The sequence below is a fragment of the Pantoea sp. BAV 3049 genome (genome assembly GCF_009765445.1).
Classification (GTDB): Bacteria; Pseudomonadota; Gammaproteobacteria; order Enterobacterales; family Enterobacteriaceae; genus Erwinia.
This window is the reverse complement of record NZ_WHOY01000031.1, coordinates 1,502,678-1,728,339: the sequence shown is the minus strand read 5'-3', so window position 1 is coordinate 1,728,339 and position 225,662 is coordinate 1,502,678. Positions and strand designations below refer to the sequence as shown.

Below are 225,662 nucleotides of genomic sequence, written 5' to 3'. Positions count from 1 at the left end.
GTTATGAAGTATCACAAAGACCTGCTTATCTCACATAAATCCGCACTACTGTCCCGTGAGGCAAATGTGCTGTTTGAAGAAGTCTGTTTACCTGCCGCAACGATCAAAAAATCCGCGCTGGAAAACAATATTCAGTGGATGCAGCGCTATGCAAACCAACGCGGCGTGTCTCTCGCTCCTCATGGAAAAACGACGATGACGCCGTGGATTTTCAAAGCGCAGCAGCAGGCTGGCGCATGGGCAATCGGTGTGGGGAGCGCCTGGCAGGCGGCAGCGGCTATGGCGAGCGGCATTAATCGGGTATTGATGGCGAACCAACTGGTTGGTAAAGCGAATATGCAGGTTATCTCGCGCCTGAAGTCACACTATCCGCAGGTGGATTACCTTTGTTGCGTGGACAGCCTCAGTAATGCGCAGACGCTGTCGGCTTTTTTCAGCTCGCAGGGCCAGAAAGTGGATATTTTACTGGAACTGGGTGTCCCTGGCGGACGCTGTGGCTCCCGTACTCCGGAAGCCGCTCTTGCACTGGCGCAACAAATAGCTTTGTTACCGGGCCTGCGCCTGCGTGGGCTGGAACTTTATGAAGGCGTGTTACATAGTGACGATCCACAGCCACAGGTAGAGAACCTGCTGCGTGACGCGGCCAGACTGGCCTGTCAACTTGAACGTTACGTGGAGGGGGAGTTCATTCTTACCGGGGCAGGTTCCGTCTGGTATGACGTGGTGTGTAATATCTGGCTGAATGCAGAAATCCCTGCAGCCTGCCGGATTGTCATCCGTCCGGGTTGCTATATCACGCATGACAAGGGGATTTACCATCTCGCTCAACAAGAATTGAGAGCACGTGACAGCGTTGCCTGCGATCTCGGAGGGGATCTCATTTCGGCACTCGAACTGGTGGCGATGGTGCAGTCAGTGCCGGACAGCGATCGAGCCGTGGTTAATTTTGGCAAACGCGACTGCGCATTTGATGCCGGATTGCCACAGCCCGTCGCCCATTACCGGGCAGGCCAGGCTTTGCCTTTCTCGCCGGAAGCCATGCAGAGTATCGGGATCATGGATCAACACTGTATGTTGCAGCTGGCTGCGGGTAGTGATGTTCAGGTCGGTGATATATTAGTTTTTGGCACTTCTCACCCCTGCCTGACATTTGATAAATGGAAAACGCTGCTGCTTATTGACGATCGGTACAATGTTGTTGATGAACTGGAAACGCTGTTCTGATCTTCCCGGCCCGATATATAGCCTGATTAATTCAAGTTGCAGGACAAAAACGTCATCGTTTTTGAACAGCGCCCGCACTGGCCCGCAGGGTGAGCCTCAGGGACGAGGCGCATAAATCCCGATGAGCAGACGACGGTAAGTGATTTGGGTGAATGAACACAGCCAACGCACCGGCACCCACGCCAGACGCCTCCAGGCGACTGAAGTATGATGGGTATAGCAGGGAGAGCGTCACCTTCACTCAGCATCATAATGAGTGAATAAGCAGTGTCGGGGCTGGCCGTGAATCACACTGAAACCGGGGAAACTTCCGGTTTCAGTTGGTTAACACGATGATTTAGCTGGCCTGACGGGTTTCGCGGCTGCGGCGATAAGCCACCAGGTCTTCAATAGTGACGACCGGCATATTATGCTGCTTCGCAAATACGATAGCTTCCGGCGCGTGCGCCATTGAGCCATCATCGTTGGTCAGTTCACACAGCACACCAGCAGGTTTGAAACCGGCCAGCGTCACCAGATCGATAGTGGCTTCTGTGTGGCCGCCACGGGTCAGCACGCCGCCATCACGCGCACGCAGTGGGAACACGTGACCAGGACGATTTAAATCAGCTGGTTTGGCATTATCAGCAATAGCTGCACGAATAGTGGTCACACGGTCTTTCGCTGACACACCAGTGGTCACGCCTTCTGCCGCTTCGATAGTTACGGTAAAGCCGGTGCCATAAGAGCTGGTATTGTTGTCGACCATCATTGGCAGCTCAAGCTGCTGACGACGTTCCTCAGTCAGGCACAGGCAGACGATGCCGCTACCATGGCGGATGGTCAGCGCCATCTGCTCAACGGTCATGGTCTCTGCGGCGAAGATCATGTCCCCTTCGTTTTCACGATCTTCATCGTCCAGCACCATTACACCACGACCCTCGCGCAAAGCAGCAAGAGCCCGTTCCACACGCTGTTCCGGCGTGCCAAATTCAGAAAGAAGCGACTGATTCATGGTAAATAAACCTTTAATTAATGTATGGGTTACCAGAATCAGGGCGTGCTTAGGAGTGTCATGCAGTGACAAAAAAATAACGGCGAGGCAGGCAAAAAGCCCGACAAGATACGTTACCCTCTCCCATCCGGACTCTAACCGTCGGCCCCGGAATTACACCGGATCTGCTGACCTTCAAACCGGGAGGTCTGAAGCGCTCGCGGGCTTTCAGCCGTAGCTGATTTACCGCCGGTGGGGAATTTCGCCCCGCCCTGAGAATAAGCCTGATTACTATAGCGCCGAAAAAATGGTGAGGCAACGAACAAAATGCGCAAATAGTTCCCCATTTTGCTGCTTTAGCGTTTTCGGGTTTATCCTTTGAGGTTATGGCATTACACTTACAGAAACTTTGCCGCTACCAGGAAGCCGCCATGATTGACCCCAAAAAAATTGAACAGCTTGCCCGCCAGGTCCATGAGTCTATGCCGAAAGGGATCCGCGAGTTTGGCGACGATGTTGAAAAGAAAATCCGTCAGACTCTGCAGTCACAGCTGACCCGGCTGGACCTGGTAAACCGCGAAGAGTTTGACGTGCAGACTCAGGTGCTGTTGCGCACCCGCGAAAAACTGGCCGCACTGGAACAGCGCATTGCCGAACTGGAAAGCCGTGGCGTGGCTACCGCTCCGGCAGAAGCGGTCAGGACCGAAGACTTGCAGTAACGCTCAGTGCGGCATAAATAACAAGGGGGCGATATCGGATCGCCCCCCTCTCTTTTATCGCCTGTGCCGTCAGGCTTTCGACTGAATCGCTTTAATGATGTTGCTGGTAGAGATGCCATCTTCAAAATTCAGCACCCGCACTTCCCCACCATTAGCCCAGACTTCTTTGCTACCGGCGATGTCTTCCGGTTTATAGTCGCCACCTTTGACCAACAGGTCAGGCAGGATATCAGCGATCACCCGCTGTGGCGTGTCCTCTTCAAACGACACCACCCAGTCCACCGCTTCCAGTGCACCCAGCACGATCATTCTGTTGACCAGTGGATTGACCGGACGGCTTTCGCCCTTCAGACGCTTAGTGGAAGCATCGCTGTTGACCGCCACGATCAGCCGGTCACCGAGTTTACGGGCGTTCGCCAGATAGGAGACGTGCCCTGCATGAAGGATATCGAAGCAGCCGTTGGTCATCACCACTTTCTCACCACGACGGCGGGCGATCGCTACTGCTTCCTTCAGCTGCTCTTCGCTCATCACGCCAAAACCAGATTCCGGACGTGCACGAATGGCATTTTCCAGCTCCACCGGAGAAACCGTAGAGGTCCCAAGCTTGCCCACCACCACACCAGCGGCAGCATTGGCGAGAAAACAGCACTCTTCCAGCGTATTACCCGCCGCCAGCGCAGCTGCCAGTACGCCAATGACCGTATCGCCTGCACCGGTAACATCGTAAACTTCCTGCGCCTGCGTTGGCAGGTGGAAAGGCGCTTTGCCCGGCTGCAGCAGCGTCATGCCGTTTTCTGAACGGGTGACCAACAGCGCCGACAGCTCAAACTGCTCAATCAGCGCCATACCGCGCGCCACAATTTCCGCTTCGTCTTTGCAAAAGCCTACCACAGCTTCGAATTCAGAGAAGTTCGGAGTCAGGATGGTCGCACCACGGTAACGTTCAAAATCGGTCCCTTTTGGATCGACCAGCACCGGCACCTTTGCCTCGCGGGCAATGTGGATAATAGTCTCCACACTGGCCAGCGCGCCTTTGGCATAGTCAGACAACACCAGCGCACCAGTCTGCGATAGCGACTGGCGGATGCGCTGGTGAAGTGGCTCAACGTCCACTCCTTCAAAACCTTCTTCGAAATCCAGACGGATCAGCTGCTGATTACGTGACAGTACGCGCAGCTTGGTAATGGTGGGATGAGTGGCAACCGGGACGAAATCGCACTGAACGTTGACGCCTCTGAGTGTCTCGTTCAGCGCCCGCGCCGCATCATCAATGCCGGTCAGCCCGATCAGCCGTGACTCCGCGCCCAGTGAGGCAATGTTCATCGCCACGTTAGCCGCGCCGCCCGGGCGCTCTTCGACGTTATCGACCTTGACTACCGGCACCGGGGCCTCAGGAGAGATACGGCTGGTCGGGCCGTACCAGTAGCGATCCAGCATCACGTCGCCAACGACGAGAACACCCGCACGGTTAAAATCGGGCAGCGTAATTTTCATTCCAGAGACTCCTGGCCAGTATCAAAAAATAGTGCGCGCGATGATAGCACAAGCTCGCTGGCACGCACATTTACCCTTCGGTTTATCCCCGCTGACGCGCTCACTACGTGAAAATCAGAGCATCACGACCGCTCTGTATTACCCAACCAGCGCTGCCAGCTGCCGTTCACCACCGCTTTTTCACGGCTAAACGCATCAGGCGGGACCTGCCCGGCCAGTTTCTGCAACGCGAGATGATGCAGCTCATCGCGCAGGGTAACGTAAGCCTGAGTCAGCGCCTGCGCTTCCGCTTCTTCAATCCGGTCATTCCGTGCCATCAGCTCAAGAATACGCACGTTATCAGACCAGCGTGTCAGTTTGGGTTCATCAGCCGCGTAGCGTAAGACCAGATATTGCGTGATGAATTCAATATCCGTGATACCGCCCTGATCCGCTTTAATATCCCAGCGGTCTTTCTGCTTGCTGCCAAGATGTGCGCGCATTTTCTCACGCATCTCACGAACCTCTGTTTTCAGCTTATCCGGCTCACGCGGCAGACACAGAATGCCACGGCGAATTTCATCAAACCGCTGGCTCAACGCCGCTTCGCCAAAGACAATCCGCGCCCGCACCAGTGCCTGATGCTCCCAGGTCCAGGCCTCATTGCGCTGATAGTCATCGAAGGCTTCAAAGGTGCTCACCAGCATCCCGGCCGCGCCGGATGGCCGCAGGCGAGCATCCACCTCGTACAGAATGCCGGATGAGGTGCGGGTGCTGAACAGGTGCATCACCCGCTGAGCCAGCCGCAGGTAGAACTGACGGCCATCAATACTGCGTTCGCCTTCGGTGATTGCTTCTTCCGGGCAGTCGTGCAGGAACACCAGATCCAGGTCTGAACTGTAGCCCAGCTCCCAGCCACCCAGCTTGCCGTAGCCAATCACCGCGAAGCCGCGCTCCCGATCGTTTTTCAGATGTGATGGTCGGCCATAACGCTGCACCATCATCTGCCATGCCTGCTGCACCACCTGCTCAATCATCGCCTCCGCCAGCCAGGTAAGGTGATCGCTCACTTTCATCACCGGCAGCGTTTCCGCAATATCAGCGGCGGCAATACGCAGATGCTGAGCCTGCTTAAACTGGCGCAAGGCTTCCAGCTGCTGCTCTTCATCTTCTTCCGGGATGCGCAGCAGGTACTGACGCAGTTCGTCGCGATAGGCATCAGTGGCGGTAGGCTGGTACAACGTGGCAGGATCGAGCAGCTCGTCCAGCAGCAGCGGGTAGCGGGCCAGCTGGCTGGCGACCATCGGCGAAGCGGAACAGAGGCGGATCAGGTGCTTCAGTGCGCCGTGGTATTCGGTCAGCAGCTCCAGATAGGTGGTACGGGTGACAATGCCCAGCAGCAGCGGCGTCAGGCGGTTAAGCGTGATGTCAGCATCCTCACGTGGACAGACTTCAGACAGCAGGCGCGGCATCAGCTGGTCCAACGCCTGACGGCCCCGGGGGCCAATGGTGCGTTTATCCACGTCCTGATGGAAAGCGGTGATCGCCTGAAGCAGGCGCTGACAGGATTCTGTGCTCAGGTGCGGCACCAGCGGAGCGAGTTCAGCTTCCTCCAACCGATCCTGCCACAGCACGCCGTACTCGTCGGACTCTTTGTTTTCACCTGTTTCTGGCGTGTCGTCGCCAATCAGCTCATCAAAGATGGCGCGGACAGCGGCCATATGCTGCTCAAGTTGCTGGTGCAGTTCAGACCATGACGAGGTGCCCATTGCCCAGGCCAGTCGCTCGCGGTTCAGATCGTCTGCAGGCAACGTCTGGGTCTGTTCATCGTTAATGCTTTGCAGCAGATTTTCCAGACGCCGCAGGAACAGATAGGCTCCTTCCAGCTGGCCCACCTGTTCAGCAGGCAGCAGACTGAGTTCACCAATTGCCTGCAGCGTCGGCAGCAGGGAGCGCAGCTGTAACGCCCGCTCACGCCCGCCACGGATCAGCTGGAAGACCTGCACAATAAATTCTGTTTCACGGATCCCGCCCGCGCCGAGCTTGATATTGTCAGTCAGGCCACGCCGTCGGACTTCACGCGCAATCATGCTTTTCATGTTACGCAGCGACTGGATCACGCTGAAATCGATATAGCGGCGGTAGATAAACGGCCGCAACATCTGCTGCAGCTCCTGACTCCAGCGGTCTTCTGTCCCGCCCATCAGCCGCGCTTTGACCATCGCATAGCGCTCCCAGTCACGTCCCTGCTCCTGGTAATAATCTTCCAGCGCGGCGAAGCTCAGCACCAGCGGCCCGCTGTCGCCAAAGGGACGCAGGCGCATATCCACGCGATAAACAAACCCCTCCACCGTCGGCTGATCGAGCACTTTGATCAGCCGCTGTCCCAGACGGGTGAAGAACTGGGCGTTATCCAGCTCACGGCGGCCACCTGTGGTGCTGCCGTTCTCCGGCCAGGTGAAAATCAGATCGATGTCAGAAGAGAAGTTCAGCTCACCGCCGCCCAGCTTACCCATCCCGAGGATCAGCAAGGGTTGTGCTTCACCCTGAGCATTCACCGGCGTACCAAACTCGCGACAGCACGCCTGCCACAACCAGTCTCTTGCGGCGACAATCAACGTTTCTGCCAGCATGCTGAGCTGCTGCAGGGACTCTTGCGTATTGCTGGTTGCCAGCGTCTGCATCCACGCGATGCGGGTCAGCATATGGCGGCGGAACAGGCGCAGCTCGCGCATCAGGCTGTTTTCATCGCTAACGGCGGTAAGCCGCTTCTGCAGCCAGTCCGCATACTGTTGCCACTCTCCCGGCTCCGGCGGCTTGTCCTGCAGCTGGCCGAGCCATTCAGGCTGGCGCGCCAGGTTCTCACCGATAAAGTCACTGAAGGCCAGCACGGCCTGTTCAGTGGCGTTAAGCTCTTGCCACTCCGGGGCCAGGCGCGTAACCTGCTCCGCCAGCAGCGAGGGCAGCGACGATGAGGGTGATGGCAACATAGAGACTCCCTGTAGGCATTATTTCAGTCAGCTGCGGGCTGCAGATCCCATTCAGACGCTACCGTTTTTCCAGAAGGCCGGATGCTTCAGTGCCTGACGGCAATAAGTCGCCAGCCAGGCTTCCTGTCTGGTCTCGATGGCATGGGCCAGCTGATACCACTCTCCCAGCCATGAGGCAACGGCAGCAGTATCATAAGTCCCTGCCAACAGGCGTGCCGCTAACAGCTGACGATGCAGCCGGGTCAGTTTGTCCTGATACTCGTTAATCTGCCGCACCAGCCCGAAAGTCTCTTTCAGGTCGGCAGAGATCCGGCCCAGCATCACGTCGCAGAAACGTTTAAAAGATCCCTGCAGCTTGGCATCCGCTTTGGCATCGACAAACCCGCGCCAGCGCTCGGTGGCAATCCAGTTAGTGAGTGCTAATTGGGTCTGCAAGCTGATGGTACTGAAGCACAGCGTTTCCGCTTTCAGTTTATCTTCCAGCAGAGCCTCTTCGAGTTGGGTCAGAGACTGGCGAAGCTCACTGCTGGCCTTGCGCGGAACCAGCGCACCAAACAGAGAGAACGCCTGACGCAGCGTTTCCAGCGCCTCATGGATTTCATGCAGCGCGCCCTTATTACCACGTAGCCACAGCTCTTCGTGATACTGCCACTGACTCAGTGCCAGCATAAAGGCAGCACGCATTCCCTCTTCCACTGTGGCTTTCGGCTTCACTTTCATCACCGGCACCGGCCGCAGGTCACACGGTGGATTGCCCTTAGCCAGCGCATAACCGCGTGCGGCCTTGCTCAGGCTGCCCAGACGCAGTCCGCCCATCGTCGTCAGCCCGGCGGCAAAAGCCAGCAGATCATCCCGGCTGCCACTTTTCAGCTCCAGCTCAATCTCACACAGCGCTTCGCTCAGCTCACCGGCAGTGACTTCGCCGCGATCAAAAGCAACTTCAATCTCGCTGCTCAGGTAAGTAACCACCCACTTCTCGCGCACGAAACGGGTGCTGAACAGCGGTTTGAGCTGCTGCTGCAGAGCGGCCAGATCGCACCCTTCCGGCCAGATTTCGGCAGGCAGCTTGCTGATATTCAGCACCGGCTCCGCGACAGGCACATTGTATTCAGGACGCTGATGCAGGCCGCCAACGGTCTGCCCTGCTGCTTTCAACGTCATTTCATAACTGTCGCCATAGCCGCGAATACGCAAGCCCATATCCCAGCTGCGCAACTGGCCCCCAGCCGTCTCAAAATAGATGTTGGTCAGCTCGACCGGCGCAGTATGCTGGTTTGGCCAGGCTGCAAGCGTGGCGGGCAGTTTTTCGGCACCTTCTGGCGTCACAATGAACTTTACTTCGATTTCGATGGTCATATTTTCTTAATCAGTTGGTTACCGGCACGGTAAATGACGTTATTGCGTGAAGAGTAATGCAGAATCGCCGTGGCTGTCTCGGCTTTCTTATCGCTTTGCGTGGTGTTTCGCACCAGCCTGAGACCAGGAAAGTTCTCATTTAGCTTTGTGCGAGCCAGCTCCAGACTGTGCCATTACTTTTTTCCAGGACTCACGTAAAAAAGATATCGAATGAAAAAAACTCAGCTTATTGGCCTTACTTTACTGACTTTCAGCGTAGCAGCATCCGTTCATGCCGAAGAAAAACGCTATATCTCCGACGAACTTTCCACCTGGGTACGCAGCGGCCCAAGCGACAGTTACCGCCTGGTCGGCACCCTGAATGCCGGCGAGGAAGTGGCGTTACTGCAAACTGACGACAGTACGCACTATGCTCAAATCCGCGACGCCAATGGCCGTACCACCTGGATCCCACAGGCACAGCTGAGCGAACAGCCAAGCATGCGCACCCGCGTCCCACAGCTGGAACAGCAGGTGAAAGATCTGACCGACAAGCTGGCCAATATCGACGGCAGCTGGAACCAGCGTACCGCTGAGATGCAGAAAAAAGTGGCAGGCAGCGATGGCGCAATCAATGGCCTGAAAGAAGAGAATCAGAAGCTGAAAAACGAGCTGATTGTGGCACAGAAGAAAGTCAGTGCCGCGAACGTTCAGCTGGATGACAAGCAGCGAACCATCATCATGCAGTGGTTTATGTACGGTGGCGGCGTGGCAGGTGTTGGCCTGCTGCTGGGCCTGCTGCTGCCGCATATGATCCCGAGCCGTAAAAAGAAAGACCGCTGGATGAACTGATCCTCTGCCACCTGCAACGGTGCTGACCGCGTTCTACACTTCACGTATGATGCATGTAATGAATCAGCCTGGAGTGTAGTTAGTGAAGACTTACCTTGTCGGTGGCGCGGTACGCGATGCACTGCTAAATCTGCCGGTCAAAGACAAAGATTGGGTAGTGGTCGGCGCCTCACCCGAAGAGATGCTGAACCAGGGCTACGAACAGGTTGGCCGGGACTTCCCTGTGTTTCTGCATCCCAAATCCCATGAAGAGTATGCGCTGGCCCGCACCGAGCGGAAAAGCGGCAGCGGCTACACCGGCTTTGTGTGCTATTCCGCACCTGACGTCACTCTGGAACAGGATTTACAGCGACGCGACCTGACCATCAATGCGATAGCCCAGGATCGGGACGGCAGCTACCATGACCCCTATGGCGGGCGTGCCGATATTGAACAGCGTCTGCTGCGCCATGTTTCTCCCGCTTTTAATGAAGATCCGCTTCGCGTTCTGCGTGTGGCGCGATTTGCTGCGCGCTTCGCTCACCTGGATTTCACCGTAGCGGAAGAGACTCTGGTATTAATGCGACGGATGGCAGAAAGCGGAGAGCTGAATACGCTGACGCCGGAAAGAGTGTGGAAAGAGACGGAAAAAGCGCTGGAAACCCAAAGTCCTCAGGCCTACTTCCAGATCCTGCGGGATTGTGGTGCGCTGGCCGTGCTGTTCCCGGAACTGGATAACCTCTACGGCGTTCCGGCCCCGGCGAAGTGGCATCCGGAAATCGACACCGGCGTCCACACCCTGATGACGCTGGCGATTGCCGCTCAAATCAGTGATGAGGTGGCTATCCGCTTTGCCACTCTTTTCCATGACGTGGGCAAAGCGCTGACGCCACCGGAAAAATGGCCCAGCCATCATGGTCATGGCCCGGCAGGCGTCTCTCTGGTCGAAAACCTGTGTCAGCGGCTGCGCGTCCCCAACGCCCTGCGCGATTTAGCGCTGCTGGTGACAGAATTCCACGATCTGGTGCATACCATCGGGCGTCAGAGCCCTGAAACGCTGATCGCCCTGTTCGACCGCGTTGATGCCTGGCGCAAGCCGCACCGGGTGGAGCAAATCGCCCTGACCAGCGAAGCAGACGCGCGTGGGCGTACCGGTTTTGAGAACAACCCTTATCCACAGGGTAAATATCTGCAGGATGCTTTTGCGGTGGCGCAGAATGTGCCGACGAAAGAGGTGGTTGCCGCCGGTCTCAAGGGCGCGGAAGTGCGTGAAGAGTTAACCAGAAGGCGAATCGCCGCGCTGAATCAGTGGAAGGAAGACAACGAGTTAGCGTAAAGAGCAAGCCGGGCGTCAGCGCGCCCGGCTTCGTTCAGGCTCTAAACAAAGACGATATAGACCGCAATTGCCACGATAAAGCGATAGATGGCAAACGGCACAAACGAAATGCTCTGAATCAGCTTCAGGAACACTTTAATGGCGATCAGCGCCACGATAAATGCGGTGACAAACCCCACGGCAAACATCGGGAAGTCCGTCAGGGTCAGGAAGCCCATGCTCTTGTACAAATCCAGCACGGTCGCGCCCAGCATCATGGGTACAGCCAGAACAAAAGAGAATTCGGCAGCCGCATAGCGACTCACCCCCATCAGCATACCGCCAGAAATGGTGGCACCTGAACGGGAGAAGCCCGGCCACAGCGCCAGACACTGGAAGCAGCCAATCACGAAAGCCTGACGATAAGTCATATCATCAATGCCCTCGGCCCTGGGCTTCTTCGGCTTCAGGAATTCCGCCGCCAGCAGCAGTACACCGCCCACAACCAGCGCGTACATCACGTTGACCGGGTTAAACAGCGATTTAATCTTATCGTGGAAGATCAGACCGATAACCACTGCAGGAACCATACCCAGCAGGATATGAATCAGCGTCAGATGTCCTTTCCCCGTTCCCTCGTGTGGGACTTTACCGAAGTGAATGCCAATCAGCCCAAACAAACGACGCCAGAACATCACTACGACGGCCAGGATGGAACCAAGCTGAATGACGACCTCAAAGGTGTCTGCCTTGTCCCCTTCAAACCCCAACAGATGACCGACAATAATCATGTGTCCGGTGGAGGAGACAGGCAGAAACTCTGTTAATCCTTCAACAATGCCCAGTATTGCTGCCACCCATAGATGATGAATGTCTGCCATCAAATTTCCCCTATCCGTTTAAAAAACATTAAAAAGGCGGTCGCTCTTAGCTACCGCCAAAATTGTGTCAGCCCTGGGTTAGGCCAACCTTAAGACAGACCATAATGTCGTTTGGTTTCACCGTGATGGCAATCACTCTGGCTTTATTTCGGATTAGTCCCGCGTTCTATCACTACGCCAACCTGAACCGCCTGGGCTACTGCACCGGGCTTGCTGAGCTTAATCCGCACCCAGGGGGAGTTAAATCGTGTCAGCAATAACGTGGCCACTTCTTCCGCCACGCGCTCTACCAGGGCAAATTTTCCGCCCGCAACGTGGTTAATAATGGCCTCAGACACATCGGCATAGCTCAGGCAGTCATTCACATCGTCGCTGGCCGCCGCTTTGCGGTTGTCCCAGGCCATTTCGACATCGAACACCAGCTTCTGCTGAATAGTTTGTTCCCAGTCATAGACACCAATCGTGGTGATGACGGAGAGTTGTTCAATAAATACGATATCCATGATGGCAGTCTCTGTTTTTGTGGTTGCCGGATACCACTTCCGGCGGTTTATGCGTATTATCCACGGATGATGAGAACAAAACCAACCCTACAAGACGGAACGATGTTATGAGTGTATTCGCGCTTGGTATGATTGTTTTCGCGTATCTGTGCGGCTCCATTTCCAGCGCGATTCTGGTGTGCCGACTGTTCAGACTACCCGATCCCCGCCAGAATGGTTCCGGGAATCCCGGCGCGACCAACGTGCTGCGAATCGGTGGCAAAGTCCCGGCAATCGCCGTTCTGGTTTTCGATATTCTCAAAGGTATGCTGCCGGTGTGGCTGGCTTACCATTATGGTGTCAGCCCGTTTTATCTTGGCCTGGTCGCTATCGCCGCCTGTGTCGGCCACATTTATCCGGTATTCTTCCACTTCAAAGGTGGCAAAGGCGTGGCAACGGCATTCGGCGCCATTGCCCCAATCGGCTGGGATTTGACCGGGCTGATGACCGGTACCTGGCTGCTGACCGTGCTGCTGAGCGGCTACTCATCTCTGGGCGCAATTATCAGCGCACTGATTGCACCTTTCTACGTGTGGTGGTTCAAACCTCAATTCACTTTCCCGGTCGCCATGCTGTCATGCCTGGTGCTGCTGCGCCATCACGACAATATTCAGCGCCTCTGGCGCGGGCAGGAATCGAAGATCTGGAAGAAAAAAAAGAAAGGTCCAGAAAGCGATCGCTGAACAATCACTATTTTTTCTGGCATACGGATACTCAATAAAAGGACTTAAATATGCAACAGAAAGAAGAAGGTAGCCTCGGCTACTGACGCCTGGCGAAACCAGATTAGCCAGAGAAGTGTTTAAGAACTCTGTTTCATTCAACAAAGTATGAATACACCACCGAAGTTATCTGCCATTTGGGCCGCAAAGCTGAAATGTTGCCATGACACCAAATGGCGAGCTGTATTTCAGAGACTGGTACAAACAGGATTTTTCCAAAGAGCCCGCAGATCTTCAGCATTTGTTCATCCATGAAATGTCACATGTGTGGCAAGGCGAACGCGGAATGTGGGTGAAAACGAGAGGCATGCTTAGCTGAGCAGCTAATTACTCCTGGCAACTCGACAACCGTTTTCAGAAAAAGGGCAATTTATAGCCGATTTTATTCTGGTATCACCGGAATCAGAAAAGCATGATGCCATCACCACGCGCCGCATTGTTGTTGGGTTGAGTGGTCAAATGGACATGCCTGCACTCTCCCCCATCAATAATGATGAATTTTAATAAAGAGAAGAAGGGTTTCGTTGCAATAAATCGTTCTGTCCAGCTTAACAGGGCGGTGGTTTCCGCCCTTAAAAAAGAAGCGATCAGGAAATTGCGGGTAATTCCGCCAGCGGCCAGCGAGGCCGGACGGTGACGCTCAGTTCTCCCCGCGTTCCCCCCTTCATCCGCACCATTCCGGCATAGGCAATCATCGCGCCATTGTCGGTGCAGAATTCAGGACGGGCATAGAAGACTTCACTGCCGCGCGCCTTCATTACCTCCGCCATTTTCGCCCGCAGAGTACGGTTGGCGCTGACGCCACCGGCAATCACCAGCCGCTTAAAGCCGGTTTGCTCCAGCGCACGCTTACATTTGATTGCCAGCGTATCCACCACCGCATCTTCAAATGCCCGTGCAATATCAGCACGGGTTTGTTCGTCATCGCTGTTTTCACGGATGGTGTTAGCCGCAAAGGTCTTCAGCCCGGAGAAGCTGAAATCCAGTCCCGGACGGTCGGTCATCGGACGCGGAAAAATAAAGCGCTTTTCGACGCCCTGCTGCGCCATTTTCGACAGCATTGGGCCGCCGGGATAATCCAGACCAAGCAGCTTGGCCGTTTTATCGAAGGCCTCACCAGCGGCATCATCAATCGATTCACCCAGCAGAATATATTCCCCGACGCCGGTGACGCTGATCAGTTGGGTGTGACCACCAGAGACCAGCAGGGCGACGAACGGAAACTCCGGCGGATTATCTTCCAGCATTGGCGCCAGCAGATGCCCTTCCATATGATGAACCGGGATCGCCGGAACATCCCAGGCAAAAGCCAGGGAACGGCCAATGGTAGCACCGACCAGCAGCGCCCCGACCAGTCCCGGGCCTGCCGTATAGGCTACCGCGTCAATATCCTGCGCCTTCAGACCGGCTTCTTTCAGTGCCGCCTGAATCAGCGGCACGGTTTTGCGCACGTGGTCGCGCGAAGCCAGTTCCGGCACCACACCGCCGTAATCGGCGTGCAGTTTGACCTGGCTGTAAAGTTGGTTGGCGAGTAAGCCGGTTTGATCGTCGTAAATCGCGATACCGGTCTCATCGCAGGAAGTTTCTATTCCGAGTACACGCATGACAGTTTCACCTCATTCTTGCGGCGCGCAGTGTAGCATGAAGGCCTGCACCGGGCGGCAATTTTCCGTCGTTCCACCGTGACTCTCTGAGGCATAAGGGAAAAATATTTTCACAGCGCACAGGTCAGTTGGTGTATAATCCTCCGCCTGAAAAAACCGGCAGCCGCACAGGCGCATCTGTTGGTGACATTTTGCTATGGTGCTTTACAACGCAGCCTGTGTTGGAGTAAAATTCCGCACCATTTTGAAACAAGCTGGCACTGACGTCAGCAACAAAACCGAATTTATCGAGGTGAGAGTTACATGCCGGTAATTAAAGTACGTGAAAACGAGCCATTTGACGTAGCACTGCGTCGCTTCAAGCGTTCTTGCGAGAAAGCAGGCGTTCTGGCTGAAGTTCGTCGTCGTGAGTTTTATGAAAAACCGACTACCGAACGTAAGCGCGCTAAAGCGTCTGCAGTTAAACGCCACGCGAAGAAACTGGCTCGCGAAAACGCACGCCGCACTCGTCTGTACTAATCGTTTTTAGTCGCTTCACAGACAAGTAGTAGTTAAGAAGGCCGTGCTTTCCGAAAGGAATGCGCGGCTTGTTCTCGTTTATGAGCTGATAAACCGGGGCTTATGGCTGGACGAATTCCACGTGTATTTATCAATGACTTGCTGGCGCGCACGGACATCGTGGATCTTATTGATGCCCGCGTAAAGCTGAAAAAGCAGGGAAAGAACTACCACGCGTGTTGTCCCTTCCATAATGAAAAAACCCCCTCTTTCACCGTCAACGGTGAAAAACAGTTTTACCACTGCTTCGGCTGTGGCGCACATGGCAATGCCATTGATTTCCTGATGAATTATGATCGTCTGGAATTCGTTGAAAGTATTGAAGAGCTGGCGACTGCGTATGGACTGGAAGTTCCGTATGAAAGCGGAACCGGCCCCAGCCAGCTGGAGCGTCATCAGCGTCAGAGTCTGTATCAACTGATGACCGGCCTGAGTGAGTTTTATCAGCAGGCGCTTTCCCAGAATCAGGCAACGGCTGCCCGTGACTATCTCAACAAGCGCGGCCTGAGCGATGAAGTCATTCAGCATTTTTCCATTGGCTTTGCGCCCACAGGCTGGGACAACGCCCTGAAGCGATTTGGTCGCAATCAGGACGATCGCCAGTCGTTGATTGATGCCGGGATGCTGGTCACAAACGATCAGGGCCGTAGCTACGACCGCTTTCGCGAACGGGTAATGTTCCCGATCCACGACAAGCGTGGACGAGTCATTGGATTTGGTGGGCGTGTACTGGGTGATGCGCTGCCGAAATACCTGAACTCGCCGGAAACCGATATTTTTCATAAAGGCCGCCAGCTGTATGGCCTTTATGAAGCACAAAAGAAGCATCCTGAACCAGCGAAGCTGTTAGTGGTCGAAGGCTATATGGATGTGGTGGCGCTGGCGCAATTTGGCATCGATTATGCCGTTGCCTCGCTGGGAACCTCCACCACGGCGGAGCATATTCAACTTCTTTTCCGCACGACCGATAACGTTATTTGTTGCTATGACGGCGACAGAGCGGGCCGCGAAGCAGCCTGGCGAGCGCTGGAAACCGCATTACCTTACATGAATGACGGTCGTCAGCTACGCTTTATGTTTCTGCCGGACGGTGAAGACCCGGATACGCTGGTACGCAAAGAGGGGAAAGAGGCTTTTGAAGCCCGGATGGAGCAGGCGATGCCGCTCTCCGCTTTCCTGTTTGACTCGCTGATGCCGCAGGTAGATTTGCGCTCACCGGATGGCCGCGCACAGCTCAGCAGGCTGGCGATACCGTTAATAAGCCAGGTGCCGGGCGAGACGCTGCGCATCTATTTACGTCAGGAGCTGGGCAACAAGCTGGGGATCCTTGACGACAGCCAGTTAGAAAAGCTGCTGCCAAAGCAGGGGGAGAATGCGAAACCACCCCAGCAGCCGCAGCTAAAACGTACAACCATGCGTATACTCATTGGGTTGCTGATTCAGAACCCTGCGCTGGCGACGATGGTGCCGTCACTGGATGGACTGGGGCATTCTGACCTCGCAGGCTTCCCCCTTTTTGTGGAGTTAGTGAGCACTTGCGTAGCTCACCCTGGCCTGACCACCGGACAGCTACTAGAGTTATATCGCGGAACAAAATTTAGCCAGAGCCTTGAAACGCTGGCCACATGGAACCACATGATCGTGGAAGATGAAGTGGAAACCATGTTTAAAGATTCTCTGGCCAGCATGTACGACGCTGCGCTGGAACGACGCCTGGAGTACTTAATTGCCAGGGAAAGAACGCATGGGCTGGATGCAAATGAACGTCGTGAGTACTGGTTTTTGAACCAAGAGTTTGCAAAAAAACCAAACTCAAAAGGCTGATTATCATAGTCTTTAACAAAATTATGAAGCATATATCGTCGCAGTCAGTTTGATTTCAGCCAGCGCGCAGCACCCGCAGCGTACTTTAGTACGTGAGGACAGTGAGCACTGCCAGCGTTCAAAATGGCAAGTAAGATAGCTTCAAACAAAATTAAAGCGGCTTAAGTGCCGATCTTCCGCCAGGTTGAGCCTGGCAGCCGCCACGATGGGCAGCGGCAATAAAGCAACGCCCTCACTGTTATTGTTGGCTGCTTAGGCTTAGCCGACCGACACCAATCTCATTTAACAGAAGTGTGGATACCGTCTTATGGAGCAAAACCCGCAGTCACAGCTGAAGCTGCTTGTCACCCGTGGTAAGGAGCAAGGCTATCTGACCTATGCCGAGGTCAATGACCATCTGCCGGAAGATATCGTCGACTCCGATCAGATCGAAGACATCATCCAGATGATCAACGACATGGGTATCCAGGTGGTGGAAGAAGCGCCTGATGCCGATGATCTGATGCTGAACGAGAACAGCAGCGACACGGATGAAGACGCTGCCGAAGCGGCTGCTCAGGTGTTATCCAGCGTTGAATCTGAAATCGGACGTACTACTGACCCGGTGCGCATGTACATGCGCGAAATGGGTACCGTCGAACTGCTGACACGTGAAGGTGAAATCGACATCGCCAAACGTATCGAAGACGGCATCAACCAGGTGCAGTGTTCCGTCGCTGAATACCCTGAAGCCATCACCTATTTACTCGAGCAATACGATCGCGTTGAAGCGGGCGAAGCGCGCCTGTCCGACATGATCACCGGATTTGTCGATCCTAACGCTGAAGAAGAGATCGCCCCTACTGCCACGCACGTAGGATCTGAACTTTCTGAAGAAGAGCGTGACGACGACGAAGACGAAGATGAAGAGTCCGACGACGACAGCTCTGATGACGACAACAGCATCGATCCGGAACTGGCCCGCGAGAAGTTTAACGATCTGCGCGTGCAGTACGAAAAAGCCCGTATGGTGATCAAGGCCAAAGGCCGTAGTCACGCTGATGCCGTTATTGAAATCCAGAATCTGTCCGACGTGTTTAAACAGTTCCGCCTGGTGCCGAAGCAGTTCGACTTCCTGGTGAACAACATGCGTACCATGATGGATCGCGTCCGTACCCAGGAACGCATCATCATGAAGCTGTGTGTTGAAATCTGTAAGATGCCGAAAAAGAACTTCATTACTCTGTTCACCGGTAACGAAACCAGCGAAACCTGGTTCAAAGCAGCACGGGCAATGAACAAGCCATGGTCAGAAAAGCTGAAAGACGTGACTGAAGACGTGCAGCGCGGCCTGATGAAGCTGTCGCAGATTGAAGAAGAGACCGGCCTGACCATCGAGCAGGTGAAAGACATCAACCGTCGTATGTCGATTGGTGAAGCGAAAGCACGCCGTGCGAAGAAAGAGATGGTTGAAGCTAACTTACGTCTGGTTATTTCTATCGCCAAGAAATACACCAACCGTGGCCTGCAGTTCCTCGACCTGATTCAGGAAGGCAACATCGGTCTGATGAAAGCCGTTGATAAGTTTGAATATCGCCGGGGTTATAAGTTCTCGACTTATGCCACCTGGTGGATCCGTCAGGCTATCACCCGCTCCATCGCTGACCAGGCGCGCACCATACGTATTCCGGTGCATATGATTGAGACCATCAACAAACTCAACCGTATTTCCCGCCAGATGCTGCAGGAAATGGGCCGTGAACCGACGCCGGAAGAGCTGGCCGAGCGCATGCTGATGCCGGAAGATAAGATCCGTAAGGTGCTGAAAATTGCCAAAGAGCCGATCTCCATGGAGACGCCGATTGGTGATGATGAAGATTCGCATCTGGGTGATTTTATTGAAGACACCACGCTGGAGCTGCCGCTGGATTCAGCAACGTCTGAAAGCCTGCGTTCCGCAACCCATGACGTGCTGGCTGGCCTGACTGCTCGTGAAGCTAAAGTGCTGCGTATGCGTTTCGGTATCGATATGAACACCGACCACACGCTGGAAGAAGTCGGCAAGCAGTTTGACGTTACCCGTGAACGTATTCGTCAGATTGAAGCGAAGGCACTGCGTAAGCTGCGTCATCCAAGCCGCTCTGAAGTGCTGCGCAGCTTCCTGGACGATTAACCCCACACGGTTTCGCCCTCTGAAAAGCCCCTGCATGCAGGGGCTTTTTTATTCACGTGGAGTCTTTCTCTTTATGGCCCTACGCATTCGCTCAGGACCGTCAAATCAAGAGCAGCCGTCGCGCAGTGTAGCGCACAACGTTTCAAATCAACCTGTTCACTTACCTGAAGTCTGGCCTGCCTCTGAATCCTCTGCAACAGCGATGAAAATCTTCGGCATATTTCTGCACTGCATCAGAGTCCACGCGCAGCTAACGCCGTATCCAGCTCCCGATAGGCAGCAACCAGTTCATCCTGCGAGGCGCGATTTAACCCGCTCGGATTGGGCAAAACCCAGATCTCCGTCTCACCTACCGTTTGCGGTTGCCTGCCCCACTCCACCTTGCTGACGCGGAACGCCTGCTTAAAAGCCTGCTTGCCCAGCACCGCCAGCGCATCAGGCTGATAGTGCAGGATTTTATCCAGCAGCGCCTTACCGCCATCACGCAGCTCAAGTCGCGACAGTTCGGTCGCTTCTTTGGTGGGACGCTCCACCAGCATGGTGATGCCGCAACGAGTATCCAACAGTTTCATCTCTTCTTCGGGTTTCAGCTGCTGAGCGGTGAATCCGGCCTGCCAGATGGTTTTCCAGAAACGATTGCCCGGATGGGCAAAATGGTAACCAGTATGGGCGGAGGATTTCCCCGGATTTATGCCGCAAAACACCACGCGCAGCCCCGGGGCAAGAATGTCGGTAATGTTATGCTCTGTCACTTCACTCCCGTGTTTTCTCAGTAAAACGGCTCAACCTGAGCCGCAACAAAATAGCTCAGCACTTCACAACCTCGTCCGACAGACGGCGTGCCGATGACTTTCAACGTAGCAAGGTCAATCACGCTGAGCGTGCCATCATCCTTATTGGCAATCAGCAGGGTACAGTTATCCGGGCTGAAGCAGCCATCCACAGGCTTATTCCCCACAGCCACCTGCCCCAGCGGGTTCAGCTTGCCATCAAACAGGCTGATCACCGGCTCCGGGTCACCGATCACCACCAGCAGCGAGCCACCTTCACTGAAGCGGGTGATCTGCGAGGCTTTCCGGTGGCCGGGCAACGGCAGCGTTTTTAGCAGACGATGCGTGTGGGTATCAAACACATACAGCAACGGTTTATTGCCATCAGTTGCCACAATATACGGATAAAGGGCCGAAGGCACGGCAGTCTGCTGACAATCCGGTCGGAATTGGGATCTATCACCAGAATAGTGGTGCTGTTCTCGCAGCACTGATAAACGAATCCATCGCTTCCCAGCCGGGCAGTGATGAGCTGAAGCAGCTCTTGATGGCGGAATTGTGCCGCGAGCTGAAAAGGAATATATGGCGCGGTAACTGAATATCAAAAATGCGCTTCCATTATATGGAATCAGTTGCTGAGGATTTTATTATCAATGGCAGGGATAAAAATACGTTCCCCACCTGAGCGGGGAACGCAGAGCATCAGAAATCGTAGCGCAGACGCACCAGGTTCATATCACCCAGGTTGTCGGTGCTGGAAGTGAAGACGTGCTCATAGTCAACACGGAAGCCATAATCCAGCTGGAAGGTCACACCCACGCCGTTATCGATGCGCTGATAATTGCGATCGTTAACGTACTCAAGGCGGTCACCCATAAAGTATGGCATTACTGACTTCAGCGCATACTGCCCAACCGGAATGGTGTAACCGGCAAGGTACTCAATGCCCCATGCATCACCGGCAAAGTAGTTATGCACGTTGTTTTTCTTGCTGGTCAGGAAGTTCTGGTAGTAACCGCCGCCGAAGGAGAAGGTCCACCGATCCGGCTTCCAGCTCAGAGCCGTGCCGTAGATATTCTGGTTCCAGGTTTTGGAATCATCAGTGCCGGGATTACGCATATCGGCACGGGTGTAGTTCCAGGCGGTACCCCAGGTCAGATCCTTCGCCAGATGATAATCAACACCCAGAGAGCCGCCACCTTTACGCTTGTAGCGCAGGCCGTTACCCGGCAGGTAATCGTTATCTTCGAACAGGTAAGAGGCATACACATCGGCATTACCGAAGGTATTTTTGTACTTCAGCATCTTACGTGATCGGTAAGACCCATCGTAGTCGCCGTTGATGCCGTTGCCCGGCGCCTGGGCCAGCATATCGTAATCCCAGATATCCGTTTTCGCGCCAACCACATCGTAGTAGATGCTGTTTTGCTGACCGTAAGTCAGCTGACCCCAGGTTTTACTTTTCAGCCCGGTATACAGCTGGCGGCGGGTGGTGTTATTCGCGCCATCGGCGTAGTGGTTATCCCAGTCGAACAGGGCAGGAATGTTCACGCCCAGTTCGTAGTAGTTAACCCAGCTGATGTCATCAAACAGATAGTAGTCAGCAGAGAAGCGGAAACGGGTACCGCCATCGAAACCGTTACGTTTGTAGGAGCCGTTATCGCTGCCACCGGTCATGTTGTTGAACTGTGGACGAATACTACCACCCACTTTAAAAGTCAGGCGGCTGAGCGGGTCGCCTGCCTGAGGATCGGCTTTCAGTAACGTCACTTCTGCGTGTGCAGCAAAAGAGGCGCTGCCCACCAACAACCCCAGACCAATGGCCCGGGATAAAACGCGCATATTTGTTAACATTTTGTATCCCTGTGAAGAATTGCAATATTTTTCGCGGGGGAGATAGTAGCGCGGGAAGTATGACAGAATGTGCATTTGCATGACCATTTCGTGCGGTTTTCTTGACGAAATCATTAAGTAAATATGTCATTTGAAGCAAAAACACACGATTATTAGCATTACGTGCCGAATTTGCATTAAGTCATGCGGATGACATCTGACGATTGATTTTCCGCAATGTTTTTCTCTTCCCCTTCTGCCGATCTCGTTTTAGTTAACAGTTTTGCAACAGAAAAGTGGCCTTCTCCGCTTGCCTGGCTATACCTGACAGGAGCAGGCGCAAAGGAGAACAGCATGGCATCTGAGAACATCAGACCGGAAAACCGCGAGGAAAGAGTGGCCCGACTTCGCCAGACAGATCGCACGCCAGTGCTGATTGTCGGCGGTGGGATCAATGGCATCAGCACCTTCCGCGAGCTGGCTCTGCAGGGCATACCGGTGGTGTTAGTGGAGAAAGGCGACTGGTGTCAGGCTGCCAGCGGCGCGCTTTCACGCATGATCCATGGTGGCCTGCGCTACCTGGAAACCGGCGAGTTCGCGCTGGTCAAAGAGTCGGTACAGGAGCGCGACCGCTTGCTGAAAAACGCCCCTCACTACGTAGCTCCTCTGCGCACCACGGTGCCGGTCGACAGCTGGGCAGGCGGTGTGATTAACGCCGGGAAACGCTTTTTACGCCTGTCGGAAAAACCGGGACGGCGCGGCGCGCTGGTGATCAAAACCGGCCTGACGTTGTATGACACCTGGTCCAGGCGCTATGGCAATATGCCCAGACATCAGCTCCACAACCAGCAGCAGACCCGACAACGCTGGCCCGGGCTGGCCGACTGGGTGAAATGCAGCGCCGCATACTACGACGCATGGATTGCAGCACCTGAACGGCTGGGCTTTGAGCTGATTGATGATACTGAGCGCGCCAACCCGACCGCTCTGGCGCTGAATTATGTCAGCGTGGAGAGCGGAGACGGCGAGATCCTCACCCTGCGCGATGCCATTAGTGGCGAAGAGTTCAGCCTGAAAGCCCACGTGGTGGTGAACGCTACCGGCGCGTGGATCGATCGCCTTAACGGCAGGCTCAGCCCGCGGCGGCCAGAACATCAGCTGATCGGCGGCACCAAAGGATCGCACCTGATCCTGAAAAGCCCGGAGCTGTTGAAAATGCTCGACGGCGAAATGATCTATTACGAGAACCAGGAAGGCCGCGTCTGCATTATGTTTCCGTGGTTCGGCAACGTACTGGTTGGCTCAACCGACATCCGGGTAGATGACCCGGATAACGTGGTTTGTGAAGCAGAAGAGCAGCGCTACATTCTGGAGTCGTTGAAATTTGTCTTTCCCCACCTGACGCTCAGTGACGAAGACGTGCTGTATACCTTCTGTGGTGTGCGCCCGCTGCCCGCCAGCGAAGCTGCAAGCAATGGTAAAATCTCGCGCAACCACTCACTGGCGCTGTTGCCGCCGACCGCAGAGCGGGATTTCACCACGCTGTGCCTGGTAGGCGGTAAATGGACCACCTTCCGCAAATTCGGCGAACAAGCCGCTGACCGGGTGCTAAAGCTGCTGGGGCGAAGCCGAAAAGTCAGCACCACGGATCTGCCGATTGGCGGTGGGCGTAACTTCCCCAGCGCCGCGCGTAAACCCGAATGGATCAAAACGCTCAGCCACGAATACAGCTTCTCCCCCACCCGCGTCGAACAGCTGGTTTCCCGCTATGGCACCCGCGCTCAGCCGATGATGCGCTTTATGCGCAGTCAGCCCGATCGTGCCCTGCACGCCAACCCGGACTGGTCGCAGAATGAACTGCGCTACCTGATCCGCCATGAGCAGGTACAGTTGCTGGAAGATCTGCTGGTCCGCCGCACGCCGCTGGCCATCGGCGGCCTGCTCACCCCGTTGCTGATTGATGAAATCGCCGGGCTGCTGGCTGACGAACTTGGCTGGCCTGCCGAACGACGACAGCAACATATGACCGAAACCCTCTCGCGCCTTGCCAGCCAGCACGGGCTGGGCAGGCTTTCCCCGGTGGCCGTCAACAAGGAATCCCGCCATGTCAGCCAGTCAGAAAGTAAGACTCAACCGCCTGTTTAATCACGGAAAATGTCTCGACGTTGCCATCGACCATGGTATCGCCAACGAGCCAGATTTTTTAACCGGGCTGGAAGATATCCGTCAGGTGATGCACAACCTGGTCGCCGCCCAGCCGGACGCCATTCAGGTCAACTACGGCCAGGCTGATCTGCTGCAACAGCAGGCTCAACGCCACAAACCCGCGCTGGTGTTACGCACTGATGTGGGTAACGCCTATAACGCCGCACGCCACAGTGAAATGTGGGCCGTACTGCACAACCCCGATGAACCGATCCTGGCTGCATTGCAGATGGATGCGGCAGCCGTGGTGGTAAACCTCTACATGATCCCTGATGAGCCGGGCATTTTCCGCATGTGCGTTGAGAACATTGGCCGCCTGCGCCATGCCTGTGAACGTTACGGGATGCCGCTGATGATCGAACCGCTGGTGATGGCCCCTGCCGGACAGGGTGCCGCTTATGGTTCACTGGGCGAGGTGGAAAAAATGGTGCCGCTGGTCAGGCTGGCCCGTGAGCTGGGGGCAGACATCATCAAAGTCGACCCGACCGAAAACGTGGAGGACTTTTACCGCGTGGTGGAAGCTGCCCGCTGCCCGACGCTGGTGCGCGGCGGTGGCAAAGGCGAACTGGGGGCGGTGCTGAATAAAAGCGCGGCGCTGATGGCGCAGGGCGCTTCGGGCATGGTATATGGCCGCAATGTGTATCAGCACGACAACCCGGCACGGGTAGTGAAAGCGCTGATGGCAATTATCCATCAGGGAGCCAGCGGGCAACAGGCGCTGGCGCTGTACGAGCAGGCGGAATAACGCACAAGGAAGCAGTTGATGAGCCAGCTACTGGGTATTGATGCCGGAAACACCATGATCAAGGCGGTGCTGTTCGATCTGGATGGCAGCGTGCGCGCCGTTGCCAGCTGCGCGGGAGAGACCCACCAGCCACAGCCAGGCTATGCCGAGCGGCCGGTGACTGAAGTCTGGCAGGGCGTGACCACCGCGATTAAAGCCTGTCTGGCTCAGTTCCCGGATGCGCAGGTGATTGCCGTGGGGGCAGCCGGTCACGGCAATGGCCTGTACGCGCTGGATCGCCAGCAGCGGCCGCTGATCGGTATTCAGTCAGTGGACAGCCGCGCGCTTGAGCTGGTGCACGAACTGGAACAGTCCGGACGGGCTACGGCAATCTATTCACGCTCGCTGCAGAAAGTGTGGGCCAGCTCCACGCCGGTGTTACTGAGCTGGCTGAAGCGCCACGATCCTCAGCGTTACCAGCGCATCGGCCATGTGCTGTGCGCCAAGGATGTGATCGCCCACTTTCTCAGCGGCGAAGTCAGCGCGGACTATTCCGATGCGGCCGGAGCCGGGTTAATCGGCCACTCGGTACGTGGCTACAGTGATGCGCTGCTGGCGCTTTACGATCTGCAGGACGCGCGCCCTCTTCTGCCTTCCCTGCATGAATCCAGTGAGGTGGCCGGTTACGTGACTCCACAGGCCGCCCGTTTAACCGGTTTGCCAGCCGGGATCCCTGTGGTGGCCGGTATTTTCGACGTGGTTGCCAGCGCGGTGGGGTCCGGCGTGGTTTCCGTCGGGGAAGCATCAATAGTGGCCGGAACCTGGAGCATCAATCAGGTGGTGGTCGCCAGCCCGGACTATCTCCGCCCGGTCTTTATGAATTCACTGATCGAGCGCGACCGATATATGGCTATCGAAGCCAGCGCCACTTCAGCGACCAATCTTGACTGGTTTGTGCGTGAATTTGCTGACGGGCGCAGCGGCACCGGAGCCGAGCAAAGCAGCGACCTGGTGGCGCACGTTGTGCCGCAGACCCATCTGCCGCTTTACCATCCCTACCTTTACTCCGGGCGTAAAGAAGAACCCGCCAAAGCAGGCTTCTACGGGTTGAGCGGCTGGCACACCCGCGCCGATATGCTGTTTGCGCTGTTCGAAGGGGTCACTTTCGCCCATCGTGCGCACATCGATCGCCTGCGGGCTGCCGGGTTACCTTTTGCCGCCGCCACGCTGTCTGGCGGTGCAGCCCGCAGTTGCATCTGGCCGCAGATGTTTGCCGATGTGTTGGGCATTCCCATTCAGATAACGGAATGCAAGGAAACTGGCGCGCTGGGAGCCGCAATTTGCGCAGGCGTTGGCGTGGGCATCTGGCCCAATCTTGCCGCAGGCGTAGCGCAGGCCGTCAAACTCAACCCGCATCGCCTGCTGCCCGACCCACAGCGCCAGGCTTTTCACCAACCGCGCTACCGGCTGTTTAAAAAGCTGGAACAGGCGATGGACACGCTCTGGCACGAAGAACTGAACGAGAATAACGTGATGTAAATCTGAATTCCGGCAACAAGATCCCGGCAGAACACCGTCAGGAAAGCGTTAATTTAATTTAACAATCCAAATCAGCGAAACCAACATCCCCGCCAGTTTCGCGCTAATTTCCGCGAATTTAACCCCGCTTTTCGTTTCTCCTCACAGGAACACGTAAGGACGGGCAATGTGGCCTTAACATTAAATTAAACAAACCGTAAACGGAATGTAATAATACCCCGCAATCTCCCGCCACACCTGTCCCGCCGCGGGATTGCCAGAGATAATTCGCTACGCTAAATTGATCCGCTGACGTCACGTCAGACCACTGACATCGCCACTATCGGCCAGGGATGTGCCATTTGAGGATAAAAGACAGCCAATGGTTTCAGAATTACTTTCACTGACACTTTTCATCGCATCGGTAGTGCTTTACACATGGAAGGCGGGAAGAAACAGACTATGGTTTTCAGCAATTTTGCTGTTCCTCGGCGTCTACATTATTTTAAACGCCTCAATGCTGGCGAGTAATTATTTTACCGGCGAAGGGATTAATGACGCGGTTATTTACACCATCACCAGCAGCCTGAGCGGTGCCGGGGTCGGGAAATATATCCTGCCAGGCATCGGCCTGATCCTTGCTCTGGTGGTGCTGTTTGGTCTCCTCGCCTGGATTTTACGCCTGCGCAAAAACCATCACTACAGTATCCTCTACAGTCTGCTGGCGGTTGTGCTGGCCGCAGCCTCGGTCAAAACCACCCCCGCTTATCAGCAGGTTGCCAGCCTGATCAAATCGCAGGTGGGAAAAGGCAATACCGATTTCTACAGCCATTATAAAGTCCCGACCAGACAGATTGGCGGAAACAAGCCTAACCTGGTTTATATCTATGCCGAGAGTCTGGAACGCACCTATTTCGATCAGAAAGCCTTCCCGGACCTTGCGCCTGAACTGAGTAAAATCAAAGATAACTCGCTCGATTTCAGCAATACCGGGCAGTTGCCCGGCACCGAATATACCATTGCCGGGATGGTGGCTTCGCAGTGTGGTATTCCCCTGTTTGCGCCCTTTGACGGCAATGCTTCCAGCTCGTTGTCGACGTTTTACCCGCAGAACGTTTGCCTTGGCGACATCCTGAAATCATCCGGCTATCAGAACTACTTCTACCAGGGAGCCAGCCTGAGCTTTGCCGGGAAGGATCTGTTTCTGTCCTCGCATGGCTTCGAGCCAGATCATCTGTATGGCTTTAACGAGCTGAAAAACGTGGTGAAAGACCCAAATTACCGCAACGACTGGGGCTGGTATGACGACACGCTGCTGGATGTGGTGTTTGACAAGTATCTGGAACTGGCAAAGCAAAACCGCCCGTTTTCGCTGTTTGCGCTGACTGTGGATACCCACCATCCGGACGGTTTTATCTCCCGCAGCTGCGAACGCAAGGCGTATCCCTTCGAAGGCAAACCGAACAAATCCTTTGCTGCAGTGGCCTGCAGTCAGGAGCATATCGCCCGGCTGATCCAGCGTATTCAGGCCACGCCTTACTTCCGTAACACCATTATCGTGGTCAGCTCCGATCATCTGGCAATGAACAATACCGCCTGGAAATACCTGAACCAGCATGACCGCAGCGACCTGTTCTTTATGGTGCGCGGCGATGACGTGACCAGCAAAGTGATCCCGGTGAAGCGCAGCACGCTGGATAACGGAGCCACCGTGCTGGATGCGATGGGCGGCGATAACTTTATCGGCCTTGGCCGCAGCAGCCTCTCCTCGACCTCAATGGCGGCCACCTATCTGAATATCAAAGAGAAAGTTAACGAGTGGAAGCCGGACGTGATCAAGCTGTGGAACTTCCCGAAAGCGATCTCGGACTACAGGATCGACACGGCAAAAAATACCTTCAGTTTCTCCGGCGTGCATTTCAAACTGCCGCTGCTGCTGTCGGTAACGCCGAATAAGATCGAGCCTAAGTTTGATGTTTACCTTGCCGCGCCATTAAAACAGCAGCTTTCACGCTTTGCGCCGGATGAGAAATTTGTATGGATTGACCGCTGCTTCAAAATGGGCGATGTCTGGGACCAGAAGCTGGAACTGAATACCGATCTCTGCGTCGCCAACGGCACGCTGAATTCGGCACCGGTCATTGAACAGGTTAAACCCGGCGCGACGTCCGGCCACGTGACTTTCAAGCAAATCGATAAGAGTGATGAACAGTATCAACGCACCGTCACCCAGCTGCGGGTAGCCGATGACGATCTGAAATACACTGCTGACAGCATTCTGTTTGCCCTGCCCGGCCTGCCAAAACAGGTGCTGAAAGTGACCGGATTGTCATTTATCGAGCCGTGGGGCGGGCGCTGGTCAGATGCCAATCTGCTGCCGGAAGTCAGTATCCAGTATCTGGAACCTCTGCCAGCAGAGTTTGATCTGACGCTGACGGCGCGGGCGTATGGCGCTAACAGCCAGCATCCGTTCACGGTGAAAGTGGGTGAAGTGAGCCGGCAGTTCAACCTCGGAACCACCGACAGCACGGTTAAACTGCATTTCAGCAACCCAGGCCAGGCACGGACCATCGAGATCCATGCACCCACCCCGGAAGAGACGGCGGACGGTTCCATTGACGGTTTCGCCGCCCGCAAGTTGGGTATCGGCCTGGTAAACCTGAAGGTGGATCCGGCACAGTAATCAACTAATCGCGTAAAAAAGTGAGATATACATCAAGTTTTTTTGACCATTGCCGATTTAAATAGCCTCTGAGGGCATAAAAATTACTCACCCTTGAATTCAGAGTGAATTTCTATCTACCGGCAAGGAAATAAACACGATGGCATCTGTGAAGAATATGAGAGTCGGCGTGCGCCTCGGCGCAGCTTTTGGTCTGGTCATCCTGCTGATGATCATTGTCAGTATCACGGCAATTATCAAAACAGGGAATATTAACAGGGCCGTTGAAAGCATTATCAACGACCGCTACATCAAAGTCAGATTGTCATTTGACGCACGCGACGGCGTTAATGACCAGATTAAATATTTACGCGGCATGGTGATTGACACCACCCGCCCGGAGAGAAACGTCAAGCGTTTTGACCAGCTGGCGGAAGCAACGCAAAGAACGGACAAGACCGTTGCTGAAATCGCTAAAATTCAGACCACCCCGGTAGGGATCAAGAAAATTCAGGCAGTGAAAGACGCGGCGCAGGTTTTTGAGAACGCCAAGTCGCAGCTGATCGAGCTGATCAAATCGGGAAATGCTGATACGGCCGCCGAATTTGCGCTGTTAAAGATGACGCCTTCGCAGAAGGCCTATCTGGATCTGGTCGCTCAGTTTGCTAACTCCCAGTCTCAGCAGATGCAGGCTGAAGGGGCGAAGGCGCTTTCTGATGGGTCAACCGCTATCCAGATCACGCTGATCTTCTCCTTCCTCGCAGTACTGGCTGCCATTGTACTTGGCTTCTTACTGACCCGCTCCATTGTCCGCCCACTTCGTGAAGCGGTGACTATCGCCGAGAACGTTGCGTCTGGCGATCTGCGTACGGCCATTCACGTCACTTCATCTGACGAAACCGGTCAGCTGATGCAGGCGCTGAAGAACATGAACGACAACCTGCTGAGTATCGTTACCGAAGTTCGCTCAGGCACGCATCTGATCACCAATGCTTCCAGCGAAATTTCTGCCGGTAACATGGACCTTTCGTCCCGTACCGAACAGCAGGCCAGCTCGCTGGAAGAGACCGCTGCGGCGATGGAACAGATGACCTCCACCGTGAAGCAGAATGCCGATAACGCCCGTCAGGCTAACGAACTGGCGGCTCAGGCTTCAAAAGTGGCCGTGCAGAGCGGCGCAGCCGTGAAGCAGGTTGTCAGCACGATGGACATGATCAACGGCTCGTCGAAAAAGATTGTTGATATCATCAGCGTGATCGATGGCATCGCCTTCCAGACGAATATCCTGGCGCTAAACGCCGCAGTTGAAGCCGCCCGTGCCGGTGAGCAGGGCCGTGGCTTTGCCGTGGTGGCCTCTGAAGTGCGCAGCCTGGCACAACGTTCTGCCTCTGCGGCGAAAGAGATTGCCCAGCTGATTGAAGATTCTGTCGCCAGAGTGGATGAAGGCGGCAAGCAGGTTGCCATTGCCGGAACCACCATGGATGAAGTGCTCGCCAGCGTTAACAGCGTGACCGCTATCATGGCCGAAATCTCTATTGCCAGTAACGAGCAGAGTACCGGCATTGATGAAATCAACATGGCCATCACCCAGATGGACCAGGTGACCCAGCAGAACGCCGCGCTGGTGAATGAGTCCGCAGCGGCAGCCCAGTCACTGCAGGAACAGGCGGTGCAGCTGTCGCAGGCCATCAGCGTGTTTAAGGTCGACGACCAGCAGCAGAACGAAGGCCGCGCTCTGGCCTGGTGATCTTCAGGCGGAAGGGATTCCGCCCCTCAAGCGAAGCGGGGCCTGTTGCAAGACATGCTTTAGCGCCAAAAAAAGTCAGATGACGTCTTTTTACGCCAGTTAAAAACAGATTACTATACGGGTACTTTTCTGTTCAATCTGATGGATACACGCACGTTGAAACCCTTTGTTCACCGTTTGCTGGCGCTGTTTGTTGCTGCCCTTCCGCTTGACGGAATGGCGGCCCAGGTCGCCCCCGATCCCCTGCTGGCGTCTCAGATTGTTGACCGCTACGCCCAGAATATCTTCTACAACACCAAAGCGACCGGTATGGCGATGGTGGCGATTGACGCCAATCAGCGCGTGTTTGCCAGCCAGGGTTCGGTGCGTCCCGGCAGCCGCGTCCGGCCGCAAAAGGACTCGGTGATCCGTATCGCCTCGCTGACCAAGCTGATGACCAGCGAGCTGCTGGTGAAGCTGTCTGAAGAAGGTGTGGTGCAGCTGAATGACCCCCTGAGTAAATACGCTCCGCGTGGCAGCAGCGTGCCGGACTATGCCGGACAGACCATTCGCCTGATCAACCTGGCAACCCACACCAGCGGCCTGCCCCGTGAGCAACCCGGCGGTAAACCTCACCGTCCGGTGTTTGTCTGGCCGACCGCGAACCAGCGCTGGAACTGGATTGAAACCGCCCGCCTGAAAGCCGCGCCCGGCACTCAGGCAGCCTATTCTAATCTGGGCTTCGATTTGCTTGGCGATGCCCTGTCGCGTGCAGCCGGTGTGCCTTATCCCACCCTGCTACAGCGTGAGATTACCCGCCCGCTGGGGATGAAGGACACCACGTTCACCCCTTCACCCGATCAGTGCTCACGGCTGATGGTGGCCGAGAAAGGTGCCAGCCCGTGCACGAACACGCTGGCAGCCATTGGCAGCGGCGGTATCTACTCCACACCGGACGACATGGGCCGCTGGATGCAGCAGTTCCTTTCGTCGGATGTTCATGCGCGCTCGCCGCAGGCTGACCGGATCCAGACCATGATTTATCAGCGTAACCAGCTGACTAAAGTGGATGGCATGGACGTTCCGGGCAAAGCCTCGGCGCTGGGCATGGGCTGGGTTTATATGGCTCCGCAGGGCGGACGCCCCGGCATTATCCAGAAAACCGGTGGCGGTGGGGGCTTTATCACCTATATGGCGATGGTGCCGCAGTACAGTGTTGGCGTGTTTATCGTGGTGACCCGTTCTTCCCAGACTCATTTCACCGCGATGAGTGACGGCGTGAATAACCTGTTGACCGAATTGATTGGTAATACCCCTGACAGTGCACAATTAGCTGCCAGCATCATGTCTGAATAAAAGCCATCACGCCCGGCAATAATTAATTCTTATTACCGGGCGACGCAATTATATCATTTTGTAAGTTTCCATTATATTTATTAAATAATGGATCATCGGAGTGCACACCGCACTGCAGGTGAACAATCAATAACTTCATTACTATTTCCCCTCCAGAATAAACGCTTAGTCAAGCCACAAACCTCCTTATATTTCACCCTCCTGCTGCGGATATTTAATTACGGCCGGACGGTTATTTTTTTCTGGCATGTAATATGCTTTTACCCCTTTTTACCGCAACACCACATCAGAATGGCTTAACCAATAAATACGCCACGACATCACAACATGAGGTTCTTATGGCTAAGGGTGCATTTAAACAAAAATTAGGGCTGGTCGATCTCAGCCTGCTGGGGATCGGTTCGATGATCGGTTCCGGCTGGCTGTACGCAGCGCTGACCAGCTCAGGCTACGCCGGGGCGCAAACGGGCTGGGCATGGATCCTCGGCGCAATTATCGTGCTGTTGATCGGTCTGGTCTTTGCTGAGCTGTCGGCCGCCATTCCGCGTGCTGGCGGCTTTGTGCGTTACCCTAACTTCTCACACGGCAACGTGGTCGGGTTTGTGATTGGCGTCAGCTCCCTGCTGGCCTACACCAGTACCGCTGGCGTGGAAGTTGAAGCCGTGCGCCAGTACGCCCAGTACTGGTGGCCTGCGGTCAGCAATGCCGACGGCAGCCCGACCACGCTCGGCTTTGCGGTGCAGATCCTGCTGCTGGTGGGCTTCTTCCTGCTGAACTACTGGAGCGTCAGCTTCTTTGGCCGGGTGAATACCATCGTCACCACCTTTAAATTTGTGGTGCCCTTGCTGACTATCGTCACGCTGTTTCTCTACTTCAACGGCGCAAACCTGGATGTCCCACCACCACCTCCGGGCGGCGCGCACGGCATCTTCACCTCGCTGACCGGTGCAGGCATCGTGTTTGCTTATCTCGGCTTTCGACAGGCGGTCGACTTCGCCAGCGAAGCCAAAAACCCGCAGCGCAACGTGCCGCTGGCAATCTTCATCGCCATCGCCGTCAGTTTTGTGATCTACATTGCCCTGCAGTATGCCTTTATGGGCGCGGTGCCTTCTGAGGCGTTGTCGGCTAACGGCTGGGACGGCCTGAAGAAAGTCTTCCAGTCGCCGTATGCCGACCTGGCACGCAGCCTGGGGATCACCTGGCTGATTAATCTGATCCTGGTGGATGCGGTGATTTCCCCCGCCGGTACGGGCAACATCTACCTGGCCGGCGCCAGCCGCGTGCTGTTTGCCTGGGCGCGTAACGGCCATCTGTTCAAAATCTTCGGTGAAGTTGATGCCAAATCCGGCGTGCCGCGTGGCGCACTGTGGCTGTCGCTGATCCTGTCGATTGCCTGGACGCTGCCTTCTGAGTTTCAGGTGTGGGGCGGGCTGATTGGCGCCGTGACTTCCGCTACCGTTTTCACCTACATGCCCGGCCCGATCAGCCTTGGTGCTTTCCGCCGCCACCTGCCGGGGATGGCCCGCCCGTTCCGCCTGCCGGTGGCGGCCATTCTCAGCCCGCTGGCGTTCGTGGCCAGTACCCTGCTGATTTACTGGAGCGGCTGGTCAGTGAATATCATCCTGATCCCGATTCTGGTGCTGGCATGGATTGGCTATGCGGTCTCCGGTAAGAAAAACGAAAACTCAGCGCGTGACCTGAAGTGCGCCTGGTGGCTGCTGGCCTATTACCTGCTGATCCTGGTTGTCTCTTATCTCGGCACCTTTGGCGGCATCAATGCCATTGGCTCACCAATGGATATGATCCTGGCAGTGATCGTTTCGCTGGTCTGCTACTACTGGGGCGTGGCGACCAGCCTGCCGGTTCCGGAAATCACCGATGAAGATGAGCTGACGGCGGAACCGGGCAGCAAGGTGCCCGGCAAGTACGCACATAACTGAGCAAACTGACAGAAACGTTCTTAGATATAACGGCCCCCTGGTCCATTCGATCATTGGGGGCCGTAGCGTCTGGCTGAATCGCTCCGAAAGAGCAGCCTGATACCATCACTTCACGCGGACATAATCCCCTTCTGCCCGGACGTTAAAGCCAAAACCACAATCCCCTTTGACGGAAGTCTGCAGGCTGGCAGGGGTGAAATTCATGCTGACGGCACACCCCGGCTCATTGCCAATATCCGGCTGCTGATAAGTGCCCTGGTTATCTTTAATCGCCACCCCCCCCTCAAGACCGCCGATATTCGGGCCATACATCATCGCGTTGCCACCGGCATAAACGCCATCAAAGGCGACTTTGTATTTCTCCTCTTTCACTGCCTTCACCTCATAGCTGTTCCACATCCCTTTCCCGGCATACAGCCAGTATTCTCCTGCCGGGCCAGTGGGCTGCGGCAGTGCCGTCAGCTTGTCCTTAATCAGACCGAGGTTGTACTGGGATTTGGCATCCTTCTCATTAATCATCAGCCACGCTTTTGCCTTCAGATACTGCCCCTGACGGACCCAGGTCAGTGCCACATTGTTGTATGCCGTGGCGATGGCGCTCTCCGACAGCTGGCAGCTTTCGCTCCAGCCCACCTGCTGCGTATAGCTTTCACGCGCTTTGTCATACTGTTTTGCCTTGTAAGCCTTATCGCCTGCGGCAGCATAGTTTTTGATGTTGGCGCATTCGGGATTGGGAGAGCTGGCATCGGCAAACGCGGTGACGGAGCAGAGCATCAGGGCGGCAGACAGGGGCATGCGGAACATGGCTGAATCCTTTTCAGTCAGTGAACAGAGTAGAAAAGCCTATGATAGGTGATCTTAATCAATATCGCCCGGCCAATTGATCCGCATATTTTCCTGCAGTGCGAAAAAAATCAGCAAGAACACTGCCACTCTACAGGAGAATAAAATGCTGCACCGTATGATACTGAATGAAACATCCTGGTTCGGCCCCGGATCTATTGCCAAAATCGTTGATGAAGTTTCCCAAAGGAATTTAAAAAAAGCATTACTGGTCACAGACAAAACATTAATAAAAGCAGGTGTCATTGAAAAAGTCACAGCGCTGCTGGATAAAAACCAACTGCCCTACGTCATTTATGACGAAGTGGTGCCTAATCCAACCATCGCCGTGGTGAAAAATGGCGTTGATGTCTTTAAAACCTCGCAGGCTGATTATCTGATCGCCATTGGCGGTGGCTCGCCGCAGGACACGGCAAAAGCCATCGGCATTATTATTAATAACCCCGAATTCTCCGATGTGCGCAGTCTGGAAGGCGTTGCCAATACCCGCCATCCGGCCGTGCCAATTATCGCAATCCCGACCACTGCGGGAACCGCCGCGGAAGTCACCATCAATTATGTGATTACCGACGAGGAAAACCGCCGTAAATTCGTTTGCGTCGATCCCCATGACATTCCGATTGTGGCGATTATCGATGCGGAAATGATGGCCAGCATGCCGCCATCGCTTAAGGCCGCCACCGGAATTGATGCGCTGACCCACGCCATAGAAGGCTTCACCACCAAAGGCGCGTGGGAACTAACCGATGCGCTGCACCTGAAAGCCATTCAGATTATCAACCGCTCGCTGCGTGCCTCCGTGGCCGGAGAGAAAAAAGGCGTTGAGGATATGGCGCTGGGCCAGTACGTGGCCGGAATGGGCTTCTCTAACGTCGGCCTGGGCCTGGTTCACGGTATGGCGCATCCGTTGGGGGCTTTTTATAACGTGCCGCACGGCGTGGCTAATGCCATTATCCTGCCACACGTGATGGCCTGGAATGCAGATTATACCGGTGAGAAATACCGCGATATCGCTCGTGCGATGGGCGTGCCGGGCGTGTGTGGTAAAACGTTAAGCGAAGTCAGAATCGCAGCCGTTGAGGCAGTGAAAAAACTCTCGGCCGATGTCGGTATCCCTGCCCGGCTGCGTGATGTGGGGATGAAGGAGGAAGATATCCCGGCACTGGCGCAGGCTGCGCTGGATGATGTCTGCACCGGTGGCAATCCCCGTGACGCCTCGCTGGCCGATATTACCGGGCTTTATCGCCAGCTCTACTAAAAGGCCAACCAACCTTCAAACTGACGCCTGCATCTGGCGTCAGTTTACTGTTTTTTCCGCCCGCCTTCCCCTGAGCAGCCCAATTTAGTACAACCGGTTGTACTCGCCGCAATAAATTCTCTGGCAGCGATCACACTTCTGCACGGAAAAATTCCGCTAATTCCTCCTCGCCTTTTTTATTTGATAGCAGTCACATAAAACAGCTCTCTGTCCGACAACACTCATTCCAGCGAAGAAGACTGGAGTCCAGCATAATGGAAACAACCAAGGTTCCGGCGCTCACCAGGGCGATGGATATTCTCAATTTTCTCGCCCGTAAAGGCCCGAGTCCCGCCGCCGACATTATTGCGGCCTTAGGATTGCCGAAAAGCACCGCCTATTTATTACTGGGCGAAATGAAAAATCAGGGGCTTATTTCCACCGACAGCCGCGACAATTATTGCCTGTGGACCAAACTAGTGGAGCTGGCTGGCCATGCCTTAAGCCAGTTCGACCTGCGCGATATCGCCAAAAATCGCCTGACGCAATTAATGGAAGAGACCAACCTGCTCTGCCATCTCGGCATCATTAATCATGACAATGCCTGGTACATTCTCAAGGTTGAGTCCTCCTCCACCATCAGCGTGCGCTCGCACGAGGGGAAAAGCCTGTCGCTGTATCGCTCCGGCATCGGTAAGTGCCTGCTGGCCTGGCAGAGCGAAGAGCAGCAGGAGCAGATTATCCAGCAGCTGCGTTTTGAAGCCACCACACCCACCACGCTGGCCACGCCGGAGAAATTGCGTGAAGAGTTGCACAAAATCCGTCGCCAGGGCTGGAGCTATGACAACGGCGAGGACTACAGCGATGTCCGCTGCGTGGCTGCGCCGGTCTTTAACGCCCGCAATGAGCTGACCGCGGCCATTTCTGCCGTCGGCACCCGCCTGCAAATCACCGAAGACAATCGCGAACTCTTTGCCGGCAAAACCATCAGTTGTGCCAAAGATGTCTCCCGCCTGCTCGGCTGGCACAGTCCGTTCGATCTCAAAGCCTCCTCACTCTGAAAGGAATACCTCTATGTCCCTACCTAAAATAAAACACGTGCGTGCTTACTTCACCGGCGGTGCAACGGCGGAGAAAGGCAGCGGCAGCGGTGACTATCACGATCAGGGCGCTCATCACTGGATTGATGACCATGTCGCCACGCCGATGAGCAAATACAAACAGTATGAGCAGTCCCGCCAGTCGTTCGGCATCAACGTGCTCGGCACGCTGGTGGTGGAAGTGGAAGCCGATAACGGCCAGACCGGCTTTGCCGTCTCCACGGCGGGAGAGATGGGCTGCTTTATTGTCGAGAAACACCTCAACCGCTTTATCGAGGGCAAATGCGTCAGCGATATCAAACTGATCCACGACCAGATGCTGGGTGCCACGATGTACTACGCCGGATCTGGCGGGCTGGTGATGAACACCATTTCCTGCATCGACCTGGCGCTGTGGGATCTGTTCGGCAAAGTTGTCGGGCTGCCGGTTTACAAACTGCTGGGCGGCGCGGTGCGTGATGAAATCCGTTTTTATGCCACCGGTGCGCGTCCGGACCTGGCGAAAGAGATGGGCTTTATCGGCGGAAAAATGGCGGTGCAATGGGGGCCACACGATGGCGATGCCGGTATCCGCAAAGAGGTGGAGCGCGTGGCGCACTACCGCGAAAAATGCGGCCCGGACTTCTGGCTGATGCTGGACTGCTGGATGAGCCAGGACGTTAACTTTGCCACTAAACTGGCTCATGGCTGTGCGCCTTACAACGTGAAATGGCTTGAAGAGTGTCTGCCGCCGCAGCAGTTTGAGGGCTATCGTGAATTAAAACGCAATGCCCCGGCCGGAATGATGATCACCAGCGGCGAGCATCACGGCACGCTGCAATCCTTCCAGACCCTGTCGGAAACCGGCATCGATATTATGCAGCCGGACGTTGGCTGGTGCGGCGGCCTGACCACGCTGGTCGAGATCGCCGCCATCGCTAAAGCTCGCGGACAGCTGGTTGTGCCGCATGGCTCGTCGGTCTATTCCCATCACGCGGTGATCACCTTCACCAACACGCCGTTCAGCGAGTTCCTGATGACCAGCCCGCAACCGGCCCGCAGCCAAAAATCGTTAAGCAAAAAGGAATCCCTATGAATGACGTCTTAGCCAACCCCTTTAAAACCGGTTTACGCAAAGGTGAAACGCAGATTGGCCTGTAGCTCAGCAGCAGCACCTCCTATATGGCGGAGATTGCAGCGACTTCCGGTTATGACTGGCTGTTAATTGACGGCGAACATGCGCCGAATACCGTGCAGGATCTCTACCACCAGCTGCAGGCCGTAGCGCCCTAAGCCAGCCGGTGATCCGTCCGCTGGAAGGGAGCCGCAGCCTGATCAAACAGATCCTCGATATTGGCGCCCGCACGCTGCTGATCTCGAGGGTGGATACCGCTGCTCAGGCCAGAGATGTGGTGGATGCCACCCGCTATCCGCCGCTCGGACAGCGCGGCGTGGGAGCCAGCGTCGCAAGAGCAGCCCGCTGGGGACGAGTGGAGAATTATATGGCGCGCGCTAATGAAGAGCTGTGCCTGCTGGTGCAGGCAGAGAGCAAAACCGCGCTGGAAAATCTGGATGAGATTCTGGACGTGGACGGCATTGATGGGGTGTTTATTGGCCCGGCCGATCTTTCTGCCTCGCTGGGCTATCCGGACAATGCCGGTCATCCGGAGGTGCAGCGTATTATTGAGCAGAGCATCCGCCGCATCCGGGCTGCGGGCAAAGCGGCTGGGTTTCTTGCCGTTGATCCTGAAATGGCAAAAAAATGCCTGCGATGGGGGGCTAATTTTGTTGCCGTTGGTGTGGATACGATGCTTTATACCCAGGCGCTGGATGCCAGGCTTGCCTTGTTCAGAGAGGGGCTGACAGCGGGGCCATCGCGTCAATCTTATTAATTCTGCGAGACACCACAGGGAAGTGGAGTCCGTGACAAATTCGGGGTTATTTTGTGGCCTGTCAGAGACAAAATATTTAGAATCGGCCAGAACGGACGCTTTTAAGGAAAGATGATTTAACAAGGATGATAAAAAAATGGAATTTGCAACTCTGCCCTTCAACCAGAACAGGAACGGCTGGCTGAACGACCAGCATGGCACCGCTTTTCGCCCCTCACTGGCTGGCAATACCGATGCAGACTGGGTCATTATTGGTTCCGGTTTTGCCGGGCTTTCCTTTGCCCGCAGGCTGGCCAGCCTCGATCCCAGCCTGAAGATTGTTATGCTGGATGCCGCCTGCGCGGCAGAAAGTGCCTCGGCGAGGAATTCAGGTTTTATTATCAGCCTGCCGCATAATACAGGCAGCTCCACCGCCGAGCTTAAAAAGGCCCACTGCTATCGTTCACTGCTGCAGGAAGGAAGCCGACAGTTAGCTGCCCTGACCGCCCTGCACGGCATTGACTGTGAATGGGAGGATACCGGGAAATTCCATTGTCAGGTTGATGTCACCAGCAATCGGATTCTGCGCGAATATATCAATAATCTTGAGGCAATGGACGAGCCATACCGCCTGTTTGACCGGGAGAGGCTGTACCAGAAACTGGGGAGCCGTTTCTACACCAAAGGGATTTATACCTCTGGTGCCACTCTGGTTAACCCCGCCAGTTTAGTGGCCGGTCTGGCAGCTTCCCTGCCAGAGAATGTGACGCTGTTTGATCACACGCCGGTGATGCACATTGAGTACGGCAAGACAGCCAGAGTGATAACCCCCTATGGCACGGTAAAGGCTGGTCAGGTGATGCTGGCGACGAATGCCCTGTCTAAAACACTTTCTCCGGTGGCAAACCGACAGGCGGCCATGGCAACCTTCGCCAGTTTTACCGCGCCGTTAACCGCCGAACAGAGTCAGAGGCTCCCTGAAATGAGCAGTTGGGGACTGACGCCGGTGAATGCGATAGCAGGAGCGACAATCCGCTACACACGGGATCGCCGTTTCCTGATCCGTCAGCATGTTATTCCGGCGCTGAACGGCAGGATCACCGCAGAACAGACGTGGCGTGCAACCCGGCTACACCAGCAGATCTTCAACAAAATTTACCCCCAACTGACCGACGTGCCGCTGACCCGCACCTGGTCCGGCACCATCAGCGTGACGAGGAATAGCGCGCCTGTCTGGGGCGCACTCGGCAAGAATATCTATACTGCCAGCGGCTGCAACGGCGCGGGGATCGCCAAGCAAACCATTGCCGGATCGCTGCTGGCGGACCACGCGCTGGGTCACGATAATCCGCTCATCGCCAGTATGCAGGCGCTGGGCGAGGCCAATTATCTGCCGCCGTCACCGGTTCTGGATGTTGCCATTTCGCTGTCGCTGGCGAAGGAGAGATACATGGGCAGAAGTGAAGTTTGAGGATGGCAACCGGCGGCCGTGAGCTGCCGGAACAGCTTAAACCGCAGCCAGCATGCCGCCATCAACAAACAGCAGGTGGCCCGAGCGGTGATCGACCACGGCCTTTTGGGCACTGAAGGGCAGGAATGCGGCATGGAATCCCATTTAGATTCCGCCTGGCGGCAGGCATAGTGGCGGGCTGGCCCCGCTGACTGTTGGTCTCTCACGAGCGTACGATCGGGTGGAAAGCGAACAGAAAGAACGCGGCAGGCTGCAGAAAGTGGCTTCGGAACATCACCGGTAAAAAAAGCCCAGGGATGGGCAGGTAATAACAATTTCCAATATATAACCCGGCACAATGCCATTCCTCTTTAATTAACTAGGCATAAGTTTAAGCAATGACCTTTCACCTCTCTCTTATCCATAATATTTAATTATTTTATCTGACCAAATCCGGACGGATAAGTAATTTATATAGTAAGTGAATATCAAATAGTTAGCCCAAAACCCTGTTCAACATAATCATTCACCTCTACTCATTCACAATTAACTGACTGATAAAATACAAGTTACCAGCTTTCTGTCAGAAGGATAAATACCGATTGACAAAAGGCATATTGTTGACAATCATCAATGCGGCATTAAAACACATTGCGGTTTCATTCTTTCAGGGGCGAGAAAGTATTATGTTCAAAAAATTGAAAACACTGCTGTTCAGTTTCCTGGTTTTAGTTTCTGTCGGTAATATGGCGCATGCCAGAACGTTGGATGAAATTATTAAAAGCGGAACATTAAGAGTGGGGATATTACCTAACTCGCCACCGCAATCTTCCATTGGTGCTTCAAACCAGCTGGAAGGTTTTGATGTCGACGTGGCTAACAAGCTGGCTGCCAGTCTTGGGGTGAAGGTGGATTTTGTGATGACGGAAATTGCCCAGCGCGTGCCGTTCCTGGTGGCTGACCGCATTGATATCTGCCTCGGCGGGTTAACCCGTACCGTTGAGCGGGCCAAATCCATCAGCTATACCGTGCCGCTGCACACCGAATCGATGGGCGTACTGACCACCAACAAGGTCAATATCAGCAACTGGAAAGAGCTGAACGACGAGAAATACACCCTGGTGCTGATCCGTGGCGTGTGGACTGCCGACTTCCTGAAGCAGAACCTGCCGAAGGCCAAAATTCTGTATGTCGACACCATGGCCGACACCATCCGTGCGCTGGCGCAGGGCCGTGCTGATGCGCTGGTAGAGAACATTGAGTTCTATGTTCCCTTTACCAAAAACTACCCGAACGTGCAGTGGAAAGTGCTGCCGGATGCGCTGAATACTTCTTACGACGCCGTGGGCCTGGCACAGAACAACTACGCCCTGCGTGATGTGCTCAACGTTGCCCTGTACGACATGCACACCAGCGGCTTCGTTAACCAGACCTGGGAGAAGTGGTTTAAAGCGCCGATGCTGGTAAAAGTGGTTCCGTCACCTTACTTCTGATCACCGCGCGTGCTGGTGAACGACCCGGGAGTGGATAATTATGCATTACAGCTTTCAATTTGGTGAGGTCCTGAAACACTGGCCCGATTTGCTGACAGGCGCGCTGATCACGCTGGTTGTCGCCTTCATCGCTTTCTGGATTGGTTGTACGATCGGCCTGCTGGGTGCCCTTGCCGAAATGCATGCCCGCAGCGGGATGCGCAAGCTGGTGCGTGGATATGTGGTGTTCTTCACCAACACGCCTTCCCTGATTCAGATCTTTGTTCTGTTTTATGGCCTGCCTGACGTTGGCATTGTGCTGTCGCCGATGACGGCGGTGCTGATCGGCCTGTCGCTGAATGCCGGTGCCTACCTCACCGACATTATGCGCAGCGGGCTGGTCTCGGTGAGCAAAACCGAACTGGAAGCAGCGGCATCATTAAACATGTCCGCCTGGCAGAGTTTCCGCTACGTCACGCTGCCGCACCTGGCCAAAACTATCTATCCGCTGCTCTCCAACTTCTTTATCTGGATCCTGCTGGGCAGCTCAATTGGCGGGCTGTTTGGGGTGAATGAGCTGACCGGCGTGGTGATTGAGATCGGTTCCAGCACCTTCCGCAGCATCGAATCCTTTGCCGTTGCTGCAGGAATGTACGTGGTGCTGACCTTTATCGCCAGCGCCTTCCTCTATGCCATTGGCTACTGGTGCTTTCGCGTCAGAGCGAGGTTTATCTGATGCTGACTCTGCAACAGCAGATGATGAATCTGCTGAATCATTTCACGCTGGAGTTTATCCTGCAGGCGGCGCTGAACACGCTTAGCCTCTCCGCCATTGGCTGCTCTGTCGGCCTGCTGATCGGCTTTCTGATTGCCTGCCTGCGTCAGACCCGGGCCAGAATTTTGCTGCCGCTGCGCGTGCTGGCGATTGTGGTGGTGGAGCTGCTGCGCCGCATTCCGTTCCTGGTGACGCTGTTCCTGATCTTCTTTGTCTTCCAGGGACTTGGCTTCGACCTCTCCTTCTACCTTATTGCGCTGATTGCCGTCTGTCTGATAGCCAGCGCCTACATGGCGGAGATCTTCCGCACCGGTTTTGAGTCGGTGCCGCAGACGCAGATTGAAGCCGCGCAGACGCTGAACTTCAGCTATCGCCAGCTGGTGCAGTACGTGATTATGCCGCAGGCGTGGAAGGTGGTGATCCCGCCCGCATTCAGCTTTATGGTCTCCTTTATCAAAGATACCGCGCTGGCCTCGCAGCTGGGCGTGGTAGAGCTGACCTTTTCAGCCAAAATCCTGATCAGCCGGGGATACTCCTCCTTCCTGATCTACGGCCTGATCCTGCTGATTTACTTCCTGATGTCTTACCCGCTGAGCCGCTTCGGCCAGTGGCTGGAAAAGCGTCTGGCGGCAAAGACGCAGATGGCATCAAACGCCCCGAATCCGGGCACAACGGTCACCCTGACCCCGCCGTAACAGCAGGTACAAACGTTGAGGAGTGCTGCCATGTCGCAGTTAGAGATTGTGGGTTTAAAGTGTTCGTACGGTGAGCATCGGGTGCTGGATGGCATTAATCTGACGGTGAATCCCGGTGAGATTGTCAGCCTGATTGGCGGCTCCGGCTCAGGGAAAAGTACCCTGCTGAGGGTGATTATGGGTCTGACCAAACCGGAAGGCGGCGCGGTGCGGGTGAAAAATGACGAAGTGGACTATGACTCGGCGCAGAGCGTGCGTGAAATCCGCGAAAAGGTGGCGATCGTCTTTCAGCAGTACAACCTTTTCCAGAACATGAGCGTGCTGCAAAACGTCATGGTTACGCCGGTGAAAGTGCAGAAGCGAGACCCGTCGAGCGTGCGGGAAGAAGCGCTGGCTCTGCTGGAAAAAGTCGGTATGCGCCATAAATCGGAGGCCTTTCCTGCCAATCTTTCCGGCGGCCAGCAGCAGCGCGTGGCGATCAGTCGTGCGCTGGCACTGAAGCCGCAAATCCTGCTGCTGGATGAAGTGACTTCCGCGCTGGACCCGGAACTGGTGGGCGAAGTGCTGAATACCGTACGCCAGCTGTCGCGGGAAGGGATGACCATGATCCTGGTTTCGCATGAGATGAACTTTGTGCGTGAGGTTTCGCACAAGGTGGCGATGATGGATCAGGGCAAAATCATCGAGTTCGGCACGCCGGATCAGATCTTTGGCGCACCGCAGCAAAAACGAACCCTGGACTTTATGAAGAAAATCGCCTGGCATTAACCCGTTTGTCACGCTATTTATGGCAGCGCAGCTCGCGCCTTTCCGGGTGCGGGCTGCTTTATTTCCGACGCCGAAAAAAGCCCCAAAATTGTAGATAATCACCGTTATCTGTCCTGTTTTTTCCAGCCATGCTATGATTTTTCTTTCACTTTCATTCAGGGATGTTTCACCTCATCATGCCGAAAAAAAACGATCTTATGAGCAGCGCAAAACTGGTGCCGATCAATAATATTGCCAGCTCGGAACACGCCGCCGATCAGATCCGCACTGCCATTATCCAGGGAGTGTTTAAGCCTGGCGATCGCCTGATTGAAAAGAACCTTACCGATCAGCTGAATATCTCCCGGCATCCGATCCGTGAAGCCCTGCGTCGCCTGAGCCAGGAAGGTCTGGTCGATATGCGCCCGAATCGCGGTGCGGTGGTGGCAAAGCTCGATCCGGCCAGTATCCTTGAGGTTTATGCCATCCGTTCCGCGCTGGGTGAACTGGCACTGAAAGCCCTGCAAAGCCATGCCGACCTGCCCTCTCCGGAAGTGATGAAGGTGCTGGAGAAGAAGGCCACGGCGGCGGTCAGACTCGCCGGTCAGGATAATCAGCAGGCCACCATCCTTAACGATCTGGAGTTCCAGGAGACGATTATCGTTGCCAGCGGGCTTGAACGCTGCGCCCGCTACTTTGCAGAAACGACCGTGGAAGTTCAGCGTTTTAACAACCTGAGCGGCATCGTCTATACCGAACGGGCCTCCGATGCGCAGACTTATGTCGTTGGGCTGCTGGATGCCATCAAAGCACGGGATATCGAGCGGGCGCTGAGTATCTGGAAGGATAAATTTGCCAAAGCGGTGACGCGATATCTGGCACAGCTGGAACAGGGAAAACCTGCGGCCAAAGCCAGTAAAAAAAGCAGTATCTGCTGAAGATCTGTGGCTAAACTCAGCAAAAGAGCAGTGCCCGGTAATCGCTACCGGGCAGAATGCATCAGAGGGAGATGGTCAGGCGGGTTTGCGGCATCTGGCCCGCACCGCGATAAGCGGTAATTTCCACTTCAAACAGATATTCCGGCCCGCCCAGCGGCGAACAGGTTACACAGCTGGCGGGATCGATACCCCGGTACTTCTCGCCAATAAACGCCATCACTTCTTTGACATCAGACTGGCGCGGAATAAACAGGCGCGAACGTACTACGTCTGCCAGCGTGGCGCCGACGGAAGCCAGAGCGCCCTCCACATTACGAAAAGCCTGCTCAGCCTGAGCCACCGCCGTGTCCGGCATCGCACGGGTTTTATAATCACGTCCGGCAGTCAGCGACATAAAAATCCAGTCACCCAATACCAGCACGCGCGAGTAGCTTTCCTGGTCTTCCAGAATGCTGCCTGATTTTACTTTGATGATTTCGTTGATCATGAAGATTTCCGTTCAGATTAAGGTTACTGCCTGAATTAAATAGAGATCCCGCCGTCGATGATCACCGTCTGGCCGGTGATCATGCTGCCTGCGAAGCCGAGATAAACGATCAGTTCGGCCACATCGTCCGGCGTACACCAGCGCTTAAGCGGGGTGGCGGCAATGGTGCTGTCGCGGCGTTCATCAGACCACTCGATGGCCCAAGAGCTTTCCACCGAACCCGGCGCAACGGCGTTGACCCGGACTTCCGGAGCCAGCGCATGGGCAAGGTTTTTGGTCAGGTTGATCACCCCGGCTTTGGAGGCGCTGTAGGCAATGGTGCTGGCGATTGAACCAAACCCGGCAATCGAAGCGGTATTCACTATCGCTCCGCCGCTGGCTTTCAGGCTTTCTGCCGCGGCTTTCGAGCAGCGGAACACGCTCATCAGGTTGACGTTCAGAATGGTCTGCCACAGCTCTTCGCTGATGGACTCCAGATCCTTAACCGGGATCGGCTTTTTCACGCCCGGCGTCCCGGCGTTATTCACCAGCAGATCCAGGCGACCCAGATCGGCAGCGGCCTGCTTCACCATGGCATCAGCCTGAACAGGATCGGAAAGATCGCCCGGTGCGCCAATCGCCTCCAGCCCTTCTGCCCGCAGCTCGGCCAGTGCCTGTGCGCCACGCGGATCGTCTGGCAGATAGTTAATCGCTACCTTTGCGCCACTGCGTGCCATGATGCGTGCGGCGGTAAAACCAATACCGCTGGCACCGCCGGTAATTAATGCGGTCTTACCCGCAAGATTGAATGTCATCATCAGAATTTCTCCTCAGGGGTTCAGAAAGCGCAGGCTGCTTAAGCCACCTGCACGTTGCGGCTTTCGCGGCGCATAAATTTCCGGGTTTGTTCATCGCCGGGTCGGTCAATCACCTGCTCTGCCGTACCGACTTCGCAGACGCTGCCCTGGCTGAGGAACGCCACGCGGTCGGCGGATTCCCGTACAAAGTTGATGTCATGGGTCACCACCACCATGGTCATCCCTTCCGACTTCAGCAGGCGCATGGTGCTCAGCACCTCGCCAACCAGCTCCGGATCCAGCGCCGAGGTCACCTCATCGAACAGCATGTAAGTCGGCTCCATTGCCAGCGCGCGGGCGATGGCGAGGCGCTGCAACTGGCCGCCGGAAAGCTGGGAAGGCATGGCGTTAGCTTTCGCGCCCAGCCCGACGTGCTCAAGGTGCTTGTGGGCCAGCAGCATGGCCTGCTTCTTACCCATTTTTGCCACCACCTGCGGTGCCAGCGCGACGTTCTCAAGCGCGTTCAGATGCGGAAAAGCGTTGTACTGCTGGAAGACAATGCCCAGCTTGCGACGCAGCTGGTTGATGTTAGTGGAAGGCGCATGAACGCTGATGCCATCCACGATAATTTCACCGCCCTGAATGCTTTCCAGCCCGTTAATGCACTGCAGCAACGTCGATTTCCCCGAGCCGCTGGAGCCAATCAGGCAGACCAGTTCGCCGCGCTCAATGGTGAGATCGATGCCTTTCAGCACGCTGACCGGCCCGAATGCCTTCTGTACGTTTCTGATTTCAATCATATGGCCACCTTTTTTTCCAGATAACGGCTGTAGCGTGATACGGGATAACAGATCAGAAAGTAGAACAGGCCGGTGCCCATCAGCAGCAGCCAGGTGTCGTGGGTGCGGGTGATCAGCGTCTGCGTGGCGCGCATAAACTCCACGTAGCCGACCACGCCTGCCAGCGCGCTGTCTTTAATCAGGCTCAGCAGCAGCCCGACCCAGGCACTTAATCCGTTACGCATCGCCAGCGGGACAGAGACATGGCGCAGCTCCTGAAACGCGGTCATGCCAAGCGAGCGGGCACCCCGCCTGAAGGTCTGAGGAACCGACAAAAAGCTGCCGCGGGCCACTTCTGAGGTTACCGCCGCCATCCATACGCCCAACGCCAGGCTGCCCAGCAGATAGGGAGAGAGCGGCATATTCAGCAGAGAAAACAGGCTGTTAAGAACAATCAGGATGATAATCATCGGCACGCTGCGGAAGATATCCACCAGCGGCGCGCTCACCAGCTGAAAGCTGAAGGAGGAAGCCCGTGCCAGCCCAAGCGGAATGCCCAGCAGCGTGCCCAGCACGCCAGCAGTCACCGCCATGGCTATCGTATTCAGCGCTCCCCACAGCAGGAAAATGCTGTCGGACCACTGCAGCGGCTGATAACCGAGAACAAATTGCATCTTTACCTCCGGTACATCAGTCTGAAGGTCACCTGCGCACCAAACTGGATCAGCTTGGCAATCAGGTAGTAAATCCCCGCCGTAACCACGAAGAATTCAAAGGTCCGGAAGGTCACTGACTGGGCGTATTGCGTGGCACCGGACAGCTCGCGCAGCCCTACTAACATGCCCATTGAGCTGTTCAACATGGCCCAGATCGCCTGGGTGACAAACGGCAGGAACACCACTTTGAACACCTGAGGGAAGATCACGTGCCGGAAAGCCTGCCGTTGATTCATCCCGAGCGAGCGCGAAGTGGCCATTTGCTGACGCGGAATGGCATTCAGGCCGCCCCGGAATATCTCCGCCATATAACCGGCATTATTAAAGGCAATGGCGATCAGTACCGCCAGATAGCTGGAGATATTGATCCCCAGCGCCCCTAAACCGAAATACATGATATAAACCTGAAACAGCACTGGCGTATTTCTTGATAATTCCACCCACCAGCTTGCAACGATATATTTCCATCCGGTTCCCGACTGGCGCATTACAGACATTGGTATGGCAAACGCCATACCGATAATGACCGACAGTATGGTTATCTGTAATGTCACCCAGGCGCCCGACAACAATTGTGGCAATGCGTCAAAGACGATTGACCAGTAAAACTGATAATCCTGCATGCGCGTACCCCGGTAAGTCAGACTTTTACAACGCGCAGATTAAAAATCCACACCGGGCATATTTAGAGCAGGCAACGAGCCATCTCCCATATATTTTTTATACAGTTCGGCATAGCGGCCAGAAACAACCTGGTTCCAGACAAAAACTCTTGCCCAGTTCAGGAATTCCGGGTCGCCACGGCGGACGGCGATACCGTCCATATCAGAGAGCGGTGCCAGGCCACCGGCAGCAAAGGTCGGGAACTGGCCGCTTTTGGCGAGGGTGTTATAGACCGAGGAAGCCTGCAGAATGGCATCCACTTTGCCCTGCTGCAGTGCCATAAAGGTTTCCGTGTCGCTGCCGAAACCGGTGTAAGTGGTGCCGGTGTTCTTCCAGCGTCCCTGCAACTCTTTATTAAACAACTGTTCGAAGGTGGAGCCTACGACAGCGCCCAGCTTCTTGCCTTTCAACTGGTCATAGCTGGTGATGCCGGTATCTTTGCGCGTCACCACGGTAATGGTGTAGTTCACATAGGGCTGGGTGAAAGCAACGGTCATCGCCCTTTCCGGGGTGATAGTCGTTGAACCTACCACGATATCCACGCGCTTTGACACCAGCGCAGGGATACGGTCGGACGCTGGAGTCTGCACGATCACCGGCTCCACACCGAGCGATTTCGCCATGTCGTCGCAATAAGCCACGTCATAACCATCCGGTTTATTGTCGGGAGTCATAAACCCCGACGGCGGGGAATCCAGAACTACAGCACAACGTAATTTCTTTGATTTAATCACGCTATCCAGCGTGGATTCAGCTTGTGCGGCATGTATGATAAATAAGCTGGATAAGGCAAGAAAAATAGCTGACTTCGTCGTCTTTTTAAACATAATAAATTCCCCGCGATGGTTAGATTAGAGTAAATCCGGCTCCATAAAAGCTTTTTTATACTTATGCACAGACAGGGTAATAAGCAGATCTTATTTAACGCCAATATTTGCAATCGGGCCCAGTTCTTTTTCGATTAACGGAATAACTTCATTTTTAAAGCGATATAAAGATTGCTGCGCACGGGCCAGCGGTAAACAACCGAACTGGAAGTTGCAGGTATAATTCACTGGATTAAGCCGTTTAATATCGGCAATCATTTTCTCCGCCACCAGATGTGGGTCGCCGACCACCATATTGTTGGCGTACTGCTCAAGGGTATATTCGCCGTCGAACGGTTCGTTGCTGATAAAGCCATTAGCGTCCAGCGGCAGCTGCGGCTTGCGCAGATGGTTCGCCATGCGGCCAACGTAGCGGGCGCGTTCTGCGGCTTCCAGCGCTTCGGCATGGCTGTCGGTCACGTGCACGTACTGCATGATCGCCAGCGGTTTGGTCGCCGGATTTTCGCCCAGGGATTCCCAACTCTGGTTCAGCCCGTCAACCATTTTGTACAGCACCGGTGAACCGAGGGTACTGGCCGCATGGAACGGCACCACCGACCATTTGTTCAGGCGCTCCAGCAAACGCGGGTGCGAAGTGGTGGCAAACAGCTGTGGCAGAGGTGTCTGCCAGGACTTGATAGCAAAGGTGGTCTGTGGGAAGGAGATATGCTCGCCTTTATACTCCACTTCGCCATTGACCAGCGCCTGCTCAATCACGTCCCAGTATTCGAGGAAAATCTCAACTTTCTTATCCAGCTCAACGTTATAGCGATCGAACTCATACTGCTGATAACCCGTTCCCATCCCCAGCACCAGACGGCCATCGGTCATCGCATCCACCGCAGCAATTTCCTGCGCCAACCGCAGCGGGTGGTACAGCGGCAGCACCAGCACGCCGGGGGCCAGCTTAATCTTTGAGGTCCAGCCCGCAGCATTGGCCACCATCATCAGCGGCGACGGGCTGCTGGAGTAGTTGGCAAAGTGGTGCTCGGCAAACCAGGCAATATCAAAACCCACTTCTTCCGCGGTTTTCACCATGGTCTGGGTATCACGCATCACGCCCTTCACCCCTTCCGGATGGTCACGTAAGGTCATCAGGCTGAATAATCCAAGCTGCATTTTGTACTCCTTCAGGCATTAGTTGGGAGCCGCTCTGGCCGGGCTGACGCCGCCAGTTAACCTGCGGCTACTTCTGGTAAGGGAATGGCGGCTACGTAAGTCCCGTTCTGGTAGATCAGCGGAGAGACCACATCACTGAACCGACAGTCGCAGACCTGGCCAATCACAATGTTGTGCGTGGCGTAGGGCACCGTCTGATCAAGCTCGCAGAACAGCGTGGCTTGCGCATCCGCCAGATACGGGATGCCCTGGTCGTTACTCAGCCAGTCGCCGGTAGCAAAGCGTTCGTGGGGTTGTTGCGGTGTGCTGAAGCGCTGGGAAACACCGGCATGCTGATGGCTCAGCAGATTGATGCAGTATTTCTTTTCCGCCAGCAGCGGCAGCAGCAGGCTGGAGGTGCTGTTAATGCACACCAGCACAGAGACCGGATCGAAACAGAGAGAGGTCACTGCCGTGACGGTAATGCCATAGCGTACCCCGTGATGCTGGCAGGTGATCACGCAGACTGTGGAGGCCATCCGCCGCATGCACTGGCGGAAATTATCTCTGATTTCGTTGGTCACTGGTCTATCCCCATCAAACGCTAAACGCCGATTATCAACAATCAAATCCACTCAAAATGGTAGATTGTCAACAATGTTAAGATTGTGTTTGCATTCTTCGCCAACGGGGAAAAGTTGTCAACAATCTGCTCAGTTTATCGACATAGGATTTTTTGATGGTAGGGAAAGGTGTTGGGGATCAGGGGGATAGATATATAAATTCTGACAGGTTATTCTCCACAGCCGAGGTAAACAGCACTGCTTTGTTTTGTTCACACCGCAGAAATGTTCATGATTCATAAACAAGCTAATTTCGTGAACAAAGTTTCATTTCTGCTGGGAAGGAATGCACCTGATCACCATCTCCCCTTAAGGGTTAATCAGGCCAACGTTGGCCTGAATTTAAGACCCATTGCCTCCACAAGGTTCAATAAGCACAATCCCCAGCTGATCGGCTTCCTCTTCAATCGCTTCCATTACAGCATCAGATTCCCCCAACCGCTGTGACTCAATCGCCACCGTAAAATCTTCCAGCCTGACTCTGTCGCCGAAAAGCATCACTGCCGTCTCTCCATGCTGTCTGGAAGACCATTGCAGTCCATGCGCCTCAGGACAGGCCAGATAAATGGCCAGAGAATATTCACGAGTATAAACATACTGGTCAGCAGAGGAATCCAGTAATTCAGAACGTTTGACGCCCATCTTGCGGAGCGTTTTGGGGTTCAGATCGATCAGATTAAGATCGGTACAGGGGATGATAACCGAGTGGACCACGCCTTCCAGCCTTGCCAGGTCAAAGGGCACTTCGGCTGAATCTTGTGGCAAATCGTGGAAGAGAGTTTCCATTACCGCCACGCCGATGTTCGCTCCGCCATAGAGAGTCGGTACACCGTTGGCGAGCGGGCTGAACCGCGAGCTTCCTTTTCCCGGGTTAAATCTGAGGGCCGTAAATCTTGCTGAATGCAGCCGGTAAATGGGATTGCCTGCTCTCCAGATTGCAAAATTCACCTCCAGCTTATCCTTTGGCTTCCGCAATCTGCGGACGACAACGTCCCTGTCGTCTGACTCAGCCATGAGAACCGCCGTCCAACTCCGCCTGAGCTGCCTGCAGAACCTGCTGCGGCTGAGTGGTCAGCATATCTTTTGGTTTACTGCCCCCCAGCCAGCTATTCGCAGAACCAAACCAGATGGCTAACCCCCACGGCGTTTTCCTTTCACCAAACAGTGAAATGACCTGTTTAACGACGGGAACAGGCCGGAATCCTTCATCTAATGCATATAACGGGTAGTTATCTTTCCCGTTTAACTGCAACGCAAAGATGCTACCGGCAGACTTCCAGCGGTTCGGACCCGCGCTGGGATTCGAATTCTGGAAGTTGGCTTTTTCTGACAGCTCTCTGGCCGTCAGCCACTCAGACTCTTCCAGGATACGCGCGGTGAGCTGCTCAAGACGCCGGGCATTTCGTTCCGCACGGGCCACTCTGTCCGTCTTCGCTTCATCAAGAGTCACAACGGGCGCTTTACGGCGGGTGACATTTGTTTTTTTGGTTTCGGTTTCCGGCATATTCATCGATGCCAGCACGGCATTCATTGCTGCCCTCATCGCCACCTTGACCGTTTCATTAAAAACAGGATTGCGCTCTACAGCCTGACCTAAATCAATCACCAGATAGTCAGTATCCGCATTCGTTTTCAGCTTGTTGAGCTGCTCGCCATTCAGTGTCTGCACATCGAATGAGAGCTCATTGCGCCTTGCTGCGCTAGCTTTGACAGTCATTGTTCACCTCATCATGCAGGGTGGGTATATAAGTTATATTCATTATATACATGATAGTTAATTTTCACTACCTGATTGGTGATAACGCCATACCTCATCATGCCAACCCCAGAAGAGAACCGTTAAAGCGCAGGCTTCACTTCTGTCACCCATCCCGGCATCTCCCAACCACCTTCTGTACTCACAGTCCGGTAGAGCGCCAGGCGGCTTTTACGGAACGCTTTTCCATCCCATACCCACTCTTCTGTCGTCGCTATGTTGCCCATACTGTTGCCCAAAAAATAATTCGAAATAACGCCTTCCTGATAATTTGTTCCACGGTTAGTCACTATCACGGGCTTCCCTGCCAGGCCTTTGTCGATTACCCAGTAAGCATGCCCCTGGTTATAAGCGGCATGCCAGCAAAGCGTGGAGATCAGCGAATGCTGATCATCGAGAGGAATTAACATGAACTCATCTTTGGCGATCTGACCATGAACACTGGGTTCGTCAGGAAACTGCATACGCTCGCAATCCATATCGTCGTTCTCCGTGGCGAGCAGGCGGGGTCTGAGTGCAGCAACTTCCGCTTTATCCAGAACACGGGGCTGGGTGTGACTGACTTTAGCAGCCTGAATAATGGGCGCGGGAATCACGTCCTTTACGCTGCTTTCGGGTTTATTTCCCGTTTTGACCCACGCTCCTGGCGTTCCGATTCGACCCTGACATCAACAGTCGTCGGGGTATCAGCACCTGCAAGGCGGGTGAGCACAACGGCCCCTTCAGGCCATTGCTGCTTATCATAGCCAGCGGCACGACAGGTCAGCGTGTTGTCACAGGCCATTTCCCAGTCTTTATAGGAGAAAGAAACGCCTTTGTCCTCAGCCATCGCCGGGCCAGCCAGTATGCCTGTGACGATCAGTGCTGCTTTGTATTTGTTCTTCACACCCTCTCTCCTTAATGGTCAGTCAGGATGATTTAAATAATCATAAGATTGTTTTACGAATCTTTTTTATGGTTCAGCGCCGTTTTTCGTCCACTAAATAACGCATAGTTGATCTGTATCATTGACATCCCTTATCGATAGATTGTTACGGGTAACGTCAATAACATTGATAAATCAAGTGGGTTCAAACTGGTTGATACCTCTGAATGAACCCGCGCAGACCGTTGCTTAAGATTGTTTATACAGTTGATATTGCTATTAATAACGGACAGGGAATATCTTTTTTTATTACGAAACAATTTGACGTAGTTAACCCCATGATCCGGCCGCTAATTCTGGCAGGATGCTGCCAACTCCGCACGTCTCTGGTAGCCATTCTGTTATGCAGTGGTTTTCGAAAAACGCCGTTCTTTTTTCTGTAAAGACCTGCCTTGCCGCCTTTCTGGCTCTGTATATTTCTCTTGAACTCAATCTGGATAAACCCGCCTGGGCACTGACCACGGTCTACGTCTCTTCCCAGCTCTACGCGGCTTCCACCCTCTCCAAATCGGTCTTTCGCCTGATGGGGACTCTGCTGGGTGGCCTCTTTGTTTTTCTGATTTATCCCGAGACCGTGCAGTCTCCGGTGCTGTTCAGCCTGTGTGTTTCGCTGTGGGTCAGCGTTTGCCTGTATCTTTCGCTGCACGATCGTACCCCGAAAAGCTATGTCTTTATGCTGGCGGGCTACAGCGCCGCAATTATGGGCTTTCCCGGCGTAACCCTGCCGCTGACCATTACCGGGACAGTGATTTCACGTATTGAGGAGATTACGCTTGGCGTGACCTGCAGCAGCTTTATTCACGGACTGTTATTCCCGGTGAAGATGCGCAGCCTGCTGGAACAGAGCGTCAACGTCTGGTATCAGAACGGCCGCAAGCTGTGCAGCGATCTGCTGAACGGCATCCCGAAGGATAACTCGCCGGAGCGGGAAGAGATCCTGATCCGCATGGCGCAATATCCGCAGCAGGTCGAGGTGCTGATCACCCACTGCGTCTATGAGGGCAACGCAGCGCGCAAGCTGATCCGCCTGGTCAGCGTGCAGTATCAACATCTGTCGTACCTGATCCCCACGCTGACCGCCATTGAGCAGCGTCTGCACCAGATGTCACAGCTGCAGATCCACTTTCCAGAGACGGTCGCTCAGGCCTTTCAGCAGTTTTTAATGTGGCTGAACGACGGTGAACACATCAAGGACACCGCCGACATCCAGGCCACGTTATCCGCCTGCCAGGCAGAGCTGAAACATGCCTGGCAACAGGGAGAACTGCCAACGGGTGAATGCCTGCTGCTGACCGGACTGCTTGAGCGCCTTGCTGACGTTGTACGCATCGCCGGGGCTTACCAGAGCGTCAGCGACCTGGTCAGCGATCTCTCCGGCGATACCAGCCTCGCCCACAAAGAACGGTCGAGCCCTCATATTGATACCGGCCTCGTCCTGCTCTCCGCGTTGACCTCTTTCCTGGCAACATTTGGCGCCTGCCTGTTCTGGATGGGGAGTGCCATGAATAATGGTGCCACCGCGCCGATGATGGCGGCGATCCTCAGCTCCTTTTTCGCTAACGCAGATACGCCAGGCAACTCAATGAAGCTGTTTATTAAAGGCGTGGTGATTTCCGTCGTTATCAGCGTGCTGTACGTGGCGGTGCTGATCCCTGGCGCCATCACCTTTGAAGCCCTGATGATCTGCCTGACGCCGGGGCTGATCCTGCTTGGGCTGGTGATTGCGAATCCGGCCACCAATATGATCGGCCTGAGCGTCGCCATCCAGATCCCGGGCTTAATCGGCATGAGCCATGACCTCAAGCCCGATCTGCCCGCAGTGATTAATAACGCTATCGCCTCAATGACTGGCGTACTGTTTGCCGTGGTGATTACCCTGTTGATCCGCAACAAGCGGCCATCGTGGACGGCCCGACGGGCGGTACGTTCAGGGCTACGCGAACTGCTGCGTTTTGTGAAGGAGATGGAGCGCAACGGCTCTTCCCTGCTGGCACGTCAGCAATTTATCACCGGTATGCTGGAGAGAGTAAACATCATTCTGCCGCGCATGCGTCTCGATCCGCATCCTGACCTGCTGCCGTCGGGCAACCTTGTGACAGAGGTATGGCTGGGAGTGAATTGCTATGACTACTACGCCCGCAACCGGGACGTTCTGGGGAACTACCACATCGATAACGGGCAGATGTTCCACGAGCTGGCGCTGTTTCTGAAACGCCGGATGAAGTCGCTGAAAGCAGCTCCGCATGCCGGCCTGCTGGATGAACTGGATATATTGCTGCTGGAGATGGAAGGTCTGGCAGCTGAGGCTGAAGAGATCTTCACGCCGCTGATCCATTTATACAGCATCAGGCTGTGGCTTTTCCCGGAAAACGCCTGGCCTGTCCGGGAGCTGGGGTATTTACGGGGACGGCGATGAATTGGGGTCGCCGCCTGGTTGCTATCCCCTACCTCTCAATGCTTAATTGCCCTCTGGTTGTTTCCAGGGAGAATTCGGTGATAAACAGACGGCTTGAGGGGAAAATTTTCTTATCGGCTTTTTTCTTTGAGTTTAAATTTACTGATACGGTATAAGGAACGCCGGTTAAGAATTTATAGCCATTAGTTCCGATACAGTCATCTTTGGTAAGAAAATAACTTTTATCAATATACGTATCTTTCACCTGTTGATTTGAGTCATTTCTGTGAATAAGTACGCTCTGAACTTTTTCATCACCTTCAGGCGAAACTGTAACACATACGGCATTATTTCTGATTGCTACTTCAGCATGTTCCGGTGGGTAGTAACGATCACCCGCTCCAGGGCAACCAACCAGCAACAGGGTTGAAAAGATTGTTATTAATTTTTTCATGGCGTTTACCTCTGCTGGAAGAAAGATTTTAGTACGGCTTTGTATTTTTCTTTTATACCTTTATCAGCGGGGCCATTATAGGAGAACGTATAATTCCTTTCGGAAAGCCAACGCTCATAGCCATAGCGTTCCAGAATGAAATAGTCAGCTATGATTTGCGCCTGCTGCTCCATAGAATAATTATTAATCCCCCGGTTAACATCCAGTTTATAACTATAATTGGCCGCCCAGCTAAACAACCCTCTCATTCTCACCCACATACCCTTCTGATGCTGCCAGACAGAGCCATTTCATGGATGAAGAAGTGTTGTTTGCGAAAATCCGACATCGAGGAAAAATCCGGGGAATACTGTTCTTTTCTGAAATAGATCTCACCATTTGGCGACATCCCTACATTTTTCCCTTGAAGCCCAAGTGGCAGATAGCTGTCACAGTGTATCCAGACTTTGGGGTAGATGATTGAACGACCAAACACCCCACGCGCTAAAGCTACCTCTCCCAGGGTGAGGAGGCGTAATGTCCCTTCTTTGATATCCTTTTCCATCATTACTGGTTCCTTTTATCCATGTTGATGAATATTAATGCCGAATCTGCAATGAGTCTACATGCCTCAATACATCGTCATATGATATAAAAATACACGCACCTTGACTTCCTTTTATTACTGAATTGCTCTCAATATTAGCGCGTTACCCTCTCCCTTTGCCAGTATAAATGAGGCGCTAAAAGTACGGCCTGCCCCCCGTTAATCTGTCCTCTTTTCAAGCTGTATGGACAGGCCATAGGGGCGGTCAGCCTCAAACTGATAACCATAGAGAGGGATACATTGTTCCGGCAAGATATAAACAGGGTGAGAGCCATCAGTGAAGTGTTTACGGAGTGACTTCTCTTTCTCCTGACTCTCGATATTTAACGAGACGATAAACTCCCCCTTTTCCGCAGGAACTGACATACAAACGTTGTTGTTTATCAGCGAGACCTGAGCCGGGTAAACCTTTGGCCGGGGATCGTTCAGCTCACAGCCTGAAAGAAGCAGCATGATGACAAGCGCGGTAGAAATTTTCATTTTCATCAAGTCCCTTTGAAGAATTCCGAAGCTATCTTAGCGATGCGGCTAAACGCTATCCAGCGTCTCTGCCAGAGATTGTGAGGCGAGAGAAGATTGCAATCCAGGATTGCCAGATTTCGAAATAATACGAGGTTCCGGTGACTAAATTTTAGTGAGGCTATAGCTTTACAGTGATAGTGATGGCCAATAAAAGTTGGCCAGACTTTGAGCCTTTTCGGTTTACAACCGACGAGTTTTGTTATGTGATCCTGTTACGTTGATTTTTACGAGCAGCCTCACAAAACAGGACCCTGCATGCGTTTTTATCAGGCCGATCCCAAACTCGAGCACTACTGGCGCGGGGTGATCCTTTTTGGCAAGAATGTCGCCTCCTATAAATTCGCCCTCGCCCATGCGCTGTACGACCTGAAGCAGCCGGGAAATGACCTGATAACCCTTGAGGCGCTGGCCGCCCCTTTTGCCCGCCATCTGTGTGCTCATCTGAAACAGGCCCCAAAGCAAATCACCAGCAAGCGAAGCCAGTTTCTGGACGCCTGCATGCAGTTCAATAACGGTGAGATTAGCGAAGAACAGCTGACTGGCATTACCGTGAAACGGGGCTTTGCCAACGTGATTGATGCTTTCCATAATGTTAATCAGGCTGAGATCGGCAAGCGCTTTTTTCTGGACGAGCGCAAAACGGAAAAAGGCATTCGCCTGACCGACAATTACTACTACCTTACCGAAAACGATCAGTTCCCCAACCTGATTCAGGAAACCGATGCGCGCTGGCGTCTGGTGGAAGAGGCCTGGGCGATGGGCGTATCGCGTAACCTGATCGCCGTTGAATACGATAGCGAGAGCAAGATGCTCTTCAGCCGCAGGAACAACAGGCGCATCACGATCACCAGTTGCCGCAACAGCCTGAACGGCTATCAGAAAGGCTACTGCTTTTACTGCTACCGCCCAATCAGCGTGGCTGCGGGAGAGGAAGGTCTGGCTGACGTCGATCACTTTCTGCCCTTTATCCTGAATGACAGCCTCAGCAACCTGGACGGCGTCTGGAACCTGGTGCTGGCCTGCCAGGAGTGTAATCGTGGCGCTAAGGGAAAATTTGCCCAAGTCCCTGAGATTAAATGGCTTGAACGCCTTTATGACCGGAACGAGTATTTTATTAACAGCCATTTGCCCCTGCGCGAAACGTTGATCCGGCAGACAGGCAATACGCCGACGCTGAGGCATAATTTCCTGCAACAAAGCTGGCAGACGGCCAAAAATACGCTGTTGCATGAATGGGAGCCCACCGTACAAGGAGACGGGATTTTCTGATGAATGACGACTACTACCAGCGAAACGCACAGCGGTTTTATGAGGATACAGTGCATGTCGATATGTCTGCGTTGTATCAGCCTTTTATCGCTCATATGCAGCCAGGTGCGCGGATTCTGGATGCAGGTTGTGGCTCTGGCCGCGATATCAAAGCATTCAGTGAAATAGGCTTTGAGGTTGAGGCGTTTGATGCTTCAGCGGAACTGGTTGAGCGGGCGAAATTGTTAACGGGGAAACCTGTGGAGTTGATGCGGCTTCAGGAGGTTAGCGCCGTTGAGAGGTATGACGGGATTTGGTGCTGCGCTTCCCTGCTGCATGTTCCTGAGCAGGAGTTGTCTGAAGTTATGGCGCTTTTGGCAAGGGCGTTGAAGCTGGGTGGGGTCTGGTATTTGTCGTTTAAATACGGGAATGGCGAGCGGGAGAAGGATGGGCGCTTGTTTACTGATATGGATGAGGCCGGGTTGCAAAGGTTCACTGCGGGATTGAATGATAAATTGAATATCATCGATATGTGGAGGACCGGAGATTTACGGCCAGGTCGGGGTTCGGAATCCTGGTTGAATGCAGTGTTGAAAAAGACTCGCTGAAATAGTACATATTTAAACCTGAAAAAATCGTTATTTTAACCTTTCATGTTTTTCATTAAATTTGCGATCGGCTTAATAGTTTTAGAACTAGAATTGATTCACGCCTGATATGACTTTAGTTACTGGTTATAATAACAGGGTCATTTAATCGCGATGTGAATGTGCGGGAACACATCCACACCGCTAACCACAGCAACTACAGGACTAGTTATTATGGCTGAGCGAGATTGTAGTGCAGATACCGATCTGAAAGAAGTGATAAGCCACGCAGCACACCGGATAAAAGTGAGCTATGCGAGCACCTTCCCAGATTATGAGAAGATCCCATCGCTAAACCTCAAGGGTAAATGGATGGCAGCAGCCGGTTTCGGCATTGGCACTCAGGTGGATGTACGTGTGATGGAAGGCTGTCTGGTGATCACCAGCCGTCAGCCTGAGCCGGAAAAACCTGAAGAGTCGGAGCTGATGAAGTCATTGCGACAAGCTTGTAAATTCTCAGCCCGCAAGCAGCGTCAGATACAAGAATTTATTGAAGTTATAGGTGGAAGACGGGTTTGAGTATGAGCGGCTTACTCAGGGTCGTAATCAGGGGTGAGCCGCCTCTTTCGTTCTCATAATTCTTATTAGAACAGTGAGATAATATATCAATATTACGATGGCTCACTCGAAATAATTTGGCGCATTTCGGGCGTTACCTACAGTCAAAAGAGGATCTTTCTCAATGCAATTAGCTTTTTCAGGCATATCTTTAAAACACAACAAGTCAGAGTCCTGATCCAACTGGCTATCCATACGATATCCATCCCCAAACCCCTGAATATAAATGGCATAGTACCCATCTTTGTCTGCCAATGGGATATCATATTTATCTTTAATCATTTTTTTATTTTCCTCCCACCAGGCAATCTGTCGGCTTTTTAAAAGTGGGAAGTTCTCGACTATTATAGTGTTACCATCATGTACCGCAACAATCCTGACAGGCCTTAACATATACCATGTAGCATCGACAAAAATAGCGATAACCATCAGGATAATAAAACGTTTAATCATTTTCCAGTTCGTTCCTGTAGATTTTACGTTACCAGAAATTAGAGGGGCATGACAGTGATTAGGCTATTCTTATCAGGATAACCTCGGTATCGTACTGCGACAGCAGTATGGCAGATGAGAGTATGTTTCTATCATTTAGCCTCTAATTTATTATCTAACTTAACTATGCTCCCATTTTTTTTCAACTGATACTTACCATCATATACGGTGAAAAAAGTTCCCAGGTTAATGCTGTTACTGACAGAAAAAGCAGCATCTTTTTCAATGCAATTTTCCTTAGATTTCATCTCGTCAAAGCAAAGTCTGTCATGTTTACCCTCCTCCATATAACCTTCCCCAAACAACCAGAATGTAATATTAAATGAACCATCGCTCTCCGGCGCAGGGATATTGTATTTATCTTTAAGGGTATCTTTATTTTTTAGCCACCAATTTATTTTACCCTTATCAGTAAAAGGAAAATTTCTGACCAAAACATCGCTAAAGCCACTACTTCTATTGTGTATTGCAACGATTTCAACAGGTCGCAATGATGACCAGAGGGTGTATCCAACCAAACACCCTCCCAGCAAATATAACGCTATGATGATTTTTATTCCTTTACCTGCCATTTCGGCTCCCGTTAAATTCAATGGTGGCATTCATATTAGTCATGAATGGTTTGAAGCCAAACTGATTGAATCTCTGAAGTACAAACCATATCCGAAAAAAACGAAATTGGTTAAATTTAAATTTCGAAATATCATCACCATCCAGACCAAAATGATCCTGTACTTTGTAATGCACAACTGCACGATAACGATCATTATTAATCTGTAAAGATTTAATAGCAATGTGTGTTGCCCATGTATCATGAACAGTTATTCCCGTTCCGTTAAAATTATCCTGAAACCTGTCAAATTTAGGCAACCTCCCTCCAGATATAATCTCTTTAAAATTTTCTTTTTTCTCATCTGGATAAAGGCTTTTCTCCCAGTTTATATTTTCTTCTAATGTGTTTTTTATTCTCAATAGGGTACTATTATCTGTTTTGTCACAGATGACATGTTCTTTCAAAGCGCTATCCAATGATACATCCAGGAAAGGTATGCCATTGCCAATCTGCATATGGGTAATCATCTTTTCGATCAAGTGCCGATAAGGGCCATAAGTGGCGAACGGTCGGGACAGGTGACGGAACTCGTCAAACAAGATGCTGACGCACTCCTGAGAGGTAATTTTCCTGCCCTCGCCATGCGAACCATAGAACATCGACTGTGGCTGGCCGAATGGGGTGATTTTTGTCAACGTGTAAGGGTTCACCCGGGTAGAAACATCCACCAGATGATAATGCGACTTGAGCTGTGCTTCGGACAGGTCACCACACTGCATGTCAGTGGCGCTGTAATCATCCATCCGTTTCTGGGTTTCAAAAATGGTACAGGGGAATTGTAATGCTGCCATGGTAACGTTCCTTGTGTGGTTGTCCTGAGGCAAATCATACCCTTGTAAAAGCATCTGTAAATGTCGGAGATCCTCAGAAGGTAAATTAAGATTTTTGCCCAACTTTGAAGTTTTCTTGACTCTCATTTCCGTATTAGATAACGGGAAAGACAAATATCTGTCACTAATCCTGAACAGAGGTGGTGCCAATGAAAAAAGTCACGATTCACCGAAGAGCAGATTGTCTTTGCCCTGAAGCAGGCCGAGCTGGGGACGTCCGTGCCGGATGTCTGCCGCAAGCTGGGTATCTCCGATGCCACGTTTTACACCTGGCGCAAGAAATACGGTGGAATTTCCCCGTCTGAACTCAAACACATGCGGCAGCTGGAAGAGGAAAACCTGCGTCTGAAGAAACTGTGATGCTCAGGCGGGAAGGCTGGCGTGATAACCACAAAAGGATTTACCGGCTTTACAGCGAACAGGGGCTGTCGCTACGCCTCAAACGGCCACGCCGCAATAAATCCGCACAGCGCCGACAACCGCAGCTTCAGGGGCTGTATCCGAATCACGTCTGGGGCATGGACTTTGTCTCTGATGCGCTGTTTGACGGAAGGCGATTGCGCCTGCTGACGATAATCGATTTGTTCACACGTGAATGCCCGGGAATTTGCGTGGGCCAGAATTTACGTTCAACAGAAGTGGCAGAAATGCTGAACAGCATCGCGCTCAGACGGCCCTTACCTCAGTTGCTGAAAACAGATAATGGTTCTGAATTTGCAGGGAAAATGCTGGACAGGTGGGTGTATGAACGGAGTATCCGCATTGACTTCTCACGCCCGGGCACACCGACGGACAATGCGACCGTGAAGTCTTTCAACGGCAGGTTAAGGCAGGAATGTCTGAACGAGAACTAGTTCATGTCCCTGGAGGATGCCCGGTGCAAAATCGAGGCCTGGCGCATACACTATAACCAGAGTCGTCCCCATTCTGCACTGGGCTGGATGACCCCATCTGAATTCGCCGGGAAATCTGCCGGTTGCCAGAATGTGCAACCAACATGAGGCCGGTTATTCCTGATTATGACTGGAGCATATTCGGGGTCAGGGTCATTTGCGGTATCGACCTGTCGAGCTGTGCCCATCTGGATCCGGAAGTCAACGCGGAAACTCGCCACAGAAAGTTACGCAGCATTATCGACGGATTGGATGTACCGGTGATAACAAGCTCCTGGTACTGTGTCTAGTGCAGTGCTCATTACAGTGGGGATAAATACTGTGCTTCATGTGGGACGGGCATTTACAGTATTAAAGAATCCAGTTGGCAACTCAATTACTGCTGCGACATTGGTCTTGAATAATGGCTGTCAGCTTGTAAGACCCGCGTGATCTGTATTGTATTCCTGCAGCTGTCTTTATACGTTTCAGATCCTTATCGGATTGATGCTCATTCCGTTGAATATCAGCGTTGTAGCTACCTCTTCTTAACGTCTTCTTTGATGTTGGTGCTCACTGTGATGCTGAGCTGATTACAAGAGCAGAAATCAATAACTCCCGACTTTTCCGCGAAAGAACTGAACACAAGTGTGCTTTACAAGACCCTTATTATCTATCAGAACAAAACTTTTCCTGAAAGTGCTGTCGGCATTCAGCTATTGCTGAACATATATCTCGTGCAGGGCGCATGTGATAGGTTATTGCTGTCTGGAATCCCTTACCGGTTTGAAATCCCAAGTGTTCAAGACTTATAACATCGTCAGTCTTGATCCAGCCACGCTCACCATGCTCACCGATATTTCCCTCACGATAAACGATGATTTTCTCCGGGTAGTCAGGATTTTCACCTTCCTTCGAGAAAATCTCATAGCGGACATCGCCGGTGCGTTCATTGCTCAACAGCAGTACTTTTACCAGATTGAGTTGTACCATTGTTGCCTCCCGGTCCTCAGGACATACGTTGTTTTACGGATTTGAAGAACATATCCCACAAATGTTCTGCCATACCTTCATTGGTCAGTAATGTGTTATGACTGTTTCCGGTGACCCCCATCATCGTGCGAAAACCCAGAGACTGACCGTTATCCGCTAAACTTAGACTTTCGTTGTAGCTGTTTCGAACCATGCCGTCATGACTGAAACAGACTGAGCCTACCCCATGGAGTCTGTCACCACGCCAGACCCCACACTGCCCCGTCCGGGTACCATGTAAATAAATCGCGCAGGTGAACGCGCTGGAGTCAACCGGTTGAAATTCCACTTCTATACCTGGGTTGCGTTGTTTTAGCTCGAAGAGAGAGTTATCGAAATAGCGTGCAACATACTCAAAACCTTCACGGCTAGCCCGATCTTTATCGAGATCGCTGAATGTTTTTGGAAGCGAGAGGTTGCTGGATCGGGGCTGTAAAACTGTATTTACCGACGGTGATAGTTGAGCCTTTGATGAAGTTGAAGCGTGGGGCACTTGGGTTGAATTGTTGGTATCAATACGGGCAGCAGCCTTTGATACTGCATCAACAACCTGCACAAACCCGTCATCATGACTAGGAAACTGAGTAATCGGTTTCCCATCTTTGGTTGCGGCCAGTAGCTTACCAAAAGGAAGGTTGTGCCAAGCACAATTGCGTAAAATCACAGGGATGACTATCGCTTCCCCTCGTTCATGCCGCGCCATTGCATTCTTAATTTCAATATTCCAGCAATAATCCGATGCAATGAAGTCGCTACTGACTAACAGCAGAATAATATTGGCTTCGGCGAAATAGCGATCTATTTCATGCTCAAATTCCTGCCCAGGAGCAATACGTCTGTCATGCCACGCGCTGATTGTTCCCATACGTTTTAACGGTGAGAGATGCGTTTCGAGCTCGTTACGCAAGGCTTCATCTGCATGAGAATAGGAAAAAACGAGGGTAGCCATAAATGTTAATCTCTCCTTAAATATCCTTGATATCCAGCTATTGTAGTTAGTGTAAAAAGGGGCAAACAGCCCCTAACACGATTAACATGCACTCATCCCATCAGGAGGCATCTTAGGGTTGGCTGCAGCTTGGTTGACTAATTTAAGTATCGCTTCCTTGCCAAACTCCTTGCATAGACGAGCAATGTCCCTTTGTGCATGTGAACGTTTATGTTGCGCGTGTAACCTTGCACATTTACTCATAATCTCCTCCGGTTCGGATTTCAGAGAATGAAGATCCTCTTTACTGATGAAAAAAACCGCCTGATTGGTGATTCCACCAACATCAGAGCCCGTTGAAACGGAATTTGTTGAGACAGGGAGATTCTTCAGCTTCAAGGAGTGAATGACCGCAGATGCTCGTTTAACGCTAAAATCGGCATTAATTTCATACCCTGCAGTTGTGATCGTTTTTCCATCACATAAGGCTGCAAATACGCACAGGCTTGATTTTTGCAAACGCTTTATCACGTCAAGCATGATGAAATTGCCTGAAAAATAAGCATTGAGCTTGTGCCGCGCAATTTCGGGTGAATACTGGTCGGTTACTTTTTCCATCAGTTACTCCAAATCGGTTTATTGGTACCGTTACTGGAGCCACGCTTGTCGATTACGTTGTGAATAACGTATACTCGAAATGCGATTAGCAGGGCTCAAGTGGCGGATTATTCCTCCGCAGAGGTTTTGTTTTTCTGGTGAAGGTTGTTTGCAGACAACCTTCACCATCCCTTCCAGAAGAAATACTCATACAGAACAATTGTTCTATCCAAATATTCCTCCAGGACGATACTGCTGATGATCAATTTATCAACAGGTGTCAATCCTAACTCATTGCAAGAAGTAGATCAACATGTGATAATGAACCGTATACTTAATGTATCATCTATTGGAGTGTTACGATGACGGAATTTCATGACGTTCATTTGGAACTGCTTGCTGAAGCTTATTCGCTTCCTCAGGCAGAGCGACTGGCATACATCGATTTGTGTATACGCTACCTCGGCAGCATATCCAGGTCCGAAATTATGGCTGAGTTCAAAGTTGCACAGGCTGCAGCCTCAAAAGATCTTGCTTTATATCGGGAACTCAAACCAGGTAACTGTAGTATTGATACGGCAACCAAAAGGACGGTTATTTCTCATGGTACCTATACTCCATTGGTGCAGATTAGTGTTCATACGGCGCTGAATCTGATCCAGTATGGTTTCTCTCGTTCGGAGCTGATGCAAAAACGTCCGATGCTGCCGATTGATGAGATAGACCCGCTTTATCTACCCGAGCGTTTGAAAGAAGAACAGGTCTATGTTGTCACCAGGGCAATAAAAGGCCGCTATGCGATCAAATGCACATATGGCTCAGAAAGTGGCGAGCATGGCAAACGGATACTATTTCCATCAGCATTATTTGTAGATCGGAAAAACTGGTACTTCAGAGCTTATGATCGAAACGATTCAGATCCAAAACTGAGTGGGTTTAAAAACTTTAAGTTATCGAGAATTTTTGATGTTGAGCAAGAGGAATCGATACTGCCGACGGTTGCAGAGTTGACGGACAGAGAATGGAATGAGGAGGTTACCTTTATCATTGCATTCAAAAAGGATCTTCGACCTGAGATTGTAGATAAAATCTCTCGTGAGTTTTCGATCAGCGGTAATGTACATTCTGTTACATGTCGCGCTGCTTTGGCCTGGTACGTAAAGACCAACTGGAAAATAGATCTAACTGGAAATAACAATAATGGTTGGTTGTACTTTGATGTCCTGAATAAAGAAGCTTTACAAGAAGTTAAATGCCTGGAGAAGTTGTTTGAAGAGTAATATTTTCAGTCACTGCTCTTCCAAACTGGAGTTTGGTTGCGGATGGGCAAGTTATTGCGTCAACATTCGCTATCTACTGTCTCACGCTAGGTGTGGTTCGGGAGACGTCACATGTTAATGATGCATAGTAGCTGGGACTGATAACGATTCAGCTTGCCCGCTAGTGGGTAGAGATGTACTGCCTGAGCGTCCTAAATTACTGATCCACCACAACCCCTATTCGCAAGTTGAGTGATCTTCGTGGATGGTTTCACCGCTCTTAAGGTTCGTGCCATGCAGAGCTTTAGTCTGCACTATCTGTGACTTCACCAGTTATTTGAGAGAATTGTGCAGAACCGGAACAGACTGCTGTTCTTCTATCTGAGCCGCGTATTCGGATCTGAGATGAACGTTGATTTCCGGCGAACAGCTGATCGATGTTCCAAGTGAAAACATGATCGTTCAAAGCGGAATACGCAACTTTACAACTACTCATGATTTTCGCGATAAATTTCAGAGTCTGTCATGGCGATTATCATTTCGAGTAAAGCGCGAAAAATGTACTCGGGCAGTTAACAGAGAACGTGTAACATAGAAATCAATTGAATAGACATTACTGCCAGCCGTTCTGGGATTATGGGGCGCTGCATGGCCTGAGACGTGATAAATACCAAAAACAGGGAACACGATGAAATTCACCGAAGACACCCGGGTAAAAATCCCCGTCATCCTCCACCTGATACGGCTGGGCTACCGCTACCTGTCTCTGAAAGAACAACACTGGGACAAAGAAACCAACATCTTTCCTGACCTTTTCACCGCTGCAGTTGGCAGAATTAACCCCGGAATTGCGCCCGACGACATCGGGCGCCTGTTAAAAGACCTCACGCTGCTTCTCGACAACGACGACCTGGGCCGCGCCTTCTTCGAAAAACTCAGCGACCGTTCCGGCACCAAACTGATAGACTTCGATAACTTCAACAACAACAGCTTCCATGTCGTCACCGAACTAACCTGCGAAAACGGCGATGAAGAGTTCCGCCCGGACATCACGCTACTGATCAATGGCATGCCACTGATCTTTATCGAAGTAAAAAAACCCAACAACCGCGAAGGTATAGTCGCAGAACGCAACCGCATCAACGAACGCTTTAAGAACCCAAAATTCAAACGCTTCGCCAATATCACCCAGTTCATGATCTTCTCCAACAACATGGAGTATGACGACAGCGACCCGGAGCCGATTCAGGGGGCTTTCTACGCCAGCAGCTCTTACAGCAACCCGGTATTCAACTACTTTCGCGAAGAAGAACTCTTCAACCTGACGGCGTTACTGAAACCACTGCCAGAAGAAACCGAAATCGCCCTCCTGAAAGACAACAACCTGGAAGTAATCCGCACCAACCCAGAATTTCAGACCAATAAAGATCACAACCGCCCGACCAACCGCCTCTGCACCGCGCTGTTAAGCCGCGATCGGCTGGCATTTATCCTGCGCTATGCGCTGGTGTACGTCGCCGAACCCGGCGGCATCCAGAAACACATCATGCGCTACCCGCAGCTCTTCGCCACCAAAGCGATTGAGCGCAAACTGAACGCGGGTGTGAAAAAAGGCATCATCTGGCACACTCAGGGCAGCGGGAAAACCGCACTGGCTTACTACAACGTGCGCTTCCTGACGGATTACTTCCAGAACCAGCAGGTGATCCCGAAATTCTACTTTATTGTCGATCGTCTTGATCTTCTCCAGCAGGCGCAGCGCGAGTTCACCGCCCGTGGCTTAATCGTTCACCTTATCGACTCCCGCGAAGCTTTCACTCGCGATATCAAAGCGACGCAGGCGCTGCACAATCACCACGGCAAAGCGGAAATCACCGTCGTCAACATCCAGAAATTCCGCGATGACCCGGACGTCGTCACCACCAAAGACTACGACATCAGCATCCAGCGCGTGTACTTCCTCGATGAAGTCCACCGCAGCTATAACCCTAAAGGGAGCTTCCTGGCGAACTTAAGCCAGTCGGATACCAACGCCATCAAAATTGGCCTGACCGGCACGCCGCTGCTGGGAACGGACTACAACTCCCGTGATATCTTCGGCGACTACATCCACAAATACTACTACAACGCCTCCATTGCCGATGGCTACACGCTGCGCCTGATCCGCGAAGAAATCGCCACCAACTACCGGATGATCCTGCAACAGGCGCTAAAAGAGGTGGAAGTCAGAATGGGCGATGTTGATCGCAAATACATTTACGCCCACCCCAGCTTCGTCAAACCGATGCTGAACTACATCGTCACCGACTTTGCCAAAAGCCGGGGCGCGCTGAATGATGACACCATCGGCGGCATGGTGATATGTGACAGTTCTGAACAGGCCAAACAGATGTTTGAATTGTTCAACGCCGACTACGTCGAATCGCCCACCGTCACCGACGAAATGCCTGTATTACAGGCCGCAGAACCCGCTGCCGTTTATCAGATCCACGCCAAAGAAACACGCAAAATCAAACGCGCCGCCCTAATCCTGCACGACATTGGCAGCAAGCAGGAACGTAAAGAGTGGGTGGAGCAATTCAAAGCGGGCGAGATTGACCTGCTATTCGTCTACAACATGCTGCTCACCGGGTTTGATGCCAAACGGCTGAAAAAACTCTACCTCGGTCGGGTGATCAGAAAGCACAACCTGCTCCAGGCGCTGACCCGCGTCAACCGAACCTACAACCACTTCCGCTACGGCTATGTGGTGGACTTCGCCGATATCCGCCAGGAATTTGACGCCACCAACAAAGCCTACTTCGAAGAGCTACAAGCCGAACTGGGCGACGAAATGGAGCACTACTCCCGCCTGTTCAAATCGGCGGAAGAGATCCGTGAAGAAATAGAGCATATCAAAGACGTTCTATTCAGCTTCGATACAGAAAACGCAGAAATCTTCACGGACCAGATAAACCAGATTCAGGATCGGGAAACCGCGCTGGCGTTGAAAAACGCGCTGGCCGACGCCCGCAGCCTGTACAACCTGATCCGCCTCCAGGGCAACACGGAGTTTCTCCAGGCGCTGGACTTCAATAAACTCAACATCCTCTATCGCGAAGCCTGCCACCGCCTCGACTTACTCAACCTGAAAGAAGATCTGGAACAGGGTGTTGATTTATCCGGCCTGCTTAACCGGGCGCTGGAAGAAGTGATCTTTGAATTCCACAAAGTGGGTGAAGAAGAGCTGGTGCTGGCTGACGAACTGAAAGAGACGCTGCGACGTACCCGTGAGGCGCTGGCTGCTAACTTCGACCAGCAGGACCCGCAGTTCGTCAGCCTGAAAGATGAACTGGAGCGCCTGTTCAAGAAAAAGAAGCTTAGTGAAGTCACCCAAGAAGAAATGGTTGCGAATATCGGCACACTCAATAAAATTCATGACCGCATAAAAGAGCTGAACCGCCAGAACAACCTGCTACGCCAGAAATACAAGGGCGATGTGAAATACGCGCGTACCCACAAACGCCTGCGCGAGCGCGGCGGCCTGAGCGAGCCGGAGCGTAAAATCTTCGAAGCACTGCTCGGCGTTAAGCTGGATGCGGATGAAAAAGTGCTGAACAACAGCCAGATACTGAACAATGAAAGCTATTTTGAGCGCCAGATTGTGTCATCTGTGCTTGACCACTTTGAACAACAGCAGCACATCACCCTCAGCGCAAAAGCGGCTGGCGACATCAACCGCCTGATTGTGGCGGAATACCTGAACGAATTTAATACCGGAGCACGTACGTGGTAGAACTAGAATTTAGAGACAAAACCAAAACCCTGATCGACAGCCTGAAAAGCATCTGTGCGAACTACGGTCTGGGTAACGACGGTAATGAATTCAAAATCATCACTCAGGCATTCCTGTACAAATTCCTGAACGACAAATTCGCCTTTGAAGCTAAAAAGGTGGATAAAAGCATCGCCAGCGCCGAAAAATGGGAAGTCGCGCTCAATCAGATGAGCGAAGAACAGCGGGATAAACTGCAACTGAAAATGAGCGCCGACACAGCCCGTCTGAAACCGCATCACTTCATTCAGTATTTATACAACCGTCAAAATGAGGCCAATTTCGCCACCACCTTTGACGACACCCTGATGGACATCGCCGCCACCAACAACGACGTCTTCGCGGTCAAAACCGACGGCGGCGCGAAAGTGGTGCTGTTTGAACGCCTCAGCCAGTACATCGCCGACGAATCAAAGCGCGACGACTTCTGCCGCGCCATTATCAACAAACTGGCCGATTTCAGCTTTGAACGCATCTTCACGCAGAAATTCGACTTCTACGCCACCATCTTTGAATACCTGATCAAAGACTACAACAGCAACTCCGGCGGCAAATACGCGGAATACTACACCCCCCACGCCGTGGCGCGCATCATGGCGGAAATTCTGGTACCTAAAGCACAGCAGGGCGTCGTGCGTAACGTAAGCTGTTACGACCCGTCCGCCGGTTCCGGCACGCTGTTGATGAACGTGGCGCACGCCATCGGGGAAGATCGTTGCAGCATCTTCGCGCAGGACATCTCGCAGAAATCCTCCAGCCTGCTGCGCCTGAACCTGATCCTCAACAATCTGGTGCATTCGATCCCCAACGTTATCCAGGGCAACACCATTTTGCACCCGTTCCATAGAGACGGCAGCGCGCTGAAACGCTTTGACTACATCGTATCCAACCCGCCGTTCAAGATGGATTTCAGCGACTTCCGCGACGCGCTGGACAGCAAGGAAAACCAGCAACGCTTCTTTGCCGGGATACCGAAAGTACCCAAAGCCGCCAAAGACAAAATGGCGATTTACCAGTTGTTCCTGCAACACATCATTTTCTCGCTGAAACCGGGTGGCAAGGCGGCGGTCGTGGTCCCAACTGGTTTTATCACCGCGCAGTCGGGTATTGATAAAGGGATTCGCGAACATCTGGTGAAAAACAGGATGCTGGCGGGCGTGGTTTCCATGCCGTCGAATATCTTCGCCACTACCGGAACCAACGTGTCGATCCTGTTTATTGATGCCAGCAACAAAGAGAAAGTGGTGCTGATCGACGCCTCGAATTTAGGTGAAAAAGTCAAAGACGGCAAAAACCAGAAAACGGTACTGACGGAAGAAGAAGAGCAGCGTATCTGTGAAGTGTTTAACAACAAGTGGAGCGAAGAGGATTTCTCGGTGGTGGTCAGCTATGACGATATCACTGCGAAAAATTACTCATTCAGCGCCGGGCAGTATTTTGATGTGAAAATTGAATACACCGATATGACACCGGAACAGTTTGCCGCGAAGATGAAAGGGTTTACGGAAAATCTGGAGAGTTTGTTTAGCCAGTCGCGCGAGCTGGAAGAAGAAATTAAGAAGCAGATGGCTGGGCTAAATTACCATGGTTAAAACTATTGGCGATGCCTGTAATATTAGAACAGGTAAACTTGATGCAAATCGGGCAATGAAAGATGGTGATTATCCATTTTTTACGTGCGCTGAGTTCCCAGAAAAAATCGATCACTATGCATTTGATGGTGATGTGGTACTTATTGCTGGTAATAATGCAAGGGGTAATTTTCACGTAAGCAGGTATCAAGGAAAGTTTAATGCATATCAGCGAACCTACGTGCTTACAGCTAAACCTGGTTATGATATTGATTATATTTATTATGCTTTAAAGCTTGAACTAAAGCGGCTGCGAGAAAAAGCGCAGGGGTCGCAAACAAAGTTTCTGACTATGCCGATTTTGACCAGCATTTCATTACGAGATCTTGTTGAATCTGAACAGTCGACAGTTTCAAAAATTTTAAAGATAATGGATAAAAAAATCGCACTTAACAACCGAATCAACTCCGAACTGGAAGCGATGGCGAAGATGCTGTACGACTACTGGTTTGTGCAGTTTGATTTCCCTGATGGCAACGGAAAGCCTTATAAAGTCTCCGGCGGTAAGATGGAGTATAATGCAAAGCTGAAACGAGAAATCCCTGCGGGATGGACAGTCCAAACGCTGTCTCAAATAGCGAATATCACAATGGGGCAGTCTCCAGCAGGGGAGTCTTATAACGAAGATGGAATCGGAACGCTATTTTTCCAGGGTTCAACGGACTTTGGTTGGCTTTTCCCAACGCCACGGCAGTACACAATATCACCTGCCAGAATGGCGAAAAAAGGTGACATTTTACTCAGCGTTCGTGCGCCGGTTGGTGATATGAATATTGCCAATGCCGATTGTTGTATTGGGCGAGGGCTTGCGGCATTAAACAGCAAAAGCGGCTCAGATGGATTTTTATTCTACGTGATGAAGTATTTCAAACAGGTATTTGATCGTCGAAATGCGGAGGGAACAACATTTGGCTCCATGACGAAAGATGATTTACATTCACTGCAAGTCGTTTGCCCAGAACCCGAATTACTGAAACGGTATGACGGTATTGTTTCAGAATACAATAAAATGATTTTTACACGTAGCCTTGAAAATCAGGATCTAATCAAACTCCGAGACTGGCTCCTCCCCCTGCTTATGAACGGACAGGTCACGGTCAAATAATCCCCAACGTGTTTTGCGAGGCGCAGCCCAGATCCATACTGCGCCTCACTCACCACAACCAAACCTTGCCATCGATTTCTGATCGGATATCACCCACATTTACCGGTACTTATTGTTACAACACCCAACGACCTATAACCATCATCAAAGATCTTACTTTTCACTATGATTAGACAGTCAATCCGGTTAAGTAAATCGCCGGGATATACATCATTATGAATATCCCAGCGATTTAAGGTATGTTTGTTTCCCTTGGTGGAAGTGTCTTATTTAAAATGGATATTGATGAAGTGGTTCGTTCCAAATCATCTCAATGGGTTGTTAGTTTTGGCATAGTCAAAGGGAGAGATAAATTCCCGTATATTGGCATCCAAATAATCCGCCCACCACTGCAGCATCAACCTGCGCTCCCCCAGATGCTCCGCCTTATGGATGTAAGCCGCCCGTACAGAGTTACGTTCCTGGTGACTCATCTGCCGCTCTACCGCATCCCTCGACCACAAGCCTGATTCAATCAAAGAGCTACACGCCATCGTTCTGAAACCATGCCCACAGACTTCCGTTTTTGTGTCATAGCCCATCACTCTCAGAGCCTTGTTCACCGTGTTCTCACTCATGGGTTTACGCGGATCGTGATCACCAATGAAGATCAGCTCACGGTTTCCACTCATACTTTTGATCTTTTCCAAAATGGCTAACGCCTGCCGCGACAAAGGAACAAGGTGAGGTGTCCGCATCTTCGAACCTCGCTGAGAATGTTTAACACCTTCCAGCGGCTCACGCTCTCCCGGAATCGTCCACATAGCCGTTTCAAAATCTATTTCTGACCAGCGGGCAAAACGCAGCTCGCTTGAACGGATAAAAACCAACAAAGTGAGTTCAACAGCCAATCGGGTTAACGGCCTGCCGGAGTAATGATCAATACGATGAAGTAGTTCAGGAATGCGATTGAGTTCGAGCGCAGCACGATGCTGTCTTTTTGCCGTAGCAACCGCACCGGCAATTTCTTGCGCGGGGTTGTAATCGATTAAGCCACTCTGAACGGCATAGCGCATAATCGCGGTAGTTCGCTGTTGCAAACGAGCCGCAACTTCAAGACGTCCGGACAACTCGACTGCTTTGATGGGTACAAGCAGATCCCGAGTCTTAAGCTCCGTAATGTTCCGCTTTCCAATGGCAGCAAAGAGATTATCTTCAAGGCTTTTCAATACACGAGCACTATGCGATGCAGACCACTTCTGATTGCTGGCGTGCCAGTCTCTGGCAACCACTTCAAACGTTATCGCTTCCTGCTCTTGTTCTACCTTAACAGCTTTCTTGTTCTCAATGGGATCGACACCATTAGCTAACAGCTTACGGGCTTCATCCCGCCGTGCCCTGGCATCCGCCAGCGAGACATCGGGATATTTTCCCAACGCCAGCATCTTTTCTTTACCGCCGAAGCGATAACGAAGTCGCCAGTATTTAGAACCGTTAGGGTGAACCAGCAATACCATGCCGTCACCGTCAGTCAGCTTATAGGCTTTTGCTTCCGGCTTTGCCGAACGAACCTTCACATCACTCAGAGCCATGTTGAGTATCCTTTCAAGGGTTCTGTGTGGGTACAAACATTATCGAACCGGGGTATACCCGCAGTTGTACCCGCATCAGTAAGTTGATGTTGATTGAATCAGGTTGACTTAGGTTGAGTGAAAAAGCGGGGAAAGCCTTGCAGATACTGGATTTCAGGCACAAAAAAAGACGTCCGTTGACGTCTATTGATGTTCCGATGGTGCCGAAGGCCGGACTCGAACCGGCACGTATTTCTACGGTTGATTTTGAATCAACTGCGTCTACCGATTTCGCCACTTCGGCACTGAAGGGTATGCGGAAAACGTTGGGGATTATACCGTTACCCCCTGTTTCCGCAACCCCTATCCGCTGGCGGTGGTGCGAGTGCTGAAAAAAACGTCACCTGTCTCGCCAGCCGTTGCGGAAAATCCCCGGAATCTCCCTGCTGATCGGTATCCCCGTCGCCATACATCCATTATCCTTATCGTCTGAACGACCTGTCTTCATCACCCACACGTCTCATCGGGGAGCTTCTTTTGTCTGACGCCTGTCCTCATACGGTTTCTGCCAGGGTGTGCCGGGAATGCAAACAGTCCATTCCTGACAACGCGGTGAAATGTCACCATTGCAGCAGTCATCAGGACTGGCGACGCTTCCTTGGCCTGGGTTCGACGGTGGCCGCTTTTGTCCTGACGCTGCTCTCCATCTGGGCTGTGCCCTCCGTTTACTCGCTCTTTCAGGCGCAAACCGCCGATCTTCATTTTTCGGTGATTGGCGGCGATAACTATAAAATCAGCCTGATGCTTTCGAATTCGGGCAACCGTGCTGCGGCACTCACCGGCATCGAACTTAACAGCAGGCTGAAAAATGGTAACGAGGCGACTTACTACCTTCAGTCTGACCACGACCACCAGCTTATCGAGCCGGGTAAATCCTGGATAGTGGACGCCGGTAATGGTGAGGTTATCCCCAAATATATCGAACGTATTATGCAGATGGCGCTGCGCGAGAGAAAAATCAGTGCGCCGGAATGTTCTCTTTCAATCCATTTTATTCAGTTCTCCGGCGCGGAAGAGATCTATAACGTACCCTTTCCCTGCATGCCGCTCCTCAACTCCGCATCTGCGGAAGCCTTGCTAAAAGAGAGAACAGAGAAGCCAACTCACTCGGATTAATCCCAAACTCACACCTTCTGACTGTCACTCAATGGAACTCCCCCGCTATCACGTAGTCCGAGTGTGGAGATCGGCGCGCAGCGACTGAGTGCGCTGTGCCGGGTAACTTAGAAAAGGTATAAAAATGAAAGCAGCCTCCAAAATGATTTTGGCTTTAACGGTTTCTTCTTCCCTGTTCGCGGGCGGGGCCTCGGCGGCCAGCTGGCAGGATCAGCTGAGCAGCGCGGCCAATTCGCTCAGCAGTAATTCCGGATCCGCTTCAACCACTCAGACCGGCAACTCAATGAGCGCGCTGACTGGCCTGCTGAACGGCGGCAATCAGTCGCTCAGCTCTAACAGCATGACCAATGCCGCCGGTGTGTTGCAGTACTGCGTGCAGAACAACGTGGTCGATAACAACGCTGACTCGGTCAAAGATCAGCTGATGAGCAAACTGGGCCTCGCCGATACGCAGAAGGCGCAGGAAACCACCGATTACAAACAGGGCCTGATGGGCTTGCTGAACACCGGCAACAACCAGCAGGTGAATCTGAAGAGCCTGGGCGATACCGCGCTGGGCAAAAAGGTCAAGACCAAAGCCTGTGACCTGGTCCTGAAACAGGGCAAACAGTTTATCTCTTAACTGTTCTCTCTTATTGGTGAGGCTGTCCCCTCACCGTCCTTCCCGCGAGCCACACTGACGTGGCTCGAATTTTTACTTCATCATCAGCCTGATGTCCGGGACCGTCATCCACTTCATCACCAGCTTAACGCTCCCTACCGCTCTTCATTTCACAATCAACCGAATCCCCAGCAGCGCCATCACGCTCCCGCCAATCCGGTCGAAGGCCGCTTTATAGCGCAGATAGGTATTACGCGGCCCGCTTGAAGAGAGCGCGTAAGCCACAAAGGCATACCAAAGTCCGTCCACCAGCATCGAGACAACCGGCAGAGTCACGTACATCATCGGTGTGATATGGGCTGGCAACAGCGCGGCGAAGATACCCGCAAATACCACCGCTGTTTTAGGGTTGCTGATCTGTGTCCCGAAAGCGGTGAGAAATGCACGGCGGAAACTTTTACCTGCGTTTGCCTCTGTCGTAACGTGCAGCGGCTGCCTGGCACCCCGGAACATTTTAAAAGCCATCCACAACAGGTAAATGCCACCGCCGGTTTTCAAGGCCAGCCACAGCCACGGTACCGCCGCCAACAGCGTGTGCAGTCCCAGCAGAGCAATCAGCGAAATAATGACTGAACCCACGCCCATGCCCAGCGCGGCTCCCATCCCGGCCCGGCGGGAAGAAGCTACCGCCGTGCGTGCCACCAAAATAAAGCTCGGTCCCGGACTCATCGCGCCCAGCGCCAGTGCGCCGCCAATCGTGACTACCGATAAAACTGCTGCATCCATTTTCTCGCCTCCCGTTAAGTATTCGGGATAACATAGCCACAGCATTCTGAAAATGGCAACACCGCCTCACGGAGCGAAGCCAGAGACTGCTAATCTTACAGGACGTTTTCAACTGAATTTTTCACCGACTGACAGGGATAAGAAACATGACCGAGCCGCTGCTGATTGCCCGGACCGCCGATATCGCGCTGCACCTCCTGCCTGGCATGGCCAACCGTCACGGCCTGATTACCGGCGCCACCGGGACCGGCAAAACCGTCACGCTACAGAAGCTGGCAGAGAGCTTTTCCAGTATCGGCGTGCCGGTGTTTATGGCCGATGTGAAAGGCGATCTGACCGGCATAGCCAAAGAAGGCGCTTCATCAGAGAAGCTGCTGGCCCGGCTGGCGAAGATTGGCGTCACCGACTGGTCGCCGCAGGGCAATCCGGTGGTGCTGTGGGATATCTTCGGTGAAAAAGGCCATCCCATTCGCGCCACTGTTTCGGACCTGGGTCCCTTGCTGCTGGCCCGCCTGCTGAACCTGAATGAAGTGCAGAGCGGCGTGCTGCAGATTATCTTCCGCGTGGCCGACGACCAGGGCCTGCTGCTGCTGGACTTCAAAGATCTGCGCGCCATGACGCAGTATATCGGCGACAACGCCAAATCCTTCCAGACCCAGTACGGCAATATCAACAGCGCCTCGGTCGGGGCTATCCAGCGCGGCCTGCTGTCGCTGGAGCAGCAAGGGGCCGAATATTTCTTTGGTGAGCCGATGCTGGATATCAAAGACTGGATGCGCACCGACAGCGGCGGCAAAGGAGTGATCAACATCCTCGCGGCGGAGAAGCTCTACCAGACGCCGATGCTCTATGCCACCAGCCTGCTATGGATGCTCTCCGAACTGTACGAACATCTGCCGGAAGCGGGCGATCTGGAGAAGCCGAAACTGGTGTTCTTCTTCGATGAAGCGCACCTGCTGTTCAGCGACGCGCCACAGGTACTGTTGGATAAAATCGAGCAGGTTATCCGCCTGATCCGTTCCAAAGCCGTCGGCGTTTACTTTGTCTCGCAGAATCCCGCCGATATCCCGGACTCGGTGCTGGGTCAGTTAGGTAACCGCGTGCAGCATGCGCTGCGCGCCTTCACGCCGAAGGATCAGAAAGCGGTGAAAGTGGCGGCGCAAACCATGCGCGCCAATCCGGCGTTCGATACCGTCACCGCCATTCAGGAACTGGGTACCGGCGAAGCGCTGATCTCCTTCCTCGATGAGAAAGGCAGCCCGTCAGTGGTGGAGCGCGCCATGGTGATTGCGCCCGGCTCACGCATGGGGCCGGTAACGGACGACGAGCGTAACGGCCTGATCAATCACTCTCCGCTCTCCGGCAAGTATGAAGAAGCAGTTGATCGCGAATCTGCCTTTGAAATGCTGAGCAAAGGGCTGCAGGGAGCCGCTGAAGAGGCCAACGCGCCGCCGGTTAAAGGCAATAAAGTCGCGGTGGATGACGGCATTCTCGGCGGGCTGAAGGACATCCTGTTTGGTACCACCGGGCCTCGCGGCGGCAAGCACGATGGCATAGTGCAAAGCGTGGCAAAAAGCGCGGCGCGGCAGATCACCAACCAGGTTATCCGTGGGGTACTCGGCAGTATCATGGGCGGTCGCAAACGTTAAACGGCCACCTTCTTCCAGCCTCTTTCCATGATCAGCAGGAGTGCAGACTGCAACAGAAAGAGGCTGTCGGATCTGCCCCTTTCACTTCAGGGCGCGGTAAGACTCAGCGGAACCAAAATGAGTCGCGGCCAGATGAAGAACAGCAGCGTTGATAATAGCGCGACTGATGAAGCAATATTCAGATACCAGAACCAATCTTTCCTGCCTTCCCACATGAAAAAACTTAAGAATATCAGCGTGACAGCCAGCAGATAATTTAAAAAGAGGATAGCCATCGGGATCAATATTTCTAATTGCATGAAGTCTCTGTACAAGAAAAAATGCAAAAAAACACACCAGACAGCTATGTTAATATATCCAGAAAGTAACAGAAAAAAATTAATTTTCTTTCTCCCTGTCAGCAACGAAAATGTCTTCATGATCACTTTATCTCTTCGCAGATCTTTCTCCCTGATGGGCATTTTACCTGACAGGGTCTCGTGTCAATGTGATGGTTCGGGCTCTTTTTAAAACCATTTCGTTTCGTATTCCCATCCTTTCACACTCATACAGCCGTAAAACTCGTTTCGACGACTATCCTTATTGACATCCATAACATAACTTTCCGTTTCAGGCCGCTCTGTGGTTTTGTATTTTTTCCCATCACACTCTTCATTCTTTTTACATGTTTCGTATTTCTGCGAATAAACAGTACGCTGGGCCACTTCGTTTTTCACGGGGAACTTCTTTTCAGATTGGGTCTCGCAGGCAGGCCGGGCCGAGGATAATGCTTCTGCCCCAGGCCGACTGGCTACCCATTGTGAGGAACATCCACATAATATCAGGGTGATTATTGGCAACTTAACATATTTTTTTATGGCGATCCCGGCAGGGAATGAGGAGAAGGTGCTGATGGCCAGTGGATTTATTTCATCTTTTTTCATCATCTTTATCCTTAAAGATTAGGGGCGGTTATAAGACCACGGCTGAAGTAAAACTGACTAAACAAAATATAAACAAATTACAAAAATATTAATCGATAACCAGACAGTTAAGCACCCACCAATAAGGATCTTTCACGCCATTCCCCTGAGATTTACAGCCCGGCACAAGAGCCTTCATTGTACAGACCCTGTGCAGATTAGCGGCATTGATTAGAAGCAAGCGTATCCATTGCCACGCCGGAACCCGGATGGTGTAAACTGTGGTTCAGTCCGGACTGGAGGAATACGACACCCTGCATGGATAAAGAAACTGAACTGGCTTATGCCAAACGCCTGCCGCTGCTGCTGCTTTGCGGCGCGGCGGCGCTGTTTATCGCCACCGTACTTTACCCCCTGTGGTTCCCCTCCAGCGTCTGGGTTAACGGCCTGAAGGCCGTCTCAGAAGCCTCGATGGTTGGCGCGCTGGCTGACTGGTTTGCAGTCAGCGCCCTGTTTCGTCGCGTGCCGATCCCGCTGGTTGGTCGCCATACGGCGATCATTCCCCGCAATAAGGATCGCATCGCCGATAACCTGGCGCTGTTCGTGCAGGATAAATTTCTTAACACCGAATCCCTGCTGACGCTGATCCGCCGCCACGATCCGGCCCAGATCATTGCCAACTGGCTGAGCATGCCGATCAATGCGGCAAAGCTCAGCGGCTATCTGCTGAAGATCGTTCGTGGTTTTCTGGATCTGGCCGATGACCAGCGCATCCAGGCCTTTATGCGTCGCGCCATTCATAAAGCCATTGATAAGGTCGATCTGTCGCAGTCGGCGGCGATGGTGCTGGAGAGCCTGACCAAAAATAACCGTCATCAGGCGCTACTGGATGACGCCATCAGCCAGCTGCTGCACCTGGTGAATAAACCCGGCACTCACGAGTTTATCGCCCAGCAGGTGATCCGCTGGCTGAAGCGCGAGCATCCGATCAAAGAGAAAATGCTGCCAACCGAATGGGTCGGTGACAAGAGCGCCGAACTGGCAGCGAATGCGGTGAAGTCGATTCTTAACGATATCGAGCAGGATGGCACGCACGAGCTGCGGCAGGGCTTTAACCGTGCGGTACAGCGGCTGATCGGCAGGTTGCGGGAAGATCCGGAGATGCAGCTGAAGGCGGAAGAGATCAAAGATTATCTTAAGCAGGACGAAGCGCTGAACACCTATATCAGCCAGCTGTGGGGCGATCTGCGCGGCTGGTTAAAAGAGGATCTGGATAAGCAAGATTCGGTGCTGCACGCGAAGGTGAGCGCGGCCGGGCTGTGGCTGGGGGAAACACTGATGCAGGATGCTCAGCTACGGGCATCGCTGAACCAGCATATGGAAGAAGCCGCCACCAGCGCCGCGCCTGAGTTCTCGACTTTCCTCAGTCGCCATATCAGCGATACGGTGAAAAGCTGGGACGCGCGGGATATGTCGCATCAGGTTGAGCTGAATATCGGTAGGGATTTACAGCGCATCCGCATCAACGGCACGGTGGTGGGCGGCGTTATCGGCCTGATTTTATATCTGCTCTCTGAGCTTCCCGCACTGATCGAGTGGACCCGTGCGGGATAGCCTGTTCTGGCGTATTAATGATCGTGATGCGTCAGATCGTCTTCTTTGGTGAATACGCCATCTTTCTCAACTTTCACTTCCTGACGGCGGACGCTGTCTTTCACGGTTTCTACCCGCTCGTTACCTTCTGCACGCACACCCACTTCTTCTTTGATGTGGGCAGTTTTATTTACCGTTGGGACTTCATGAGACTCTTCCACCTCGATAGTTTTCTCTGACCAGTCCACATCGTTCAGATAGGCTGGTTCATCGACGGCACTGCGGAAGACTTCAGCATGCTGATCGTACAGCGAGATATCCTCAGCCACCGGATCTTCAACGGTATAACGACGCAGGCGAACCACACCATCACTAACCTGACGCTTCCCTATCTCAATTTGTTCTTCAGCCAGTTTCAGCGCTTCACGGTCGGTTCCTGCCGGGGTCCTCTCAGCATCCATTTCGACCAGTTCATCCCTCACTGGCAGCGTTTCATCCGGCGCAGCTTCAGGCATCAGCGGAGCGGCTTCGTTAAGCAGCGGTTCCCGTGAGCCAAACCTGTCGTCGGTTTCACCCATAAAATCGCGATCTGCTGAACCTGGTGCATAGGTCGAGTAATCACTGGAGTACTCATTCAGCAACATCTCGATATTACCCGCTTCTTCTTTCGAGGCGCGGACGGTCAGCAGAACACCGCCTGTTTGCAGCGCCCTGTTGTATTCACTGGCATAATTATCGTCCACGTCATCGCCAAATATCCTCTGCCAGAAACTGGGATGGCGGATCTCTTTATCTTCCACCTGCAGTCTGTTACCGGCAATGATATCGATATTTTTTTCGGCAATACCTTCTGCGATCAGTTTCTCTTTTGCCACCTGGGCCTGCTGTTCCTCTCTGAAGGCAGTGACAATTTTTTCATGTGACATAACTGATTCCTCTTAACAGGGTTTAAGGTTTAGTTTTCTCTCTGCTGATATTGACCTCCTGACTGCGCAACGTGACCGTTTGTTGAAAAGGTTCACTTTTTTGGATCTTACGAATATAAATTTCTTCTTTCAGAACCTTACGCCGGATTATTTCAACCTGTTCCTCAATGACCGGGATAATTAAGTCATCACCTTCGTAACGCACTTCAGCGTTGTAATCATTGTCAACCAGCTGATTTCTGGCAATATGCTCAATACTGACTTCTTCCCTTGCCAGCTCCGTTTCCAGCAATTGCTCAGCAGAGGCGGTTGACCGTACGATGCGTATGCGATTGTCCACGATACGCTCAGAAGAAATGCTGGCATGCTCTTCCATAACAGGTAGCGAGTGCTCACTAACACATTGTGTTCCAGGCAACTGGTTTTTGCCTGCCATAGCGGCTCCTTAAGCGGTTCGGTTAGCGTAATTTCTGCGAAAAAAAATCAAATAACATCTATGACGTCGATTAACTAAGCATAGACCAGACTGATAAAATACCTAATTTTCAGCAAATGATTTAAGGCAGAGCATGAATTATTAATGTGGCATTGATTTTAAATCTGGATCACTTTGTTAAATTTAAACACCAGGTAATCCTTTAATAAATAAAATAATTATTACAGAGGCAGCCTGACTGGCTGAATTTTATCAATGCAATCAATAAAGAAACAAAATCATAATGTTAAATTATTATAAAAAAAAAGAGCATAGCAGACATTTTTAGTACCAGTGATAACTACAGCAAAACGGCAATACCCCCTCTGTCGCTAAAGTGATGGGTTATCATAAATCCGCACAAGTAGCCATAACTCAGATAACTCAGTCCTCTTAATCGCAACAACATTGGTTTACATGCTGGCAGGAAACTCTGGAAAAATATTTCTCTGACGTATTTAAGAAATAACGAATAAATGCCGAGAATATTACACCTTCTGAAATTCCAATAATTGCATTTACATCACGACCAAAATCGATTTTAATGCACGCAATTACTGGCTATAAATTGTTAATAACAGTGAATTTTAAGACATAATTTCAACTTACACAGCAAAAATGGAATGATTGTTAAGGAAGACTATTATGAGAAAGAAAACGGCTGTGTGCTATTGCACTGTTTTTGTCTGCGCGACGTCTTACGCCGGTATTATGCGTCATGACATTTCGGTTCAGGACTACCGTGATTACGCTGAAAACCTTGGGAAATATACCGTTGGTGCAGAACAAATTCCGGTTTACAAAACCGATGGTTCTCTTTCCGGTTACCTGAATTTTTCAATGCCGGATTTTGGCATGGTGGTGACGGGGGGATACTCCACGCTGGTCTCACCCTCCTACGTTGCAAGCGTACGACATAATACAGGTTATCAAAGCGTAAGTTTTGGCAACGGAGCTAAATATGCCGCCACTTATAAACTGATTAACCGTAATGACTCCACTATTTCAGACATTGATTTTCATCTTCCCCGCCTGAGTAAAGTGGTCACTGATGCCGTCCCGGCTGAATCGGTCAATAAAACGGAGATCAGAAAAGGCGATATTTCCCGTTACAGCGCTTATGTTCGCGTGGGCGCAGGTACGCAAAGCCAGGTGAATGATGCCCTCACAGAGGAGATCACGCTGGCCGGGGCCTATGAATGGAAGACGGGAGGAACAATTAACGCAGCAGGGATTAACTTTGCTTCCGGCACGCTCCGCTATCAGAATTACGGCCCGGACGACCTGCTGACCTCGCCACTTTCCATCGGCACTATGGGAGGTGACAGTGGCAGCCCTGTATTTGCCTGGGACGAAGTGGATCAGAAATGGAAAATCGTTGGCGTTCATCATGCTTCGATTTCAAATAATGGTATCTACCGAAAAGTTTCCGGGGCTGAATATATTCCTGACAACTACATAGCTAATATTTTGGCAGCGAATACCTCTGCCGATGTCACCGACAGTGCAGAGAAAGGAGAATTGCAATGGTCTCCAACGTCTATTTTGCAGGGAGAAACATCATGGGCCTGGCAAGGGTTAGCAGAGAATTATAAAAACATCACTCCTTCTGCAGCTTCCAGTGAAGAACTGGATGCCACCAAAGATCTGAGATTTAACGGCGACGGCGGTCAGATAATCCTGACCGATGCCGTGAACATGGGCGCAGGAAAACTGCAGTTCTCAAATAATTATCAGGTGAAATCAGCCGACGGAGCCAACAGTACCTGGGTGGGTGGCGGTATTGAAGTCGATGCGGACAAGACCGTCCTGTGGCAGGTCAACGGTCTGGCAGATGATGCGCTACATAAAATCGGAGAAGGCACGCTGCAGATTAATGCCCGCGGGATCAATCAGGGCAGCCTGAATACCGGTGACGGCACAGTGGTACTGGACCAGCAAGCCGACGCTGATGGCAATAAACAGGCTTTCTCTTCAGTGACCTTAGTCAGCGGTCGTCCGACAGTTATCCTGAACGATGCTGATCAGGTTGCCACCGGGAATATCTTCTTTGGTTACCGGGGCGGCAAGCTCGATCTCAATGGTAATGACTTATCATTTAAACAGATCAATCACACCGACAGCGGTGCCATGCTGGTTAACCACAATACGGCGACAGCCGCTACGCTGAATCTGACTGGTTACAACAGCGCAGACGTGCCGTTCCAGAAATTCAGCGAGAGCAACCCGAAGGGAACCGTGGGATCGATTTATATTTATCCCAACCCCTATACCAAAGACACAGAGTATTTTCAGCTCAACAAGTCTTCCTACTGGTATTTCCCTACTGATAAAAGCAGCACCGCGACCTGGACCTATTTAGGTACTGATGCTGATGCGGCAATCGATTATCGTCTGGCACAACTGAACAAGACAGTGTTTCGCGGCTTTTTGGGTGACAGCGACAGCAGCGGCGTGCTGAACGTCAATGTGAATGCTGCGGGCTCCGCGGCCATGACAGCGTTAACCGGGGGAATGAACCTGAATGGCAATCTCAATGTATCGCAGGGAACGGTTTTACTCTCGGGCCAGCCGATCCCTCACGCTAACGGCGTAATCATTAACGACGACTGGGCAACGGCGATGTTCAGTGCAAACCAGATTTCAGTAGGATCAGGCAGCACTCTGCAGGTCGGCGAATACGCTCAGGTTCAGGCGGATATCACTGCAGAAGACTCCTCGCGTGTGATGCTGGGCTATAACTCCAGCGCTTCGGATGCTGAGAAAATCTGGCGCTGTTATGCGGTAATTAACACCGATACCACTAACTGCAGCCAGCCAGTACGCAGTGCAACTGAACTTGCCGCGCTGGCTGCCAGCACCGTTTCCGGCGATATTACGCTGGGTGATAATGCCAGCCTGTATCTGGGTAAAGTAAATTACGACGGCTCAATCAACACTTCGGCCACCAGCACCATGACCATGGATTCCGGCGCGTACTGGCAGCTTACCGGCAACAGCAGCGTCACTTCTTTAAAAGCACTTTCTGGTTCCGGTATTTCTTTACTGGCGGCTGAAGGCACAACCTGGTCCCCCACTCAGTTCACTGTCGACTCGCTGGATGCCACAGGGCTGAGTATCAGCCTGGCCGCCTCTCCGGCGAGCGAAGTGGGTGACAAAGTGACGATCAAGAACTCGGCGACGGGTAGCAGCAACACTCTGGATATCAGCGTACTGACCGCTGCTGATGAATCAGTAAAGCTGCTGAATGACATTGTGCTGCTTGATGCGCCTGACGGTACTGCTCACGATTACTTTACCGTGCCGTCGGTTGCGCGGGGCTTCAGCCTGTATACCCCGGACTACCAGGTGATTGAAAAAGACGATCGCGTGCAATGGGTGCTGGCTCATAACGCCGAGGCCGAACCAGAACGCCCTGCGGAACCTGATACGCCTGCAGATCCAGCAACACCAACAGAGCCTGAGGCGCCAACTGAACCTGAAGTCCCTGCAACGCCGGAAACACCAGTTGAACCTGAAACTCAGGCTGAAGCAGCAACGCCAGATGAAGCAGCAAAACCTGAAACGCCGGTTGACCCGGCCAGTGGCAAACCTTCGGGCTGGTTTACCATCGAGGACAACAAACCGCTGATCCGCGACACTCGCGCGTTGCTGGCCTCCCGCCAGTATGTCTTCAGCGAAGCGATGAGCCAGCTGCATGGCCGTGCTTCACTGCTGCGCAACGCACCGGAGAAAAACGGTGAGTGGGTATCGATCGAGCAGAACAAAGGCAGTTTCAAAGGGTTTGAGGTGAACCAGCAGTCTCTGAACCTCGGCTGGGACAGCGTGCAGTGGCAGCAGATGTTCGGCTTCAATGCCGGATACACCCAGGGCACCACCAAAGGTAACGGGCAGGAAACTCACCACCTGGCAAGCGTGGGCGCTGACTACTCCTGGTCATCCCCGGCAGGCTGGGTTGTTGATGCCGCCGCCCGCTATATGCACCTCAGCCAGGATCTGACTTTCGATCCGGTGCTGGACATTCATCACGGGAAAGCCACCAGCCATATCCTGGCCGGAAGTGTTAAAAGCGGCTATCAGTTCACTGCCGATCGCGACTCACTGTTTATCTCACCGTACGTTGGCCTGAGTGGCGGCTACCTGTCTGGCTTCGGGCTGAAGAGCGACAGCGCACAGGTTGACCTCAGCTCCAGTACGCCTTACTTCGCCACCGCCGGTATGGAAGTGAAGAAGCGTGGCCTGTGGAGCAGCAATCCTGATGTGATGGTGACGGCGGGTATTGAATATCAGTATTCACCGGGCAAAGCCGGTTCCAGCCTGACGCTGTCAGACAGCCAGTCCCGCCGTGAATTCGGCGCGCTATCGGATAACCGTTACCGCGTGCATGTGGGAGCAGAAGGTCAGATAGCGGATAAATGGTCGCTGGAGGTGAAAGCAAGAAGCAGCTTTGGCGGCACTTTCCGCACCGACTACAGCGGCATCGCAGGTGTTAACTACCACTTCTGATCAACGCCCTGTAAAACAAAGACCCCGCCAGATGGCGGGGTCTTTTATTGGCCTGAAACTCACGCCGCTACAGCTGGAAATCTGTGATTCATCCTTGCTTCATCAACAGATTGCATACTCCAGCGCTTATCTCCGCTTCAGCAGCATATAGACGCTGATAGCAAAGAACGCGGCGCTTGGCAGTAACGCACCCAGTACCGGCAGAATATTATAAACCAGGCTCAACGGGCCAAAGATCTGATCAAGCACGTAGAACAGGAAGCCAAAGCTGATCCCGGTCACCACCCTCATCCCCATCGACACGCTGCGCAGCGGCCCGAAGATAAACGACAGCGCCATCAGCATCATCACCGCCACCGACAGCGGCTGGAAGATTTTGCTCCACATGTTCAGCTGATAGCGGCCAGAAACCTGCCCACTCTGCTTGAGATATTTGGTGTAGTTATACAGGCCGCTGATCGACAGCGCGTCCGGGTCCAGCGCCACCACGCCAAGCTTGTCCGGCGTCAGCGTGGTTTTCCATTCGCCGGTTAGCGTCTGGCTGCCAGAAACCTGTTTGGGGTCGGTCAGGTCAGACTGGTCCACCTCTGACAAATCCCACTCTTTCTTTTGAGCATTGTAGGTAGCCGAAGCAGCATAACGCACGGACTGTAAACGGCGCTCTTTATTGAAGCTGTAGATGCTGATACCGCCCAGCTCGCTGTTGTCCTTCAGCCGCTCGATAAAGATAAAGTTATCGCCGTCCTTCGCCCACAAGCCGTTCTGTGTAGAAAGCAGCGAACCGCCAACCAGCTGCTGGGCACGATAGTTACGCGCCATCTGCTCGCCCTGCGGCGCCACAAACTCGCCGATGGCCATAGTCAGTAGCACCAGCGGGATCGCGGTTTTCATCACCGAGGCAGCAATCTGCATACGGGTGAAGCCGGAAGCCTGCATCACCACCAGCTCGCTGCGCTGCGCCAGAGCACCCAGCCCCAGCAGAGCGCCTAACAGCGCCGCCATCGGGAAGAAGATCTCGATATCTTTTGGCACGCTCAGGATGGTGTACAACCCGGCACCCAGCGCGGTGTAGTCACCCTGGCCGGTTTTACGCAGCTGGTCGACAAACTTGATAATGCCGGACAGCGACACCAGCATGAACAGCGTCGCCATGATGGTGTTAAAGATAGTTTTACCGATGTATCTGTCGAGTACGCCAAACATCAGACGGATCCTCCGCGTGTAAAGCGGGCGCGAATACGCCTCACCGGCACCGTATCCCACAGGTTAAGCATCACCGCCAGCGCCAGATACCCAATGTTCACCACCCACATCCAGATAGCCGGATCGAGGCGGCCTTTCGAACCACTGGAGCGCAGCGAGCTTTGCAGCAGGAAGAAGACCAGATAGAGCAGCATGGCGGGCAGCATCGACAGCACGCGGCCCTGACGTGGGTTGACCACGCTCAGCGGCACGACCATCAGCGCCATCACCAGCACTGAGAACACCAGCGTAATGCGCCAGTGCAACTCGCTGGCAAAGTCCGGCTTTTTGGAATGCATCAACGTACTGAAATTCATCTGTTCAGCGTCGTTCGGGTCCAGCACCACTTCCTGATGGCCGATAATCGCCTGATAGTTCTCGAAGTCGGTAATGCGGAAGTCGCGCAGCATTGCCGTGCCCTCAAAACGAGTTCCCTTATCCAGGGTCACGATCTGAGAACCGTCCGCACGCTGGGTCATATGGCCTTTATCTGCCAGCACCACCGACGGGCGGGCATTGCCCTTCGGCCGCAGCTGCGCCAGGAAGACATTGCCGAAATTGTTGCCCTTAACGTTTTCAATAAACATCACCGACTGACCGTCGCCAGACTGCTGGAACTGCCCCGCCGCCAGCGCCGCTGCGCCCGGGTTGGCCTTGGCGTTTTTCGTCACCTCGTTCTGGTAACGCGCCGACCACGGCCCCAGCCAGGCGACGTTAGCCGCCGCCACCACGGCAGTAAACAGCATCAGCACCATCGCCGCTTTCACCAGCACGGCTTTACTTAAGCCGCAGGCATGCATCACGGTGATTTCACTCTCGGTGTACAGGCGGCCGAGGGTCATCAAAATCGCTAAAAACAGGCTGAGTGGCAGAATTAGCTGCGCCATCTCTGAAATGCCCAGGCCCAATAATGTCAGTACTAAATTTGTTGGAATTTCGCCATCCGCCGCGGCACCTAAAATCCTGACTAATTTCTGACAAAAGAAGATCAGTAGCAGGATAAAGAGGATTGCCAGCTGGCTTTTGAGCGTTTCCCTAACCAGATATCTAATGATGATCACGCTGAGTACGCCTGTGAAAACTTGTCTTTTTGCAGGAAAATCGCTAGTTTCATCGCTTATACGCCATTTTTTCTCATCAATGGCCCTCGTCATAGCTAAACTAGTATGACAACAATCGCGTTCTGGTGATGCAAAAAAATTTTTAATCCCTGTTTCAGGACATCACCAAAACGAAATCTGACGCCCGTTATCATTACGCTAACGGCGTGTTGCCCCGGCATTATGCGGTCAATAAGCGCTACATTCTAGCCGCAGCAAGCGCCGTTGTCTTTAAGATTCAGGAGAGTGCATGGAGTTCAGTGTAAAAAGCGGTAGCCCGGAAAAACAGCGCAGTGCCTGTATCGTGGTTGGCGTGTTTGAACCGCGCAGGCTTTCACCGATTGCTGAACAGCTGGATAAAATCAGCGATGGCTACATCAGCGCCCTGCTGCGCCGCGGCGAACTGGAAGGCAAGGTCGGGCAGACTTTGCTGCTGCATCATGTGCCAAATATCCTCTCTGAGCGTATTTTGCTCATTGGGTGCGGAAAAGAGCGTGAGCTGGATGAACGTCAGTATAAGCAGGTCATCCAGAAAACCATCAACACCCTTAATGATACCGGCTCAATGGAAGCCGTCTGCTTCCTGACCGAACTGCATGTAAAAGGTCGTAACACTTACTGGAAAGTTCGCCAGGCAGTGGAAACGTCAAAAGAGACCCTTTACAGCTTCGATCAGCTGAAAAGCAACAAAATCGAACCACGCCGTCCGCTGCGTAAGATGGTGTTCAACGTGCCGACCCGCCGTGAACTGACCAGCGGTGAACGTGCTATCCAGCACGGTCTGGCCGTGGCCGCAGGGGTCAAAGCCGCGAAAGATTTGGGCAATATGCCACCAAACATCTGTAACGCCGCCTATCTGGCTTCTCAGGCTCGTCAGCTGGCGGATGCCTACAGCAAGAACATCACCACCCGCGTGATTGGCGAGCAGCAGATGAAAGAGCTGGGCATGAATGCCTACCTGGCTGTCGGCCAGGGATCGCAGAACGAATCGCTGATGTCGGTGATTGAATATAAAGGTGACCCGGACGCCGGGAGCAAGCCTATTGTGCTGGTCGGTAAGGGTGTCACTTTTGACACCGGTGGTATCTCTCTCAAGCCTGGCGAAGCCATGGACGAGATGAAATACGATATGTGCGGTGCTGCTTCTGTCTATGGCGTGATGCGCATGGTCGCCGAGCTGAACCTGCCACTGAACGTGGTTGGCGTGCTGGCGGGTTGTGAGAACATGCCGGGTGGCCGCGCTTACCGTCCAGGCGATGTGCTGACCACCATGTCCGGACAAACCGTTGAAGTGCTGAATACCGATGCGGAAGGCCGTCTGGTGCTGTGTGATGCCCTGACCTACGTGGAGCGTTTCGATCCGGACGTGGTGATCGATATCGCCACCCTGACCGGTGCCTGCGTGATTGCGCTGGGCCATCACATCAGCGGACTGATGTCGAACCATAACCCACTGGCGCACGAGCTGATTGGCGCGTCTGAGCAGGCGGGTGACCGCGCATGGCGTCTGCCGATGGCGGATGAGTATCAGGAGCAGCTGGACTCTAATTTTGCCGATATGGCGAACATTGGCGGCCGTCCTGGCGGTGCGATTACCGCAGCCTGCTTCCTGGCGCGCTTTGCCCGTAAGTATAACTGGGCGCATCTGGATATTGCCGGTACCGCCTGGCGTTCCGGCAAGGCTAAAGGCGCCACCGGGCGTCCGGTTGCCCTGCTGTCACAGTTCCTGCTGAACCGTGCCGGTCTGAACGGCGACGATTAACCGATGAAAAACGCCACCTTCTATCTGCTGGAAACCGACACTCCGGTTGACGGCATCAGCGCCCTTGAGGCGCTGGTGTGCGACCTGGCAGAAGCGCGCTGGCGCGAGGGAAAGCGAGTGCTGATAGCCTGCGAAGATGAAGCGCAGGCTGTCCGCCTGGATGAAGCCTTATGGCAGCGGCCTGCCAGTGCTTTTGTGCCGCACAATCTGGCAGGCGAAGGGCCGAAATACGGTGCGCCGGTCGAGCTGGCCTGGCCGCAGCGCAGGGGCAATGCTCCGCGAGATTTGCTGATCAGTCTGCTGCCGCAGTTTGCAGATTTTGCCACCGCTTTCCATGAAGTGATAGACTTCGTGCCTTATGAAGAATCTTTGAAACAGCTGGCGCGCGACCGCTATAAAGCGTATCGCAGCGTTGGATTCCACTTGAATACGGCAACGCCCCCAACGACATAGCAGACATGGAAAAGACATATAACCCGCAAGATATCGAGCAGCCGCTTTACGAGCACTGGGAGCAGCAGGGCTACTTCAAGCCAAATGGCGACACCCGCCAGGAAAGCTTCTGCATCATGATCCCGCCGCCGAACGTCACCGGCAGCTTGCATATGGGTCACGCCTTCCAGCAGACCATCATGGACACCATGATCCGTTACCAGCGCATGCAGGGAAAAAACACCCTGTGGCAGGCGGGAACTGACCATGCGGGTATCGCCACCCAGATGGTGGTCGAACGCAAAATTGCCGCCGAAGAAGGTAAAACACGCAAGGACTACGGCCGCGATGCGTTTATCGAAAAAATCTGGCAATGGAAGGCGGAATCCGGCGGCACCATTACCCGCCAGATGCGTCGTCTGGGCAACTCCGTAGACTGGGAGCGTGAGCGCTTCACCATGGATGAAGGCCTCTCCAATGCGGTTAAAGAAGTGTTTGTGCGCCTGTACAAAGAGAACCTGATTTACCGTGGCAAGCGCCTGGTGAACTGGGATCCTAAACTGCGCACCGCCATCTCCGATCTGGAAGTGGAAAACCGCGAGTCCAAAGGCTCAATGTGGCACATCCGCTATCCGCTGGCCGACGGCGCCAAAACCGCCGATGGCAAAGATTACCTGGTGGTGGCGACCACCCGTCCGGAAACCGTGCTCGGCGATACCGGCGTGGCCGTCAACCCGGAAGATCCGCGTTACAAAGACCTGATTGGAAAGTTCGTTGTTCTGCCATTTGTTGACCGCCGCATTCCGATCGTCGGCGACGAACACGCGGATATGGAGAAAGGCACCGGCTGCGTGAAAATCACTCCGGCGCATGACTTCAACGACTATGAAGTCGGCCGTCGTCACAAACTGCCGATGATCAATATTCTGACCTTCGACGGTGACATCCGCGACCTGGCGCAGGTTTATGACTGCAACGGTGAAGAGTCTGACGTTTACGATGCGGCAATCCCGGCGGAGTTCCAGAATCTGGAGCGCTTCGCTGCGCGTAAAGCTATCGTGGCTGCCGTCGATGCGCTGGGCCTGCTGGAAGAAGTGAAGCCACACGACCTGACCGTGCCTTACGGCGACCGTGGCGGTGTGGTTATCGAGCCAATGCTGACCGACCAGTGGTACGTGCGTACCGCTCCGCTGGCCAAAGTGGCGGTGGAAGCCGTTGAGCAGGGCGATATTCAGTTTGTGCCGAAGCAGTACGAAAACATGTACTTCTCCTGGATGCGTGATATTCAGGACTGGTGTATTTCCCGCCAGCTGTGGTGGGGTCACCGTATCCCAGCCTGGTACGATGCCGAAGGCAACGTCTACGTTGGCCGTACCGAAGAAGAAGTGCGTGCCGAGAATAACCTGGCTGATGCGGTGGTGCTGAACCAGGACGAAGACGTGCTGGACACCTGGTTCTCCTCAGGTCTGTGGACTTTCTCCACGCTTGGCTGGCCAGAAAAAACGCCGGATCTGAACACCTTCCACCCGACCAGCGTGCTGGTAAGTGGCTTCGACATCATCTTCTTCTGGATTGCCCGCATGATCATGCTGACCATGCACTTCATCAAGGATGAAGACGGCAAGCCTCAGGTGCCGTTCAAGACCGTCTATATGACCGGCCTGATCCGCGATGAGGAAGGCCAGAAGATGTCGAAATCGAAAGGTAACGTCATCGATCCGCTGGATATGGTGGACGGCATCTCACTGGAAGACCTACTGGAAAAACGCACCGGCAACATGATGCAGCCGCAGCTGGCGGAGAAAATCCGCAAGCGTACCGAGAAACAATTCCCGAATGGTATTGAGCCGCACGGCACCGATGCGCTGCGCTTTACGCTGGCGGCACTGGCCTCGACCGGCCGCGACATCAACTGGGACATGAAGCGCCTGGAAGGTTACCGCAACTTCTGTAACAAGCTGTGGAACGCCAGCCGCTTTGTGCTGATGAACACCGAAGACCAGGATTGCGGACAGAACGGCGGCGAAATGGTGCTGTCACTGGCCGATCGCTGGATCCGTGCCGAGTTCAACCAGACGGTGAAAGCCTGGCGTGAAGCGCTGGACAGCTATCGTTTCGATATTGCCGCCAACATACTGTATGAGTTCACCTGGAATCAGTTCTGCGACTGGTACCTGGAGCTGGCCAAGCCGGTGATGAATGGCGGATCCGAAGCGGAGCTGCGCGGCACTCGCAACACGCTGGTTGAAGTGCTGGAAGCTCTGCTGCGCCTGGCGCATCCGATCATTCCATTTATTACGGAAACCATCTGGCAGCGCGTTAAGGTGTTAAAAAGCATCACTGACGACACCATCATGCTGCAGCCGATGCCAGCTTATGAAGCCGCGAAAGTGGATGAAGCAGCTCTGAGCGATACCGAGTGGCTGAAGCAGGCTATCGTTGCCGTGCGTAACATACGCGCGGAGATGAACCTTTCTCCTGCCAAACCGCTGGATGTGCTGCTGCGTGGCGCAAGTTCGGAAGTGGTGCGTCGTGTGAACGACAACCACAGCTTCCTCAAATCGCTGGCCCGCCTGGAGAGCATCACCTGTCTGGCTGCGGACGACAAAGGTCCGGTTTCCGTCACCAAGATTATCGACGGTGCCGAGCTGCTGATCCCGATGGCCGACCTGGTGGATAAGTCTGCCGAGCTGGAGCGTCTGGCGAAGGAAGTGGCGAAGCTGGAAGTGGAAATCGGTAAGATCGAAAGCAAGCTGTCTAACGAAGGTTTTGTTTCCCGCGCGCCAGAAGCCGTAGTGGCGAAAGAGCGTGAGCGCATGACCGAGTTCGAACAGGCGAAAGTGAAACTGATTGAACAGCAGGCGGTGATCAAAGCACTGTAAGCAGTCATCACCACATAACAAGGCCCGGCTGAGAGTTTCTCGCCGGGCTTTTTTTTGCCACGATCCAGCTGGCGATGGCCTGAATCAGTGGGTGATTGCATCAGACCGCGTAAAGTTATTACACTGCTTTTCAGGCAGACTAAAACGGCACAGTTATGACAAATAGCACAGAGACATCCCTGCGAGTTCGCCCGCTACAACCCGCTGATAATCCACATATCGCCAGAGTGATCCGCGACGTTTCCGCTGAGTTTGGCCTGACTGCGGATAAAGGCTTTACCGTAGCCGATCCTAACCTCGACCACCTGTTCGAACTCTACAGCGAGCCAGACAGCGCTTACTGGGTGGTGGAACTGGATGGGGTGATCGTTGGCGGCGGCGGCGTGGCCCCGCTGCTGTGCAGCGAAGAGGATATCTGTGAGCTGCAGAAGATGTACTTTATGCCTGCCATCCGTGGCATGGGGATGGCGAGAGAGCTGGCAATGCAGGCGATGGACTTCGCCCGCGAGCGTGGATTCAAGCGCTGCTACCTTGAAACCACCGCCTCACTGACCCGCGCCATTCGCCTGTATGAGCATCTGGGCTTTGAGCATATCGACGGCCCGATGGGGTGTACCGGGCACGTGGATTGCGAAGTGACGATGCTGCGAACGTTATGAGCCTTGCCGTATGTAGCTCAGATCGCCAATCGACTCGATAACAAACTGCCCCGCGTCGGTATAGCGAATTTTGGTCACGCTGGCATTACCCAGTTGTTGGTTAAGCGAGGTATCTCCCAGCTCTTGCAGCAGCACCATAATCGCCATCCCGTGGGACACCACCAGCACGTTACCCCCACCCTGCTGCTGAGCCTGTCGGGCAATATCCGTGATGCTGTTGGTCATGCGGGTCGCGACCTGCTGATAGCTCTCGGCAGCCCCGGTGGATTTGATGCCTTTTAACACCCCCGTCCCGTGAGATTCAGCACCTTTTATCGCTTCAATCATTTTATCGATGCGGATCTTACGCTCAGCAAAATCCTTCATCAGCGCCGCTTCTGACGGATAGCCCGCCTGTGTGGCCGCCGCTCCCCACATATTGCGGTCCAAATCGCCCTCAAACAGCCCGAAGCCGACTTCACGCAGCCCTTTGCTCTCATTCAGCGGCAGCGGCGTCTTCCAGCTCTGCATCACCAGCCGCGCGGTTTCTCTTGCTCTGCCAGAATCACTGGACCAGGCAGCGACAAACTTCACCGGTTGCAATCCGCGCCCCAGTTTCTGCGCCACGTCCACGCCTGGCGGGGTTAAAGGCGTGTCGCTCCAGCCCTGCGCCCGCTGCACGGTGTTAAACATCGTTTTGCCATGACGCGTCAGATAAATAGTCACCTCTGCTGCAAAGCACTCATTAAAGCTGAACGATGCCAGAAGCAATAACAGTACGCCTTTCATTTTACCTTTCATTCTTGATTCCTTTTTAATTGAACAGACCAAATTTATAATCAATGGTCACCTCGGAGGAGAGACTGGGCGAACGCATATATTTCCCCTGCGCATTCAACAGCGGGGTTTCTTTGTTATTTTTATACGACCAGCCATAACCAAGCTGAGCGGCGACGGAGAGATTTTTCAGGCTGGGATGGGAAGGCTGCCAGCGATTAAGCCAGGCCACCTCTCCGGAACGGACGGTATTATTTTTATAATTAAACTGCCCATAATTGAGCTGAATTCCGCTGGCCAGCCCTTTGGTAATTTCATATTCGGTATAAGAGACGATCGCCAGTTCTTTGTCACGCATATAATCTTTACCGGCCGAGGTCATGGCATTAAACCGTCCCCGGGTATTTTTGGTAATGGGTCTGGCATAATAGCCTACGGCATTTTTCTTTGCAGCCGAAGTCCAGGCCAGCGCCATTCGCTGCGTCCAGCCATTATTCTGCCAGCGGGCTTCCCCCACGTAATGCCAGGCATCGTGATCAAACTCTCTTTTACTGGCCGCCATGGATTTATACTTTTCCAGTGCCTGGCTGCCATAGATCTGTGAAGATATACGCCATTCCGGGGCCAGTTGGTAACCCGTTTCAATCAGCTGCCGACGGAGATAATCCTTTGCCTCGCCATAGCCGTAAGCGAACTGACCGTCCAGGCCTTTGTAGAACACGCCACTGGTAAAAATTGACTCAATGTTCCGCTTGTCATTCGTCTGCAGATGCAGATTTTCCGGCGAGTCATGGCGGATGGCCCGCGTCACATAAGCCGCATCCAGCCGGAGATCCTGCCAGTTAAAGGTGCCACTGTAGCCGGAATAACTGTTACGCGATAAACGGTTAGTCAGGGTCAGAACACCGAAGTTTTTCAGCGCCTGCCAGCCTGCTTTCGCCTGCATTCCCAGCGTTTGATCCCCCAGCTTCACTTTGACGTAGCGCTGGCCGAATTTGCTGAAGCCATGGGCATTCTTTTTGTCCATGCCCTCGCCCTGGTTATACAGCAGGCCACGAGTGGAGAAATAATCACTCGCCCCCAACCGGACTGCCCGCGTGTAAGTGGCATCAAAGCCAATCACATTCCACAAATAACCGGATTGCAGATTCACATTCGCCGCCTGGCCCCAGGCATTATGCACCGTGGTGGGCTGCGCTTCATTTTCCTTCAGGTATTTCCAGTGATTACGCAGGCTCAGATCCAGATGCGTATTATTAAAAAACGCATTAACTTCCTGAGATTCGCCAGTGGATAAATTAACCGCCCAGGCGGGCATTCCTGAGAGAAATATTGAGAACGTAATAAATAAAACGATCCTGTTTTTCATTGAGTATTCCCTGTAAAAAAGCAGCAATGCACGTCAGGAGTGCAGAGCATAATTCTTAAAGAAGATTGTCTACGGGACTCTTTAATGGCATAGCGGAATGGGACTTTTTTAATACAAAAAAAACCCGATCCAAAAACTCAGTCAGATAACTAAGTTTTGTGGATCAGGTTTTGCCCGAGGTAACAATCCTGATGTTCAGTCAGAAATATACACAATGCAGATTCAGGCACCAAAGCCATATTTGACAATTGTGATCCGCTGCGCAAATTAAATAATCTGAGTTCAGAAAATAGAATTAATGTTAACTGGGAGGTGAAGTGTTACTCTTTTTAATAACAACATAATAGAAAAATTAAGAAGAATTCACCACGCCGGAACACCGCTGTGAAAGCGCAGTTCATTATCCGGCTCAGTGATCAGCTTCGCTTCCGTCTCACCAATTTTCCTCACCCGATGGGCAATATCCCCCGGAGCAACCTGTGCGGCCAGAGCCAGGTAATCCTGATAATGGCGGGCCTCGGAACGCAGCAGCGAAAGGTAAAAGGAGGCCAGTTCGTCATCCAGACAAGGCGCCAGGCTGGCAAAACGCTCACAGGAGCGAGCCTCAATGTAGGCACCACAAATCAGCTTATCCACCAGCGTTTGCGGCTCGTGGGTCGTCACCTCACGCAGCAGCCCTTTGGCATAACGGCTGGCGGTAATTTTGATATAGGGGATGTTACGTGCCTGCATAATTTCCAGCACCTGATAAAAGTGGTGCAGCTCTTCTTTGATTAGCAGCACCATTTTATCCACCAGCGCGTCGCCATACTCCACGTCAGCACGGCCGATCACCGCTTTCGACAGCCCTTTATGCTGCTCCAGAAAAGTCAGGTCGGCATTCTCGCTGTGAATAAACTGCTCCCACGGCTTCAGCCACGCCAGCAACGCATCACCGCTCTCTTTCTCCGCCACGTATTTGCGGATCAGCCACATGGCGGTCTGGGCCGCTTTCAGCTCACAGACCAGATGATCCGTCAGCAGCAATGGCAGATTTTCCGGCTTGCGGGCCTCGTCGATCCACGCCTGAGGCGTGCGGCAATGTAGAAAAGCGTGAATGGGGGCGAGGAGATGATTGGTGTTCATGCGGTCAGGCAATCCGTAGAAAGAGGAAGAAAAGAGTGAAATTTTGGGCAAATAAGGAGCCGGACGGAAGGATTTCCACCGACACGGGCGGAAAAATCCGCCCCCCGGGTCGCTCAGCAACGATTAATGGCGGGTGCCATCATCCTCTTCGTCGATATACTCGCCGTCTTCGTCTTCATCTTCGGCATCCGGATCTTCGAAATAAGTGCCCCAACCGTCGTAATCGACGTTGAACTTGCCAGCCAGATCGACCAGTTGCTCAACCTGCGCGTCGATCAGCTCGGCGTTCAGCGCCGCTTCGCTAAGAATGTCGCAGCACATCACTTTGCTGCCATCCTCCAGCTCCAGCTCTTCCGGCTCGGTTACTTCGTAACCCATTTTGAACGCTTCTACCGCCGCCTTTTCCAGCGCGTCGAAACTGTCGCAGGAGAGGTGGTGTTCGATGGTATAGAGCGCGTCCGGGTCACTGCCATCATCCAACAGCTCTTCAATAATCAGCCGCGTCTCTTCACGCTGCTCTTCCAGCAATGCTTCATTTGCCATGATCCGTTCCTCTGTGTGTGGCATCTCTGAACGCTATTTTCCCACAGTGCCCTTCCCGTCACTACCTTTATACAAAAGTTTCTGTGCGCCGGGGTTGAAAATGAATATTCATACGGTTAAATTGAATTTTAATTCAAAAAAACCCATCCGGAGTGCTTTATGAGTCAGTTACATCAACGCCACTTTCTCAGGCTGCTCGATTTTTCCCCCGCAGAAATCACTGCTTTGCTGGCGCTGGCCGCCACGCTCAAGACTGATAAAAAAAATGGCGAGGAAATTCAGCACCTGAAAGGCAAGAACATCGCGCTCATCTTCGAAAAAGACTCGACCCGTACCCGATGCTCTTTCGAAGTTGCCGCATACGATCAGGGCGCTAACGTCACCTGGCTCGGCCCGAGCGGCAGCCAGATTGGCCATAAAGAGTCGATGAAAGATACCGCACGGGTGCTGGGCCGGATGTATGACGGTATTCAGTATCGCGGTCACGGGCAGGTGCTGGTTGAGTCACTGGCGGAACACGCCGGTGTACCGGTGTGGAACGGCCTGACCAATGAGTTTCACCCTACCCAGCTGCTGGCCGATCTGCTGACCATGCAGGAGCATCTGCCGGAGAAAGCCTTCAGCGAGATGACGTTTGCCTACGTGGGCGACGCGCACAACAATATGGGCAACACTATGATGGAAGCCGCAGCGCTGGTTGGCCTCGATCTGCGCCTGGTTGCGCCGAAAGGCTGCTGGCCGGACGCGGAACTGGTTGCCGAATGTCGTCTGGCGGCGGAGAAAACAGGCGGCAAAATTACCCTGACCGAAGATATTGCCGAAGGCGTGAACGGGGCTGATTTCATTTATACCGATGTCTGGGTGTCGATGGGCGAACCGAAGGAAGTCTGGCAGGAACGTATTGCCCTGCTGCGTCCTTACCAGGTGAACAGCGCGATGCTTAAACTGACCGGCAACCCGCAGGTTAAATTCCTGCACTGCCTGCCAGCGTTCCATGACGAGCAGACCACGCTGGGCCAGCAGATGGCCGAACAATACGATCTGCATGGCGGCATGGAAGTGACGGATGAAGTGTTCGAATCCGCTCACAGCGTAGTGTTCGATCAGGCTGAAAACCGCATGCACACCATCAAAGCGGTGATGGTAGCCACGCTGGCAAAGCTGTCTGATTAACGGCCGGCAAACGATTACTCTGCGGGTGATTTTTCCTTGCCGCAGGCCAGTAAATGCGTATAATTCCCCCCGTTTGCCGGGAGGAAGTATGTTGTTAAACACTGCTGACATTGTCGTCCAGACGCGCCTCAACGCAGGCGGGCAGCACCGTTTTTCCTTACCTGGCGTCACCGATCATAAAAAAAAGCCCCTCAATGAGGGGCTTTTTTTTTGTCCGTTTGCAAGTCACGGGGCTGAGGAGAGAGAAGATGGCGAATCCGCTGTATAAAAAACATATTATTTCGATTAACGATCTCGATCGTGCGGAGCTGGAGCTGGTGCTGGACACTGCCGCCAGCCTGAAAGCCAATCCGCAGCCGGAGCTGTTAAAACACATTGTGGTGGCCAGCTGTTTCTTTGAAGCCTCAACGCGAACCCGACTGTCCTTCGAAACGGCGATGCATCGCCTCGGGGCTTCCGTGGTGGGTTTTGCAGACGGCAGCAACACTTCTCTGGGCAAGAAAGGCGAAACGCTGGCAGACACCATCTCGGTGATCAGCACCTATGTGGATGCCATCGTCATGCGCCATCCACAGGAAGGAGCTGCGCGACTGGCGACGGAATTCTCCACCGATGTGCCAATCTTTAACGCCGGTGACGGAGCTAACCAGCATCCCACTCAGACCCTGCTCGATCTGTTCACCATCCGCGAAACCCAGGGCCGCCTGAGCAACCTGAATATCGCCATGGTCGGTGATCTGAAATATGGCCGTACCGTGCATTCTCTGACGCAGGCGCTGGCGAAGTTCGACGGCAACCGCTTTATGTTTATCGCTCCGGATGCGCTTGCGATGCCTGCCTACATCACCGATATGCTGGACGAAAAAGGCATTGCCTGGAGCCGTCATGACAGCATCGAAGAGGTGATCCCACAGGTGGATATTCTGTACATGACCCGCGTACAGAAAGAGCGTCTGGACCCGTCCGAATACGCCAATGTGAAGGCGCAATTTATTCTGCGAGCGGCCGACCTTGAGGGTGCCCGCGAAACCATGAAGGTGCTGCACCCGCTGCCACGTATCGATGAAATCACCCCCGACGTCGATAAAACGCCGTACGCCTGGTACTTCCAGCAGGCCGGTAACGGCATCTATGCGCGCCAGGCAATTCTGGCACTGGTACTCAGCGAAATGGATCTGTAGAGGAACTGACAATGACTCAAGACAATAAACTGCAGGTCGAAGCGATTAAACGCGGCACGGTTATCGACCACATCCCGGCACAGATTGGCTTTAAGCTGCTGTCGCTGTTTCGCCTGACGGAAACCGATCAGCGCATCACCATCGGCCTGAACCTGCCTTCCGGCGAACTGGGACGCAAGGATCTGATCAAGATTGAAAACACCTTTCTGACTGACGATCAGATCAATCAGCTGGCGGTCTATGCCCCGCACGCCACGGTTAACCGCATTGATAATTACGATGTGGTGGGCAAAATTGCCCCGACGCTGCCGGACAATATCGAGCGCGTGCTGACCTGCCCAAACAGCAACTGCATCAGCCGCAGCGAGCCGGTGAACTCCAGCTTCGCGGTGAAAAAGCGTAATAATGACGTGCACTTAAAGTGCAAATACTGTGAGAAAGAGTTTGCCCATCACGTGGTGCTGGCAAGCTGGTAATCAGGACTCAGCGGCCTATAATGGGCCGTTGCACCCCGTTAACATGGAGAAATTATGTCTCGCGAAATCAGCACCGAAAACGCACCAGCCGCCATCGGTCCTTACGTACAGGGCGTCGATCTTGGCAGCATGATCATCACTTCCGGCCAGATCCCGGTCGATCCTAAAACAGGCGCAGTGGCCGAAGATGTGACCGCCCAGGCCCGTCAGTCTCTCGCCAACGTGAAAGCGATTGTGGAAGCAGCCGGACTGAAAGTAGGCGATATCGTCAAAACCACCGTGTTCGTAAAGGACCTGAACGATTTCGCCACGGTGAACGCCGCTTATGAAGCATTCTTTACCGAGCACAACGCCAGCTTCCCTGCGCGCTCCTGCGTGGAAGTGGCGCGCCTGCCGAAAGATGTGAAAATCGAAATCGAAGCGATTGCCGTTCGTCGCTAAGGCCGGTTCCTCTCCCGCCTGCGGGAGAGGCTATCACTACTGTCCTGACCGCAGCAGTTTTTCCACCGGTGAGACCAGCGCAATCACCACCTCATCCTGCGTTACCGCCGCCTTATCCAGCTTCTCCTGCATTCTCGCCACGTCATGTGAGCCAAATGCCCGATCGTTTTCCATCGCATCCACCAGCGAAAGCCCGATGGTGCTGATTTCCCGAACCTGCTCCGCCACCGACACCAGCGGCTTCAGCTGATAGCTTTGCTCCAGCAACGGCATCACTGCCGGGATGTTTTGCTGCCACAGCAAGAGCTGATGCCGGACAGCCTGCAACGCCTTGCGGTCTTTGTGGTGGGTAATCAGCGCATCCACCTGCTGGTTCAGCTCACGCACTTTATCGCTCTCCGCAGGCAACACATCCGCCAGGCGATTCAGCGGCTCATTCAGGTCGTAATGTCCGGCCTGGAATTTAAGGTGTTGCCGGGTGTAATACTGTGCCGGTTCCAGCGCTTCAGCAAAGATTTGCAGTGGCACAATGTCGCTGCTGTTTGCCAGGCGGATCATTTGCGTTTGCGTCTGGGCATGCTGCTGCAGACCAACAGAGACGGTCGACCAGCGATCCACCGCAGCCAGACGCCGGTACATATTGCCCTCATCGATCACATCTTTCGCCGACCACAGACGCTCGGCCACCACAAAAGCGCGTGGCCACAAGCGGACATCAATCACCTGCGGGTTAACGATTTCCGCCCACAGAGCCGCTTCGCCGCCCAGCAGGTTATCCTTCATCTGTTTTTCGTCCGGCACGCTGGGCTGAATGCCCACCGGTACGCCCTGCAACTTGTTGCCGCTGGCCGGATAGCGAACGTTGCCCACCAGCATGTAGCCCGTCAGCTCCTCACCCGTGAGCGTGATCACCGGGCTGAACTTGCCCATCCAGGTATCCACGCTGAAGGTGATGCGGTTTGGTGCCAGCCAGCTGATGTCATGCACCATCCGCCGTGATTTTCCTGCGAAATCGATAAAGCCGCGCCAGTGGTTATTACGGTTAATCAGCGTAAAGCTGCCCTTCACCGCGTTGCCTTTCAGGCGCGGCATAGTGAACTGCCAGCTCTGAGCCACCTCGCCCTCTTTCAGCAGGTCTTCACCGTTCAGGCCGACAGGATAAACTTCATTGCGGTAGTGATAGGAAGAAGGCTGAACCTGATCGAGATAAAAACCGGCAGAGAGAATGCCGCGATAATTATCTTTGGTCACTTCGCCCAGCGCATCCTGACCCTGCCAGGACTGGATCAGGATGTTGTGCGGCAGATCCGGATGGGCAATTTCATCCCAGCCGACCATTTTGCGCTGATGCTTTTCAAGGATCTTCTCCAGCCGCTGGTTGAAGTAAGCCTGCAACGCATATTCATCCTTCAGCCCTTTCTGCTGCATAAACTGCTGGATCTTCCGCGACGCCTTCCACTGTGTGGCATCCACTTCATCGCCGCCAATATGTATCCACGGATCCGGGAAAATTTCGGTCACCTCGCCGATCAGCGTGTCGATAAACTCATAGGCCTTTTCATTGCTGGGATCGAGCAACGGTTTGAACACTCCCCACCCTCTCTCGATCTGATAAGGCCCGGGCGCGCTGATAAGCTCAGGCATGGCGACGGCCAGCGCCGTTGCGTGACCGGGAAAATCGATCTCCGGCACCACGCGCACGCCGCGATCGGCTGCGTACTGCACAATCCCTTTCATCTGTTCGCGAGTATAAAACAGGCCGTCACTGGCCTTCTCCTGCAGCTGCGGGAAGTGGCTGGAGGCAAAGCGCCAGCCCTGATCGTCGGTCAGATGCCAGTGGAAAACATTCATGCGCGCGGCGGCGATCCCGTCGATCTGTCGTCTGATCGTATCCAGCGGCATAAAGTGGCGCACGGAGTCGATCAGGATCCCACGCCACGGAAAGCGGGGGCTGTCGTGGATCTCAACATAAGGGATCTCACTGTCTTTACCGGTGTTCTCCACCAGTTGCAATAGCGTTTCCATCCCCCGCATCGCGCCAAACCGTGTGGCCGCATCCAGTTCAATGCCGCGGCTGCCAACATTCAGGCTGTAGCTTTCATCGCTGTCCGGCTGCGGGATAGCATCCACCTTTTTCGCAATCTTAATCAGCAGGGTTGGCTGCTCCGGCACGGTGGTCTGCGGCATCATCTGCCAGCCGGTTTGCAGGCCAATCCGCTGCCGCCAGCGCTGCAACGCCTCTGGCAGATCGTCCCCTTCCACCTGAACAGAAAAACGATTATTCAGCACCAGGCTGCCTCCGCTGGCAGGTTGTTCAACCTGCTGCGGCCAGGGCATCAGCGGCAGATTACCCGCCGGAGTGGCAAAACTGTAAAAAAAAGCGAACAGGGAGGTGGCAAGCAGAGAAAAGCGCAGTGAATCGGGCACAGGTGACTCTCCAGAAGCGTGACGGCCAAAAATGGCAAAACACTCATAAAACATAATTCGTAAGACACATCAAGTTACATCCGACCATCCACGTCCACAGGGTAATAATTTGTGACGAGTTTATCGTAAGGATTCCATTCACTTTTTTTCACCGACTGCCTCTGAATGGCAGGCCAGCACTGACATGACCTTTCCGCATTGACAATTTTTTTCGCGTTCCGGGCCATCCAGGGTATTTCACCTTTCCAGTTAATAGCTAACCTTAGGGAAGAAGAAAAAAGTCAGAGTTTTATCGCAGCGCACGGACCTTTTCACCTGAGAATCAGGATTGAGCAATGACTAAAATTCCACCGTGGTGGCAGAACGGCGTTATCTATCAAATTTATCCCAAGAGCTTTCAGGACACGACCGGCAGTGGAACGGGCGATCTTGCCGGAGTGATCCAGCGTCTCGACTACTTAAAAGAGCTGGGGGTAGATGCTATCTGGCTGACGCCTTTCTATATTTCTCCGCAGGTGGATAATGGCTACGACGTGGCGAACTACATCGCCATCGATCCCATCTTTGGCACGCTGAACGACTTCGATAATCTGGTGGAAGAGACTCACCGGCGCGGGATGCGGTTAATTCTCGACATGGTGTTTAACCACAGCTCCACCCAGCACCACTGGTTCCATGAGGCGCTGGATCGCGAAAGCCCCTATCGCTCCTACTACATCTGGCGTGACGGAACGCCCGGTGAACCGCCAAATAACTGGCTGTCGAAGTTTGGCGGCAGCGCCTGGCGCTGGCATCCGGAGAGCGGCCAGTACTATATGCACCTGTGGGCGCAGGAACAGGCGGAGCTGAACTGGGAAAATGAGAACCTGCGCGCCGAGCTGAAGCAGATCGTCAACTTCTGGGCGGATCGCGGCATCGACGGCCTGCGGCTGGACGTAGTGAACCTGGTCTCCAAGCATCAGGATTTCCCGGACGATCCCGGGGGCGACGGACTGCGGCTGTATACTGACGGTCCACGCATCCACGAATATATGCAGGAGATGAGCCGCGATGTTTTCCGTCCGCGCGAGCTGATGACAGTGGGAGAAATGTCCTCCGCCACGCTGGAACATTGCCAGCGCTACGGCGCACTGGAGGGCGAAGAGCTGTCGATGGTGTTCAGCTTCGATCATGTTGAGGTGGATTTTTATAACGGCCAGAAATGGACGCTGACGCCCCTGGATCTGGTGGCTCAGAAGGCAATTTTCACCCACTGGCAGCAGGGAATGCATAACCAGGCCTGGAACGCGCTGTTCTGGTGTAATCACGATCAGCCAAGAGTGGTTTCACGTTGGGGAGATGAAGGCCAGTACCGCGTGCAGTCAGCGAAAATGCTGGCGATGGTGCTGCACGGCATGCAGGGCACTCCTTACATTTTCCAGGGTGAGGAGCTGGGAATGACCAACCCGCACTTCACCCGTATCCTCGACTACCGGGATATCGAAAGCCACAACATGTATGCCGAACTGCGCTCGCAGGGGCGGGACAGCGACAATCTGCTGGCTATCCTCGCCAGTAAGTCCCGCGATAATGGCCGCACACCAATCCCCTGGAATGCCGGAGAGAACGGCGGTTTCACTACCGGCACGCCGTGGATTGGGATGTGTGACAACATGGAGACAATTAATGCTGACGCCGCACTGGCCGATCTGAATTCGGTGTTTTATACCTATCAGCAACTGATCCAGCTGCGTAAAAGCTATCCAATATTGACGTGGGGAGATTATCTCGACCTGCTACCGGATCACGCTTATCTGTGGTGCTACTGCCGCCGCTATGAGAATGAAACGTTAGTGGTGGCGACCAATTTCAGCCCGGAGACCCAGGTGTGGCATCCGCCCGCTTACAGCGGCCACTGGGAGGTGCTGATCAGTAACTACCCCGATACGCACGTAACGCCGGGAGAAGTGATGCTGCGGCCCTGGGAAGCAGTGTGGTGGTACCAGAAACGCTGAGGAGCGTCACATCGGACCGAACAGTGCGGCCAGATCATCGCTGCTGAACTGGGTGGGTTCACTCAGTTCATCCTCCAGAATGCCGCCTGCCAGCTCAGCCTTCTGCTCCTGCAGCGCGACAATCTTCTCTTCAATGCTGCCAGCCGCAATCAGTTTATACACAAAGACCGGCTTATCCTGCCCAAGTCGGTAAGCGCGGTCCGTGGCCTGATTTTCGGCTGCCGGGTTCCACCAGGGATCGTAGTGGATCACCGTGTCCGCCGCCGTCAGGTTCAGGCCAACCCCGCCCGCTTTCAGGCTGATCAGGAATACCGGCACCTCGCCATTCTGAAAACGTTGCACCGGCTCGGTACGGTCGCGAGTGCTGCCGGTCAGAGTGACAAACGGGATACGCGCCTTTTGCAGCTCTTCGGCAATCAACGTCAGCATGGTGGTGAACTGGGAGAAGATCAGGATATGGCGATCTTCCGCCAGCAAATCACTGAGCATTTCCCGCAGCAGAGCCAGCTTGGCAGAATGTTTCACTTTGGCCGCTTTGTCGGTTTTTACCAGCCGGGGATCGCAGCAGATTTGCCGCAGCTTCAGCAACGCATCCAGCACCAGCAGATGGCTGCGCCCGGCCCCCTGCTGCTCCACCGCCAGCCGCACGCGCTCCTGCATGGCACTGCGTACCGATTCGTACAGCTCCCGCTGGGAGCCTTCCAGCGCCACCGAGCGGATAATGGTGTTCTTCGGCGGCAGCTCTTTTGCCACTTCCTGCTTACGCCGCCGCAGCATAAAAGGCCGTACGCGGCGGGCCAGCAGCTCACGGCGGACACGGTCGCCGTTGCGTTCAATCGGAATACGCCACTCCTGAGTGAACTGTTTCTCACTGCCCAGGAAGCCCGGCAGCAGAAAGTCAAACTGCGACCACAGCTCGCCGAGGTGGTTTTCCAGCGGCGTTCCGGTCAGGCACAGGCGGTGACGGGCTTTGAGTGAGCGGATCACGGTGGCGGCGCGGGAGGCGCTGTTTTTAACATACTGCGCCTCATCGAGGATCAACAGGTGATAGCTGTAGCCCAGCAGCTGCGGCTGGTCGCGCCACAACAGGGAATAAGTGGTCAGCACCACATCATACTGGCCGATATCGTCATAGAAATCTTTGCGTTGCGGGCCGGTCAGGGCCAGCACTTTCAGGCCCGGGGCAAACCGGCTCGCTTCCTGCGTCCAGTTATAGACCAGCGTGGTAGGCACCACTATCAGCGCCGGACGGGTAAGCCTGCCGCCCTCTTTCTCCAGCAGCAAGTGCGCCAGAGTCTGGATAGTTTTCCCCAGCCCCATGTCATCAGCCAGCACGCCGGAGAGATCTTGTGCCCGGAGGAACTGCATCCAGTTGAGCCCCTGCTGCTGGTAGTCACGCAACTGGGCCTGCAATCCGGCTGGCGGTTCGACAGGCTGGATACCTTCGCTGGAGCGCAGCCGCTCGGCAAGCTGGTATACGCCGCTCTCGCCCTGAAACTGCCAGCGACCGGTGTAGCTCAATGCCGTCAGCCTGCCCGCTTCATAAGGCGCAATACGCAATGGTGCGCTGACACTTTGAGCAAACACATCGGCCAGGCTTCCCACTACCGGTTTCAGGCGATCGGCAGTGATATGCAGCCGCTCATTGCGATCGCTGCGCAGCTCCACGACTTCATTATCCGGGATGCTGGAGAGATCGCCGGACAGCCAGCGCCGGTCTTTCTGGAACAGCCCGGCCAGCAGCGGTTGCAGGCTGACCTGACGGCGGCCAATACTGACTTCCATTTCAAGGTTGAACCAGCCATCTCCGCCCTGCACTGCACGGCCGTCGATGCTTTCAATGTCGGTGACGTTCCAGGTGAAGTCATCGTCCATGCTGACTTTCCAGCCGCGCCGTCGCAGCTCAGGCAGCTTCACGCGGATAAAATCGCGCCACTGGGTCGGCGATTCAGGAGCAAAAATAGAAGGCGGTAGCGGAGCCGATGCCGGGGTGTAGATATGACCTGCAGGGATCGTCAGCAATCCGGCAGCGTTGATCTCACGCAGCCAGTTCTGCTCGTGCTCGTTCTGTCGCTCAACATGGAACAGTGCGCCGTGAAGATCGGTGAAGCTGTCGCCGCTGCTTCCTGCCGCAACCCGCACTCCGGCATAATCGAAATGGACGGCAGCGAAGTCCAGCCGCTTTTGACGGTGGCCATAGCGACCAAAACCGCTGACAAACTTCGCGCGGGACTCAAGCCGTAATGTAGGCACCGGTTCGACAGAGATATTTTCCGGAACCGGCTCCAGTCGGGCAGCATGAGGCTGCTGGCGCAAATTAGCCAGCATCACTGCCGCCACATGGCGACAGTTGTTTTTGACCGGGCAGGTACACTCCCCGCTGGCATGCAGCTTGCCCTGTGGCAGGCTGAAATGCACCATCACCTGGAAGGGCTCGATTTTTCTTCCGGGAACTTCACCCGTTAACAGGTTGTTTTGCCACTGGATATTCTGCACCTTATCGACCAGCCCTTCTGCTCTGGCGACGGTGCGCGCACCGATCCAACGGCTAACCTGTTTTTCATTGTACGTCACAGAAGGCATCAGACTGTATCCCGGAATGGCCTGGGCAAAGGCATAAGTGCTCCGCATAACAGGCAATAATATGAATTCCGGGGCTATGAATGCAACCTTGTGACACCGATTGGCCGCCAAAAAGGTCTCTCCGGCAGGCTGAGCCGATCGAGTTACGTTCAGATTATTGCCCGGTTTAAGCCTGGTAAATTTCCTCCAGGGCTAAGTGTTTAACTTTACGCCACCATTTTTCAATCTTTGTTCCACATCAAGAAACTCGCAGTTATATCAGGCGAAAACACCATATATAGCGTTTACTATGCCTGTCACATTCTACATATAGTTACAGCGGCGGGAGAACGGTGATGGTATCGATGGTAATTAAGCGGGACGGCTGCAGGGTCGCATTCGATGAAGCGCGTATTCTTGATGCGATTAAAGGCGCAGCCCGCGCGGCAGAAATTGAGGACGACAATTACTGCACGCTGGTGACCAGCCAGATTTGCCAGCAGCTGCAAATGCAGGAGCGCGTCGACATCCACGATGTGCAGAAAGCGGTGGAAAATGCCCTGATGGCCGGACGCTATCCTGAACTGGCCCGTACCTATATCGAATACCGCCACGACCGCGACGTGGCCCGTGAGCTGCGCGGCAAGCTGAATAAAGAGATCCGTGGGCTGGTGGAGCAGACCAACCCGGCCCTGCTGAATGAGAACGCCAACAAAGACAGCAAGGTGATCCCAACCCAGCGCGACCTGCTGGCGGGCATTGTCGCCAGGCACTACGCCACCCAGCACATTTTACCGCGCGATGTGGTAAGGGCGCATGAGCGGGGTGAGATCCATTACCACGACCTCGATTACTCGCCGTTCTTCCCGATGTTTAACTGCATGCTGATCGACCTGAAAGGGATGCTGACCCAGGGCTTTAAGATGGGTAATGCGGAGATCGAGCCGCCGAAATCCATCTCGACAGCGACTGCCGTCACCGCACAGATTATCGCTCAGGTCGCCAGCCACATATACGGTGGCACCACCATCAACCGTATTGATGAAGTGCTGGCTCCGTTTGTTGAAGCGAGCCTGGAGAAACACCGTAAAACCGCGCTGAAATGGCAGATTGCCGATGCGGAAGCTTATGCCCTCGCCAGTACCGAAAAAGAGTGCTTTGATGCCTTCCAGTCGCTGGAGTATGAAGTCAACACGCTGCATACCGCCAATGGTCAGACGCCGTTCGTCACCTTTGGTTTCGGACTGGGAACCAGCTGGTCTGCCCGCCTGGTGCAGCAATCCATCCTGCGCAACCGCATTGCCGGTCTGGGAAAAAATCATAAAACAGCGGTATTCCCGAAGCTGGTTTTCGCCATCAAAGAGGGGCTGAACCGCTCACCTGCCGACAGCAACTACGACATCAAGCAGCTGGCGTTAGAGTGCGCCAGCAAAAGGATGTATCCCGATATCCTCAATTATGAGCAGGTGGTGAAAGTCACCGGTTCATTCAAGACGCCAATGGGTTGCCGCAGCTTCCTTGGCACGTGGGAGGAAGACGGCAAGCTGGTTCACGAAGGCCGCAACAACATCGGCGTAATCAGCCTTAACCTGCCGCGTATCGCGCTGGATGCCGGGGGAAATGAGACTGCGTTCTGGAACCTGCTCGACCAGCGTCTGCTGCTGGCGAAGAAGGCGCTGATGACCCGCATCGCCCGCCTGGAAAATATCAAGGCCCGCGTTGCGCCAATCCTCTATATGGAAGGAGCCTGTGGCGTTCGGCTGAAAGCGGACGATAACGTGGCGGAGATCTTTAAGCATGGCCGCGCGTCCATTTCACTGGGTTATATCGGCATTCATGAAACGATCAATGCCCTGACCGGCAGCAAAACACATCTGTATGACGATGAACAGCTGCGCGAAAAAGCGGTGGCAATTGTCGGACGCCTGCGCCAGGCGGTGGATGAGTGGAAAGAGGAGACCGGATACGGCTTCAGTCTCTACAGCACGCCGAGCGAAAACCTCTGTGACCGCTTCTGCCGGCTGGATGCCGCCGAGTTTGGCGTAATCAACGGCGTCACCGATAAAGGCTACTACACCAACAGCTTCCACCTCGACGTGGAGAAGAAGGTCAACCCGTACGACAAAATCGACTTCGAGACAGCCTATCCTCCGATCGCCAACGGCGGCTTCATCTGTTACGGCGAATACCCCAATATTCAGCACAACCTGAAAGCGCTGGAAGATGTCTGGGATTACAGTTACAGCCGCGTGCCTTATTACGGCACCAATACGCCGATTGATGAGTGCTACGAGTGCGGCTACACCGGCGAGTTCTCCTGCACCAGCAAAGGCTTCACCTGCCCGAAATGCGGCAATCATGAGCCTTCGCGGGTGTCGGTTACCCGCCGGGTTTGCGGCTATCTGGGCAGCCCGGATGCCCGTCCGTTCAACGCCGGTAAGCAGGAAGAGGTGAAGCGGCGCGTCAAGCATATGGCGACCGGGCAACTGGGATGAATATTCATCAGTATTATCCGGTCGATATCGTTAACGGGCCGGGTACCCGATGTACGCTGTTTGTGGCAGGCTGCGAGCATCAGTGCGTCGGGTGCTATAACAAGAGCACCTGGCGACTGAACTCAGGCTGCCCTTTCACCGTGCAGCAGGAAGAGCAGCTGATCGCCGACCTTAACGATACGCGCATTCCCCGCCGGGGGCTGTCGCTGTCAGGTGGCGATCCGCTGCATCCGGCCAACGTGGCGGATGTTCTGAGGCTGGTTAAGCGTGTGCGTCGTGAGTGCGTGGGGAAAGATATCTGGCTGTGGACGGGCTACCTGCTGGGGGAACTGAGCCAGGAGCAGCAGCGCGTGGTGGAGCAGATTAATGTGCTGGTCGACGGCAAGTTCGAGCAGGAATTAAGAGATCCGGCGCTGCTGTGGCGCGGCAGCAGCAACCAGGTTATTCATTATTTACGTTAGCAGCAGTCCTGCAGCACCCACAATCACCCCACTCAGCGCCACCAGCGCACCGGTCAGCCACAGCGAGCGGGCCGGAAGCGCACCGTGCAGCATCAGTAGTGAAGGCACGCTGACCGCGGGCAGCGTCATCAGCAACGCCAGTGCCGGCGCCACGCCCATTCCGGCCATCATCATCGTCTGAACAATGGGGATCTCAGCGGCCGTAGGGATCACAAACAGGCAACCCGCGACGGCCATTGCAATCACCCAGAACAGCGAATTGCTGACCAGGCCATCGGCATGCGGAAACAGCCAGACGCGGGCTGCGCCAAGCAACAGCACGGCCACGATATAAAGCGGAATGGTGTTCCAGAACAGCGTCCAAAGCGCACTAAACCAGCGGCGCAGAAACGGTTTATCCTCTGGCGTTCTGATTGGCAATACGTTTGCCACAGGCTGCTCCGGCGTCAGCTTCTGCACCAGCAGCGCAATCCCCAGCACCATCAGCACGCCAGCCACCAACCGGATGGCAGCAAACTGCCAGCCAAGCACAAAGCCCATAAAAATCAGCGTGGCCGGATTCAGCACCGGGTTCCCCAGCCAGAATGCCAGAGTCGCGCCCACCGTGGCCGAAGACTTTCTCATTCCGGCGGCAACGGGTGCCGCGCAGCATGTACACATCATGCCCGGTAATGAGAACAGTGCACCAATCAGCGTTCCCTTAAAGCGTGGCTGCCCAAGCGTGCGTTGCAGCCATTTTTTTGGGATCAGCACCTGCACCAGCGAACCCAGCACCACGCCAAGTACCGCCGCTTTCCACACCGCCAGGAAATAGATCAGCGCATAGTCCCAGGCCGCCTGCAGAGGATGGCCGCTGGTATCAGCCAGGATTGATTTGCCGATGCTGTGAGTATCGGCTGCGGTGAAAGCCTTCAGGTAATAGGGATGCCATTTGACGTACCACAGGCCAAAAACCACCACCAGCAGAAACAGCAGCGGTTTCCACCAGACAAATGCAGGGCTGCCAACACGGGATGAAGAGAGTTGCGACATGCTAAAGGCTCCGGATAACTGCGGGCAACGCCCGACCTGAGCATCATATCCACAAAAAAATCGTCACAAATTGATCTGGATTCCGATTAAGCAGTCAGCCCTTTTTTTAAATCCGAAGGCACCGGGCGATCATCATGAGGATGAACATCAAGCATAATCAGCAAGATACAGTTCAATTCATCAGGAAAACTTGATTTTCCAGAATCACCAACCACACTTAGAGCAGTTATACGGCATATTAAACGGAGGAAAAGATGAGCAAGAAGATTGCGGTCCTGATTACCGATGAATTTGAAGACTCAGAATTTACTTCTCCTGCTGAAGCTTACCGAAAAGCGGGTCACGAAGTGGTGACCATTGAGAAAAAAGCCGGTATCACCGTCACCGGTAAGCAGGGAAAGGCGAAAGTGAAAATCGACAGGGATATCGATGATGTTCATGCGGCCGAGTTTGACGCCCTGCTGCTCCCCGGCGGCCACTCACCAGACAGCCTGCGCGGTGACGATCGCTTTGTGGATTTCACCAAAAACTTCGTCGCACTGGGCAAGCCAGTGTTTGCCATCTGCCATGGCCCGCAGCTGTTAATCAGCGCCAATGCGGTGCGCGGTCGTAAAATGACTGCGGTCAAGCCTATCGTCATTGACCTGAAAAATGCCGGTGCGGACTTTTACGACAAAGAAGTGGTAGTGGATAACGACAGGCTGGTGACCAGCAGGACACCGGAGGATCTGCCCGCCTTTAACCGAGAGTCTCTGCGTATTCTTGAAATGGTCTGATGCCCATGGCCAGGTTCGCCTGGCCGCTTCTCTTTATCGCCACTTATGCGGTTACTCTTCACGCTTCCAGTGCAGCTTTTTGCCAAAACCCAGCGCATTATCGGTCATCTTCAGCTCATCCAACCGGATCTCCCACAGCGGCGCGGACACCTTCAGCGCCACCGGAAAACGCTTCACATAGGCCTTACGCGCCTCAACTTTCTCCTCTCCTTCCAGCAACCTGACCCTGCCGGAATACTGCACTCCTTTGATCAGCAGCACGGTTTTGGGCTGCCCATTCACGGTGCCGGCGACCTGCGTATGCCTGACAAAATTGATGCCGTGCCGCGTGTCCTGCTCAGTCATAATCCAGAAAGCCGTTTTCGTTGAATCAAAGATGTAGTAGCAGTTGGCGCACCACACCGGATCACCGCCGCATATCGAGAGAACATGCTGCTTTTGCAGATAGCGCGAGATAACCTGAAGTTGCTGAGAATCGGACATGGAAACCTCCCTGGAACAAACTGGTTTAGCCATTTTCCGGCAGTTGGACAAAATGTAAAGGGACTGGCTCACTGCTGGTACAATTGCAAAGACTTAATCGACGCAGGCAGGATGGATGAACAAAAGCGACGCGACGCCCTGGCGTCTTTATATTTTGCGCACCGCCCGTGGCGTGCTTTATACCGGTATTACCAATGATGTGGCAAGACGCTTCGCCCAGCATCAGGCTGGAAAAGGGGCCAAAGCCCTGCGCGGCAAGGGTCCACTGGAGTTATTGTTTCACTGTGAGGCTGGCGATCGCTCCAGCGCATCGAAGCTGGAGTATCAGGTAAAGCAGTTAAAGCGCCATGATAAGATCAGGCTGGTTGCCCACCAGCCCGTCTCGCTCAGCCTGTGGCTCAGCGCACTTAAAAACGGTTAAAAGGCGCTGAATACTCGATGTGGCCTTCAGTGCAGGCAAACGCATCGTCTGCCAGTTTGTAGACCTGAAAGGCGGCTTCCGTACCCGGCCAGCGGCAACGAAGCTGATGGCGGGCTGCCGGTTCGAAACCGTAGCGGCCGTAGTAAGCAGGATCGCCCAGCACCACCACGGCGGCATAGCCAAACTCATTCAGCGTATCCAGGCCTTCATAGATCAGCTGCTTACCCAGCTCTTGCCCGCGAAAGCTCTCATCCACGGCCAGCGGCGCAAGACCAACCCATTGATTATCTTCACCGTTCAGGGTTACAGGGCTGAATGCCGCATAGCCCAGTACCTGACCTTCATCATCGGTGGCGACCACGCCCAGCGTCAGCAGCCCGTCTTCACGCAGCTGCTGAACCAGTTCGGCCTCTGCTGACGTCTCAAAGCTGCGACGCAGCAAGCCGTCGATGCTGGCGGCATCCACCCCGATTTCCGTCCGAATTAACATGATGCACCTGCGCGATCCCTCGGGGAAGTCGCGTCCTCAGTCAGTCCTGCCTCAACGAGGTCAGCCAGTTGCATAAGTCCGATGCGCAGCGGCGTCGGCATAAATTCAAGCTCAATGGCATCCATCAGATTTTTCACTTCAAGCCCCAGTTCCGTGTCACCTTCGATTACCAGACGACGCTGGAAGAACAGGGTATCGGGATCGAGCCTGCGGGCAGCCACCAGCAGAAGATCGTTAGCATCACCGCGGAACCAGACATCCGCCTCAGCACGATCTTCCACCCGTAATTTTCCCTGCTCAATGGTCGTTGACCAGCGCAGTCCCAGGTCCTGGATCTCAATGCCTAACCAGCGACCCTGCAGAAAGTTTAACTCACCTTCAGCCAAAGCATGATGAAATTGCCAGCTCAGTAGCTGTTGCAGGACATGTTTTTTGACGGCAAAGGGAGCAAACTGCAGTGGGAAACGCAAATATTGCGGGCCTTTACGGACTAACCGGGCACGTAACAGGTTCAACACTATTCTTACTCCTTACGAATAAATTTCGGCTATTTTGCCATATCGATAAATCACATCAGGCGTCTGGATCAACAAAATGTGCAAACCCTGGCGTTTTGTCAGCGAATTCGTTCCCCATCAATACGCCATTAGCTGCCTTAAATCAAAAATTGTCATCGCCAGCCTGTCTACACTCGACCATTCCCTGTTTATCCGGAAATCGTTATATGGAACTGCTTTGTCCTGCAGGCAACCTGCCTGCGCTTAAGGCGGCAATCGAAAATGGTGCAGACGCTGTGTATATCGGTCTGAAAGATGACACCAACGCCCGCCACTTTGCCGGTCTGAATTTTACCGAAAAACGGCTGGAAGAAGCGGCCCGCTACGTTCATCAGCATAGACGTAAACTGCATGTTGCGATCAACACTTTTGCCCACCCGGATGGCTACCAGCGCTGGGAGCGGGCAGTAGATATGGCCGCTGCGGCCGGTGTTGATGCGCTGATCCTGGCCGATATTGCGATGCTGGAATACGCGGCAAACCGCTATCCGCATATCGAGCGCCACGTCTCCGTGCAGGCATCGGCGACCAATGCTGAAGCGGTGAAGTTTTACCAACGTAATTTTGATGTTGCCCGGGTGGTCCTGCCGCGGGTGCTGTCGATCCATCAGGTAAAACAGCTTTCCCGCGCCTCCACCGTGCCGCTGGAAGTCTTTGCTTTCGGCAGTTTGTGCATCATGGCCGAAGGCCGCTGCTACCTCTCCTCTTATCTGACCGGTGAATCCCCCAATACCGTGGGTGCCTGCTCCCCAGCCCGTTTCGTGCGCTGGCAGCAGACCGAAAACGGCCTGGAATCGCGGCTGAACGAGGTGCTGATCGATCGCTATGACGCCAATGAGAACGCGGGTTATCCGACGCTGTGCAAGGGCCGTTATAAAGTGGAAGATCAGCGTTACCACGCGCTGGAAGAACCAACCAGCCTGAATACGCTGGAGCTGCTGCCAGAATTACTGGCGGCAAACATCGCCTCAGTGAAAATTGAAGGCCGCCAGCGCAGCCCGGCCTATGTGGGCCAGGTTGCCCGCATCTGGCGCCAGGCTATTGACCGCTGTTTGGCTAATCCAGGCGAGTTTGTTGCCCAACAAAGTTGGATGAACGCGCTGAGCGCACTGAGTGAAGGGACGCAGACCACGCTGGGTGCGTACCACCGTGAATGGCAGTAGGAATGACGATGAAATATTCAGTAGGCCCGGTGCTCTGGTACTGGCCAAAAGAGACCCTGCAGGAATTTTACCAGGCGGCGGCAGGCAGCCACGCTGACATTATCTATCTGGGTGAAGCAGTTTGCAGCAAACGCCGCGCCACTAAAGTTGCAGACTGGATGGCGATGGCGAAAGATCTGGCTGCCGCAGGCAAGCAGGTGGTGCTGAGCACCCTGGCGCTGGTGCAGTCACCTTCCGAGCTGACCGAGCTGAAACGTTATGTCAATAACGGGGAGTTCCTGATTGAAGCCAATGATATGGGGACCATCAATATGGCGGCCGAAGCAGGGCTGCCGTTTGTCGCCGGTCATGCGCTGAACTGTTATAACGCCGTCACGCTGAAAATGCTGCTGAAAATGGGCATGATGCGCTGGTGTATGCCGGTTGAGCTGTCGCGCGACTGGCTCTCCAATATGCTAACCCAGTGCGATGAGCTGAAAATCCGCGGGCAGTTCGAGGTGGAAGTACTGAGTTACGGCTATCTGCCGCTGGCGCTCTCGGCCCGTTGCTTTACCGCAAGGGCAGAGAATCGCGGTAAGGATGACTGCCAGACCTGCTGCATTAACTTTCCGCACGGCAGAAGCCTGCGCTCGCAGGAAGATCAGCAGGTGTTCGTGCTGAACGGTATTCAGACCATGAGCGGCTACTGCTATAACCTGGGTAACGACCTGATCTCCATGCAGGGGCTGGTGGATATCGTTCGCTTCTCACCGCAGGGTACCGAGACCCTGCCGCTGATTGATGCCTTCCGCGATAATGAAACGGGTAAAGCCCCCCTTCCTCTTATCGCCCATCAGCAGTGCAATGGCTACTGGCGTCAGGTCCCCGGACTGGAGCTGGTCGACTAAAGCTGAAGCGGGCTGCGGCCCGCTTTCTGCCTGACCCTGCCGTGATAAATTTAAAATCAAAAAGTGCTGTAAATTGCCAATCTTGTTAACCTGTAATCGCTTAGGCTGTGTAGTTGTACTGGCGCGAATTCCTTCCGAATAAGTGAGCGATTATGTCTGATAAAAAAAACGTCCCTCTGTCGGTCCTCGATCTGGCCCCTATTCCACAGGGTGCCAGCGCGCGTGAGGCTTTCCACGCTTCACTGGCGCTGGCACAGCAATCTGAAAAACTCGGCTTTAACCGTTACTGGCTGGCTGAGCACCATAACATGACCGGGATTGCCAGCGCGGCGACCTCGGTGTTGATCGGCTATCTGGCTGCCAATACCACTACCCTGCGCCTGGGTTCCGGTGGCGTGATGCTGCCAAACCACTCTCCGTTGGTGATTGCCGAGCAGTTCGGCACGCTGGAGTCTCTTTATCCGGGGCGTATCGATATGGGTCTGGGTCGCGCACCGGGTTCCGATCAGCGCACGATGATGGCATTACGTCGCCATATGGGCGGACATATCGACAATTTTCCGGCAGATGTGCAGGAGATGATTGACTGGTTTGATGCCGGAGAAAACTCCCAGCCTGCTGTCCAGCCGGTGCCAGGACTGGGGTTGAAAATTCCCGTCTGGCTACTGGGTTCCAGTCTGTACAGCGCTCAACTTTCTGCCCAGCTCGGCCTGCCGTTTGCCTTTGCCTCGCATTTCGCACCGGATATGTTGTTTCAGGCCCTGCATCTGTACCGTGAGAACTTTAAGCCGTCAGCCAGACTCGAAAAGCCGTATGCGATGGTCTGCGTGAACGTCGTGGCCGCCGACAGCGAGCGGGATGCAAAATTCCTGTTCACCTCAATGCAGCAGCAGTTTGTGAATCTGCGTCGCGGCAAGCCAGGCCCGCTACCGGCTCCGGTGGAAAATATGGATAACTTCTGGTCGCCATCCGAACAGTATGGCGTTCAGCAGGCGCTGAGCATGTCTCTGGTGGGCGATCTGGATAAGGTCCGTCACGGCCTGGCCTCGCTGATCCGTGAAACTCAGGCAGACGAAATTATGGTCAACGGACAGATCTTCGATCAGCAGGCCCGCCAACACTCGTTTGCTCTGGCGATGGAAGCGAATAACTCGCTCTGACGCAAATTGCAGGAATAAAAAAACCAGCCCGAAGGCTGGTTTTTTTTATGCATCAGTCAGTGATTATACATCACGACGACGGGTTGGTGCGGCACCGTCTTCACGACGTGGGCCACGGTTGCCACCGTCACGGCTGAAACCACCGCTACGACGCTCGCCGCCACGGTCATTGCTGAAACGACGCCCGCCTTCAGAACGGCCACCTTCACGACCGCCGCCGAAACCACCGCGACCAGCACCAGGACCGCCACGACGTTCGCCGCCACGATCGTTGCTGCGAGGCTGCGCATCACCAATCAACTGCATATTCATCGGCTTGTTCAGAATGCGCGTGCGAGTGAAGTGCTGCAGAATGTCACCCGGCATGCCTTTTGGCAGTTCGATGGTGGAGTGAGTCCCGAAAAGCTTGATGTTACCGATGTAACGGCTGCTGATATCACCTTCATTAGCAATTGCACCGACAATGTGGCGAACTTCAACGCCGTCATCGCGACCCACTTCAATGCGGTAAACTTCCATATCGCCAACGTCACGACGCTCACGACGTGGACGATCGCCATCACGGCTTTCGCGAGGACCACGGTCCGGACGGTCACCACGGCGGTCGTCACGCTCTTTGAACTCACGACGTGGACGTGGAGCCGGATCGGCCGGAACGATCAGAGGGCGTTCGCCCTGTGCCATTTTCAGCAGAGCTGCAGCCAGCGTTTCCATATCCAGCTCTTCTTCCGGCTGCATTTTGCTCAGCAGTGCGCGGTACTGGTCCAGATCGCTGCTTTCCAGCTGCTGCTGAACTTTAGCCGCGAACTTAGCCAGACGACGCTGACCCAGCAGTTCTGCGTTTGGCAGTTCAACTTCTGGAATCGTCAGCTTCATGGTGCGTTCAATGTTACGCAGCAGGCGACGCTCGCGGTTCTCAACGAACAGCAGTGCGCGACCGGCACGACCAGCACGACCGGTACGGCCGATGCGATGAACGTAAGATTCAGCATCCATAGGAATGTCGAAGTTTACCACCAGGCTGATGCGCTCAACGTCCAGACCACGGGCCGCAACGTCAGTGGCGATCAGAATATCCAGGCGGCCATCTTTCAGGCGCTCCAGAGTCTGCTCACGCAGCGCCTGATTCATGTCACCGTTCAGGGCAGCACTGTTGTAACCGCTGCGCTCCAGCGCTTCAGCCACTTCCAGGGTCGCATTTTTGGTACGAACGAAGATAATCGCCGCATCAAAATCTTCCGCTTCCAGGAAACGAACCAGTGCATCAGTCTTACGACCGTAAGCAGTCCAGTAGCTCTGGCTGATATCAGGACGGGTAGTCAGGCTTGACTGAATACGCACTTCCTGAGGATCTTTCATAAAGCGTTTGGTAATACGACGAATCGCTTCTGGCATAGTGGCAGAGAACAGTGCGGTCTGATGACCGTCCGGGATCTGAGCCATGATGGTTTCAACGTCTTCGATGAAGCCCATACGCAGCATTTCATCAGCTTCGTCCAGCACCAGACCGCGCAGGTTAGAGAGGTCTAACGTGCCGCGTTTCAGGTGGTCAAGCAGGCGACCAGGCGTACCCACAACAACCTGTGGTCCCTGACGCAGTGCGCGCAGCTGTACGTCGTAACGCTGGCCGCCGTAAAGGGCCACGACGTTAAGACCGCGCATGTGTTTAGAGAATTCGGTTACGGCTTCGGCAACCTGAACCGCCAACTCACGGGTTGGTGCCAGCACCAGGATCTGTGGTGCTTTCAGGTTGCTATCAATGTTATTCAGCAGGGGCAGCGAGAACGCTGCAGTTTTACCGCTCCCGGTCTGTGCCATACCCAGCACGTCGCGGCCCGCCAGCAGGTGAGGAATACACTCTGCCTGGATTGGAGATGGCTTGACGTAGCCCATGCCGTTCAGTGATTCAAGGATAGCTTCATTCAGACCAAGGTCAGCAAAAGTGGTTTCAATATCAGTCATGTAGTACACGTGCCTCTTAGATTGCGGCGGCCAGTCTACATAACTCGTCGTGAAAACATTCAGTCATTTTCATCAAAAAGTGTGAACCGGCTCAAATTAGTGGTTTCGACGAACAAAGAAGCCCTCATCCGCGAAGATGATGACATTTCGAAAATTCGGGCAATAAAAGTTCGTCAGCTATTGCTGGTCAGATTCTGATAAATCGTCTTGTGTCTGGCCGAGTAGCGCCAGCTCCAACAATGCATATCGGTGCTCAACAAAGTTATGTACGTTGTTGGCGACCGTCAGCTTGAACAACGCTTCTGCGTTGTCCTTCTCCCCCAGACTTAGGTAGTGCTTACCTAAATAGAAGTTGGTTTCACTGAGATGTTCAGCGAGCGAGGTGTTATCCGTTGCGTCCGCCTTGAGACGGTCCATCAGCTTGCTTTCGCTGATGTTGCCCAGGTAGAACTCGACAATATTCCATCCCCATTGGTCTCTGACCGCTTTATCATAACGCTGTTGAAGCGCTACTTTGGCCTTGTCGGCGTTCATCTCTCGTTCATCGAGATACAGCCACAAGCTACGGAAAGGATCGTTAGGATCGTCTTGATAAAACGCCAGCAGATCATCTTGCGCCAATTTAAACCTTCCGCCGTAGTACAGGGCGATACCGCGATTTAAATGCGCATAATTGTAAGTTGGATCAAGCTCAAGTACAGAATCGAACGCTTCATAGGCAGCATCAAAATTACCTGCCTGCGTCAAATATATGCCTAAGTAATTGAATACTTCAGGCATATCTGGTCTGACAGACAGCGCTTGTGAAAAATCATTTCGCGCCAGTGCTCTCAAACCTAAACTATCATACAACACTCCGCGCTCATATAACAGCTGTGCGCGTTCATCATCGGTCAGGGCCCGACTGGCAAGAATTTGTTCCATGCGCGCCAGGATGACTTCCTGTTGCAACGTCGGCTGTAGCGGAACAGCCAGAACCTCGTTCTTACGCCAATCCGAGTTGCTGCATCCTGCCAGCGTTATAGCTGTCGCAACGAAACACCAGCGCAAAAAAGGCTTCATTTCCCACTCCCGAATACAAACAATGGGATGAAATCCATTCATCCGCCTGCCGTGCACAAGGTGTCGTCCTGCCCTCGCGATGAAACAGCTCTCCATGACAGTGCATGGAGAGCTCAATGGTCTGACTTATTCTGCTTCTGGGTTCGGCGCAGCGGCCGCTTCAGGCTCTGCAGCCTGCTCGGTCGCTTCTTTGATGCTCAGACGCACGCGCCCCTGGCGATCAACTTCCAGTACCTTCACAGGCACTTCCTGGCCCATCTGCAGATAGTCGGTCACTTTCTCTACGCGCTTGTCAGCGATTTGAGAAATGTGCACCAGACCTTCTTTACCGCCGCCGATTGCCACGAAGGCACCGAAGTCAACGATGCGGGTCACTTTACCGTTGTAGATACGGCCCACTTCGATTTCTGCAGTGATCTCTTCGATACGACGGATAGCGTATTTCGCTTTATCACCGTCGGTCGCAGCAATTTTCACCGTACCGTCATCTTCAATTTCGATGGTGGTGCCGGTTTCTTCGGTCAGCGCGCGAATAACAGAACCGCCTTTACCGATAACGTCTTTGATTTTGTCCGGGCTAATCTTGATAGTGTGAATGCGCGGAGCAAATTCAGAAATATCACCACGTGGGGTGCTGATAGCCTGTTCCATTACGCCCAGAATGTGCAGACGCGCACCCTTAGCCTGGTTCAGAGCCACCTGCATGATTTCGCGGGTGATACCTTCGATTTTAATGTCCATCTGCAGCGCGGTGATACCTTCACGGCTACCGGCTACTTTGAAGTCCATGTCGCCCAGGTGATCTTCGTCGCCCAGGATGTCTGAGAGCACCACAAAGTTATCGCCTTCTTTTACCAGACCCATCGCGATACCGGCTACGGCCGCTTTGATCGGTACGCCTGCGTCCATCAGCGCCAGAGAAGCACCGCAGACGGAAGCCATAGAAGAGGAACCATTGGATTCGGTGATTTCAGACACCACACGCACGGTGTATGGGAACGCATCGCCTTTCGGCATGACGGCCAGCACGCCGCGTTTCGCCAGACGGCCGTGACCAATTTCACGACGCTTAGGCGAACCCACCATACCGGTCTCACCGACGGAGTATGGAGGGAAGTTGTAGTGGAACAGGAAGCTGTCGGTACGTTCGCCCATCAGCTCATCCAGATTCTGGGCATCACGGGCTGTACCCAGAGTCGCGGTTACCAGTGCCTGAGTTTCACCACGGGTAAACAGCGCGGAGCCGTGAGTACGTGGCAGAACGCCAGTGCGCACGTCCAGACCACGGATCATGTCTTTTTCGCGACCATCGATACGCGGCTCGCCACGCAGGATGCGGCTACGCACAACATCTTTTTCCAGCGCGTGCAGGATGTCGCTGATCTCGCCTTCGTCCAGGCTTGCATCTTCGGCCAGCAGGGCTGCTTTGGCTTCAGATTTGATCACGTCAACCTGAGCATAACGCTCTTGTTTATCGGTGATGCGGTAAGCGTCGCTCAGACGAGCTTCAGCCAGCGCAGCGATACGTGAATGTAACGCTTCGTTTACAGCTTCTGGCTGCCAGTCCCAACGCGGTTTACCCGCTTCGGCAACCAGAGCATTGATGTTATCGATTACGATCTGCTGTTGGTCGTGGCCAAAGACCACGGCACCCAGCATCTGGTCTTCGCTCAGCAGCTCAGCTTCTGATTCAACCATCAGTACCGCGCCCTGAGTACCGGCAACCACCAGATCCAGTTTGCTCTCTTTCAGCTCATCGGCAGTTGGGTTAAGAACGTACTGATCGTTGAGGTAGCCAACGCGCGCCGCGCCAATAGGACCATTGAAAGGCAGACCGGAAAGGCTCAGAGCCGCAGAAGCACCGATCATTGCGACGATGTCCGGGTTAACCTGTGGGTTAACGGAAACCACAGTCGCAATGACCTGGACTTCGTTAACAAACCCTTCAGGGAACAGTGGGCGGATTGGACGGTCAATCAGACGTGAGGTCAGGGTCTCGCCTTCACTCGGACGGCCTTCACGACGGAAGAAGCTGCCCGGGATACGACCAGCAGCGTAGGTACGCTCCTGATAGTTAACGGTCAGCGGGAAAAAGTCCTGACCTGGCTTGGATTTTTTCTGGCCTACAACGGTCACGAACACGGCTGTGTCGTCCATGCTAACCATTACGGCTGCCGTTGCCTGGCGAGCCATCATACCGGTCTCAAGGGTAACGGTATGCTGACCATATTGGAATTTGCGTACGATCGGGTTCAGCAAAATTTTGTCCTTAACGTCATGGCAAGGCACTGACCCTGCCGTGGATTTTTAAATCCTCATCTGCATCCTCGCGACTAATGACAACCCTTAATCCCCATCCGGGACAAAGCCTCTCATTAGCCGCGCGAACCTCTGCAACTGAAGATCACACTCAGCAACAATACAATAGTTTGGTCTGAATTGCTGCCGCTTGCCTGAAAAAAGGGGGCCATAAAGGCCCCTTTTTAGCGAAACTCGCACGAATCCGCCTTTTTGCCGTTTTTAATCTCAGAATGCACTGAATGGCGGGCAGATTCTTAAGACTTAGCGACGCAGACCCAGACGCTCGATCAGGCTGGTGTAACGTGCAACATCTTTACGCTTCAGGTAATCCAGCAGCTTACGACGCTGGGAAACCATGCGCAGCAGACCGCGACGGCTGTGGTGGTCTTTTTTGTGCTCAGAGAAGTGACCCTGCAGATGGTTAATCTGTGCGGTCAGCAGAGCAACCTGAACTTCGGTAGAACCACTGTCGTTAGCGTCACGGCCGTATTCAGCAACGATCTGCGCTTTAGTTTCAACACTTAGAGACATGATACAACTCCAAATTAAATGATAATAAATGTACAGGTGCCGATCTCTAATTCAGCAGCCCAATGGTAAAGCCGAACTATTCTACTCTTAGCCACTCGCTTACGCAAATGACTAGTCGGAATATTCTACAACCAGACGACGCGGTGCGACCCGGCCATCTTCGGCAATCTCTGCCATCCCGATAAACTTCCGCTCAGCCCCTTCGGTGACGCGCACCAGGCCTTCAGCCGGGACATTCGCAGCCTGCACCGGCTGGCCCTGCCTGAAGTAAGCAGCGACCACGCTCAGCAGATTCACTTCCGGGTAAGCGGCTGCCGGGCTGTCCATCGGCATCAACAACGGGTCGAGTAAATCTGCTGGCGAGCGCTCCGTTCTTAACGCTTCTTCGTTCAACGCGGCAAGCTGCTCGAGAGTCACCATGCTGGCAATGGGATAAGTGGCTACCTGCAGACGGCGCAGATAAATCACATGCGCACCGCAACCCAGCATTTCACCCAGATCGTCCGTAATGGTACGGATATAGGTGCCTTTAGAGCAATGAATTTCCAGCTCCAGTTCATTCTCTTCCCAGCGGATAAACTTCAGCTCATAAACCACGATGCTGCGCGCTTCGCGCGGGACTTCGATCCCTTCACGAGCGTATTCATATAGCTTGCGCCCCTGATACTTGAGCGCCGAATACATCGACGGCACCTGCCGGGTTTCCCCACGGAAGCTGTCGAGTGCATCTTCAAGCTGTTCCTGCGTGAAACTGACTGGTCGCTCGCTGATAATCTGGCCATCGGCATCAGAAGTATCGGTGCGCTGCCCCAAACGGGCAATCACACGGTAGCGCTTGTCGGAGTCCAGCAGGTACTGTGAGAACTTGGTGGCTTCACCCAGGCAAATCGGCAGCATGCCGGTCGCCAGAGGATCGAGCGCCCCCGTATGTCCCGCACGATTCGCCGTGAACAGCCGTTTGACCTTCTGCAGCGCATCGTTGGAAGAGAGTCCCTGAGGTTTATCCAGCAGCAGCACACCGTGGACGTCGCGTCCGCGACGACGAGGACGGCTCATCAATCCTCCTTGTCTTCTTCCGTGGGACCACGACGCTCAGCATCGTTTCTGACCACGTTAGTGACAAGGTTAGACATACGCATCCCTTCAACCAGCGAGTTATCGTAAAAGAAGGTCAGCTCTGGAACGATACGCAGACGCATCGCTTTGCCCAGCAGCGTACGGATGTAGCCAGAGGCATCACCCAGCGCGCGCAAGCCAGCTTTGATAGCGTCTTCGTCTTTATCATTGAGAAAGGTAACAAACACTTTGGCATAGGCCAGGTCACGTGAGACATCAACGCCGGAGACGGTAACCATCATACCCAGACGGGGGTCTTTGATCTCACGCTGTAAAATAATCGCGATCTCTTTCTGCAGTTCCTGCGAGACACGCTGTGGGCGACCAAATTCTTTCGCCATAATAATTCTCTCCAAATAATTCGGGAGGCGCAGTGGCCTCCCAAATAAGTCACTTTTTCAGGCGACCGTTAAGCGATGGTACGCTGGATCTCGATAATCTCGAACACTTCGATCATATCGCCAACACGCACATCGTTGTAGTTCTTCACGCCGATACCACATTCCATACCGTTACGGACTTCGTTAACGTCATCCTTGAAGCGGCGCAGGGATTCCAGCTCTCCTTCATAGATAACCACGTTGTCGCGTAGTACACGGATTGGGTTGTGACGTTTGATGTTGCCTTCCGTCACCATACAGCCTGCGATAGCGCCAAATTTTGGTGATTTGAACACGTCACGCACTTCAGCCAGACCGGTGATCTGATGCTTGTACTCAGGCGCCAGCATACCGCTCATCGCCTGCTTAACTTCGTCAATCAGATTATAAATGACGGAGTAGTAACGCAGATCCAGGCTTTCTGAGTCAATCACGCGGCGGGCAGAAGCATCAGCACGCACGTTGAAGCCAACCAGAATCGCGTTGGAAGCTGCAGCCAACGTGGCGTCGGTTTCGGTGATACCACCTACGCCAGAGCCCACGATTTTGACTTTCACTTCGTCGGTAGACAGCTTCATCAGAGAGTCGGAAATCGCTTCGACAGAACCCTGTACGTCGGCTTTCAGCACGATGTTCAGTTCGGAAACTTCGCCTTCGGTCATGTTGGCAAACATGTTTTCCAGCTTAGATTTCTGCTGACGAGCCAGCTTAACTTCACGGAATTTGCCCTGACGATACAGTGCAACCTCACGGGCTTTCTTCTCGTCACGAACCACGGTCGCTTCATCACCGGCAGCAGGCACACCTGACAGGCCGAGGATTTCCACTGGAATGGAAGGACCCGCTTCCAGCACTTCACGACCCAGTTCATCACGCATCGCACGCACACGGCCGTATTCAAAGCCGCACAGTACGATATCACCTTTGTTCAGCGTACCTTCACGTACCAGTACGGTAGCAACCGGACCACGACCTTTATCCAGGAAGGATTCGATTACCACGCCGCTTGCCATACCCTGACGCACTGCAGTCAGTTCCAGAACTTCAGCCTGCAGCAGGATGGCGTTCAGCAGGTCGTCAATACCGGTACCAGCTTTGGCAGACACGTTAACAAACATGTTCTCGCCGCCCCACTCTTCCGGGATGATCCCGTACTGGGTGAGTTCGTTCTTAACACGGTCCGGATCGGCTTCTGGCTTATCGACCTTGTTCACAGCAACCACAACCGGCACTTTCGCCGCTTTAGCATGCTGGATAGCTTCGATAGTCTGTGGCATCACGCCGTCATCGGCAGCCACAACCAGGATAACGATATCCGTTGCCTGAGCACCACGAGCACGCATTGCGGTAAACGCGGCGTGGCCCGGGGTATCCAGGAAGGTGACCATACCGTTGTCAGTTTCAACGTGGTAAGCACCGATGTGCTGAGTAATACCACCCGCTTCGCCAGAGGCGACTTTGGTGGAGCGAATGTAATCCAGCAGAGAGGTTTTACCGTGGTCAACGTGGCCCATGATGGTCACGACCGGCGCACGGGATTCCATTGCTGCATCGGTATCACGATCGCTCATTACCGCTTCTTCCAGCTCGTTCTCACGGCGCAGAGTCACTTTGTGACCCATCTCTTCCGCGACCAACTGGGCAGTTTCCTGATCGATAACCTGGTTGATGGTGGCCATGGCGCCCATTTTCATCATCACTTTGATGACCTGGGAACCTTTCACTGCCATTTTGTTAGCGAGTTCAGCAACGGTGATGGTCTCACCGATGATCACGTCACGGTTAACGGCCTGCGCTGGCTTGTTAAAGCCCTGCTGCAGTGTGCTTGGCTTACGCTTGCCGCCTTTACCGCCCCGGAATTGCGCACGCGCTTCTTCACGGTCGGTTTTTGCTTCAGAGTGCTTGTTGCCTTTCTTACGCTGTGGGGCTTTAGCCGGGCGAGCTGCACGGGAACGACGATCGCCTTCGACCTGCGCATCGTTTTCGTCTTCAGCAGCACGAGCATGCGTGGAGGTGGTCACGTGGTAGTCAGAAGTGTCTTCAACTTCTTTCTCCGCTTCCGCCCACTCAGAGCCTTTCTCTTCCGCCATTTTACGAGCTTCTTCCGCTACGCGCTTCGCTTCTTCTTCGATCTTACGACGCGCTTCTTCTTCGGCTTTACGCTTCAGCTCTGCAGCTTCAGCTTCCCGGCGGGCTTTATCGGATTGAGTTGCCCGGGTCATTTCGTCGGTATGTTGATTGCTCACTTTATCTTTTTCCGCTGCTTCACGTTTGGCTTTATCAGCTGCCTCACGTTTAGCCTGCTCCTCGGCTTCACGCTTCGCTTTCTCTTGAGCTTCGCGCTGGGCTTTTTCTTCAGCCTCGCGACGAGCCAGTTCTTCCGCTTCACGCTGTGCCTGCGCTTCTGCTTCAGCCTGTTCAGCTTCTGCAGGATCGCCTTTTACATAGGTGCGTTTTTTGCGGACTTCAATTTGCACCGATTTACTTTTACCCCCGGTGCCAGGAATATTCAAGGTGCTGCGCGTTTTGCGCTGCAGAGTCAGTCTACCAGAACCGCCGTTTTGATCGCGATTCAAATGGGTAAGGAGCGTCTCTTTTTCCTGCTGCGTCACAGAGTCAGTTTCAGACTTGCGGATCCCTGCATCAGCAAATTGCTGTACCAGGCGTTCTACCGGGGTCTGAATCTCTGCGGCCAGCGATTTTACGGTTACATCTGTCATGCTGTTCCTTCCTGCTACAGTTTATTACGCGTCGTCGCCGAACCAGCAGATATTTCGGGCAGCCATAATCAGCTCACCGGCCTGTTCGTCGTTAAGGCCTTCAATATCTGTCAGGTCGTCAACACCCTGCTCGGCAAGATCTTCCAGCGTGCAAACGCCAATCGCTGCCAGCTTAAACGCCAGGTCACGATCCAGACCTTCCAGATTCAGCAAATCTTCTGCTGGCGGGTTTACGCCCTGACTCTCTGCCTTTTCCAGAGCAAGGGTGGTTAACGCATTTTTCGCACGATCGCGCAGCGCTTCTACTGTTTCTTCATCCAGACCGTCAATTTCCAGCAGCTCGTTGATCGGAACGTAAGCCAGCTCTTCCAGTGAAGAGAAGCCCTCTTCAACCAGTACGGTGGCAAAGTCTTCGTCAATGTCGAGATGTTTGGTAAAGACGCCGATGGCAGCATGGGCTTCAGCCTGGTGTTTAGCCTGCAGATCGTCGACTGTCATGACGTTCAGCTCCCAGCCGCTCAGCTGTGAAGCCAGACGCACGTTTTGGCCATTACGGCCGATCGCCTGAGCCAGATTTCCGGCTTCAACAGCGATATCCATGGTGTGATTATCTTCATCAACCACGATAGAGGCGACATCCGCCGGGGCCATGGCATTGATCACGAACTGCGCTGGATTATCATCCCACAGCACGATGTCAATACGCTCGCCACCCAGCTCGCTGGATACCGCCTGAACACGCGCACCACGCATCCCCACGCAAGCACCGACCGGGTCGATACGCTTGTCGTTGGTTTTCACTGCAATCTTGGCACGGGAGCCAGGATCGCGCGCAGCGGCTTTAATTTCAATTACTTCTTCGCCGATTTCCGGCACTTCAATGCGGAACAGTTCGATCAGCATTTCCGGCTTGGAACGGCTGACAAACAGTTGAGCACCGCGTGCTTCAGGGCGAACGGCGTACAGAACGCCGCGAATACGGTCACCCGGACGGAAGTTTTCACGCGGCAGCATATCTTCACGAATGATGACAGCCTCGGCGTTGTTGCCCAGATCCAGAGAGATATTGTCGCGGTTCACTTTCTTCACGACACCGGTGATGATCTCACCTTCCTGCTCACGGAACTGGTCAACGACCATCGCGCGTTCAGCTTCACGCACTTTTTGAACGATAACCTGTTTGGCCGTCTGAGTGGTGATACGGTCAAAGGTCACGGATTCGATTTGATCTTCAACGAATTCACCCAGATTCAGCGATGCATCTTCGAACTGCGCGGCATCCAGAGTGATCTCGCGAGTTGGCATTGTGACTTCATCCACAATGACCCAACGGCGGAACGTATCAAAGTCACCGCTTTTACGGTCGATGCTGACACGGACGTCGATTTCCTGCTCGTACTTTTTCTTGGTAGCCGTTGCCAGTGCGCTCTCCAGCGCCTCGAAAATCTTCTCGCGTGGGAGGGATTTCTCGTTAGATACGGCCTCGACTACAGCTAAGATTTCTTTGTTCATCCTGGTATGCCTCAATCCGGACTTTTAAAAGTGGGGAACCAGGTTCGCCTTCTGGATGTTGCTCAGCGCGAACACTTCGTTGTTACCCTCAACGGCAACAGTGATCATCTCACCTTCTACAGATTTAATGATTCCCTGCCATTTGCGGCGGTTCTGTACGGCCATACGCAGCACCAGACTCACTTCTTCGCCGGTAAATCGTGCGTAATGCTCTGCGGTGAAGAGTGGGCGCTCAAGGCCTGGTGAGGAGACTTCAAGGTTATAAGCCACAGTGATTGGATCTTCAACGTCAAACACTGCGCTTAGCTGGTGGCTGACATCAGCACAATCGTCAACAGTGATGCCATCTTCACTATCAATATAGATGCGCAACGTGGATGTGCGACCGCGTACAAACTCAATACCAACCAGTTCGTAGCCTAGCGCTTCTACCGGTGCTGAAATCAGCTCTGTTAATTTTTGCTCTAATGTGGACAAGCCCACCCCCAAGACATAAAAAAAGGGCTTAATAGCCCAGTATGCTGTTTCCTGATAACAAAAAACCCCGAAAAATCGGGGCTTTATGCGACTGGACCCTGTACGCCATAAATGGCGGTTCGGCACAATCCATAAGAATTTTTTTCAAAATCTGCTGATAATGCGCCGTCGATGCATACAGTATATTTGAAAAAGAACTCTAAGGGAAAGTGGTTGCGGGGGCCGGATTTGAACCGACGACCTTCGGGTTATGAGCCCGACGAGCTACCAGGCTGCTCCACCCCGCGTCCGAAAACGTGGCAAATACTACGCCGATCTTGCATAAAATGCAAGCAAAACTGAGATTTGGTACCGAGGACGGGACTTGAACCCGTAAGCCCATGCGGGCACTACCACCTCAAGGTAGCGTGTCTACCAATTCCACCACCACGGCACTAAAGATGCGACTTTTTTATTTCTGAAACTCTGAAACAATACGACTTTTTACTGCTTACTGCGGAATATCGCTGCCCGGCGTAGCCGGTTTAGCTGGCTGGCTCTGCTGCTGAGACTGCGCAGGCTGAGTCAGGTTTTCCCACTCACTTCCTTTCTGGGTCTTGTTGCTGTTAAGGTTGCCCAGGATCAAGCTGATGATGAAGAACAACGTCGCCAGCACTGCAGTCATCCGGGTCATGAAATTACCTGAACCGTTAGAACCAAACAGCGTTGCCGAGGAGCCAGCACCAAATGACGCGCCCATATCAGCGCCTTTACCTTGCTGCAGCATGATCAGACCCACAAGGCCGATTGCCACAATAAGGAAAACTACCAAAAGAGCTTCGTACATAATTCAACCTGTTCCTTGCGCGGTAACCGCACATCAAAAGCTTCAAGCCAGTTAGAGAGATAGCGTCGTCACTACCCATCAGAAGCGGGTGTGAATACTAACCAAAGCAGCCTGTCCACGCAAGGGCAATTTACCGCCCCGTTACTGATTGCGGAAAAAAACGGCAAAAGCCGCTGCGAAACCCCAAAAAACGTCGTTAAATCAGGCAACCAGAACGATCAGTTAGGTGCATCCCTTCACATACGGTGTGATGATCGTCCATCCGCTTAACCCACCTGAGCCGCACATCACCCATTATTGTTCTGTTCTGGGATCGCTTAAACCGCCTTCACCGCATCGGCAATGCGATGCGCCAGCGAAGTGACCTGTTCTTCGTTTTCGCCTTCCACCATCACGCGGATCAGCGGTTCAGTACCGGATTTGCGTAACAATACCCGGCCACGGCCGTGCAGCTCTTTTTCCACTTCTGCCGTGACCGTTTTCACCTGATCGTCTTCCAATGGATCGGTTTCACCGCTGTAACGAACGTTAACCAGGATCTGCGGCAGCAGTTTCATACCGCTACAAAGATCGTGCAGACTCATGTGATTGCGCACCATTGCAGTGAGTACCTGCAAACCGGCAACGATGCCGTCACCAGTGGTGGTTTTATCGAGCAGGATCACATGGCCGGAGTTTTCCGCCCCCAGACGCCAGCCTTTTTCCTGCAGCTTCTCCAGTACGTAGCGGTCACCAACTTTGGCACGGGCGAAAGGAATGCCCAACTGTTTCAGAGCCAGTTCAAGCCCCATATTGCTCATCAGCGTTCCGACCACGCCACCGCGCAGCTGGCCCTGACGCAGACCTTCGCGAGCAATGATGTAGAGGATCTGGTCGCCATCCACCTTGTAGCCGAGGTGGTCCACCATCATGATACGATCGCCGTCACCGTCGTAGGCCAGACCAATATCAGCTTTCTCCGCCAGAACACGTTCCTGAAGCTGACGAACATCCGTGGCACCACACTCTTTGTTGATGTTCATACCATCTGGCTGCACGCCGAGAGTGATGACAGTTGCGCCTAACTCGCGCAGAACATTTGGCGCGATGTGATAGGTTGCGCCGTTGGCACAATCGACCACAATTTTCAGGCCGTTCAGGCTCAGCTCGCTGGGGAACGTCCCTTTACAAAATTCAATGTAGCGGCCGGCAGCATCAACAATACGGCTGGCGCGGCCCAGTTCAGCAGATTCCACACAGGTAATCGGCTTTTCCATCTCCGCTTCAATGGCTTCTTCCACATCGTCAGGCAACTTGGTGCCTTCTACGGAGAAGAATTTGATGCCGTTGTCGTCAAACGGGTTATGCGAGGCAGAGATAACTATCCCCGCTTCAGCACGGAAGGTACGGGTCAGATAGGCAATGGCCGGAGTCGGCATCGGACCGGTAAAAGCGGCTGATAATCCGGCAGCGGCCAGACCAGCTTCCAGCGCCGATTCCAGCATGTATCCTGAAATGCGCGTGTCCTTACCAATGATAATTTTCTTTGAGCCGTTTCTTGCCAGTACCTTACCCGCCGCCCAGCCCAGCTTCAGCACGAAGTCAGGGGTAATTGGCGATTCGCCTACTTTGCCGCGGATGCCATCGGTACCAAAATATTTACGGTTGCTCATAGCGTTACTCTTCCTTCGCTGACAGTGTTGCTTCGACGACGCGCATCGCCTCGACGGTTTCTTTAACATCATGAACGCGCAGGATATGCGCGCCCTGCATGGCGGCGATCACCGCACAAGCGAGACTGCCGGTCAGGCGCTGCGACGGCCCGACGTTCAGCAACTGGCCAATCATACTTTTGCGTGACATCCCCACCAGTAGCGGCAGACCAAAGTGGTGGAAATTGGCCAGATGGGCCAGCAGCTGGTAATTATGAGAGAGATTCTTACCGAAACCGAATCCCGGGTCGAGCAGCAACTGCTCTTTTTTAATCCCGGCAGCTTCGCAGCGGGCAATCTGCTCAACAAAAAAGGCGTCCACATCCTGCAGGAAGTGCTTATATTTTGGCGACTGCTGCATGGTACGCGGCTCTCCTTGCATGTGCATAAGGCAGACTGGCAGGCCGGTGGCCGCAGCGGCTTCCAGAGCACCAGGCTCCTGCAGAGAGCGAATATCGTTGATCAGATGCGCACCGGCATTCGCCGATTCATGGATCACTTCAGGTTTTGAGGTGTCGACCGAAATCCACACTTCAAAACGCTGAGAAATCGCTTCCACCACAGGGATCACCCGCTCAAGCTCCTGCTCCACGCTGACCTCATCAGCACCCGGACGGGTTGATTCTCCGCCGATATCAATGATGGTGGCACCGGCATTAATCATCTCATTAGCGTGAGTGAGGGCCTGAATAAGATCGTTATGCTTACCGCCATCTGAAAAAGAATCCGGCGTCACATTCAGAATCCCCATTACATGGGGATGTGATAAATCGAGCACGGAATTTCTGGCGTAAAGCTTCATCTCTGCGGTTCTCCTGATGGGTTTTGCATTGCGGGGATATAAAAAACCCCGGTCAGCGCCGGGGTTAAGGGGAGCGATAGCAGGACGGCTTATTTGTCGCCCAGTTGCTCTGACATGGTATTACCAGGGTTTGGCGTGCGCGGTTCATCAACCGGGCGCGGTGCCTTTGGCGTACCGTTGCTGTCAGAATTGTTGGTGCCCGGATCTTCCCAACCTGCTGGCGGACGCACATCACGGCGTGCCATCAGGTCATCGATCTGCGGCGCATCAATGGTTTCATACTTCATCAGCGCGTCTTTCATTGCGTGAAGGATGTCCATATTTTCGTTCAGGATGCGACGTGCGCGCTGGTAGTTACCTTCCACTAATGACTTCACTTCCTGATCGATGATGCGGGCAGTTTCATCAGACATGTGCTTCGCTTTTGCTACGGAGCGGCCGAGGAATACCTCGCCCTCTTCTTCCGCATACAGCAACGGGCCAAGTTTCTCTGAGAAGCCCCATTGCGTCACCATGTTACGTGCTATTGAGGTTGCTACTTTGATGTCATTAGAGGCACCAGTAGAAACATGCTCAACGCCGTAAATGATCTCTTCAGCCAGACGACCGCCGTAAAGGGTGGAGATCTGACTTTCCAGTTTCTGACGGCTGGCGCTGATTGCATCACCTTCCGGCAGGAAGAACGTCACGCCCAGGGCACGGCCGCGAGGAATAATCGTTACTTTGTGCACTGGATCGTGTTCCGGAACCAGACGACCAATAATGGCGTGGCCTGCTTCATGGTACGCGGTGGACTCTTTCTGCGATTCGGTCATCACCATGGAGCGACGTTCTGCACCCATCATGATTTTGTCTTTCGCTTTCTCGAACTCAACCATCGACACGACACGCTTGTTGCCACGAGCAGCAAACAGTGCCGCTTCGTTCACCAGGTTCGCCAGGTCAGCACCGGAGAAGCCCGGAGTACCACGTGCAATGATTGCTGCATCAATATCGGTTGCCAGCGGCACACGACGCATATGCACTTTCAGAATTTGCTCACGACCACGGACATCTGGCAGACCGACCACAACCTGACGGTCGAAACGGCCCGGACGCAGCAGCGCAGGGTCCAGAACGTCCGGACGGTTAGTTGCGGCAATCACGATGATACCTTCGTTGCCTTCAAAGCCGTCCATCTCAACCAGCATCTGGTTCAGGGTCTGCTCACGCTCATCGTGACCACCGCCTAAGCCAGCGCCACGCTGACGGCCTACCGCATCGATCTCATCGATAAAGATGATGCAGGGAGCCGCTTTTTTAGCCTGCTCGAACATGTCACGGACGCGGGATGCACCCACACCAACGAACATTTCCACGAAGTCGGAACCGGAGATGGTGAAGAAAGGCACTTTTGCTTCGCCTGCGATGGCTTTCGCCAGCAGCGTTTTACCGGTACCCGGAGGACCGACCATCAGTACGCCTTTTGGAATTTTACCACCCAGTTTCTGGAAGCGGCTTGGCTCGCGCAGGTATTCAACCAGCTCACCCACTTCCTCTTTCGCTTCATCGCAACCGGCCACGTCAGCAAAGGTGGTTTTGATCTGATCTTCTGTCAGCATGCGAGCTTTGCTTTTACCAAAGGACATCGCGCCTTTGCCGCCCCCGCCCTGCATCTGGCGCATGAAGAAAATCCAGACACCAATAAGTAACAGCATAGGGAACCAGGAGATGAAGATCGACGCCAGCAGGCTCGGTTCTTCAGGCGGTTCGCCCACTACTTTCACGTTTTTAGTCAACAGGTTATCGAGCAACTTAGGATCGTTGACGGGGATGTAGGTTGTGTATTTGTTGCTGTCTTTTCTGACAACGTTGATCTCACGCCCGTTAATACGTGCCTCGCGGACCTGATCCTGGTTCACTTCCGACAGGAAGGTTGAGTAGTCAACCCTACGGCCATTCGACTCGCTGGGCCCAAAGCTCTGGAAGACAGACATCAGCACGACTGCGATGACTAACCAGAGAATCAGGTTTTTCGCCATGTCACTCAAGGGATTAACCTCTTATTACAACTGTGTTAACAGACAGCGTAGGGTACTATAGTTTGCGCCCTGTCGCTACAATGTACACTTCACGCGAACGAGAACGTGAAGCGTCCGGCTTACGAATTTTCACTTTCGTAAACAGGGAGCGAATTTCCCGGAGGTAATCTTCAAAGCCATCTCCCTGAAACACTTTCACTAAAAAACTACCGCCTGGTGCCAGAACATCCCGACACATTTCCAGCGCAAGCTCAACCAGATACATTGATCTTGGAATGTCTACCGCAGGCGTGCCGGTCATGTTGGGCGCCATATCGGACATGACAACCTGTACTTTTGCATCACCAACGCGGTCCATCAAGGCTTTGAGAACCAGTTCATCACGAAAATCGCCCTGAAGGAAATCGACACCAACGATAGGATCCATCGGCAGGATATCACAGGCGATCACGCGACCTTTATTGCCAATCTGAGTAACAACATACTGAGACCAGCCACCTGGTGCTGCGCCAAGGTCGACTACCGTCATCCCCGGCTTAAACAGCTTGTCACCTTGCTGTATTTCATCAAGTTTAAACCAGGCGCGCGAGCGCAGCCCTTTTTTCTGTGCCTGTAGCACATATTTATCGCTAAAGTGTTCCTGCAGCCAGCGGCTGGAACTGGCCGAACGCTTTTTACCAGTCATACAATTTCCAACTATGATTCAAAGTATGCGATAAATAAACCGCGCAAATCAGCATGCCGATTTGGTGATACACCAGAGATGGCGGTAGAATGACCCGTTTTCAATCCCAATGTAAGTAAAAAATACGATGAATCTGAGTACCAAACAAAAACAGCACCTGAAAGGGCTGGCCCATCCGCTGAAGCCAGTGGTTATGCTGGGCAACAACGGCCTGACCGAAGGGGTGCTGGCCGAAATTGAACAGGCACTGGAGCACCACGAGCTCATCAAGGTGAAAATCGCCACGGAAGACCGTGAGACGAAAGCCCTGGTTGTTGAAGCTATCGTGCGCGAAACCAAGGCTGCAAATGTGCAGGTCATCGGCAAGACGCTGGTGCTGTACCGTCCAACGAAGGAACGTAAGATCGCTCTTCCACGTTGAAGATCAGGCACCTACCGGCAACTTAGCCAGAAGAAGGTGCCACGCTCCTGATGTTGATAAAAGGCCGCTATGCGGCCTTTTTCCTTTCTTTACACTCTGTAAGGTTGAAGCAGCACCCGTCAGAGGTATTCAATTTTCAGAATTTCATATTCCACATCGCCGCCCGGTGTTTTAATCACGGTAACATCATCCACTTCTTTACCAATCAGGCCACGGGCCATTGGCGAGTTCACTGAGATCAGATTCTGCTTAAAGTCGGCTTCGTCATCACCCACGATGCGATAGGTCGCCTCTTCGTCCGTATCCAGATTCAGCACGGTGACGGTAGAACCGAAAATGATACGACCGTTAGCGTTCATTTTAGTCACGTCGATCACCTGAGCATTTGACAGCTTGGCTTCGATTTCCTGGATTCGTCCTTCACAGAAGCCCTGCTCTTCGCGCGCAGCGTGATACTCTGCGTTTTCTTTTAAGTCGCCGTGCTCACGCGCTTCAGCAATTGAGGCAATAATTCTGGGGCGTTTAATGGTTTTCAGCTCTTCGAGCTCTTCGCGCAGTCTTTCTGCGCCCCTTAACGTCATCGGAATCTGATTCATCTCAATACCTCGTAAAATCTGTCCTGTACAAAATTTCGTCATCCTGACAGGTTGATGCAGAAAAAGCGTTCTGCGGCGCTTGCCACTGAATTACAAACGAAAGAAACCAGCCCCGGAGGTGTGCCCCAGGGCCTGGAGGTTTGCATTTTGATACGTATTTTACCGCAGAGTTCCTTATGGGTCATCGTTTACTTTCCACCTTGATGCACCGTAGTATGACAACATCACCTGTCAGTAAACGCGAGATTATGCGATTTTCACGAATTGTTACCGGCTTAACCTGCGCATTTATGCTGAATGCCCACGCTACCCCGGTTGAAAACTACACCCAGTATTTACCTGATGGCGCGAATCTGGCGCTGATTGTACAGAAAACAGGCGCAAGCACGCCTTCTATTGACTACCACAGTAAACAGATGGCGCTTCCTGCCAGTACCATGAAACTGCTTACCGCACTGGCCGCTCTTTTGCAGTTGGGGCCGGACTTCCGTTTTCATACCCAGTTGGAAAGTAAAGGAACCCTCAGCGGCGGTACGCTGAAGGGAGATCTTGTGGCGCGGTTTGACGGCGATCCCACGTTGACCCGACAGGACCTGCGCAACATGGTGGCTACGCTGAAAAAACAGGGCGTGCAGCATATTCAGGGCAACCTGGTTATCGATACTTCCGTGTTTGCCAGTCACGACAAGGCCCCGGGCTGGCCGTGGAACGATCTGACCCAGTGCTTCAGTGCACCTCCGGGCGCGGCAATCGTTGATCGTAATTGCTTCTCGGTCTCGCTCTATAGCGCGCCGAACCCAGGCGATAAAGCCTTTATCCGCGTGGCATCTTACTATCCGGTCAATATGTTCAGCGAAGTGCGTACGCTGGCTCGTGGCTCGTCTGATGCTCAATACTGTGAACTGGACGTGGTGCCGGGCGAGTTGAACCGCTTTACGCTGACAGGTTGCATGACCCAGCGCGCTGAACCGCTGCCGCTGGCCTTTGCCATTCAGGACGGTGCCAGTTATGCCGGTGCGCTGCTGAAAGCTGAACTGCAGGATGCGGGGATCGATTATTCAGGTCACCTGCTTCGCCAGACACAACCTACGCAACCAGCCACCGCGCTGGCAGAAACACAGTCTGCTCCATTGCATGACCTGCTGAAAATTATGCTGAAAAAGTCGGACAACATGATCGCCGATACCGTTTTCCGTACCATTGGCCATGAACGCTTCGGCGTGCCGGGTACATGGCGTGCCGGTTCCGATGCCGTGCGTCAGATCCTGCGGCAGAAAGCCAATATCGATCTCGGCAACAGCATTCAGATGGATGGATCCGGGCTGTCGCGCCACGATCTGATTTCCCCTGCTACTATGATGCAGGTGTTGCAATACATTGCACAAAATGATCAACAGCTGAACTTTATTTCCATGTTGCCACTAGCTGGCTATGACGGAACGCTACGCTATCGCGGTGGTCTTCATGAAGCAGGCGTTGACGGCAAGGTCTCGGCCAAAACCGGATCGCTGCAGGGCGTGTATAACCTCGCCGGTTTTATGACTACTGCCAGCGGTCAGCGCGTGGCCTTCGTCCAGTTTCTTTCTGGCTATGCCGTACCGCCGCAGGATCAGAAACAGCGCAGAATTCCTCTGGTACGCTTTGAAAGCCGACTCTATAAGGATGTTTACCAAAACAACTAAAGATAATGAAACTACTGATTGTTGAAGATGATGCCCTTCTGCTGGGCGGACTGGTTCAGGCGCTGACCAGTGAGGGTTACGCCGTGGACTCGGCCACAAAAGGGTCAGAAGCCTGTGCCCTACTGCAGAGCGGGCAATACAGTCTGATCGTGCTGGATCTGGGCTTACCCGATCGTGACGGCGGGGATCTGCTGTGTCAGTGGCGTAAAGAGAATATCGATTTGCCCGTGCTAATCCTCACGGCTCGTGACGCACTGGAGGATCGGGTGGAAGGACTGGATGCCGGGGCCGATGATTATCTTGTGAAGCCTTTTGCTCTGGTTGAGCTGAAGGCTCGCGTACGGGCTTTGATCAGGCGTTATCAGGGACGTAGCGATAATCTGCTGCAGCATGGCGACATCTCCCTGAATCTCTCCTCGCAGCAGGTCTGCCTTGACGATCAGCCGGTTGAAATCACACCGAAAGAGTTTGCTCTGCTTACGCGCCTGTTGATGCGTATTGGCCAGACGGTGCACCGGGAAACACTGCAACAGGATCTTTACAGCTGGCAGGACGATACCGGTTCCAACACGCTGGAAGTCCATATTCATAACCTGCGCCGTAAGCTGGGCAAAGATCGGATCAAAACCGTGCGTGGCGTGGGCTACCGTCTGGAAGAACGATCTTGAACAGTATGCGTCGGCGTTTGCTGATTATGCTGGCGCTTATTCTTCTGACCTGTCAGCTGATGAGCGCCGCCTGGCTGTGGCATGAAAGTCGCGAGCAGATTGGTTTTCTGGTCAACGAAACGCTGTCCGCTCATGCCCGTAATGAACGTGTTGAAGGCGAAATTCGCGAAGCGATTGCCTCACTGCTGCTGCCATCCATCGTGATGGTCTGCTTTACCCTGCTGTTGTCGTTCTGGGCAATCAGCTGGATTATTCGTCCTCTGCGCTCGTTACAGAAAAGCCTTTCAGAACGTTCAGCGGATAACCTCTCTCCCCTGCCGCATTTCTCCGATATGGATGAGATCGCTGCCGTCACCGGCGCAATGAATCAGCTGTTAAGCAGGCTGGATCACACGCTACAGCAGGAAAGACTGTTCACTGCAGATGCCGCGCACGAATTGCGAACGCCACTCGCCGGGTTGCGTCTGCACCTCGAACTGCTTGAGCAACAGGGAGTCTCTCAGGGGCCGATGCTGGTTCAGCGCATTGACCAGTTGATGCACGTCATCGAGCAGTTGCTGATGCTGTCGCGTGCCGGTCAGGCGCTGGCAAGCGGACACTATCAGGTGGTGAACTGGAATCAGGTGTTCGAACCGCTGCAGCTGGAGATGGTCGAAATGCTGACGCTACGTAATCAGACCCTTGAGCTGGCGGGTGACGATACGCAGGAGGTTCAGGGTGATGCAGTTCTGCTGCGTCTTATGCTGCGCAATCTGCTGGAGAACGCCTCCAGATACAGCCCCGAAGGCAGCCATATCACCCTGATCGTGCAGAAAGAAGAGAACGGCAGCAGCTTTACCGTCCGGGATGAAGGCCCCGGTATCGACCCTTCTGCATCGCAGGATCTGACCAAAGCTTTCCGCCGCATGGATCAACGTTATGGCGGCAGCGGTTTGGGCCTGAATATCGTTCAGCGAATTACTCAAATCCACCATGGCGAACTGCGGTTAACCAACCGACAGGACCGAAGTGGGCTGAATGCCATCTGCTGGCTGCCAGCCAAACTGAACTGACCGGGCGAGTCCATTCGCCCACCGCTGTTGCCATCAGAAGTGTGTATTCACACTCACATACCAGGTGCGTCCGGCTTCGTTGTAAGTGTTCGCACCAGCCCCGTACATGTAAGCATTGGTCGCGGCATTGCCGGTTGTCTGCGCATTACCCTCACGGAAGTGACGCTTATCAAACAGATTATCCACCCCCAGCGTGACGCTGGCATATTTATTTACATCATAGGTACCACTCAGCCCCAGAATGGAATAAGGGCTGACCGTTGATTTCTCCGTACCGGTCACCGCCTCTCCCTTGTAGTTATACTTCTTCGGCGTCTGACGGCCGTACCAGGTGAAGGTGGTTTGCAACGATAAATCCTCTGTTGCCTGCCATGCCAGCGTGGAGTTCAGTGTGTATTGCGGGATCACTGACAAACGGTCGCCGGTGGTTTTATTCTTACTCTGCAGCATATAAGTCAGGTTGTTATTCCAGGTGACGGCCTCCGTCACCGGGAAATTTACCGTCCCTTCCAGTCCTTCAACCACGGCTTTCGGCACGTTTTCCCATTTATAGATATCCGTGGTGCCGGTGGTTGAAACGCCGGTCGGCAGATAGCCCGACTCAATTTTGTTACGGTAATCATTGCGGAACCAGGTCAGGCCAGCCTGATAATCATCATGTTTGTACTCAATGCCCACCTCCTTGTTAATGGAGGTCTCAGGTTTAAGATCTTCATTGCCAATCAGATAGCATCCTGCGGCACTGGCCGCGCATCCCTGGCCCTTGCTGTACAGCACGTAGTTCGGGTTGGTCTGGTACAGGCTTGGCGCTTTATAGGCTCTGGCAATCCCCAGCTTGAGAGTGAAGTCATCGGCCAGCACCTGCGACAGGTTCAGAGAGGGGCTCCAGTTGTTGCCCACAATGCTGTGATGGTCGAAGCGCAGACCCGGAACCAGCATGGTGCTGTCGGTCAGCTCCATATTGTCTTCCGCAAACAGCGAGAAAATGTCTGCCGAGGAGTACGGGCTACGGTTGGTGGTGTCGATTCCGTCAATACCACCGCCGGACAGGGCCTGAGTATTGGAAGCGCCATCCTTCATGCGCTGCTGGTTCCATTCGGTACCAAAGGTCGCAGTCTGATTGACCAGCAATTCAAAAGGCACACTGATTTCGCTGTGCAGCAAAACATCATCAAGCTGGATGGTGGAAAAGCCGTCATCGGAGAAGATACCTTCGGTTCCCCCGGCCAACCCTTCATCCATTCGTGTATTACGGGTTTTTTCATACTGCGCATAGCTGCGGGTACTGACTCCATTATCCCAGACACCGGTCCAGTTAATGGCAAAGTTCTGACGGTACAGACGGTTAGTCTCTTTCCCATAGCTATCTTTCACCAACGTACTGGTGTTGGTATTTTGCGTATCGCCTGCATAGCGATTGCCCTGACGGCTGTAACCCGCAGTGAATTCCAGCGCCTGGCGCGGAGCAAATTCCCAGCGCAGTTTGCCGTGAATATCCTTATTCTCCACACCTTCACGCCCGGCGGGAACGGTATCAGCATAAGTTCCCGTTCTCAGCGACTGATGCCCTTCGTTGATGTATTGCGCATCAGCCTGAGTTTTGCTGAGGTTGCCATACAGCTGGAAGCTGAAAGCGTCTCCCAGTGGCCCGTTGAGCGAGAAGTTGGTGCGTTTGGACGCCCCTTCTTCTTTATGCTCGGGCATGTTCAGGTAGGTATTCCACGAACCGTGCCATTCATTGGTGGTCTGTTTGGTGATGATGTTCACCACGCCACCCGCAGCACCGTTGCCATAACGGGCCGCAGCCGGTCCCCTAATCACTTCAATATGATCAACCATCTCTGGCGGCACCCAGTCAGTATCACCACGGGTATCACGTTCACCACGCCAGCCCAGACGGACAGAGTTACGGCTGGAGACCGGCATTCCATCAATCAGGATCAGGGTGTTTTCCGGCCCCATTCCGCGAATGTCGATCTGACGGTTATTGCCACGCTGCCCGCTGGTCGAGTTGCCGGTCAGGTTAACGCCCGGCATGGTACGAATAATTTCAGACAGATCACGGGCAGGAGGACGTTTTTTGATTTCGTCAGCGGTGATGGTCGAAACGCCCGGAGCCTGAAGATTCTGCTGTGCGGCAGTCACCACCAACGTACCCGCAGTGTCAGCATCGGCAGCCATCACTGTTGTCACCATCCCAAGTTCAATAAAGATAGCTAAAGATAAACGCGATAATTTTTTCAAAAGTCTGATTCCCTGCAGATCCGCCCAACCCGTATTTTTGGGGCAAGTTATAAAGTAAATAGACGGAAATACATTATTGCAAATAAAAATAATTATCAATTCGATTATTTATCGCATTCTCATTGAAATGTCTTTTATTTGTTGTGGTTACGACAGGTGATTAATCAATCAGATCCGGCGGAGAGAAGAGAAAAGTGCCCGTCAGCTTAAGCAACTGCCGGGCCAGTAATCAGGATTTACTGAACAGTTGCTCAAGGCGGGTCAGAAGATGATTGGCACTGTAGTAATCAAGACGGAAGCTGTCGTAACCCAGAGTCCAGACGTGACCGGCGCGAATCGCCCCGGATCCCGCAACCAGAGGTTCGGACAGTAATGCCGCTTTGCCCGAATCATCGGTAGCGAACATCAGCACCGACCTTCCGGTGATTCCGGTAGCCAGCGTCTCGCCGCTGAGTGGGATAATGTCTTTACGCTTCAGGCGCTGGCTTCCGCGTAGAATCCTTTCAGGCGGTGTGGCCAGCGTAAAACCCAGCGACACCAGCATCTTGCCCTGCGCTGATTCCCCGGTCCACAGGTTAACAATATGAGCATGAGGATTGTAAACCAGCGCGGAGACCGGCTGTGGCGGCAGTGCCAGCTTCGCTTTCACTTCCGCCTCGCGCTGCGCGTAAGACTGAATGGAACGCTCAGCTCCGGCTTCATTGCCCGTGGCCTGAGCAAGCTCCCGCTCAACCTGCTGCCAGCTCTTGTCGTCATAGTTGATGACCAGCGTCGGTGCGATAACCGAAAGACGATCGTAAAACGCGATGGCGGAATCATTGCCGGTGGCGCTGACCACAATCAGATCGGGTTTTTCAGCCGCAATAGTCTCCAGATTCGGCTCACCGGAATAGAGCCGCTTCACGTCTTGCTTCACGGCAATATCCCCCCATTGGCGGAAGAAACCCTGCTTATCGGCGAAGCGCTGCCCCGGCATGGTGGCGGCGCTGGCAACAACCGGCGCACCAATCGCCAGTAGCGAACCGGTCAGCGTGACGCTGGTTGATACGATACGTTGGGGCTGATGTTGCAGAACCAGCGGCCTCTCATGACCAGGCACCGAACGTGGCCAGCCATCGGCAGCATGGCCGGATGGGGAGAGGATCAGGGCGCACAGCAACAGCGAAGGTAAGCGTAAAACAGCAAGTCTCATTTTGTTTGGCTCTTTCAGCGAAAGGGGAGCAGCCGGGCTGATCCGCAGAAGAGCGAATGATAATGATTATCTTTATTGTTTGAAAGCGGTATTTGCTTCGGAAAGAGGCTTGATCAGTGGCGGGGTCACGCAGACACAAAAGCAAAAAGGGACAGCAATGTGTCCCTTCAGAAGATTAACGTTGATAGATAATTTCGACGCCTTCGTCGTCTTCATCATCCCAGTCGTCATCCCAGTCATCATCTTCTTCCACCGGCTCGGCAGCTTCTTCCAGCTGCTGGCGATGGTAGTCATCCCACATGAACTCCACTTTCTCAGGCTGCTTCTGTTCTTCTTCCGCCTCTTTCGGATTGGCGTTAATAAAGGACATTACATCCCAGCATAGTGGCGTCACGCCAACGCGATTGGCGGCAGAGATCAGATAGTATTTATCCGTCCAGCCCAGCGCTTCCGCAATGGCTTTGGCACGGGATTCCGCTTCTTCCTGATCCAGCAGGTCAACTTTATTGAACACCAGCCAGCGCGGCTTGTTGAACAGCTTCTCACTGTACTTTTCCAGCTCGCCGAGGATGATACGGGCATTTTCTACCGGATCGGACTCATCAATTGGAGCCAGATCGATAGTGTGCAACAGCACGCGGCAGCGTTCGAGGTGTTTAAGGAAGCGAATACCCAGACCCGCACCATCAGAAGCGCCTTCGATCAGACCGGGGATATCGGCCACCACGAAGCTCTGCTCGCTGTCCATTCGTACCACGCCAAGGCTTGGCACCAGTGTGGTAAACGGATAGTCAGCCACTTTTGGCTTGGCAGCAGAAACGGCGCGGATAAAGGTCGATTTCCCGGCGTTAGGCAGCCCCAGCATTCCGACGTCAGCCAGCAGCATCAGCTCCAGTTGCAAATCGCGTTTTTCACCCGGCGTACCCATAGTTTTCTGGCGCGGAGTACGGTTAACGGAAGATTTGAAGCGGGTGTTGCCCAGGCCATGCCAGCCGCCTTTAGCGACCATCTGCACCTGACCGTGGGTCATCATGTCACCCAGCGTTTCTCCGGTGCCCTGATCGATAATTCGGGTGCCGACCGGCACTTTAATCACGATATCCTGCCCGCGCTTACCGGTACAATCACGGCTCTGGCCGTTTTGTCCACGCTCGGCACGGAAAGATTTTTCAAAGCGGTAGTCAATCAGGGTATTCAGGTTTTCGTCGGCCTGCATGTAAACATCGCCGCCATCGCCACCGTCGCCGCCATCCGGTCCGCCTCTGGGAATATATTTCTCACGGCGGAAGCTGACGCAGCCATTGCCGCCATCGCCCGCAGAAACGAGGATTGTCGCTTCATCAACAAACTTCATGTTACTTCTCCGTAAATCATTCGCCCGCACCGTTGAGTGACATTGGTCCGGGAGGATTCACCTCAGGACATCGTGCAGCTGAATATAAAGTGTACAGCAAAAAGACTTTTGCTGTGAACCCACAGGCGCAGACTCTGCTTGTGGATTGAAATGCTGAATGTAAAAAGCCCCGCTATGATTGCGGGGCTTTTTGATTCGCTGCTGAAAGCGGTATCAGGTACCGCCTTCAGGCACGAAAACCTTACTCAGCAACGATGCTGATGTATTTACGGTTGTTCGGGCCTTTAACTTCGAATTTGACCTTGCCGTCTGCAGTTGCAAACAGAGTGTGGTCACGGCCGCAGCCTACGTTGGTACCCGCGTGGAACTTGGTGCCACGCTGACGAACGATGATGCTACCTGCCAGTACGGCTTCGCCGCCGAAACGCTTAACGCCGAGACGTTTTGCATTGGAATCGCGACCATTTCGAGTGGAGCCGCCAGCCTTTTTGTGTGCCATTTGTCAGATCTCCTCTTAGGCGCTGATGCCAGTGATCTTCACATCAGTGAACCACTGACGGTGACCCTGCTGCTTACGGTAGTGTTTACGACGACGAAACTTAACAATCTTAATTTTCTCGCCACGACCATGAGCAACGATTTCTGCTTTGATCACGCCACCTGAAACTAAAGGCGCGCCGATAGTCACTTCTTCACCGTTGGCAATCATCAGAACCTGGTCGAATTCAATCGTTTCGCCGGTTGCGATGTCCAGCTTTTCCAGGCGAACGGTCTGACCTTCGCTTACTCGGTGTTGTTTACCACCACTTTGGAAAACCGCGTACATATAAAACTCCGCTCTCGCGCTTGCCGTCTTGGTTTCAGGCTACGCTATAAATATTCACAATAGGGCGCGAATTCTACGCAAAATCCCAGGCAATGACAAGTGTCTGTTGCGGGGTATTGCAGAAAAAAAACGCAAAGCGAATGCAAACGTTTCACGGTCGCGTTTTTCAAGTACAATCTGTTATACATTACATGCCGCAGGCACGGGTAAAGACGCTTATCATAGCAGCATACTGAGCAATAGCTGAACAGACTGATGAACTTAGAACAGATAAACGAACTCACCGCGCAGGATATGGCGGACGTCAATGCAACGATCCTGGAACAGCTGAACTCTGAGGTTTCCCTCATCAATCAGTTGGGTTACTACATCATTAGCGGCGGGGGCAAACGCATCCGTCCGATGATCGCCGTCCTGGCTGCCCGCGCGGTAAACTACTCGGGTAAACAACATGTTACCGTCGCAGCCCTGATCGAATTCATCCATACGGCCACCCTGCTTCATGACGATGTGGTTGATGAATCCGATATGCGACGGGGCAAAGCCACTGCTAATGCCGCCTTCGGCAATGCCGCCAGCGTGTTGGTCGGCGATTTCATTTATACCCGCGCCTTCCAGATGATGACCAGCCTTGGCTCGCTGCGCGTGCTGGCGCTGATGTCTGAAGCGGTAAATGTGATTGCGGAAGGAGAAGTGTTGCAGTTGATGAACTGTAACGATCCAGATATCACCGAAGAAAGCTATATGCGGGTGATTTACAGCAAGACGGCGCGTCTGTTTGAAGCTGCGGCACAATCATCCGCTATCCTCGCCTCAGCTACGCCAGAGCAGGAAAAGGCGTTGCAGGACTACGGGCGATTTATTGGCACCGCATTCCAGTTAATCGATGATTTGCTGGACTACAGCGCCGATGGCAAAACCCTGGGCAAAAATGTTGGCGATGACCTGAGCGAAGGGAAGCCAACGTTACCGCTGCTGCACGCTATGCGTAACGGCACAGCTGAACAGTCAGCGATGATCCGTGGTGCGATTGAGCAGGGAAATGGTCGTCATCTGCTGGAACCTGTTCTTGAAGCGATGCATCAGTGTGGCTCGCTGGAATGGACCCGTCAGGCCGCCGAGCAGGAAGCCGATAAAGCCATCGCGGCTCTGAAAGCTTTACCAGAATCTCCCTGGCGCAGCGCACTGGAAGCTCTGGCACACATGTCAGTTCAACGCGAATTCTGATTTTACCTGGCGCGGATTCTCCGCGCTTTATTTTGCTTTTCCCTTTCTCTTTCCCTTTCACGATGAAAATACGCTCAATGTTTTTCAACTTTTTGTGTAATACAACGCAAAAATTCGCACCATTTTGAGAAATTACAGGAAATTATTGGAGCAATATAGCCACAAATTGTTATAAACAGCTCCGTGCACCATGGAGGACCAGCACATGCATAAAAAGAAAAACGATTGGCATAATGCCGATATTATTGCAGGTTTGCGTAAACAGGGCACGACACTTGCTGCCGTGTCGCGTGAGGCAGGATTGAGCTCTTCAACCCTGGCTAACGCACTGTTCCGGCCCTGGCCAAAGGGGGAGTGGCTCATCGCTGACGCATTGATGGTTCACCCTTCAGAAATCTGGCCAAGCCGGTATTTCGATCCTGTTAATCACAGCCTGATAGACCGTAAGAAGCTCATCAGAGCTTAAAAAAAGGCCGGCAGAGTCGACTCTGCCGGCCTTTCTTACTGTCCGGGTAAGTTACGCCTCGCCGCTGACTCGCTCAATGTTGGCACCCAGTGCCTTAAGTTTGTCTTCGATGTGCTCATAACCACGGTCGATATGGTAGATACGATCGACAATTGTCGTGCCTTCAGCGATACACCCTGCCAGCACCAGACTGGCCGAAGCACGCAGATCGGTTGCCATCACCTGTGCACCAGACAGTTTCTCCACGCCATGGCAGATCGCAGTGTTGCTCTCGATCTCGGCATGAGCGCCCATGCGGATTAACTCCGGAATATGCATGAAACGGTTTTCGAAGATGGTTTCGGTAATCACACCGGTCCCTTCGGCCACCAGGTTCAGCAGGCTGAACTGCGCCTGCATATCTGTCGGGAAGCCAGGGTGAGGCGCAGTACGGAAGTTAACTGCCTTCGGACGTTTACCGTGCATATCCAGGCTGATCCAGTCCGACCCAAGCTCGATATCTGCACCTGCTTCACGCAGTTTCGACAGAACGGCATCCAGCGTATCTGGCTGGGTAGCCTTACACAGCACTTTGCCGCCTGAAATCGCGGCTGCAATCAGGAAGGTGCCGGTTTCAATACGGTCAGGCAGTACGCGATACACGCCGCCACCCAGGCGCTCAACGCCTTCGATGGTGATGCGATCGCTGCCCGCTCCGCTGATTTTCGCACCCAGCGTATTCAGGAAGTTCGCCGTATCCACAATCTCAGGTTCACGCGCGGCATTTTCAATCACGGTGATACCGGTTGCCAGTGTCGCGGCACTCATAATGGTAACGGTCGCGCCAACGCTGACCTTATCCATCACGATATGCGCGCCCTTCAGACGACCATCAACGGAAGCTTTAACGTAGCCCTCTTCCAGTTTGATTTCTGCACCCAACTGCTCCAGCCCGGTGATATGCAAATCAACCGGACGGGCGCCAATTGCACAGCCGCCCGGCAGCGAAACCTGGCCCTGGCCAAAACGAGCCACCAGCGGGCCAAGCGCCCAAATGGAAGCACGCATGGTTTTCACCAGCTCATAAGGCGCACAGTAAATATTGACGTCACTGGCATCCAGATGCACAGAACCGTTACGTTCTGCCTTTACGCCCAGCTGGCTGAGCAACTTCATGGTGGTATCGATGTCCTTGAGTTTCGGGACATTCTGAATCTCTACAGGTTCTTCCGCCAGCAGAGCAGCGAACAGGATCGGCAGCGCAGCGTTTTTAGCGCCGGAAATTGTAACTTCCCCGCTTAAACGGGTTGGACCCTGCACACGAAATTTATCCATTGCACCAGCTCTCTTTAATCAGACATAAATTCCTGCCCGCTTCACTGCGGCCAGGCCGCGATGAACAGCGAACAGCTTAAAAACCGTTAAGCTTACGGTCCCGCGCCCACTCTTCGGGGGTATAGGTTTTAATTGATACCGCGTGGATGCGGTTATCAGCAATATAGGCCATCAGCGGTGCATAGACCGTCTGCTGCTTCTTCACACGGCTCAGCTCACCAAACAGCTCGCCAACGGCGATAACCTGGAAGTGGCTGCCATCACCAGTCACGTGGACTTCCTGCAGAGGTAACGCGCCCATCAGCACGGATTGAATTTCACTAGTTTCCATGAGGCATCTAAATTCAGTTGAGGATTAACAGGCACACATCTTAGTGGAAAGTGCCGCTATCTTAAACAAGCAAAAAAAGCCCCGGCCGAAGCAGGGGCTTTTTTTAGTCAGCCTGCCACACACTTATCAGGTGCGGGAGACAATGATTTGCTGCAGGTTATACAGAGAAATCAGCGTGCGCAGTTTCTCGGTGATCCCGGTAAACTGCAGGTTTTCCCCCTGTTGCAGGGCAATCTGCCGCAGGTGAACCAGCAAAGCCAGACCGGCTGAATCCACCCTTTCCAGCGCGGAAACATCAATAGTATCGATCTGTTTCATCACGGATCCACGCTGCTCCCATAACGCCAGCAACGTTTCTCTCTCCAGCTCTCCGGAAAGGTGCAGCTGGTTAGCCTCTACACGCCAGTTCAGTTGCTCGCTCATTACTGCTGCTTGTCCAGCGTGATGGGCTGACTGGCGTAAGACTTCAGCAGTTCAGTCAGGCCATCAACGCCTTTCTGACGCAGCACATCGGCCCACTCATTCTGTTTGGTAGTGATCATGCTGACGCCCTCAGCAATCATGTCATAGGCCTGCCAGTCACCGCTGCGGCTGTTTTTGCGCCACTGAAAGTCCAGCCGGACGGGAGGACGACCGTTCGGATCGATGATGCTCACACGAATGGCGATGATATTGGCATCGGCGTACGGCTGCTCAGGAGCAATCTGGTAAGTCTGGCCGTGGTACAGCGCCAACGCCTGGCCGTAAGCTTGTGCCAGGTAGTCGCCAAAGGCGTTAAAGTATGCCTCACGCTGCGCAGGTGTCGCTTCACGATAGTATCGACCCAGCACTAAAGCGCCCGCATATTTGATCTGTACATACGGCAGCAGTTCCTCGCGCACAATCTGGCGCAGGTAGTTTGGATCCTGCTTGATCTTTGGCTGCTCGTTTTTCAGACGGGTGAAAGTTTTAGCCGCCGCCTCATTCATCATCTGATACGGATTGGTTTTATCGGCGGCTGCGTTGGCCGCTAGCGGAGCAATGATCAGCATTGCCATCATCAGGAAACGTTTAAACATTACTTACCCTCTTGTGGATTAGTCGTGAGCTGCTGGCGCGGGTTGCCCGTTTGCTTCCGGTGCCGCCGATTGAGCATTTTTATTGTCATTACCGTTGCCGCTTTTGTACAGGAACTGGCCGATCAAATCTTCCAGTACCATAGCGGACTTGGTGTCCTGTATGGTGCTGCCGTCCTTAAGCATAGACGTTCCCATCTCCGGATCGTCAAAGCCAACGTTCAGCGCCAGGTACTGCTCACCCAGCAGTCCTGAAGTTCTCACCGCCAGGGAACTGGTGTCTGGCAGCTGATTATACTTATCATCGATGTCCATCGAGACTCGTGGGGAATACGTTTTGCTGTCCAGCTCAATGTCGGTAACACGGCCAATCACCACGCCGCCAATCTTGACCGGTGAGCCGGTTTTCAGTCCGCCAATATTGTCGAAAGTGGCAGTGAGCCGCCAGGTCGGTTCACTGCCCAGAGACTTCAGATCGGCCACCCGCAGGCAGAGGAACAGTGCAGCGCACAGCGCCAACAGTAAAAAGACTCCTACCCAAATTTCGCTTTTTTTCGTTTGCATTGCATCAGTTCCCAAACATCAGTGCTGTCAGCACAAAATCTAAACCGAGTACCGCCAGAGAAGCATGTACCACAGTACGTGTCGTGGCCCGGCTGATACCTTCCGACGTCGGAATCGCGTCATAGCCATTAAAGAGGGCAATCCAGGTCACCGTGAAGGCGAAAACGGCACTTTTAATTACGCAGTTGACGATATCAGTGCGTACATCGACCGCATTCTGCATTGCAGACCAGAAGAAACCGGTATCGATGCCCTTCCAGCTCACCCCAACAATTGCCCCGCCCATAATGCCAACGGCCACAAAGATCAGCGTCAGCAGAGGCATGCTGATAAAACCGGCCCAAAAGCGTGGAGAGATAATTCTGCGCAGCGGATCGACAGCCATCATCTCCATGCTGGAGAGCTGCTCTGTCGCCTTCATCAGGCCGATCTCAGCGGTCAACGCCGATCCTGCCCGGCCAGCGAACAGCAGCGCGGTGACCACCGGCCCCAGCTCACGCAGCAGTGAAAGCGCCACCAGCATGCCCAGGCTGCTGTCAGCGCCATAAGTGTTCAGTACCAGATAGCCCTGCAGCCCCAGTACCATGCCGATAAATAACCCGGAAACCATAATGATCAATAGCGACATGACGCCGATGCTGTACAGCTGTTTCACCACCAGCGGCGCATGCTTGCGAAAACGCGGCACGCCGACCAGTGCATGAAAGAGCATCAGCCCGGCACGGCCAAACGTAGCGCAGGTATTGATTCCCTGACGCCCCATGGACGCCAGTGCTCGTAAAAACATCAGTTTGTTAACTCCCTGAGCCGGTTAAGTCTTGCAGATAATCCCCTGCGGGGAAGCGAAACGGCACCGGGCCGTCCGCAATGCCATCAATAAACTGGCGCACGCGGGCATCCTCATCCTCGCGCAGCGCTGTCGCCGTTCCCTGGGCTATCACTTTCTGACCCGCAATAATATACGCATAGTCAGCGATACTCAGCACTTCAGGCACATCGTGTGAAACCACAATGCAGGTCATGCCGAGAGAGTGATTCAGTTCATCGATGAGTTTAACCAGCACCCCCATAGTGATCGGGTCCTGGCCGACAAACGGTTCATCGAACATGATCAGGTCAGGCTCTAAGGCGATTGCCCTTGCCAACGCAGCGCGGCGAGCCATACCACCAGACAGCTCAGACGGTTTCAGCAACGCTGCGCCGCGTAATCCCACCGCCTCCAGCTTCATCATCACCGTGCTGTGTAACAGCTGGGGTGGCAGTTGCGTATGCTCGCGCAGCGGCCAGGCGACGTTATCAAAGACATTGAGGTCAGTAAACAGCGCACCTGACTGAAAAAGCATGCTCATTTTTTTGCGAGCTTCATACAGCCTGGAACGCGACAGGCTGGGAATATTTTCGCCATTAAACCAGATTTCACCCCTGTCAGGGCGCAACTGGCCTCCAATCAAGCGTAATAATGTGGTTTTACCAATGCCTGAAGGACCCATAATGGCTGTGACTTTCCCTCTGGGCACCGTAAGCGAGATGTTATCGAAAACCGGCCGATTCCCGCGGGCAAAGCTGACACCCCGGACATCCACCAAATTCGTTTCCGTCTGGCTCATAGTTACCTCTTATCCTCTTTTTCAGGCATATAATTTACCTCCGATGGTAGCGTATAACCCATCAGACAGAACACTTTTACAGAAACTTACCTCGAAGACGTGGCTAAAGTTGGCATAAGTTTTACTTTTTGCTTTCAGACCGTCAAAATCAGCGGATTATCTTTAAGCCCTAGCTTTACACGTCGCGCAAGACGAGCCGACGATTATACCCGATCAAAGGACATTTCATGCTCGTAGCTATAGCACTATTGATTATCGGTTTGGTCCTGCTGGTATATGGTGCAGATCGTCTGGTTTTCAGCGCAGCCATTCTCAGCCGCGCGATGGGAGTTCCCCCGCTGATCATTGGTATGACGGTTGTGGGTATAGGCACCTCGCTCCCGGAACTGATTGTCTCTTTCTCGGCAGCCACCCACGGCCAGATGGATATCGCCGTCGGTACTGCGCTGGGGTCGAATATCACCAATATCCTGTTAATCCTTGGTGGCGCAGCTCTGCTTCATCCCCTTACCGTTCATTCGAATTTAATCCGCCGCGAACTTCCTCTGATGTTACTGGTCACTCTCTTGTGCGGCGTGATGCTGTTTGATAATACTCTCAGCCGCGGCGACGGGCTGGCGCTGATCGCCATTGCGGCGGCTTATCTGCTGTTTATCACAAAAATCGCCCGTAAGGCGGAACGCGATAACAACGATTCTCTGACCCGCGAACAGCTGGCTGAGCTGCCACGGGACGATGCGGGCAACACCGTGGCATTTTTATGGCTGGCCGTTGCGCTGATTATTCTGCCGATGTCGACCCGGATGGTGATCGACAATGCCACGGTAATTGCGGACTTCTTTGGCATCAGCGAACTGGTTATCGGCCTGACAATTATCTCGGTGGGCACCAGCCTGCCTGAACTGGCCACGGTGATTGCCGGAGCGCTAAAAGGTGAAGATGATATCGCCGTCGGCAATCTGATTGGATCTAACATCTACAATATTGCCATCGTACTTGGCGTTCCGGCGCTAATCCACCCTGGCAGTGTTGATATGCACGCCTTCGCCCGTGACTACTGGGTCATGCTGGGCGTCAGCGCGCTGTTTACGCTTATCTGCCTGCAGCGCAGTCGTTGTATCGGACGAGTGGCGGGCACCCTGCTGCTGTGCGGCTTTGTAGCCTGGGTTGCGGTGCTGTACTGGCTGCCCTCGGCCACCCTCTGGTAAAAGGATTGGAAATTATGGCACCTCGTACCCCCGAACCCGGCTTCGATTTTCAGCAGGCGGGAAAAGATGTTCTGGCTATTGAACGTCAGGGCCTCGAGCAGCTCGACCAGTATATTAACGACGACTTTACCGAGGCCTGTAAGCGCATTTACAGCTGCATGGGTAAAGTGGTGGTGATGGGCATGGGCAAGTCGGGCCACATTGGCAAAAAAATGGCAGCGACCTTTGCCAGCACCGGTACCCCGGCATTTTTTGTTCACCCGGCAGAAGCCAGCCACGGTGACCTGGGTATGGTCGGCGCGGGGGATATCGTGATAGCTATCTCCAACTCCGGCGAATCTTCCGAGATTCTGGCACTGATCCCGGTGCTGAAACGCCTGCATGTTTCGCTGATTTGCATGACCAGTCGCCCGGAGAGCGCAATGGGTCGTGCTGCCGATATCCATCTGTGTGTTAAAGTACCGCAGGAAGCCTGCCCGCTGGGCCTGGCGCCGACCTCCAGCACCACCGCCACGCTGGTGATGGGCGATGCACTGGCAGTGGCCCTGCTGAAAGCCCGTGGATTCACCGCTGAAGACTTTGCCCTGTCCCATCCGGGCGGCGCACTGGGTCGTAAGCTGCTGCTGACCGTCAATGATATTATGCACAGCGGAGATGAAATTCCTCACGTCAGCCGTGATGCTTCACTGCGTGATGCTCTGCTGGAAATCACCCGTAAAAATATGGGTATGACGGTTATCTGCAACGATTTGATGAAAATTGAAGGTATCTTCACCGATGGTGACCTGCGTCGGGTCTTCGATATGGGAATTGATATTCAGCACGCCAGCATCGCCAGCGTGATGACCTCTGGCGGGATTCGGGTGCGTCCCAATACCTTAGCGGTGGATGCTCTGAATCTGATGCAGAGCAGGAATATTACTGCCGTAATGGTAGCCGACGGCGATCTGCTGCTGGGCGTGGTCCACATGCACGACATGCTGCGTGCCGGTGTGGTTTAACAAGGGATAAGATGAATGAGCACAGCCGCAAGCATGATTGAAACTTGTTATGGCAAGGTTAGCCAGGATGTTATGACGCGCGCGCGCCAGATAAAGCTACTGATTTGCGATGTTGACGGCGTGATGTCCGATGGCGTGATTTATCAGGGGAATAATGGTGAAGAGCTCAAGGCCTTTAACGTCCGTGATGGCTATGGGATACGCTGCCTGCTGACCTCAGACATGGAAGTCGCTATTATCACCGGCCGCAAAGCAAAGCTGCTGGAGGACCGCTGCGCAACGCTGGGCATTACACATCTTTACCAGGGCCAGTCTGATAAGATTTTGGCCTTCCGCGAACTTCTGGATAAACTGTCGCTTCAGCCGGACCAGGTCGCTTATATTGGCGATGATCTGATCGACTGGCCGGTCATGGCAGAGGTTGGACTGAGCGTCACCGTGGCGGACGCCCATCCGGTGCTGATCCCTCGCGCTGACTATGTAACCCGGATTGCAGGCGGCCGCGGAGCGGTACGCGAAATTTGCGACCTGATTTTGATCGCACAGGATAAGTTTGATGAGGCCAAAGGGCAGTCTGTATGAGTAAAACAAGGCGTTGGATTACGCTGTTGCTGGCCCTGGTCGCCATTGTTCTTATCGGCTGGAACCTGGCCGGCAATGACGACAATAGCACCCCGGCGGCAGGAAACGCTCAGGAACCTACCTACACCAGCCAGTCTTCCAATACGGTGGTGTATAACCCGCAGGGTGCCCTGAGCTACAAACTCGTTTCCGATAAGGTGACCTATTTTTCCGCCGATGCGGTGAGCTGGTTCGATAACCCGATCATGACCACCTACGATGAGAATAAAATTCCCACCTGGTCGGTGCGGGCGGACAAAGCTAAGCTGACGAACGATCGCATGCTGTACCTGTACGGCCATGTGGAGGTCAACAGCCTGACGCAGGATGCTCAACTTCAAAGAATTAAAACCGATAACGCCGTAGTAAACCTCGTCACACAGGATGTCACTTCAGACGACCAGGTGACACTTTATGGCAGTAGCTTTAACTCTACCGGCATGAAGATGCGTGGGAATTTACGGAAGAAAACTGCCGAGTTGATTGAAAAGGTCAAAACCTCCTATGAAATTCAAAATGCGAAACAACCTTAAGTTTCTGACGCTCGGCCTGCTGCTGGCTGCCAGCCTGCCAGCCTTCGCCCTGACGGGCGATTCGGACAAACCGGTCAACGTGGACTCTGAAAATCAGGCTCTGGATATGCAGGGTAACGTGGCGACCTTCACTGGCAACGTCATCGTCACTCAGGGTTCGATCAAAATCACCGCCGATAAAGTGGTGGTAACCCGCCCAGGCGGCGACAGTAATAAAACAATTGTTGATGCTTACGGCAACCCTGCCACATTCTACCAGATGCAGGACAACGGTAAGCCGGTGAAAGGCCATGCTCTTAAGATGCACTATGAGCTGGCGAAAGATTTTGTTGAGCTGACTGGCAATGCCTATCTTGAGCAGCTGGACAGCAACGTGAAGGGCGACCGCATCACCTATCTGGTGAAAGAGCAGAAAATGCAGGCCTATGGCAATACCGGCAAGCGAGTCACCACCGTACTGGTTCCTTCGCAGCTGCAGGACAAAGGCACCCAGTCAACCGGACAGAATAAGAGTAAATAATCAGTTATGGCGACTTTAATTGCAGAAAACCTGGCGAAGGCCTATAAGGGCCGCCGCGTAGTCGAAGATGTCAGCCTGCAGGTGAAATCCGGCGAAATTGTTGGCCTGCTGGGCCCTAACGGGGCGGGTAAAACCACCACCTTCTACATGGTCGTGGGCATAGTGCCTCGTGATGCAGGCCGCATCATCATTGATGATGAGGACATCAGTATTCTGCCACTGCATGCCCGCGCCCGCCGGGGTATTGGCTATCTGCCGCAGGAAGCCTCTATTTTTCGTCGCCTGAGCGTTTACGATAACCTGATGGCCGTTCTGCAGATCCGTGACGATCTGACCACGGAACAGCGTGAGGATCGCGCTAACGAGCTGATGAATGAGTTCCACATCGAACACCTGCGCAACAGCATGGGTCAGGCGCTATCGGGCGGTGAACGTCGCCGCGTGGAGATCGCCCGTGCACTGGCAGCCAATCCGAAATTTATCCTGCTGGATGAACCGTTTGCCGGTGTTGATCCGATTTCCGTTATCGATATCAAAAAGATTATTGAACACCTGCGCGACAGCGGGCTGGGCGTATTGATCACCGACCACAACGTGCGTGAAACGCTGGCGGTTTGTGAGCGGGCTTACATTGTCAGCCAGGGGCATCTGATTGCTCACGGTTCGCCGGAGCAAATCCTGGAAGATGAACAAGTTAAGCGAGTCTACTTGGGCGAAGAGTTCAGACTCTGATAAGGTGTTCAAACCAGGTAAGATTTTTGAGGAATTTGTATCCTGAATATGAAGCAAGGTTTGCAACTCAGGCTTAGCCAACAGCTTGCCATGACGCCACAATTGCAACAGGCCATTCGTCTGCTGCAACTCTCTACGCTTGAACTACAGCAGGAAATTCAGCTGGCGCTGGAAAGCAACCCGTTGCTTGAACAAACCGATATTCATGAGGAAGTGGACTCGCGGGAGTATCAGGAAAAAGAAGCGCTTGATACCCGTGAGGCGTTAGAACAAAAGGATATGCCGGAAGAGCTGCCGCTGGATGCAACCTGGGATGAGATCTACACCGCAGGAACTCCGTCAGGAACCGGTACCGATTATCACGATGACGAACTTCCCGTTTATCAGGGAGAAACCACCCAGACGCTGCAGGATTATCTGATGTGGCAGGTCGAACTGACGCCGTTTACCGACACTGACCGCGCCATTGCCACCTCCATTGTTGATGCCGTGGATGAGACCGGCTATCTGACCGTGTCACTGGATGAGATTCTGGAGAGCATCGGTAACGATGAGCTGTCGCTGGATGAAATAGAAGCTGTATTGAAGCGCGTACAGCGTTTTGATCCGGTCGGCGTTTGCGCCCGCGACCTGCGGGACTGCCTGCTGGTACAGCTTTCTCAATTCGCGCCGGAACTGCCCTTCCTCAAAGAGGCTCGCCTGATTGTCAGCGAGCATCTGGATTTGCTGGCCAACCACGATTTCCGCAGCTTAATGCGTGTAACCCGTCTGAAAGAGGACGTGCTGAAAAACGCTATGCAGCTGATCCAGTCACTGGATCCCCGTCCGGGGCAGTCGATCAACACCACTGAACCTGAGTATGTTATTCCTGACGTGCTGGTGCGCAAGATCGGTCCACGCTGGACGGTCGATCTTAACGCCGACAGTGTTCCCCGGCTGAAGATTAACCAGCACTACGCTTCGCTGGGGGGCTCCACCCGCAATGACAGCGATAACCAGTTTATCCGCAGCAACCTGCAGGAAGCGAAATGGCTGATTAAAAGCCTGGAAAGCCGCAACGATACACTGCTGAAGGTGACACGCTGCATCGTCGATCAGCAGCAGGCGTTCTTTGAGCAGGGAGAAGAGTTTATGCGACCAATGGTGCTGGCAGACATTGCCACCGCCGTGGATATGCATGAGTCAACGATCTCCCGCGTCACCACGCAAAAATACCTGCACAGCCCGCGCGGCATTTTTGAATTGAAGTATTTTTTCTCCAGCCACGTCAATACCGAAGGCGGCGGCGAAGCTTCCTCCACGGCCATCCGTGCACTGGTGAAAAAATTAATCTCGGCGGAGAATCCCGCCAAACCTCTTAGTGACAGCAAGCTGACCACTTTGCTCTCCGATCAGGGGATCATGGTGGCACGCCGCACCGTCGCAAAGTACCGAGAGTCTTTATCCATCCCGCCCTCAAACCAGCGCAAACAGCTGGTCTGAACGAACAGATAAGGAAGACCGTATGCAACTCAATATTACTGGGCTAAACGTAGAGATCACTGAGCCATTACGTGAATTTGTCACGGCTAAGTTCGCCAAACTGGAGCAATATTTTGACCGGATTAATCAGGTTTATATTGTTCTCAAGGTTGAAAAAGTCACTCAGGTTGCCGACGCAACCCTGCATGTGAACGGCGGTGAGTTGCATGCCACCTCGGAAGAGAAAGATATGTACGCGGCGATTGACGGCCTGATAGACAAGCTGACACGCCAACTTAATAAACATAAAGACAAGCTGAAGCAGCACTAAATTTCACCCAGGCATTGATTATTTTTGCGTCACCCTCATGTGAGATTGAAGGTGACGTAAGAGGTTCCGGCTCGTACTCTGTTACTGGGGTACGGGCCGTTAATCAATAAGGCATGTGCAACCGACCGACAGCTGACCGGGTTGAACCGGAACCACAGAAGTCAGCCATCTTACCAGGCGGAAGTGAACACGTAAGTGAAACTATGATGAACAATGACTTAACACTGGAACTGAGCTCGGTATTGAGTGTGTCCTGCACCCGCAGCGGCGTACATTGCCAGAGTAAAAAGCGGGCGCTGGAAATTATTAGCGAGTTGGCAGCCAAACAGCTGAACCTCCCGCACCAGACTATCTTCGAAGCGATCCTGACCCGCGAGCGGATGGGCAGTACCGGTATCGGCAACGGTATCGCCATCCCCCACGGTAAGCTGGTTGAAGATACGCTGCGCGCGGTGGGCGTTTTTATCCGCCTCGACCAGCCCATCGCCTTCGATGCCATTGATAATCAGCCGGTGGACCTGCTGTTTGCTTTGCTGGTCCCCGCCGACCAGTGCAAGACGCATCTGCATACCCTGTCACTGGTAGCAAAACGCCTTGCTGATAAAACCGTCTGCCGTCGGCTGCGGGCTGCACAAAGCGATGAAGAGCTGTTTGAAATCATGGCGGAAAGCCCGACAGAGCAGGAAAAATCAGGAGATTAAGTCATGGTGCTGATGATCGTCAGCGGTCGTTCCGGTTCTGGTAAGTCCGTGGCATTACGGGCGCTTGAAGATATGGGCTTTTACTGCGTGGATAACCTTCCCGTGGTGCTGCTGCCCGAACTGGCAAATTCCCTGTCCGACCGCAATATGTCTGCAGCGGTCAGTATTGACGTCAGGAATATGCCGGAATCGCCGGAAGTGTTCGAAAAAGCCCTGACCAGCCTGCCCGACAGTTTTTCTCCGCAGCTGCTGTTCCTGGATGCCGATCGCAATACGTTGATCCGCCGCTACAGCGACACCCGTCGTCTGCACCCTCTTTCAAGTAAAAATCTGTCGCTGGAAAGCGCCATTGACGAAGAAAATGACCTGCTGGAGCCTCTGCGCTCCAGGGCCGATCTGATTGTTGATACTTCCGAGATGTCCGTCCACGAGCTGGCTGAAATGCTGCGCACGCGCCTGTTAGGCAAGCGTGAACGTGAGCTGACTATGGTCTTTGAGTCCTTCGGCTTCAAGCACGGTATTCCCATCGATGCAGACTATGTATTCGACGTTCGTTTTCTGCCGAACCCACACTGGGACCCGAAGCTGCGCCCGATGACCGGTCTTGATCGGCCAGTCGCGGCCTTCCTCGACCGTCATACCGAAGTACACAATTTTATCTATCAGACCCGCAGCTACCTCGAATTGTGGCTGCCAATGCTGGAAACCAATAACCGCAGCTATCTCACCGTCGCCATAGGCTGTACCGGTGGTAAGCATCGCTCTGTTTATATCGCCGAACAGCTGGCCGAGTATTTTCGTTCGCGCGGTAAAAACGTTCAGTCCCGCCATCGTACGCTGGAAAAACGCAAATCATGACAGTCAGGCAAACCGTTGAGATTAAAAATAAGCTGGGAATGCATGCCCGCCCGGCAATGAAGCTTTTTGAACTGGTGCAGAGCTTTGATGCGGAAGTGCTGTTACGCAATGAAAGCGGTACCGAGGCGGAGGCCAGCAGCGTGATCGCTCTGCTGATGCTCGACTCAGCCAAGGGCGGCCACATTGAAATTGAAGCTACCGGGCCGGAAGAAGAAAAAGCCTTAACGGCGGTTATTGAGCTGTTTAACGCCGGCTTTGATGAAGACTAATAAAATTAAGGCCAGAAGCCCTGCTGAACTCTTCTGGCCTGCCATCCCGTTATTGCAGCTTATATTCCCTCAGAAATCCCTCGCCGCCAAGCTGACGCATTTGCCTTAAGATCCACTGCTGTCGCTGGCGAATATAACCAGAAGGTGCATCAGCCCTGAAGCGGATTGGGTTAGGCAACACGGCTGCCAGTAGCGCAGCTTCAGACATGGTCAGACGGCTGGCTGACTTGTGAAAATAGCGTTGGGAAGCCTCTTCCACTCCAAACACTCCCTCACCAAATTCTGCCACATTCAGGTAGACCGTCAGGATCCGGCGCTTGGTCCACACCGTTTCAATCCCCACAGTCAGACCCGCCTCAAGCCCTTTACGTATCCAGCTGCGGCCATCCCATAAGAACATGTTTTTGGCGGTCTGCTGTGACAATGTCGAGGCACCTCGCATTTTACCACCATCGTTATCCAGCACAGACTGGATGGCCTGAACGTCAAATCCCCAATGGGTTGGGAACTTTTGATCTTCTGAAGCCATTACCGCAAGAGGCATCCAGGGAGCAATATCGTCCATCCCCACCCAATCCGAATGGGCCACGTAGCTGAAATCGCCGCTAAACCAGGCCCCCAGCTGGCGCTCGACCATCACCGCCGAAAAAGGGACCGGCAAAAAGGAAAAAAGCAGAATTCCTGCCACCCAGAGTCCCAGAACGCTGAATATGGCCCTTAACAACCACTGTCTAATCCCCACCAAACCTGTTCTCTTGCGCTTACTCATACAATTATATCCATAACAATCTTTATCAATTCCTGACCAGAACTCGCCTTAGCCTCTCTGCTACCTGCTGTCGGGAGGTGACAAATCCGGCGTTGAAAATCGGCCTCTGGCTGTCAGCCTGCCGGGAAGTAATATAAATGCCTCAACAGCTTCAACCACTTCCGCGGATCCGGAATCGGTTCCATCCAGTAAACAAACCTGCACATCATGCAGAAATCCGCATTTTAATGATGGTGGATGTTAAAAACAAATGATTCAAATTTCTTATAAATCACGCGGGGTAGCATTTGAAAAATTAATCTTATGCCCCCTTTAAGGTGGCGTTCAAACAGCATACAGGCTTTTCAAAGCTATTACAGATACCAGGTATACACAGAAAGGAATTGCTATCTAAAGCGCTATATCCATTCCCGAAACTTTGCATGTGGCGCTTCCTGAGCCTGGCCACAAACGGTCTGAGGACAGAGACCGCAATCTCATAAAAAGGACATGTTTTACAGCCAGTTAAATATCGCCCTTCCCTTAGGAAATTTCTTTAGCAGCTCCGCTAGCGTTCAATGGAACCGGTTACCCGGCAACGTCAATCTGGGGTTATGAAAAATTGTCACAATAGTCTATTTTTTGAGCAAAACTGCGGATAAATTCATTCCGCACTTGACTGTGTCACCAAATTAATGTTTTCTGTGTGGAAACGCTGCTCCACATCACACATTTTAATGAATCTGGTAACATGTGATGTAAGATTTGCTAAGGTAGTTCCTGAGCGTTTAACCAATACCGCGCCTGTGCTTTTAAACTCTTCTTCTCAGAATAGCGCAGGTTACACTTTTCCCTGGTGTTGGCGCAGTATTCGCGCACCCCGGCTTCGGTCGGGGTCATTTTTTTCCAGCATCAGAAACCCATTCCCGTAACACTTCCACGTCATGACGCCAGTCCTGCTTCAGTTCGTCGATCCACTCCTGAACGTTGTCCCACCATGCCGGTAATTCTGGGCTTTGGATTTGCTTCGCCAGCTGCTGCAGGTGCACCAGTCCAACCGATCCGGCCGCGCCTTTAATCTTGTGGCCTTCTTCAGCAATGCCCTTCTGGTCACGCGCCATCATGTTAGAATCGAGCACTTCAAGGTAGCCGGGCATCATTTGCTCAAACATCTCCAGACTCTGATGTATCAGCTGCGGGCCAACCAGTTCGATATACTGCTCCAGCATAGTGACATCCAGTAATCCCAGTTTCTTCTCGTCCACTCTGCTCTCCTCAGGTTTGTCTTCACGCTGCTGATAATCCCAGTACTTTTTGATGGTCGCCGTCAGCGCCGGTACTGCCAGCGGCTTGCTCAGCACGTCGTCCATCCCTGCATCCAGATACTCTTTTTTGTCCTTCAATACATTAGCCGTCAGTGCTACCAGCGGCGGAAGCTGCCGCCCCATGTAACGCTGATGAATGCCACGAGCTACATCCAGCCCGGTCATATCCGGCAGTTGAATATCCAACAGCACAAGGTCGAATTCGTCCGGATCGAACATGGCCAGCGCCTCCTCACCGGTCATCGCCACTTCCACACTGTTACCCAGCTTCTCCAGCACCGAGCGGGCCACCACCACATTCAGCTCGATATCTTCCACCAGCAGCACGTGCAGCGCCGGTAAAGGCATATCATCAGCCGGTTGTTCATCTTCGTTCTGCTCAGCAATGCGTGGTGCATTGACGGTTAGTGTAAAGCAGGAGCCTGTGCCGGGAGCACTACGCACCGAGATGTCACCGCCCATGCCCTGCGCCAGCCGACGTGAAACTGCCAGCCCGATGCCCGTCCCCGTAGCTGGCCTACCGCCGTGCTGATCTTTCACCTGGTAATACATGGCGAAGATCTTGTCCTGCTCATCCTGAGGAATGCCCATGCCAGAATCTTCCACCTCAAAGCGCAGGCAATCTTCACCCTGATAGCTGACGCGGACCACAATGCTGCCCTGCTGAGTGAACTTCACCGCGTTGCCGATCAGGTTCCACAGAATTTGTCGCAGGCGCGTGCCATCGGTAATGATTTTGTGGGGCAGAGGCAGCTCGGGTTCCAGCACAAACTTCAGCCCTTTAGGCTGAGCCAGTAATCCGGAGAGGTTTTCCAGATCCGCCAGGAAGCCAGTGAAGTCCACAGGCTGGTTATCAAGTTGCACCTTCCGCCGCTCAATTTTGTCCATTTCAATCACGTCATTGAAAATGTTGCCCAGCGTGATAGCGGAAACGTGGATGGTTTTGAGATATTTCAGTTGCTCAGCATTAAGGTCGGTATCCAGCAAAATACGGCTGAGGCCGACAATGCCGTTAAGCGGCGTACGAAGCTCGTGGCTGATCGTAGAGATAAAAGTGGTCTTCTCCCTGCTGGCATTCTCCAGAGCGTCCTGGTAGCGCTTACGTTCCGTTATATCGCGTCCGAACCCCATCAGCCCGCTACGTTTTCCCACGCGGTCGTAATAAGGCACCTTTCGGATCTCAAAACAGGCTTTTCGCCCGTCGGGATATTGCAGCCACTGCTCATAGGTCAGGGAGACGTTATGACGGAACACTTTCTCATCTGTTTCAAGCACTTTCGTTGCGGCATCATCATCATAAACATCGCGCGGTGTCAGGCCGATCAGCTGCTTCTCACTTTTTCCGGTAAGCAACTCCATGGCGCGATTACAGCCGGAGAACTGCTGATCGATATTGCGGTAGAACACAAGGTCAGGTGAGGCATCCAGGAAAGAGCGCAGAAAAGAGGATTGTTGCTCAAGTTCGATCTGTGCCTGTTCACGTCTGGTCATCTCTTCCGTCAGCTTATCCAGCACCTGCAGGCGGGCCTTCTCGGCTTTGATACGGTCAGCGATTTCCTGATTAAGCTGGGTGATGTTTTCCTTCATCTGCTGGTTCAGCTCCAGGTCGCGATGGCGCATCTCTTCCAGCTTGTCCACCAGCCGCGAGAGGCGCTGACGTGACTCTTCCAGCTGTTCCACCACCACCGAGAGGAAATAGACCGCCCAGGGGGTGATTAACAGGCCGAAAAACACCGAGCGAACCATATCAATGCTTTCCACATGTCCCCGGAGCACCATGGTCACGGCCATCTGCACAATCATGGCCAGCACCACCAGCGCGGAGGCCAGCAACAGGGAAAAACGCACCAGACCCAATTTCACCATCAGGTCGACGTAATACTGGGCTAACAGACGAATTTGTTTCATAAAAGATTCCTTCCAGACCAATATCTCAATCATACCGTAAAAGCTCAAAAGACCCACGCAGACGGAACAGAGTTTGCCCTGCACTGGAACAGTGCATGTTCGGTGAGCAATGACTGATTAAGCACTTCGGCAGGTGACGGCTCGCAAAGTTTAGAGAGAACAACTGGCGGAATAACAAACAAACGGTAACTGGCACAATTCACTTAATTCGCCACGCTTAAAAGCTGTTTTAGCAGGTGATCGCTGCCGGGATTTTCAACAGTATATTAAAAGCCCTGCCAATATTGTTAAGAGTGTTGAAGCTGCATGCCGCCTCGTCTGGCCGGAAAGTCAGCCCGCGCTGACCGCAAAAAACAGAAATGAGCTCTTTTCATTACACTGGCCCGCAAAAGATAAGCAGTTGACTATTTTTGTTAATTGCATAATCTGTAGTTCCCTCTTGTGGAAAGGGCACCTCTGTTGCCTCATGCTTTTCATAGCGATGACCGTCCCGGTCCGTACTCTCCCCTGTTAATGCAACGAATAATCATTCACATTAAGTGAAAATTTAATCATATCCGTGACGATTAATTTTACTAATGATGTCGCCCTGTTTAATTCAAATAAGCGACAACCCTAAAAACAGTGCGTTTATGCGGTTAACATAACTTTGCCAGCATATCCTGCTACCAATAACCCCAGCACCAGCATGGTGCAGAGATTTGCTGCCTGCACTACAGTGAGACAGCTCACACTTCAGCGGGGGATTGCAGGGAAACGAACAACATAAAAAACCCAAACAAATTCATATAAATCAAATAAATAACTCATATAAAGGACATAGAAGCCTCAGTAAGAACGCTATTTGACCTGAGTACGCTTTCCCGATAAGTTGGAAATCCGCTGGAAGCTTTCTGGACGGGTGTTCCACCCGTCATATTTATGCAGTTATTGAGATTCCCTCTGTAGCAAGTCCTCAACGCTTGTGACACCGATGCTAACGGCCAGACTAGAGGGGCGACATAATAGGTGAGCATTAAGCTCAAAACCTGTCGCCATGCCCTTTCTACGTCTGCCCTTCGTCGGCGCAGGGAATCTCTCAGAGCCTGGGGAGGTTCACTGATATGTTGTACGATAAATCCCTTGAAAAGGATAACTGTGGTTTCGGCCTGATCGCCCACATAGAAGGCGAACCTAGCCATAAGGTGGTGCGTACGGCTATTCACGCACTGGCCCGAATGCAACACCGTGGCGCGATCCTTGCTGACGGCAAGACCGGCGACGGCTGTGGCCTTTTATTACAAAAACCCGATCGTTTCTTCCGTGTAGTGGCTCAGGAGCGCGGCTGGCGCCTGGCCAAAAACTACGCGGTAGGCATGCTGTTCCTTAACCAGGATGACGAGCTGGCTCGCGAGAGCCGCCGCATTGTGGAAGAAGAAGTGCTGCGCGAAACCTTGTCTGTGGTGGGCTGGCGCGAAGTGCCAATCAACCAGGACGTACTTGGTGAAATCGCCCTCTCTTCCATGCCGCGCATTGAACAGCTGTTTATCAATGCACCGGCTGGCTGGCGTCCACGTGATATGGAGCGTCGCCTGTATATGGCGCGCCGCCGTATCGAAAAGCGCATCGAAGACAAAGAATTCTACGTGTGCAGCTTCTCCAACCAGGTCAACATCTATAAAGGTCTGTGTATGCCGGCGGATCTGCCGCGCTTCTACCTGGATCTGGCCGACCTGCGTCTGGAATCTGCCATCTGCCTGTTCCACCAGCGCTTCTCCACCAATACCGTACCACGCTGGCCGCTGGCTCAGCCTTTCCGCTACATGGCACACAACGGTGAAATCAACACCATCGCCGGTAACCGCCAGTGGGCCAAAGCCCGCGCCTATAAATTCCGCACCCCGCTGATCCCCGATCTGCAGGATGCTGCGCCGTTCGTTAACGAAACCGGTTCTGACTCCAGCTCAATGGATAACATGCTGGAGCTGTTCCTCAGCGGCGGTATGGATCTGATTCGTGCCATGCGCCTGCTGGTACCACCAGCCTGGCAGAACAACCCGGATATGGATCCGGAGCTGCGCGACTTCTTCGACTTTAACTCCATGCATATGGAGCCGTGGGACGGCCCGGCAGGCATCGTGATGTCTGATGGTCGCTATGCAGCCTGTAACCTCGACCGTAACGGCCTGCGTCCGGCTCGCTACGTCATCACGAAAGACAAGTTGATCACCTGTGCTTCTGAAGTAGGCATCTGGGACTATCAGCCGGATGAAGTGGTGGAAAAAGGCCGCGTCGGACCTGGCGAACTGATGGTGATAGATACCCGCGCGGGTCGCATCCTGCACTCTGCGGAGACCGATAACGATCTGAAAAGCCGCCACCCTTATAAAGAGTGGATGGAGAAAAACGTTCGCCGTCTGGTGCCGTTCGAAAATTTGCCTGACGATCAGGTGGGCAGCCGTGAAATGGACGACGACCTCCTGGCAAGCTTCCAGAAGCAGTTCGGCTACAGCAGCGAAGAACTTGACTCAATCATCCGCGTGCTGGGTGAGAACGGTCAGGAAGCCGTTGGCTCCATGGGCGATGATACGCCATTCGCCGTGCTTTCCAGCCGTCCGCGCGTGATTTATGACTATTTCCGCCAACAGTTCGCTCAGGTGACTAATCCACCGATCGATCCGCTGCGTGAAGCGCATGTGATGTCACTGGCAACCAGCATCGGTCGTGAAATGAACGTGTTTTGTGAGGCTGAAGGTCAGGCTCACCGTCTGAGCTTCAAATCGCCAATCCTGCTTTATTCAGACTTTAAACAGCTGACTACTCAGGAAGAAGAGTTCTACCGTGCAGATACGTTGGACTGTACGTTCGATCCGGCTGAAGCTTCGCTGAAAGAGACTATTCTCACACTGTGCGATAAAGCGGAAGAACTGGTGAAAGGCGGAACCGTTCTGCTGGTGCTGTCTGACCGTGCAATCAGCCCGACACGCCTGCCTGTGCCGGTGCCGATGATGGTCGGTGCCATCCAGACTCGCCTGGTGGATAAAAGCCTTCGCTGCGATGCTAACATCATTGTTGAAACCGCCAGCGCGCGCGACCCACACCACTTCGCCGTGCTGCTGGGCTTCGGTGCAACCGCGATTTATCCATACCTCGCCTACGAATCACTGGCGAAGATGGCCGACAGCGGCGTGATCGAAAAAGATTACCGCAGCCTGATGCTGAACTACCGTAACGGCATCAACAAAGGCCTGTACAAAATTATGTCGAAGATGGGGATCTCCACCATCGCGTCATACCGTTGTTCAAAACTCTTCGAAGCCGTTGGCCTGCACAGCGACGTCTCAGATCTCTGTTTCCAGGGTGTGGTCAGCCGCATCGGCGGTGCCACTTATACTGACTTCCAGCAGGATCTGGTGAACCTGGCCAAGCGTGCCTGGCTGCAGCGTAAACCGCTGGAGCAGGGCGGCCTGCTGAAATACGTTCACGGTGGCGAATATCACGCCTATAACCCGGACGTGGTCGGTACGCTTCAGAAAGCAGTACAAAGCGGCGAGTACACTGATTATCAGCACTATGCGAAGCTGGTTAACGAGCGCCCGGTCGCAGCACTGCGCGATCTGCTGGCGGTAACGCCATCCGGCAACGCCATCAGCATCGACGATGTGGAACCGGCGACCGAGCTGTACAAGCGTTTCGATACTGCGGCGATGTCTATCGGCGCGCTCAGCCCGGAAGCCCATGAGTCACTGGCTGAAGCGATGAACGGCCTTGGCGGCTTCTCCAACTCCGGCGAAGGCGGTGAAGATCCGGCGCGTTACGGCACCAAAAAAGTGTCCCGTATCAAGCAGGTTGCTTCTGGCCGCTTCGGTGTGACACCTGCCTATCTGGTTAACGCTGACGTTATTCAGATTAAAGTTGCCCAGGGCGCCAAGCCGGGTGAAGGTGGTCAGTTGCCAGGTGACAAAGTTACCCCATACATTGCCAAGCTGCGTTACTCAGTACCTGGCGTGACGTTGATTTCACCTCCGCCGCACCACGATATCTACTCTATCGAGGATCTGGCGCAGCTGATTTTCGACCTGAAGCAGGTCAACCCGAAAGCGATGATTTCGGTGAAGCTGGTTTCCGAACCAGGTGTAGGGACTATCGCCACCGGCGTGGCAAAAGCCTATGCGGACCTGATCACTATCGCCGGTTACGACGGCGGTACCGGTGCCAGCCCGCTGAGCTCCGTAAAATATGCGGGCTGCCCGTGGGAGTTAGGCCTGGTGGAAACACAGCAGGCGCTGGTTGCCAACGGACTGCGCCACAAAATCCGCCTGCAGGTGGATGGTGGCCTGAAAACCGGGCGTGACATTATTAAAGCCGCCATCCTGGGTGCCGAAAGCTTTGGCTTTGGGACCGGTCCGATGGTGGCCCTGGGCTGTAAATACCTGCGTATTTGCCATCTGAACAACTGCGCGACCGGTGTTGCAACTCAGGACGAGAAGCTGCGTAAGAACCACTACCATGGTTTACCGTACCGCGTAACGAACTACTTTGAGTTCATTGCCCGTGAAACGCGCGAGATCATGGCCGAGCTGGGCGTAAAGCGCCTGGTGGACCTGATTGGTCGTACCGATCTGCTGACCGAGCTGGAAGGCTTCACCGCCAAACAGCAGAGTCTGGATCTCTCTGCCCTGCTGAAAACGGCTCAGCCAATGGCAGGTAAGGCCGTGCACTGCACCGAGAGCAACCCGCCATTTGATAAGGGCGTGCTGAACAAGGCGCTGCACGATCAGGCGATGCCATTTGTGGAAGCGAAGCAGAGCAAAACGTTCTACTTTGATATCCGCAACACCGACCGCTCCGTGGGTGCCACGCTGTCAGGTGCAATTGCGCTGGTGCACGGCGATCAGGGTCTGGCTTCCGATCCAATCAAGGCCCACTTCAGCGGCACCGCAGGCCAGAGCTTCGGCGTATGGAACGCAGGTGGCGTTGAGCTGACGCTGACCGGCGATGCTAACGACTATGTGGGCAAGGGAATGGCAGGCGGTATGCTGGCGGTACGTCCACCGGTTGGTTCTGCATTCCGCAGCCATGAAGCCACGATTATCGGTAATACCTGTCTGTACGGTGCCACCGGCGGCAAGCTGTTTGCAGCAGGTCGTGCTGGTGAACGTTTCGCGGTGCGTAACTCCGGTGCCATCACCGTGGTGGAAGGCATTGGCGACAACGGCTGTGAATATATGACTGGTGGCATTGTCTGCGTACTGGGCCGTACCGGCGTGAACTTCGGTGCAGGGATGACCGGTGGTTTCGCTTACGTTCTGGATGAAGACGGTGAATTCCGTAAGCGTGTGAACCCGGAGCTGGTTGAAGTGCTGAGCGTTGACAACCTGGCCATCCACGAAGAGCATCTGCGTGGCCTGATCACCGAGCACGTTCATCACACCGGTTCCTCACGTGGTGAAGAAATCCTGGCGAACTGGCCAGCCTGGTCGTCTAAATTCTCGCTGGTTAAACCAAAGTCCAGTGATGTGAAGGCATTGTTGGGTCACCGTAGTCGTTCCGCAGCGGAGCTGCGGGTGCAGGCGCAGTAAGAGGTCACGATGAGTCAAAACGTTTATCAATTTATCGACTTGCAGCGCGTCGATCCGCCGAAGAAGCCGCTCAAAATCCGCAAAATTGAATTTGTGGAGATTTACGAGCCCTTCTCTGAAAGTCAGGCGCAGGCGCAGGCCGATCGCTGTCTGTCGTGCGGGAACCCGTATTGCGAGTGGAAGTGCCCGGTACACAACTACATTCCTGACTGGCTGAAGCTGGCGAATGAAGGCCGGATCATCGAGGCCGCCGAGCTGTCACACCAGACCAACAGTCTGCCGGAAGTCTGCGGGCGCGTTTGCCCGCAGGATCGCCTGTGTGAAGGTTCCTGCACGCTGAACGATGAGTTCGGTGCGGTGACCATCGGTAATATCGAGCGCTATATCAATGACAAAGCGCTGGAGATGGGCTGGAAACCAAACCTGGACGGCGTGAAGCCAACCGGCAAGCGCGTGGCAATTATCGGTGCCGGTCCGGCTGGCCTGGCCTGTGCCGATGTGCTGACCCGCAATGGCGTGAAAGCGGTAGTTTATGACCGTCACCCTGAAATCGGTGGCCTGCTGACCTTTGGTATTCCGGCCTTTAAGCTGGAAAAAGATGTGATGACCAAACGCCGTGAGATTTTCTCCGGCATGGGTATCGAGTTCAAACTGAATACCGAAGTAGGCCGCGACGTACAGATGAGCGACCTGCTGGCAGATTTTGACGCCGTGTTCCTCGGCGTCGGGACCTATCAGTCGATGAAAGGCGGACTGGAAAATGAGGATGCAGAAGGCGTTTATGATGCTCTGCCTTTCCTGATTGCCAACACCAAACACACCATGGGCTTCTCCCACACGGAAGACGAGCCTTACGTCTCGATGAATGCTAAACGAGTGGTGGTTCTGGGTGGCGGTGATACGGCGATGGACTGTCTCCGCACTTCAATTCGTCAGGGCGCAACGCACGTGACCTGTGCCTATCGTCGTGACGAAGAGAACATGCCAGGCTCACGCCGCGAAGTTAAAAACGCGCGTGAAGAAGGTGTGGAATTCCAGTTCAATGTGCAGCCGCTGGGCATTGAAATAAACGGCAACGGTCGCGTCTCTGGCGTGAAAATGGCCCGGACCGAAATGGGTCAGCCTGATGCCCACGGCCGCCGCCGCGCTGAAATCGTGGCTGGCTCAGAGCACGTGGTGCCTGCCGATGCGGTGGTGATGGCGTTTGGTTTCCGTCCGCACCAGATGTCCTGGCTGGAGCAACACAGCGTCGAGCTGGACTCTCAGGGCCGGATCATCGCCCCTGAAGGCAGTGAAAATGCCTTCCAGACCAGCAACCCGAAAATCTTCGCCGGTGGCGATGCGGTTCGCGGTTCCGACCTGGTGGTCACCGCCATCGCCGAAGGCCGTAAAGCGGCTGAAGGCATCATGGACTGGCTGGAAGTGTAATCTGCCTGGCCAAAAAAACCCGCCATCTGGCGGGTTTTTTTATATCGCTATTTCAGCCCCAGCCTTGCCGCCAGCCGGTGCAAATTGCCTGCATCCACCTCCAGCTTTCTGGCACACGCTGCCCAGTTTCCCTCACAGGCCTTCAAAGCCCGGGCAATGAGCTGGCGCTGAAATTCATCTGTGGATTCCCGCAGGCCATGTTCAGTCATCAGTGGGGCCTCTGATATATCCTGCGTAACATGATTTTCAGGGGCAGGCGAGAAATGGGATGGCATCAGGATCACCTCGCCACTGGCCGCTTCTGCCTGAGCGATAATGCTGGCGCGGTAAATGCTGTGCTCAAGTTCACGGATATTGCCCGACCAGGGCAGAGAAGTAAGCAGCGTTCGGGCCGCCGCACTGAGGGCCAGATGCTGCAGCCCGAATTTTCTGCGGCACTTTTCACAGAAATAACCGGCCAGTAAGACAATATCTTCGCCTCTTTCCCGCAGTGCCGGGACATGCAGCGGAAAGACGCTCAGCCGATGATAGAGATCGGCACGAAAACGCCCTTCCGCCACTGCCTGGCGCAGTGCCTGATTGGTGGCAGCAAGAATACGGACATCGACCTTTAACAAACGATCTTCCCCTACGCGCTGGAGATCGCCGTACTGTAAAACCCGTAAAAGTTTAGCCTGCAAAGAGAGCGGCAACTCACCGATCTCATCCAGGAACAGTGTCCCCCGGTCGGCCATCTCAAATTTCCCTGTGCGATCGTGTACGGCACCGGTGAAAGCCCCTTTAACGTGCCCAAAAAGTTCACTCTCTGCTACGGTTTCCGGCAGCGCAGCACAGTTAAGGTAAATCAACGGGTTGCCACTTCGTGCAGATTGGCGGTGTAGAGCCTGAGCCACCAGCTCTTTACCCACTCCTGTTTCACCAGTGATCAGGACGCTGAGATCGGTGGAAGCCACAATCCCGATCTCTTTTTTTAATTGCAGTAACTGTGCTGAATTTCCGATCATCTCATCTTCAGCAGCATCCATTGCTTCGAGCGGAATAAGTGAAAAGGTTTCCACTCCTGGTTTTTCCAGCTGCTCCATCAGCAAAGCATTGTTCAGCGCCCCTGACACCAGCGTACCCACCACCCACAGCTCTTCATCGCTGTAAGCGTCAAATTGCGCTGCATCCATCCCATCCAGGGTCAGCGCGCCAATCAGGGTCTGCCCCAAAAACAGAGGCAGCCCCACGCAAGCGTGAACATGGAGTGCCGGTTGCTCGGGGATCAGCCCATCGTAAGGATCGGGCAGGTCGCTGTCAGCGGGAAAGCGAACCACGTTTCCTGCACGGGCAATAGCCTCCAGCCGCGGGTGCGAATCCAGCTTAAAACGCCGCCCAATGACATCCGGTGCCAGACCTGCTGTGGCAAGAGGCCGGAACTGATGAGCTTCATAGCGTAAGAGTGCCGTTGCATCACAGTTCAGCAGCGAATGGAGGCTGTTAATAATGCGCTGAAACCGATCCGGCCTTGAAAGGCTGTCCTGAATGTCTACCGCGATGGCCGCAAGGCTGTTAACGGAAAGCGTCATGGTGTCATATTCACATTGTCATTGTTAAAAAGACAATAAACAGACACTGTCACAATGACAAGATAAAAAATAAATGCATTATTAATCAAGTAATTAAAAAGTGGCGCAGCTCATGCAATAGTGCATTCCAAACAATCTGATAATTGCATGAGGTTTTCAAAATGAGTATCCCTGTTAAAAGCAATATTACCTGGGTCGGACAACGTGACTGGGAGGTCCGGGATTTTCACGGCACAGAATATAAAACGCTGAAAGGGACCAGCTTTAACAGCTATCTGATTCAGGAGGAGAAAACGGTACTAATCGATACGGTCGATCATAAATTCAGCCGCAGCTTTGTTGCCAATCTTGCGCAGGAGGTCGATCTCAACAGGATCGATTACATCGTCATCAATCACGCGGAGGAAGATCATGCAGGTGCACTGACCGAGCTGATGGCTCTGATCCCGGGCACACCAATTTACTGCACGGAAAATGCGATCGATTCGATCAACGGACATCATCACCATCCTGAATGGCATTTTAACATCGTCAAAACTGGCGATGCGCTGGATATTGGCAACGGCAAGAAGATGATCTTCGTGGAAACGCCGATGCTGCACTGGCCGGACAGTATGATGACCTACCTGACGGAGGAGGCCGTTCTGTTCAGCAACGATGCTTTTGGTCAGCACTATTGCGATGAACATCTGTTTAACGATGAAGTTGACCAGAACGAACTGTTTGAACAGTGCCAGCGCTATTACGCCAACATCCTGACTCCCTTCAGCAGACTGGTGACGCCAAAGATCAATGAGATCCTGGGTTTCAATCTCCCGGTCAGCATGATTGCAACGTCGCACGGCGTCGTCTGGCGTGATAATCCTACCCAAATCGTTCACCGCTATCTGCAATGGGCAGACGACTATCAGGAAGATCGTATCACTCTGCTGTACGACACCATGTCAAATAACACCCGGATGATGGCCGATGCTATCGCTCAGGGTATTAACGATGTCGATCCCCGCGTGGCCGTGAAAATTTATAATGTCGCCCGCCATGACAAGAACGAAATCCTGACTCAGATCTTCCGTTCTAAGGGCATTCTGGTGGGATCATCCACCATGAATAATGTCATGATGCCAAAAATCGCCGGCATGCTTGAAGAGATGGCCGGACTGCGTTTTCGTAACAAGAAAGCGTCCGCCTTTGGCAGCTACGGCTGGACAGGCGGTGCGGTCGACCGTATCCACACGCGACTGATGGATGCCGGTTTTGAAACCGCTATCGCCCTGAAAGCCAAATGGCGGCCCGATAGCGATACGCTTGAAGAGTGCCGCAAGCACGGACGTTATCTCGCCCGTCAATGGGCACTCCCTGTGTCAGAGCAGGCTACGCCAGTCAGTGCAGGAGAAACCTTACCCGCTGTTGCTCCTCTGGCCATCAATGCGGCCCCGGAAAACAGGGCCAATCCAGCCGCGGCAGGTCAGTGCATGCAATGTTCGGTTTGTCAGTGGATTTACGATCCTGCGCTGGGCGAACCGATGCAGACTGTGGCGCCCGGAACAACCTGGCAGGACGTTCCGGAAGATTTCCTCTGTCCGGAGTGCGGGCTGGGTAAATCCGTTTTCGATCCTTATGAGGCCTGAGCTATGTCGGACGATATCATTATTATTGGCTCCGGCTTTGCGGCCCGACAGCTGGTGAAAAACCTTCGCCAGCGAAACAGCGAACAGTCCATAAAACTGATCGCGGCGGACAGTTGTGATGAATATAACAAGCCGGAATTGAGCCACGTTTTCACCCGACAGCAAGGAGCGGAAGATCTCACTCGTCAGTCCGCGCAGGACTTTGCAATTCAGTATTCAGTTCAGTTACACAGCCATACGCACGTCACACAGCTAAACCCAGGGGACAGGCTAATCACCACTACCGCAGGCCAGTTTACCTACGGCAAACTGGTACTCGCTCTGGGAGCTGAAGCGGCACGGCCCCCGGTCGAAGGGGGGCATTTGATGACCACCCTCAACAGCCAGCAGGAGTACCGGCTGGCCCAGCATGATTTACAGCTGTCCCGGCATATACTGCTGCTTGGAGGGGGGCTGATCGGCTGTGAACTGGCAATGGATCTGGCCAGAGCCGGTAAAAAAGTCACGCTTGTTGACCGTTCAGGTCATCTGCTCTCTTCCCTGATGCCGGCGGAAATCAGCCTGCGCCTGCAGCATTGCCTGGCGGCAGCAGGGGTGGAGTTCTGTTTTAACCGTGAACTCCTCTCCTTGTCAGAAGCGGGTGCCCGGATTGAAGCAAGGCTCAGTGATGACCGCCTTCTGACCTGCGATGCCGTGATTTGCGCAGTTGGTCTGAAGCCCAACACCGCACTGGCAGAAGCCGCCGGACTGGCGACCAGACGCGGCATTCAGGTTGATAGCTGCCATACCACCTCCGACCCGTTTATTTTTGCTTTGGGCGACTGCGCGGAGAGGGGGGGAAAGCTCCTGCCGTTCCTGCAACCAATCCAGCTGGCGGCCATGGCACTGGCTAAAACGCTGACCGGCGAACGCACTCCAGTGAGCCAACCGCCGATGCTGGTAAAGATAAAAACGCCAGACTGCCCTTACCAGCTGGCCGGAGATAGTGCCAGCGAGGAGCTGGAGTGGAAAATGGAGCTCGGCCGTGAAGGCATTATTGCCAGAGGTTTCAGCAGAGAAGGTCATCTTAACGCCTTTGTGGTCAGCGAAAATCAGATTTCGCAGAGCTTCCCGTTGCTGAAACAATTAAACAATTGAATTCCGGAGGATTTATGCAGGAAGACTACTACAGTAAAAAATACCTACTCACGCGGCCTCATTCCGAGGTGATTGCTGCAGCTCAACGGATACCACCAGGACGTGCGCTCGATTTAGGGTGCGGCAACGGACGCAATAGTCTGTACCTCCAGCAAAAAGGGTTTGAAGTGGAGGGGTGGGATAAGAGCGTTGCAAGCCTGCAACATCTGCAAAGTATTATGGCAGCAGAGAAACTGAGTGGGATAACCCTGACACAATGCGATCTGGAACAGGTCACGCTCGATAAGCGCTACGACTTCATTTTTTCCACCGTAGTGCTGATGTTTCTGCAGCCGGAGGCCGTTTCTTCTCTTATTCGGGAGATGCAGAATGCCACTCAGCCCGGAGGCTTTAACCTGATTGTCGCTGCGATGGATACAGCAGATTATCCCTGCAGCATGCCGTTTCCATTCACCTTTTCCGCAGGTGAACTGGCAAACGATTACCAGGGCTGGGAGATCGTGAAATACAATGAAAATCCTGGTGCGCTGCACAAAGTTGATCAACAGGGCGAAAGGATAAAAATGCGTTTTGCCACCCTATTGGCAAAAAAAAGCGCGGCTTAATTTCCTGAGATAAACGGCTCCCGGTACTCGGTACTCACCAGGAGCGTTTTCAATATGACTGCTCAATCTCAATGATTTCACTACTTTCGCCGGATTCCCCAGTGCCAGCGCATAATCAGGTACGCTTTCATTCACGATGCTGCCTGCACCGACTACCGCATGCTTGCCTATCGTCACCCCTTTCAGGAGCACCGCTCCCATACCGATCCATGCGTGCTCTTTGATATGCACTGGTGCGGAAGTAATTCGTGAAGCCTCAGCCCGGCCTCCTCATCCCCGCCCAGCAAAAAACAGTACTTCGCCACAGAAGAGTCATAACTGAAATAGCCTGAACGTTTTCAGCGTTGGCCGGAATATCAATATCTGCCAGCAGGTTATTCTCCGTTTTAAAGCCACAGACATAACCAATACAGACCGCAGGTACCCGGCTGTGCTGATGTACGCCGAGGTGGTTAACTAATGCCTGCTGCTGTAACAGTACTCCTGCATCATGAAAAAAAATTATCTCGCCTTCTGCTGCTGCAATACCAATATTCCTTGCCTTCCTGGCGCGAAAGCCACTATTTGCCTGCCAGTAATAACGAATAAGTTATCGGTGCGGGAACATTAATTTCATTCTGCGAAAACTTCAATAATTTTAATCTTACCTGCATGCAATCTTTTAATCAAAATCAACATCGAAAATACAGTCTCCAAGTTAATTTCCATTAAGCCCAGTTAATTTATCTTTTAATTTCACTCAGACATGCCGCTTTTATCAGAATAAAAATAGCCACATGGAAATAAATGAAATTCTAATAAGCCCATACCTTTTAAATACTTTTAAGTTTTACTGGTAAAAAAATTAACGTAGATTTAATTAACCATGATCCAAACCAGACCCGATAACGGATGACAAAATACAGGCAAAAAAAACCAGCCCTTAAAAGGACTGGCCTTTTGGCTAATTCTGAATTGCAGCGTTATTTCACCACGCGCAAAGCAGGACGGCTACCGCGCGGTGGCGGTTCGTCGTCCGGGCCATCATCATCCTGTTCGCTGCTGTCGGGACGATCGCCATCAATAACAGACATCACGGTTTCCGGCGCGTCATCCTGCTGCGAAGCAGGATTATATTCCCCGGCTTCTTCGTAAACCGGCTCAGGCTCGAACATCGTTCCTGCGCCATTCTCACGAGCATAGATAGCCATCACCGCAGCCAGTGGCACAGTAACCTGACGAGGCACACCGCCAAACCGGGCATTGAAAGTCACTTCTTCATTGCCCAGTTCCAGATTGCCTACGGCACGTGGAGCAATGTTCAGTACGATCTGACCATCACGCGCATATTCCAACGGGACCATCACGCCAGGCAGGTTGATATCCACCACCAGGTGAGGCGTCAACTGGTTATCCAGCAGCCAGTCGTAGAACGCCCGAAGCAGATAAGGACGACGTGCGGTAAGTTGCGACATTTCCATCCTAATCAGCCCCGCGTTTGCAGGCGCATTTCACGTTCCGCTTCCGTCAGGGAAGCGAGGAAGGAATCACGCTCGAAGACACGTGTCATGTAACCTTTCAGCTCTTTTGACCCGGCACCGACCAGTTCAATGCCCATCTGTGGCAGACGCCACAGCAGCGGAGCCAGATAGCAATCCACCAGGCTGAACTCTTCGCTCATAAAGAATGGCGTACGGGAGAACAGAGGTGCGATCGCCAACAGCTCTTCACGTAGCTGTTTACGGGCAGCTTCAGCTTCCTGTGCCGTGCCGTTCACGACTTTACGCATCAGGCTGTACCAGTCTTGCTCAACACGATGCATCATCAGGCGGCTTTCACCGCGAGCAACAGGGTAGACAGGCATCAGTGGCGGATGCGGAAAACGCTCATCAAGATATTCCATGATGATGCGGGATTCGTACAACGTCAGTTCACGATCAACCAGCGTCGGGACAGTACGGTACGGATTGAGGTCAATCAGATCCTGGGGCAGGCTATCCATTTCTACCTGCTCGATCTCTACGCTGACACCCTTCTCCGCCAGGACAATACGCACCTGGTGGCTAAAAATGTCAGTCGGACCAGAAAACAGCGTCATTACCGAACGTTTGTTGGCAGCGACAGCCATGTAAACCTCCAAGTTTATCCAGAAAATTACTGCGCAAGCCCGCCACGTGGCGATTACCTGCTTAATAAAATGCCATTAACAGATATGAAGGCTGAGGCTCTCCCCTCATGCTCGCTCACATCAATGCCCTGCTAATGGGCGCAAAGTGACAGACAGTTTACCAGATTTTAGACAGCTTGTGGGGGCAGGAAGAAGGATTTGAGGGGAAAATGCCGTAACCTGTGGCGTTTTCACACTTTTGGCCGAAAGCCAAAAAGAAAAAACCCGGTGCAGGCACCGGGTTTTTCGATAATCGACTCTGCCTGAGCAGAATAAATTAACGTTTGGAGAACTGTGGACGACGACGTGCTTTACGCAGGCCGACTTTCTTACGTTCAACCTGACGAGCATCACGAGTAACGAAGCCAGCTTTACGCAGCTCCGCACGCAGAGACTCATCGAACTCCATCAGAGCGCGGGTGATACCGTGACGGATCGCACCAGCCTGACCAGAGATACCACCACCTTTAACGGTGATGTACAGATCGAATTTACCGACCATGTCCAGCAGTTCCAGCGGCTGACGAACTACCATGCGGGCAGTTTCACGACCGAAGTACTGTTCTAAAGAACGTTGGTTGATAACGATGTTACCACTGCCCGGCTTGATAAATACGCGAGCGGTAGAGCTTTTGCGGCGACCAGTGCCGTAGTTTTGATTCTCAGCCATTGCCTGTAATCCCGATTAAATGTCAAGAACTTGCGGTTGCTGTGCCGCATGGTTGTGCTCGTTGCCCGCGTAAACTTTCAGTTTACGGTACATAGCACGACCCAGCGGGCCCTTTGGCAGCATGCCTTTAACCGCGATTTCAATCACACGCTCAGGACGGCGAGCAATCATCTCTTCGAAGGTCGCTTGCTTGATACCACCGATGTGGCCGGTGTGATGGTAATAAATCTTGTCAGTACGCTTGTTACCGGTTACGGCAACTTTCTCAGCGTTCAGAACGATGATGTAATCACCGGTATCAACGTGCGGAGTATATTCCGCTTTGTGCTTACCGCGCAGACGACGAGCCAGTTCAGTCGCTAAACGACCTAAAGTTTTGCCTGTCGCGTCAACAACATACCAGTCACGTTGGACGGTTTCTGGCTTAGCTGTAAAAGTTTTCATCTAAAAGCTTACCCAAATTAAGTTACACGTTGGTGAAATCCCAAACGCTTGAATAAACGGTTGAGGCTCACACGACCATCTTGACCAGCAAGCCCACCCCTTCGGATAGAGTTACTGGAACACAAAGAGTTTTGGGAAAAAAACCTTTGTTGTAACGTGGGGTCGCAAGATTATAGAGAAGTCGCCCGTAAAGCGCGACCCTTTTTTTCAATAAAATGCACCCCGCCGCCCTGATTTTTCTCGCCTCAGGGCAGATGAGACAACTTGAGATACTCTTCGCTTTGCATCTCTTGCAGACGTGAGACGCAGCGCTGATATTCGAACTTCAGCCGGGCCCCCTGGTAGATCTCATACAGGGAGGCTTCGGCGGAGACTACCAGCTTTACATGCCGCTCGTAAAATTCATCCACCAGCGCCAGGAAACGTCGCGCCTGATCTTCCGTTTTGTAGATCATCACCGGCACGTTAAACAGCAGCACGCTGTGGAAACGGCGGGAAAGTTCAATGTAATCATGCTGGCTGCGTCCTTCGCCACAAAGCGCGAGGAAATCCATAGCCACCACGCCGTCCGCAACGCCCAGCGTTGGCAGAGTGCGATGGTTAATCTCCAGCACCGGCCGCTCGGATCGCTCTTTACCGCTCAGGGCAACAAACATCCGGTCCATCTCCTTCGCCGTGGTCTCGTTCAGCGGCATCATCCACAGATGAGCGGAGGTCAGGGTACGCAGACGGTAATCAATCCCGGCATCCACGTTCATCACGTCGCAGTGCTGTTTGATCATTTCAATCGCGGGCAGGAAACGCGCACGCTGCAAACCGTTGCGGTACAGATCGTCTGGTGGAATGTTGGAGGTGGCAACCAGAGTAATCCCTCTGGCGAACAGCGCCTCCATCAGCGTGCCTAACAGCATGGCATCGGTAATGTCCGAGACAAAGAACTCATCAAAGCACAACAGGTCAGTCTCACTTTTGAAACGATCTGCCACAATTAACAGCGGGTCACTCTGCCCCTGCAGCTGCGTCAGCTCCTGATGAACGCGCAACATAAAACGGTGAAAGTGCAGGCGCTGCTTACGTTCTCCAGGAATTGCCTGAAAAAACATATCCATCAGCCAGGTCTTTCCCCGGCCAACGCCACCCCACATATATAATCCCCGGACCGGTGCTTGCGGCTGATCTTTCCCCTTACCCATTAGCTTGTTCAGCTTGCCAAATAACCCTTTAGCTGGCTGAGTGGGAGCGGGTGCGGAACGGGTCAGGGCCTGATAAATCCCGTCCAGACGGGTGACGGCTTCGCGTTGAACATCGTCAGGTTGATATTCACCCTTTTTCAGCGCCTGTTGGTAGAGCGCCAGAGGAGACATCGTTTGCATAATTTATTCACATTCCCTGAAAAATTTGGAGCGTCAGGTGGTTGATTGTCGAAAAAAAGGCCGTTCTACACTAAGCGATGCAGCCTCAGGATTCCACTTCCATGAGATTAGCGGTTATAGTGGCTGGTAGTGAACTGGCAGAAGCCAGGCGTCCCTACGGAACAACGAAGACAACACGGGAGTTATTATGACCTGGGAATACGCGCTTATTGGATTGGTAGTTGGATTAATTATCGGCGCGGTAGCAATGCGTTTTGGTAACAGGAAACTGCGTGAGCAGCGGAGCCAGCAATACGAGCTGGAAAAAACCAAGGCCGAACTGGCTGACTACCGTGAAGAACTCACCAGCCACTTTGCCCAGAGCGCCGAGCTGCTGGACAATATGGCACGTGATTACCGCCAGCTTTACCAGCACATGGCGAAAGGATCGAATGACCTGCTGCCGAATCTGCCGGGTGAAAAGAACCCCTTTGCTTATCAGCTGACCGAGTCTGAAGCGGATAACGATCAGGTTCCGGTACAGATGCCGCGCGATTATCCTGACAGCGCCTCCGGCCTGCTGCGTGGCGACCGTGCTGCACGCGAGAAGTAAGAGTTTATTGAGGGCGCATCTGCGCCCTTTTTTGTTTGTTGGCCCAGTCGCCGATGCAAACCGTCAGGCAGCTGTCCGTCCGGATTGCTGAGTTCCCCCACTTTTATCCAGGAGAGCGTCGAAGCGATGAAGAAGAAATCATTACTGTTAAGCGCATTAGCATTGAGTACTGGCATGAACCTGGCCGCAGCCCCAGCGGCAGTGGCGTCGCTTCCTGCGCAAATTCAGGGACAACAGATGCCAAGTCTGGCGCCGATGCTGGAAAAAGTTTTACCTGCGGTGGTCAGCGTGCACGTGGAAGGAACCCAGACTCAGGCCCAGACACAGGACATTCCTGAGCCGTTAAAACGGTTCTTCGGTCAGCAGGGCCAGGATGGAGGCGACTCGCAGCCTCAGCCTTTTGAGGGGCTGGCGTCCGGCGTGGTCATTAATGCCGATAAAGGCTACATCCTCACCAACAACCATGTGGTCAACGGGGCGGACAAAATCAGCGTCCAGCTTAGTGACGGCAGGGAGTTTGATGCCAAACTGATCGGGCATGACGAGCAAACGGATATCGCCCTGATTCAGGTCAGCGGAGCCAAAGGGCTGACTCAGATTAAGATTGCCGATTCCGACCAGCTGAAAGTCGGTGACTTTGCGGTGGCAATCGGCAACCCGTTTGGCCTTGGCCAGACTGCCACCTCCGGCATTGTCTCTGCGCTGGGTCGTAGCGGACTCAATCTGGAAGGGCTGGAAAACTTTATTCAGACCGATGCGGCTATCAACAGGGGCAATTCAGGCGGCGCGCTGGTGAACCTGAACGGTGAGCTGATCGGCATCAACACTGCGATTCTTGCCTCTTCCGGCGGCAATATCGGCATCGGTTTTGCCATCCCGAGTAACATGGCGATGAACCTTGCACAACAGCTGATTGAATTCGGCGAAGTGAAGCGGGGCCAGTTGGGGATTAAAGGTACTGAAATGACCGCGGATATGGCGAAGGCGTTCAACGTTGATGCCCAGCGCGGTGCCTTCGTCAACGAAGTACTGCCAGATTCTGCAGCGGCGAAAGCAGGTATCAAAGCCGGTGACATCATCACCAGCCTTGATGACAAGCCAATCGACAGCTTTGCGGCACTGCGGGTGAAAATCGGCACCACCGCACCGGGTAAAGAGGTGAAGGTAGGCCTGCTACGCGAAGGCAAACCGCAGACCGTCACCGTCAAACTGGATGCCAGCAGCCAGGCTACTACCAACGCCGAGCAGATGACTCCAGCGCTGCAGGGCGCAACGCTGAGCGATGGTGCCACGAAAGATGGCAGCAAAGGCGTCAGCGTTGATAGCGTGGATAAATCCACGCCTGCCGAACAGTTTGGCCTGCATAAAGGGGACGTGATTGTCGGTCTGAACCGGACCCGTGTGCAAAACCTGGCGGAGCTGCGCAAGCTGCTGGAAGCGAAACCGCCGCTGCTGGCGCTGAATATAATCCGCGGCGATCAGAGCATTTACCTGCTTTTACGCTAAATAGCTAAATCATGAAGCGGACACCTGCGTGTCCGCTTAACTCATGCTATCCTGCCAACGTTCATTCACTCATCGTTTAAAGCCATGTTTCCTAAACTATTGCGTTCAGTGCTTCTTGGCCTCGTTGTGGCGGGTATTCTGCTGGCTGCAGTGCCGGCACTGAGGATCGGCAGCGATTTTTTCACTCATAAAGATGACAGCACCGATGAGATGCCTGTCAGCTACAACTCTGCTGTCCGTCGCGCTGCTCCCGCAGTGGTGAATGTATATAACCGCAGCGCCAATGCTTCCGCTGATAATCTGGAAATCCGTACGCTTGGCTCAGGCGTGATTATGGATGGCCGCGGCTATATTCTGACCAATAAGCATGTCATCAATGATGCTGACCAGATCATTGTAGCGCTGCAGGATGGACGGATTTTTGAGGCCATGCTGGTCGGATCTGACAGCCTGACCGACCTCGCCGTCCTGAAAATTACGGCATCCGGCCTGCCAGTGATCCCGATCAATCCGAAGCGGATTGCGCATATCGGTGACCTGGTGATGGCCATCGGCAACCCATATAACATTGGTCAGACCGTCACCCAGGGCATTATCAGCGCCACCGGGCGCGTGGGTCTCAGCCCATCCCGCTACCAGAACTTCCTGCAGACCGATGCCTCCATCAACAAAGGAAACTCGGGTGGTGCGCTGATCAACTCTCTGGGCGAATTGATGGGCATTAACACGCTGTCGTTCGACAAGAGTAACGATGGCGAGACACCGGAAGGGATTGGCTTTGCAATCCCCACCGCGCTGGCGGCAAAAATCATGGATAAGCTGATCCGCGATGGCCGCGTAATTCGTGGTTTTATTGGCATCAGCGGCAGAGAGATCCCCCAGATGCACGGGCAAACCTCTGGCCTCGATCATCTGCAGGGGATTGTGGTCACCAACGTTTCGCAGGGCGGCCCGGCTGCCAAGGCGGGGCTGCAGGTTAATGATGTGATCACCAGTGTGAACCACAGGCCTGCCGTATCGGCACTGGAAACGATGGATCAGGTAGCCGAAATCCGTCCCGGTACGGTGATTGAGGTGGAAATCATCCGCAACGATCGCAAAATGACGCTGCCGGTGACCGTACTGGAATATCCGGGGAATTAAAAGCTCAGGCGGGGGAAAACAGTGGGCCAGGAGAACTCTGGCCCGACGCGGCTTTACTTAACAAACTCTTCGCCCAGCGTGATATCTTTCTTCAGCGTATCCAGCATGCCTTTCAGTGACTGCTCTTCATAAGCACTCAGCGCACCAATCGGTTTACGTTCCGCAATGCCATTCTTACCCAACAGCAACGGCTGAGAGAAGAAGCGGGCATGGGTTCCCTCACCTTCAACGTAAGCACACTCCACCACATTACTTTCACCGTTAAGAGCACGCACCAGAGCAAGGCCGAACTGAGCTGCCGCCTGGCCCATCGACAACGTAGCCGATCCGCCACCCGCCTTGGCTTCCACCACTTCTGTACCGGCGTTCTGAATGCGTTTGGTCAGGTCAGCGATTTCCTGATCGGTAAAGCTCACGCCCGGGATCTGCGACAGCAGAGGCAGAATGGTCACGCCTGAGTGACCGCCCACTACCGGCACGTTCAGCTCTGACGGGTTTTTTCCCTTCAGTTCAGCGACAAAGGTATTGGACCGGATAATGTCCAGCGTGGTCACGCCAAAGAGTTTGTTCTTATCGTAAACGCCCGCTTTCTTCAGCACCTCGGCAGCAATCGCTACGGTAGTGTTCACCGGGTTAGTGATGATGCCAATCAGAGCGTTAGGACAAGTACTGGCAACCTGCTCAATCAGATTCCGCACGATACCCGCATTCACATTAAAGAGGTCAGAACGGTCCATACCTGGCTTACGTGCCACGCCAGCGGAGATCAGCACCACATCCGCGCCGTGCAATGCCGGAGTGGCATCTTCGCCACTGAAACCTTTGATTTTAACTGCGGTGGGGATATGGCTCAAATCGACGGCCACGCCTGGCGTAACCGGAGCAATGTCATACAGAGAGAGTTCTGAACCTGCCGGAAGCTGGGTTTTAAGCAGAAGTGCGAGAGCCTGGCCAATACCGCCAGCTGCGCCGAGAACTGCAACTTTCATCCTAAACTCCTTATTATAGTAAACATTAATTGCCGGGAATCCATCTGGTTATGAAGGTAGTCGACCCGTATGGTCTTAGCGAAAGCTTTCATTCAACTTTGCGCGGTGGCGCAGAGAATATAACGAAGCCGTGGAGATTGAACGCATAAAGTCAGGACGCACTTCGTTGCCCTTCACAGCAGCTGGCAGACAATGTCATTCGGCGTACAGTACAACTGTAACACTTATCAGGACAACATCAATTTTATAACATTCCGTTCACTTTTTAAGCAACACCCGCCGCCTTCAGAACATTTTTTTCCCCGGCAAAGTTTGTTAGACTGCCGCTCCCGACGCTACGGATAGCAGCAGCCACCACTTCCCGTTTGCATAAACATTCACTTAATTGCATAATCATGTAATACCCTGCCAGGGGAATCTTTTTCTTTCTGACTTTTTTAGCGGGCACCTATGCGTAATCCATCAAAACAAGAAGATCTGATTAAGGCGTTCAAGGCCTTACTAAAAGAAGAGAAGTTCAGTTCTCAGGGCGAGATTGTCGCGGCGCTGCAGGAGCAGGGCTTCGAAAATATCAACCAGTCCAAAGTGTCACGCATGCTGACCAAGTTTGGTGCTGTCCGTACGCGCAATGCCAAGATGGAAATGGTGTACTGCCTGCCAGCCGAGCTGGGCGTACCGACCACCACCAGCCCGCTAAAGAATCTGGTGCTGGATATCGATCATAATGATGCGCTGATTGTGATCCACACCAGCCCGGGCGCCGCGCAGCTGATTGCCCGCATGCTGGACTCACTGGGCAAGCCGGAAGGGATCCTTGGCACGATTGCCGGCGATGACACCATCTTTATTACCCCGGCACGCCACGTGACTATCAGGCAGCTGCTTGACTCGGTGATGATGCTGTTTGAACAAGAGTTATAAGCAGATGGAATTAAACGCATAGCTTTAACCTTCAGCTAACCTCACTGCATCATCAGCTTTTCAGAGCCGGCATCCGCCGGCTTTGCTTTATCAGCCCTTCCTAATCTGCCCTTCCTAAGCCGCCATATCAGCATGATGCACTGCCATGAAGCATCAAAAGCAGTGGTTAAAAGGCTGTATCCCCGTCTCATAGCGTGATCGACCACAAATTAGCGCACAAATGGCTAAAGTCACCCACCCCGATGTTTTTACATGTATTTAACATTGCAAGAGTAAATTATAAGCTTTTTTTATAACTGAAGGTTATTAAAAACAAGTGTATGGGCTAAGTATCGCAAAAAAACATTATTAGCATGCTATTAATTTTTTACGTTATCAGATCTATACTTGTTTTCGTGATGCGAATCACACAAAACAAAAAGATAAAAACAGACGACGAGGAAAATATCATGAACGTTAAAACTACTATTGCAACTTTGAGTGTTCTTTCTGCCCTGTCTTTTGGTGCTTTTGCAGCTGATTCTGTCAATGCAGATCAGGCGCAAAACATGCAATCAATCGGCACCGTCAGCGTCAGCGGCGTGAGCGCGTCCCCTATGGATATTAACGCTCAGCTGAATCAGAAAGCCGACGCTCAGGGCGCCTCTGCTTATCGTATTGTAGAAGCCTATGTAAACGGCAACTATCACGCCACCGCAGAGCTGTACAAATAACAGAAGTTTCGTAAGACAAAAGAGTTAGTCAGACTTAAAAAAGGTAACCCAAAGAATAATAAGCGCTTTTTAGCCCTTTCGGTTACCGCCCCCCTTATCTGGAGCATGGATCATGAAAACCAAAATCGCAATCGCAGTCCTCGGCCTGGCCTCAGTTCTCTCGTTCGGTGCTAATGCCGCACACCTGGTGACTGACCAGCAGGTACAGGACCAAAACCTGCAGTCAATGGGCACCATCAGCGTAAGTGGTATCGATGGCGCACCAACTGATATCCGTCATGAGCTTTCTCAGAAAGCCGACGCTCAGGGCGCATCATCTTATCGTGTGGTAGAGGCCTACAATAACGGCAACTATCACGCCACTGCAGAACTGTATAAATAAGTCCGGCACTGACGCGGACATACTGAAGCGTCCGCCCGTGACATCGACGACCTGGTCATGATGTTGAAACCCGCAGGTTGTTGAACACAATGAGGAGAAGATTATGAAAATCAAAACAACCATCGCTGCATTGAGCTTGCTGTCAGCTGTCTCTTTTGGCGCTTCTGCTGCCCAACTGGTTAATGCTGAACAGTCAGAAAATCTGCAATCTGCGGGGACAATTACTTTAAGTGGTGTGGCCGGTGCGCCAATGGATATCCGTCAGCAGCTGTCACAGAAAGCCGATCGGCAGGGTGCCAGCGCCTATCGTGTTGTTGAAGCACGAAATGACGATACCTGGCACGTGACCGCCGAACTGTATAAGTAATTCCTCGTCGGCGGGCTGTGTCGAAAACAGCCTGTGACGAACCCTTTGGCCCCGCTCGCGGGGCCCTTTTTGTCACTGCATGTCTTAACGAACGTTGAAGCGGAGCTGTCCCTCCAGCTCCTCTTCAGCTTCATCAAACAGTAAAATCAACGCGCCATACCGCCTCTTCTGCCCCGTCCCCAGATGAATAAACTCAATGACTAACGGCAGCGGCAGCAGCTCTGCATTCACCACGTCCCACAAACTGTCCAAATCGCTGACTGGTCTGTCAGCCAGTGCAAAGCGTTCGCTGAACTGGCGATAAAAATGGGCCTGGTCGACAATTTCGTTAAAATCAAAAATCTCTGTTCTCATGCTGGCTGCTCCACAAGGCAATCAGTCGGGCGACCTGCAGGCCGCCCGGTGAGTTACAGTCCCCCGATGTGCAGGGCCTTCACTTCCATAAATTCTTCCAGACCCAACACCGAACCTTCACGGCCCAGTCCTGATTCCTTCACGCCGCCAAAGGGGGCCAGCTCGGTGGACACCGCACACTCGTTAATACCGACCATGCCACTTTCCAGCGCGGCAGAAACACGGAAGACACGCTGCAGATTTTGCGTATAAAAGTAAGCTGCCAGGCCAAACTCGGTGTCGTTAGCACGACGGATCATCTCCTCTTCATCATCGAAGCGGAAGCAGGCTGCCACCGGGCCAAAGGTCTCTTCTCGCGACAGCTTCATTTTTTCGTTGGCTTCCGCAATCACCGTTGGCTGCCAGAAGTTCCCTCCCAGCGCATGGCGGGCACCGCCCGCGACAATTTTACCGCCGTTAGCCACTGCATCGCGCACGTGTTCTTCCACTTTCTCTACGGCAGCCGCTTCGATCAGCGGGCCGACAATCACACCCTCATCCATGCCGTTCCCCACTTTCAGCCTGACGACCTCTTCCGCCAGCTGGCTGACAAAACGGTCGTAGACGCTGTTGTGGATATAGAAGCGGTTGACGCTGACGCAGACCTGCCCGGCATTGCGGAATTTGTTGGCAATTGCCCCTTTCACCGCAGCATCAATGTCGGCATCGTCAAACACGATATAAGGCGCATTGCCGCCCAGCTCCATAGACACTTTTTTCATGGTGTCGGAAGCGTTGCGCATCAGCAGCTTGCCCACCTGAGTTGAACCGGTAAACGAAATTTTCCGGACGGCTTTACTCGCCATAATCGCATCGCTGATGGCATGAGTATCACCGGCAACCGCATTAAGCACACCGTCCGGTACACCCGCTTTTTTCGCCAGCGCCAGCAGAGCAAAAGCCGACAGCGGCGTGTTATTAGCCGGTTTGATAATACCGGTACAGCCAGCTGCCAGCGCGGGTCCCAGTTTACGGGTCAGCATTGCCATCGGGAAATTCCACGGCGTGATAGCCGCTACCACACCAATCGGCTCACGGGTAGCCAGAATGCGTGAACCCGGTTTAGCGGGAGGAATAATTTCGCCATTGGCACGCTTGGCCTGCTCGGCAAACCACTGAATAAAGCTGGCGGCGTATTCCACTTCGCCCTCTGCTTCTTTCACTGGCTTACCCTGCTCCGCCGTCATCAATTTGCCCAGCCACGCTTTGTTATCAATCATCAGCTGATACCAGCGATAAAGGATTTCACTGCGCTCTTTGGCGGTTTTTGCTCGCCAGGCAGGGAAGGCTTTCTCTGCGGCAGCAATGGCTTGTTCAGTTTCACTTTTACCGGCTTTCGCCACCTGGGCAATGACTTCTCCGGTGGCGGGATTGAGTACGTCAAAGGTGGCTGCACAGCGCTGCCACTGGCCTGCTGCAAAATAACCGGTCTGGAACAGTTCGTGGTCCTGTAGGGAGGTGCTCATCATTTTCTCCTGAGTGGTTTGCCATCCTGATGACGTAAGTATAGATGGCGACCTTTATGACTGTATGAACCACACCAGGAGAAAGAGGAATGGGAAAGCGCTGATACCCGGAGATATCAGCGGTAAGTCAGATTTGGATGAGGGTATTCTTGTACTTTTTCAGCATCAAAGCCAGGCGCTGCACCGGCTCGGTGACGCTCAGCGGCGCTTCATAATGCTCAAGCTTTTGCTGGTAAGTCTCCAGCTCCGCCAGCAGACGCTCAAAGTAGTGTAGCCGCTTTGCATCCGTGCCCGCAGCGATCACGCGGTCGGCAGTATGCCTCAACTGTTTGTGAAAGGCAGAGAGATCGCTGTTAATCGGGATTTCCGCATCGCGCAGGCGTTGATGCCCGATAATCAGCGTCAGGGCAATACGAAACTTATCGACATCGCCCGGGAACATATTCAGCAGCATAAACAGCTGGTGATACAGCACAGGCAGATGGTTTTCGCGGCGTCTGGCCTGATTGGTGGTCATCGCGGCAACCGCAGCATACATAAAGCGGTTAAGCAAAGTCCGGCCCACGCGGGCTTTTGAAGTATCACGGATCAGCAAAATAACCAGCAGCGCCAGGAAGCAGCCAATGGCCTGCCCGAGCGCGTTATCCAGAAAAGCGCTGACGTTAAAGGTCATTGGATTATCAAGGGTGATGATATTGATGGTACCCACCAGCGCTCCCAGCGTGCCGATCTGCCTTCGCTGAATCAGGATCCCACCAATAAATGCCATCACTCCCAGCGCAATACACAACAACAACATACTCTGTTGAGTGCCAGGCATGATCACCATGTAGTACAGCGATCCCAGTGGGATAGCAAAGATCATCCCGTACAGGAAGTCCTTCGCCATCATCAGCGGGTTCGGCATACGCATGGCCAGCGCGGTGATCACTGCGATCATCACCATCGCACCGCTTCCGGAGGTCCAGCCGCTCCACAGCCAGAACAGCGATCCAATCGCCGTCGCCACAAAGGTGCGAAGCCCATTGATCAGCGCGTGGCGGGACTCAGCGGAACGCATCTTAACCACAGGTTCCCCGACCAGCACGCCTTCTTCAATCCGGCTGATGCTGCTATTGGTATGGATCCCTTTCATCAACAGCAGATAACGGCTGGCCGCACCAACCCAGTTGCTGATAGTCACCGGCGTGTTCTTGCTGCCGCTGGAGGTGATCACCCGGCGCATGATCTTCATGCGCTTGTGGATATCACTGACGTTCTCAACCGGCTTCTCAAAGAACACATGAAACTGGGGTGGGACATATTCCTGCCGGGTGTTCTGGATCAGGAACGTTTCACAGGCCTGAGTAATCAACGTCAGCGCGAGTGTGTTGAGCGCGCGCATTCGCCGGTCAACTTTCTGCCAGCGTCCGGACTCCATCATCAGATAGCTGCGCATGCCATTCAGCGCGGTGGTGCGGCGGACCAGCGCAGTCCAGGCTCTGTCGACCTCTTCTTTATCACCATGGGCGACGCACAGCTGCATCAGCTGGTACTGAGCCACCAGCAGACTGTCAATTTCCCGGTCAATATCTTGTTTAATCGAGCGCGGAGAAAACAGCATGTCCGCCAGGATCGCACATACGATGCCGATAATGATTTCACTGCAGCGCTCAACCGCAAACTGGGGTGCCAGTAGCACCGAGCCGTTGGCGTCGACGCTGACCACGATAATCAGCGCAGTATACCCTGCCAGTCCGAGAGCGTAGGAGTTTTCAACCTTAATCAGTGAAGAGAGCCAGACGCAGAAACCGGCCCAGAGACAGCACAGCAGCAGCATAAGAGCGGGTGCACGAATGGTGGCGATCATAATCGCCAGCGCGGCGATACAGCCGAGGAAGGTTCCGACAATACGCAACATGCCGCGGTGGCGGAGCGCCCCGGAGAAGGGATCGCCCCCGGCAGCAAACGCCGTACCACCCGCCACGATACAGGCTGTCATCACGGCCCAGCGTGGCGTTTCCAGATTGAAATGAAAGCCGATCAGCAGCGCCAGCAAAATGGCAAAGGTCAGCTTGACCGGAAAGCGTAAGCGATGCCACTCCATACGCTTAGCCGAACTCGCGCAGACGGTGCATCAGCTTCATCATCGGCGACATCTGGTCAGGACGGCGATCTTCCGCCCCCGTTACTACCACGGTCGCCGTGGTCCCTGAAGGGTAAAGGTTGCCTTCCTGCTCATCCAGGTGAATACGTACCGGGACACGCTGTGCCAGACGAACCCACTCAAGATTGGAGTCGATGGTCGCCATCCCTTTCGCATCAATGGTGCTGCTGCTGTTGGTCACCCCTGCGGCAATACTGTCGACCGTACCGTGCAGCACGCGATTACTTCCCAGCGGCGTAATTTCCACGCGATAGCCTGGGCGCACGCCATCCAGCTTGGTCTCTTCCATATAGGCCAGCACGTAGAAAGTATGCTGCTGAACCAGCGCCACAGCGGTAGAACCCCGGGTAATAAATTCGCCGCGATAGACGTTGAGGTTGGTCACCCAACCATCGGCAGGCGCTTTGACCACGGTACGATCCAGATCCAGTCTGGCAGTATCGCGGGTGGCAATCGACTTAGCCAGCTGGTGTTCGCTGGTCTGATAGTCGTTGTTTGCCTGGTCGATAGCCTCACGGGACATCGCTGACACGCCCAGTTGATTACGGCGGGTTGCTTCACGGCGTTTCTCGTTGACCAGAGCCTGATAGTAGGCCACGTCCGCTTCCGCTTCATCCAGCGCCTGCTGATAGCGCGGCTGATCGACAACAAACAGTACCTGATCTTTCTTCACCAGCTGGTTGTCGCGCACGCGGACATCGGAAATCAGGCCGCTGACGTCTGGGGCGATTGCCACCACGTCGGCAGTAAATTTGGCGTCTCGGGTCCAGGGCGATTCGGTATAGAACACCCAGGCACGGAAAATGACAATGACAGCAATGATGACCAGGATGATGGTAATGGCGAATCGGGAAATCTTTCTAGTTAGCGCTTTCACTATGACCTCAGACAAACAATCGGGAAACCAGGTAGAACAGGCAGCAGTACAGGGCGGTGTTAAATAAAGCGGGATGCCAGACCAGGTCATAGATCCCGGTGGGCGTGATCAACCTGCGCACCAGCCAGAACAACAGTAATGATACGATGATCTCAAAAAATATGGGCGGGAAGGAGAGCCCAAATATCACAATTACCGGAAGCACACTCATCTCTTATCCTTGTCAGTACCTTACCGGGTACGCTTTACGCCACACGCAACTTACCTCCCGGGGTCAGGAGGCCGCTGGTTAACAGGTGATGATGATGGAATGACCGACCAGCAGTCAGATAATCATAACCGGCGCTCTTTGAATAATAGCGTATTCAGGAGCCAGCACTTTGACGAGTTGAATGACGGAACGGTAGCCCGGCGATGCTATAGTAACGCGGCTGACTATATGTTTTCTACCAAATGTGATCTAAATCACTTTTAAGCCAGAGTTAATAATGGAAAGACTGAAAGGCATGTCCGTGTTTGCACGGGTAGTTGAACTGGGTTCCTTTACGGCGGCGGCCAATCAGATGCAGATGAGCGTCTCGGCCGTCAGCCAGATCGTGGCGAAGCTGGAAGATGAGCTTCAGGTCAAACTTCTCAACCGCAGTACCCGCAGCCTCGGGCTGACCGAGGCCGGTAAGATCTACTTCCAGGGCTGTCGGCGGATGATGTCGGAGGCGCAGCAGGTTCATGAGCAACTTTACGCTTTCAACAATACGCCGGTAGGCACGCTACGGATCGGCAGCTCCTCGACTATGGCGCAGAACGTGCTGGCGAATATGACCTCGGAAATGCTGAAAGAGTATCCGGGGCTGACGGTGAATCTGGTCACCGGCATCCCGGCTCCGGACCTGATCGCTGACGGGCTGGATTTGGTGATCCGCGTGGGTGCACTGCAGGATTCAAGCCTGTTTTCCCGGCGGCTTGGCTCAATGCCGATGGTGGTCTGCGCGGCAAAAAGCTATCTGGCGCAACACGGCACGCCGGAGAAACCTTCCGATATTGGCAATTTTTCCTGGCTGGAATACAGCGTACGGCCGGATAATGATTTCGAACTGACCGCGCCGGAAGGGATCTCTACCCGTCTGTCGCCACAGGGTAAGTTCGCCACAAATGATTCTCAGACGCTCATCCGCTGGCTGGTTGCCGGCAGCGGTATCGCCTACGTGCCGCTGATGTGGGTCATTGATGAGATTAATGCAGGCAAGGTTGAGATCCTGTTTGCACATTATCAGTCAGATCCACGCCCGGTTTATGCGGTTTACACGCAGAAAGACAAGCTGCCGCTCAAGGTGCAGGTATGCATTAACTATCTGACGGAGTATTTCGATAAGGTAGCGGATGTGTATCAGGAGTATCGACAGGAATAAACAGGGAACGGAAGGAGCGAAGAAATTCGCTCCTTTAAAGCAGATGCGCCCACAGCCTGAAATAGCGGGAATTATTCCGCCCTTGCAGTCAAATCAGGCAGTGCCGCCCACGGTCAGCTTGTCCAGCTTCAGCGTAGGCTGGCCCACGCCAACTGGCAGGCTCTGGCCCTCCTTGCCGCAGACACCCACGCCTTTATCCAGCGCCAGGTCGTTACCGACCATCGAGATCTGCTGCATTGCCTCAATACCCGAGCCAATCAGCGTGGCCCCTTTCACCGCTTTGGTCACTTTGCCCTTCTCTATCAGATAGGCTTCTGAAGTGGAGAAGACAAATTTACCGGAAGTGATATCCACCTGACCGCCACCAAAGTTTGGCGCATACAGGCCGTAGTCAACGCTTTCGATAATATCCTGCGGGGTGGACTTTCCTGCCAGCATGTAGGTATTGGTCATGCGCGGCATTGGCAGATGCGCATAAGATTCACGGCGACCGTTACCGGTAGGCTTAACTCCCATCAGACGGGCGTTAAGTTTATCCTGCATGTAACCTTTCAAAATACCGTTCTCGATCAGCACGTTGTACTGTCCGGGCACGCCTTCATCATCTACTGCCAGCGAACCGCGCAGCCCGTCAATGGTGCCATCGTCCACTACGGTGCACAGCTCGGAGGCGACCAGCTTGTTCATCTGACCGCTGAAGACGGAAGTGCCGCGACGGTTAAAGTCACCTTCCAGGCCATGACCCACCGCTTCATGCAGCAGTACGCCCGGCCAGCCCGCACCCAACACTACCGGGATCGTCCCTGCCGGAGCGGCTACGGCGTTCAGGTTGACCAGCGCCATACGCACGGCTTCACGCGCCCAGGCTTCAGCACGGACTTCACCGGACTCATCGGCCAGGAAGAATTCGTAGCCGAAACGACCACCGCCGCCGCTGGAACCCCGCTCACGCTTACCGTCTTCTTCAACCTGCACGCTGACAGAAAGGCGAACCAGCGGGCGAACGTCAGCTGCCAGCGTGCCGTCAGTGGCAGCCACCAGCACCATCTCATACACGCCACTCAGGCTGGCGCTGACTTCCTGCACTCGCTTGTCAGCAGCACGAGCCACGGTATCTACCCGGTGCAGCAGGGCAATTTTTTCTTCACGCGACAGGCTTTGCAGCGGATCAACCGTTGGATAGAGCTGACGGTTCATTACCGCGCCAAGCGTATGGGACTTGCCATTCCCCTGCTCGCGCACAATGCTCCGGGCTGCCGTGGCGCTTTGCGTCAGGGCATTGAGGGTAATCTGGTCTGCATAAGCAAAACCGGTTTTCTCACCGCTGACGGCACGAACACCGACGCCCTGATCAATATTCCAGGAGCCATCTTTGATGATGCGGTCTTCCAGCACCCAGGATTCATGGAAGCTGGATTGAAAATAGAGGTCAGCATAATCCAGCTTACGTTCAGAAAGCTGGCCGAGAAGGGAAAAGAGATCGGCTTGATTAATGTTATTAGCAGTCAGTAACTGCTCACTTACCAGATTCAGACTCATGTATTCTCGCTCTGTTTGGATGAGCCAGTCATCGCTGGCATTGCATCTCTATAGCCTGAGGCAATTCCCCGGTCACGTCAAATTCACTTCGCGCTCTTTTCACGCGGCTTGCGCAGCACTTCATCAATCTGCGGCTTATCGATTGGACCGGAAATATGGTAGCGCAACACGGAAATTTTGTTCCACAGGGGACCCAGTACCTTACTGGCAGCAAAAACCGCAGCTCCCACCACCGGGTTAACGGCAAAAGCTGCCGCCACACCGACGGTAGCCGAAATCTCCGGTGCCACTACCGCTTCCATATCAATCTGGCGCTTCACCAGATCGACTTTTCCCTGCATGGCGATATCGGCTTCCAGGCCATCCACCAGCAGGTTATCGGTATGCATCACCCCTTTTTCAATCCACGCCGTCCCGTTGATCGAGTCATAGTAGAAGCCCTGACCAAAGGTGTCAGTGAAATCGAGGCGCAGTTTTCTCAGCAGCGCATCGAAGCTCACCAGCCGCAGCAGCTGCCCGGCACGGCCGGTATTCACATCCGCAATCTGCCCGGCACCCAGATGGGTTTTCATCACGCCGCTGAGTGTGGACTCAGAAGGCTGCCAGGGCGCTGACTGCCAGTGTAGATCGTAATCAATGTTAAACGACGAGCCCCGCAGCGGCGTATTCATGCCAAACCAGTTAGTAGCATCGTTGATTTTATTGCCGCTCAGCACGCCTTTCAGTGCGGTACGCTGTGAGCCAGGACGGTTGACCCATTCACCTGCCACCGTCAGGCGGGAGTTGCCGGTATCGATCAGGCCATTTTGCAGGGTCAGCGTATCGCGGTCGTGGCTAAGATTGGCGGCTATACGGCCAAACTTTTGCCCGCGCAACCAGCACTCATCACAAGAGAGATTCAGCGCTGGCCAGCTGCTGAAATTAACAGAAGTTACGTTGTCAGGTAGAGGTGAAGAACCTCCGCCACCGGACCACTGCGGGTTGTAGTAAAGATAGTTAAGGTGGGCAACCCACGGCGAACGCGAATTCATCAGCAGCTGGCCGTTGATCTCTTTCCCTTTCGCCTGAATCTGGGTATCGCCGGAGACGGTCTGGCTCAGGGTGGCGTCCAGGTCATGCCACTGCTGTCCGCCCAGCGTCAGTGCTGGCGTGCGCAGTGTAATATCGCCCGACACATAGGCGCGCCCCGCAGCACTCTGACCAGCACCTGTGCTATCGCCACCACTACTGCCAGCCCCCATCAGGCCCAGCCAGGCTTCCCCGTCCAGCGGCGGCAGGTTCAGTACCATGCCACGCGAATCCGGCAGCGGCGGCGTTTTGGTGGCGTTGTTTTCCCAGATACCGCGATCGACACGCAGTTGTTTACCCAGCAGCCATTTACTGTTAAAGCGGTGCTGATTGCCCACCACGCCGCTCAGTTCGAAGCCGTTAAGGTTCCCTTTGGCATTCACTTTCACCGGCATCGTCGCACCCTGCTGCTTGTCCAGCGGAGAAGGTAAGTGACTGCTCACATTCTTCAGATCACCCGCCATCGTTACCTGGTAGTCCGCACCTCCGCCATGCGGCAGGTTAATCAGCACGTTGCTTTGCCAGCTGGCGCTGCCCGTCAGTTTGTGCCGCAGCGCCACAGGCACCACGTCCATTTTGCCCGGCTGCCAGTCACCTTTCAGATCGACGCCAATCTGGTAATCCCTGACGCCTTCTTTGGTATTGAAACTGACGTTAACCGGCTGGCCGAACCAGCTGCCGGTCAGCGGCCCGCTCTGCAGGTCGCCATTATCATAGGTGAAGCGTCCGCTAAGCTGTTCGATGGTGCTGCTGAGTGGTTTAATCAGCAGTGAGTTGTTATCCAGATTCACATCGCCTGTCGCTCTGACCAGCCTGCCGTTTAGCGGTATATCAAGATGTAAGTGACCACTTACATCCCCGCCGATTTGCAACTCGTCAAGGGCGGCACCCAGTGTCGGCTTAAGCGGCGTCTGATTGAAATACTTACCCACCTCTGTTCCGGCACCGCGGATATCACCGTCGATGATCAGCTTCTCTTTCAGGTAGTCCGGGATCACCGCCGAAACGTCTCTGGCCTGAACATTCCCCAGCGCCGTCTGGTCGGCCTTCATAAACAGGCCGTCATTGACGAAGTCCAGATTGATATCGAGATCCTGCAGGTCAGGCCAGCCCGGCTGGAATTGATAGGTTGCCTGCTTCAGCGGCACCCAGACCTCAAACATGCCGTCATTGTGTTTGAAGGGGAACAGATGCGGATTACCGGCGAAGATCAGCGAGGCGTTCTGCACCTGGCCGCCTTTAATCGCTCCGCTGAGGTAGTTCACCAGCGAGGTGCCCATCAGGGGTTCCGGGAAGTAACGCCAGGCGTCACCCGCATTGGTCACATTGATGCCCGCCAGAATACTCAGCCGCGGTTCCTGACCTTTCGCCTGCGTATAGGTGAAATCCCCTTTCGCCCACAGCGAACGGGACTTTACATCCAGCTGATGACCAACCAGCGTCAGGTGATCCTCGCCATACTGCCAGTTGACCGAGCCCGTGGCCTGCTGGATCTCCAGCGGCGCGCGAAACATTGAACCATAAGGCAGACTGGCATCATTCAGGGTGAGGTCCAGCTTCCCGTCAGCCACGCCACCGCTGGCGGAGCCGCTGAGATGCTCCATTCCCGGCAACAGCTCCCAGTGCTGCCAGCTCAGATCTTTCCAGCTGGCCTGAAAACGGCTTTTTTCCGGTTGCTGAACCGGAATATCCACTGCCAGTGCCTGCAACTGGCCGCGAGGCTGCAGGGAACGCCAGTTTTCCAGCAGGGCTGGGGAAAGTTTCGAGAACAGTGGGATCAGCGCATCCAGTCGCTCCAGCTGCAGATTGGTCGCGCGGACACGCACCTCCTGATGATGATCCGGCCCCGGCAGCTGAGTGTCTTCGGGCAGCCACAACAGCGAAAACATCCCCTTCGACCATGGCTGACCATCGGTAACCAGATTGGTTTGCGGCACTTCAACACGCCAGCCACCGTTAAAGCGCGCCACGTGAGCAGTAACGTTATCCACCGTCAGCTGATGAGATTGCTTATCTCCCTGCCAGCGAGCCCCCCCCTTCTTCAACTGAACGTCACCGTCAAAGATTTCACCGTCTTTCAGGCTCAGCCAGCCTGCCATGCTGAAACGCGCGCTGTCCAGGGTGGTATTGTCCCGCATCCACTGGCCCAGCCACGGTTTTACATCCACATCATCGGCCTGCATCCACGCCCGGCCGGTATCGAGATAGCCATTGGTATCGCTGAGATCGAGACGGACCTGCACCACCCCATGCTGCCCGGTAAAGCTGGACAAGCTGACCAGCCCCTCTGCACGGTGACGGTTTTTCTCATTCAGCCAGGTCAGCTGTGGGATATCCAGCCTGGCACGCTGGCCGGAAGGCGTGACAAAGCTGATCTGGCTATGGCGCAAATCAAAATGGTCAAACTGTCGCAGAAAGAGATCGCTGAACTCCCCCGGCTGGAGCTGCATCTTATTGTCGCCGCCAGAGGTCAGAGGGGTGTTGGTGACCAGATTAAGATCGTAAAATGTGAGATTACGGAACTGCCAGCGCAGGTGAAGCAGAGATTGCCAGACGTCCAGCGCCAGCGTAATCCGATCAACCTTAAGCGTGCCCTGATCCTTCAGCCCGACATTAAGAGAGCGGATCTCCAGCACCGGACCAAAGTTTTCCCAGCGGCCGTTAAGCTCGCTGGCCTGCACCGGCATGCCGATAGCGGAAGAAACCTGCTGCAGGACAGGTTCACGCCAGCCATTCATATGCGGCATCAGCAAACGCAGCCCGCTGACCATCAGCGCGATAATGACCACGATTGCTGTGCCGGTGAGTAGCAGGATCCTCGGCAATCGCCTCAATGACCTCTCCTTGTTTTCCGCCACGCTGGGATCACATCATGACCACGTCAAACTGCTCCTGGGTATAGAGCGGTTCAATCTGAACTTTCACCTGCTTGCCGACGAAAATTTCCACTTCCGCCAGCGCGTGGGATTCATCGGTCTTTAGCGCTTCGCCCACGGACGGCGAGACGTAAACCAGGAACCGATCGGAGTCATAAGCGTGATGCACACGGACAATTTCACGCATGATTTCGTAGCAGACAGTTTCCACCGTTTTCAGCGTTCCGCGGCCTTTACAGACCGGACAGTCCTGGCACAATACATGCTCAATGCTTTCCCGCGTGCGCTTGCGGGTCATCTCCACCAGCCCAAGCTGCGAGAAACCATGGATGCCGGTTTTTACCCGATCTTTGCTCAGCGCCTGCTCCAGCGAGTGCAGTACCCGCCGCCGGTGGTCTTCATTATTCATATCGATAAAGTCGATGATGATAATGCCGCCCAGATTACGCAGGCGCAGCTGGCGGGCGATGGCCTGGGTCGCCTCGATATTGGTATTGAAGATGGTTTCATCAAGATTGCGATGGCCAACAAACGCGCCGGTGTTGATATCGATGGTGGTCATGGCCTCAGTCTGATCGATGATCAGATAGCCGCCGGACTTCAGCTCCACCTTACGATCCAGCGAACGCTGGATTTCATTTTCCACATCAAACAGATCGAAGATTGGCTGCTTGCCGGTATACAGCTCCAGTTTGGCGGTCATCTCCGGGATGTATTCGCTGGTAAACTCCAACAGGTGCTCCCAGGTCAGGCGGGAGTCAATGCGGATACGATCCAGCGCGGCTCCGGCAAAGTCACGCAGGATACGCTGCGACAGCGCCACTTCCCCGTACAGGCGGTAGCGGGTCTGATTACGCTTCTTGCGTTCAATGACTTTGGTCCACAGACGCTTGAGGAAGGCCGCATCGGAGGCCAGTTCAACCTCGCCCACACCTTCTGCGGCAGTACGAATGATATATCCGCCCAGTTCGTCGCAATAGGCCGAGACTACCGCCTTCAGACGATCGCGCTCTTTTTCACTCTCAATCCGCTGAGAAACGCCCACGTGAGAGGCTCCGGGCATAAACACCAGGTAGCGGGATGGCAGAGTGATATCCGTGGTCAGGCGTGCACCTTTGGTACCCAGCGGATCTTTCACCACCTGAACCATCAGATCCTGTCCCTGACGCACCAGTTCGGAAATATCGCGAACAGAGAAATTCTTCTGCTCATCGCCTGCCACACACTCGGTATGCGGCATGATGTCAGAGGCATGCAGAAAAGCAGCCTTCTCCAGGCCAATATCCACAAAGGCAGCCTGCATTCCGGGCAGCACACGACTGACTCTGCCTTTATAGATATTCCCGACGATTCCCCGTCGCGCTTCACGCTCGATATGGATTTCCTGCAGGATGCCACCATCGATGTAGGCCACGCGCGTTTCCGAAGGCGTGATGTTTACCAGCAACTCAGCGGTCATGTTCTTCCCTCACCTCACGCAGCGACTGAAAATGGCTCAACAGCTCAGCGGTTTCAACCAGAGGCAGTCCGACTACCGCGTGATAGCTTCCGTTAATTTTTCTGACAAAGTTTCCGCCCAGCCCCTGAATTCCGTAGGCTCCGGCTTTATCCATCGGCTCTTTGCTGGCGATATAACCGGCAATATCGTCATCATTCAGGGTGCGGAAAGTGACTTCAGTAACCACCAGCGTATCCAGCTGCTGCCGGCGGTCTGCCAGCGCCACTGCCGTCATCACCTGGTGCGTCTGGCCTGACAGTTTAGCCAACATTACGGCGGCTGCCTGTTCATCGGCAGGTTTTTCCAGCACTTCGTTGTTCAGCACCACAATGGTGTCCGCTCCCAGCACCGGTAAATCCTGCTCAGCGACCGCCACGCCTGCCAGGGCTTTCTCGCGCGCAAGGCGACGCACGTAGGCTTCGGCCTGTTCGTCCGGGCGTTTTTCTTCTTCGACTTGAGTGTTGAGACGTTCGAAACGGAGGCCAAGCTGCGTCAGCAATTCACGGCGGCGGGGAGAACCAGAGGCCAGATAAAGGGATATCATAATCTTCCTTATTGAACGGCAAACTGGCGGCGTATTTTTCTCATCAGCAAGAACAGCCAGGGCCACAAAATACCGTCTATCACGCTACTCCAGAAAATTTCTGGCCGGAATGAGACGTTAATCACTAAGAATTCAGCCCAGAATACAATGACATCCATCGCTAAAGACAGCACCATCACCATCAGCGCCTGCTGCCACAGCGCAAGGTTACGGAACAGCTGGAATTTAAACGCCACCAGATAAGCCACAATGCTGAAAGCCAGCGCACGCACGCCCAGCGTTGAGCCGGAGATAAGATCCATTATAGAACCCATCACAAAGCCCGTGCCAACATTCGCGCGGTGTGGCAGAGCCAGCACCCAGTAAATCAGGATTAACAGCAGCCAAGACGGCCTGAACATGTAGATCTGTTCAGGCCAGGGCATGATTTGCAGCACCAGTGCGACCAGGAACGACAGCCAGATAACCCATCGTCCATGGCTGCGATAACTACTCAAGGACGGCCTCCGCGTGCAGCGGGTGCAGACTGGCTGGTGACAGGTGGAGGTGTGAGAGCAGCGGGCGCATTCGGTCCGGCAGGCACCTGCTGGCTATCCGGAGCCGGTGGCCCCATCAGTTCGCCAGCAGCAGGTAACACCTGCGGCATCATCTGCATCAGGCGCTCGTTGGCTACGCGGTGTACCTCTTCGGGGGCCATTGGCATGGTGCCGTTACGGTCGGCACCCCACAGCAGCAGCAGGTAGCGCAGACGTTGTAAGCCTGCGGTCGGTCGGGCCTGAATCACCGTGTAAGCACGCTGCGTATCGAGCTTCACGCTTGACACCACGCCCACCGGATAGCCTTCAGGGAAACGGCCCCCCAGTCCGGAGGTAACCAGTACATCACCAACACGAATATCGGTATTGCCCGGCAGGTGTTCCAGCTGCAGCTCTTCGGTGCAGCCATTACCGGCAGCAATAACGCGGATATCGTTACGCAGCACCTGAATAGGTAATGCATGGGAGGAGTCACAAATCAGCATCACGCGGCTGGTGATTTTACCCACCGCAACTACCTGGCCCACCACGCCTTTGTCACTGATCACCGGCTGGCCTTCATAAACGCCATTGACGCTACCTTTGTCGATGACCACCTGATCGGTATAAGGATCGGTGCCGGTGGAGATCACCTGAGTGACCATCTTGTGCTCGTCCTGACGCAGCGGAGAGCCCAGCAGTTCGCGCAGGCGGGCATTCTCCTGCTTAAACTGACCCAGCATCAACAACTCGCTGTTTTTCAGCATCAGTTCGCGCTGTAAGGCTTTATTTTCCAGCTCAAGCTGCTGGCGGGAGGCCAGTGTTTCAGAAACACTGTCCAGAATCTGACGTGGCCCGTTGGCCAGGAAATAGAAAGGGCTGACCGCCGTATCCATATAGGTGCGGATCTGGCTGAAAGCGCCCAGGCGACTGTCGGCGATAATCACGCCTATTGCCACCAAAACTGCTAAAAACAGGCGTAACTGCAGGGAAGGTCCCCTGCTGAAGATCGGCTTCATAAACTCGGCGTATTCCTCGACATCTTATTAAAGGAGTGCGGGATATCCCGCACTCCTTAAGGCAAATTATTCTTCGCTGAACAAATCGCCGCCGTGCATGTCGATCATTTCCAACGCTTTACCGCCACCGCGCGCTACGCAGGTCAGCGGATCTTCTGCCACTACAACCGGAATACCGGTCTCTTCCATCAGCAGACGGTCGAGGTTACGCAGCAGCGCACCCCCACCGGTCAGCACCATGCCGCGTTCGGAGATGTCGGAGGCCAGTTCTGGCGGACACTGTTCCAGCGCCACCATCACTGCGCTGACGATACCGGTCAGCGGCTCCTGCAGGGCCTCAAGAATTTCGTTGGAGTTCAGCGTGAAGCCACGTGGCACACCTTCAGCCAGGTTACGACCGCGAACTTCGATTTCACGCACTTCATCGCCCGGGTAAGCGGAACCGATTTCATGCTTGATACGCTCAGCGGTGGCTTCACCAATCAGGGAACCGTAGTTACGGCGCACATAATTAATGATCGCTTCATCGAAACGGTCACCACCGATACGCACGGAAGAGGAGTACACCACGCCGTTCAGGGAGATCACCGCCACTTCGGTAGTACCACCACCGATATCGACGACCATTGAACCTGTTGCTTCGGAAACCGGCAGACCGGCACCGATCGCTGCGGCCATTGGTTCTTCGATCAGGAACACTTCACGTGCGCCTGCACCCTGGGCAGATTCGCGAATCGCGCGACGCTCAACCTGGGTGGCACCCACCGGGACACACACCAGCACGCGCGGACTTGGGCGCATAAAACTGTTGCTGTGAACCTGTTTGATAAAGTGCTGCAGCATCTTTTCGGTCACGAAGAAGTCGGCAATAACCCCGTCTTTCATTGGGCGAATAGCTGCGATATTGCCGGGGGTACGACCCAGCATCTGTTTTGCGTCATGACCGACTGCCGCAACGCTCTTGGGGGAACCGGCACGATCCTGACGGATAGCAACGACGGAGGGCTCATTCAGAACGATGCCCTGTCCTTTCACGTAAATCAGGGTATTGGCTGTACCCAGGTCGATGGACAAGTCGTTGGAAAACATGCCACGGAATTTTTTAAACATACTAAAGGATAATCCTGCTAGCTGGGGGCGGAAAATAAAATCCGCTTACTTTACCAACCACACGAAGCAGCGACAAGGCGCAAAAACGTTCTACTTCGGTGAAAAATAACGCTATCTCTCGCCTGAGTCACAATCCTGAAAACCTGAGCGTTCACAATGCCTGTAATCAGGCTCCGCACCCGCGGTTTAAGGCCGACATTCGGACATAACGTACATAAATTTTAACATTTCCCGGTCTCTCTGGGTGACCCAGTAAACCGTTGCCGGCACCACAGCCGCGCGGCTATTCTACGTGAAATCCTGCTTAACGGCAGACTAAACTCGATATCTTTGCGAATATTTTTTCACATCGCTGTTGAGCGGTTGTGAAGGCGCAAAGAAATCGCCCTGACCGCCCTGAACCCCTAGTCCGGCAAGGGTTTGCCACTCATCACGGGTTTTAACACCCGCAGCAAAAACACGTGTTGGCGTGCGGTTGCAACTTTCGAGCAGGCTTTGCACAAAAAGTTGGTTCTCTGTACGCCGATCGATATTACGTACCAGACCCGGATGCAACTTGATCAGTTCCACGTCAAACAGCTTGATGTAGCCAGTGCTGACAACCGTTAATCCCGCCTGATTTATCGCTATCCGGCAGCCAAAACCTTTCAACAAACGAAACGCGGCAGCCAGACGGTTGATGTGTTGACACACATCTGCTTCTGCAAGTTCAAATAAAATGCGATTTCTTTGAGATTTAGTGTATTGCAGCAGCATATCGCGCAGCCAGGACTGAAAAGGACGCTGCAGCAGAGCATCTACCGTCAGAGGAACGGCCAGCGTTTCTTCTGGCCAGATCGGCAGCAGGGCCAGAATGCGGGTCACCAACTGGCGGTCATAACCTTCGGCCATGCCCAACTGCTGCACCAGTGGCAGATACTCAGCCGATTGCAGCTCTTTATCTCCGTCAAAGATCCTCGGCATCATCTCGCGGTGATGGACTTGCCCTTCACTGGTGACTGCCGGTTTCTGATAGAGGCGTGGACCACCACGATGCAGGGTATTTTCCAGCAGGGTGCGCCATTTAACACTGCCACGGCTTAACTCCTGCTGAGGAACCTCACCCACCGACCAGTTATTTCCTCCCAGCAGCGCCGCATGCCGCGTGGCCAGCTCAACATTTTCCATGACCTGCTGAGTACTCTGCCCGTGTTGCCAGGCGCTGATGCCTATATGGATCATATCTTCGCGATCCAGCATCCGCATGGGAGGCAGAGCATCAACGGCATTAATCAGCTGTGAAGCGATACTGTCAGCATCTTTCAGGCTACGGTGAGGCAGCAGAACGGCAAAATCACTGCGGAAATAGCGGGCCAGCAGCGCGCCGGGATAACGTAAAACAAAGGTGGAAAGCAGATTGACCAGATCGAACAAATAATCCTGAGTTTGCGTGTGGCCCCAGTTATCACGAAGGGTATCGAAATCCGAAAAACGGATCATCATCACCATTCCGTGAGCCCCGGCCGCTTCGGTATCCTCCAGCATGGTGGCCAACTGGTTATCAAAGAACAGACGGTTATTCAGGCCGGTTTTGGCATCCTTAGCGGCAAAAGCACGGATCAGCGTATCAATACGATTACGCTGCTCGCCCGCCTCGTACAGATCGCCCAGCAGCAGATCGATCGCGCTACTGGCCTTCGGCGGCCATTCATGCACGCTGCCCTGCCTTACCGTACCTCGCTCCCCTTTCAGCACCCTGCCAGCCCGGGCTTCCAGACGCTCCATTCCCTGCAACTGACGGTAGAGCCATCGGTGGGTAAACAGCAGGATCAGCAGCAGGCTGCCAACAATTGAGATGATAATGGTAAAAATAGAGGTGCCAACAAAAGAGCTGACCCAGGTTTTGGTGGTATCGACCCAGGTGATTTGCAGCATGATATTGGGGTGATTTTCGAGCTTGAGTTCAGAGTTGCGATACTTATTGGGTTCATCCTCCATCACCGCATCCTGATGGCGCGCCAGCTCCAGGCGCAACTGATCATTTTCGATAAATTTAGTCCGGACGATTTGCAACGGTCCCATCACCTGAGGTAGCCAGACGGCTATCTGCTCCGGTGTTTCCGTTTCCATTGCCACATCAATATCCTCCGCCATAATCTGCAGACGGTGCTCGGCCCGCAGGTTGCTGAGGTAAAAAAAACTCATCACGCAGCCCACCAGCATCATTAACATCGCCAGTGCACTCAACAGCGTGATCATTGCAGAAAGTTTTGTGGTTAATCGCATCCCTGTGCTCTTTTACTGCAGTTGAAAAAAATCACTCGCCTTCTGTAATCTGAAGGCTGTGACGGAAACTCGCGGGGGAAAATAACACATCCCGCGCTGCTAATAATTGCCTGATGTCAGAATAGTGATAGAAGTCGGGAGTATAGTGGGGTCAGGTTTTAATTATACTCACAGGTCATATTTTCAGGAGATTCTCATGCAAGCACTTGTTCTTGAACAGTCAGAAGGGGAAACCCTTGCGTCAGTGAAGACCCTGACTACCCACGATCTTCCCCCTGGCGACGTGGTGGTGGATATCGACTGGTCAGGCCTTAACTACAAGGATGCGCTGGCTATTACCGGAAAGGGAAAAATTATCCGCCAGTTCCCGATGGTTCCCGGGATCGATTTTGCGGGAAAAGTACATTACAGCGAAGATCCCCGCTTCCATTCCGGCCAGGAAGTGCTGCTCACGGGCTGGGGAGTGGGCGAGAATCATTGGGGAGGACTGGCAGAGCAGGCCAGAGTGAAAGGCGACTGGCTGGTGCCAATGCCCGCCGGACTGGATGGCCGTAAAGCGATGATTATCGGCACTGCCGGGCTGACAGCGATGCTGTGCGTGATGGCGCTGGAAGAAGGTGGCATTACACCTGAAAGTGGTGAAGTGGTGGTGACAGGTGCCAGCGGCGGCGTGGGCAGCACCGCGGTAGCGCTACTCAATGCCCTTGGTTATCAGGTTGCCGCAGTGAGCGGGCGGGAATCTACCCATGAGTATCTGCGCCGGTTGGGTGCAAAAGAGATCCTGCCTCGTAGTGCATTCAACGGTGATGCACGTCCGCTGGAAAAACAACGCTGGGCCGGAGCGGTGGATACCGCAGGCGATAAAGTACTGGCGAGCGTGCTGGCACAGATGAACTACTCTGGCGTGGTAGCAGCCTGTGGCCTGGCTGGCGGATTCGCTCTGCCAACAACGGTGATGCCTTTTATTCTGCGCAACGTTCGCCTGCAGGGCGTGGACTCTGTCAGCACACCGGCTCCCCGCAGGCTGGAAGCCTGGAAAAGGCTGATTAAGGTGCTGCCGGAAACTTTCTATCAGCAAGCCACCCACGAAGTGCCCCTTACCGAAGCGGCAGAAAGCGCATCGAAGCTGCTTAATAATGAAGTTACCGGCCGCACGCTGGTGAAAGTGCGTTAAGTCTTCTCCCCTCTGTTGCGTGGCAGAGGGGAACACCCTTCCAGGAAATTTCACATTTTTTGCCGCAAACTCGCTGAATATCCGCACAATGACCATGATTAAGGCTGAACAGAAACCGATGCCGGAGAGCAGCCTGATGAAACCCGCGAACAAACTGACTGAAAACGATGTCACGCCTGAAGAGATCTTCAATACGCAACGTCGCCAGATCCTGAAAACGCTGGGGATCAGCGCCGCCGCATTGTCGATCCCTGATGCTCGCGCCGACGTGCTCTCATGGTTTAAAGGCAACGATCGCCCGAAAGCGCCGTCCGGGAAACCTCTCGACTTCACCAAACCCGAACAGTATCAGGCGAACCTGGCTCTGACGCCGGAAGACAAAGTGACGGGCTATAACAACTATTATGAGTTCGGACTGGATAAAGCCGATCCGGCGGCCAATGCAGGTACCCTGAAAACCACCGACTGGAAGATTGAGATTGGCGGCGAAGTGGCGAAGCCCATGACGCTGAATATGGATGATATCTATAAACGTTTCCCATTAGAACAGCGGATCTACCGGATGCGATGCGTGGAAGCCTGGTCGATGGTGGTCCCGTGGATAGGCTTTGAGCTGGGAAAACTGCTTAAATCAGCCGAACCCACCAGCAATGCGCGCTACGTGGCTTTTCAGACTGTTTACGCGCCAGATGAAATGCCGGGCCAGAAGGATCGCTTTATCGGTGGCGGCATTAATTATCCCTATGTCGAAGGGTTGCGACTGGATGAAGCAATGCATCCCCTGACCATGCTGACCACCGGTGTCTATGGCAAAGAACTGCCACCTCAAAACGGTGCGCCCATCCGCCTGACCGTGCCGTGGAAATACGGCTTTAAAGGGATAAAATCGATTGTCAAAATCACCCTGGTGAAGGATATGCCTCCCACCACATGGAATCAGCTGGCCGCCAACGAGTATGGCTTTTATGGCAACGTGAACCCGCATGTTGACCATCCCCGCTGGTCGCAGGCGACCGAACGCTTTATTGGTTCCGGCGGCATTCTTGACGTTAAACGCCAACCAACGCTGCTGTTTAACGGCTATGCCGACCAGGTTTCTTCACTGTATCGGGGCCTTGATCTGCGGGAGAATTTCTAGTGGTACGTCTGTCTGTCAAACAAATTACCGGGCTAAAGATTTTGCTGCATCTTGCCGGTTTCCTGCCGCTGATCTGGTTAATTTTCGCCATCGATCAGGGTTGGTTTAGCGCCGATCCGGCAAAAGATATCCAGCATTTTACCGGCAGGATGGCACTGAAGTTTCTGCTGGGCACGCTGCTGGTGACGCCGCTGGCTCGCTACGGTAAACAACCGCTGTTAATCCGGGTCCGCCGCCTGCTGGGGCTATGGTGCTTTGCCTGGGCCACACTGCATCTGGTCAGCTATTCCGTGCTGGAGCTGGGCATCAGTAACCTGGGCCTGCTGGGATCGGAGTTGATCTCCCGTCCCTACCTGACGCTGGGCATTATCAGCTGGGTTATCCTGCTATTGCTGGCCCTGACATCCTTTCAAAAAGCGCAGCGAAAATTGGGGAAACGCTGGCAAACTTTGCACAATGCGATCTACGTTGTGCTGATCCTGGCCCCCATCCACTACCTGTGGTCGGTAAAAACTTTCTCTCCCCAGCCATGGATTTACGCCGCTATCGCCCTCATTCTGCTGGCCTGGCGTTACAAAAAGTTCCGTCAATGGCTGCGAATAAAGCAGGCTTAAGACTGTGTTCTGCCCCGCATATCCTGCATCAACTGCACGTAATTTAAGGCGTGCAGTTGATAATCTTCGCTGATACGACCAGTATTTAGCTGCTAAGTGCCACGAAATCGTTATAATGCCCGACTTCGGAACAGCGCGCAGGCCAAATTTCACCGTTAGAGGTGACAAATGGCTTTTCGCGTTGTATTTTGTGCGATGCCTCAATTATCGCAGGAGATAGCAGCAAGATGGCTGATAAGTTTCACATACTGCTTTTGAACGGTCCCAACCTGAATCTTCTCGGCACCCGTGAGCCAGAGAAATATGGGAAAACGACGCTGGCAGAGATCGTCAGCGATATCACATCGCAGGCTGACGCGCTTAACGTGAAGCTGAGTCATCTCCAGTCCAATGCGGAATATGCTTTAATTGACCGCATTCATGAGGCAAAAGGCAATGTCGATTATATCGTCATTAACCCGGCGGCTTTCACCCATACCAGCGTAGCACTTCGCGATGCCCTGCTTGCAGTCAGCATCCCGTTTATAGAAGTGCACCTGTCGAATGTGCATGCCCGCGAGCCTTTCCGCCATCATTCATATCTTTCTGATATTGCCGCTGGTGTAATCTGTGGCCTTGGTGCCGACGGTTATTCCTGGGCTTTACAGACAGCTGTTAAACGCCTGTCACAATCTAATTAAACAGAGTACGGAACCACACTCATGGATATTCGTAAGATAAAAAAACTGATCGAACTGGTTGAAGAATCAGGTATTGCTGAACTGGAAATTTCTGAAGGTGAAGAGTCCGTTCGTATCAGTCGTGCGCCTGTGAACACCGGCTACCCGATGATGCAGCAAGCCTACGCTGCGCCAATGATGCAGCAGCCAGCTCTGGCTACCGCCGTTGCGCCGGCAACCACCCCGGCGATGGAAGCACCCGCTGCTGCCGAGATCAGTGGCCACATCGTACGTTCACCAATGGTCGGTACTTTCTACCGCACGCCAAGCCCTGACGCGAAAGCTTTTGTTGAAGTCGGCCAGAAAGTGACTGCCGGCGACACCCTGTGCATCGTTGAAGCGATGAAAATGATGAACCAGATCGAAGCCGATAAATCCGGCGTTGTAAAAGCGATCCTGGTCGAAAGCGGTCAGCCAGTTGAATTTGACGAGCCGCTGGTAGTCATCGAATAACGAGGCGAACCATGCTGGATAAAATTGTTATAGCTAACCGTGGTGAGATCGCGCTGCGCATTCTGCGTGCCTGTAAAGAGCTGGGCATCAAGACTGTGGCGGTACACTCCACTGCGGATCGCGATTTAAAACACGTACTGCTGGCGGATGAAACCGTTTGTATTGGTCCTGCCCAGTCGGTGAAAAGCTATCTGAACATCCCTGCACTGATTTCGGCTGCCGAGATCACCGGTGCGGTGGCAATCCACCCGGGCTACGGCTTCCTGTCCGAGAATGCGGACTTTGCCGAGCAGGTTGAACGTTCAGGCTTTATCTTTATCGGTCCTAAAGCTGAAACCATTCGTCTGATGGGTGACAAAGTCTCCGCCATCAACGCAATGAAAAAAGCGGGCGTACCGTGCGTACCTGGCTCTGACGGCCCGCTGGGCGACGACATGGATAAAAACCGAGCCTTCGGCAAGCAGATCGGCTATCCGGTCATCATCAAAGCCTCTGGCGGCGGTGGTGGTCGTGGTATGCGCGTCGTGCGCAACGAAAAAGACCTGGAACAGTCCATTAATATGACCCGTGCGGAAGCAAAAGCCGCTTTCAACAACGACATGGTCTATATGGAAAAATACCTGGAAAACCCACGCCATATCGAAATTCAGGTACTGGCTGACGGTCAGGGCCATGCCATCTATCTGGCCGAGCGCGACTGCTCCATGCAGCGTCGCCACCAGAAAGTGGTTGAAGAGGCGCCGGCACCAGGTATCACCCCAGAGATGCGCAAATTCATCGGCGATCGCTGTTCAAAAGCCTGTATCGAAATCGGCTACCGCGGTGCGGGCACCTTCGAGTTCCTGTACGAAAACGGCGAGTTCTACTTCATTGAAATGAACACCCGTATCCAGGTTGAGCATCCCGTTACCGAGATGATCACTGGCGTGGATTTGATCAAAGAGCAGCTGCGCATTGCGGCCGGGCAGCCGCTGTCGATTAAACAGGAAGACGTGGTGATCCGCGGTCATGCGGTGGAATGCCGTATCAACGCCGAGGATCCTAACACCTTCCTGCCAAGCCCAGGCAAAATCACCCGCTTCCATGCGCCTGGTGGTTTTGGCGTACGTTGGGAGTCTCATATTTACGCTGGCTACACTGTACCTCCGTATTATGACTCCATGATCGGTAAGCTGATCACCTATGGTGAGACACGTGAAGTGGCAATTGCCCGCATGAAAAATGCGCTGGCTGAGCTGATCATCGATGGCATCAAGGTCAACGTTGAGCTGCAGATGAAGATCATGACCGATGAAAACTTCCAGCATGGTGGTACCAACATCCACTATCTGGAGAAAAAACTCGGCCTTCAGGAAACCTGATCCGTCTGAGTTAATAAAAAAAGGCCGGTCTGACCGGCCTTTTTCTTTGTCTGTGGAAGGTGAGAGTAAGAGATGGACAAACATTTCATTCAGGCTCATCGCGAAGCCCGCTGGTCCTTCTGGCTGGCCGTCGCCTATCTTGCTGCCTGGTCACTGATGGCATGGTTACCGGGCAATAAAATCGGCCTTACCGGCCTGCCGCACTGGTTCGAAATGGCCTGCCTGCTGGTTCCCCTGCTGTTTATATTCCTTTGCTGGCTGATGGTCAGGCTGGTTTTTCGCGATATTCCTCTGGAGGATGACCAGTGAAAACAAGCATTATTCTGCCGCTGATTGGCTATCTGCTGCTGGTCGCCGGGCTGTCTGTTTTCGCCATGCGTAAGCGCCGTGAAGGCAATTTCCTGACGGAATACTTCCTTGGTAGCCGTTCCATGGGCGGCTTCGTGCTGGCCATGACGCTGACCACCACCTATATCAGTGCCAGCTCCTTTATCGGCGGGCCGGGTGCGGCGTACAAATATGGCCTCGGCTGGGTGCTGCTGTCGATGGTGCAGGTGCCTGCCGTCTGGCTTTCGCTGGGTATTCTGGGCAAAAAATTCGCGATCCTGGCCCGACGCTATAATGCCGTGACGTTAAACGATATGCTGTATGCCCGCTACCGCAGCCCGCTGCTGGTATGGTTTGCCAGCCTGAGCCTGCTGATTGCCTTTATCGGGGCAATGACCGTGCAGTTTGTTGGTGGTGCCCGCCTGCTGGAAACCGCCGCAGGCATCCCTTACAGCACCGGACTGCTGATCTTTGGCGGCAGCATCGCCCTGTACACCGCTTTTGGCGGCTTCCGCGCCAGCGTGTTAAATGATGCGATGCAGGGTCTGGTGATGCTGATCGGCACCTTCCTGCTACTGTTTGCGGTGGTCCATGCGGCGGGCGGCATGCACAGCGCAGTGGATAAGCTGCAGCATATCGATCCGCAGCTGATCTCCCCCGGCGGCGTGGATAACATTCTCACTCCAACCTTTCTGGCATCCTTCTCGGTGCTGGTTTGTTTTGGTGTTATTGGCCTGCCTCACACAGCCGTTCGCTGCATCTCCTACAAGGACAGTAAAGCCGTCCACAGGGGGATTGTTCTGGGGACGATTGTGGTAGCCGTCCTGATGTGTGGCATGCACCTGGCTGGCGCGCTGGGTCGGGCAGTGATGCCGGACCTGCCGATCCCTGACCTGGTGATCCCGACGCTGATGATCCATGTGCTGCCTCCGCTGGCAGCAGGGATCTTCCTGGCGGCACCGATGGCGGCGATCATGTCGACGATCAATGCCCAGCTGTTGCAGGCATCGGCCACGATCGTTAAGGATCTCTTTCTGCGCGTTCGCCCCCAGCAGATGGGCAATGAACCGCTGCTGAAAAAAATGTCCGCGATGATCACTCTGTTGCTGGGCCTGCTGTTGCTGCTGGCAGCCTGGAATCCACCGGAGATGATTATATGGCTGAACCTGCTGGCATTCGGTGGCCTGGAGGCAGTTTTCCTGTGGCCACTGGTGCTGGGGCTATACTGGGAAAAAGCCAATGCTGCAGGCGCACTCAGCAGCATGATTGTCGGTGCCGGCTGCTATACCCTGCTGGCCAGCCTGTCGCTGCAACCCTGGGGCTTTCACCCTATCGTTCCGTCGCTGCTGCTGAGCCTTATTGCTTTTGTGGCTGGTAACCTTTTTGGCCAGGCTGGCAAACCAGCCACGGCTTCCACCCTGTTTGATTAAAGAGAATCGCAATGCCCTGGATACAAATGAAAATTAACACTACCGGCGCTCAGGCTGAAGAACTGGGCGACGCACTGATCGAGAACGGAGCTGTCTCGGTCACATTCCAGGATACGCATGATAACCCGGTGTTCGAACCTTTGCCGGGGGAAACGCTCCTGTGGGGTGATACCGACGTGATTGGCCTGTTCGATGCAGAAACCGAGATGCCAGAGGTGATTGCAGGCCTTGCGCTGCACCCGCTACTGGGCCAGGGCTTCCGTCATAAAATTGAGCAGATTGAGGACAAAGACTGGGAACGTGAGTGGATGGATAACTTCCATCCGATGCGTTTTGGACAGCGGCTGTGGATCTGCCCAAGCTGGCGTGACGTGCCGGACCCGGACGCAGTTAATGTCATGCTGGATCCGGGCCTGGCATTCGGTACGGGTACACATCCGACAACGGCCCTGTGCCTGGCGTGGCTGGACGGCCTGGACCTGACGGATAAAACGGTCATCGACTTCGGCTGTGGCTCAGGCATCCTTGCTATTGCAGCCCTGAAACTGGGGGCTGCCAGGGCGATTGGTATTGATATCGACCCGCAGGCCATTCAGGCCAGCCGCGACAATGCCCAGCGCAATGGCGTCTCTGACCGTCTGTCCCTTTACCTGCCTCACGAACAGCCTGACAACCTCAGTGCTGATGTGGTGGTCGCCAATATCCTGGCTGGCCCGCTGCGCGAACTGGCCCCTTTAATCAGCATTCTGCCTGTAGCAGAGGGCCATCTGGGCTTATCAGGCGTGCTTGCCAGCCAGGCCGACAGCGTTTGTGAAGCTTACGAAGAGAAGTTCGTGCTCGACCCGGTCGCCGAAAAAGAAGAGTGGTGCCGTATCACCGGAATTCGCCGTTAACTGAACAGCCCTTATTGCACATAAGGGTTGATGCTTTTCCTGCCAGATATCCTTATAATTCGCATGCGTATTATTTCGCAGATCCCGGGGTCAGAAAAGGTCCCGGCTTATAAGGATATAAAGGATTATGAAACTCAAGACATTAGCCATACTGCTTTCACTGGCAGCGGCATTACCAGCAGTAGCTTCCACACAGCCACACTGGGCATACGAAGGGAAAGGCTCTCCGGAACACTGGGGAGAGATAAGTGATGAGTTCCAGACCTGTAAAACGGGTCAGTACCAGTCCCCTGTCGACATTAAGCATGTTATTGACGGCAAGCTCCCCCCGCTGGGCCTCAATTTCCGCACCGATACTGAATCCATTGTCAACAATGGACACACCATCATGGTCGACGTACAAGACAGTGATGACTTCATGCTGGATAATGATCGTTTCGAGCTTAAGCAATTCCACTTCCATACCCCCAGCGAAAACCTTATTGCCGGGAAATCTTATCCACTGGAAGCTCACTTTGTTCACGCCAACAAAGCGGGAGAGTTGACTGTGGTGGCCGTAATGTTTGAAGAGGGGGCCGAGAATGAGGCTCTCAACCCGCTTATTGCTGCCATACCGGCTCAACTAAACCACGAAGTGAAAATGGAAAAGAGCATTGATCTGGCGAAACTGTTCCCTGCTGATGAGCACTATTATCGTTTCAGCGGCTCGCTGACCACACCTCCCTGCACAGAAGGTGTTCGCTGGCTGATATTGAAGCAACCGGTAACGCTTTCAGCACAGCAGTTGCAGGCATTCCAAAAAGCACTAAAACACACCAATAATCGTCCATTGCAGCCTCTGCATGGTCGGGTGGTTGTCGAATAATTATCCTGGCTTCAGCGGGTTTGCAGCGCGCTGAAGCCCTGTTTGCTCCCATTCAGAGCGGACCATGTACCGTTTTTGGAGCAAAGTAACGTGATTTATGTTGTTAACTTGCTCACAAAAAAAGAAAAATATTTGTTCATAATTCCACCGTAAATATTCAAGTAGTTGTTTATTAAGTAATTTTATTCTTATATCAATGCGGATTACTGCTCTCATTGATCTCTCAGGGCGAATTGTTCAAAGTTTGGCCTTTCATCTTCCCTGAAAAATGCGTAATATACGCCGCCTTGCGGACACACTATGGTCACTTTTTTTTCATGCGCATAGGAAACCACCAGCTTCGCAATCGCCTGATTGCAGCGCCAATGGCCGGGATAACCGACAGGCCTTTCCGAACTCTTTGCTATGCAATGGGCGCTGGTATGACCGTATCTGAGATGTTGTCGTCAAACCCTGAAGTCTGGGCCAGCGACAAATCGCGACTGCGCATGGTACACAGTGACGAGCCCGGTATTCGTACCGTGCAGATTGCAGGTTGTGACCCTGAAGAGATGGCCGGAGCCGCACGCATCAACGCCTTATCTGGTGCGCAGGTGATCGATATCAACATGGGATGTCCGGCTAAAAAAGTGAATCGTAAGATGGCGGGCTCTGCCCTGTTGCAGCACCCTGAGCTGGTGAAGTCTATCCTCTCGGCGGTGGTTAATGCAGTGGATGTGCCTGTCACGCTGAAGATTCGCACCGGCTGGGACGCGGACAACCGCAATTGTGTAGAGATTGCCCAATTGGCTGAACGCTGTGGTATTCAGGCCCTGACCATTCACGGACGCACTCGCGCGTGCTTGTTCAACGGCGAAGCTGAATATGACAGCATTCGGACAGTTAAGCAGAACGTTTCCATTCCCGTCATCGCGAATGGAGACATAACTGACCCGCATAAAGCCAGAGCCGTACTCGACTATACGGGGGCTGATGCCCTGATGATAGGACGTGCGGCTCAGGGAAGACCGTGGATCTTCCGGGAAATCCAGCACTATCTGGACACTGGGGAGCTGCTGGCACAAATGCCACTGGCTGAGGTAAAGCGCTTGCTCATCGGGCACTTACGGGAACTGCACGACTTTTACGGTCACGGCAAGGGATACCGTATTGCCCGGAAGCACGTCTCCTGGTATCTCCAGGAGCATGCCCCAAACGACCAGTTTCGGCGCACATTCAACGCCATTGAGGATGCCAGCGAACAGCTGGAGGCGTTGGAGGCATACTTCGAAAAACTTGCGTAATAGAAATAAAGAGCTGACAGAACTATGTTCGAACAACGCGTAAATTCTGACGTACTGACCGTTTCAACCGTTAACTCACAGGACCAGGTGACCCAAAAGCCTCTGCGTGATTCGGTCAAACAGGCACTGAAGAACTATTTTGCTCAACTGAATGGTCAGGATGTAAATGACCTGTATGAGCTGGTTTTGGCTGAAGTAGAACAGCCTCTGTTGGACATGGTGATGCAATACACCCGTGGCAACCAGACCCGTGCAGCTCTGATGATGGGTATCAACCGCGGCACGCTGCGTAAGAAACTGAAAAAATACGGCATGAACTAAGTTTCGGTTCATTGTGATGGAGGCGCTACGAACTGTTAGCGCCTTTTTTATGGCCGCGATCTGGACAGAATTGTCTTGATTGTGTAAAAAAACGACGTGGGTGCCAACTTCCGGACAATAATGTTGTCACACCTCCTGTATCGCAACAGATTAAGTTCTTTATGCGCTACATCTCACATGCACGCATAAAGAGAGATATATGAAGGCTTCACCCCGTTTTACCCGCAGCTTAATGCACCCACGTTACTGGATAACCTGGGCCGGACTGGGGCTCCTGTTCCTGCTGGTACAGCTCCCTTTTCCTTTCCTGCAAAAGCTCGGCACCTGGATGGGCCGCACTTCAATGCGCTTTCTCAAGCGCCGCATTCGCATTACCCGTCGTAATCTTGAGCTCTGTTTTCCGGATATGCCAGCTAAGCAGCTGGAGTTACGTATTGTCCGTAACTTCGAGTCGCTGGGTATGGGACTGCTGGAGACAGGGATGGCCTGGTTCTGGTCAGATCGCCGGGTAAAACGCTGGTTTACTGTCAATGGGCTGCACAACCTAAAAGCGGCTCAGGACGGTGGACAGGGTGCGCTGATTATCGGCGTACACTTCATGTCACTTGAGTTAGGCGGCAGAGCGATGGGGCTTTGCCAGCCGATGATGGCGATGTACCGCCCGCACAACAACAAGCTGATGGAGTGGGTGCAGACCAAAGGTCGTATGCGCTCAAACAAAGCGATGATTAATCGCCGTGATTTGCGTGGCATGGTCCAGGCATTGAAACAGGGAGAAGCCGTGTGGTTTGCTCCAGACCAGGATTACGGCCCCAAAGGCAGCGTCTTTGCGCCTCTTTTTGCCGTGCCGCAGGCCGCTACCACCAGCGGAACCTGGATGATTGCCCGTATGGCCAAGCCCGCGATGATCACCGTGGTACTGATCCGTAATGAAGACGGCAGTGGCTACGAGCTGGTGATTCAGCCCGAGCTGAAGGACTATCCGATCAGCGATGAACAGCAGGCCGCTGCTTACATGAATAAAGTGATTGAACGCGAGATCATGCGTGCGCCCAATCAGTATATGTGGCTCCACCGCCGTTTTAAGACCCGCCCGGACGGCGGTACGTCGCTCTACTGAGTTCCCTCTCCCCTTATCAAAGCCAGCTCACAAATCTCCGAGTTGGCCCCTCATCTTATTTAACATCACCTTAACAATAATTGCACTTCAGCTCACATTGCTTCCATATAGTGAAACTATTTGCACCCTTTGTGACCAATCATAGTGTTTTTGCACCTGTTTAGTGCGCGATATTAAGCAAACTTTCAAAATGCTTCTAATTATTAGCAAAGCTTTCCAATAAATTCAGGACTCTGCAATTTTGGCACTCCCTTTGCAAAGTCGTGGATGGCTCACGCCACAGACAGGAAATAGTGCACCACAGCGTGCATTAAACATAAAAACGATTTCGCCACACAGGATGCTTTATGAAAAAAATGATGCTCTCCACTTTGGTTGCCGCTGCAGCGCTGTTTGCGGTTGCGAATCAGGCCCATGCCGGCGCCACCCTGGATGCCATTAAAAAGAAAGGTTTTGTGCAATGCGGTATCAGTGATGGTCTGCCGGGCTTCTCTTTTGCTGATGCCAGCGGCAAATTCAGCGGTATCGATGTGGATGTTTGCCGTGCGGCGGCGGCTGCCGTTTTTGGTGATGCTTCTAAAGTTAAATACACCCCGCTGACAGCGAAAGAGCGTTTTACCGCACTGCAGTCTGGCGAAGTGGACATTCTGTCCCGTAATACAACCTGGACTTCCGCCCGCGACGGCGGCATGGGCTTTATCTTCGCTGGCGTTAACTACTATGACGGCATCGGCTTCCTGACCCACCAGAAAGCGGGCCTGAAAAGTGCTAAAGAGCTCGACGGTGCTACCGTATGTATTCAGGCCGGTACCGATACTGAGCTGAACGTAGCTGACTACTTCAAAGCCAACAACATGCAGTACACCCCGGTGACCTTCGACCGCTCTGACGAATCAGCCAAAGCACTGGATACCGGCCGTTGTGATACGCTGGCCTCCGATCAGTCTCAGCTATATGCCCTGCGTATCAAACTGGGCAAACCAAACGAATTCATCGTGCTGCCAGAAGTGATCTCTAAAGAACCTCTGGGACCTGTCGTGCGTCGTGGTGATGATGACTGGTTTACCATCGTTAAATGGTCTCTGTTCGCTATGCTGAATGCGGAAGAGATGGGTATCACTTCTAAAAATGTTGACCAGATGGCCGCCAAACCAACCACCCCGGATATGGCACACCTGCTGGGCTCAGAGGGCGACTTCGGTAAAGACCTGAAGCTGGACAATAAATGGGCTTACAACATCGTTAAGCAGGTTGGTAACTATCAGGAAGTCTTCGACCGTAACGTCGGTAAAGACAGCCAGCTTAAAATCGCCCGTGGCCAGAACGCGCTCTGGAACAAAGGCGGCATCCAGTACGCTCCGCCAGTACGTTAATTCCCACCGTTTACAGGGCACCGGTTCGCCGGTGCCTTCGTCAGAATTTTCGTGACTGAGGTTTCATCATGTCTCAACGCCCATCCGTAAAAAGGGATATTTCCTTCAGCAATCCTGCGGTGCGCGCCTGGTTTTACCAGATCATTGCGATTGTCGCGGTATTAGGCGTGGCGGGGTATCTGATCCACAATACCGTCATCAACCTGGCCAGCCGCGGCATTACTTCCGGTTTTGGTTTCCTTGAACGTAGCGCTGGCTTTGGTATCGTTCAGCACCTGATTGACTACAGCGAGGGGGATACCTATGCTCGCGTGTTTCTTGTCGGACTGACTAATACCCTGCTGGTTTCCGCTCTCTGTATCGTTTTTGCTTCCTTCCTGGGCTTCTTTATCGGCCTGGCGCGCCTGTCAGATAACTGGCTTTTACGGAAACTCTCAAATATCTATATCGAAACGTTCCGTAATATTCCGCCGTTGCTGCAGATCTTCTTCTGGTATTTCGCCGTCTTACGTAACCTGCCGGGTCCACGCCAGGCGGTGAACGCTTTCGATTTAGCTTTTGTCAGTAACCGGGGTCTCTATATTCCCTGGCCACAGTACGCTCCAGGTACCTGGCCATTCATCATCGCTTTGCTGCTGGCTGCCGCCGGCAGTGTTGCGCTGTTTCGCTACAACCGCTCATATCAGCTAAAGACAGGCCAGCTCAACCGAACCTGGCCTGGCTCAATTGCCATGCTGATTGTGTTCCCGGTGATTGCCCACCTGATATCCGGGGCGGCAATGCATTGGGATGTCCCACAGCTTCGTGGCTTTAATTTCCGTGGCGGCTTCGCCCTGATCCCGGAACTGGCGGCGCTGACGTTGGCGCTGTCGATCTATACCTCTTCGTTTATCGCGGAGGTGATCCGCTCCGGCATTCAGTCCGTTCCTTATGGACAACATGAGGCGGCACGCTCACTGGGTCTGCCTAATCCGATAACCCTGCGACAGGTCATCATACCGCAGGCAATGCGGGTAATTATCCCACCGTTAACCAGTCAGTATCTGAATATCGTGAAAAACTCCTCGCTGGCGGCAGCGATTGGTTATCCCGATATGGTCTCACTGTTCGCCGGGACGGTACTGAACCAGACGGGGCAGGCCATTGAGACCATTGCTATCACCATGGGCGTCTATCTGGTTATCAGCCTGCTGATTTCGCTGTTAATGAATATCTATAACCGCAAAATCCGCCTGATTGAGCGCTAAGAGAACGGGATTATTATGACTTTAGCTACTCACGAAACCCCGCAGGTGCCGACAACTATACTGTCTCGCACCGTCAGTTGGGCAAGAAAAAATCTGTTCTCAAGCTGGGGTAACACACTTCTGACGCTGTTCTGTCTGTGGGTTCTCTGGGCCGTTATTCCTCCTGCGCTGAACTGGCTGATCTTCCAGGCCAACTGGATTGGATCGACGCGGGCAGACTGTACCAAAGAAGGTGCCTGCTGGGTATTTATCCATGCCCGCTTCGGCCAGTTTATGTACGGATTGTATCCGCATGAGCTGCGCTGGCGTATTAACCTGGCACTGGTGATTGGTCTGCTTTCCATTGTGCCGATGTTCCTGAAGATCCTTCCCCGCCGGGGCCTTTATATTGCCGTCTGGGCGGTCGCCTATCCGGTGATCGTCTGGTTCCTGCTGTATGGCGGTTTTTTCGGGCTGGAGCGTGTGGAAACCCGTCAGTGGGGTGGTCTGACCCTGACGCTGATTATCGCCTCGGTGGGGATCGCCGGTGCTTTACCTCTGGGAATTTTGCTGGCCCTGGGCCGTCGCTCCACGCTACCGGTGGTTCGCACTCTGTCGATTATCTTTATCGAATTCTGGCGTGGTGTTCCCCTGATCACCGTGCTGTTTATGTCCTCGGTGATGCTGCCTCTGTTTATGTCAGAGGGGAGTACTATCGATAAGCTGATCCGCGCGCTGGTCGGCGTTATCCTCTTCCAGTCTGCTTACGTGGCGGAAGTGGTGCGCGGCGGTCTGCAGGCTCTGCCTAAAGGCCAGTACGAGGCGGCTGAATCTCTGGCGCTGGGTTACTGGAGAATGCAGGCACTGGTGATCCTGCCGCAGGCGCTGAAACTGGTTATCCCGGGGCTGGTCAACACCATCATCGCCCTGTTCAAGGATACAAGCCTGGTGATCATTATCGGGCTGTTTGATCTCTTCAGCAGCGTGCAGCAGGCCACGGTTGACCCAACATGGCTTGGTATGTCAACCGAGGGCTATGTCTTTGCCGCTCTGGTTTACTGGATTTTCTGTTTTAGTATGTCGCGCTACAGCCAGTATCTGGAAAAGCGCTTTCACACCGGGCGTACACCGCACTAAGGCTTAAAATGACTGAATCACTGATTAAACAATCCGACGACGCGATGATGATTACGCTGGAAAACGTGAACAAATGGTACGGGCAGTTCCACGTATTGAAAGATATTAACCTGCAGGTGAAACCACGCGAGCGTATCGTTCTCTGTGGCCCTTCAGGTTCCGGGAAATCAACGACCATCCGTTGCATTAATCATCTTGAAGAACATCAGCAGGGACGCATTGTGGTGGACGGTATCCATCTGAATGATGATCTCCGCAACATTGAACGAGTGCGCACTGAAGTGGGGATGGTGTTTCAACACTTCAACCTGTTCCCGCATCTGAGCGTACTGCAGAACTGCACGCTGGCTCCAATCTGGGTGCGTAAAACGCCGAAGAAAGAAGCTGAAGAGCTGGCAATGCACTATCTGCAACGTGTTCGCATAGCCGAACATGCACATAAGTTCCCGGGGCAACTTTCGGGGGGTCAGCAGCAGCGTGTGGCTATCGCCCGTTCACTGTGTATGAAACCCAAGATCATGCTGTTTGATGAACCCACGTCGGCTCTCGATCCGGAGATGGTTAAAGAAGTGCTGGATACCATGATTGGTCTGGCAGAAGACGGAATGACCATGCTTTGCGTTACCCATGAAATGGGCTTTGCGCGCACCGTGGCAGATCGGGTGATCTTTATGGATCGCGGTGAGATCGTGGAACAGGCTCCGCCGCAGGAGTTCTTCTCTAATCCTAAGTCAGAACGTACCAGAGCTTTCCTTTCTCAGGTTATTCACTGAGTTCATTCCCTCCAAAGCCCTGGTCATCCGGGGCTTTTACCTTTTTAAAGGGTTCCCGTACGATATATACAAAACAAAAAGGCCACCCGCAGGGGTGGCCTTTCTGTTTTATTTGATGCCTGGCAGTTCCCTACTCTCGCATGGGGAGACCCCACACTACCATCGGCGCTACGGCGTTTCACTTCTGAGTTCGGCATGGGGTCAGGTGGGACCACCGCGCTACAGCCGCCAGGCAAATCTTGGTGCCGTCCTGTGTCTTTCGTGCAGATACTGCGTTGCCTGCGCTGGTAAGCTCAGTCACATACCCTCGTATGCTCCTTCCCTCACTGCACTTGCCGCCTTCTCTCTGCGCAAAATCCTTCGGACATCAGTCCGCAGAACAGCTAAATTCTTATCCGGTTCAGGCTGAAAATCTCTTTTGCGTCTCTCAGACGCCACCAGAACGCTTCTGGCGTTGTAAGGTTAAGCCTCACGGGTCATTAGTACCGGTTAGCTCAACGCATCGCTGCGCTTACACACCCGGCCTATCAACGTCGTCGTCTTCAACGTCCCTTCAGGGGCCTCAAGGGCCCAGGGAGAACTCATCTCGAGGCAAGTTTCGCGCTTAGATGCTTTCAGCGCTTATCTTTTCCGCACTTAGCTACCGGGCAGTGCCATTGGCATGACAACCCGAACACCAGTGGTGCGTTCACTCCGGTCCTCTCGTACTAGGAGCAACCCCTCTCAATTCTCCAGCGCCCACGGCAGATAGGGACCGAACTGTCTCACGACGTTCTAAACCCAGCTCGCGTACCACTTTAAACGGCGAACAGCCGTACCCTTGGGACCTACTTCAGCCCCAGGATGTGATGAGCCGACATCGAGGTGCCAAACACCGCCGTCGATATGAACTCTTGGGCGGTATCAGCCTGTTATCCCCGGAGTACCTTTTATCCGTTGAGCGATGGCCCTTCCATTCAGAACCACCGGATCACTATGACCTGCTTTCGCACCTGTTCGAGCCGTCACTCTCACAGTCAAGCCAGCTTATGCCATTGCACTAACCTCACGATGTCCGACCGTGATTAGCTGACCTTCGTGCTCCTCCGTTACTCTTTGGGAGGAGACCGCCCCAGTCAAACTACCCACCAGACACTGTCCCCACGCCGGATCACGGCGCCAGGTTAGAACATCAAACGTTAAAGGGT

At 53.6% G+C, this 225,662-nt stretch carries 202 protein-coding genes, 3 tRNA genes, 2 rRNA genes, 3 pseudogenes and 1 riboswitch (1 of these 211 cut by a window edge); of the genes and pseudogenes, 103 read left to right on the top strand and 107 right to left on the bottom strand.

The window, feature by feature from the left end:
- Nucleotides 1-3 precede the first annotated feature (3 nt).
- On the top strand, nucleotides 4-1,224 hold the full coding sequence (locus GSQ70_RS08745) for an amino acid deaminase (protein WP_158782188.1): 1,221 nt from the start codon (nucleotides 4-6) through the stop codon (nucleotides 1,222-1,224).
- 337 nt (nucleotides 1,225-1,561) lie between these two features.
- Here the strand turns inward: GSQ70_RS08745 and ribB are convergent, their stop codons facing one another.
- Nucleotides 1,562-2,218, bottom strand: coding sequence for a 3,4-dihydroxy-2-butanone-4-phosphate synthase (gene ribB / locus GSQ70_RS08740; protein ID WP_158782187.1), 657 nt, complete (start codon nucleotides 2,216-2,218; stop codon nucleotides 1,562-1,564).
- A gap of 111 nt (nucleotides 2,219-2,329) precedes the next feature.
- Nucleotides 2,330-2,481, bottom strand: a riboswitch (FMN riboswitch).
- A gap of 147 nt (nucleotides 2,482-2,628) precedes the next feature.
- Here ribB and GSQ70_RS08735 point away from each other — a divergent pair.
- A complete protein-coding gene (locus tag GSQ70_RS08735) occupies nucleotides 2,629-2,916 on the top strand; it encodes an accessory factor UbiK family protein (protein ID WP_158782186.1) in 288 nt (95 codons plus the stop codon).
- A 69-nt stretch (nucleotides 2,917-2,985) separates the two neighbouring features.
- Here GSQ70_RS08735 and hldE read toward each other — a convergent pair whose 3' ends face one another.
- The 3 genes from hldE to GSQ70_RS08720 all read right to left on the bottom strand — a co-directional run bounded on the left by hldE (nucleotide 2,986) and on the right by GSQ70_RS08720 (nucleotide 8,738).
- On the bottom strand, nucleotides 2,986-4,413 hold the full coding sequence (hldE, locus tag GSQ70_RS08730) for a bifunctional D-glycero-beta-D-manno-heptose-7-phosphate kinase/D-glycero-beta-D-manno-heptose 1-phosphate adenylyltransferase HldE (RefSeq protein ID WP_158782185.1): 1,428 nt from the start codon (nucleotides 4,411-4,413) through the stop codon (nucleotides 2,986-2,988).
- Nucleotides 4,414-4,535: 122 nt separating this feature from the next.
- Nucleotides 4,536-7,382 (bottom strand): bifunctional [glutamate--ammonia ligase]-adenylyl-L-tyrosine phosphorylase/[glutamate--ammonia-ligase] adenylyltransferase, encoded by a 2,847-nt coding sequence (gene glnE / locus GSQ70_RS08725; RefSeq protein ID WP_158782184.1) that lies wholly within the window; start codon nucleotides 7,380-7,382, stop codon nucleotides 4,536-4,538.
- Nucleotides 7,383-7,433: 51 nt separating this feature from the next.
- A complete protein-coding gene (locus tag GSQ70_RS08720; RefSeq protein ID WP_158782183.1) occupies nucleotides 7,434-8,738 on the bottom strand; it encodes an inorganic triphosphatase in 1,305 nt (434 codons plus the stop codon).
- A gap of 210 nt (nucleotides 8,739-8,948) precedes the next feature.
- Here GSQ70_RS08720 and GSQ70_RS08715 point away from each other — a divergent pair, with 210 nt between their 5' ends.
- Together GSQ70_RS08715 and GSQ70_RS08710 are read left to right on the top strand one after the other, a co-directional pair.
- Nucleotides 8,949-9,569 (top strand): TIGR04211 family SH3 domain-containing protein, encoded by a 621-nt coding sequence (locus GSQ70_RS08715; RefSeq protein ID WP_158782182.1) that lies wholly within the window; start codon nucleotides 8,949-8,951, stop codon nucleotides 9,567-9,569.
- 82 nt (nucleotides 9,570-9,651) lie between these two features.
- Complete coding sequence (locus GSQ70_RS08710) at nucleotides 9,652-10,884, top strand: multifunctional CCA addition/repair protein (protein ID WP_158782181.1); 1,233 nt, start codon at nucleotides 9,652-9,654, stop codon at nucleotides 10,882-10,884.
- Nucleotides 10,885-10,925: 41 nt separating this feature from the next.
- On the opposite strand, the gene bacA is transcribed toward GSQ70_RS08710, so the two are convergent.
- Both bacA and folB read right to left on the bottom strand, forming a co-directional pair.
- The gene (bacA, locus tag GSQ70_RS08705) at nucleotides 10,926-11,744 is read right to left on the bottom strand and encodes an undecaprenyl-diphosphate phosphatase (protein WP_158782180.1); all 819 of its coding nucleotides are present in this window, start codon (nucleotides 11,742-11,744) and stop codon (nucleotides 10,926-10,928) included.
- Between the two features lie 143 nt (nucleotides 11,745-11,887).
- On the bottom strand, nucleotides 11,888-12,247 hold the full coding sequence (folB, locus tag GSQ70_RS08700; RefSeq protein ID WP_158782179.1) for a bifunctional dihydroneopterin aldolase/7,8-dihydroneopterin epimerase: 360 nt from the start codon (nucleotides 12,245-12,247) through the stop codon (nucleotides 11,888-11,890).
- Nucleotides 12,248-12,354: 107 nt separating this feature from the next.
- On the opposite strand from folB, the gene plsY reads away from it, so the two are divergent.
- Complete coding sequence (gene plsY / locus GSQ70_RS08695) at nucleotides 12,355-12,969, top strand: glycerol-3-phosphate 1-O-acyltransferase PlsY (protein ID WP_158782178.1); 615 nt, start codon at nucleotides 12,355-12,357, stop codon at nucleotides 12,967-12,969.
- Nucleotides 12,970-13,595: 626 nt separating this feature from the next.
- On the opposite strand, the gene tsaD is transcribed toward plsY, so the two are convergent.
- Nucleotides 13,596-14,612 (bottom strand): tRNA (adenosine(37)-N6)-threonylcarbamoyltransferase complex transferase subunit TsaD, encoded by a 1,017-nt coding sequence (tsaD, locus tag GSQ70_RS08690; protein ID WP_158782177.1) that lies wholly within the window; start codon nucleotides 14,610-14,612, stop codon nucleotides 13,596-13,598.
- Between the two features lie 303 nt (nucleotides 14,613-14,915).
- Here tsaD and rpsU point away from each other — a divergent pair, with 303 nt between their 5' ends.
- From rpsU to rpoD, 3 genes are all read left to right on the top strand, one after another.
- Nucleotides 14,916-15,131, top strand: a complete 216-nt coding sequence (rpsU, locus tag GSQ70_RS08685; RefSeq protein ID WP_001144069.1) for a 30S ribosomal protein S21 — start codon at nucleotides 14,916-14,918, stop codon at nucleotides 15,129-15,131.
- Nucleotides 15,132-15,233: 102 nt separating this feature from the next.
- Nucleotides 15,234-16,994, top strand: a complete 1,761-nt coding sequence (dnaG, locus tag GSQ70_RS08680; RefSeq protein ID WP_158782176.1) for a DNA primase — start codon at nucleotides 15,234-15,236, stop codon at nucleotides 16,992-16,994.
- Nucleotides 16,995-17,301: 307 nt separating this feature from the next.
- Entirely contained in the window at nucleotides 17,302-19,146 is a 1,845-nt protein-coding gene (gene rpoD, locus GSQ70_RS08675) for an RNA polymerase sigma factor RpoD (protein ID WP_158782175.1), read from the top strand.
- A gap of 233 nt (nucleotides 19,147-19,379) precedes the next feature.
- On the opposite strand, the gene mug is transcribed toward rpoD, so the two are convergent.
- The 3 genes from mug to GSQ70_RS08660 form a co-directional block, all read right to left on the bottom strand.
- Nucleotides 19,380-19,898, bottom strand: a complete 519-nt coding sequence (gene mug / locus GSQ70_RS08670) for a G/U mismatch-specific DNA glycosylase (RefSeq protein WP_158782174.1) — start codon at nucleotides 19,896-19,898, stop codon at nucleotides 19,380-19,382.
- Nucleotides 19,899-19,915: 17 nt separating this feature from the next.
- Nucleotides 19,916-20,338, bottom strand: coding sequence for a YncE family protein (locus GSQ70_RS08665; RefSeq protein ID WP_233268261.1), 423 nt, complete (start codon nucleotides 20,336-20,338; stop codon nucleotides 19,916-19,918).
- 280 nt (nucleotides 20,339-20,618) lie between these two features.
- Nucleotides 20,619-21,758, bottom strand: a complete 1,140-nt coding sequence (locus GSQ70_RS08660; protein ID WP_370521107.1) for a porin — start codon at nucleotides 21,756-21,758, stop codon at nucleotides 20,619-20,621.
- Between the two features lie 345 nt (nucleotides 21,759-22,103).
- On the opposite strand from GSQ70_RS08660, the gene GSQ70_RS08655 reads away from it, so the two are divergent.
- The 7 genes from GSQ70_RS08655 to GSQ70_RS08625 all read left to right on the top strand — a co-directional run bounded on the left by GSQ70_RS08655 (nucleotide 22,104) and on the right by GSQ70_RS08625 (nucleotide 33,880).
- Nucleotides 22,104-23,894, top strand: a complete 1,791-nt coding sequence (locus GSQ70_RS08655) for a glycerol-3-phosphate dehydrogenase/oxidase (RefSeq protein WP_158782172.1) — start codon at nucleotides 22,104-22,106, stop codon at nucleotides 23,892-23,894.
- Nucleotides 23,854-24,699: a class I fructose-bisphosphate aldolase gene (locus GSQ70_RS08650; RefSeq protein WP_158782171.1), complete on the top strand. Its 846-nt coding sequence runs from the start codon at nucleotides 23,854-23,856 to the stop codon at nucleotides 24,697-24,699. The genes GSQ70_RS08655 and GSQ70_RS08650 overlap by 41 nt, the downstream gene beginning before the upstream one ends.
- An 18-nt stretch (nucleotides 24,700-24,717) precedes the next feature.
- Nucleotides 24,718-26,217, top strand: a complete 1,500-nt coding sequence (locus GSQ70_RS08645) for an FGGY-family carbohydrate kinase (protein WP_158782170.1) — start codon at nucleotides 24,718-24,720, stop codon at nucleotides 26,215-26,217.
- Nucleotides 26,218-26,578: 361 nt separating this feature from the next.
- Complete coding sequence (gene opgB, locus GSQ70_RS08640) at nucleotides 26,579-28,879, top strand: phosphatidylglycerol--membrane-oligosaccharide glycerophosphotransferase (RefSeq protein ID WP_158782169.1); 2,301 nt, start codon at nucleotides 26,579-26,581, stop codon at nucleotides 28,877-28,879.
- A gap of 139 nt (nucleotides 28,880-29,018) precedes the next feature.
- Entirely contained in the window at nucleotides 29,019-30,605 is a 1,587-nt protein-coding gene (locus GSQ70_RS08635; protein ID WP_158782168.1) for a methyl-accepting chemotaxis protein, read from the top strand.
- Between the two features lie 141 nt (nucleotides 30,606-30,746).
- The gene (gene ampH / locus GSQ70_RS08630; protein ID WP_158782167.1) at nucleotides 30,747-31,940 is read left to right on the top strand and encodes a D-alanyl-D-alanine-carboxypeptidase/endopeptidase AmpH; all 1,194 of its coding nucleotides are present in this window, start codon (nucleotides 30,747-30,749) and stop codon (nucleotides 31,938-31,940) included.
- Nucleotides 31,941-32,278: 338 nt separating this feature from the next.
- Entirely contained in the window at nucleotides 32,279-33,880 is a 1,602-nt protein-coding gene (locus GSQ70_RS08625) for an APC family permease (RefSeq protein WP_158782166.1), read from the top strand.
- Nucleotides 33,881-33,985: 105 nt separating this feature from the next.
- Here the strand turns inward: GSQ70_RS08625 and GSQ70_RS08620 are convergent, their stop codons facing one another.
- The gene (locus GSQ70_RS08620; protein WP_158782165.1) at nucleotides 33,986-34,684 is read right to left on the bottom strand and encodes a tetratricopeptide repeat protein; all 699 of its coding nucleotides are present in this window, start codon (nucleotides 34,682-34,684) and stop codon (nucleotides 33,986-33,988) included.
- A gap of 145 nt (nucleotides 34,685-34,829) precedes the next feature.
- Here GSQ70_RS08620 and fucO point away from each other — a divergent pair, with 145 nt between their 5' ends.
- The 10 genes and pseudogenes from fucO (at nucleotide 34,830) to GSQ70_RS08570 (ending at nucleotide 44,987) form a co-directional block, all read left to right on the top strand.
- On the top strand, nucleotides 34,830-35,981 hold the full coding sequence (fucO, locus tag GSQ70_RS08615; protein WP_158782164.1) for a lactaldehyde reductase: 1,152 nt from the start codon (nucleotides 34,830-34,832) through the stop codon (nucleotides 35,979-35,981).
- Between the two features lie 251 nt (nucleotides 35,982-36,232).
- A complete protein-coding gene (locus GSQ70_RS08610; RefSeq protein WP_158785265.1) occupies nucleotides 36,233-37,021 on the top strand; it encodes an IclR family transcriptional regulator in 789 nt (262 codons plus the stop codon).
- A 13-nt stretch (nucleotides 37,022-37,034) separates the two neighbouring features.
- Nucleotides 37,035-38,087, top strand: a pseudogene (gene rhmD, locus GSQ70_RS08605) (L-rhamnonate dehydratase); the annotation flags it as partial.
- 44 nt (nucleotides 38,088-38,131) lie between these two features.
- Nucleotides 38,132-38,931 (top strand): annotated as a pseudogene (yfaU, locus tag GSQ70_RS08600) (2-keto-3-deoxy-L-rhamnonate aldolase).
- A 136-nt stretch (nucleotides 38,932-39,067) separates the two neighbouring features.
- Nucleotides 39,068-40,381: an FAD-binding oxidoreductase gene (locus GSQ70_RS08595; RefSeq protein ID WP_158782163.1), complete on the top strand. Its 1,314-nt coding sequence runs from the start codon at nucleotides 39,068-39,070 to the stop codon at nucleotides 40,379-40,381.
- A gap of 665 nt (nucleotides 40,382-41,046) precedes the next feature.
- Nucleotides 41,047-41,853: a transporter substrate-binding domain-containing protein gene (locus GSQ70_RS08590; RefSeq protein ID WP_158782162.1), complete on the top strand. Its 807-nt coding sequence runs from the start codon at nucleotides 41,047-41,049 to the stop codon at nucleotides 41,851-41,853.
- 40 nt (nucleotides 41,854-41,893) lie between these two features.
- A complete protein-coding gene (locus GSQ70_RS08585; RefSeq protein ID WP_158782161.1) occupies nucleotides 41,894-42,568 on the top strand; it encodes an amino acid ABC transporter permease in 675 nt (224 codons plus the stop codon).
- The gene (locus tag GSQ70_RS08580) at nucleotides 42,568-43,302 is read left to right on the top strand and encodes an amino acid ABC transporter permease (protein ID WP_158782160.1); all 735 of its coding nucleotides are present in this window, start codon (nucleotides 42,568-42,570) and stop codon (nucleotides 43,300-43,302) included. The genes GSQ70_RS08585 and GSQ70_RS08580 overlap by 1 nt, the downstream gene beginning before the upstream one ends.
- 30 nt (nucleotides 43,303-43,332) lie before the next feature.
- A complete protein-coding gene (locus GSQ70_RS08575) occupies nucleotides 43,333-44,070 on the top strand; it encodes an amino acid ABC transporter ATP-binding protein (protein WP_158782159.1) in 738 nt (245 codons plus the stop codon).
- Nucleotides 44,071-44,267: 197 nt separating this feature from the next.
- Entirely contained in the window at nucleotides 44,268-44,987 is a 720-nt protein-coding gene (locus GSQ70_RS08570; protein WP_158782158.1) for a GntR family transcriptional regulator, read from the top strand.
- A 61-nt stretch (nucleotides 44,988-45,048) separates the two neighbouring features.
- On the opposite strand, the gene GSQ70_RS08565 is transcribed toward GSQ70_RS08570, so the two are convergent.
- From GSQ70_RS08565 to GSQ70_RS25970, 12 genes are all read right to left on the bottom strand, one after another.
- Nucleotides 45,049-45,474: a Rid family hydrolase gene (locus GSQ70_RS08565; RefSeq protein WP_158782157.1), complete on the bottom strand. Its 426-nt coding sequence runs from the start codon at nucleotides 45,472-45,474 to the stop codon at nucleotides 45,049-45,051.
- Nucleotides 45,475-45,509: 35 nt separating this feature from the next.
- A complete protein-coding gene (locus tag GSQ70_RS08560) occupies nucleotides 45,510-46,271 on the bottom strand; it encodes an SDR family NAD(P)-dependent oxidoreductase (RefSeq protein WP_158782156.1) in 762 nt (253 codons plus the stop codon).
- 38 nt (nucleotides 46,272-46,309) lie between these two features.
- The gene (locus GSQ70_RS08555; protein ID WP_158782155.1) at nucleotides 46,310-47,050 is read right to left on the bottom strand and encodes an amino acid ABC transporter ATP-binding protein; all 741 of its coding nucleotides are present in this window, start codon (nucleotides 47,048-47,050) and stop codon (nucleotides 46,310-46,312) included.
- Nucleotides 47,047-47,703 (bottom strand): amino acid ABC transporter permease, encoded by a 657-nt coding sequence (locus tag GSQ70_RS08550; RefSeq protein WP_158782154.1) that lies wholly within the window; start codon nucleotides 47,701-47,703, stop codon nucleotides 47,047-47,049. The genes GSQ70_RS08555 and GSQ70_RS08550 overlap by 4 nt, the downstream gene beginning before the upstream one ends.
- Nucleotides 47,704-47,705: 2 nt before the next feature.
- Nucleotides 47,706-48,368 carry an amino acid ABC transporter permease gene (locus GSQ70_RS08545; RefSeq protein ID WP_158782153.1) on the bottom strand — a complete coding sequence of 221 codons (663 nt, stop codon included), beginning with the start codon at nucleotides 48,366-48,368 and terminating at the stop codon, nucleotides 47,706-47,708.
- Nucleotides 48,369-48,407: 39 nt separating this feature from the next.
- Nucleotides 48,408-49,235, bottom strand: coding sequence for a transporter substrate-binding domain-containing protein (locus tag GSQ70_RS08540; RefSeq protein WP_158782152.1), 828 nt, complete (start codon nucleotides 49,233-49,235; stop codon nucleotides 48,408-48,410).
- A gap of 90 nt (nucleotides 49,236-49,325) precedes the next feature.
- A complete protein-coding gene (locus GSQ70_RS08535) occupies nucleotides 49,326-50,393 on the bottom strand; it encodes an LLM class flavin-dependent oxidoreductase (RefSeq protein ID WP_158782151.1) in 1,068 nt (355 codons plus the stop codon).
- 56 nt (nucleotides 50,394-50,449) lie between these two features.
- Nucleotides 50,450-50,956, bottom strand: coding sequence for a flavin reductase family protein (locus GSQ70_RS08530; RefSeq protein ID WP_199257239.1), 507 nt, complete (start codon nucleotides 50,954-50,956; stop codon nucleotides 50,450-50,452).
- A gap of 381 nt (nucleotides 50,957-51,337) precedes the next feature.
- Nucleotides 51,338-51,943, bottom strand: a complete 606-nt coding sequence (locus GSQ70_RS08525) for an RES family NAD+ phosphorylase (RefSeq protein WP_233268259.1) — start codon at nucleotides 51,941-51,943, stop codon at nucleotides 51,338-51,340.
- 58 nt (nucleotides 51,944-52,001) lie between these two features.
- Nucleotides 52,002-52,712: an integrase gene (locus GSQ70_RS08520; protein ID WP_158782149.1), complete on the bottom strand. Its 711-nt coding sequence runs from the start codon at nucleotides 52,710-52,712 to the stop codon at nucleotides 52,002-52,004.
- 122 nt (nucleotides 52,713-52,834) lie between these two features.
- Nucleotides 52,835-53,407, bottom strand: coding sequence for a DUF1176 domain-containing protein (locus GSQ70_RS08515; protein WP_233268547.1), 573 nt, complete (start codon nucleotides 53,405-53,407; stop codon nucleotides 52,835-52,837).
- Nucleotides 53,353-53,637 carry a DUF1176 domain-containing protein gene (locus tag GSQ70_RS25970; protein ID WP_233268258.1) on the bottom strand — a complete coding sequence of 95 codons (285 nt, stop codon included), beginning with the start codon at nucleotides 53,635-53,637 and terminating at the stop codon, nucleotides 53,353-53,355. Before GSQ70_RS25970 ends, GSQ70_RS08515 begins: the two co-directional genes overlap by 55 nt.
- A 382-nt stretch (nucleotides 53,638-54,019) precedes the next feature.
- Here GSQ70_RS25970 and GSQ70_RS08510 point away from each other — a divergent pair, with 382 nt between their 5' ends.
- Nucleotides 54,020-56,092 (top strand): FUSC family protein, encoded by a 2,073-nt coding sequence (locus tag GSQ70_RS08510; RefSeq protein ID WP_158782148.1) that lies wholly within the window; start codon nucleotides 54,020-54,022, stop codon nucleotides 56,090-56,092.
- 28 nt (nucleotides 56,093-56,120) lie between these two features.
- Here the strand turns inward: GSQ70_RS08510 and GSQ70_RS08505 are convergent, their stop codons facing one another.
- The 4 genes from GSQ70_RS08505 to GSQ70_RS08495 all read right to left on the bottom strand — a co-directional run bounded on the left by GSQ70_RS08505 (nucleotide 56,121) and on the right by GSQ70_RS08495 (nucleotide 57,591).
- A complete protein-coding gene (locus tag GSQ70_RS08505) occupies nucleotides 56,121-56,525 on the bottom strand; it encodes a putative T6SS immunity periplasmic lipoprotein (RefSeq protein ID WP_158782147.1) in 405 nt (134 codons plus the stop codon).
- A 5-nt stretch (nucleotides 56,526-56,530) separates the two neighbouring features.
- Nucleotides 56,531-56,773, bottom strand: a complete 243-nt coding sequence (locus tag GSQ70_RS26370; protein ID WP_370521049.1) for a hypothetical protein — start codon at nucleotides 56,771-56,773, stop codon at nucleotides 56,531-56,533.
- A 2-nt stretch (nucleotides 56,774-56,775) separates the two neighbouring features.
- Entirely contained in the window at nucleotides 56,776-57,072 is a 297-nt protein-coding gene (locus tag GSQ70_RS26365) for a hypothetical protein (RefSeq protein WP_370521048.1), read from the bottom strand.
- 198 nt (nucleotides 57,073-57,270) lie between these two features.
- Nucleotides 57,271-57,591 carry a putative T6SS immunity periplasmic lipoprotein gene (locus tag GSQ70_RS08495; protein WP_158782146.1) on the bottom strand — a complete coding sequence of 107 codons (321 nt, stop codon included), beginning with the start codon at nucleotides 57,589-57,591 and terminating at the stop codon, nucleotides 57,271-57,273.
- Between the two features lie 297 nt (nucleotides 57,592-57,888).
- Here GSQ70_RS08495 and GSQ70_RS08490 point away from each other — a divergent pair, with 297 nt between their 5' ends.
- The 3 genes from GSQ70_RS08490 to symE all read left to right on the top strand — a co-directional run bounded on the left by GSQ70_RS08490 (nucleotide 57,889) and on the right by symE (nucleotide 60,047).
- A complete protein-coding gene (locus GSQ70_RS08490) occupies nucleotides 57,889-58,902 on the top strand; it encodes an HNH endonuclease domain-containing protein (protein WP_158782145.1) in 1,014 nt (337 codons plus the stop codon).
- The gene (locus GSQ70_RS08485; protein ID WP_158782144.1) at nucleotides 58,902-59,489 is read left to right on the top strand and encodes a bifunctional 2-polyprenyl-6-hydroxyphenol methylase/3-demethylubiquinol 3-O-methyltransferase UbiG; all 588 of its coding nucleotides are present in this window, start codon (nucleotides 58,902-58,904) and stop codon (nucleotides 59,487-59,489) included. Before GSQ70_RS08490 ends, GSQ70_RS08485 begins: the two co-directional genes overlap by 1 nt.
- A 213-nt stretch (nucleotides 59,490-59,702) precedes the next feature.
- A complete protein-coding gene (gene symE, locus GSQ70_RS08480; protein ID WP_158782143.1) occupies nucleotides 59,703-60,047 on the top strand; it encodes an endoribonuclease SymE in 345 nt (114 codons plus the stop codon).
- Nucleotides 60,048-60,149: 102 nt separating this feature from the next.
- Here the strand turns inward: symE and GSQ70_RS08475 are convergent, their stop codons facing one another.
- The 3 genes from GSQ70_RS08475 to GSQ70_RS08465 form a co-directional block, all read right to left on the bottom strand.
- Complete coding sequence (locus GSQ70_RS08475) at nucleotides 60,150-60,539, bottom strand: DUF943 family protein (protein ID WP_158782142.1); 390 nt, start codon at nucleotides 60,537-60,539, stop codon at nucleotides 60,150-60,152.
- Between the two features lie 131 nt (nucleotides 60,540-60,670).
- Entirely contained in the window at nucleotides 60,671-61,150 is a 480-nt protein-coding gene (locus GSQ70_RS08470) for a DUF943 family protein (protein WP_158782141.1), read from the bottom strand.
- On the bottom strand, nucleotides 61,140-61,982 hold the full coding sequence (locus GSQ70_RS08465; RefSeq protein WP_158782140.1) for a YPO3983 family protein: 843 nt from the start codon (nucleotides 61,980-61,982) through the stop codon (nucleotides 61,140-61,142). Before GSQ70_RS08465 ends, GSQ70_RS08470 begins: the two co-directional genes overlap by 11 nt.
- 219 nt (nucleotides 61,983-62,201) lie before the next feature.
- Here GSQ70_RS08465 and GSQ70_RS08460 point away from each other — a divergent pair.
- A pseudogene (locus GSQ70_RS08460) lies at nucleotides 62,202-63,022 on the top strand (IS3 family transposase).
- 540 nt (nucleotides 63,023-63,562) lie between these two features.
- Here GSQ70_RS08460 and GSQ70_RS08455 read toward each other — a convergent pair.
- The 3 genes from GSQ70_RS08455 to GSQ70_RS08445 all read right to left on the bottom strand — a co-directional run bounded on the left by GSQ70_RS08455 (nucleotide 63,563) and on the right by GSQ70_RS08445 (nucleotide 65,471).
- A complete protein-coding gene (locus tag GSQ70_RS08455; protein ID WP_116397507.1) occupies nucleotides 63,563-63,886 on the bottom strand; it encodes a hypothetical protein in 324 nt (107 codons plus the stop codon).
- A 16-nt stretch (nucleotides 63,887-63,902) separates the two neighbouring features.
- The gene (locus GSQ70_RS08450) at nucleotides 63,903-64,874 is read right to left on the bottom strand and encodes a toll/interleukin-1 receptor domain-containing protein (RefSeq protein WP_158782139.1); all 972 of its coding nucleotides are present in this window, start codon (nucleotides 64,872-64,874) and stop codon (nucleotides 63,903-63,905) included.
- A gap of 81 nt (nucleotides 64,875-64,955) precedes the next feature.
- Nucleotides 64,956-65,471 carry a hypothetical protein gene (locus tag GSQ70_RS08445; RefSeq protein WP_158782138.1) on the bottom strand — a complete coding sequence of 172 codons (516 nt, stop codon included), beginning with the start codon at nucleotides 65,469-65,471 and terminating at the stop codon, nucleotides 64,956-64,958.
- 341 nt (nucleotides 65,472-65,812) lie between these two features.
- Between GSQ70_RS08445 and GSQ70_RS08440 the strand changes: the two genes are divergently transcribed.
- The 4 genes from GSQ70_RS08440 to GSQ70_RS08425 all read left to right on the top strand — a co-directional run bounded on the left by GSQ70_RS08440 (nucleotide 65,813) and on the right by GSQ70_RS08425 (nucleotide 73,259).
- Nucleotides 65,813-66,730 (top strand): WYL domain-containing protein, encoded by a 918-nt coding sequence (locus GSQ70_RS08440; RefSeq protein WP_158782137.1) that lies wholly within the window; start codon nucleotides 65,813-65,815, stop codon nucleotides 66,728-66,730.
- 667 nt (nucleotides 66,731-67,397) lie between these two features.
- Nucleotides 67,398-70,484, top strand: a complete 3,087-nt coding sequence (locus tag GSQ70_RS08435) for a type I restriction endonuclease subunit R (protein WP_158782136.1) — start codon at nucleotides 67,398-67,400, stop codon at nucleotides 70,482-70,484.
- Nucleotides 70,478-72,115, top strand: coding sequence for a class I SAM-dependent DNA methyltransferase (locus GSQ70_RS08430; RefSeq protein ID WP_158782135.1), 1,638 nt, complete (start codon nucleotides 70,478-70,480; stop codon nucleotides 72,113-72,115). The genes GSQ70_RS08435 and GSQ70_RS08430 overlap by 7 nt, the downstream gene beginning before the upstream one ends.
- Complete coding sequence (locus GSQ70_RS08425) at nucleotides 72,108-73,259, top strand: restriction endonuclease subunit S (RefSeq protein WP_158782134.1); 1,152 nt, start codon at nucleotides 72,108-72,110, stop codon at nucleotides 73,257-73,259. The genes GSQ70_RS08430 and GSQ70_RS08425 overlap by 8 nt, the downstream gene beginning before the upstream one ends.
- 305 nt (nucleotides 73,260-73,564) lie before the next feature.
- Here the strand turns inward: GSQ70_RS08425 and GSQ70_RS08420 are convergent, their stop codons facing one another.
- Together GSQ70_RS08420 and GSQ70_RS08415 are read right to left on the bottom strand one after the other, a co-directional pair.
- The gene (locus GSQ70_RS08420) at nucleotides 73,565-74,830 is read right to left on the bottom strand and encodes an integrase arm-type DNA-binding domain-containing protein (protein WP_158782133.1); all 1,266 of its coding nucleotides are present in this window, start codon (nucleotides 74,828-74,830) and stop codon (nucleotides 73,565-73,567) included.
- A gap of 198 nt (nucleotides 74,831-75,028) precedes the next feature.
- Nucleotides 75,029-75,113, bottom strand: a tRNA-Leu gene (locus tag GSQ70_RS08415).
- Between the two features lie 233 nt (nucleotides 75,114-75,346).
- Between GSQ70_RS08415 and GSQ70_RS08410 the strand changes: the two genes are divergently transcribed.
- Together GSQ70_RS08410 and GSQ70_RS08405 are read left to right on the top strand one after the other, a co-directional pair.
- Nucleotides 75,347-75,985, top strand: coding sequence for a hypothetical protein (locus tag GSQ70_RS08410; RefSeq protein ID WP_158782132.1), 639 nt, complete (start codon nucleotides 75,347-75,349; stop codon nucleotides 75,983-75,985).
- Nucleotides 75,986-76,109: 124 nt separating this feature from the next.
- A complete protein-coding gene (locus GSQ70_RS08405; RefSeq protein ID WP_158782131.1) occupies nucleotides 76,110-76,607 on the top strand; it encodes a DUF2501 domain-containing protein in 498 nt (165 codons plus the stop codon).
- Between the two features lie 144 nt (nucleotides 76,608-76,751).
- Here GSQ70_RS08405 and GSQ70_RS08400 read toward each other — a convergent pair whose 3' ends face one another.
- Nucleotides 76,752-77,372: a LysE family translocator gene (locus tag GSQ70_RS08400; RefSeq protein WP_158782130.1), complete on the bottom strand. Its 621-nt coding sequence runs from the start codon at nucleotides 77,370-77,372 to the stop codon at nucleotides 76,752-76,754.
- Between the two features lie 146 nt (nucleotides 77,373-77,518).
- Between GSQ70_RS08400 and GSQ70_RS08395 the strand changes: the two genes are divergently transcribed.
- Nucleotides 77,519-79,021: a helicase HerA-like C-terminal domain-containing protein gene (locus GSQ70_RS08395; protein WP_158782129.1), complete on the top strand. Its 1,503-nt coding sequence runs from the start codon at nucleotides 77,519-77,521 to the stop codon at nucleotides 79,019-79,021.
- Nucleotides 79,022-79,107: 86 nt separating this feature from the next.
- Here GSQ70_RS08395 and GSQ70_RS08390 read toward each other — a convergent pair whose 3' ends face one another.
- Nucleotides 79,108-79,320, bottom strand: coding sequence for a hypothetical protein (locus tag GSQ70_RS08390; RefSeq protein ID WP_158782128.1), 213 nt, complete (start codon nucleotides 79,318-79,320; stop codon nucleotides 79,108-79,110).
- Nucleotides 79,321-79,527: 207 nt separating this feature from the next.
- The gene (locus GSQ70_RS08385) at nucleotides 79,528-79,944 is read right to left on the bottom strand and encodes a hypothetical protein (RefSeq protein WP_233268257.1); all 417 of its coding nucleotides are present in this window, start codon (nucleotides 79,942-79,944) and stop codon (nucleotides 79,528-79,530) included.
- A gap of 297 nt (nucleotides 79,945-80,241) precedes the next feature.
- Between GSQ70_RS08385 and GSQ70_RS08380 the strand changes: the two genes are divergently transcribed.
- Nucleotides 80,242-81,537 carry a DUF445 domain-containing protein gene (locus tag GSQ70_RS08380; protein ID WP_158782127.1) on the top strand — a complete coding sequence of 432 codons (1,296 nt, stop codon included), beginning with the start codon at nucleotides 80,242-80,244 and terminating at the stop codon, nucleotides 81,535-81,537.
- 14 nt (nucleotides 81,538-81,551) lie between these two features.
- Here the strand turns inward: GSQ70_RS08380 and GSQ70_RS08375 are convergent, their stop codons facing one another.
- Both GSQ70_RS08375 and GSQ70_RS08370 read right to left on the bottom strand, forming a co-directional pair.
- A complete protein-coding gene (locus tag GSQ70_RS08375) occupies nucleotides 81,552-82,442 on the bottom strand; it encodes a YsnF/AvaK domain-containing protein (protein ID WP_158782126.1) in 891 nt (296 codons plus the stop codon).
- Between the two features lie 22 nt (nucleotides 82,443-82,464).
- Entirely contained in the window at nucleotides 82,465-82,878 is a 414-nt protein-coding gene (locus tag GSQ70_RS08370) for a DUF2382 domain-containing protein (protein WP_158782125.1), read from the bottom strand.
- A gap of 684 nt (nucleotides 82,879-83,562) precedes the next feature.
- Between GSQ70_RS08370 and GSQ70_RS08365 the strand changes: the two genes are divergently transcribed.
- Nucleotides 83,563-87,423 (top strand): S6 family peptidase, encoded by a 3,861-nt coding sequence (locus GSQ70_RS08365; RefSeq protein WP_158782124.1) that lies wholly within the window; start codon nucleotides 83,563-83,565, stop codon nucleotides 87,421-87,423.
- 126 nt (nucleotides 87,424-87,549) lie between these two features.
- Here GSQ70_RS08365 and lptG read toward each other — a convergent pair whose 3' ends face one another.
- Both lptG and lptF read right to left on the bottom strand, forming a co-directional pair.
- Nucleotides 87,550-88,626 (bottom strand): LPS export ABC transporter permease LptG, encoded by a 1,077-nt coding sequence (gene lptG, locus GSQ70_RS08360; RefSeq protein ID WP_158782123.1) that lies wholly within the window; start codon nucleotides 88,624-88,626, stop codon nucleotides 87,550-87,552.
- Nucleotides 88,626-89,726, bottom strand: a complete 1,101-nt coding sequence (gene lptF / locus GSQ70_RS08355) for an LPS export ABC transporter permease LptF (RefSeq protein WP_158782122.1) — start codon at nucleotides 89,724-89,726, stop codon at nucleotides 88,626-88,628. The genes lptG and lptF overlap by 1 nt, the downstream gene beginning before the upstream one ends.
- Nucleotides 89,727-90,015: 289 nt before the next feature.
- On the opposite strand from lptF, the gene pepA reads away from it, so the two are divergent.
- The 4 genes from pepA (at nucleotide 90,016) to GSQ70_RS08335 (ending at nucleotide 95,500) form a co-directional block, all read left to right on the top strand.
- Nucleotides 90,016-91,527, top strand: a complete 1,512-nt coding sequence (gene pepA / locus GSQ70_RS08350) for a leucyl aminopeptidase (protein WP_158782121.1) — start codon at nucleotides 90,016-90,018, stop codon at nucleotides 91,525-91,527.
- 3 nt (nucleotides 91,528-91,530) lie between these two features.
- Nucleotides 91,531-91,980 (top strand): DNA polymerase III subunit chi, encoded by a 450-nt coding sequence (locus GSQ70_RS08345; protein WP_158782120.1) that lies wholly within the window; start codon nucleotides 91,531-91,533, stop codon nucleotides 91,978-91,980.
- Nucleotides 91,981-91,985: 5 nt separating this feature from the next.
- A complete protein-coding gene (locus GSQ70_RS08340; protein ID WP_158782119.1) occupies nucleotides 91,986-94,841 on the top strand; it encodes a valine--tRNA ligase in 2,856 nt (951 codons plus the stop codon).
- Between the two features lie 155 nt (nucleotides 94,842-94,996).
- The gene (locus GSQ70_RS08335) at nucleotides 94,997-95,500 is read left to right on the top strand and encodes a GNAT family N-acetyltransferase (protein ID WP_158782118.1); all 504 of its coding nucleotides are present in this window, start codon (nucleotides 94,997-94,999) and stop codon (nucleotides 95,498-95,500) included.
- Here the strand turns inward: GSQ70_RS08335 and GSQ70_RS08330 are convergent.
- The 4 genes from GSQ70_RS08330 to rraB form a co-directional block, all read right to left on the bottom strand.
- Nucleotides 95,495-96,280 carry a histidine phosphatase family protein gene (locus tag GSQ70_RS08330; protein ID WP_158782117.1) on the bottom strand — a complete coding sequence of 262 codons (786 nt, stop codon included), beginning with the start codon at nucleotides 96,278-96,280 and terminating at the stop codon, nucleotides 95,495-95,497. The two genes, GSQ70_RS08335 and GSQ70_RS08330, sit on opposite strands and share 6 nt — an antisense overlap.
- A 13-nt stretch (nucleotides 96,281-96,293) precedes the next feature.
- Nucleotides 96,294-97,625, bottom strand: coding sequence for a hypothetical protein (locus GSQ70_RS08325; protein WP_158782116.1), 1,332 nt, complete (start codon nucleotides 97,623-97,625; stop codon nucleotides 96,294-96,296).
- Between the two features lie 363 nt (nucleotides 97,626-97,988).
- On the bottom strand, nucleotides 97,989-98,750 hold the full coding sequence (gene miaE, locus GSQ70_RS08320) for a tRNA isopentenyl-2-thiomethyl-A-37 hydroxylase MiaE (protein WP_158782115.1): 762 nt from the start codon (nucleotides 98,748-98,750) through the stop codon (nucleotides 97,989-97,991).
- A gap of 123 nt (nucleotides 98,751-98,873) precedes the next feature.
- A complete protein-coding gene (gene rraB, locus GSQ70_RS08315) occupies nucleotides 98,874-99,293 on the bottom strand; it encodes a ribonuclease E inhibitor RraB (protein ID WP_158782114.1) in 420 nt (139 codons plus the stop codon).
- Between the two features lie 159 nt (nucleotides 99,294-99,452).
- On the opposite strand from rraB, the gene argF reads away from it, so the two are divergent.
- From argF to ridA, 5 genes are all read left to right on the top strand, one after another.
- Nucleotides 99,453-100,466, top strand: a complete 1,014-nt coding sequence (gene argF, locus GSQ70_RS08310; protein ID WP_158782113.1) for an ornithine carbamoyltransferase — start codon at nucleotides 99,453-99,455, stop codon at nucleotides 100,464-100,466.
- Nucleotides 100,467-100,554: 88 nt separating this feature from the next.
- Complete coding sequence (locus tag GSQ70_RS08305) at nucleotides 100,555-100,734, top strand: hypothetical protein (protein WP_158782112.1); 180 nt, start codon at nucleotides 100,555-100,557, stop codon at nucleotides 100,732-100,734.
- Entirely contained in the window at nucleotides 100,715-101,647 is a 933-nt protein-coding gene (pyrB, locus tag GSQ70_RS08300; RefSeq protein ID WP_158782111.1) for an aspartate carbamoyltransferase, read from the top strand. Before GSQ70_RS08305 ends, pyrB begins: the two co-directional genes overlap by 20 nt.
- Nucleotides 101,648-101,658: 11 nt before the next feature.
- Nucleotides 101,659-102,123: an aspartate carbamoyltransferase regulatory subunit gene (gene pyrI / locus GSQ70_RS08295; protein WP_158782110.1), complete on the top strand. Its 465-nt coding sequence runs from the start codon at nucleotides 101,659-101,661 to the stop codon at nucleotides 102,121-102,123.
- A gap of 54 nt (nucleotides 102,124-102,177) precedes the next feature.
- Nucleotides 102,178-102,564, top strand: coding sequence for a 2-iminobutanoate/2-iminopropanoate deaminase (gene ridA / locus GSQ70_RS08290; RefSeq protein ID WP_158782109.1), 387 nt, complete (start codon nucleotides 102,178-102,180; stop codon nucleotides 102,562-102,564).
- Nucleotides 102,565-102,600: 36 nt separating this feature from the next.
- On the opposite strand, the gene GSQ70_RS08285 is transcribed toward ridA, so the two are convergent.
- Nucleotides 102,601-104,991: a beta-N-acetylhexosaminidase gene (locus GSQ70_RS08285; protein WP_233268256.1), complete on the bottom strand. Its 2,391-nt coding sequence runs from the start codon at nucleotides 104,989-104,991 to the stop codon at nucleotides 102,601-102,603.
- 335 nt (nucleotides 104,992-105,326) lie between these two features.
- On the opposite strand from GSQ70_RS08285, the gene treC reads away from it, so the two are divergent.
- Nucleotides 105,327-106,985 (top strand): alpha,alpha-phosphotrehalase, encoded by a 1,659-nt coding sequence (gene treC / locus GSQ70_RS08280; protein ID WP_158782107.1) that lies wholly within the window; start codon nucleotides 105,327-105,329, stop codon nucleotides 106,983-106,985.
- Between the two features lie 6 nt (nucleotides 106,986-106,991).
- Here the strand turns inward: treC and GSQ70_RS08275 are convergent, their stop codons facing one another.
- Entirely contained in the window at nucleotides 106,992-109,568 is a 2,577-nt protein-coding gene (locus GSQ70_RS08275) for a DEAD/DEAH box helicase (RefSeq protein ID WP_158782106.1), read from the bottom strand.
- Nucleotides 109,569-109,903: 335 nt separating this feature from the next.
- Here GSQ70_RS08275 and nrdD point away from each other — a divergent pair, with 335 nt between their 5' ends.
- Together nrdD and nrdG are read left to right on the top strand one after the other, a co-directional pair.
- The gene (nrdD, locus tag GSQ70_RS08270; protein WP_158782105.1) at nucleotides 109,904-112,042 is read left to right on the top strand and encodes an anaerobic ribonucleoside-triphosphate reductase; all 2,139 of its coding nucleotides are present in this window, start codon (nucleotides 109,904-109,906) and stop codon (nucleotides 112,040-112,042) included.
- On the top strand, nucleotides 112,039-112,503 hold the full coding sequence (nrdG, locus tag GSQ70_RS08265; RefSeq protein WP_158782104.1) for an anaerobic ribonucleoside-triphosphate reductase-activating protein: 465 nt from the start codon (nucleotides 112,039-112,041) through the stop codon (nucleotides 112,501-112,503). Before nrdD ends, nrdG begins: the two co-directional genes overlap by 4 nt.
- On the opposite strand, the gene GSQ70_RS08260 is transcribed toward nrdG, so the two are convergent.
- Entirely contained in the window at nucleotides 112,495-113,535 is a 1,041-nt protein-coding gene (locus GSQ70_RS08260; protein ID WP_158782103.1) for a permease, read from the bottom strand. The genes nrdG and GSQ70_RS08260 overlap by 9 nt on opposite strands.
- A 254-nt stretch (nucleotides 113,536-113,789) precedes the next feature.
- Between GSQ70_RS08260 and GSQ70_RS08255 the strand changes: the two genes are divergently transcribed.
- Entirely contained in the window at nucleotides 113,790-114,311 is a 522-nt protein-coding gene (locus GSQ70_RS08255) for a type 1 glutamine amidotransferase domain-containing protein (RefSeq protein WP_158782102.1), read from the top strand.
- Between the two features lie 51 nt (nucleotides 114,312-114,362).
- Here the strand turns inward: GSQ70_RS08255 and GSQ70_RS08250 are convergent, their stop codons facing one another.
- Nucleotides 114,363-114,794 carry a YhbP family protein gene (locus GSQ70_RS08250; RefSeq protein ID WP_158782101.1) on the bottom strand — a complete coding sequence of 144 codons (432 nt, stop codon included), beginning with the start codon at nucleotides 114,792-114,794 and terminating at the stop codon, nucleotides 114,363-114,365.
- A gap of 115 nt (nucleotides 114,795-114,909) precedes the next feature.
- Here GSQ70_RS08250 and GSQ70_RS08245 point away from each other — a divergent pair, with 115 nt between their 5' ends.
- Complete coding sequence (locus tag GSQ70_RS08245; RefSeq protein WP_158782100.1) at nucleotides 114,910-115,215, top strand: GIY-YIG nuclease family protein; 306 nt, start codon at nucleotides 114,910-114,912, stop codon at nucleotides 115,213-115,215.
- Here GSQ70_RS08245 and GSQ70_RS08240 read toward each other — a convergent pair.
- Nucleotides 115,202-115,705: a GNAT family N-acetyltransferase gene (locus GSQ70_RS08240; protein ID WP_158782099.1), complete on the bottom strand. Its 504-nt coding sequence runs from the start codon at nucleotides 115,703-115,705 to the stop codon at nucleotides 115,202-115,204. The genes GSQ70_RS08245 and GSQ70_RS08240 overlap by 14 nt on opposite strands.
- The gene (locus GSQ70_RS08235) at nucleotides 115,699-116,223 is read right to left on the bottom strand and encodes an SCP2 domain-containing protein (protein ID WP_158782098.1); all 525 of its coding nucleotides are present in this window, start codon (nucleotides 116,221-116,223) and stop codon (nucleotides 115,699-115,701) included. The genes GSQ70_RS08240 and GSQ70_RS08235 overlap by 7 nt, the downstream gene beginning before the upstream one ends.
- A 206-nt stretch (nucleotides 116,224-116,429) precedes the next feature.
- Here GSQ70_RS08235 and GSQ70_RS08230 point away from each other — a divergent pair, with 206 nt between their 5' ends.
- The 3 genes from GSQ70_RS08230 to GSQ70_RS08220 all read left to right on the top strand — a co-directional run bounded on the left by GSQ70_RS08230 (nucleotide 116,430) and on the right by GSQ70_RS08220 (nucleotide 119,472).
- Complete coding sequence (locus GSQ70_RS08230) at nucleotides 116,430-117,425, top strand: peptidase U32 family protein (RefSeq protein ID WP_158782097.1); 996 nt, start codon at nucleotides 116,430-116,432, stop codon at nucleotides 117,423-117,425.
- An 8-nt stretch (nucleotides 117,426-117,433) separates the two neighbouring features.
- On the top strand, nucleotides 117,434-118,312 hold the full coding sequence (locus GSQ70_RS08225; RefSeq protein WP_158782096.1) for a U32 family peptidase: 879 nt from the start codon (nucleotides 117,434-117,436) through the stop codon (nucleotides 118,310-118,312).
- Between the two features lie 152 nt (nucleotides 118,313-118,464).
- Nucleotides 118,465-119,472, top strand: coding sequence for a luciferase-like monooxygenase (locus GSQ70_RS08220; RefSeq protein ID WP_158782095.1), 1,008 nt, complete (start codon nucleotides 118,465-118,467; stop codon nucleotides 119,470-119,472).
- 63 nt (nucleotides 119,473-119,535) lie between these two features.
- Here GSQ70_RS08220 and GSQ70_RS08215 read toward each other — a convergent pair whose 3' ends face one another.
- From GSQ70_RS08215 to rlmE, 17 genes are all read right to left on the bottom strand, one after another.
- Nucleotides 119,536-121,434 (bottom strand): DEAD/DEAH family ATP-dependent RNA helicase, encoded by a 1,899-nt coding sequence (locus GSQ70_RS08215; protein WP_158782094.1) that lies wholly within the window; start codon nucleotides 121,432-121,434, stop codon nucleotides 119,536-119,538.
- A 16-nt stretch (nucleotides 121,435-121,450) separates the two neighbouring features.
- Nucleotides 121,451-121,507: a protein YrbN gene (gene yrbN, locus GSQ70_RS26360; RefSeq protein ID WP_106382000.1), complete on the bottom strand. Its 57-nt coding sequence runs from the start codon at nucleotides 121,505-121,507 to the stop codon at nucleotides 121,451-121,453.
- A 104-nt stretch (nucleotides 121,508-121,611) separates the two neighbouring features.
- Nucleotides 121,612-122,496, bottom strand: a complete 885-nt coding sequence (gene nlpI, locus GSQ70_RS08205; RefSeq protein WP_158782093.1) for a lipoprotein NlpI — start codon at nucleotides 122,494-122,496, stop codon at nucleotides 121,612-121,614.
- A gap of 126 nt (nucleotides 122,497-122,622) precedes the next feature.
- Nucleotides 122,623-124,755, bottom strand: coding sequence for a polyribonucleotide nucleotidyltransferase (pnp, locus tag GSQ70_RS08200; protein ID WP_158782092.1), 2,133 nt, complete (start codon nucleotides 124,753-124,755; stop codon nucleotides 122,623-122,625).
- 303 nt (nucleotides 124,756-125,058) lie between these two features.
- Nucleotides 125,059-125,328, bottom strand: a complete 270-nt coding sequence (rpsO, locus tag GSQ70_RS08195) for a 30S ribosomal protein S15 (protein WP_158782091.1) — start codon at nucleotides 125,326-125,328, stop codon at nucleotides 125,059-125,061.
- 111 nt (nucleotides 125,329-125,439) lie between these two features.
- Nucleotides 125,440-126,384, bottom strand: a complete 945-nt coding sequence (gene truB / locus GSQ70_RS08190; RefSeq protein WP_158782090.1) for a tRNA pseudouridine(55) synthase TruB — start codon at nucleotides 126,382-126,384, stop codon at nucleotides 125,440-125,442.
- Entirely contained in the window at nucleotides 126,384-126,785 is a 402-nt protein-coding gene (gene rbfA / locus GSQ70_RS08185; protein WP_158782089.1) for a 30S ribosome-binding factor RbfA, read from the bottom strand. The genes truB and rbfA overlap by 1 nt, the downstream gene beginning before the upstream one ends.
- 68 nt (nucleotides 126,786-126,853) lie before the next feature.
- Complete coding sequence (gene infB, locus GSQ70_RS08180) at nucleotides 126,854-129,544, bottom strand: translation initiation factor IF-2 (RefSeq protein WP_158782088.1); 2,691 nt, start codon at nucleotides 129,542-129,544, stop codon at nucleotides 126,854-126,856.
- A gap of 24 nt (nucleotides 129,545-129,568) precedes the next feature.
- Nucleotides 129,569-131,056: a transcription termination factor NusA gene (gene nusA, locus GSQ70_RS08175; protein ID WP_158782087.1), complete on the bottom strand. Its 1,488-nt coding sequence runs from the start codon at nucleotides 131,054-131,056 to the stop codon at nucleotides 129,569-129,571.
- Nucleotides 131,057-131,080: 24 nt separating this feature from the next.
- Entirely contained in the window at nucleotides 131,081-131,533 is a 453-nt protein-coding gene (gene rimP, locus GSQ70_RS08170) for a ribosome maturation factor RimP (protein WP_158782086.1), read from the bottom strand.
- A gap of 210 nt (nucleotides 131,534-131,743) precedes the next feature.
- Nucleotides 131,744-131,820: transfer RNA gene (locus GSQ70_RS08165), tRNA-Met, on the bottom strand.
- 59 nt (nucleotides 131,821-131,879) lie between these two features.
- Nucleotides 131,880-131,966 (bottom strand) — tRNA-Leu (locus GSQ70_RS08160).
- Nucleotides 131,967-132,023: 57 nt separating this feature from the next.
- Nucleotides 132,024-132,359 (bottom strand): preprotein translocase subunit SecG, encoded by a 336-nt coding sequence (secG, locus tag GSQ70_RS08155; RefSeq protein WP_158782085.1) that lies wholly within the window; start codon nucleotides 132,357-132,359, stop codon nucleotides 132,024-132,026.
- Between the two features lie 317 nt (nucleotides 132,360-132,676).
- Entirely contained in the window at nucleotides 132,677-134,011 is a 1,335-nt protein-coding gene (gene glmM, locus GSQ70_RS08150) for a phosphoglucosamine mutase (protein WP_158782084.1), read from the bottom strand.
- Between the two features lie 4 nt (nucleotides 134,012-134,015).
- Nucleotides 134,016-134,852, bottom strand: coding sequence for a dihydropteroate synthase (gene folP / locus GSQ70_RS08145; protein WP_158782083.1), 837 nt, complete (start codon nucleotides 134,850-134,852; stop codon nucleotides 134,016-134,018).
- Between the two features lie 89 nt (nucleotides 134,853-134,941).
- Nucleotides 134,942-136,873, bottom strand: coding sequence for an ATP-dependent zinc metalloprotease FtsH (gene ftsH / locus GSQ70_RS08140; RefSeq protein ID WP_158782082.1), 1,932 nt, complete (start codon nucleotides 136,871-136,873; stop codon nucleotides 134,942-134,944).
- A 55-nt stretch (nucleotides 136,874-136,928) separates the two neighbouring features.
- Nucleotides 136,929-137,558: a 23S rRNA (uridine(2552)-2'-O)-methyltransferase RlmE gene (rlmE, locus tag GSQ70_RS08135; RefSeq protein ID WP_158782081.1), complete on the bottom strand. Its 630-nt coding sequence runs from the start codon at nucleotides 137,556-137,558 to the stop codon at nucleotides 136,929-136,931.
- A gap of 127 nt (nucleotides 137,559-137,685) precedes the next feature.
- Between rlmE and yhbY the strand changes: the two genes are divergently transcribed.
- Complete coding sequence (gene yhbY, locus GSQ70_RS08130; protein WP_158782080.1) at nucleotides 137,686-137,979, top strand: ribosome assembly RNA-binding protein YhbY; 294 nt, start codon at nucleotides 137,686-137,688, stop codon at nucleotides 137,977-137,979.
- Nucleotides 137,980-138,098: 119 nt separating this feature from the next.
- Here the strand turns inward: yhbY and greA are convergent, their stop codons facing one another.
- Entirely contained in the window at nucleotides 138,099-138,575 is a 477-nt protein-coding gene (gene greA / locus GSQ70_RS08125) for a transcription elongation factor GreA (protein WP_158782079.1), read from the bottom strand.
- 248 nt (nucleotides 138,576-138,823) lie between these two features.
- On the opposite strand from greA, the gene dacB reads away from it, so the two are divergent.
- The 3 genes from dacB to pmrB are packed head-to-tail and all read left to right on the top strand — an operon-like array spanning nucleotide 138,824 to nucleotide 141,977.
- Nucleotides 138,824-140,257, top strand: coding sequence for a serine-type D-Ala-D-Ala carboxypeptidase (dacB, locus tag GSQ70_RS08120; protein ID WP_158785262.1), 1,434 nt, complete (start codon nucleotides 138,824-138,826; stop codon nucleotides 140,255-140,257).
- Nucleotides 140,258-140,262: 5 nt separating this feature from the next.
- Nucleotides 140,263-140,925 carry a two-component system response regulator PmrA gene (gene pmrA / locus GSQ70_RS08115; RefSeq protein ID WP_158782078.1) on the top strand — a complete coding sequence of 221 codons (663 nt, stop codon included), beginning with the start codon at nucleotides 140,263-140,265 and terminating at the stop codon, nucleotides 140,923-140,925.
- A complete protein-coding gene (pmrB, locus tag GSQ70_RS08110) occupies nucleotides 140,922-141,977 on the top strand; it encodes a two-component system sensor histidine kinase PmrB (protein WP_158782077.1) in 1,056 nt (351 codons plus the stop codon). The genes pmrA and pmrB overlap by 4 nt, the downstream gene beginning before the upstream one ends.
- 33 nt (nucleotides 141,978-142,010) lie before the next feature.
- Here pmrB and GSQ70_RS08105 read toward each other — a convergent pair whose 3' ends face one another.
- The 5 genes from GSQ70_RS08105 to rplU all read right to left on the bottom strand — a co-directional run bounded on the left by GSQ70_RS08105 (nucleotide 142,011) and on the right by rplU (nucleotide 147,593).
- Nucleotides 142,011-144,173 carry a TonB-dependent siderophore receptor gene (locus GSQ70_RS08105; RefSeq protein WP_158785261.1) on the bottom strand — a complete coding sequence of 721 codons (2,163 nt, stop codon included), beginning with the start codon at nucleotides 144,171-144,173 and terminating at the stop codon, nucleotides 142,011-142,013.
- 277 nt (nucleotides 144,174-144,450) lie between these two features.
- A complete protein-coding gene (gene fepB, locus GSQ70_RS08100) occupies nucleotides 144,451-145,413 on the bottom strand; it encodes a Fe2+-enterobactin ABC transporter substrate-binding protein (RefSeq protein ID WP_158782076.1) in 963 nt (320 codons plus the stop codon).
- Nucleotides 145,414-145,588: 175 nt separating this feature from the next.
- Nucleotides 145,589-146,767, bottom strand: coding sequence for an Obg family GTPase CgtA (cgtA, locus tag GSQ70_RS08095; RefSeq protein WP_158782075.1), 1,179 nt, complete (start codon nucleotides 146,765-146,767; stop codon nucleotides 145,589-145,591).
- A gap of 241 nt (nucleotides 146,768-147,008) precedes the next feature.
- Complete coding sequence (gene rpmA / locus GSQ70_RS08090; protein ID WP_034890467.1) at nucleotides 147,009-147,266, bottom strand: 50S ribosomal protein L27; 258 nt, start codon at nucleotides 147,264-147,266, stop codon at nucleotides 147,009-147,011.
- Between the two features lie 15 nt (nucleotides 147,267-147,281).
- Nucleotides 147,282-147,593, bottom strand: a complete 312-nt coding sequence (gene rplU, locus GSQ70_RS08085; protein WP_067427523.1) for a 50S ribosomal protein L21 — start codon at nucleotides 147,591-147,593, stop codon at nucleotides 147,282-147,284.
- Between the two features lie 255 nt (nucleotides 147,594-147,848).
- On the opposite strand from rplU, the gene ispB reads away from it, so the two are divergent.
- Nucleotides 147,849-148,820, top strand: coding sequence for an octaprenyl diphosphate synthase (ispB, locus tag GSQ70_RS08080; RefSeq protein WP_158782074.1), 972 nt, complete (start codon nucleotides 147,849-147,851; stop codon nucleotides 148,818-148,820).
- 205 nt (nucleotides 148,821-149,025) lie between these two features.
- Complete coding sequence (locus GSQ70_RS08075; protein ID WP_158782073.1) at nucleotides 149,026-149,286, top strand: helix-turn-helix domain-containing protein; 261 nt, start codon at nucleotides 149,026-149,028, stop codon at nucleotides 149,284-149,286.
- 51 nt (nucleotides 149,287-149,337) lie between these two features.
- Here the strand turns inward: GSQ70_RS08075 and murA are convergent, their stop codons facing one another.
- The 7 genes from murA to mlaF form a co-directional block, all read right to left on the bottom strand.
- Nucleotides 149,338-150,600: a UDP-N-acetylglucosamine 1-carboxyvinyltransferase gene (gene murA, locus GSQ70_RS08070; protein ID WP_158782072.1), complete on the bottom strand. Its 1,263-nt coding sequence runs from the start codon at nucleotides 150,598-150,600 to the stop codon at nucleotides 149,338-149,340.
- A gap of 76 nt (nucleotides 150,601-150,676) precedes the next feature.
- The gene (gene ibaG, locus GSQ70_RS08065) at nucleotides 150,677-150,931 is read right to left on the bottom strand and encodes a BolA family iron metabolism protein IbaG (RefSeq protein ID WP_158782071.1); all 255 of its coding nucleotides are present in this window, start codon (nucleotides 150,929-150,931) and stop codon (nucleotides 150,677-150,679) included.
- 126 nt (nucleotides 150,932-151,057) lie between these two features.
- Complete coding sequence (gene mlaB / locus GSQ70_RS08060; RefSeq protein ID WP_158782070.1) at nucleotides 151,058-151,354, bottom strand: lipid asymmetry maintenance protein MlaB; 297 nt, start codon at nucleotides 151,352-151,354, stop codon at nucleotides 151,058-151,060.
- A complete protein-coding gene (mlaC, locus tag GSQ70_RS08055; protein WP_158782069.1) occupies nucleotides 151,354-151,989 on the bottom strand; it encodes a phospholipid-binding protein MlaC in 636 nt (211 codons plus the stop codon). The genes mlaB and mlaC overlap by 1 nt, the downstream gene beginning before the upstream one ends.
- A gap of 18 nt (nucleotides 151,990-152,007) precedes the next feature.
- Nucleotides 152,008-152,550: an outer membrane lipid asymmetry maintenance protein MlaD gene (gene mlaD, locus GSQ70_RS08050; RefSeq protein ID WP_158782068.1), complete on the bottom strand. Its 543-nt coding sequence runs from the start codon at nucleotides 152,548-152,550 to the stop codon at nucleotides 152,008-152,010.
- A 4-nt stretch (nucleotides 152,551-152,554) separates the two neighbouring features.
- Nucleotides 152,555-153,337: a lipid asymmetry maintenance ABC transporter permease subunit MlaE gene (gene mlaE / locus GSQ70_RS08045; RefSeq protein WP_158782067.1), complete on the bottom strand. Its 783-nt coding sequence runs from the start codon at nucleotides 153,335-153,337 to the stop codon at nucleotides 152,555-152,557.
- A 7-nt stretch (nucleotides 153,338-153,344) separates the two neighbouring features.
- A complete protein-coding gene (gene mlaF / locus GSQ70_RS08040; protein ID WP_158782066.1) occupies nucleotides 153,345-154,157 on the bottom strand; it encodes a phospholipid ABC transporter ATP-binding protein MlaF in 813 nt (270 codons plus the stop codon).
- A gap of 227 nt (nucleotides 154,158-154,384) precedes the next feature.
- Here mlaF and GSQ70_RS08035 point away from each other — a divergent pair, with 227 nt between their 5' ends.
- The 11 genes from GSQ70_RS08035 (at nucleotide 154,385) to npr (ending at nucleotide 162,392) form a co-directional block, all read left to right on the top strand.
- Nucleotides 154,385-155,365 (top strand): calcium/sodium antiporter, encoded by a 981-nt coding sequence (locus GSQ70_RS08035; protein WP_158782065.1) that lies wholly within the window; start codon nucleotides 154,385-154,387, stop codon nucleotides 155,363-155,365.
- A 14-nt stretch (nucleotides 155,366-155,379) separates the two neighbouring features.
- Entirely contained in the window at nucleotides 155,380-156,366 is a 987-nt protein-coding gene (gene kdsD, locus GSQ70_RS08030; protein WP_158782064.1) for an arabinose-5-phosphate isomerase KdsD, read from the top strand.
- Between the two features lie 15 nt (nucleotides 156,367-156,381).
- Complete coding sequence (gene kdsC / locus GSQ70_RS08025; protein ID WP_158782063.1) at nucleotides 156,382-156,948, top strand: 3-deoxy-manno-octulosonate-8-phosphatase KdsC; 567 nt, start codon at nucleotides 156,382-156,384, stop codon at nucleotides 156,946-156,948.
- Nucleotides 156,945-157,520 (top strand): LPS export ABC transporter periplasmic protein LptC, encoded by a 576-nt coding sequence (gene lptC, locus GSQ70_RS08020; protein WP_158782062.1) that lies wholly within the window; start codon nucleotides 156,945-156,947, stop codon nucleotides 157,518-157,520. Before kdsC ends, lptC begins: the two co-directional genes overlap by 4 nt.
- Complete coding sequence (gene lptA, locus GSQ70_RS08015) at nucleotides 157,492-158,040, top strand: lipopolysaccharide ABC transporter substrate-binding protein LptA (protein WP_158782061.1); 549 nt, start codon at nucleotides 157,492-157,494, stop codon at nucleotides 158,038-158,040. The genes lptC and lptA overlap by 29 nt, the downstream gene beginning before the upstream one ends.
- Nucleotides 158,041-158,046: 6 nt before the next feature.
- A complete protein-coding gene (lptB, locus tag GSQ70_RS08010; protein ID WP_158782060.1) occupies nucleotides 158,047-158,772 on the top strand; it encodes an LPS export ABC transporter ATP-binding protein in 726 nt (241 codons plus the stop codon).
- Between the two features lie 48 nt (nucleotides 158,773-158,820).
- Nucleotides 158,821-160,254, top strand: a complete 1,434-nt coding sequence (gene rpoN, locus GSQ70_RS08005; RefSeq protein WP_158782059.1) for an RNA polymerase factor sigma-54 — start codon at nucleotides 158,821-158,823, stop codon at nucleotides 160,252-160,254.
- A 22-nt stretch (nucleotides 160,255-160,276) separates the two neighbouring features.
- Nucleotides 160,277-160,564 carry a ribosome hibernation promoting factor gene (hpf, locus tag GSQ70_RS08000; protein WP_158782058.1) on the top strand — a complete coding sequence of 96 codons (288 nt, stop codon included), beginning with the start codon at nucleotides 160,277-160,279 and terminating at the stop codon, nucleotides 160,562-160,564.
- Between the two features lie 206 nt (nucleotides 160,565-160,770).
- Nucleotides 160,771-161,265 (top strand): PTS IIA-like nitrogen regulatory protein PtsN, encoded by a 495-nt coding sequence (ptsN, locus tag GSQ70_RS07995; protein ID WP_199257237.1) that lies wholly within the window; start codon nucleotides 160,771-160,773, stop codon nucleotides 161,263-161,265.
- 3 nt (nucleotides 161,266-161,268) lie between these two features.
- A complete protein-coding gene (gene rapZ, locus GSQ70_RS07990; protein WP_158782056.1) occupies nucleotides 161,269-162,123 on the top strand; it encodes an RNase adapter RapZ in 855 nt (284 codons plus the stop codon).
- Nucleotides 162,120-162,392: a PTS phosphocarrier protein NPr gene (npr, locus tag GSQ70_RS07985; protein ID WP_158782055.1), complete on the top strand. Its 273-nt coding sequence runs from the start codon at nucleotides 162,120-162,122 to the stop codon at nucleotides 162,390-162,392. Before rapZ ends, npr begins: the two co-directional genes overlap by 4 nt.
- Before the next feature lie 49 nt (nucleotides 162,393-162,441).
- On the opposite strand, the gene mtgA is transcribed toward npr, so the two are convergent.
- Nucleotides 162,442-163,161: a monofunctional biosynthetic peptidoglycan transglycosylase gene (mtgA, locus tag GSQ70_RS07980; RefSeq protein ID WP_158782054.1), complete on the bottom strand. Its 720-nt coding sequence runs from the start codon at nucleotides 163,159-163,161 to the stop codon at nucleotides 162,442-162,444.
- A gap of 875 nt (nucleotides 163,162-164,036) precedes the next feature.
- The gene (gene arcB, locus GSQ70_RS07975; RefSeq protein WP_158782053.1) at nucleotides 164,037-166,373 is read right to left on the bottom strand and encodes an aerobic respiration two-component sensor histidine kinase ArcB; all 2,337 of its coding nucleotides are present in this window, start codon (nucleotides 166,371-166,373) and stop codon (nucleotides 164,037-164,039) included.
- Nucleotides 166,374-167,476: 1,103 nt separating this feature from the next.
- Here arcB and gltB point away from each other — a divergent pair.
- Both gltB and GSQ70_RS07965 read left to right on the top strand, forming a co-directional pair.
- The gene (gene gltB, locus GSQ70_RS07970) at nucleotides 167,477-171,934 is read left to right on the top strand and encodes a glutamate synthase large subunit (protein WP_158782052.1); all 4,458 of its coding nucleotides are present in this window, start codon (nucleotides 167,477-167,479) and stop codon (nucleotides 171,932-171,934) included.
- 9 nt (nucleotides 171,935-171,943) lie between these two features.
- Nucleotides 171,944-173,362 (top strand): glutamate synthase small subunit, encoded by a 1,419-nt coding sequence (locus GSQ70_RS07965; RefSeq protein ID WP_158782051.1) that lies wholly within the window; start codon nucleotides 171,944-171,946, stop codon nucleotides 173,360-173,362.
- 47 nt (nucleotides 173,363-173,409) lie between these two features.
- Here the strand turns inward: GSQ70_RS07965 and norR are convergent, their stop codons facing one another.
- Nucleotides 173,410-174,930: a nitric oxide reductase transcriptional regulator NorR gene (gene norR / locus GSQ70_RS07960; RefSeq protein ID WP_158782050.1), complete on the bottom strand. Its 1,521-nt coding sequence runs from the start codon at nucleotides 174,928-174,930 to the stop codon at nucleotides 173,410-173,412.
- Between the two features lie 161 nt (nucleotides 174,931-175,091).
- On the opposite strand from norR, the gene norV reads away from it, so the two are divergent.
- From norV to tehB, 3 genes are read left to right on the top strand one after another with little or no spacing between them, the layout of a single operon-like run.
- Nucleotides 175,092-176,558 (top strand): anaerobic nitric oxide reductase flavorubredoxin, encoded by a 1,467-nt coding sequence (gene norV, locus GSQ70_RS07955; protein ID WP_158782049.1) that lies wholly within the window; start codon nucleotides 175,092-175,094, stop codon nucleotides 176,556-176,558.
- A gap of 3 nt (nucleotides 176,559-176,561) precedes the next feature.
- On the top strand, nucleotides 176,562-177,695 hold the full coding sequence (norW, locus tag GSQ70_RS07950) for an NADH:flavorubredoxin reductase NorW (protein ID WP_158782048.1): 1,134 nt from the start codon (nucleotides 176,562-176,564) through the stop codon (nucleotides 177,693-177,695).
- Nucleotides 177,696-177,709: 14 nt separating this feature from the next.
- A complete protein-coding gene (tehB, locus tag GSQ70_RS07945; RefSeq protein WP_158782047.1) occupies nucleotides 177,710-178,300 on the top strand; it encodes a tellurite resistance methyltransferase TehB in 591 nt (196 codons plus the stop codon).
- On the opposite strand, the gene GSQ70_RS07940 is transcribed toward tehB, so the two are convergent.
- From GSQ70_RS07940 to zapE, 6 genes are all read right to left on the bottom strand, one after another.
- Nucleotides 178,274-178,531, bottom strand: a complete 258-nt coding sequence (locus GSQ70_RS07940; RefSeq protein WP_304623053.1) for an acyltransferase — start codon at nucleotides 178,529-178,531, stop codon at nucleotides 178,274-178,276. The two genes, tehB and GSQ70_RS07940, sit on opposite strands and share 27 nt — an antisense overlap.
- Before the next feature lie 731 nt (nucleotides 178,532-179,262).
- Nucleotides 179,263-179,760 carry a ClpXP protease specificity-enhancing factor gene (gene sspB / locus GSQ70_RS07935; RefSeq protein ID WP_158782046.1) on the bottom strand — a complete coding sequence of 166 codons (498 nt, stop codon included), beginning with the start codon at nucleotides 179,758-179,760 and terminating at the stop codon, nucleotides 179,263-179,265.
- A 5-nt stretch (nucleotides 179,761-179,765) separates the two neighbouring features.
- Nucleotides 179,766-180,407, bottom strand: coding sequence for a stringent starvation protein SspA (gene sspA / locus GSQ70_RS07930; RefSeq protein ID WP_158782045.1), 642 nt, complete (start codon nucleotides 180,405-180,407; stop codon nucleotides 179,766-179,768).
- Nucleotides 180,408-180,723: 316 nt separating this feature from the next.
- Nucleotides 180,724-181,116: a 30S ribosomal protein S9 gene (rpsI, locus tag GSQ70_RS07925; protein WP_158782044.1), complete on the bottom strand. Its 393-nt coding sequence runs from the start codon at nucleotides 181,114-181,116 to the stop codon at nucleotides 180,724-180,726.
- A 15-nt stretch (nucleotides 181,117-181,131) separates the two neighbouring features.
- A complete protein-coding gene (gene rplM / locus GSQ70_RS07920; protein ID WP_084872133.1) occupies nucleotides 181,132-181,560 on the bottom strand; it encodes a 50S ribosomal protein L13 in 429 nt (142 codons plus the stop codon).
- A gap of 245 nt (nucleotides 181,561-181,805) precedes the next feature.
- Entirely contained in the window at nucleotides 181,806-182,933 is a 1,128-nt protein-coding gene (zapE, locus tag GSQ70_RS07915) for a cell division protein ZapE (RefSeq protein WP_158782043.1), read from the bottom strand.
- A gap of 187 nt (nucleotides 182,934-183,120) precedes the next feature.
- Between zapE and zapG the strand changes: the two genes are divergently transcribed.
- The 3 genes from zapG (at nucleotide 183,121) to degS (ending at nucleotide 186,174) form a co-directional block, all read left to right on the top strand.
- Nucleotides 183,121-183,525: a Z-ring associated protein ZapG gene (gene zapG, locus GSQ70_RS07910; RefSeq protein ID WP_158782042.1), complete on the top strand. Its 405-nt coding sequence runs from the start codon at nucleotides 183,121-183,123 to the stop codon at nucleotides 183,523-183,525.
- Between the two features lie 126 nt (nucleotides 183,526-183,651).
- Nucleotides 183,652-185,031 (top strand): serine endoprotease DegQ, encoded by a 1,380-nt coding sequence (gene degQ, locus GSQ70_RS07905; protein ID WP_158782041.1) that lies wholly within the window; start codon nucleotides 183,652-183,654, stop codon nucleotides 185,029-185,031.
- A gap of 84 nt (nucleotides 185,032-185,115) precedes the next feature.
- On the top strand, nucleotides 185,116-186,174 hold the full coding sequence (degS, locus tag GSQ70_RS07900) for an outer membrane-stress sensor serine endopeptidase DegS (RefSeq protein ID WP_158782040.1): 1,059 nt from the start codon (nucleotides 185,116-185,118) through the stop codon (nucleotides 186,172-186,174).
- A gap of 53 nt (nucleotides 186,175-186,227) precedes the next feature.
- On the opposite strand, the gene mdh is transcribed toward degS, so the two are convergent.
- Entirely contained in the window at nucleotides 186,228-187,163 is a 936-nt protein-coding gene (gene mdh, locus GSQ70_RS07895; RefSeq protein ID WP_158782039.1) for a malate dehydrogenase, read from the bottom strand.
- Between the two features lie 450 nt (nucleotides 187,164-187,613).
- Between mdh and argR the strand changes: the two genes are divergently transcribed.
- The 4 genes from argR (at nucleotide 187,614) to yhcN (GSQ70_RS07875) (ending at nucleotide 189,546) form a co-directional block, all read left to right on the top strand.
- Nucleotides 187,614-188,084: a transcriptional regulator ArgR gene (gene argR / locus GSQ70_RS07890; RefSeq protein ID WP_158782038.1), complete on the top strand. Its 471-nt coding sequence runs from the start codon at nucleotides 187,614-187,616 to the stop codon at nucleotides 188,082-188,084.
- Between the two features lie 449 nt (nucleotides 188,085-188,533).
- Complete coding sequence (yhcN, locus tag GSQ70_RS07885) at nucleotides 188,534-188,797, top strand: peroxide/acid stress response protein YhcN (protein ID WP_158782037.1); 264 nt, start codon at nucleotides 188,534-188,536, stop codon at nucleotides 188,795-188,797.
- Between the two features lie 112 nt (nucleotides 188,798-188,909).
- Nucleotides 188,910-189,179, top strand: a complete 270-nt coding sequence (gene yhcN / locus GSQ70_RS07880; protein WP_158782036.1) for a peroxide/acid stress response protein YhcN — start codon at nucleotides 188,910-188,912, stop codon at nucleotides 189,177-189,179.
- Nucleotides 189,180-189,282: 103 nt separating this feature from the next.
- Nucleotides 189,283-189,546, top strand: a complete 264-nt coding sequence (yhcN, locus tag GSQ70_RS07875; protein WP_158782035.1) for a peroxide/acid stress response protein YhcN — start codon at nucleotides 189,283-189,285, stop codon at nucleotides 189,544-189,546.
- 84 nt (nucleotides 189,547-189,630) lie between these two features.
- Here the strand turns inward: yhcN (GSQ70_RS07875) and GSQ70_RS07870 are convergent, their stop codons facing one another.
- The 5 genes from GSQ70_RS07870 to aaeX form a co-directional block, all read right to left on the bottom strand.
- Nucleotides 189,631-189,900, bottom strand: coding sequence for a hypothetical protein (locus GSQ70_RS07870; RefSeq protein ID WP_158782034.1), 270 nt, complete (start codon nucleotides 189,898-189,900; stop codon nucleotides 189,631-189,633).
- 53 nt (nucleotides 189,901-189,953) lie between these two features.
- Entirely contained in the window at nucleotides 189,954-191,405 is a 1,452-nt protein-coding gene (locus GSQ70_RS07865; protein WP_158785259.1) for an NAD-dependent succinate-semialdehyde dehydrogenase, read from the bottom strand.
- Nucleotides 191,406-191,532: 127 nt separating this feature from the next.
- Nucleotides 191,533-193,491, bottom strand: coding sequence for a p-hydroxybenzoic acid efflux pump subunit AaeB (aaeB, locus tag GSQ70_RS07860; protein WP_158782033.1), 1,959 nt, complete (start codon nucleotides 193,489-193,491; stop codon nucleotides 191,533-191,535).
- Nucleotides 193,492-193,495: 4 nt separating this feature from the next.
- Nucleotides 193,496-194,428: a p-hydroxybenzoic acid efflux pump subunit AaeA gene (gene aaeA, locus GSQ70_RS07855; protein WP_158782032.1), complete on the bottom strand. Its 933-nt coding sequence runs from the start codon at nucleotides 194,426-194,428 to the stop codon at nucleotides 193,496-193,498.
- 7 nt (nucleotides 194,429-194,435) lie between these two features.
- On the bottom strand, nucleotides 194,436-194,639 hold the full coding sequence (gene aaeX / locus GSQ70_RS07850; RefSeq protein WP_158782031.1) for a p-hydroxybenzoic acid efflux pump operon protein AaeX: 204 nt from the start codon (nucleotides 194,637-194,639) through the stop codon (nucleotides 194,436-194,438).
- A gap of 277 nt (nucleotides 194,640-194,916) precedes the next feature.
- On the opposite strand from aaeX, the gene aaeR reads away from it, so the two are divergent.
- Nucleotides 194,917-195,834 (top strand): HTH-type transcriptional activator AaeR, encoded by a 918-nt coding sequence (gene aaeR / locus GSQ70_RS07845; RefSeq protein ID WP_158782030.1) that lies wholly within the window; start codon nucleotides 194,917-194,919, stop codon nucleotides 195,832-195,834.
- A 93-nt stretch (nucleotides 195,835-195,927) separates the two neighbouring features.
- On the opposite strand, the gene tldD is transcribed toward aaeR, so the two are convergent.
- The 8 genes from tldD to csrD form a co-directional block, all read right to left on the bottom strand.
- Nucleotides 195,928-197,373, bottom strand: coding sequence for a metalloprotease TldD (tldD, locus tag GSQ70_RS07840; protein ID WP_158782029.1), 1,446 nt, complete (start codon nucleotides 197,371-197,373; stop codon nucleotides 195,928-195,930).
- 83 nt (nucleotides 197,374-197,456) lie between these two features.
- On the bottom strand, nucleotides 197,457-201,275 hold the full coding sequence (gene yhdP, locus GSQ70_RS07835; RefSeq protein ID WP_158782028.1) for an AsmA2 domain-containing protein YhdP: 3,819 nt from the start codon (nucleotides 201,273-201,275) through the stop codon (nucleotides 197,457-197,459).
- Between the two features lie 31 nt (nucleotides 201,276-201,306).
- Nucleotides 201,307-202,776: a ribonuclease G gene (gene rng, locus GSQ70_RS07830; protein WP_158782027.1), complete on the bottom strand. Its 1,470-nt coding sequence runs from the start codon at nucleotides 202,774-202,776 to the stop codon at nucleotides 201,307-201,309.
- Nucleotides 202,766-203,359 carry a nucleoside triphosphate pyrophosphatase gene (locus GSQ70_RS07825; RefSeq protein WP_158782026.1) on the bottom strand — a complete coding sequence of 198 codons (594 nt, stop codon included), beginning with the start codon at nucleotides 203,357-203,359 and terminating at the stop codon, nucleotides 202,766-202,768. The genes rng and GSQ70_RS07825 overlap by 11 nt, the downstream gene beginning before the upstream one ends.
- Nucleotides 203,360-203,367: 8 nt before the next feature.
- Nucleotides 203,368-203,856, bottom strand: a complete 489-nt coding sequence (gene mreD, locus GSQ70_RS07820) for a rod shape-determining protein MreD (RefSeq protein ID WP_158782025.1) — start codon at nucleotides 203,854-203,856, stop codon at nucleotides 203,368-203,370.
- A complete protein-coding gene (mreC, locus tag GSQ70_RS07815; RefSeq protein WP_158782024.1) occupies nucleotides 203,853-204,893 on the bottom strand; it encodes a rod shape-determining protein MreC in 1,041 nt (346 codons plus the stop codon). The genes mreD and mreC overlap by 4 nt, the downstream gene beginning before the upstream one ends.
- Before the next feature lie 66 nt (nucleotides 204,894-204,959).
- Complete coding sequence (gene mreB / locus GSQ70_RS07810; RefSeq protein ID WP_003855260.1) at nucleotides 204,960-206,003, bottom strand: rod shape-determining protein MreB; 1,044 nt, start codon at nucleotides 206,001-206,003, stop codon at nucleotides 204,960-204,962.
- 315 nt (nucleotides 206,004-206,318) lie between these two features.
- Entirely contained in the window at nucleotides 206,319-208,268 is a 1,950-nt protein-coding gene (csrD, locus tag GSQ70_RS07805) for an RNase E specificity factor CsrD (protein ID WP_158782023.1), read from the bottom strand.
- Nucleotides 208,269-208,464: 196 nt separating this feature from the next.
- Between csrD and GSQ70_RS07800 the strand changes: the two genes are divergently transcribed.
- From GSQ70_RS07800 to GSQ70_RS07720, 17 genes are all read left to right on the top strand, one after another.
- Nucleotides 208,465-209,442: an MDR family oxidoreductase gene (locus tag GSQ70_RS07800; protein ID WP_158782022.1), complete on the top strand. Its 978-nt coding sequence runs from the start codon at nucleotides 208,465-208,467 to the stop codon at nucleotides 209,440-209,442.
- Nucleotides 209,443-209,578: 136 nt separating this feature from the next.
- Nucleotides 209,579-210,580, top strand: a complete 1,002-nt coding sequence (gene msrP, locus GSQ70_RS07795) for a protein-methionine-sulfoxide reductase catalytic subunit MsrP (protein WP_158785258.1) — start codon at nucleotides 209,579-209,581, stop codon at nucleotides 210,578-210,580.
- Nucleotides 210,580-211,194 carry a protein-methionine-sulfoxide reductase heme-binding subunit MsrQ gene (msrQ, locus tag GSQ70_RS07790; protein ID WP_158782021.1) on the top strand — a complete coding sequence of 205 codons (615 nt, stop codon included), beginning with the start codon at nucleotides 210,580-210,582 and terminating at the stop codon, nucleotides 211,192-211,194. The genes msrP and msrQ overlap by 1 nt, the downstream gene beginning before the upstream one ends.
- A 227-nt stretch (nucleotides 211,195-211,421) precedes the next feature.
- Nucleotides 211,422-211,874, top strand: a complete 453-nt coding sequence (aroQ, locus tag GSQ70_RS07785; RefSeq protein WP_158782020.1) for a type II 3-dehydroquinate dehydratase — start codon at nucleotides 211,422-211,424, stop codon at nucleotides 211,872-211,874.
- A 21-nt stretch (nucleotides 211,875-211,895) separates the two neighbouring features.
- Nucleotides 211,896-212,366, top strand: a complete 471-nt coding sequence (accB, locus tag GSQ70_RS07780) for an acetyl-CoA carboxylase biotin carboxyl carrier protein (protein ID WP_158782019.1) — start codon at nucleotides 211,896-211,898, stop codon at nucleotides 212,364-212,366.
- 11 nt (nucleotides 212,367-212,377) lie between these two features.
- Nucleotides 212,378-213,727: an acetyl-CoA carboxylase biotin carboxylase subunit gene (accC, locus tag GSQ70_RS07775; protein WP_158782018.1), complete on the top strand. Its 1,350-nt coding sequence runs from the start codon at nucleotides 212,378-212,380 to the stop codon at nucleotides 213,725-213,727.
- A 72-nt stretch (nucleotides 213,728-213,799) separates the two neighbouring features.
- A complete protein-coding gene (locus GSQ70_RS07770; RefSeq protein WP_158782017.1) occupies nucleotides 213,800-214,036 on the top strand; it encodes a YhdT family protein in 237 nt (78 codons plus the stop codon).
- Nucleotides 214,033-215,484, top strand: a complete 1,452-nt coding sequence (gene panF / locus GSQ70_RS07765; protein ID WP_158782016.1) for a sodium/pantothenate symporter — start codon at nucleotides 214,033-214,035, stop codon at nucleotides 215,482-215,484. Before GSQ70_RS07770 ends, panF begins: the two co-directional genes overlap by 4 nt.
- An 11-nt stretch (nucleotides 215,485-215,495) precedes the next feature.
- Nucleotides 215,496-216,377, top strand: a complete 882-nt coding sequence (prmA, locus tag GSQ70_RS07760) for a 50S ribosomal protein L11 methyltransferase (protein ID WP_158782015.1) — start codon at nucleotides 215,496-215,498, stop codon at nucleotides 216,375-216,377.
- 127 nt (nucleotides 216,378-216,504) lie between these two features.
- Nucleotides 216,505-217,242: a carbonic anhydrase gene (locus tag GSQ70_RS07755; protein WP_158782014.1), complete on the top strand. Its 738-nt coding sequence runs from the start codon at nucleotides 216,505-216,507 to the stop codon at nucleotides 217,240-217,242.
- Nucleotides 217,243-217,559: 317 nt separating this feature from the next.
- Nucleotides 217,560-218,525: a tRNA dihydrouridine synthase DusB gene (gene dusB, locus GSQ70_RS07750; RefSeq protein ID WP_158782013.1), complete on the top strand. Its 966-nt coding sequence runs from the start codon at nucleotides 217,560-217,562 to the stop codon at nucleotides 218,523-218,525.
- Nucleotides 218,526-218,549: 24 nt separating this feature from the next.
- Nucleotides 218,550-218,846, top strand: coding sequence for a DNA-binding transcriptional regulator Fis (gene fis, locus GSQ70_RS07745; RefSeq protein ID WP_000462905.1), 297 nt, complete (start codon nucleotides 218,550-218,552; stop codon nucleotides 218,844-218,846).
- Nucleotides 218,847-219,045: 199 nt separating this feature from the next.
- Nucleotides 219,046-219,966, top strand: coding sequence for a kdo(2)-lipid IV(A) palmitoleoyltransferase (gene lpxP, locus GSQ70_RS07740; protein ID WP_158782012.1), 921 nt, complete (start codon nucleotides 219,046-219,048; stop codon nucleotides 219,964-219,966).
- A gap of 347 nt (nucleotides 219,967-220,313) precedes the next feature.
- The gene (locus GSQ70_RS07735; protein ID WP_158782011.1) at nucleotides 220,314-221,339 is read left to right on the top strand and encodes an amino acid ABC transporter substrate-binding protein; all 1,026 of its coding nucleotides are present in this window, start codon (nucleotides 220,314-220,316) and stop codon (nucleotides 221,337-221,339) included.
- A 68-nt stretch (nucleotides 221,340-221,407) separates the two neighbouring features.
- Nucleotides 221,408-222,586, top strand: a complete 1,179-nt coding sequence (locus tag GSQ70_RS07730; RefSeq protein ID WP_158782010.1) for an amino acid ABC transporter permease — start codon at nucleotides 221,408-221,410, stop codon at nucleotides 222,584-222,586.
- Nucleotides 222,587-222,601: 15 nt separating this feature from the next.
- A complete protein-coding gene (locus tag GSQ70_RS07725) occupies nucleotides 222,602-223,702 on the top strand; it encodes an amino acid ABC transporter permease (RefSeq protein WP_158782009.1) in 1,101 nt (366 codons plus the stop codon).
- An 8-nt stretch (nucleotides 223,703-223,710) separates the two neighbouring features.
- A complete protein-coding gene (locus GSQ70_RS07720) occupies nucleotides 223,711-224,475 on the top strand; it encodes an amino acid ABC transporter ATP-binding protein (RefSeq protein ID WP_158782008.1) in 765 nt (254 codons plus the stop codon).
- A gap of 117 nt (nucleotides 224,476-224,592) precedes the next feature.
- Here the strand turns inward: GSQ70_RS07720 and rrf are convergent.
- Together rrf and GSQ70_RS07710 are read right to left on the bottom strand one after the other, a co-directional pair.
- A 5S ribosomal RNA gene (rrf, locus tag GSQ70_RS07715) occupies nucleotides 224,593-224,708 on the bottom strand.
- 225 nt (nucleotides 224,709-224,933) lie between these two features.
- Nucleotides 224,934-225,662, bottom strand: a 23S ribosomal RNA gene (locus GSQ70_RS07710) (it continues 2,177 nt past the right edge of the window).

Coding starts and splice junctions, on each gene's coding strand:
- GSQ70_RS08745 (WP_158782188.1), top strand. CDS start 4: ATGAAGTATCACAAAGACCTGCTTATCTCACATAAATCCGCACTACTG.
- ribB (WP_158782187.1), bottom strand. CDS start 2,218: ATGAATCAGTCGCTTCTTTCTGAATTTGGCACGCCGGAACAGCGTGTG.
- GSQ70_RS08735 (WP_158782186.1), top strand. CDS start 2,629: ATGATTGACCCCAAAAAAATTGAACAGCTTGCCCGCCAGGTCCATGAG.
- hldE (WP_158782185.1), bottom strand. CDS start 4,413: ATGAAAATTACGCTGCCCGATTTTAACCGTGCGGGTGTTCTCGTCGTT.
- glnE (WP_158782184.1), bottom strand. CDS start 7,382: ATGTTGCCATCACCCTCATCGTCGCTGCCCTCGCTGCTGGCGGAGCAG.
- GSQ70_RS08720 (WP_158782183.1), bottom strand. CDS start 8,738: ATGACCATCGAAATCGAAGTAAAGTTCATTGTGACGCCAGAAGGTGCC.
- GSQ70_RS08715 (WP_158782182.1), top strand. CDS start 8,949: ATGAAAAAAACTCAGCTTATTGGCCTTACTTTACTGACTTTCAGCGTA.
- bacA (WP_158782180.1), bottom strand. CDS start 11,744: ATGGCAGACATTCATCATCTATGGGTGGCAGCAATACTGGGCATTGTT.
- folB (WP_158782179.1), bottom strand. CDS start 12,247: ATGGATATCGTATTTATTGAACAACTCTCCGTCATCACCACGATTGGT.
- plsY (WP_158782178.1), top strand. CDS start 12,355: ATGAGTGTATTCGCGCTTGGTATGATTGTTTTCGCGTATCTGTGCGGC.
- tsaD (WP_158782177.1), bottom strand. CDS start 14,612: ATGCGTGTACTCGGAATAGAAACTTCCTGCGATGAGACCGGTATCGCG.
- rpsU (WP_001144069.1), top strand. CDS start 14,916: ATGCCGGTAATTAAAGTACGTGAAAACGAGCCATTTGACGTAGCACTG.
- dnaG (WP_158782176.1), top strand. CDS start 15,234: ATGGCTGGACGAATTCCACGTGTATTTATCAATGACTTGCTGGCGCGC.
- rpoD (WP_158782175.1), top strand. CDS start 17,302: ATGGAGCAAAACCCGCAGTCACAGCTGAAGCTGCTTGTCACCCGTGGT.
- GSQ70_RS08660 (WP_370521107.1), bottom strand. CDS start 21,758: ATGCGCGTTTTATCCCGGGCCATTGGTCTGGGGTTGTTGGTGGGCAGC.
- GSQ70_RS08655 (WP_158782172.1), top strand. CDS start 22,104: ATGGCATCTGAGAACATCAGACCGGAAAACCGCGAGGAAAGAGTGGCC.
- GSQ70_RS08650 (WP_158782171.1), top strand. CDS start 23,854: ATGTCAGCCAGTCAGAAAGTAAGACTCAACCGCCTGTTTAATCACGGA.
- GSQ70_RS08645 (WP_158782170.1), top strand. CDS start 24,718: ATGAGCCAGCTACTGGGTATTGATGCCGGAAACACCATGATCAAGGCG.
- opgB (WP_158782169.1), top strand. CDS start 26,579: ATGGTTTCAGAATTACTTTCACTGACACTTTTCATCGCATCGGTAGTG.
- GSQ70_RS08635 (WP_158782168.1), top strand. CDS start 29,019: ATGGCATCTGTGAAGAATATGAGAGTCGGCGTGCGCCTCGGCGCAGCT.
- ampH (WP_158782167.1), top strand. CDS start 30,747: ATGGATACACGCACGTTGAAACCCTTTGTTCACCGTTTGCTGGCGCTG.
- GSQ70_RS08625 (WP_158782166.1), top strand. CDS start 32,279: ATGGCTAAGGGTGCATTTAAACAAAAATTAGGGCTGGTCGATCTCAGC.
- GSQ70_RS08620 (WP_158782165.1), bottom strand. CDS start 34,684: ATGTTCCGCATGCCCCTGTCTGCCGCCCTGATGCTCTGCTCCGTCACC.
- fucO (WP_158782164.1), top strand. CDS start 34,830: ATGCTGCACCGTATGATACTGAATGAAACATCCTGGTTCGGCCCCGGA.
- GSQ70_RS08595 (WP_158782163.1), top strand. CDS start 39,068: ATGGAATTTGCAACTCTGCCCTTCAACCAGAACAGGAACGGCTGGCTG.
- GSQ70_RS08590 (WP_158782162.1), top strand. CDS start 41,047: ATGTTCAAAAAATTGAAAACACTGCTGTTCAGTTTCCTGGTTTTAGTT.
- GSQ70_RS08585 (WP_158782161.1), top strand. CDS start 41,894: ATGCATTACAGCTTTCAATTTGGTGAGGTCCTGAAACACTGGCCCGAT.
- GSQ70_RS08580 (WP_158782160.1), top strand. CDS start 42,568: ATGCTGACTCTGCAACAGCAGATGATGAATCTGCTGAATCATTTCACG.
- GSQ70_RS08575 (WP_158782159.1), top strand. CDS start 43,333: ATGTCGCAGTTAGAGATTGTGGGTTTAAAGTGTTCGTACGGTGAGCAT.
- GSQ70_RS08570 (WP_158782158.1), top strand. CDS start 44,268: ATGAGCAGCGCAAAACTGGTGCCGATCAATAATATTGCCAGCTCGGAA.
- GSQ70_RS08565 (WP_158782157.1), bottom strand. CDS start 45,474: ATGATCAACGAAATCATCAAAGTAAAATCAGGCAGCATTCTGGAAGAC.
- GSQ70_RS08560 (WP_158782156.1), bottom strand. CDS start 46,271: ATGATGACATTCAATCTTGCGGGTAAGACCGCATTAATTACCGGCGGT.
- GSQ70_RS08555 (WP_158782155.1), bottom strand. CDS start 47,050: ATGATTGAAATCAGAAACGTACAGAAGGCATTCGGGCCGGTCAGCGTG.
- GSQ70_RS08550 (WP_158782154.1), bottom strand. CDS start 47,703: ATGCAATTTGTTCTCGGTTATCAGCCGCTGCAGTGGTCCGACAGCATT.
- GSQ70_RS08545 (WP_158782153.1), bottom strand. CDS start 48,368: ATGCAGGATTATCAGTTTTACTGGTCAATCGTCTTTGACGCATTGCCA.
- GSQ70_RS08540 (WP_158782152.1), bottom strand. CDS start 49,235: ATGTTTAAAAAGACGACGAAGTCAGCTATTTTTCTTGCCTTATCCAGC.
- GSQ70_RS08535 (WP_158782151.1), bottom strand. CDS start 50,393: ATGCAGCTTGGATTATTCAGCCTGATGACCTTACGTGACCATCCGGAA.
- GSQ70_RS08520 (WP_158782149.1), bottom strand. CDS start 52,712: ATGACTGTCAAAGCTAGCGCAGCAAGGCGCAATGAGCTCTCATTCGAT.
- GSQ70_RS08510 (WP_158782148.1), top strand. CDS start 54,020: ATGCAGTGGTTTTCGAAAAACGCCGTTCTTTTTTCTGTAAAGACCTGC.
- GSQ70_RS08505 (WP_158782147.1), bottom strand. CDS start 56,525: ATGAAAAAATTAATAACAATCTTTTCAACCCTGTTGCTGGTTGGTTGC.
- GSQ70_RS26370 (WP_370521049.1), bottom strand. CDS start 56,773: ATGAGAGGGTTGTTTAGCTGGGCGGCCAATTATAGTTATAAACTGGAT.
- GSQ70_RS26365 (WP_370521048.1), bottom strand. CDS start 57,072: ATGATGGAAAAGGATATCAAAGAAGGGACATTACGCCTCCTCACCCTG.
- GSQ70_RS08495 (WP_158782146.1), bottom strand. CDS start 57,591: ATGAAAATTTCTACCGCGCTTGTCATCATGCTGCTTCTTTCAGGCTGT.
- GSQ70_RS08490 (WP_158782145.1), top strand. CDS start 57,889: ATGCGTTTTTATCAGGCCGATCCCAAACTCGAGCACTACTGGCGCGGG.
- GSQ70_RS08485 (WP_158782144.1), top strand. CDS start 58,902: ATGAATGACGACTACTACCAGCGAAACGCACAGCGGTTTTATGAGGAT.
- symE (WP_158782143.1), top strand. CDS start 59,703: ATGGCTGAGCGAGATTGTAGTGCAGATACCGATCTGAAAGAAGTGATA.
- GSQ70_RS08475 (WP_158782142.1), bottom strand. CDS start 60,539: ATGATTAAACGTTTTATTATCCTGATGGTTATCGCTATTTTTGTCGAT.
- GSQ70_RS08470 (WP_158782141.1), bottom strand. CDS start 61,150: ATGGCAGGTAAAGGAATAAAAATCATCATAGCGTTATATTTGCTGGGA.
- GSQ70_RS08465 (WP_158782140.1), bottom strand. CDS start 61,982: ATGGCAGCATTACAATTCCCCTGTACCATTTTTGAAACCCAGAAACGG.
- GSQ70_RS08455 (WP_116397507.1), bottom strand. CDS start 63,886: ATGGTACAACTCAATCTGGTAAAAGTACTGCTGTTGAGCAATGAACGC.
- GSQ70_RS08450 (WP_158782139.1), bottom strand. CDS start 64,874: ATGGCTACCCTCGTTTTTTCCTATTCTCATGCAGATGAAGCCTTGCGT.
- GSQ70_RS08445 (WP_158782138.1), bottom strand. CDS start 65,471: ATGGAAAAAGTAACCGACCAGTATTCACCCGAAATTGCGCGGCACAAG.
- GSQ70_RS08440 (WP_158782137.1), top strand. CDS start 65,813: ATGACGGAATTTCATGACGTTCATTTGGAACTGCTTGCTGAAGCTTAT.
- GSQ70_RS08435 (WP_158782136.1), top strand. CDS start 67,398: ATGAAATTCACCGAAGACACCCGGGTAAAAATCCCCGTCATCCTCCAC.
- GSQ70_RS08425 (WP_158782134.1), top strand. CDS start 72,108: ATGGTTAAAACTATTGGCGATGCCTGTAATATTAGAACAGGTAAACTT.
- GSQ70_RS08420 (WP_158782133.1), bottom strand. CDS start 74,830: ATGGCTCTGAGTGATGTGAAGGTTCGTTCGGCAAAGCCGGAAGCAAAA.
- GSQ70_RS08405 (WP_158782131.1), top strand. CDS start 76,110: ATGAAAGCAGCCTCCAAAATGATTTTGGCTTTAACGGTTTCTTCTTCC.
- GSQ70_RS08400 (WP_158782130.1), bottom strand. CDS start 77,372: ATGGATGCAGCAGTTTTATCGGTAGTCACGATTGGCGGCGCACTGGCG.
- GSQ70_RS08395 (WP_158782129.1), top strand. CDS start 77,519: ATGACCGAGCCGCTGCTGATTGCCCGGACCGCCGATATCGCGCTGCAC.
- GSQ70_RS08390 (WP_158782128.1), bottom strand. CDS start 79,320: ATGCAATTAGAAATATTGATCCCGATGGCTATCCTCTTTTTAAATTAT.
- GSQ70_RS08385 (WP_233268257.1), bottom strand. CDS start 79,944: ATGAAAAAAGATGAAATAAATCCACTGGCCATCAGCACCTTCTCCTCA.
- GSQ70_RS08380 (WP_158782127.1), top strand. CDS start 80,242: ATGGATAAAGAAACTGAACTGGCTTATGCCAAACGCCTGCCGCTGCTG.
- GSQ70_RS08375 (WP_158782126.1), bottom strand. CDS start 82,442: ATGTCACATGAAAAAATTGTCACTGCCTTCAGAGAGGAACAGCAGGCC.
- GSQ70_RS08370 (WP_158782125.1), bottom strand. CDS start 82,878: ATGGCAGGCAAAAACCAGTTGCCTGGAACACAATGTGTTAGTGAGCAC.
- GSQ70_RS08365 (WP_158782124.1), top strand. CDS start 83,563: ATGAGAAAGAAAACGGCTGTGTGCTATTGCACTGTTTTTGTCTGCGCG.
- lptG (WP_158782123.1), bottom strand. CDS start 88,626: ATGTTTGGCGTACTCGACAGATACATCGGTAAAACTATCTTTAACACC.
- pepA (WP_158782121.1), top strand. CDS start 90,016: ATGGAGTTCAGTGTAAAAAGCGGTAGCCCGGAAAAACAGCGCAGTGCC.
- GSQ70_RS08345 (WP_158782120.1), top strand. CDS start 91,531: ATGAAAAACGCCACCTTCTATCTGCTGGAAACCGACACTCCGGTTGAC.
- GSQ70_RS08340 (WP_158782119.1), top strand. CDS start 91,986: ATGGAAAAGACATATAACCCGCAAGATATCGAGCAGCCGCTTTACGAG.
- GSQ70_RS08335 (WP_158782118.1), top strand. CDS start 94,997: ATGACAAATAGCACAGAGACATCCCTGCGAGTTCGCCCGCTACAACCC.
- GSQ70_RS08330 (WP_158782117.1), bottom strand. CDS start 96,280: ATGAAAGGTAAAATGAAAGGCGTACTGTTATTGCTTCTGGCATCGTTC.
- GSQ70_RS08325 (WP_158782116.1), bottom strand. CDS start 97,625: ATGAAAAACAGGATCGTTTTATTTATTACGTTCTCAATATTTCTCTCA.
- miaE (WP_158782115.1), bottom strand. CDS start 98,750: ATGAACACCAATCATCTCCTCGCCCCCATTCACGCTTTTCTACATTGC.
- rraB (WP_158782114.1), bottom strand. CDS start 99,293: ATGGCAAATGAAGCATTGCTGGAAGAGCAGCGTGAAGAGACGCGGCTG.
- argF (WP_158782113.1), top strand. CDS start 99,453: ATGAGTCAGTTACATCAACGCCACTTTCTCAGGCTGCTCGATTTTTCC.
- GSQ70_RS08305 (WP_158782112.1), top strand. CDS start 100,555: ATGTTGTTAAACACTGCTGACATTGTCGTCCAGACGCGCCTCAACGCA.
- pyrB (WP_158782111.1), top strand. CDS start 100,715: ATGGCGAATCCGCTGTATAAAAAACATATTATTTCGATTAACGATCTC.
- pyrI (WP_158782110.1), top strand. CDS start 101,659: ATGACTCAAGACAATAAACTGCAGGTCGAAGCGATTAAACGCGGCACG.
- ridA (WP_158782109.1), top strand. CDS start 102,178: ATGTCTCGCGAAATCAGCACCGAAAACGCACCAGCCGCCATCGGTCCT.
- treC (WP_158782107.1), top strand. CDS start 105,327: ATGACTAAAATTCCACCGTGGTGGCAGAACGGCGTTATCTATCAAATT.
- GSQ70_RS08275 (WP_158782106.1), bottom strand. CDS start 109,568: ATGCCTTCTGTGACGTACAATGAAAAACAGGTTAGCCGTTGGATCGGT.
- nrdD (WP_158782105.1), top strand. CDS start 109,904: ATGGTATCGATGGTAATTAAGCGGGACGGCTGCAGGGTCGCATTCGAT.
- nrdG (WP_158782104.1), top strand. CDS start 112,039: ATGAATATTCATCAGTATTATCCGGTCGATATCGTTAACGGGCCGGGT.
- GSQ70_RS08260 (WP_158782103.1), bottom strand. CDS start 113,535: ATGTCGCAACTCTCTTCATCCCGTGTTGGCAGCCCTGCATTTGTCTGG.
- GSQ70_RS08255 (WP_158782102.1), top strand. CDS start 113,790: ATGAGCAAGAAGATTGCGGTCCTGATTACCGATGAATTTGAAGACTCA.
- GSQ70_RS08250 (WP_158782101.1), bottom strand. CDS start 114,794: ATGTCCGATTCTCAGCAACTTCAGGTTATCTCGCGCTATCTGCAAAAG.
- GSQ70_RS08245 (WP_158782100.1), top strand. CDS start 114,910: ATGAACAAAAGCGACGCGACGCCCTGGCGTCTTTATATTTTGCGCACC.
- GSQ70_RS08240 (WP_158782099.1), bottom strand. CDS start 115,705: ATGTTAATTCGGACGGAAATCGGGGTGGATGCCGCCAGCATCGACGGC.
- GSQ70_RS08230 (WP_158782097.1), top strand. CDS start 116,430: ATGGAACTGCTTTGTCCTGCAGGCAACCTGCCTGCGCTTAAGGCGGCA.
- GSQ70_RS08225 (WP_158782096.1), top strand. CDS start 117,434: ATGAAATATTCAGTAGGCCCGGTGCTCTGGTACTGGCCAAAAGAGACC.
- GSQ70_RS08220 (WP_158782095.1), top strand. CDS start 118,465: ATGTCTGATAAAAAAAACGTCCCTCTGTCGGTCCTCGATCTGGCCCCT.
- GSQ70_RS08215 (WP_158782094.1), bottom strand. CDS start 121,434: ATGACTGATATTGAAACCACTTTTGCTGACCTTGGTCTGAATGAAGCT.
- nlpI (WP_158782093.1), bottom strand. CDS start 122,496: ATGAAGCCTTTTTTGCGCTGGTGTTTCGTTGCGACAGCTATAACGCTG.
- rpsO (WP_158782091.1), bottom strand. CDS start 125,328: ATGTCTCTAAGTGTTGAAACTAAAGCGCAGATCGTTGCTGAATACGGC.
- truB (WP_158782090.1), bottom strand. CDS start 126,384: ATGAGCCGTCCTCGTCGTCGCGGACGCGACGTCCACGGTGTGCTGCTG.
- rbfA (WP_158782089.1), bottom strand. CDS start 126,785: ATGGCGAAAGAATTTGGTCGCCCACAGCGTGTCTCGCAGGAACTGCAG.
- infB (WP_158782088.1), bottom strand. CDS start 129,544: ATGACAGATGTAACCGTAAAATCGCTGGCCGCAGAGATTCAGACCCCG.
- nusA (WP_158782087.1), bottom strand. CDS start 131,056: ATGAACAAAGAAATCTTAGCTGTAGTCGAGGCCGTATCTAACGAGAAA.
- secG (WP_158782085.1), bottom strand. CDS start 132,359: ATGTACGAAGCTCTTTTGGTAGTTTTCCTTATTGTGGCAATCGGCCTT.
- glmM (WP_158782084.1), bottom strand. CDS start 134,011: ATGAGCAACCGTAAATATTTTGGTACCGATGGCATCCGCGGCAAAGTA.
- folP (WP_158782083.1), bottom strand. CDS start 134,852: ATGAAGCTTTACGCCAGAAATTCCGTGCTCGATTTATCACATCCCCAT.
- ftsH (WP_158782082.1), bottom strand. CDS start 136,873: ATGGCGAAAAACCTGATTCTCTGGTTAGTCATCGCAGTCGTGCTGATG.
- rlmE (WP_158782081.1), bottom strand. CDS start 137,558: ATGACTGGTAAAAAGCGTTCGGCCAGTTCCAGCCGCTGGCTGCAGGAA.
- yhbY (WP_158782080.1), top strand. CDS start 137,686: ATGAATCTGAGTACCAAACAAAAACAGCACCTGAAAGGGCTGGCCCAT.
- greA (WP_158782079.1), bottom strand. CDS start 138,575: ATGAATCAGATTCCGATGACGTTAAGGGGCGCAGAAAGACTGCGCGAA.
- dacB (WP_158785262.1), top strand. CDS start 138,824: ATGCGATTTTCACGAATTGTTACCGGCTTAACCTGCGCATTTATGCTG.
- pmrA (WP_158782078.1), top strand. CDS start 140,263: ATGAAACTACTGATTGTTGAAGATGATGCCCTTCTGCTGGGCGGACTG.
- GSQ70_RS08105 (WP_158785261.1), bottom strand. CDS start 144,173: ATGGTGACAACAGTGATGGCTGCCGATGCTGACACTGCGGGTACGTTG.
- fepB (WP_158782076.1), bottom strand. CDS start 145,413: ATGAGACTTGCTGTTTTACGCTTACCTTCGCTGTTGCTGTGCGCCCTG.
- cgtA (WP_158782075.1), bottom strand. CDS start 146,767: ATGAAGTTTGTTGATGAAGCGACAATCCTCGTTTCTGCGGGCGATGGC.
- rpmA (WP_034890467.1), bottom strand. CDS start 147,266: ATGGCACACAAAAAGGCTGGCGGCTCCACTCGAAATGGTCGCGATTCC.
- rplU (WP_067427523.1), bottom strand. CDS start 147,593: ATGTACGCGGTTTTCCAAAGTGGTGGTAAACAACACCGAGTAAGCGAA.
- ispB (WP_158782074.1), top strand. CDS start 147,849: ATGAACTTAGAACAGATAAACGAACTCACCGCGCAGGATATGGCGGAC.
- GSQ70_RS08075 (WP_158782073.1), top strand. CDS start 149,026: ATGCATAAAAAGAAAAACGATTGGCATAATGCCGATATTATTGCAGGT.
- murA (WP_158782072.1), bottom strand. CDS start 150,600: ATGGATAAATTTCGTGTGCAGGGTCCAACCCGTTTAAGCGGGGAAGTT.
- ibaG (WP_158782071.1), bottom strand. CDS start 150,931: ATGGAAACTAGTGAAATTCAATCCGTGCTGATGGGCGCGTTACCTCTG.
- mlaB (WP_158782070.1), bottom strand. CDS start 151,354: ATGAGCGAGCAACTGAACTGGCGTGTAGAGGCTAACCAGCTGCACCTT.
- mlaC (WP_158782069.1), bottom strand. CDS start 151,989: ATGTTTAAACGTTTCCTGATGATGGCAATGCTGATCATTGCTCCGCTA.
- mlaD (WP_158782068.1), bottom strand. CDS start 152,550: ATGCAAACGAAAAAAAGCGAAATTTGGGTAGGAGTCTTTTTACTGTTG.
- mlaE (WP_158782067.1), bottom strand. CDS start 153,337: ATGTTTTTACGAGCACTGGCGTCCATGGGGCGTCAGGGAATCAATACC.
- mlaF (WP_158782066.1), bottom strand. CDS start 154,157: ATGAGCCAGACGGAAACGAATTTGGTGGATGTCCGGGGTGTCAGCTTT.
- GSQ70_RS08035 (WP_158782065.1), top strand. CDS start 154,385: ATGCTCGTAGCTATAGCACTATTGATTATCGGTTTGGTCCTGCTGGTA.
- kdsD (WP_158782064.1), top strand. CDS start 155,380: ATGGCACCTCGTACCCCCGAACCCGGCTTCGATTTTCAGCAGGCGGGA.
- kdsC (WP_158782063.1), top strand. CDS start 156,382: ATGAGCACAGCCGCAAGCATGATTGAAACTTGTTATGGCAAGGTTAGC.
- lptC (WP_158782062.1), top strand. CDS start 156,945: ATGAGTAAAACAAGGCGTTGGATTACGCTGTTGCTGGCCCTGGTCGCC.
- lptA (WP_158782061.1), top strand. CDS start 157,492: ATGAAATTCAAAATGCGAAACAACCTTAAGTTTCTGACGCTCGGCCTG.
- lptB (WP_158782060.1), top strand. CDS start 158,047: ATGGCGACTTTAATTGCAGAAAACCTGGCGAAGGCCTATAAGGGCCGC.
- rpoN (WP_158782059.1), top strand. CDS start 158,821: ATGAAGCAAGGTTTGCAACTCAGGCTTAGCCAACAGCTTGCCATGACG.
- hpf (WP_158782058.1), top strand. CDS start 160,277: ATGCAACTCAATATTACTGGGCTAAACGTAGAGATCACTGAGCCATTA.
- ptsN (WP_199257237.1), top strand. CDS start 160,771: ATGAACAATGACTTAACACTGGAACTGAGCTCGGTATTGAGTGTGTCC.
- rapZ (WP_158782056.1), top strand. CDS start 161,269: ATGGTGCTGATGATCGTCAGCGGTCGTTCCGGTTCTGGTAAGTCCGTG.
- npr (WP_158782055.1), top strand. CDS start 162,120: ATGACAGTCAGGCAAACCGTTGAGATTAAAAATAAGCTGGGAATGCAT.
- mtgA (WP_158782054.1), bottom strand. CDS start 163,161: ATGAGTAAGCGCAAGAGAACAGGTTTGGTGGGGATTAGACAGTGGTTG.
- arcB (WP_158782053.1), bottom strand. CDS start 166,373: ATGAAACAAATTCGTCTGTTAGCCCAGTATTACGTCGACCTGATGGTG.
- gltB (WP_158782052.1), top strand. CDS start 167,477: ATGTTGTACGATAAATCCCTTGAAAAGGATAACTGTGGTTTCGGCCTG.
- GSQ70_RS07965 (WP_158782051.1), top strand. CDS start 171,944: ATGAGTCAAAACGTTTATCAATTTATCGACTTGCAGCGCGTCGATCCG.
- norR (WP_158782050.1), bottom strand. CDS start 174,930: ATGACGCTTTCCGTTAACAGCCTTGCGGCCATCGCGGTAGACATTCAG.
- norV (WP_158782049.1), top strand. CDS start 175,092: ATGAGTATCCCTGTTAAAAGCAATATTACCTGGGTCGGACAACGTGAC.
- norW (WP_158782048.1), top strand. CDS start 176,562: ATGTCGGACGATATCATTATTATTGGCTCCGGCTTTGCGGCCCGACAG.
- tehB (WP_158782047.1), top strand. CDS start 177,710: ATGCAGGAAGACTACTACAGTAAAAAATACCTACTCACGCGGCCTCAT.
- sspB (WP_158782046.1), bottom strand. CDS start 179,760: ATGGAAATGTCGCAACTTACCGCACGTCGTCCTTATCTGCTTCGGGCG.
- sspA (WP_158782045.1), bottom strand. CDS start 180,407: ATGGCTGTCGCTGCCAACAAACGTTCGGTAATGACGCTGTTTTCTGGT.
- rpsI (WP_158782044.1), bottom strand. CDS start 181,116: ATGGCTGAGAATCAAAACTACGGCACTGGTCGCCGCAAAAGCTCTACC.
- rplM (WP_084872133.1), bottom strand. CDS start 181,560: ATGAAAACTTTTACAGCTAAGCCAGAAACCGTCCAACGTGACTGGTAT.
- zapE (WP_158782043.1), bottom strand. CDS start 182,933: ATGCAAACGATGTCTCCTCTGGCGCTCTACCAACAGGCGCTGAAAAAG.
- zapG (WP_158782042.1), top strand. CDS start 183,121: ATGACCTGGGAATACGCGCTTATTGGATTGGTAGTTGGATTAATTATC.
- degQ (WP_158782041.1), top strand. CDS start 183,652: ATGAAGAAGAAATCATTACTGTTAAGCGCATTAGCATTGAGTACTGGC.
- degS (WP_158782040.1), top strand. CDS start 185,116: ATGTTTCCTAAACTATTGCGTTCAGTGCTTCTTGGCCTCGTTGTGGCG.
- mdh (WP_158782039.1), bottom strand. CDS start 187,163: ATGAAAGTTGCAGTTCTCGGCGCAGCTGGCGGTATTGGCCAGGCTCTC.
- argR (WP_158782038.1), top strand. CDS start 187,614: ATGCGTAATCCATCAAAACAAGAAGATCTGATTAAGGCGTTCAAGGCC.
- yhcN (WP_158782037.1), top strand. CDS start 188,534: ATGAACGTTAAAACTACTATTGCAACTTTGAGTGTTCTTTCTGCCCTG.
- yhcN (WP_158782036.1), top strand. CDS start 188,910: ATGAAAACCAAAATCGCAATCGCAGTCCTCGGCCTGGCCTCAGTTCTC.
- yhcN (WP_158782035.1), top strand. CDS start 189,283: ATGAAAATCAAAACAACCATCGCTGCATTGAGCTTGCTGTCAGCTGTC.
- GSQ70_RS07870 (WP_158782034.1), bottom strand. CDS start 189,900: ATGAGAACAGAGATTTTTGATTTTAACGAAATTGTCGACCAGGCCCAT.
- GSQ70_RS07865 (WP_158785259.1), bottom strand. CDS start 191,405: ATGAGCACCTCCCTACAGGACCACGAACTGTTCCAGACCGGTTATTTT.
- aaeB (WP_158782033.1), bottom strand. CDS start 193,491: ATGGAGTGGCATCGCTTACGCTTTCCGGTCAAGCTGACCTTTGCCATT.
- aaeX (WP_158782031.1), bottom strand. CDS start 194,639: ATGAGTGTGCTTCCGGTAATTGTGATATTTGGGCTCTCCTTCCCGCCC.
- aaeR (WP_158782030.1), top strand. CDS start 194,917: ATGGAAAGACTGAAAGGCATGTCCGTGTTTGCACGGGTAGTTGAACTG.
- tldD (WP_158782029.1), bottom strand. CDS start 197,373: ATGAGTCTGAATCTGGTAAGTGAGCAGTTACTGACTGCTAATAACATT.
- rng (WP_158782027.1), bottom strand. CDS start 202,776: ATGACCGCTGAGTTGCTGGTAAACATCACGCCTTCGGAAACGCGCGTG.
- GSQ70_RS07825 (WP_158782026.1), bottom strand. CDS start 203,359: ATGATATCCCTTTATCTGGCCTCTGGTTCTCCCCGCCGCCGTGAATTG.
- mreC (WP_158782024.1), bottom strand. CDS start 204,893: ATGAAGCCGATCTTCAGCAGGGGACCTTCCCTGCAGTTACGCCTGTTT.
- mreB (WP_003855260.1), bottom strand. CDS start 206,003: ATGTTTAAAAAATTCCGTGGCATGTTTTCCAACGACTTGTCCATCGAC.
- csrD (WP_158782023.1), bottom strand. CDS start 208,268: ATGCGATTAACCACAAAACTTTCTGCAATGATCACGCTGTTGAGTGCA.
- GSQ70_RS07800 (WP_158782022.1), top strand. CDS start 208,465: ATGCAAGCACTTGTTCTTGAACAGTCAGAAGGGGAAACCCTTGCGTCA.
- msrP (WP_158785258.1), top strand. CDS start 209,579: ATGAAACCCGCGAACAAACTGACTGAAAACGATGTCACGCCTGAAGAG.
- aroQ (WP_158782020.1), top strand. CDS start 211,422: ATGGCTGATAAGTTTCACATACTGCTTTTGAACGGTCCCAACCTGAAT.
- accB (WP_158782019.1), top strand. CDS start 211,896: ATGGATATTCGTAAGATAAAAAAACTGATCGAACTGGTTGAAGAATCA.
- accC (WP_158782018.1), top strand. CDS start 212,378: ATGCTGGATAAAATTGTTATAGCTAACCGTGGTGAGATCGCGCTGCGC.
- GSQ70_RS07770 (WP_158782017.1), top strand. CDS start 213,800: ATGGACAAACATTTCATTCAGGCTCATCGCGAAGCCCGCTGGTCCTTC.
- prmA (WP_158782015.1), top strand. CDS start 215,496: ATGCCCTGGATACAAATGAAAATTAACACTACCGGCGCTCAGGCTGAA.
- GSQ70_RS07755 (WP_158782014.1), top strand. CDS start 216,505: ATGAAACTCAAGACATTAGCCATACTGCTTTCACTGGCAGCGGCATTA.
- dusB (WP_158782013.1), top strand. CDS start 217,560: ATGCGCATAGGAAACCACCAGCTTCGCAATCGCCTGATTGCAGCGCCA.
- fis (WP_000462905.1), top strand. CDS start 218,550: ATGTTCGAACAACGCGTAAATTCTGACGTACTGACCGTTTCAACCGTT.
- lpxP (WP_158782012.1), top strand. CDS start 219,046: ATGAAGGCTTCACCCCGTTTTACCCGCAGCTTAATGCACCCACGTTAC.
- GSQ70_RS07735 (WP_158782011.1), top strand. CDS start 220,314: ATGAAAAAAATGATGCTCTCCACTTTGGTTGCCGCTGCAGCGCTGTTT.
- GSQ70_RS07730 (WP_158782010.1), top strand. CDS start 221,408: ATGTCTCAACGCCCATCCGTAAAAAGGGATATTTCCTTCAGCAATCCT.
- GSQ70_RS07725 (WP_158782009.1), top strand. CDS start 222,602: ATGACTTTAGCTACTCACGAAACCCCGCAGGTGCCGACAACTATACTG.
- GSQ70_RS07720 (WP_158782008.1), top strand. CDS start 223,711: ATGACTGAATCACTGATTAAACAATCCGACGACGCGATGATGATTACG.